Source organism: Candidatus Spyradosoma sp. SGI.093 (assembly GCF_050314555.1).
Classification (GTDB): domain Bacteria; phylum Verrucomicrobiota; class Verrucomicrobiia; order Opitutales; family UBA953; genus Spyradosoma.
Map to the genome: position 1 here is coordinate 169,913 of NZ_JBNPNH010000002.1, position 230,686 is coordinate 400,598.

The following is a 230,686-nucleotide window of genomic DNA, read 5'->3' on the forward strand; positions in this document are numbered from 1 at the left end:
CAGGGATCGCCGACGGGGCGCACGCTGCTGATGTCTCCGCTGATGGTCGCCGCCGCCGCCGTGACGGGCGCGGTCGCCGACTGCCGCGAAGTCTTCGCGCTGTGAGCGCGTGGAGAAATCCGGACACAAAAAACGCCAGGTTGACCGGAGCACACGAGGAACCTGACTGCCGCTGCTTCCTTCCGGATCTGACGGGGTTCGCCGGCATTCGTTGCCCGGGACCTGACTTGCCCGAAAGCTTCGGCGAAAACGCCGCGCGGCGCAAGCCTTTTTTCCGCTCCGCGCGCGCGGGTTTTCGAAAGGAAGCGGCAGGAATGCCGCCTCCCCCCTGTTTTTCCGCTCCGCGCGCGCTGGTTTTCGGACGGCGCTCCGCGGGAACGACGCTCACTTCCCGCGGAGGAGGCGGCGGAGGGCGCGGCGGTCCATGTCCGGACGCCCGAGTCTTCCCGCGACGAAATCCGTCAGCGCGTCGCCGCGCAGCCCGCGCGCCTTTCCCTCGGCGGAAAAGCTCCGCGCGCGCTCGGCGAGTTCCCGCGCCTCCGAGCGCTGCGCCGAAAACGCCTCGCCCTGCCGGCGCACGCCCTTGGCGCGGTGAAGCTCCGAAATCTTCGCGTGATTGAAGTCGCGCCGCGCGTCGTAGGACATGTAGGCGGGCACGAAGATCTGCGTGCCGTAGGGCGTCGCGTTCACCGAAGGCTTGAGCAGCAGCGGCGCGTCCGCGACGAGATCCATGCCCCACAGATAATATTTCCAACAGAACAGATTGAACGCCGCGCGGAAGCGCGCCTCCGCCGTGTCGAAACGCGTTCCCGCGCCGCGCGACCAGCCGCGTTCGAGCATCGCGTCGCGGTGCAGGACGAACGTTCTGCCGAGCGACCTGTAGTCGGGATGGAGCGCCTTCAGCATCGCCCAGTCGCGCGCGAATTCCGGCGAGGCGCCCAGCCGCCGCTCGAATTCGCGGAATTTCGCGAGCCCGCTCGCGGAGAGAAATTCCTCGTAGGCGCCCGAGCGCGCCGTCCACGTCGCCGCACGGAGCGTTTCCGCGTCCCGGAACGCGAACGCGTTGAAGCCGCACGCGCCGTCCTTTTCCGGCGTTCCCGCGAGCTCGGCGACGGCGCAGACGGCGCCGTCCAGCAGCGGGATCTCGCCGACGAGCGCGCGCCGCAGAAACGCCGCGTAGTCCTGCGGGAACGGCACGAACGCGTTTTTGCTCTGCCAGAACGCGAGACAGAAGCGCGCGTACGCCTCGGCGCTCTTCGCGAAGGTCTCGCCCGGCGTCCTCGGGAACAGCGCGGGCAGCTCGCGAAAGAGAAACGCGCACAGCTCGAAGTCGCGCGTGTCCGGCAGCGGGAGCGCGGCGAGCCGCGCGCGCACGGCCTTTTCGGAAAACTTCGTCAGCCCGAAAATCTGCCGCCAGCGCGCCGCGAACGCCTTTCCCGTCTCGTTCTTCATGCCCTCGCATGAAAACAGAAAAGCCCGCGCGCGGGAACGATTTTTTCTCCGAATCCGGGGAGATTCGCGGGGGAAGCACGCCCGTCCGCCGCCCGCGCCGGCGACCTCGGGATAATTCGCGCTCGCCTTATCGCGCGGGAACGCCTATAAGAAACGACAATACATCGCGCGGCGTCGGCATTTTCGGCGCCGCCGTTCTCAATGCTAATCATGGAACAAATTCTTCAGTCTGAAAGCGCCTCGGGAGACATCGTGTTCGCGGCGATCAACGTCCTGCTGTGCACGGTTTTCCTGCTGTGCTACTTCTACCAGTTCTTCTACCTCGCGCTCCCGTTTCTGCTGAAGGACAAGCCGCACAAGCCCGCCAAGCCCACGCGCTTCGCGATCCTCATTTCCGCGCGCAACGAGGAGACCGTCATCAAGAACCTTCTCGACAGCATCAACCGCCAGACGTACCCGCGGGAACGCGTCACCGTCTTCGTCGCGGCGGACAACTGCACCGACGCCACCGCCGCCGTCGCGCGCGCGAACGGCGCCGTCGTCTACGAGCGCTTCAACCGCGAAAAAGTCGGCAAAGGCTACGCGCTCGAATTTCTTTACGAACACATCGTCCGCGACTACGGCGAAGAGGCGTTCGACGCCTTCACGGTCTTCGACGCGGACAACGTGCTCGACCCGGGCTACGTCGAGGCCGTCAACCGCACGTTCTCCGACGGCTACGAGGTCGTCACCAGCTACCGCAATTCCAAGAATTACGGGGACAACTGGATCAGCGCCGGCTACGCGCTGTGGTTTCTCCGCGAAAGCGAATATCTGAACCACGCGCGCATGCTCGCGGGAACGAGCTGCGCCGTCTCGGGAACGGGCTTCACCTTCTCCTCGAAGATCATCCGCGAAGTCGGCGGGTGGAAATTCTTCCTGCTCACGGAAGACATCGAGTTCACGGTCTACAACGTCGTCAAGGGCAGGAAAATCGGCTACGCGAAGGACGCCGAGCTCTACGACGAACAGCCGGTCACCTTCGCGCAGTCGTGGACGCAGCGCCTCCGCTGGGCGAAGGGCTACATCCAGGTCTGGGGAAAATACGGGAGCGCGCTCGTGCGCAACATGTTCTCCGAAAAATTCACGTCCTGCTACGACATGACGATGACGATCATGCCCGCGCTCATCATCAGCATCCTCACGCTGCTGAACTGCGCGCTCGGCGTCGTGCTCGGGCTCGCGCTCGGTTGGGATCTTTCGCGCATCGGCGCCAGCCTCTTCGGAACGTTTTCGGGCATCTACCTCACGCTCTGGTTCATCGGCGCGCTGACGACGGCGACGGAATGGAACAAGATCCACTGCTCCGCCTTCAAAAAGATCTTCTACCTGTTCACGTTCCCGATCTTCATGCTGACCTACCTGCCGATCGCGATCACGGCGCTCTTCAAGAAGGTCGAGTGGAAGCCCATCGCGCACACGCAGGCGAAGACGCTCTCCGACATCGTGAAGAAGTGACGTTCCCGCCGCGGGCGTCCGAAGAACGCCGCCGCGGCTTCGCGCGTCGAGAATCTTGCGTTCCCGCGGGAAGGCGCGTAGTATTGCGCGAAATTTTTTCATGATTATGCAGCAACAGCTCGCCAACATCGTTTCAGAAGCGACCTCCGCGGCTCCCGGCATCAAGACGCGTCCGGAGTTCGAGGTTTTCAAAGCCAAATTCGTCGGCGCCAAAGGCTCGATGACGTCCGTGATGAAGCTCATGGCCGGCGTTCCCAAAGAGGAGAAGCCCGCGATGGGCAAGCTCATCAACGAGGCCAAGGGCAAACTCGAGGCGCTCTTCGCGGAAACGCTCGCGCGCATCGAGGACGCGGAGCTCGCCGCGCGGCTCGGCGCGCCGATCGACCCGACGCTCCCGTCGCCGGACGACTTCGCGGGCTCGCGCCACCCGCTCGCGCAGATCCGCGAGGAAGTGTGCTCGGTGTTTCACCGCCTGGGCTTCACCGTCGCGGACGGCCCCGAGCTCGAAACGGAATGGTTCTGCTTCGACGCGCTGAACACGCCGGCGAATCACCCCGCGCGCGACATGCAGGACACGCTGTTCCTGCCCGCGGGAACGCGCGCGCCCGACGCGCCGAAAAAGGCGGACGAGGCCTACCTGCTCCGCTCGCACACCTCTTCCGTGCAGATCCGCACGATGCTTTCGCGCAAGCCGCCGATCCGCATCGTCGCGCCCGGACGCTGCTTCCGCCGCGACACGGTGGACGCCACGCACTCGGCGAACTTCCACCAGATCGAAGGGCTGTGGATCGACCGCGACGTCACGCTCAAGGACCTGAAGAGCGTACTCGACTCGTTCGTGCGCGAAGTCTTCGGGAACGCGGCGGAGACGCGCCTGCGCCCGAGCTTCTTCCCGTTCACGGAACCGAGCTTCGAGATGGACATCCGCGTGCCGAACATGGGCGCGCTGAGCAACCGCTGGCTCGAAATCATGGGCTGCGGGCTCGTCGATCCGAAGGTGCTCGAAAACGTCGGTCTCGACGCGTCGGAGTGGACGGGGCTCGCCTTCGGCATGGGCATCGAGCGCATCGCGATGCTCGTCCACGGCATCGACGACATCCGGCACTTCTACGCCAACGACCTGCGCTTCCTGCGCCAGTTCGCCTGAGCGTTCCCGCGAAACAACCGAAATCAGAAAGCGAATTTCATCATGAAAATTTCCCTTCAATGGCTGAACAAATACGTCGATCTGAGCGACGTTCCCGCGGAAAAGATCGCGGACGCGCTCCCGATGATCGGGCTTGAGGTCGAGGAAATCTCGTCGGCGGGGCTCGTCCCGCTCGAACACGTCGTCGTCGGCAGGATTCTCGAGTTCGTGCCGCACGCGAACAGCGACCACCTGAGCGTGTGCCGCGTGGACGTCGGCGACGGGACGATCCGCCAGATCGTCTGCGGCGCCAAGAACTTCAAGGCGGGCGACGTCGTTCCCGTGGCGCTTCCCGGCGCGGTGTTGCCGGGCGGCTTCGCCATCAGCGAAACGACGATGCGCGGCGAAGTCTCGCAGGGCATGATGTGCTCCGGCCGCGAGCTCGGGCTCAACGACGACCACGGCGGCCTGCTCATCATGACGGCGCGCGAGGCGGAGCCGAAGCTCGGCACGCCGATCAACGACTGCTTCCCGCCCGCGGACACGGTCTTCGACATTTCGATCACGGCGAACCGCGGCGACTGCCTTTCGCACGTCGGCGTCGCGCGCGACCTCGCGGCTTTCTTCGACAAGCCGCTGAAGAATCCCGTCGCGGACGCGCCGCGCGTCGCGCCGAACGGAAACGCGAAGAACGAATTTCTCTCCGTCTCGGTCGAGACGCCGGACTGCGCGCTCTACAACGCGTGGACGATCCGCGGCGTGAAAATCGCGCCCTCGCCCGAATGGATGCAGCGCGACCTGCTCGCCGTCGGTCTGCGCCCGATCAACAACGTCGTGGACGTGACGAACTGGGTCATGTTCGAGCTCGGCTCGCCGCTGCACGCATTCGACGCGGCGACGATCGGCGGGAACGCGATCCGCGTGCGCCGCGCCGCCGAAGGCGAAAAAATCCGCCTGCTCGACGGCAAGGAATGCGCGCTCTCGGCGGACATGTGCGTCGTCGCCGACGCGGAAAAACCTATGGTCGTCGCGGGCGTGATGGGCGGCGAAAATTCCGGCGTGACGGACGCGACGCGCGACGTCGTGCTCGAAGCCGCCTGGTTCGACCCGGGCTCCGTGCGCAAGACCTCGCGCGCGCTCGCCGTCTCCACGGACAGCTCGACGCGCTTCACGCGCGACGTGGATCCGACGCTCGTCGCCGTCGCGGGAGCGCGCGCCGCGCGGCTCATCCGCGAGCTCGCGGGCGGCGAAATCGCGGGCGAAACGCTTTCCGTCGGCGCGTTCCCGCGCGCGGACCGCACGATCGAAATTTCCGGCGACTTCGTCCGCGCGCGCTGCGGCTACGACGTCGCCGACGCCGCGATTCTCGACGTCTTCCGCCGCCTCGGATTCACCGTTTCCGAAAACGGCGCGGGCGCGTGGAGCGTGCTCGTTCCCGCGTTCCGTCCCGACGTCGACCGCCCGATCGACCTCGTCGAGGAGTTCGTGCGCATTTACGGCACGGACACGATTCCCTCCGCGGCGATCGACGCGCCGACCACGTCGGACGCCGACGCGCCGACCGTGCGCTTCTCCCGCAAGGCGGCGGACATGCTCGCCGGCAAGGGCTTCGCGGAATGCTTCCACTACACGCTGCGCGATTCCGCGGAGCTGAAGAAATGCTTCGGCGAAAAGACGACGGCGGCGCTCGCGCTCGCCAATCCGCTGACGAGCGAGCAGTCGCACATCCGCCCGTCGCTGCTGCCGGGGTTGCTCGACGCGCTGCGCCTCAATCTCGCCGCGCACAACGAGCCGCGCCGCTTCTTCGAGATCGGGCACGTCTTCCGCCCCGACCGCACGGGCGCGATCCGCGAAATTCTTTCCGTCGCCTTCGTCGCGCTCGCCGAGCCGACGACGCGCTCGTGGAAGACGCGCGAAAAGCTCGACGAATTCTTCGCGAAGAAGCTCTGCCTCGAAATCGCCGCCGCCGCCGGCATCGCCGAACAACGCCTGCTCTTCGCCGCGACGGACGCCGCGCAGACGCCTATCTGGCAGGCGGGACACGCCGCGACCGCGTCCGACCGCGCGCGCGCGCTCACGGTCGAGCTCGGGCTGATCGACGCGAAGCTCGCGCTCTCGTGGGACGTGCCGCAGACCGTCGTCGCCGGCGAAGTCCTCTTCCTGCAGGACGCGTTCAAGACCGCGCCGAAGCGCGCGCGCTTCAAGGCGTTTTCGACGTTCCCGCCGGTCTCGCGCGACCTCGCGCTCGTCGTGGACGCCTCCGTTCCCGCGGGCGAAATCGCCGACCGGCTGAAGGCGACCGCGAACAAGGCCGTCGCCAAGCAGTTCGCCGTCGAAAAGGTCTCCTGCTTCGACGTCTATCAGGGCAAGGAGCTGCCGGAAGGCAAGAAGTCGCTCGCCTTCGAAATCGTGTTCCGCTCCGAGACGAAGACGCTCACGGACGCGGAAGTGAACAAAGTCTTCGAAAAGATCATGCTCGACGTCGAGCGCGCCGCCAAATGCACGGTGCGCCGCTGAGGGCGCTTTCTTCGATGAAAAGGTTTTCGAGCGGACTGCGCGCCGCGGCGCTTCTCGCCCTCGCGGGAACGCCGGCGGCGCTCGCCGAAGACAACCTGAGCGTTCTCGGCGATTCCAACCCGATGGCGTGGTGGGAGAATCTCTACTCCCCCGCGCGCACGGCGATCATGAACGGCACGAATTCCGTGATGCCGTTCTACGCGTACGTCTCGCACCGCTTCCCCGCCTCGATCAACCGCGGCGGCAGGCTTTCCGCGACCGCCTACGGCTCCGGCGTGGCGTGGGACTTCATCTCGAAGGAGGAAAAATTCATCTCCGTCACCAACTTCGATTTCCGGCGCACGGACTACGATTTTTCGGGAACGCCGAGCGCGCTCGGCGAACCGTTCTCGCACGTGGACTCGTTCAAGTTCTTCGACTGGAGCGAGTACGTCTTCGACAAGGAAAACGGGCGCTCGCTCGCCTTCCTCGCCTCCGGCGCGCTGATCTCCTCGGACACGACGGCGACGGGGCACGGCGCGCACGGGCTCTTCGGCGTCGGGCTCAAGCAGTATTTCTCGCGCACGGAATCGATCTGCGCCGGGCTGATCGTCTCCTATTCGCGCCACCGCGAACGCTGGACGCTCGTGCCGATGGTTCTCTTCGACTACTCGCCGACGCGGGAACTCAACCTGCGCGTCGGCAACGGCGTCGACCTCACCTGGGACGTCGGCGGGAAGAACGAATGGCTCCTGCGCGTCGGCGTCGCGTACTCGACCGACTGCATCACCGTCGGCGACGGCGAATGCTGGTACACGCAGAGCGCGCCGTTCGCGCTGACCGCGCGGCGCAACATCGGCAAAAACTTCTTCGTCACCGCCGGGCTGACGACGATTCTCTGGAGCGATTACCGCTACTGGGAAGGCGGGCACAAGCGGGACGCGCATTTCACCGTCGATCCCGCCGTCCAGCTTTCGATTCAGGCGGGCGTCCGTTTCTGAAGGAAAGACGATGAGCGTTCCCGTGCTGCGCGTCGAAAATCTCGTCGTCGAATTCGAGCGGCGCGGGACGGGAACGCGCCTTTTCGGCGGGCGTTCCCGCGAAAAATTCCGCGCCGTGAACGACGTCTCCTTTTCCGTCGGGCGCGGCAGGACGCTCGGCGTCGTCGGCGAAAGCGGCTGCGGAAAATCCACGCTTTCGCGCGCGATCATGCGCCTGCAGCCGCTCGCGTCCGGACGCGTCTTTTACGGCGAGACGGACGTTTCCGGCTTCGGCGCGCGCATGCCGCTCCCGCTGCGCCGACGCGTGCAGATGGTTTTCCAGAATCCCTACGCATCGCTGAATCCGCGGCGGACAATCGCCGAAATCCTCTCCGAGCCGCTCGAAATCTGCTTTCCCGAAATGCGCAAGGACGCGCGGCGGGAACGCGTCGCGGAGCTGCTGGAGCGCGTCGGGCTTTCCGCGGACGTCGGCTCGCGCTTTCCCCACGAATTTTCCGGCGGCCAGCGCCAGCGCATCGCCATCGCGCGCGCGCTCGCGACGGAGGCGGATCTCGTCGTCTGCGACGAACCCGTCTCCGCGCTGGACGTCTCCGTGCAGGCGCAGATCATCGCCCTGCTGAAGGAAATTCAGGCGACGCTCGGCGTGGCGTTTCTCTTCATCGCGCACGATCTCGCCGTCGTCGGCGACGTTTCGGACGAAATCCTCGTCATGCGCCGCGGCGAAATCGTCGAGCGCGGCACGCCGTCCGAAGTCTTCCGCTCGCCTAAAAGCGACTACGCGAAGACGCTCCTCGCCGCCGTCCCGCGCCTTTTCTGAAGACGCCGGAAAGAATTTTTCATCGGGAACGCCCGTCCCCGTCGCGGCGGAGGTCGGCGCGGAAGGCGGCGGCGAGGAACGCGACGGAGAAAAGCAACGCGAGGTTGAACGAGACGAACTCCACGCAGGCGTGCGCGCAGAAGATCAGCGTTCCCGCCAGCAGCGCGACGGAGGACGCGCGCCAGCGGCGCACGTTCAGCAGCGCCCATCCGAAAAACCACGCGACGCCCGCGAAGAAGATTCCGCCGCCGACGGCGCCCCATTCCACGAGAAAATGCCAGGGATCGCAGTGCGCGTATTCCGTGCGCGAAATCAGACGCTTCTTTCCCGTGCGGCGGTCGACGCGCGTGAACTCGTCCATCGAAAGCTGAAACACGGGAGCGACCCAGCGGTACGCGCCCGCGCCCCAGCCGAAAATTTCCGTGTGAGTGTTTTGTCGATACATTTTCGCGGAAAGCCGACGCAGCTCCGCGCGGGAACCCTTGTCCAGAGAGAAGGTCTCGAAGGGATTTTCCTCGCGCGCGACGGCGCCCTCGACGTCGGGCAGCTCGCCGACGGCCACTTTCTGATCGACTCGGGAGAAGAACACGGACGTGTCCGCCGTCGCCCACCACGTTCCCGCGACGCCGAGCAGCATCAGCAGAAAGACGCCGAAGGGAATCCACGCGTCGCGGCTCATCAGCCCGGAAAACGCGACGAGAACGAGCGCGAGCGGCAGCCAGCACACGGCGAGAAAGACGCCGCCGACCGACTTCGTCGCGAAGACCGTTCCCAGAAAAATCAGTCCGAAGACGAGCAGAATCAGATGCGGTCCGCCGCGGCGGCACTCGCGGGCGGCCTCGCGCCACTGCCGCAGACCGAGCCCGGCGCAGACCGCGATCGCGAGCGTGAAGAACGCGCCCGCGTGATTCTTGTAGGAAAACGCGGAAAAGAACTGAAAGCCCTTCACGCCGAGATACGACGCGCCCGTCCCCATGGCGAGCCGATAAAGCCCGAAGCCGGCGAGCACAAGCGCGTTGAGCGCGAACGCCCACAGCAGCGCCTTCCACAGACGGCGGGAACGCACGCCGCACCAGAGCGCGCAGAGCAGCAGCCACGCGCTCCCGAAATGGCAGAGCTCGCGCCAGGCGTTCCCGCCGATGCTCGTCTCGAAGCCGAAAGGCGCGTCGATGCCCGTCGGGAACCACTGCGGCGCGTCCGGGACGAGCTTCAGGCTCCAGGACGTCTCCTTCCAGATGACGGAAAGCCCCGGCACGCAGCCCTGCGCGACGATGTAGAGCCAAAGCAGGACGCCGATCCAGAAAAGCGGAAACCGCAGCAGGCGCGACAGGTTGAGCTTCGCGGAAGCCGCGGAATCCTCGCCGCCGACGGGAACGAAAAGCAGCGCGAAAGTCAGCGCCGAAAGCGCCGTCGCGACGAGCAGCGTGGCGGGCGTCGAAGCCGTCAGCGCCCACGTCGCCCAAAGCAGCGTCGCCGCCGCGGCGGAGGCGACGCATTTCTGGCGGCGCGGAATCGGCTCGGCGGGAGCGCGCCCGCCGAATTTCCGGAAAGACGCGAAAGGCATGACGCGGGAACGTCAGACGAGATTCGCCTGATAGACGTCGTGGATGCGCAGCACGCCGACGAGTTTTCCGCCGGGCGCGTCCAGCACGGGAAGCACGGAAATCTGCGACGGGCGGTCTTCCATCACGCGCGCGGCGTCGCCGAGGCTCATGCCCGCGAACGCGCAGATCGGATTCTTGACCATGATTTCGCCCGCCGTGATGCCGCCGAGATTCTCGTATTTGTGGAGCGCGCGGCGCAGGTCGCCGTCCGTGATGATGCCGACGAGCTCTCCCGCGCCGTCCGTCACGCACGCCGCGCCGTTCGGAAATTCGGTCATGGCGATGACGGTGTCGCGGATCGTCGTCTCCGCGGAAACGACGGCGATTTTTCCCTGCGGGCGCATCACGTCGCGGACGGTCAGCAGCAGGTTGCGGCCGAGCTGGCCCGCCGGATGAAATTTCGCGAAATCCTTTTCGCCGAAGCGGCGTTTGAGCATGAGCGCGGCGGCGAGCGCGTCGCCCATCGCGAGCGTGAGCGTCGTGCTCGTGGTCGGCACGATGCCGAGCGGATCGGCCTCGCTCTTCACGCCGATGTCGAGAACGACGTCCGCCTGCTCCGCCAGCGGCGAATTCCTGTTCGCGACGATGGCGATGATCTTCGCGCCCATGCGCTGAAGAATCGGCAGCAGACGCACGGTCTCCGCCGTCGTCCCGCTCTTGGAGATCAGCACGACGGGATCGCCCGGCAGGCAGATGCCCAAGTCGCCGTGGACGGCGTCCGCGCTGTGCAGGAAAATCGCCGGCGTGCCCGTGGAGCACAGCGTCGCGACGATCTTCTGCCCGATGAGACCGGACTTGCCGACGCCGGAGATGACGACCTTGCGGTCGCTCGCGTAGAGGATTTCTACCGCCTTGGCGAAGTTTTCGTCGAGACCGGCCTCCATGACGCGCAGCGCGTCGGCTTCGGCCTTCAGAACGTGTTTGCCTGCTTCAACAATTTCGGGGTTTTCCATGATGCGAAATTAAAGCACGTTCCCGCGCGAAAATGAATCTTTTTCGGGAAGCGGCTCCGCGCGGCATTCGGGGTTGCGGCGGGAACGCGCGCGGGGCATATTTGCGGGACAAATGAAACATCGTCGCCGCTTCCCCGCCCTTCGTCCGTTTTTCCTCGCCGTCGTCGCGTTCTGCGCCGTCGCGGTCTCCGCGTCCGCCGCGTGCGAAATCATTCCGCTGCCGCAGCGCTTCAAGGAGCGCGCGGGCGCTTACGTTCCCGCGCGGGATCTGGAAAAGCGCGTTTCCGTGAAGCGCGTGAAGACGCTCAAAGGCGTCCCCGAGCACGCGCTGAACGAGGCCTACCTGCTGCGCGTGGGCTCCGCCGGCGCGAGCATCGAAGCCGTCTCCGCGGCGGGCGAGCTCAACGCGCGCAAGACGCTGAAGCAGCTCGTGAAGCGCGCCGACCCGACGCGCGGCGTGCCCGCGTGCGAGATTCTCGACTGGCCGGCGTACCCGATGCGCGGCTTCATGATGGACTGCGGGCGCAGCTATTTCCCCGTCGCGGACCTGAAGAAGATCATCGCCTTTCTCGCGGACTACAAGATCAACGTCTTCCACTGGCACATCACCGAAAATCAGGGCTGGCGCCTCGAAAGCAAGGCGTTCCCGAAGCTCAACGCCAAGGAGACCTACACGCGCGACGCGGGAAAGTTCTACACGTTCAGAGAGGCGCAGGAGCTCGCGCGCTTCTGCGACGGGCTCGGCGTGACGCTGATTCCGGAAATCGACATGCCCGGCCACGCCAAGGCGTTCGAGCGCGCGTTCGGCTGCGACATGCAGAGCGAAAAGGGCACGAAGATCATCAAGACGCTGACGGACGAGGCGATCCGCGAAGCGTTCCCGTCGAAAAGCGTCCCGTGGCTGCACATCGGCACGGACGAAGTGCGGATCTCGAACCCGAACTTCGTGCCGGAGATGGTCGCCTTCGTCCGCGAGCGCGGCAAGAAGGTCGCGACGTGGAACCCGGGCGCGCACTACAAATCGGGCGAAATCGACCTCGTGCAGATGTGGAGCGGCCGCGGCCGCCCGCTCGCGGGAACGCCCTCGCTGGACTGCCGCCTGCACTACCTCAACCACTTCGATTCGTTCGCCGATCCCGTGGCGGTGTTCTTCTCCAATTTCGGCGAAAAGCCGGAGGCGGACGGCACGATCGCGGGCGGCGTCGCCGCGATCTGGTGCGACCGCGCGATCGTCGGCGGCACGGACGCGGTGCTCGCGCACAACGCGTTTTACCCGGCGATGCTCGCGTTCGCGGAATCCGCCTGGCGCGGCGGGCGCGACAAGTATTTTCACGACGGCCCGGGCACGGTCATTCCGCTTTCGGGCGAAAAGCTCGCCGAGTTCCGCGACTTCGAGCGGCGCATGCTTCCCGTGAAGCGCGAGCAGGGCAAGGCGATGCCGTGGGTGCCGCAGAGCGAAATGCTCTGGCGCGTCACGGACGCGTTCCCGAACGGCGGCGACCTCGCCAAGGCGTTCCCGCCCGAAACGCGGCTGAACGACGCCGCGGCGTTCCCGAAGGAATACGCGTTCGACGGCGGCAAGGTCGCGGCGCGCGACGCCCGCGGCGCCGGCGTCTATCTGCGCCACGTCTGGGGCAAGGGCGGCCTGGGCACGGTCGCCGCGTTTCTGGAAAACCCGCGTCCGAATTCCACCGTTTACGCGGGAACGTGGATCTGGTCGCCCAAGGCGCAGAAAATCGGGCTCTGGGCGCAGACGCACAAATACGCGGCGTCCGAGCCGGATCTGCCGCCTCCGCAGGGCGAATGGGACTACTGCGGCAGCCGCTTCTGGCTGAACGGCAAGGAAATCCGCCCGCCGCGCTGGGAAAACGCGCACAAGGCGAAAAGCCAGGAGACGCCGCTCGCGAACGAAAACTTCGAAGTGCGCCCGCCGCTCGCCGTCAACCTGAAACAGGGCTGGAACAAGGTGCTGATCAAGCTGCCGGTCGGAAATTTCTCGATTCCGCAGGTGCGCCTGCTGAAATGGATGTTCACCTTCGCGCCGGTCTCGCCGGACGGCTCCGCGCCTGTCGAAGGCCTCGTCTGGTCCCCAGACAAAAAGAAAAAATAACGGAAGCGGATAACGGATAGTTGATGACGGATAACGGATAATGGGCAGTGAGCGCTTATATTTTTATATTAAAGAAAAGTTTTAGGGGAGAGGCGGCTTTCTAGCCGCTTCCTCGAAATCCGCCCGCACAAACTTCCCCTTTAAGCTTTAAGCTCTTCTTTTGACACAGAGGAACGAAGAAACGGAAATACGCGGGAACGCAAAGGAGGGTAAGCGTCCCGCTTGCCCTCGAAATCCGCCCTTACTCACGCCCAGAAAGGGCGCGTCGCGCCGGGCGGGCTCAGTTTCGCCGCTCCCGTTCGATGACGAACGGCACCGCGTAGATGAAGCGTTCCCGCAGCGGGATCGCCGCCAGCCACGCCTCCACGCGCTCGAGATTCCGCTCCAGATCCGCTGGCGCCTCGCCCGCACGCAGAAACGCCCGCGGCCGTTTCGTCAGCACGAAAAACAGCGTTCCCGCCTCCTTTTTCGCCCGCGCCGACGCGATTTCGAAAATCATCTCCAGCTTCGCCGCTTCGCCCGCCGCGAGCCGCTTCTCCGAGCACACCGCGTCCGCCTGGAAATCCTGGTTCAGCCAAAGCACCGTCAGAAACGCCTCGCGCGACGCCGTCACCGCGAACGTCGCCTCCTCGCCGTGGACGTAGCGGCTCTTCCCGCCGCGGATCTCCGCCGTGAACTCCGGATCCGCCTCCTCCGCCGTCCGCTCCACCGCGATTTCCGCCTCGTAAAAAACCGTCGTCCCGACGCCGTCCGCCGACGGCTCCCAGCCGCGCCGCAGCTCCCGCACGTCGCGCACCACGCCCACCGCGCTCGTCAGCACCGTGCCGGAATAGACCTGCCCCGCGTCGTGCGTGAACAGCGTCTCCCACGACGCCACGCGCTCGCCGAGCACCTCGCGGATCGCCCGCCGCCGCGCATCGTTGCGCGCGCCGAAAAGCGCCTCTTTCGGAGACTCCTCCGAGTCCAGCGTCAGCCGGTGCTCGCCGCGCACGCGCACGGTCGCGACGTCTCCCGCCGGCTCCGCCTCCGCGAACGCGGGAACGCACGCCGCAACGCACAGCGCCGCGAAAACGCCCCGCGCCGCGCCCTTCTGAAATCGCGTCTTCATGCGAAAATCGGCGGGCCGGGGAAGCCGCGCCTCCCGAAGAAGAAGACGCCCGCTCCCCGCGGCTCGCCCCGTCGTCTCCCCTTTACTTCGCTTCCTGCGCCGCGGCTTCGTCGAATTTCTCGAAGCCCGTCAGCAGCGCCTGCTTTTCCGCGGGCGAAAGCTTCGCCGCGCGCGCGACCGATTCCGCCGCGTTCTTGCGGTCCAGCTCGATCGCCACATAGACGATGTAGCGCCCGTCGCTCGGATCGCGATAAGTCTTCTGGCCGACCACGCTCACTCCGTAAAGCGTCTGCTCGACCATCGCCTTCGCACGCTCGCGGAAATTCATCGTCGTCGTGATGCTCGTGTCCGCCTGGCCGTTTTCCACGTCGGTGATCGCCATCGAGTCGATCGTCGTCTTGATTTTTCCCGCGAGCGAAACCTTCGCGTTGATTTCCGCCGCCTTCTGCGCGGCCTGGGCGCTCATCGCCTCGGCGCTCGCGCGGGCGCGGAACACGTCCTTGGTGTCCCGCAGAAATTCCTCGAACGGCTCGAGAATCTCGACCGGCAGCGGTTTGTCCGGCTGGTATTCCGACGAGCTCGCCGCCTGCGGCGCGCTCGCGCAGCCCGCGACCGCCAACGCCGCCGCCGCGCACGCCGCGCCGACCAACAGCCGTTTCCAATGTCTTTCGTGTTTCGTCTTCATGATGTCTTGTCCTTCGTTTTTTTTGATGGGTTTCAGTGAAAAAAATTTTGCCCCGCCGCGCCCTCACTCCGTGAGCCTGCGGTCGAGATCGAAGCCGCCGCTCGTGCTCACCGTCGGCGTCTGCGTGCCCGAGAGACCGTGCTCGTGCGCGAGCTGCGGCACACGCCGCTTCAGGTGCTCGCCAAGCTCGCCCCACGTCACCTCGCCCTTCGTGTCCTGCAGCTTCTTCAGCAGACAGTACGTGAACAGCCCGTGCCGCTCGGCGTCCAGCGGGAGCGCCGTCTCGTCCCCGCTCGCCGCCGCGAACACCGCCATGTTCCCGCGCGCCTCCGTCGGGCCCGCCTTCATCCGCACGCCGCGACCGCCCTTGTCGAGCGTCCCGCTGAAGCACGCGTCCAGAAACACCGTCACCTGCTTCGCCCCGAGCCTGCTCAGCCTCGCCAGGAGCTCGTCCAGGTCCACCGCGTCGAGCTCCGCGTCCTCCGCGGGAACGTCCGTCGGCAGCAGACACTTCTTCGCGACGCGGTCGCCCTTCACCACGGGAACGCCGTGCCCGGCGTAGTAAAACACCACCTCCGCGTCGGGATACGCGCGCACGGCGTTTTCGAGCCAGCGCACGGCGCGGCGCATCTGCCCGCGCGTCGCGTCCGTCGCCACGTGCACGTTCCGCGCGGGAACGCCGAGCGTCTTCCGCGCGTATTCCGCGAAAACCTTCCCGTCGTTCACCGCGTGCGGCACCTTGTCCGCGCCCGCGTCCGAGTAATCCTCGTTCGCCACCACGCACACGAAAACGGAGCCGCGCGTTCCCGCGCGCTCGGGAACGAAAAAGTCCACGCCGTCCAGAGCCCGCTTCGCCTCGTCCAAGCCCTGCGCCGCCGCAAGCGAGAACAGCCGACGCGCCTCGTCGCGGTTCGCCTTCACGCCGAGCCCTTTCGCGTAGCATTCGCCGAGATGAAACTGCCCCCACTTGTTGCCCTGATCCGCGGATTTGCGGTACCACGAAAACGCCTCCGCCGCATCGGCGGAAACGCCCCAGCCGTTGCGATAGGCGTCCCCGAGATTGTCCTGCGCGTCGGAATCTCCCTGCTCCGCGGATTTGCGGTACCAGCGCACAGACTCGCGCAAGTCCTTCTCGACGCCTTTCCCGTTGGCGTAGCAGATGCCGAGGTTGTACTGCGCGGTCGCATGTCCCTGCTCCGCGGCCTTGCGGTACCAGCGCACCGCCTCGCGTAAGTCCTTCTCAACACCGTCCCCGTTGTCGTAGCAAACGCCGAGGTTGAACTGCGCTGCCGCATATCCCTGCTCCGCGGCCTTGCGGTACCAGCGCACCGCCTCGCGTAAATCCTTCTCCACGCCGTTCCCGTTATCGTAGCAGAAGCCGAGGCTGCACTGCGCTCGCGCATATCCCTGATCCGCGGATTTTCGGTACCAGCGCACCGCCTCGCGTAAGTCCTTCTCAACACCGTCCCCGTTGGCGTAGCAGACGCCGAGGTTGCACTGCGCTCGCGCATATCCCTGATCCGCGGATTTTCGGTACCAGCGCACCGCCTCGCGTAAGTCCTTCTCAACACCGTCCCCGTTGGCGTAGCAGACGCCGAGGTTGCACTGCGCTTGCTCATCTCCCTGCTCCGCGGCCTTGCGGTACCAACTCACCGCCTCGCGTAAGTCCTTCTCAACACCATTCCCGAATTCGTAGCAAAGGCCGAGGTTGGACTGCGCTTGCTCATCTCCCTGCTCCGCGGCCTTGCGCCACCAGCGCACCGCCTCGCGCAAGTCCTTCTCAATGCCGTTCCCGTTGTAGTAGCAGACGCCGAGGTTGCACTGCGCTTGCTCATCTCCCTGCTCCGCGGCCTTGCGGTACCAACTCACCGCCTCGCGTAAGTCCTTCTCAACACCATTCCCGAATTCGTAGCAAAGGCCGAGGTTGGACTGCGCTTGCTCATCTCCCTGCTCCGCGGCCTTGCGCCACCAGCGCACCGCCTCGCGTAAGTCCTTCTCAATGCCGTTCCCGTTGTAGTAGCAAATGCCGAGCTTCCACTGCGCCCAAGCCTCGCCGCGATTCGCCGCCGCGCGCCACTCGCGGATCTGCTCCGGAGTATATTCCGCATACGCGGGAACGGCGGCGAACGCGCACGCGAGCGCCATCAGAATCAGCGCGATTTTAGTTTTCATTTTTGCGGTCCTTCCGGTTCAAAATGTCGTCCGCTTCATCATTTGACAATTTGGGCTCGGAATCCTTTACCGCCTCCGGCTGATCGTTGTTCATCGTATCCTGATATTTTTTCACCTCTTCAGAGTTCTCAGCATTACGCTTTTCCGCTTCTTTGTTTTCTTCTTCCACCTCCTGTGAAGAACTCTTCACGGGAATCAGCTTCGTCAACGGTTCGTAAAGCTTCGAATCCACGACCTGCTCTTTTTGAAAACCGAATTCTTCGCATAACTTCTTTCGCAGACAGTCTTTCAGGCAGGTACACATCCACGGCGAAAATTGAACGCGGGAGAGAATCTTCGACCATTCCCAAGGCATCTCGATCGGGTAAATCCCCGTCTTTCGGCAATTTACCGTCTCTTCTTTCTCCGGCTTCCCCAAATGAATCAGTCGGACTTCGTCTTCATAAGAGAACTCTTTTCGCTTCAGTAGCAGAAGCGCTTCTCCCCACCCGACGGCGTTGCCCAATTTTATCGGTCTGAAAATCATATTTTCTTCGATTTCGCTCTGCTCCCTGTACTCCACCTTTCCGATTGCGAAGTCCTTGAATCCTTTCTCGTGGGCCGACGAATCCAGAAGCGCCTCAAGTAAATTCCGAACCGTCGTCGTCAGGCGCACCGTCGCGGCTTTTCGATTGTCGGAATAGACTCTCCACAGGCCGTCGCACTCGCTCTCGCGAGCCGTCCAACACTGCCCGTAGATACTTTTGACGTTCTCGCTCAATTCCATGACCATTCCGTTTACCTTCACCGGGCATTTCAGAATCGCGGAATCGTAAGGATCATCCCACTTCGTCACGCGCCGCAAGTAGAGCGAACGACACGCAAGCATTTTAAGGAAATATTCGATCTTGATGATGTGGTGGATTTCCTGATCGAGATGAGTTCTCAATTCGGTTCCGGCGGGGATGAACTTCTGCAAATCCGCGTCCGTAAAATTTTGTCTGCACATGATGAAACCTTTTTCTTGTCCAAGTCCGGAGCGCCGCGGAAACAACCGCGTTCCCGCGACAAAAGCGCCCCGTTTTCGAGCTCGTCCGATTTTGCAAAAAAAAAACGGTTTTCAACTCCAAAGCGAAAAACGGGCGTTTCGCGCCCGCCGACGCCGCCGAATCCGCGCCCCCGCGGCGACTTATTCGCAGAACGCACGCCTGGGGGCGAAGACGTCCACGTCTTCGTCGTGGGGCGTGAGCGTTTTCGCCGGCAATCGCGTCCCTACAGGACGCATTCGTGTTTTGTCCGTTTACGTAGGGTTGAAACCCTACGCTGGGCAATCTCGCCCCGTCGGGGCTTGGAAATATGCGTCCGCCGCGCGGCGAAAATGCGTCCTCTGGGAATCGCACGCCGCGGGAACGAAGGCAGGAATGCCTTCGCCACCAAAAGCGTTCCCGCGAATCTCCGCTAAAAGCTTAGAGGAAAGGTCGTGCGGGCGGATTCCGGAGGGCAAGCGAGACGCTTACCCTCCTTTGCGTTCCCGCAGACCTCCGTTCCACTGTGTTTCTCCGTGCGCTCTGTGCTAAAAGTTTGTACCTGCGGATTTCGGTGAAGCGACAGGAAAGATCGCTTCCCCAAAAGAGGACTTCTGAGACTTCCAGTAAAATCTTTGCGCCTTTGGGTCTTGGCGGGAAAGAAGTTTGTGCGGGAGATTTTCGGTGAAGCGGCAGGAATGCCGCTTCACCCCCCCCCCAAAAAAAACTTTCTTTAACTTCCTTTGACTTCGCGGTTTTTCTTCGTGCCCTTCCCGCGTCCCGTTCCTCGCGGATAAATTTCAATTTTCCCGCGCGACGTTATCCGTTATTGTTCAGGCATCGTTCAAAGATTTACCATGCTCGAAAAATTCCCGTCATTCGCCGCGGGCGTCGCGGCGCTCGCGCTTTCAGTCGCGTTCCCGCCGTCGGCGGACGCGCGCGACATCGTCTTCGTCGGCGACTCCATCACGCAGGGCGGCTCCTATCTCGCCGGTCCCGTGGCGAGTTGGCGTTACGCGCTGTTCAAGCATTTCGTGGACGCCGGCGAGGAATTTTTCCCGATGGGCACGACGCTCGGCGCGCGCGGGAACACGGACGTCTCCGCGCTTTGCCCGCCGTATCGCGGCGTCGCGTTCACGAACGTCTCCGAAGCCGCCGCGAGCGCGCGCGCCTACCAGTACGCCGGGCACGCGGCGGACGGGAAATTCCGCGCCGATCCCGGCTCCGCGTTCCCGCCGGAAAACCGCGGTCCCGTGACGATCAAGCTCGGGCAGAAAAATCCCTTCACGGGAACGGCGGACGAATTTTTCGACGGCGCGACGCGCAAAAAATACGTCGGCGAAACCTACCGTTCCCGCTACGGCGCGCGCAGGCCGGACACGCTCTGCGTCCTCATCGGCATCAACGACCTCTACGACGCGCGCGAGGGCGACGCCGCGATCGCCGAGCACGTGCACGGCATCGTGAAGGCGTACCAGAAGCACAACCCGAAAATCCGCGTCCACGTCTTCGAGCTGCTCCCGACCGGCAGGGACAACGGCACGGGAACGTTGGGAAAAAACAATTACATTCCCTACAACGAGCACCTGCGCGGCGTCGTCCGCAAGTGGAGCACGGCGTCGTCGAAGGTCACGCTCGACCGCGTTTCCGACGGCTTCTACGCGGAAAGCGGCGCGATGATCGACACGGCGCGCGGCGCGCATCCGAACCGGCAGGGCGAGCTGATCGTCGCCGGCAACGCCGCGCGCGCGCTCGGGCTGCCGCAGCGCAGCGCGGGGCTGGTGCGCCGCGGGAACGCCGAGCTTTCGGCCTCCGCGGAAAATCTCGCCTCGGGAAAATTTTCCTGCAAGGGCGCGGGAGTCACGGCGAACGGCGACCGCGCGGTCTTCGCCTCCGGCGACGGCGAAAGCACGCTTTCCCGGACGTGGAACAAAAGCGGCAAGGCGCGCGAGTTCACGCTCGCCTTCACCGCGAAGCTCGACGCGACCGCGCGCGCGGACAACGCACTCGGCGTGATCGTCGGCAACGGCGCGGAGGCGGGAGCGCTTTCCGTGCGCGAGGAAGGCGTCTTCTGGAACGACGCGCTGCTCTACGGCGCGGACGTGCTCGGCGACAAGGAGCACAATTCCTTTTCGACGACGAAGACCGCCGCCGCGCTTCGCGTCGCGTGGCTCGACGGGAACGCGCGCGCCGGCGTGCCGGGCGGCTTTTACGTGTGGCTCGGCGACGTCCTCGTCGGCGAGGCGCTGAGCGGCGACGCGCGTTTTTCCGCGCACCGCGACAAAATCGTCTTCGGCGACCTCGGCGCGGCGTGGATCGCGCGCGCGACGCTCTCCGACGTCCGTTTCCGCGCGGGAACGCCCTTCGCCCCGCCCGCGGAGAAAAAATGACGCGCGCGGAGCCGCTTCGAAGAAAAACCTTCAATTCTTCCTCTCATGAAAATCGCAATTGTCGGCGCCGGAGCCATCGGCGCGTTTTACGGAGTGAAGCTCGCGCAGGCCGGACACGACGTCCGCTTCCTGCTTCGCGGCGACTACGACGTCGTGCGCGAGCGCGGCTTCGAGATTCACGACCGCGGGAACGTCTCGCGCGTGCGCGTGAGCGGGCACCGGTCTCCGGAAGAAATCGGGCCGTGCGAGCTCGTGTTCATCGCGCTCAAGACGACGGCGAACGCGCGCTACGCGGAGCTCGTCTCGCCGCTCGTCGGCGCGGGAACGCGCGTGCTCACGGTGCAGAACGGGCTCGGGAACACGGAGCGGCTCGGCGGGCTCTTCGGCGCGGAAAACGTCCTCGGCGGCGTGTGCTACGCGACGATCAACCGCACGGCACCGGGCGTCGTGCGCACGTCCGGGCGCACGCTGCTCTGGCTCGCGGAATCCGTCGGCCCGGCGCGGGAACGCACGCGCGAGCTCGCCGCGCTCTTCTCCGCCGCCGGCCTCGCCGCGGAGGCGAAGGATTCGCTCGACGACACGCTCTGGAAAAAGCTCTGCTGGAACGTGCCCTTCAACGGGCTCTGCATCGCGGGCGGGAACATCGACTGCGCCGAGCTCGTCGCCTCGCCCGATCTCGTGGAGCTTTCCTGGGCGCTGATGCGCGAGCTGCAGAGCGCGGCGCGCGCGAACGGCGTCGAAATCCCCGACGCGCACCTGCAGAAACAGCTCGACGTCACCGTGAAATGCGGCGCCTATCTGCCGTCGAGCCTGCTCGACTTCCGCGCGAAAAAGCCCGTGGAAATCGAGTCCATCTGGGGCGAGCCGCTCCGCCGCGGGAACGCGCGCGGCGTCCCGATGCCGCACCTCGAAACGCTTTATCGCCTCCTGCGGAAGCTCTGCCGCGCGGAAGGCTGAAGGCGCGGGAACGCGCGCCGCGAAAACGAAAAACGCCCCGGAAATTCCCGAGGCGTTTTTTCGTCCGCTGGCGGCGTTCCCGTCAGATGCGGCGGGAACGGTTGAACGCGGAGACGAGCGCGAGCAGGCCCGCGAGCTCGATGTTCGTGTCGATGCCGCAGCCCCAGAAGACCTTGCCGTCGCTGTCGCGCGAAATCGAAACGTAGGCGGCGGATTCCGTCGCCGAGCCCGTGCCGATCGCGTGCGAGCGGTAGTCGCGCAGCGTGAAGTTCTTCCAGCCCTGCGAGTGAATCGCCTTCACGAACGCGTTGATCGGACCGTTGCCGCTGCCGGAAATCTCGTGCTCGGCGCCCAGATAGACGACCTTCGCGCGGCAGGAGACGAGCGGCTTCGTTTCCGAAACGCTTTCGAAGACCTTGAGCGCGAGCGGCTCGGAGACGTTGACGAAGTTCGCCATGAACGCGTCGTTGATCTCCTTCGGCGAGAGCTCGCGGCCGAGCTTGTCGGCGATGCCGCCGATGACTTCGCCGACGACGGGATGCATGAGCTTCGGCAGATCGATTCCGAAATCGCGGCCGAGAATGTAGGCGATGCCGCCCTTGCCGCTCTGGGAATTGATGCGGATGATCGCCTCGTAGTTCGCGCCGACGTCGGACGGGTCGATCGTCAGATACGGCACGCGCCAGGGCGAGTCCGGGCCCGCGGCGCGGCGCAGATCCATGCCTTTCTTGATGGCGTCCTGGTGCGAACCGCTGAACGCCGTGAAGACGAGGTCGCCCGCGTACGGATGGCGCTCGGGAACGGTCATGCGCGTGCAGCGCTCGTAGACTTCGCGGATCGCGGGCAGGTCGTCGAAGCGCAGACCGGATTCGATGCCCTGCGTGTACATGTTCAGCGCGACGGTGACGACGTCGAGATTGCCCGTGCGTTCGCCGTTGCCGAAGAGCGTGCCTTCGACGCGGTCCGCGCCCGCCATCAGCCCGAGCTCGGTCGCGGCGACGCCCGTGCCGCGGTCGTTGTGCGTGTGCAGGGAGACGATGACGGCGTCGCGGTTTTCGAGCCCGTTGATGAAGGCCTCAATCATGTCCGCGTAAACGTTCGGCGTCGTCCACTGCACGGTTTCCGGTAGGTTCAGAATGATCGGATCCTCCGGCGTCGGTCCCCAGACGTCCATGACCGCCCTGCAGCACTCGAGCGCGAAATCGACTTCCGTGTCGGAGAAGCTTTCGGGCGAGTATTCGAGGCGGATCTTCGTTCCCGCGGCTTCGGGCAGGAGCGACTTGACGAGCGTCGCGCCGTCGATCGCGATCTGACGGATCTGTTCTTTCGAAGCATTCCCGAAAGTGACGCGGCGCTGCAGCGGCGACGTCGAATTGTAGATGTGCACGATCGCCCGCTTCATGCCGCGCAGCGCCTCGAACGTGCGGCGGATCAGGTGTTCGCGGCACTGCACGAGCACCTGCACCGTGACGTCGTCGGGAATGAGATTCTTTTCGACGAGCGTGCGCGCGAACGCGAACTCGGTGTCCGACGCGGACGGAAAGCCGATTTCGATTTCCTTGAAGCCGATGTCGCAGAGCATCTTGAACATTTCGATCTTCTCCTCGACGTTCATCGGAATCGCGAGCGCCTGATTGCCGTCGCGCAGATCGACGCTGCACCAGATCGGTGCCTTGGTTATCTTGTTGTCGGGCCAGCGGCGGTTCTTCAGTTCAACCGCCGGAAACGGCGCGTACTTCGTGATTTTTTCGTGTTGCATTGATTTTTCTTTGAAAGGTTTTCGGAATTTTCTGACGCCTTGCGGGAACGCCGCGCGTCGGGATTTTTTTTGGAGATTCGCGGGAACGCTCCCGCAGGTCTTCGGCGAAAGGCGGCGCCGAGTCCGCACGAAAAAAAGCTCACTCCCCCGCGGGGAGAAGCAGAAGCTCAAGGCTAAGTCGGCTGTGGAATTTGAAATGCACGATAGGCGAGAAAATCTCGCTTTTCGCGGCGCTTGTCAAGCGCGGAAGAAGGTCGTGAGGCGCGAGCGAGCGCCGCGAGCGGCGTTATGAAGTTATGGAGTTATGAAGTGATGAGGTTATGGAGGTTCTTTGCGTTTCGCTCCGCGAAGCCGCTTAAATGCTCGCATGAACGCATTTTTCGCCCTGTGTGAAAAAAGTGTGTTTTTTGCTGTCGTATTTTGGCGATTTTTGTCGTTTTTGTCTCAATTTCCGCCCTTTCAAAAATTCCACAAAAAAGCCCGCAATCCCTTTGTTTATGCGGAATTGCGGGCTTTTTTGAAGTGGTGCCCAAGAGGGGAGTCGAACCCCTATGCCTCGCGGCACAGGTACCTGAAACCTGCGTGTCTACCAATTTCACCACCTGGGCGGATGAAAAAAGTGAAATGCATTAAAGCCTTTTCCGAAAATCAAGTCAACGCTTTTCTCGCGCGGCTCGCTTGGCGTTGGCGCTTGAAGCCGCGCGGCGGACGCGTTTTCATTGCGCCATGCGAAAAAAGCCCGAACTGCTGCTGCCCGCGGGAACGCTGCTCCGCCTGAAAATCGCGCTCGCGCACGGCGCGGACGCCGTTTACGTCGGCATGCCGTCGCTGTCGCTGCGGGCGACGGTCGGGCTTTCCCGCGAAGAGCTCGCGGAGGGAACGCGGCTCGCGCACGCCGCCGGCAAAAAAATCTACGTCGCGCTCAATCTTTTTTCGAAGAACTCCGACGTCGAGAAACTTCCGGAAATCGCCGACGCGCTGCGCGGGCTCGGCCCGGACGGCGTCATCGTCTCCGATCCCGCGATCTTCGTGTTTCTGCGGGAACGCGCGCCGGAAATCCCGCTGCACGTCTCGACGCAGGCGAACGTGTCGTCGTGGGCGACGGCGGAGTTCTGGCGCGGGCTCGGCGCGTCGCTCTGCGTGCTTTCGCGGGAGACGAGCTTCGCGGAGATTCTCGAAATCCGCCGGCGCGTTCCCGCGCTGCGGCTCGAAATGTTCGTGCACGGCGCGATGTGCATGAGCTATTCCGGGCGCTGCCTGCTCTCGGCGTTCATGACGGGGCGGAGCGCCAACCGCGGCGCGTGCGCGCAGTCGTGCCGCTGGAACTACAAGGTTTTTCTCGAAGAGGAAAAGCGCCCGGGCGAGCTGATCGCCGTCGAGGAGGACGCGCGCGGCACGTATTTCATGAACTCGCGCGACCTCTGCCTGCTGCCCGAGCTGCCGCGCATTCTCGCGGCGGGCGTGGACTCGCTCAAAATCGAGGGGCGCAACAAGAGCGACTACTACGTCTCGCAGACCGCGCGCGTGTATCGCGCCGCGATCGACGCGTGGTTCGCGGACGCCGGCGCGTGGGACGCCGCGCCGTTCATGCGCGAGCTCGCAATGATCCCGAACCGCGGCTACACGCGCGGTTTCTTCGACGGCGTTCCCGGCGCGGAAGCGCAGAATTTCGGGAGCGCGGCGAGCGTCGGCGACGCCGTCAACGTCGGCATGGTCGCGGAGACGCAGCGCGCGGACGCGGACTTCGTCGCGCTCGAAGTGCGCAACAAGATCTCCGTCGGCGACGAGCTCGAACTGCTGCGTCCGGGCGTCTTCGAGCCGCTGCGCGTGCGCGCGGACGAGCTGCGCGACGGCTTCACGGACGAGCCCGTTCCCGCGATTTCCGCCGGGCGCGCGGGGCAGACCGCGCTCCTGCCGCGGCGGATTTTCGGCGAAGCCGGCGTTCCCGCGCCGCTCACGATGGCGCGGAAAATCATCATTTGATTTCGGATACGGGAACGCGGAAGAGCGCGCCCGATTCCGCGGAGACGAGCAGCGTGTCCTCGTCGATGAAGGCGACGCCTTCGACCTGCCAGTCGCGGACGGGCGCGGCGATTTTCCGCCGACGCGAAACGCCCGTGAAGAAGCGCGTCTCGTCGCGCACGCCGGAAGCGTCCTTTTCCGGAAGCTCGAAGACCCAGATCGAATGATACGTGAGCACGGCGAGGCGCGAGCGCGAAGGCGAAAGCGCGGCGTCCGTCACGAGCCCGCCGACGTCGAAGCGCGCCACGGGAACGGCGGCCTGATAGCGCTCCGTCGTCGGATCGACGCGCCAGAGCACGGTGCCCGTGTCCGTCCAGTGCTTCGTGAACCAGTAGATGAAGCCGTTGAGCGCGAAGCACGATTCCGCGTCGTAGTTGAGCGAAGGATCCGGGAACGCGTCCTGCGTCGGGTAGTAAAAGGAAATCTTGCGCGAGGCGGCGGTCTTTTCCGCGAGCGGGCTCGGCTCGGGCACGACGTAAAAGCAGAGATTGCGGCGGCGGCTCTCGTTGTTGCCGATGTCGGCGACGACGAGATTGCCCGCGCCGTCGGCGGCGACAGCCTCCCAATCGACGTTGCGGCGTCCCGTGAGAAGCACGCCGCGATAAGCCGCGCCGGCGCCTTCGGGCGCGACGAGCGAGCCGTCCGCGCGGATCGCGAAAAGGCGCGGCTCGCCGCCGGAATCGTTCAGCGTCCAAAACGCGCCTGGCGCCGTCGAGCAGTTTTCCAGCCCGGAATTTTCGTCCACGAGCTCCCGCGAATGCCGCGCCGCGGGAACGAGCGCCAGCGGCTCCGTCTCGCGCGAAACCGGCGAAATCGCGAGCGGCGGCGGCAGCTCGGCGCGGACGACGTGATTCGCCGGCCGCCCCGCCCCGAAGAGCGGAAGCGCCGCGCACGCCGTCGCCGAAAGCGCGGCGAGCGACGCCGCCTTTTTCCGGATTTCCGAAATAAACCCTTGCATTTCATGACGATGAAACCGAGATTGTCGCCGATGTCGATACAAATTGAAGACGGCGCGGCACAGGTTCTGCGCAAGGCCATGCTGGGACGCGGGATCTCCTCTCGCGGGCTCGCCGAAAGCACGGGCGTGCCCTTCGAGAAAATCCGGCTTCTGCGCCGCGGACTCGCCGACGCGGAAACGCGGGAACGCCTCGCGCCCGCGCTCGGTCTGGTCGCCGCCCGCCTGCGCGCGCTCGACGAAAAACGCGCGGCGGAAGCACGCGGCGACGCCCCGCCCGAACCGCCGTTCCCGCCGAATCTTTTCCGCTTCGTCATGCCCTGCGGCATACGCGCCCTGCCGACGATGACCGCGTGCGCCTACGTCGCCGCCGATTTCGCGCGCGGGAACGCCCTGCTCTTCGACTGCGGAACGGACGGCGCGCCGCTCGTCCGTTTTCTGCGCGAACGCCGTCTGACGCCGCGCGGGCTCTGCCTCACGCACGCGCATTTCGACCACGCGGACGGCGCGCGCGAAGTGCTCCGCGCCTTTCCGGAAACGCCGGTTTTCGCGCACGCGGGAATTTTCGGCTCGGCGGAAGCGGAACGTTTTTCCGCGGAAATCGCGCCCGCGGGCTTCCGGCTCCGCGTCGTCGCCGTGCCGGGCCACACGCCGGATTCCGCGGTCTTCGTCTGGGAAAACCCGCCCGCGCCCTTCCAGCCGGTCGCGTTCACGGGCGACGCGCTTTTTCTCGGGAGCGTCGGCGGCTGTCTTCCGGGCGACCTGGAACCCGCGCTCGCGAACGTGCGCGCGCGTCTCCTGGACGCGTTCCCGCCGACCGCGCTCGTCGCGCCCGGTCACGGTCCCGCGACGACGCTCGCCGCCGAACGCGCCGAAAACCCGTTTTTTTAGTCCGAATTCGGACGCAAAAAAAACGTTCCCGTGCGGAAGGCGCGGGAACGTTTTTTGCGGACAAAGGCGGGAACGCCTCAGCCGAGCCACTGCGTGCGGTCCTGGAAATTCGGTTCCTTTTTGCCGTAATTGGGATCGACGAGCGAGGCGCGGATCTTTTCCGCGAGCGCGGGAACTTCCTCCGGCGTCACCTTCTCGTAAAAGAGATGATCGACCTGCACGATCGGTCCCGTGCCGCAGCACGCCATGCATTCGACGAACTCGAGCGTGACGTTCCCGTCCGCGCTCGTCTCGCCGCGGCGGCAGCCGAATTCCTTTTCGAGCGCCTCCATCGTCTTGTAGCTCCCGCGCAGCGCGCACGAAAGCGTGCGGCAGACCTTGACGTGGCGCCTGCCGATCGGCGCCAGGCGGAACATCGGGTAGAATGTGACGACCTCGTACACGTTGATCGGCTCGATGCCAAGCTTGGCGGCGATCCACTTCATCGCGGCGTCAGTGACGTAGCCGAGCTCCTCCTGCGCGAGGTGGAGCAGCGGGAGCGTCGCGCTGCGGCGTTCCGGATACTTCGCGACGATCTTGTCCGCCTTCGCGAGCGTTTCGGGCTTCAGCCCCGTGGCGGCGGCGAGTTCCGAACAGTCTTCGGCGGGAGCGGTCTCTTCCACCAGATTGAATTTTTCCGCGGGAACGCCGCAGACGGGACAGGACGCGGGCGGCTCGTCGCCGTCGTGAACGTAACCGCAAATGGAGCAAATGTATTTTTTCATGCCTTTAATCAAAAATGGTTTTCGTCAGAATAACACTTTACGCGGAAAATGAACACGCCTTTTTTGCGCGAAACTACTTCGCGCCGACGGCTTCCGTCGGCCAATATGTCCGCACGCCCCGCGCGTGCATGTCGAGGAGCACCGGACGCAGACGTTTTCTGAAGCTCTCCCAGCCGCGTCGCCGCATCGGCGTCCATCCGGCCTCGACGAGCGCGAGCGCGCGCGGGAACGCCTGATAATGCAGGCGCTCCAGGTCCGGAATATGTTCGGCCCACAGCGTGCCTTCGCAGCCGAGAATCGACGCCTCTTCTTTCGCGGGGCGCCCGTATCCGGGATCGAACTGATAAACGCGTTCGAGGGTCGTCAGCGGCATCCAGCCGTGATTCGGATCGCCCGGTTTCTGCGGATAATCGAAATACGCGTATTCTCCCGGACAGCAGATCACCTTGTAGCCTTCGCGCAGCGCGCGGTCAATCGCCTGCTTCGTGTGCCCCATGCGCCAGGAATACATGATCGCGTTCTTCGGATATTTCGGAACGTCGAGCTCGTACCAGTAGAGCGCGGTCTTTCCGGCTTTGCCGAGGGCGTCGAAATTGCGTTGGAAGAAATACGCCATCAGCTCCTGCGTCGAACCGAGTCCCTTCTTTTTCATGAACTCGCGACAATCTCCGCACTTATTCCAGCATTTCGTGGGGGCTTCGTCGCCGCCGAGGTGAAATTTCTTCGACGGGAAAAGCCTGCAGAGCTCCGCGAGCAGCTCGTCGTAAAACGCGTAGGTCTTCGGATTTCCCGCGCAGAGGAGCGCCTCGGAGACTCCGGCTTCCTCCCAAACGCGCAGTTTCATCTTCGGATTCTTCGCGAGTTCGGCGGCGTTTTCCGGTTTGTTGATTTCTCGGACGTATTCGCAGGTGAGTTCGGGATACGCGACGATCGCGCCCATGCCGTGCCCGGGCATATCCACTTCGGGAACGACTTCGACGTTCAGAGTCGCCGCGAACGCGATCAGATCGCGGATCTCGTCCTGCGTGTAATAGCCGCGCGTGCCCTTCGGCCTGTTTTTCTGCGCGCCGACGGTCATCAGCCGCCTGTATTTCGGATTTTTGATTTCGACGCGCCATCCCTGATCGTCGCTGACGTGAAAATGCAGCGTGTTGAATTTGAGGCGGGCCATCGTCTCGACGAATTTCTTGACGTCCTCCACGGGCATGAAATTGCGCGCGGGATCGAGCATCAGCCCTCTGTACGCGAAGCGCGGTGCGTCGCGCACCGTCAGCGCCGGGACGGTTTTCGCAGACTTTCCGTCTTCGCCGACGAAAAGCTGATCGAGCGTGCAGACGCCGTAGAACGTTCCCGCCGCCCCGGAGCCCTTGACGACGACGCCGTTCGTCGAAACCGAAAGCGCGTAGGCTTCGGAATCTTTTTTGCCCGCGCCGGAACTCAGCGCGATCGCGCCGGACGCCGCAACGCCGTTCGTTTTGAGAATCGGCAGCGTCCGCTTGTAGCGCTGTCTGAAAAGACGTTGGAGGAACCGCGCCGCGTCCTCCGAACGCGCGTCCGCGTGAATAGCGGATATGCTTCCGACGGAAAGCGCCTTGCCCTGCCCGGCTTCGATTTCCCGCGGCGCGGGAATCAGCGGCAGGTCCGCCGGATTCGAGGCGGCGAAAAGCGTTCCCGCGAAAAACGAAAACGCAGCGGCGACGAAAAGCCGCAGACCGGACTTAAAAAAATCGCGAGCCTTCATTCTTACCGATTCTCAGCTTTCCGTTTTCAGAGCCATTCTTCGCGGGCGGCGCAGCGCAGGTCGAAGTTCAGCGCGCGCCGGCCCGTCGGCGTGAGGCGCACGAAGCCGCCCGCCGCCAGGACGAGCGCCATTCCCGCCGCGACGTCCCAGAGATTCGTGCCGCGCTCGTCGTAAACGTCCGCGCGGCCGGAGGCGACGTAGGCGACCGCGAGCGCCGCCGTGCCGATCATGCGGATCTTCTTGAACTTGCCGACCTCGGCGATGAAGGGCGCGAGCGCCTCCGGCGACTTGTCCGCGAGCGCGGGAAAGCCCGTCATCAGGCACGCCTGCGAAAGCTCCGTCGCCCACGCGGGAACGATTTTTTCGCCGTTGAGAAAGACGCCTTCGCCGACGATTCCGGAAAAGAGCTCGTCCGCGTTGAAATTGTAGATCACGCCGAGCACGGGTTCGTTCCCGCGCATCAGGCCGATGCTCACGCAGGTGAGCGGCTGTCCGCGCTGATAATTGAACGTGCCGTCGAGCGGATCGACGACCCAGTAGAGCGTTCCCGGCGAATCATAGAGCGCGGGATCGCCGCCGAGCTCCTCGCCGAAGAGCGGCAGCCCCGTCGCGGCGAGGCGTTCCCGCACGAGCTTTTCCGAGTTCACGTCGGCGGCGAGCTTCACGTCCGTCGTCGTGCTGAGGGAGACACTGCGGTCGCCGCCGGCGCGCAGAACCGCGCCCGTGTCGCGCGCCGCGTGTTCGGCGATTTCGAGGAGTTTTTTCAGTTCCGGGATGTTTTCCATGGTGATGCCTTCAGTTTCTCGCCGCCCGCCGCAGAAGGACGAAGCCGACGATCTGGTAAAGAATGTTCGGAATCCAGACGAGCACGTCGGGACGCCACGCGGGATCCTCGATCCACGAGACGAACGTCGTCAGCACGTAGAACGTGAGCGCGAGCGCGAGCGCGATGCCGATGTTCACGAAGGTCTCCGAGCGCGAGACGCGGATGCCGAGGGGAATGCCCAGAATCGCGAGCGAAAAGCACGCCACCGCGGACGTCAGATAATTCTGAATCTGCAGCTGGATCTGAATGCGCTCCGCCTCGACGGCTTCGGGCGCGTCCTTCTGCGGATCGGTGCGCCAGCCGGTTTCGCGCAGTTCGAGCAGCTCCGGCAGCGTGAACCAGCGCAGCTTGCGGTTCTTTTTCGAGACGATTTCCCGGCTGAGGATCTTGCCCAGCGGAATGACGACGGAGGCGTGCCCCGCCTTGGAAAAACTTAGGTGAGAGCCGGCGACGTCGTCCGGCGCGCGGCGGGAACGCTCTTCGGAAACCGCCTGCGAGAGCTCGATGCTGAGCGAGTCTTCGCCGTCGTCGTCCTGCGCCTCGACGAAGAGAATGGTCGCCTCCTGCGCGTGCGTCGTGCGGATCGGGCGCGAGTGCCCGTCGAGCTCCCAGATCCAGAAATTCTTGAGCTTGTCGCCTTCGCGCGCCTCCGCGTAAATCGTGTAGCCGGGAAAATCCGAAAAGAGCGTTCCCGGCACGATGAGCTTCGTCGGCGAATCGCGGAACGTGCTTTTCAGAATCGAGCGGTAGGCGCCCGCCGCGCTCGGCGCCCAAAAGCAGTTGATGTAGCCGGAAACGCCGACGCCGACGATCGCGATGAAGAAAATCGGCGCGACGATGCGCCAGAGATTCATGCCCGCCGCCTTCATCGCGAGAATCTCGTTCGAAGCCGACATGCGCCCGAGTATCAGCAGCACGCCCGTCAGCATCCCCAGCGGCATCGCGTACGGCACGACGCTCACCGAAATCAGCCCGACGATCTCGAACAGCATCGACATGGAGATGCGCCCGTTCGCCAACTCGCCGACGACGCGCCGAAGCACGTTTCCGGTGACCAGCACGAAAATGAAAAGCCCGAGCGACATGACCACGGCGCTCGCGAGCTGAACGAACATATAACGGGAAAGCGTCTTCACGGAAAGCGGAACGAAGGAAAAAGTTTTCTTAAAGGCTAAGCGACCTTCCCGCGGAACGCGACAAAGATTTTCGCGCGGGAGATCAAAACTCCGCGCGGCGGCGTTCCCGCGCGTGAATTTTCTTGCCCCGCGGGGCGAGAAAGGCGAGACTGTGAGTGCCGTGCGGGAACGCGGACGTTGCCGCGCGGATCGATTTTTTCAAAACAAAACCAAAATTCGTTCAGACTTATGTCCTCAGCAAAAGACTCCAAATACAATATCCCCGCGATCGCGGCTCAGTTCGCCGTGTACGGCGACTTCGTGGACGCGTTCCCGTACGGCAGCGGCCACATCAACGACACGTTCTGCGCCGTGTTCGACCAGGGCGCGACGCGCGTGCGCTACATCATCCAGCGCGTCAACTCCTACATCTTCAAGAACCCGCAGGGGCTCATGGAGAACGTCGCGCGCATCTGCCGCCACTCGTTCGACAAGCTCAAGGCGAACAAGGCTCCCGACGCCTCCCGCCGCACGCTGACGCTCATCCCGACCAAGACCGGCGCGGACTGGTACGTGGACGCCGAGGGCAACTACTGGCGCTGCTACATCTTCATCGAGCGCGCCCGCGGCTACGACGTCATCGAGACCACCGAACAGGCGTTCCAGGCGGCGCGCGCGTTCGGCAATTTCCAGAAGCTCCTCGTGGACATTCCCGGCGGCCGCCTCGTCGAGACAATTCCGGACTTCCACAACACGCGCAAGCGCTTCGAGACGTTCCAGAAGTCGCTCGCGGCGGACGTCAAGAACCGCGCCGCCGGCGTCAAAAAGGAAATCGACTTCATCCTCGCGCGCGAAAAGGACTGCTCCGTCGTGCTCGACGCGATGGCGAAGGGCGAAATCCCCGAACGCATCGCGCACCAGGACACGAAGCTGAACAACGTGCTCATCGACGACTACACGCTCGAAGGCATCTGCGTCATCGACCTCGACACCTCGATGCCGGGCTCGGCGCTCTACGACTTCGGCGACATGGTGCGCACCTCGACCTCGCCCGCGAAGGAGGACGAAGTCGATCTCTCCAAGGTCGCGATGCAGTTCAAGTTCTTCGAAGCGCTCGCGAAGGGCTACATCAGCTCCGCCGGCGACTTCCTCAACGCGAAGGAACGCGAGCTGCTCCCGTTCTCGGGCAAGCTGCTCACGCTCGAATGCGGCATGCGCTTCCTGACGGACTACCTCGACGGCGACCTGTACTTCAAGACGACGCGCCCCGAGCACAACCTCGACCGCTGCCGCACGCAGTTCCGCCTCGTCGAATGCATCGAGGAGCAGATGGACGCGATGAACGCGCTCGTCGCCTCGCTCTGAACCCGTTCCCGCAGAATGAAAAAAAGCGTTCCCGCGATTCTCTTCGCGGGAACGTTTTTTTGCGCCGGAAACGCCAAAATGAAAGACGCGCTCCCGGAAGAAGACCGGGAACGCGTCTTTCGGATTCGGAGAAAGGCGCGAAGGCTTAGTCCGCGGGAGCGGCGGCGGCCTCGTCGTCGCCCTCGATGACTTTGCAGATGCCGATGACCTCTTCGCCGGACTTGACGTCGATGTCCATCAGCTTGACGCCCTGCGCGGCGCGCCCCGTGCGGCGGATGCCCTTGACCGGCATGCGGATCGCCTGCCCGCCCTTCGTGAGCAGCATGATCTGATCCGTCTCGAGAACGCTGAGCGCGCCCGCGACGCCGGACTTGTTCTTGATGCCGATCACGCCGACGCCGCCGCGGTTCTGCTTGCGGAAGACTTCGCCTTCCTCGTCGTCGTACTGCGTGCGTTTGCCGATGCCGTTCTTGCCCGCGATGAGCAGCGTGCAGGAGGGATCGACGACTTCCATCGCGACGACGGAATCGCCTTCGCGCAGGCGCATTCCCGTCACGCCGGCGGCGGAGCGGCCGAGGTTGCGCGCGTCGGTCTCGTCGAAGCGGATCGTCATGCCGTTCTCGGTGATGAGAATGACCTGATCGTTCCCGTTCGTGAGCTTGACGGAGATGAGCGCGTCGCCGTCGCGCAGATTGATCGCGATGATGCCGCGGCGGTTGCAGTTTTTGTACTCCGAGAGCGTCGTCTTCTTGACGACGCCGTTCTTCGTGCAGAAGAAGACGTTCTTCGTGTCCGTGAAGTCGGGAATGCAGAGCAGCGTCGCGAGTTTTTCGCCTTCCTGCATTTCGATGACGTTGGCGATGGAGCGGCCCTTGGAGGTGCGGGAACCTTCCGGAATTTCGTATGCCTTCTGCACATACACGCGTCCCTTGTTCGTGAAGAACATGATCGTGTCGTGCGTCTTCGCGGAGAAGAGATATTCGATGAAGTCCTCGTTGTGCGTCTCCGAGCCGATGAGCCCCTTGCCGCCGCGCTTCTGCGTGCGGTAGAGATCGATCGGCGTGCGCTTGATGAAGCCTTCGTGCGAGACGGAGATCATGCAGCCTTCGTTCGGGATCACGTCTTCGGGGCGGAACTCGCCTTCCGCCGCCTGAATCTGCGTCTTGCGCGGCGAGTCGTACTTCTTCGCGGTCTCGCGCAACTCGGATTTGACGAGCCCGAGGAGCTTCTTTTCGTTGGAAAGAATGAGGCGGCATTCCTCGATGAAGCCCATCAGCTGGACGTATTCCTCTTCTATCTTGTCGATTTCGAGACCGGTGAGCTGATACAGGCGCATGTCGAGCACGGCGTTGCACTGGCGCTCCGTGATTCCGTATTTGTCCATGAGGCGGGAACGCGCCTCGTCGCGGTCCTTCGAGGAACGGATGATGTGCACGAAATCGTCGAGGTAGCGGTAGGCGATCTTGAAGCCTTCGAGAATGTGCGCGCGGTCTTCCGCCTTGCGCAGACGGAACTTCGTGCGGCGCGTGATGACTTCGCGGCGGTGCTCGATGAAGCATTCGAGCATTTCCTTGATGTTCATCTGCTTCGGGCGGTTTTTGTCGAGCGCGAGCAGAATGACGCCGAACGAGGATTCGAGCTCCGTGTGCTTGAAGAGCTTGTTGACGACGACGCGCTCGGCGACGTCGCGCTTTAGCTCGAGCACGATGCGCGTGTTCGCGTCGGATTCGTCGCGCACGTCGGAGATTTCCGTGAAGACCTTGTCCTTCACCAGATCGGCGATGCGCGTGACGAGGTTGGCGCGGTTGACGTTGTAGGGAATCTCGGTGATGACGATCTGCTCGCGCCCGTTCTTCATCTCCTCGATGTGGGCGACGCCGCGCACGCGGACGATGCCGCGGCCGGTGCGCAGATACTGGCGGATGCCCTCGGTGCCGTTGATGACCCCGCCGGTCGGGAAGTCCGGCCCCTTCAGGATTTCCTCGATTTCTTCGAAGCTCGTGTTCGGGTCGTCGATGAGGCGGCAGGTGACTTCGACGAGCTCGCCGAGATTGTGCGGCGGAATGTTCGTCGTCATGCCGACGGCGATGCCGGTGGAGCCGTTCATCAGCAGGTGCGGGAGCGCGCACGGGAGCACGGTCGGCTCCGTCGTCGATTCCTTGTAGTTGGGCTGGAAATCGACGGTGTCTTCGTCGATGTCCTTGAGGAGCTCTTCGGCGAGCTCGGCGAGCTTACATTCCGTGTATCGGTAGGCGGCGGGAGAGTCGCCGTCGATGGAGCCGAAGTTCCCCTGCGGAATGACGAGCGGGTAGCGCATCACCCAATCCTGAGCGAGACGCACGAGCGTGTCGTAGACCGACGCGTCGCCGTGCGGGTGGTAGTTCTTCAGAACTTCGCCGACGACGCCCGCGCATTTGTCGAACGCGGCGTTGTGCCGGAGCCCTTCCCGCAGCATCGCGTAAACGACGCGGCGCTGCACGGGCTTGAGGCCGTCGCGCACGTCCGGGAGCGCGCGGGAGACGATGACCGACATCGAATAATCGATGTAGGCCGTCTGCATGATTTCGGAGATGTTCGTCGTGGAAAGACGTTCTTTGGCTGCTGTGTTTTCCATTGTTTAAAATCGTTTTCGTTTTGGTTGCCGGTTGTGAATTCGGTTTTTCCCGCAAAGACGCTAAGACGCGAAGTTCGGGAGGCGGACTTCCTCGTCGAGTCCGTTGACGCAGCGCGCGATGCCGTCCTTCATGAGGGCGGAATTGAAGTTCATCAGAAGCCCGAGTTTTTTGCCCGTCAGCTTCAGATACGTCTGCAGCTGCTTCAGATGAACGGGAAGCGTTTTTTCCACGGACTTGATTTCGATGATCACGAGATCGTTCAGGACGATGTCCGCTCGGAAGCCCTCTTCGAAGACTTCTCCGTCGAAACGGATCGAAATCGGAACCTGCCGCTTCACGTCGAGCCCGCGCTTCGCGAGCTGTTTCGCGAGAACCGTTTCGTAAACGGATTCGAGCAAGCCGGCGCCGAGACCGCGATGCACGAAAACCGCCGCGTCGACGGCGATTCGCGCAATCTCGTTTTCGGTCATCATCGTTCGAAAAATCCTTCCTTCTCCGCGTCTTTGCGTCTTTGCGGGAAACCCCGTCACACGTCGAGATAGGACGTGTTGAGCGCGTTGTCCTCGATGAACTGGCGGCGCGGCGGGACGTCGTCGCCCATCAGCATCGTGAACACGCGGTTGGCTTCCGCGGCGTCTTCGATCGTGACGCGCAGGAAGCTGCGCTTCGCGGGATCCATCGTCGTCTCGAAGAGCTGTTCCGGATTCATTTCGCCCAGCCCTTTGTATCGGGAGATCGTGAGGCCGCGGCGGCCGAGTTCGCGGATTTTCCCGACGAGCTCGAGCATCGAGTTCAGCGGGTGGCGCTTCTTGTCGTCGAGCGTTCCCGCGGCGGCGTCCTCTTCGCGGTGCTCGCCTTCGATCAGTTCGTAGCGCGGTTCTTCCGTCGCCGCGAAGCGGTTGATGTCCAGCCCGAGCGCGGACATTTCCTTCAGAATCTTCGTCAGCTGAGCGGCCTCGTAGATTTCATAGACGCTGATGCGCTGCTGCACCTTCACGCCGTCCACCTCGACTTCGGAGATGTTCTGCGGCGCGGTGACGTCGTCCACCTGGTAGCGGATGAAGAAGCTGATCTTTTCCTCTTCGGTGAAAAGGTATTCGTAGGTTTCGACGTTCCCGCGGCGGACGCGGGCGAGGAAGCGCGGGAGCTCCTGCGTCTCCGGCTTGTGCTGGTCGAGGAAGTCGGCGAGCGTGCAGCCGTAGCGCGTGACGCCGTTCCCGAGGCGTTCCAGGCGCGCCATGCATTCGACGATCTTGTCCACCTTGTCCGGCTCGAACATGTGGCTGTCGCGCTTGCGGAAGAGCGAGATGTCTTCCGAGCCGAGCTTGAGGAGCATGCGGTTCATGTCCGCGTCGGACTGCACGTACTGCTCCTTCTTCTTGCGCTTCACCTTGTAGAGCGGCGGCTGCGCGATGTACACGTAGCCCGCGTCGATGAGCCCGCGCATCTGGCGGAAGAAGAACGTGAGGAGCAGCGTGCGGATGTGCGCGCCGTCCACGTCGGCGTCCGTCATGATGACGATCTTGTGGTAGCGGCACTTCGCGAGATTGAATTTTCCGTCGTCCTTGCCCTCCTCGTGGCCGGTGCCGATTCCGGTGCCGATCGCGGTGATCATGTTGCGGATCATTTCGCTGTTGAGCATCTTGTCGATGCGCGCCTTTTCGACGTTCAGAATCTTGCCGCGCAGCGGGAGAATCGCCTGGTACTTGCGGTCGCGGCCCTGCTTGGCGGAGCCGCCCGCGGAATCGCCCTCGACGATGTAGAGCTCGCACAGAGCCGGATCCTTTTCCGAGCAGTCCGCGAGCTTGCCGGGCAGCCCGCCGCCGGAAAGCACGCTCTTGCGCACGGTCTCGCGCGCCTTGCGGGCGGCCTCGCGCGCCTTGGCGGCGTTGCACGCCGCCTCGATGACGGCCTTCGCCATCTTCGGATCCTTCTCGAACGCGTACTGCAGCCCTTCGCCGACGACCTTCTGCACGACGCCCTCGACTTCCGGATTCGTCAGGCGCGTCTTGTTCTGCGACTGGAATTTCGGGTCGGGGTGCTTCACGGAGATGATCGCCACGAGCCCTTCGCGCATGTCGTCGCCCGTGAGCTTCGGATCCTTGTCCTTGATGAGATTGTTCGCCTTGGCGTAGTTGTTGACGACGCGCGTCAGCGCCGAGCGGAAGCCGGAAAGGTGCGTGCCGCCCTCGGGATTCGTGATCAGGTTCGTGTACGCGAAGACGAGCTCCGTGTATTTCTTGTTGTACTGAATCGCGACGTCCACCGTCATCTTCACCGGATGCGTGCGCCCCGGAGGCGGCGCGTATCTGTCGTTCATGACGAGCGGCGCGCTCGGGTCCGTGATGTCCACTTCGTTGGAGATGAGAATCGGCTTCGCCATGAGCAGCTCCTCGTTCTGGTTGAGGAAGCGCGCGTATTCGGCGAGCCCTTCGCGGAAGTGAAAGCGGTCGGAATGCCCCGTGCGCTCGTCCGCCACGGAAATCGTGATGCCGGGAACGAGGAACGCGAGCTCGCGCATGCGGCGCAGCAGCGTCTCGTATTTGAACTCGAGCACGGTGAAGATTTCCGGATCCGGGTGAAAAGTGATCTTCGTGCCCGTCTTCTTCGTCTTGCCGAGGACGTGAATCGGCACGGTCACTTCGCCGCGGCAGAACTCCATGCTGTGCACCTCGCCTTCGCGGCAGACTTCCGCGACGAAATGGTCCGAGAGCGCGTTCACGCACTTGGCGCCGACGCCGTTGAGACCGCCGGAAACCTGATACGCGCCCTTCTCGAACTTGCCGCCCGCGTGAAGATTCGTCAGCACGAGCTCGAGCGTCGGGATTTTTTCCTCCGGGTGAATCGCCACGGGAATGCCTCGGCCGTTGTCCTCCACGGAAACGCTCCCGTCGCCGTGAATCGTCACGGAAATTTCGGTGCAGAAGCCCGCGAGAGCCTCGTCGATGGAATTGTCCACGATCTCATAGACGCAGTGATGGAGCCCCGTCTCGTTCGTGTCGCCGATGTACATGCCCGGGCGTTCCCGCACGGCCTTGAGGCCCTTCAGGCGCTTGATGTCCGCCGCGCCGTAGGAAGCCTTGCCGGCGTTTTTCTGGCTGATCTTGTCTGTATTTTCGCTGTCGCTCGTCATAATTTTTCAAAGGTTTTTCCGCGCGTCCGAAAACGCGCATTTTAAGGGGTCATCATGCTCTAAAACGCGCGGGAACGCAAACGATTTTTTGCCGCCGCGCCCCGCCTCCGCGTCAGTATTCATAAGGGGAAAACGCGTTTTCCGCGCCGCCGGAACGACCGCGCCCGACGCCGGGGGAATTTTGACTTTGCGCGGTCGGCGGGAATGCGCGAAAATGCGCCGCATGATCGCCGAAAAACACCTCGAAGAACTCCGCGCCTTCGCGGAAACGCTCGCCGACGCCGCCCGCGAAATCGTCGCCGGCTACCACGCGAAAGCCTCCACCGAAATCGAAATCAAGCCCGACGGCTCGCCCGTCACCGTCGCCGACAAGGAATGCGAACGCGCCCTGCGCGCGATGATCAAGGCGAAATATCCGAATCACGGCATCATCGGCGAGGAATTCGGGAACGAAAACCTCGACGCGGAATTCGTCTGGTCGCTCGATCCGATCGACGGCACCAAGTCCTTCGTCTCGCGCGTCGCGCTTTACGGCGTCCTCTTCGGTCTGCTCCACGAAGGGCGTCCGCTCATCGGCGTCATCGATCAGCCGATCGTGCGGGAACGCATCGTCGGCGACTGCCGCGAAACGCGCCTCAACGGCGTTCCCGTCCGCGTCTCCGAGACGCGGCGCGTCGCCGACGCCCTGCTGCTCACGACCGACCTCATCGACTGCGAGACCAAGCACCCGAACGAAAACTGGAACGCCCTGCTCCACCGCGCGCGCCTCTTCCGCACCTGGGGAGACTGCTGCGGCTACCTGCTCGTCGCCTCCGGGCGCGCGGACGTCATGGCGGATCCGGAGCTCTCGCCCTGGGACCTCTACCCGCTGCTGCCGATTCTGCAGGGCGCGGGCGCCGTCGTCACCGACTGGCGCGGGAACGACCCGCTCCGCGCCACGTCGATTCTCGCCGCGAATCCGCGCCTCCACGCCGAAGCCCTGGAAATCCTCGCCTCCTCCCCCTCCGCCTGACGGGCGTTCCCGCGAAGGCGCCGGAACGTTCCCGCCGGGAATTTCGAGCCGCCGCCGCGCCGCCGCTTAAAGTGTTGCCTGGCGGCGGCCGAAAAATTAGTTTCGGCGAATCATGAAATCCGCCACGCGCACCGCCGCAGACAAAGAAAAGAAAGCCGCCGAAGAAGCGACGGCTTCGAAGCCCGCCCGCCCCGCCGGGAACGGTCTGCTCCACATCGACAAAGATTTCGTCGCCGCCCTGCCGCTGCTCCAGTACCAGGGGAAAATCGAAGTGATCGTCGACGAAAAAGCCGCGCGCAAGGCCGTCGCCGCGCTCGCGAAGGAAAAGGTGCTCGGCTTCGACACGGAGACGCGCCCGTGCTTCACCCGCGGGAACGGCTATCTGACCTCGCTCGTGCAGCTCTGCGGCAGAAAATGCGCCTACCTGTTCCGCCTCGACTACTGCGGCGGCGTTCCCGTGCTGTTTCCGATTTTCGAAAATCCGCAGATTCTGAAGGTCGGCGTCGCCGTCAAGGAAGACGTGCTCCACCTAAAGAAACGCGCGCCGTTCGACGACGCCGGCTTCGTGGACGCGAGCGTGTACACGCGCAAGGCGGGCATCGACAACACGGGCCTGCGCGCGCTCTGCGCCCACTATCTCGGCGGGCGCATCTCCAAGAACGCCCAGGTCTCGAACTGGGCGGCGAAGACGCTTTCCGACCAGCAGATCGTTTATGCGGCGACGGACGCGTGGACGAGCCGAGAGCTCTTTCTGAAGCTGCAGAAACTCGGCGTCGCGCCGCAGGAAATCGACCGCGGCTCCATCTGCGCCGCGCCCCCGCCGAAGAAGGACGCGCGGAAGAAGAAGCCCGAAAAGGAAGACGCGGAAACGGCGACGGACGCCGACGCGCCGAAGAAACGCCGCCGTCGCGGACGCCGCGGCGGGCGTTCCCGCGCCGGGAAAGCCGACTGACCGCCCGCCGGCGGCGCCCCTCTCACGCGTTCCCGTCCTTGTATTTGTAGAAGAACGAGAAGACGCCGAAGACGACGGCGACCGCCGCCATCAGCGCCGCGAAGAAGTAAAAGCGCTCCGCCGCCGAAAGGTCCCGCGCCAGCGCGACGACGAGCACGACGAGGAAGTTGCCCACCGTCGTCGTCAGGTTCCACAGGCTCGTGATCGTGCTGCGCATCGCGGCGGGCGCCTGCGAGAACGCGAACTCGAGCCCCGTCGCCGAAAAGAGCACTTCGCCCAGCGTCAGCACGAAATACGGGAGCGCCATCCACCACACGGAGATCGTCGGCGTTCCCGCCGCGAGCGAGGCGTCCACGGAGCGCTGCAGCAGCGCGCAGATCACGAACGAGGCGGCGGTGAGCAGCATCCCGAGCGTCATGCGGCGCAGGGGCGTCGCCCGGAACAGGCGAGTGCGGTTCAGCGCGGGATAGACGAAGAAGGAAAGCACGGGAATGAGCGACATCACGAAGATCGGATTGATGTTCTGCATCGTTTCCGTGTTGATCGGGTAGGAGAAAAGCGTGGTCGCGCTCATCTGCCCGCCGAGAATCACCCAAGTCGTCGCCATCTGGTCGAACAGCGCCCAGAAGACGGGAATGACGGCGAAGAGCAGCAGGATTCCGCGGATCGCGCGGAAGCGCTCGCCCAGCGTCATCGACGGCGCGGGAACGGCGGCGGCGGATTTTTTCTCCGAAGAGGAAGCGGCGGCGGAGCCGGCGGGAACGTCCGGATGCGCCTCGCGCGCGAGCTTCATCAGCGCCCGCGGCAGAAACGCCGCCAGCCCGAACAGCGCCGCGACCGCGAAGAACGCCGCGACGCCCGCGCCCGCGACGAAGAGCGCCCTGCCGAACGCGTCGGCGGACGTCGCCGCCTCGCCGAGCATTTCCGGCTTCGCGAGCATCATCAGCGCGCAGAAAAACCAGCCCGGCACGGCGCCGTAGAGCGCGGCGGAACTCAGCACGCGCCGCGCGACCGTTCCCGCGGGCTCGGCGAGCCACTCGCCCAAAGTCCGCTTGTAGCCGGGCGTTCCCGCGGCGAAAACGAGCGTCGCCAGTCCCATCGCGATGCCGGGAATGCCGAACGCCCACGCGTAGCCGATTTCGTTCTTCAGCACGGGAATGAGCCCGAACGCGAAGAACGAGCCGAAATTGATCGCCCAATAGAACATGCCGAAGTCGCGCTGGTCCGGCGAAAACTGCTCGCCCATAAACGAGGACACGCAGGGCTTGATGCCGCCCGAGCCGAACGCGATCAGCGCGAGCCCGACCGCGAGCCCCGTCTCGCTGCCGACGGTGAGCGCGAGCGTCGCGTTCCCGCACACGTAGAACAGCGACATCACGAGAATCGTCCAGTAGCGCCCCCAGAACTTGTCCGCGATCCAGGCGCCGAGCAGCGGCATGAAATACACGCCCATCGTGAAGAGGTGTCCGACGGTCGTCGCGAAGTCGTTCGCCGCGCGCAGCCCGTCCGCCCCGCTCGCCGAAAGCTCCTTGAGCAGCTCGTGCACGATGTAGAGCGTGAGAATGCTGCGCATGCCGTAGAAGCTGAAACGCTCGCACGCCTCCGTGCCGACGATGAAGAACACGGATTTCGGGAAGCGGGATTTTTTCGCGGGAACGCCGCAGGCGGCGCGGGCGACGGAAGTTTCGTTCGGGTTCATGACTGGGAAAAATACGTTGAAGCGCGAGCTTATTCCCGCCGCGCCGACGCTGTCAGCAAAGAAACGCGGGAAACCGCTGCGTTCGCGCTCAGAGAACTTTCAGGACGACGAACGCGCCCGCCGCCGCGAGGAGAAGAAGCGCGAGCACGCAGAGCGCCGTCCGTTTCCGCGACGGGTTTTCCGTGAGGTATTCCACCGCGCCGAGCGCGCATTCCTGAAAAAACTCAAGAATCAGCGAAACCAAGAATTCCATATTTTCCTTTCAGAAAAAACGTTCCCGCGGCGAAACGCAAGCGGCCGAACATTAAAAAAATGCAATGTTTCTCCGCGCGGGGCGAGCGGGCGGAGAATCAGTCGCGGGAACGCAGCACGAGGCGGTAGCCGAGACCGCGGACGGCTTCGATCTCGCAGACGCCGGCGAGCTTGCGGCGCAGGCGGGACACGAAGACCGCCGGGCTCTGCGAAACCGTTTTCCCCGGATTCGTCTTCCACACGGCGGCGAGCAGCTCCGAAAGCGGCACGACGAGCCCCGCCTCCTCCGCGAGCCGCCGCAGCAAAAAAAACTCGCGCAGGCTCAGCGCGATCTCCGTCCCGTCGCCGCGGACGACGCACGCGCGGGCGCAGTCCAGCAGCCCGTCGCCGATCCGCAGGCGCGCCGCGGGTTCGCGCCGTTCCCGCCCCGCCGCGGAGGAGACGCGCAGCGCGGCGCGGATGCGCGCGGAAAGCTCGCGCAGGCTGAAAGGCTTGGCGAGATAGTCGTTCGCGCCCGCGTCCAGCCCGGAGACGCGTTCGTCGATTTCGCCGAGCGCGGAGACGATGACGACGGGAACGCTCTCGCCGACGGCGGCGCGCAGTTCGCGCAGCAGCGCGATTCCGTTCCCGTCAGGCAGCATCACGTCGAGCAGCGCGAGCGCGAAATCCGCCTCGGCGAAAGCGCGGCGGGCGTCCGTCGCGTCCGCGCATTCGATCACGCCGAAGCCCTCGGCGCGCAGATGCGCCGCGACGCGTTCGCGGATCACGGAATTGTCTTCGACGTAAAGGAGTTTTGGAGACATTTTTCGGAAAGACGGCGCCGTCAATAATGACCGGCGGGCGCCGCCGCGCGAGGAAAAAATTTCCCCGCGACGATTTTTAGCCGCCCCGAAGGGGCGGAACAAACGTAACCCCATGCGCGCCGCGAAGCGCGCGCTTGGGGGACGCTCCGCACACCGAACGCGCCTGAAAGGCGCAACCGCCCAGCCCGCGAACGTCCGACCTCGCGCGCTGCGCCGTTCCCGCGGGGGCAGTTGCGCCTTTCAGGCGCGTGTTCTTTTTTGAGTCCCCTGCCCCAAGCGGCGTTCCGCCGCATGGGGTTATTTTTGTTCCGCATTTCATGCGGATTCGCCGCGGGAACGTCTGGGGGCGGAGACGTCCGCGTCTCCGTCGCGGGGAGCGCGGGAACGCAGCGCGGCGAAAATGCGTCCTCGGAGAAGCGGACGCCGCACGGACGAAGGCAGGAATGCCTTCGCCCCCGCGCCCCGGAAGGTCCGGCGTCATTTGCTGAGCAAAGGCAGTTCGAGGCGGAAGGTCGTTCCCGCGGAGTCGCTTTTCAGCAGGGAGAGGCGGCCGCCGAAGGCGCGCGCGGCGCGCGCCGAAATCGCCAACCCGAGACCGAGCCCGCGCGACGCCGAACCGCCCGCGAACGGCGTGAAGAGCCGCGCGCGGACCTCGGGCGGAATGCCCGGCCCCTCGTCCGCGACGTCGATGAAGAGCCGACGCCCCGCGACGCGCGCGCGGAACGCGACCAGGTTGTCGCCGTCGTCGCGGCGGGCGTGCTTCGCGGCGTTGTCGGCGAGGTTGAAGAGCACGCGGCCGAGCGTCTCCTCGTTGACGAAGAGGCGGCGTTCCCGCGCGGCGGGCTCGACGTCGAAAATCACGTCCATGTCCGCCGCGAAAAGGCGCTCGGCGATGCGGTCGGAGACGCGCCGGAAAAAGGCGTCCACGGAGATCTCCGCCGCGGGAACGCGGAATTTCCCCGAACGCATGCGGGAAAACAGCAGGAGATTTTCGACGATGTCGCTCAGCTCCGAAGCGCTGCGGCGCATGCGGTCCAGCTCGCCGCGCACGGCGGGATCGCCGCAGCGTTCGTGCGCCGTTTCCGCGCAGAGGCGCAGCTCGGCGAGCGGCGTCTTCAGCTCGTGCGAGACGGACGAGGCGAAGAGCCGGCGTTTTTCGCTCAGCAGAAACACGCGCACGGCGAGCGCGAAAATCGCGGCGAGCATCGCGGCCGCGCCCGCGAGCGCCAGAAGCACGGCGCGCTCCGCCGCGACGGATTCCGCGTGCGGACGCGGCGCGAGGTCGAACTCCAGCTTCGCGCCGGGCAGCCCACGCACGACGCCGAAGCCGCGCGCCTCCGCGACGGGAACGACGCGCATCACGGCGTTTTCCGTGCGCGCCAGCCGTTCCCGCGACTCCGCCTCGAACGCGCGGAAAAGCGCGTCCGCCGAAAGAACGACGCCCTGCGCGCCGCCGTTCCCGCCGCCGCGCCGCATCAGAAAATAATCTCCGTCCGCGCGGAACGCGGAAAATTTTTCGCCGAGCTCCGCGGGCGTTCCCGCCGAGGGCGGAAGCGCGTCCGCGAGCGCCTTCACGGGCAGAGCCGCGCCCGCGCGCGAAGCGGCGGCGCGCACCGACGCCTCGGAAAAATCCTCCGGCGGAATCGCGTCGAGCGCCTCCGCGAAACGCGTCCACTCGCGGAAAATCTCGGTCTCGCGCGCCTGCGTCAGCTCGACGACGCGCGCGGCGCGGATCTCCGCCTCGCGCGTCGCGCGGATTTCGCGCACGTTCACGCCGAGCCAGGCGAGCGCGGCGAAGCCCGCGGAAACGCAGGCGGCGAGCGCCGCGCAGAGCAGCAGCGTTCCCGCCCTCACCGCGCGCCTCCTTTCTCCAGAGCCGCCGACGGCGCGGGCGCGGGAAATGCCGCGTCGCCCTGCCACACGTCGAGCCGCGCCGCGCCGCGCGCGGAATCGCTCGGGAAATAATGCACGGGCACGCTCCCGAGACGGACGCGGAGAATCTTCAGCTCGTCGGCGAGACCGAAGACCTTGCGCGAGCGCGTCGGCGCGCGTTCGAGCAGCGTGCGCCCGGAATCGTCGGCGAGCACGAGGCGGTCGCCCTCGGGCAGACTTTCGCGGAGACGCTTCAGCGCGGCGCGGCAGCGCGCGTATTCGGCGTCGTTCCTCGGCTCGCGGGCGAGCATCAGCACGGCGCGGCGCGAGCGCGGCGAAAATTCGACCGAGGAAAAAAGCGCGTTCCCGCCGGGAATTTTCCGGAAAAGCGAATCGGAGGAAACGAGCGTTCCCGCGTTCTCGCGCTCCCGCGCGCAGGCATCGAGCGCCGCGAAGACGCCCGCCGCCGTTCCCGCGGAAACGGCGAAAAGCGCGGCGGTCACGAAAAGTCTTCCGAAACGCGTATTCATCGAAACGCCCGCTATTGCGGAAGTTTTCCCGCCGCGAGTCAAGCGGAGAAACATTACATTTTTTTAATGTTTCTCCGCTTGCGTTCCGCCTCGGGCTCGCCTTGCATACGTCTCAAAAAAAATGAAGACTCCGCCCATGAAAAAAATCATCGCACTCGTCGCTCTCTGCTGCGCGACGCCGTTTTTCTCCGCCTGCGGAGACGACGCCCGAAACGTCCCCGCCGAAGACTTCGAAGGTCTGACGGCGAGGAGCTATTCGGAATTCGTCCGCGATCCCGCGATGTTCCGTCTCCGCGACGTCCGCTCTTACGAAACGCTACTCTACGCGCCATTCCGCGACCGCCTCGCGGAGAATCTCCGCCGGAACTATCCCGACTTCGATCCCGACGGGAACGCGGACCATCGGCGGTTTCTGTACCTGTTGAGCTCCCCGCCGGCACGCCGGGAACTCGCGTCCGGGCTTCCGCCTTCGATGCGCGACATCGAGGAAGCCTTCAACCGGCAGTCGCTCGCCGACGAAATCGAGGCCTCCGACGCGCTCTACGCCTGTCTGCGCGCCAAGCCCGGTCTGCTTTGGGTCAAGCTCGCCGCGCTCGAATTCTGCCTCTCCGCCGAAAAAAACAGCGGGAAAAACTTCATGCTTCAGCGCAATCACGAGGCGAAACGCCGCTTCATTCCCGTCTTTCTGCGCGCGCACCCGAACGACCCGCTTGCCGCCTACGCCGTCTTTTCATGGTTCTACGACGCGAAGGCGGAATATTTTTCGGAATCGGACACGGACGATCCGTGGATTCGGCTCATGCTCGAGGGCATCCGTTTCCGCAGGAAGGCGTGGGAAGCCCGCGGCGACGGATTCGCCTACACCGTCACGGAAGCGGGCTGGATCGCGTTTAGGGAAAATCTCGAGCTCGCGATCGACCGTTTCGAAAAGGCGGGAGCGTTGCGCCCCGAATTCCCGAACCCGTTCGTGCTTTCGGCGAACGCCGCGCTGTCGTGTTCCACGCTGGGAGACGATCCGATCCCGTTCGCGAAAAAGGCCATGCTCGCGGCGGTCGACAACGGACTCGTCGGCGCGACGACCGCGAATTATCTGCTCCCGCGCTGGGGCGGCTCTCATCGGGAAATCCGCGAATTCGTCATGAACTGCGTTCGAAACGCTCCCGCGGGCACGAACGTTCCCGCGCAGGCGATCGACGCGTTCGACACGCTGAAATGCGACCTGCGCTTTCCCGCGCGCCTCGCCTTTTTCACGCCGGAGCTTTGGGAGGCGTTCGCCGCCTTCCGCCGACGCGAAAAGGAAGACGGTCGCGAGTTCGCGCCGAATTTCTCCGCGCGGCTCGCGCTCGCCTGCGGCGCCTATGACGCCGCCGCGCGCATTTTCGAGGCGAACCGGCAGACCTGCGAAAACTACGCAGCGAGCCTGCGCGGCGACGCGGATCCCGACCGGAACGTTCTCGCCTTCATCGATCTGCCGAGCTTCGTTCCCGCCTTCACGACGGGAACGCGGGCCTCGGAAATGCGGACCCTTCTCGACGCGCTGCGTTCCCGCAAGACCGCGACGCCCGAGACGAAAAACGCGCTCGAGGCGATCATCCGCGACGAGACCGCCGACGCGAACACGCGCCAGGTGGCGTTCGATCTCTACCTGCGGCTCTTCGTCGCGCGGCGCGACGATTTCGCGGCGTTTCCGGAACGGGCTCTGGCGCGCCATCTTTGGAATTACTATTACATGATCAAAAAAGACGACTTCCCGGAAGAAGAACTGAAAGAGCTCCTTTCCCTCGCGGCGTGCGTTCCCGGACAGGCGGCGGCGTCGCACAGAGGCAGAGACCTCTTCGTCTATTCCGTTCCCGAAATGCTGGTTCGCGGATTTTTCTCCCAAAACCTTTCCGAAGGGAAGAAGGAACTCTTCGCGGAAATGCTCTGCCGCAACGATCCCGCCGAAGCCCGAAAGCTGATGAACCGCGCGCGGAACACCTACGATTTTCGGCTGATGAGAATGCTCGCGGAGCACGGCGCGTCCGCGGAAGACGTCCGACAGGAACGGAACGCCTCCTACTTCATCCAGTGCCCTAAAAAAGAACGCCCGGCCCTCCTGAAAGCTCTGTTGAAATGCGGCTTCGACCCGAACTTTCCCGAATTTGAGGGTTCGCTGCTCGCCGTGTGCTGCATGCAGGGCGATTTCGAGTCCGCGGAAACGCTGCTCGCGGGCGGCGCCGATCCTCAATGGCGACCGAACGGCTCGAAAAGTCTCGCGGACGTGCTGCGCGACAAAGGCGCCCGCGACGCGGCGTTGCGGAAATTCTGCGAAAAACACGGAATCACGGCGACGCGCTGAGGCGACCGCCGCGAGTCAAGCGGAGAAACATTACATTTTTTTAATGTTTCTCCGCTTGCGTTTCGCCGAAGCCGTTTCCGGGTTCGCAGGAGAGCACGACGGGCTCGGCGGCGCGGCGGGAACGCGCGGGAACGCGAAAAAATATCCCGCGGAACTCGCGGATTCCCGCAGATTTTTTGAATCCACGACTTGCGCGAAAAGACGGACGCGCGCTCCGCAAAAAAATCGTCTCGCCTCCGCGGGAAGGCTCGGGTGAGAATCGCGCTCATGAAACGCAATCTTTTTCTCGCCTCGATTTCCTGCGCCGCGTTGTGCGCGGGAACGCTCTTCGCCGCGGACGACGCGCTCGTCGAGCTGAAGCTCGAACTGCCGCCGGCGGCGCTCGTCGGCACGCCACAGCCGATCCGCGTTCCCGCCGAACGGCTCGCACCCGCGAAGAATCCGACGCTGAAGATTCCGCGCGGCTGCACGAATCTCGCGCTCGGGAAGCCCGTGAGCGCCTCCGACCCGAATCCCGTCGTCGGCGAGCTCGCCTACCTGACGGACGGCGACAAGGACGGCGACGAGGGCTACGAAGTGGAGCTCGCGCCGGGCGCGCAGTGGATCCAGATCGACCTCGGCGAGTCCGCCGAAATCCACGCGATCGCGCTGTGGCACTACCACCGGCAGAAGCGCGTCTATCACGACGTCGTGATTCTCGTTTCCGACGATCCCGCGTTCGCGAAGGGCGCAGTCGTCGTCTTCAACAACGACTTCGACGACACGCTGAAATTCGGCAGGGGCGAAGACCGGCTCTACGTCGAGACGCGCGCGGGCAAGCTCGTTCCCGTGAACGGCGCGCGCGGCCGCTACGTGCGTTTTTACTCGCGCGGGAACACTTCCGACGGCGGCAACCACTACATCGAAGCCGAAATCTACGGCAAGTGAGGCGCCCGCGCGGGCGTTCCCGAAAAACGGAATGGACAAAATTCCCGCGGTCGGGGCATATTAGCGCTTTCTCATCATGAAGGCATTTTCTGCGATTTTTTGGGCGGTCACGGGGCTGACCGCGCTTTCGGCGCTCGGCGCCGTCGCCGCGCCGAACGACGAAGTTTCGGTCGAGGCGGACATTCAGGTTCTCATCCGCCGCGGCATTCTTCCCGTCCGCGTCGAATCGGCGGACGCCAGGCTGAGCGGAGCCGTCCGGCGGGCGCTCGGGCTGCACGGCGCGTTCGACGTGAACGCGGCCTCGCGCTCGGCGGCGGTCATCCGCGTCTCGCGCGACGGGAACGGGCTTTCGGCGCAATGCTCGGGAACGAGCCGCGCCTTCGCGGGAACGCTTTCCGTCGCGGGAACGGGCGACGCGGCGCTCGCCGAGCTCTGCGACAGGATCGTGGTCGCCGTCGGCAAGACGTACGGCTGGAACCTGAAGCCGCTCTTCGCGAAGACGCGGCTCGCCTTCTCCTCCGACGCGACGGGCGCGCGGGAAATCTATTTTTCCGACCTGCTCTGCCGCGACGTGCGCCGCGCGACGAGCCACAGGCGCATCGCGATCATGCCCTACTGGGACACGAACGGCCGCCGCCTGCTCTACACGACGTATCACGCGAGCGGCGCCGCGGACGTCTATTCCGTCGATCTGAAGACGGGCCGCTACGCGCCCTTCGCGACGTATCCGAACACGAACAACGGCGGCGCGTTCTCGCCGGACGGGCGGCGCGTCGCGCTCGCGCTTTCGGCGCGCGGCGTGATGAACATTTACGTGAAGCCGGCGGCGGGCGGGAACGCGACCGCGCTCTGCTCCGACGGCGAAGTGCAGACCTCGCCCGTCTTTTCTCCCGACGGCAGGACGGTCGTGTTCACGAGCGGTCCGAACGGGCGCCCCGGGCTCTACCGCGTTCCCGCGCGCGGCGGCAAGAAGGAACGGATCGCGCTGAGCGGCTATTCCTACGCGACCGACCCGGCGTGGAGCAAGGCGGCGCCGGACAAGATCGCGTTCTCCTACCGCTCTTCCGGGCGCGACGGCATCGGCGTTTACGACGTGAACACGCGCGCCGTGCGCGACCTGGGCAAACCGAACGCGCGCCGCAAGCTCTCCAACCCGACGTGGTGCGCCGACGGTCGGCACCTGGTCGCCGTCGAGGAAGTCGGCAAGAACGCGTTTCTCGTCGTCGTCGATTCCGAAGGCGGAGACGCGGCGAAGGCGACGCGGCTTTCGCCGAGCTCGCTGCGGAACTGCTACGACCCGGAAACGCTCGTTTCCGAATGAGAAATTCCCGAAAGGAGCGCGAAAAATGCCGACGAATTCCGACGACAAACGTCTTCCCGCGATGATATTCGCGTTCTGCCTCGTGCTGCTCGCGATCGAAGCGGTCGTCTTCTACGGCAAGATCGCCGACGCCCGCGAAGAATGCGCGTCGATGGAGAAAATCGCCGCGCGCCGCTCCGAACGCCTGAAGGAGCTTGAGACCGAAAAGGCCTATCTCGAAACCTACATCGACCGGATGCTGAAGGACCCGGAATTTCTCAAGACGGAAATCCGCTCCCGCCTCGGCTATTCGGAGGAAGGCGAAATCGTGATCCGTCCCGAAAGCGCTCCCGCCGCGGGAGCGCCGAGACGCCGCTGAGGACGCGCCGATGAGCGAAGCGACGTTTTTTCTGCTGAAGGTGCGCGCCGTGCCCAACGCGAAGAAGACGCAGGTCGTCGGCTTCCTGGGCGAGGCGCTGAAGATCAAGGTGCAGGCCGTTCCCGAAGGCGGGCGCGCGAACCGCGAGCTGACGGAATTTCTCGCGGGCGCGCTCGGTCTGCCGCGCGGGAACGTCTCCGTGCAGACGGGCGAGACCGCGCGGGACAAGCTGATCCGCGTCGAAGGGCTGACGTGCGAAGACGCGCTGAAGCGCCTCGGCGTCGCCTGAGGCGCGCGTTCCCGCGGCGGGGGCTCAGCGCTTGCGGCGGGAACGCTTGCGGGAACTGCCGCTCTCTTCTTCGTAGCGTTCCGTGCTCTGGCGCTCCAGGACGGGCTTCGGTTTCATCAGCGTCCCCGAAAATTTTTGTCCGCCTCGGGATTTGTTCGCGACGTCCTCGCTGTTGCGGATCAGAATTTCCAACGGCTTTTCCGCGCGAGCGGCGATGTGCTTCACGACTTCCTGAACGGGCGACCCCGCCGTGTGGCGGTTCGCCTCCTCTTCGAGTTTTTTCTTGAACTCCGCGAGAGACGCCGGCGTCGAATCGTATAAATAGGCGTGAGGAAGGTCGTGCCAACGCTCGTAAGGCGAATATCCGCAGCATGGATAGCTGCCGTGCAAAAAGAAACTCCACCCGTATTCGGGGTTGGTGCCGCCGTCGCCGAGATGCACCCCTCGGCGCACGACCTTTTCCGGCTCCCAAAGCGGCGCGCCGAGGCGTTTCTGAATTTCAAATTTCACTTCATCGCCGCCGGCGAAAACGGCGAGCGCGTTTTTCTCGCTGAAGAAACAGTTCTTCGGGTTCGCCAGCCCGAGCGAAATCGCGACCTTGCCCCAATAATTCATCCGCTTGTCGAACTTCGGAAACGGCGTGTTGGCGAAGTAGTCCAGATTTTCGTTCACGACTTCGAGGAGCTTCGCCGCGTAATGGCGTTCCTCGTCGCCGAGAGCCTTCAGCGCCGCGGCGGGAACGGAGACGAATGCCTGCGGCTTCGCCTTTTTCTTGGGCGGATTGATCCAGCCCAACAGATGTTCCGCATTCGAGGGGCGCGCGAAAAAATGCGTTCTTCCGGCAAGGATTTCACCGCGGACGACCAAGGCGCGAGAATGAAAGAACGTATAAGACTCGTTTCCATCTCCACGAAAGACTCGAAAATTCTCCACGTTTTCGGCGACCAGTTTCTGCCAGATCTCGGGCAGAGAACGAAAGTCGTCCGTCTTCTTCAGTTGCTCGAAAATGCGCTTTTTCTCGTCGAGCGAACCTTCGCCTTGTCCTGAAGTATCGAGCCCCGCCTTCCAATCGACGGGCGCGTCGGCGGGAACGGGCTTCATCAGCGTGCCCGAAAATCTTTGTCCGTTTCGGAAGCCGTCTGCGACTTCCCCGCTGTTGCGAATCAGAATTTCCAACGGCTTTTCCGCGCGAGCGACGATGTGCTTCAAAACTTCCTGAACCGGCGCGTCCTTCGTGTGCCGGTCTGCCTCCGCTTCGAGAGATTTCTTGAACGCCTCAAGCGCCCCCGGCGTCGAATCGTATAAGAAATCATAGGGAAGATCGCGCCAACGTTCATAAGGCGAATATCCGCAGAACGAACCTGCCGACAACGGAAAATACCATCCGAATTGAGGAGAATAACCGCTGCTCCCGAGGCGCCGCCCTCTTCGCACGACCTTTTCCGGCTCCCAAAGCGGAACACCGAGGCGTTTCTGAATTTCAAATTTCACTTCGTCGCCGCCGGCGAAAACGTCGAGCGCGTCCTCGTTGAAGATGAGCGCAGACGGAAGAGTCAACCCGAGCGGAAGCGCGACCTTGCCCCAGCAGCTCGTCTGTTTTTCGAAATTCGGGAACGGCGTGTTGGCGAAGTAGTCCAGATTTTCGTTCACGACTTCGACGAGCTTCGCCGTGTAATGTCGTTCTTCGTCGCCGAGAGCTTTCAGCATCGCGGCGGGAACGGAGACGAACGCCTGCGGCTTCGCCTTTTTCTTAGGCGGATTGATCCAGCCGAGCAGATGTTCCGCATTCGAGGGGCGTGCGAAAAAACGCGTTATTCCCCCGCTTTTCCCCACGCCGTCGCAACCGATTTCCAAGGCGGAAGAGCGAAAAAAAACATACCTTTCTGTTCCATCCCTGCTGAAGTTCTCCACGTTTTCGGCGACCAGTTTCTGCCAGATTTCGGGCAGAGAACGAAAGTCGTCCGTCTTCTTCAGTTGCTCGAAAATGCGCTTTTTCTCGTCGAGCGAGAATTCGCCTTGTCCGGAAGCGTCGAGCCCCGCCTTCCAATCGACGGGTTCGTCGGCGCGAAGGCACGGACGCGCGCAGGCGAGCGCGAGCGCGGCGAAACTCAAAAAAGCGAAATGGTGTCGAAAGTTTTTCATGGTTAGAAGAACTGTTTTTTGCGCGGGGGAAGAACCAAACGAAACGCCCGCCCGCGACGGAAACGCTTCGACTTTTATGACTGCAGTCAACAGATGTGCACCACAACTGTCAAGAGAAATGTCGCGCCTCGGCGTCGCCTGAGGTCCGCGTTCCCGCGGCGCGGGAAAGGCGGGACGCCGAAAAATCGCGCTTGACGCGGAAAAGCGGTTTTGAGATTTTTTCACGACTTATGGCAAATACCACCGTCAACAACATCAAGCGCAAGAACATCATCCGCTACAACAACGATCTCTGCCTCGTGCTGGAGTGCCAGGTCCGCACGCCTCCGAACAACGCCTCCTACTGCCAGATGGAACTGCGTTCGCTCGCCTCGGGCCGCGTCATCCCGGTCCGCACGAACATCGGCGCCTCCTTCGACGTGCTCGACAATTCGATTAAGCAGCTCGAGCTCCTTTACCAAGCGGACGGCAACTACGTGTTTTCGGACGCGGAAACGTTCGAGGAATTCCCGATTCCGGCGGCGTCGCTGAAGGATTCCGCGGGCTTCCTGATCGAAGGCCAGACGTACGACGTGCTCTTCGTCGAAGAAAAACCGGTTTCGGTGAATCTTCCGGCGTCGGTGAACGTGAAGGTCGTCGAAGCGCCGCCCGCCGTCAAGGGCAACACTTCGGGCAACGCGCAGAAAGCGGTCAAGATCGAATCCGGCCTCACGGTCATGGTTCCGCTCTTCATCGCGGAAGGCGAAGTCATCCGCATCAGCACGGAAAACAAGGCCTATCTCGGCCGCGCGTGATCCGCGTTTCCTTCTTTCCGAAAAAGCGTTCCCTTCGCGGGAACGCTTTTTTTTGGCGTTGCGTCCGGCGCGAGAAATCGCGAGACTGCGCGCCGGTTTTTTCATGAAAACCCGTTGTTTCAGATGGTGAGCGCGCCCGGAGATTTCCGGAGCTCTCGAAACCCGACGGTCGGGAACGCTGAAGCGACGTAAAAAGTCAGACAGCAAGTTATAAATGGACAATAAGTTATTCGTCGGCAATCTCGCCTGGGAGACCAGCGAGGACGACCTCAAACAGCACTTCAGCCGATTCGGCACGGTGGAATCCGCGGAAGTGATGCGCGACAAATTTACGGGACGCGCGCGGGGCTTCGGCTTCGTCGTGATGTCCACGCCGGAAGAGGCGCAGGTCGCCATCAAGAATACGGAAGGCGTCGAATTCATGGGACGCCCGCTCAAGGTGAACGTGGCGCGCCCGCGCGAAGAAAACGCTCCCGCCCCGCGGGAACGCCGCGGCTTCGGCGGCGCCGGCAAATTCGGCGCGAAGCGTCCGGGCGGATTCGGCGCCAAGCGCCCCGCGTTCGGCAGTCCGCGTCGCGAAGGCGGTTTCGGCGGAGCTCCGCGCCGTGAAGGCGGATTCGGAGGCGCTCCCCGCCGCGAAAGCGATTTCGGCGGCGAACGTCCGGCTTTCGGCGGCCCGCGCCGCGAAGGCGGATTCAAGAAGCGCCCCTTCGGCGCGAAGCGTCCGGGCGGCTTCAGCCGCGGCCCGCGCACCTTCGACGGCACCGTCGACTGAGCGCGTTTCGGATTTTTCCGACGAAAAAAAAACGTTCCCGTGGGGAAACTCCCGCGGGAACGTTTTTTTGCGCCGGGCGCGCGCGGCGTCAGAGCAGATTCGGCGGAAGGCCCGCGAAATGCCCTTCCGGCTCCGCGGGAACGTGCGGCGCCGCCTTCGCCGCGGGCGCGCGGCGTTTTTCCGCGCGGGGCGCGTTCCCGACGAAGGATTTTTCCGGCGCGTCGGTGCGCGGCGCCTCGGCGGGAACGTGGCGGCTCAGCTTCGCCGCGTCCTCGGCGATTTCCGGAGGCCTCAGCGCCGCCGCGTCGGCGAGCAGCGCCCGCAGCGCGTCGGTCGCCGCCGTCTTTGGAATCGAATACGTGATCGAGACGCCGCGCCGCACGGCGGAGACGAGCCCGCGCGCGCGCAGCCGCATCAGATCCTTGGAGACCATCGCCGTCGGCAGCCCCGTGATCGCCTGCAGGTCGCCGACGCGCAGATCGCGTTCCCGAAGAAGGTAAAGCAGGCGCAGCCGGATTTTGTTGCCGAGAATTTTGAAAATCTGTTCAGCCGTCATAAAATCTTTCCTTTTCGTTTTTGAAAACTCTATTTCCCGCTCGCCGGTTCCTGCTGCGAAAGGCAGTGGAACGAGCCGCCTTCGATGAGAATGATGCTCGAATCGAGCCCGACGACTTTCCGTCCCGGGAAAGCCTCGGCGATGATGCCCTGCGCGCGCGCGTCGCCGCTCTGCCCGTAGGCGGGAACGATGACCGCGTCGTTCAGGATCAGAAAATTCGCGTAGCTCGGCGGCAGGTCGCGCCCGGCGCGCGAGAACGGCTCCGGCATCGGGAGTTCGATGACGTCGAAGCGTCCGCCTTCGGGCGTCTTCATGGCGCGGAGCTGTTCGAGATTGCGGCGGAGCGGCGCCGCGTTCGCGTGCCCGTCGTTCTTGTCCGAAACGGCAAGTATTGCGCGCGGCGCGACGAAGCGCGCGAGATTGTCGATGTGCCCGTCGGTGTCGTCGTCCGCGAGCCCTTCGGAAATCCACAGAATCTCGTTCACGCCGAGCCCGTTTTTGAGCGCGGCCTCGAAAGCGGCGTCGTCGCGTCCGGCGGCGCGGTTCGGGTTTTTCTGGACGCATTCGGTCGTGAGCAGCAGGCCGTCGCCGCTCAGCTCGATCGCGCCGCCTTCGAGCTCGAACGGGAACGCGAAACGCCGCATGCCGAGCGATTCCGCGACGCGGGCGGGAATTTCGTTGTCGAGATTCGCGGTGAATTTCCCGCCCCAGCCGTTGAAGATCCAGTCCGTCACGGCGACTTCGCCGGTCGCGTCGTTTTTGACGAAAAGCGGCCCGTGGTCGCGGCACCAGACGTCGTTCGCCGGGTGGTCAAAAAATTCCAAAACGGAAAAGTCCGCTTTCGCGGCTTCGAGGCATCTGCGCGCCTGGGCTTCGAGCGCTCCCGAGGCGCAGTTGAGGCGCACGGGCTCGAAACGCGTGATCGTCGCGACGAACGCGGCGTATTGTTCGAGCAGCGCTTCGAAATGTCCCGGCCAGAGCGCGGGATTCGTCGGCCAGGTCAGCCAGATCGCGGCGTGTTTCTCCCATTCCGCGGGCATGCGGAAACCGAGAGCCTTCGGCGTTTCATTATTTTCCATGAACGGAAATCATACGCGCGCGCCCGCGTCTGAAAAGCTTTTTTTCGAAGATTCCGAAAATCGCGCTTGCCCGGGGCGGCGCGGCGCCGAAAAATGGCGGGTCGATGAATTCCCTTCCCGCGAAAAAATTCTCCTTTCCGCCGGCGGTCGCCGCGGGAGCGCGCGTGCTGATTCTCGGCTCGCTGCCCGGCGAAGTCTCGCTCGCCCGCGGGCAATACTACGCGTTCCCGCGCAACGCCTTTTGGAAAATCGCGGGGGCGCTCTGCGGGTTTTCTCCGGAAGCGGACTACGCCGCGCGCGTCGCCGCGCTCAAGCGCGCGGGCGTCGGGCTCTGGGACGTCGTCGGCGCGGGAACACGTCCGGGCAGCCTCGACTCCGCCATCCGCGACGTGGAGCCGAACGACGTTCCCGCCCTGCTCGCCGCCTTTCCCGAAATCCGGAAAATCGTCTGCAACGGCGACGCCGCGTTCCGGCTGCTGAAGCGGCATCACCCGCGGCTCTTCGACGTTCCCGCGCTCGAAATCCTCCGCGCGCCCTCGACGAGCCCCGCCGCCGCGCGCCTTTCCTTCGACGAAAAGCTCGCGCGCTGGCGCGACGCGCTCACGCCGCAGCTTCGCGTTCCCGCAGATGCTCGAGCAGCACGGCGACGATCCGCCCGCGGTCGCGGTCCACGTCCGCGCCGTCCAGATTGAAGCCCGCCGCGCGGACGTGCCCGCCGCCGTTGAGCTTCGCGGCGAGCAGGTCCGCGCGCAGCGCGTCGTCGCTCACGCGAATGCTTCCCTTCACGCCCGTGTGCGACTGTTCGAGCTGGCAGGCGATTTTCACGCCCGCGACGTTGCGCAGGTAGTTGACGAAATTTTCCGCGTCCTCGCGCGTCGTTCCCGTCGCTGCGAACGCGTCCTTGGGAATCCACGCGACGGCGACCTTGCCGTCGGCGAGCAGCGTCGCCGTCGCCAGATAGCGCTGCAGCAGCGCGAGCTTGGAGAATTTTTCCTGCTCGTAGAGCTCGTGCGAAATCGCCGCCGGAGACGCGCCCGCGCGCACGAGCCGCGCCGCCAGCTCCATCACCTCGCCCGTCGTGCGCGGGTACTGGAAATTGCCCGTGTCCGTGCAGATGCCGACGTAGAGCGCCTCGGCGAGCGGCGCGTCGATCTCGACGCCGAGATCCGCGCAGAAGCCGGCGAGAATGTGGCAGGTCGCCGCCGCGTCCGTGACGACGATGTTCTCCTCCGTCGCGTAGCGCTCGTTCGATTCGTGGTGGTCGATCGAGGCGAAGACGCCCTGCGGGAACGCCTTTTCGAGCAGCGACTTCCCGAGGCGGGAAAGGCTGCCGCAATCGACGGCAACGGCGACGCGCCCGTCGTTTTCGAATTCCTCTTCGCGGAAGAACGGCGTGTCGCGCACGAAGCCCTTGAGATTGTAGGGCACGGCGTGATGGTTCACGCAGACGGCGTCCGCGCCGCGCGCGCGCAGAATGCGGCAGAGCGCGAGCTGGGCGCCGATGCAGTCGCCGTCGGGGCGCACGTGCCCGAGCACGGCGACGCGCTTTCCGTCGAGTTTTTTGAGCAGTTCCGCGAAACGTCCGGATTCGTTTTTGAAATACATGGCGCGCATTTTACGCCGCGCGTTCCCGCGCCGCAAGCCCGCGCGCCGCGGATCAGCGGAGGAACGTCCACGCGAGCACGCATGCGGCGAGCGCGAAGCGGTACCACGCGAACGCCGAAAGCCCGTGCCGGGAAATCCATTCGACCATCCATTTCACCGACGCGAACGCCGCGACGAACGCCACCGCGAGCCCGATCGCGGAAACGCCCGCGCCGAACGAATCGAGCATCTGTTCCGCGCATTTCAGCGTCTTGTAGATCGACGCCGCCGAGAGCGTGATCAGCCCGAGCAGGAACGAAAATTCCGTCGCGCGGCGCGGCGAAAGCCCGGCGACGTAGCCGCCGACGATCGTCGCCATCGAGCGGCTCATGCCCGGCCAGAGCGCCAGGCACTGCATCGCGCCGATCGTCAGCGACTGCCTCACGGAGAGCTCCTGCAGGTCGGGGCCCGCCTCGACGGCGCCGGGCGGCGTTCCCGCGGCGCGCTTCTTCTGCCGGCGATCGACGACGAGCATCAGCACGCCGCCGACCACGAGCGCGACCGCCACCGTCGCGGGATTGAACAGGAACTCCTCGATCCTGTCGGAAAAAAGAAAGCCCAGCCCCGCCGCGGGAACGAACGCGACGAGCAGATTGCGCGAGAGGCGCCAGCTCGCCGCGTCGCCGCGCAGCACGCCGACGAGCGTTCCCGTGCACCGCCCCCAATACGCGAAGAGCACGGCGACGATCGCGCCGAACTGGATGATGATGGAATACGCGTCCGCCGCCTCCTTGACGGAAAACTCCGAGCCGTCGCGGTCGCGCACGAGCCCGCCGCCGTCGCGGCTCACGAGCGGCGCGTCCGAGTCCAGCCCGAGCGCGCTGTTGGCGAGAATGAGGTGCCCCGTCGAGGACACGGGCAGGTATTCCGTGAGCCCTTCGACGACGCCGAGAACCGCGGCGTTCTTCGCGTCGAAGACTTCCCGCGCGGGAACGGCGTCGTCGGGAATTTCCTCCGCGGCGGAAAGCGTCGCGGGAACGCACGCGGCGAGCGCGCAGAACAGCAGGCTGAGGAATGCATCTTTCATGAGGGCGGGAACGATAACCGACGGCGATTCGTAAGGAAACAACGAAAAACGGCGGGCGCCCGAAAACCCTCGGTCGCCCGCCGTCGATCGCCGTCCGGCGCCTTGCTCAGAAGATCGACCAGGCGGCGGTGAGGCCGGCGACGACGATCGAGACCATGCTCATCAGCTTGATGAGGATGTTCAGGCTCGGGCCCGAAGTGTCCTTGAACGGGTCGCCCACGGTGTCGCCGACGACGGTCGCCTTGTGGCACTCGGAGCGCTTGCCGCCGAAGTTGCCCTCTTCGATGAATTTCTTGGCGTTGTCCCACGCGCCGCCGGAGTTCGCCATGAACACCGCGAGCACGAAGCCCGCCGCAAGCCCGCCGACGAGCAGCCCCATCACGCCGGAGATGCCGAGCACGACGCCCGTGACGATCGGCACCACGATCGCGATGAGCGAGGGCACGAGCATTTCGCGCTGCGCACCCTTCGTCGAGATCGCGACGCAGCGCGCGTAGTCGGGCGTTCCCGCGCCTTCGAGAATGCCGGGGATTTCGCGGAACTGGCGGCGCACCTCGACCACCATGCTCTGCGCGGCGCGGCCGACGGCGTTCATCGTCAGCCCGCAGAAGAGAAACGCCATCATCGAGCCGACGAACATGCCCGCGAGCACGCGCGGATTCATCAGCGTGACGTCGTACCACGTCATGAAATCGACGAACGTTCCCGTCTGAATCTTTTCGGCGAGATTCTGCGCGGTGACGCCGTTGTCCGCCTCGACGAGACGGCTCAGCCCCGCCGGGAGCGCGGCGATGTCGCCGCCGTTGACGATGCGCAGCAGCGCGATGCGGATTTCCTCGATGTAGGAGGCGAGCAGCGCGAGCGCGGTGAGCGCGGCGGAACCGATCGCGAAGCCCTTGCCGGTCGCGGCGGTCGTGTTGCCGAGCGCGTCGAGCGCGTCCGTGCGCTTGCGCACCTGCGGCTCGAGGCCGGACATTTCGGCGTTCCCGCCGGCGTTGTCGGCGATGGGGCCGTAGGCGTCCGTCGCGAGCGTGATGCCGAGCGTCGAGAGCATGCCGACCGCGGCGATGCCGATGCCGTAGAGCCCGAAGCCGAGGTTTTCCGCGGAAAACACGTTCGCGAGCGTCACGCCTTCCTTCAGCCCGAAGCCGCCCGCGGCGAAGATGAACGAAAGCACGATGGCGACGACGATCGTCACCACGGGAATGCACGTCGAGAGCATTCCCGTGCCGATGCCGGAGATGATCACCGTCGCGGGGCCGGTCTTGGCGGACTCGGCGATGCGCTGCGTCGGCTTGTAGCTGTGCGACGTGTAGTATTCCGTCGCCTGCCCGATGATGATGCCCGCGAGCAGCCCGACGACGACCGAGAGCGAAACGCCGACCCAGTTCGGAATGCCCAGCAGGTAAAGAATCGCGAACGTCGCCGCGACGATCAGCGCGGAAGAGACGTTCACGCCGCGGCCGAGCGCCGAAAGCAGATTCTTCATCGTCGCGCCTTCCTGCGCGCGCACGAGATAGATGCCGAAGATCGAAAGCACGATGCCGACCGCCGCGATGAGCATCGGCGCGAGAATCGCCTTGATCTGCATCGCCACGGGAGCGTCGCCGAAGCCCACGAACGCCGCCGCGCCGAGCGCCGCCGTCGCGAGAATCGACCCGCAGTAGGATTCATAAAGGTCCGCGCCCATGCCGGCAACGTCGCCCACGTTGTCGCCCACGTTGTCCGCGATCGTGGCGGGATTGCGCGGATCGTCCTCGGGAATGCCCGCCTCGACCTTGCCGACGAGGTCCGCGCCGACGTCCGCCGCCTTGGTGTAGATGCCGCCGCCGACGCGCGCGAAGAGCGCCTGCGTCGAAGCGCCCATGCCGAAGGTGAGCATCGTCGTCGTGATGAAGATCATCTTGTGCGTTCCCGTCGCCGTCGCGTCGATCCAATGCGCGCAGCAGTCGAGAATGACCGCCCACAGGGAAATGTCGAGCAGCCCGAGCCCGACGACGACGAGCCCCATCACGGCGCCCGAGCGGAAGGCGACCTTAAGCCCCGAGTCGAGCGATTCCCGCGCGGCGTTCGCGGTGCGCGCGCTCGCGTAGGTCGCCGTCTTCATGCCGAAGAATCCGGCGAGCCCGGAGAAGAACCCGCCCGTCAGAAACGCCACGGGAACGACGGGATTCTGCAGCCCGTTCACGGCGAGCACGGCGAACAGCACGGCGAGCGCCGCGAACACGAGCGCGACGATCTTGTACTGCTGCTTCAGATACGCCATCGCGCCGGAACGCACGTGCCGCGCGATTTCTCTCATTTTCGGCGTCCCTTCGTCGCTCTTCATCATGCTGCGGTAGAAATGCGCCGCGAACGCGAGAGCCACGACCGAAGCCGCGGGAATTGCCCAGAAAATGGGCTGATCGATGATGTCTGTATGCATAGGAATAATTAAGCGGAAAACGGATAAAATTTGTTCCGCAATCTACGCCCGCGTTCCCGCGAAAGTCAAGTTCCCCCTGCCTTCTCACGCGATTCTGACGCGTTTCTCACGCGAATCTCACGAAGCGCCCCGCTCCGCCCGCCCGGCGTTCCCGCCGCGCCGCGTGATTTTTTCTCACGCCCCGCGAATGTAGGTACATGAACCTTTCGAAAAAACAGTCCGATTCCCTCTCCCGGGTAGAAATACCGAGGCAAGCGCAAAGTTTTGCCCACGGAAAAGCGCGGAAGGTTGCGCCTGGCGAAGACTCGCGGGAACGCCCCGCGCGCGAAAACGCGAAATCTCGTCGAGACGGAAATCCTTTTGTTCATGCGGCTCGGACGGCGTTTCCCCCTCGGTATTTCTAACCGTACATATTTGACTGAAGTTTTCGATTTAAGGAAACCTATAACTGCAATGCAAATGAAGCACATCTTGATCTCTACGCTCATCGCCGCCGCGGCGATGGGTCTCTCTCTCCGCGCCGAAACGAAGCCGCTCCTGAACGAGCAAGAACTTCCCGCCGACGCGAAAAACACGCTCGCCCTCGCGGACGCGCCCGCCGAGGAAACGCAGGACGCGGACGCGCTCGAACTCCTTCTCGCCGACGACGCCCTCGTCGAGCTCGACGAAGCCTCCGCTCCGGACGAACTTTCAACCGAAACCATGATGCGCGAGTGGATCGCGCGCTACGCCGCCGCGGCGCGCTTCGCGGGAATCCGCTCCGTCAAGGGCACGGGCGGCGGTCTCTCCTCCGGCGGCGCGGTCGCGACCGCGGGCGCCGATCTCACGGTCTCCGCCGCGGCGCCGACGCCTTCCGTCTCCGTTCCCGCCGCGGGAACGGTCTCGCTCGCGGACACGCTCACGCGCGCTTCCGCCGCGGGCGTCTCGCTCGGCTCGGCGAGCGCCTCCGACGCGGGAACGGCCTCCGTCGCGACGGCTTCCTCCGCCTCCGGCACGAGCACGATTCTTCCCGCCGCGTTCTTCAGCACGCGCGGCGTTTTCTCCGTCGTTCCCGCCGCGGCCGCCTCCTACTCCCTCGCGGGCTCTTCCGGCGTTTCCGCCTACACCGCCGAAACGACGAGCGAGGCGACTCTGCCGACAGTCGTATGGTTGCCGCTTGGCTCGAACGGTCTGCCGACGACGAACGATACGTTCGAAACCGTCGCGATTTCTTCGACGACGCTCACCAAAAACACTATTTTTACAGTCGGGGCAGACTCCGCCGCCGTCGTCGTCGCGACCGGCTGCAACGTGAAATACGAAGGCAGCGGCGAGAAAAATCTTACCGGATCCGTTTCGGGAACGGGCAACGTCTGGTTCGATTCCGGACATTTCCGTGTGACGGGAAATTTCTTCTCCGGGCTTACCGGACAACTTTATATTTTAGGCTCTTCCCAAATCCAGTTCATCGCCGACCAGACGCTCAGCAACGACGTTTTCCTGGGAAAGTCGGACATAACCGGCGTCCAAGGAAGCGGAATCTTAAACGGTTCGACGATGCGCGTCGGCGTTTGGAACGGAAGTGCTAACGTCGCATTTCAGGGCGTGACCACGATCTTGTCCGACACGCAAATCGCTTTTCAGGCGGGAAAAGAAGGGGACAAGAGCACCGTCTCTTCTCTGACGCTCAACAGGCTTACCGGCAGCGGCAATCTCTCGCTCGCGGCTTTCTCCGGTCTAGGAACGCTATCCGTCATGAGCGCGACGGACTACACCGGAAAAATCGACGTCGCGTCCGGAGTCACATTGTATTGGGGAAGCTCCACGGCGACCTTCGCCGGTCTGAGCGGCTCCGGGACGATTTCCGCCTTTTCGTATCTGAACATCAAGGACGCGAAGGAGGGCTCGACGTTCACGGGAACGGTCGTCGGTTCTTCGACCCAGGGCGTCAATCTCACGCTCTCCGGCTCGGGAACGCAGGCGTTCACGGGAACGAGCTGGTTCTCGTCCGTTTCCGTCGGAAGCGGCGCGACGCTCGACCTCTCCGGCGGGAACGTCACGCTCGCGAAGGCGATTCAGAATTCGGGAATGGTCACGCTTTCCGGAGACACGATATTCAATTTGAAGCAGACCGGCAAAATCACGCTGATTTCCAACAGCGAAAGCGGCGCGATTTCCGGATGGGATCTGCTTTCCGGCGCAAATTTCACTTACGACGGCGCCCGAATTTCCGGGCGCGGAATCACCAGCTCCGAGGACGGCGTCGTGAATTACAACGCGAGCGCGACAGCGAAGACGCTGACGTGGAGCGGCGGAGAATCGGGCGGCACCTGGTCGGAAGTGAAGTTCGGGACGACGGACAAGGACACCACTTCGTGGAAGGACGAAAACAGCACGGCGGACGCGTTTTATTCCGGTGACTCCGCGACGTTTGATTCTTCCGCCGCGGTGGCCGTCTCGGAAAGCGGCGTGACGGCGGAAACGGTCACCGTCGCCGCGGGAACGGTCACGCTGTCCGGCGGGAAGGTGTCCGCAACGAACGGCTTCTTCGTGAAGGACGGCGCGACGCTGAAGCTCGGACGCGACAACGCGGACGCCGCCAAGGCGACTCTCGAATCGCGCGCCGTTTACGCGATCGATTCTTCCGCGAACACGAACGAACTTTCTCTGGCGAACGTTTCCGGAGCGGAAGGCTCCAAAATCGCGATCGCGGCGTCGAAAGATTCCGCATGGGGAACGGCCTACAATTTCACGAAAATCAACGCCCTCGGCTCCGATTTTTCCGGCTCGCTCGGCGTGACGGCGGGATACCTGAACGTCTCGAACCCGGACGTCGTCAACGACTCGAACGTCAAAAACGTGATTCTCGAAGGCGGAAACGCCTCCGGTCTCTGCTTCCTGACGAGCTCGACGACCTTCACGAAAGACATCGTCGCCGAAGGAGACGACGGCGGCGCCTTGCGCTCGTATGCAAGCAACGACTACAAGGTGACGTTTTCCGGCACGGTGACGGGAACGGCGATTCGCCACTGTGACGGCGGCACGCACACCTTCACGAACACGGTGAATCTCGATTCGTTTTCGGCGGACGCCGGAGTCACGGTGTTCGCCGGAGAAACGAGCATCGGTCAGATGAATTTCAACGGCGGCACGGTGAAAGTGACCAACGGCACCGTGCTGGATCTGACGAACAACACGCAAAAGGGTACGCCGGGATCAAACTCCGTCGTCGAAATTTCCGGAAGAGGGAGCACGCTGAGAATCTCCAACGGCGATTGGGGATCCGGTACAGGAATAAATCTCGGAACAAATTTCGGGAACGGCTATCTCAAGCTCTCGGACGGCGGCGTTCTGGAAGTGACCGAAGCTCAAAAGGAGGCTAGTTCCAAGCGCGGCTTTTCCATCACCGGCGGCGAGGGAACGTACAGATACTCGGGAATGGAAGCGAGCTACGTGACGCACAACACGGACTCCGGGCAGCATATCGGGCTCGCGGGCGGGAAGAACTCGACGCTGATTTTCGAGGTCGTCGAAGCAGGCGTGACGCTGAACGTGACCAAAGTCATCGCGGACACGAGCTCGTCTTCGACGGCGACGGACGGCGCGCTGAAGAAAACCGGCGCGGGAACGCTCGAGCTCAAGCCGAACGGCGGCACCAACAATTTCACCGGAAGCGTGACGATCGCGGAAGGCAAGCTCGTCGCGGGCAGCGCGAACGCGCTCGGTACGGGCGCGGACACGAACGTCGTGAAGATCGCCGGCGGGCAGCTGGCGATCGCGATCGCGGACGGCGTGACGCTCGCGCAGAAGAACGTCGAAATCGCCTTGGGCGAGGCGTACAAAACGACGAACGGCGCCGCCGTCGCGGCGATTTCCGGCGCGAACAAGCTGGCGACGGGAACGACGATCACGCTTTCCCTCGAGAACGAGGCGATGAACGTCGCGGCGGAAGCGGCGCAGGATTCCTACAGAATTTACGACGGCACGTTGGCGGAGGGCGTGACGATCAAGCTGAGCGATTCGCTTGCGCGGCTTTGGAAGCTGGAGGCGGTCGCGGGCCAAAACGGCGTCTACGCGCTCGTCGCGATTCCGGAGCCGTCGCTGTTCGGGCTGCTCGCGGGCGCGACGGCGCTCGGGTTCTCGATGTCGAGCCGCCGCCGGCGCAAGAAGGCGTAAGCATTTTGGGCTCAAGGCCGGGCGTCCGCGGCGGACTCGGACAAACCCAAGCTTTCGTTTCGGCGCGCGCGTCCGGCTTTGAGCTCTTTTCATAGTGTGTGTTATAGGGTGCCCTCGCGGAGAAATCCGCGAGGGTTTTTCGAAAAAGGTTGGGGAAAAAAGGTTAAAGGTTAAAGAGTAGAAGGTTAAGGGAAGTTTGTGCAGAAGGATTTCGATGAAGCGACAGGTGAGCGAAGCGTGGAGCCATGTCGCTTCCCCAAAAACGTCTCCCTTCCGGGGAAGCGACTTTCCAGTCGCTTTTCGGAAACCTTCTTCAAGGAAATTTCCTTCGGAAGGATTTCACCAAGCGACTAGAAAGTCGCTTCCCCAAAAAGAAAACTTCTTTCGACTTCTGAGACTTCCAGTAAAAATCTTTGCGCTTTTGGGGCTCGGCGGGAAAAAATTTTGTGCCTGCGGAGTTCGATGAAGCGACAGGAATGTCGCCCCTCCTACAAAAATTTTCCGTAAAAAAACTTGGAGGGCGACCGAAACGATCGCCCTCCAAAAAATTCGCGGGAATCCGCGGTTTCTCGTTCCCGCCGCGCCTCCCGCAGACGCGCTCAGTATTCGCGTTCGGCGTACTCGCCGAAGCGTTCCATGACGTAGTCGAGATCCTTGTCGCCGCGGCCGGAGAGATTCACGAGAATGGAGTCCGTCGGGCGTTCCCGCGCGAGCTTCGTCGCGAACGCCACGGCGTGCGCGCTTTCGAGCGCGGGAATGATGCCTTCGAGGCGAGAGAGGCGGAAGAACGCCGTGATCGCCTCGTCGTCGTCGACCTGCACCGCCTTTTCGCGTCCCGTCTCGTGCCAGAACGCGTGCTCGGGGCCGACGGACGGATAGTCCAGCCCGCTCGCCGCCGAATAGACGGGCGCGGGTTCGCCGTTCGCGTCCTTGAGCATGATCGAGTTGAAGCCGTGCATGACGCCCTCGGAGCCGTAGGCGAGCGAGCACGCGTGGTCGCCGAGCTTCGCGCCGCGGCCGAGCGGCTCCACGCCGTAGATTTCCACGGGATCGTCCACGAAGCCGTGGAAGAAGCCCGCCGCGTTCGAGCCGCCGCCGACGCACGCGCAGACGTTGTCGGGCAGTTCGCCCGTCATTTCCAGAAACTGTTCGCGCGCCTCGATGCCGACGACGCGCTGGAATTCGCGCACCATCAGTGGGAACGGATGCGGTCCGACGACCGAGCCGATGCAGTAGATCGAGTTCACGGGATCGGCGAGATACGCCTCGAACGCGGAATCGACGGCCTCCTTCAGCGTCTTGTCGCCGCGCGTCACGGAGACGACCTTCGCGCCGAGCACCTTCATGCGCACCACGTTCGGGTATTCTTTTTTGATGTCCACTTCGCCCATGTGGATTTCCACGGGAATGCCGAAGTAGGCGCCCGCCGTGGCGAGCGCGACGCCGTGCTGGCCCGCTCCCGTCTCGGCGATGAGCTTTTTCTTGCCGAGATACTTCGCGAGCAGCGCCTCGCCCATGCAGTGGTTGAGCTTGTGCGCGCCGGTGTGGTTCAGGTCTTCGCGCTTGAGATAAATGCGCGCGCCGCCGATTTTTTCCGTCAGGTTCTTGCAGTAATAGACGGGCGTCGGGCGCCCCTGGAAGTGCTTGCGGATGCCGCGCAGCTCCTGGATGAAGTCGTGCGAACGGCAGATGGTGTGATACGCGTGGGCGATTTTGTCCATTTCGCGCTGAAGTTCCGGCGGGATGAAGGAGCCGCCGAATTTTCCGAAAAATCCTTTGGCGTCGGGAAGACGTTTGTGAGCGGGGAGCTGTTCGTTGTTCATAGGAGAACCGATATTACGCGCGAAGCGCCCGCCCACGCGAGCGCAAAAAGTCGAAATCGCGCGCCCGGACGGGACGCTCGTAAAATCTTTCCAAGCGGCGGGCGCGGGCGCATAATGGCGCGCCATGAACGAGCTTTTCGAGAACAGGGAATTCTTCGCGCTCGCGGCGGCGCTGTTTTTCGGCTCCGCGCTGTGCGCCCTCGTCGCGCCGACGCGTCTCCGCGGGCGGGCGTGGGCGGAAAGGATTCTCGCCGGCGTCGCGTGGGCGGCGCTGAGCTGGGCGCTTTTCGCGCGCGGGACGGCGCGCGGCGCGTTTCCGGTTTCGGACGTCTTCGAGATTTTCCAGTGCCTGGGCTGGTTCGCGGTCTTCTTCGTCGTGTTCCTGCGCGTCGTGTGGACGCTGCGCGTGCCGACGGTCTTCGGGACGGCGGCGGCGGGAACGCTCTGCGCGGCGGGCTTCGCCGGCGGGAGCGGCTGGGACGCGGCGCCCGTTCCCGCGGAAACGCTCGCGGCGGCGTCGCCCTGGGCGGGCGTGCACGCGGGATTCGTCACGGTCGGCTACGCGTGCTTTTCGGCGGCGGCGATGGTCTGGCTCATCTACCTGATTCAGAACCGCGCGCTGCGGACGCGGCGGACGGGCGCGTTTTTTTCGCGTCTGCCGGACTTGGCTTCGCTGGACCGCATCGGCGGACGCCTGTGCGCCGCGGGAACGGTGATTTTCGGCGTCGGCGCGGCGCTCGGCGTCGCGGTGCTCGCGGGCGGCGGGAGGCTTGCCTCCGCGTTCGCGCTCTACAAGGCGTCGCTCGCGGTCGCGATGTTCTTCGGATTTTCCGCGGCGACGGCGCTGCGGCGGCTCGGGCGGCTTTCCGCGCTGAAGTTCGCGCGCGTCGGGCTGGGGATTTTCGTCGCGGCGCTCGTCTTTCTCGGCGGTTCCGCGTGCGTGAAGAACGCGACGGACGCCGCCGCCGCGGACGCGCCGAAGGCGGAGGAGGCCGCCGCGCGATGAACGGCGTTCCCGTCGATGCCGCGCGCGCGCGTCTGCTCGCGCTTTCCTGCAATTTCCGCACGGCGGAGCTTTCCGTGCTGGAGCGGCTCGCGCTCCCGCGGGAACGCCTCGCCGCGCTCTACGCCGCGCGCGCGTTCGCCGCGTTTCCGGAATGCGTCGTGCTCTCGACCTGCAACCGCGTGGAGCTCTACGCCGCGGGAACGCCCGCCGGCGCGGAAAAAATCGCGGAGACGCTCGCCGGGATTTCCGGCGTTCCCGCGGAGGAAATTCTGAAGAACGCGGAAATCTTCGCGGACGCGGACGCCGTGCGCCACCTCTTCGAAGTCGCTTCCGGGCTGGATTCGCGCATGGTCGGCGAGGCGGAGATTCTCGGGCAGACGAAGCAGGCGTACGACGCCGCGCTCGCGGCGGGAACGGCGGGCGCGGCGCTCAACCGCGTCTTTCAGAAAAGCTTTCACGCGGCGAAATGGGCGCGCGCGAACACGGGGATTTCGCAGGGGCAGGTGAGCGTCGGGAACGTCGCCGTGGAGCTCGCGGCGCGCGTGTTCGGCGAGCTGTCGCGCTGCTCCGTGCTCGTCGTCGGGACGGGCGAAGCGGGGCGCAAGACGGCGCAGTCGTTCGTGTCGCGCGGCGCGGGCAATGTGCTCGTCGCGAGCCGGAACTTCGAGCGCGCGCGCGCGTTCGCGTCCGCGGTGGGCGCGGGCGCGGTCGAGCTGGATTCCGTCGCCTCGCGCGCGGTGCGGGCGGACGTCGTCGTCGGCTGCGCGAGCGTCGCCGAGCCGCTGATTTCGGCGGAGGCGCTGCGCGGGATTCTGCGCGCGCGCGGCGGGCGCCCGCTCTTTCTCGTCGATCTGGGCATGCCGCGGAATTTCCCCTCGGGCGTGGAGGCCGACGAGCTTTGGATCTACGGGCTCGAAGATCTCGCGGAAATCGCGAACGAAAATCTTTCCGCGCGGGAACGCGAGGCCGTCTCCTGCCGCGCCGAGCTCGCCCGCCGCGCCGAAGAGCTTTTCCGGAAGCTTCGCGGGTGAAGCGTTCCCGCGCGCGGGAGCGGCGGAATTTCGCCTCGGCACGCCGAGCGTTCCCGCGTAAGCTTTTCCCCGATGAAATACTCCGAAATACGAAAACTCGCCGAGCTCGGGCTCATCACGTCCGAACAGGCGGACGCCGTCGCCGCGCATTTCCGGCTTTCGCCGCGCGAGCCGCGCAATTATCTGCTCATCGCGTTTTCCGCGCTCGGCGGGCTGCTCGTGCTCGCGGGCGTCGTGCTGCTCGTCTCCGCGAACTGGGAGGCGATCCCGCCGCTCGCGAAGCAGATTTCCTGCGCTGTGCTGATGCTCGCGTTCTGGGCGGCGGGGCTGCGCTTTCTGCTCGGGAAAAATCCGCGACCGTTCGTCGGCGAGGCGCTCTGCTTCGTCGGCGCGGGAACGTGGCTCGCGAACATCGCGCTCTACGGGCAGATTTATCAGATTTCCTCGGAGCCTTCCCGCGCGTTCGGCGCGTGGTTTCTGGGGATTTTTCTGCTGCCGTGGTGCGTGCGCCTGCGCGGCGTCTTCGCGACGTCGCTCGTCGCGGCGGCGGTCTGGATCGCCTGCCTTTTGGACGAAGCGGACGTCGGCGGCACGGCGTTCCACTACTTCGTCGCGTTCTTCGCGGGCGTCTCCGCGCTCGGCGTTTTTCTCGGCGGGCTCGGCGAAAAGGCGCGGGAACGCGTGCGCGGCTACGGCCCGATCGCGCTGTGGACGGCGTTCCCGGCGCTGATTCTGCTCGCGCAGACTTTCTGCTACGACGAAATGAAGGCGTCCGCGGGCGCCGCATGGGCGCTCGTTCCCGCGGGCGTTTTGTTCGTCGCCTCGCTGCTGTTCACGTTCCGCAAAAAACTCGGCGCGGCGGGCGTCGTGCTCGCGACGCTCGTCGGCGCGTTCCCGTTCGTGCCGCTCGCGCTGGGATTCCGGACCTGCAATTCGGAATTCGACGCGGCGATTCACGCGACGATGATGCTCTCGCTCTTCGTCTGCGGCGCGGCGGCGATGGGGCTCGGCGCGATCGTCTCGCGCAGGTTTTTCGTGAACGCGGGAACGCTGATGATTCTGCTCGCCGCGCTCGCGCTGACCGTGGAGGTCGTCGGCTCGCTGACGAGCAGCGGGCTCGCGCTGGTTCTCGCGGGAACGCTTCTGCTCGCCTTCGGATTTTTCCTCGAACGCCAGCGCCGCCGCCTCACGCGGAGCATCCGGAAAGCCGCGACAGAGCTTGAAAGTCCAAGAGCTTAAAAGCCGAAGAGAAATTTTCAGAAACTCCGCATCCGTTTTTCCATGAAAACCCGTTTCGCCCTTTTTCTCGTAGTCCTGATTCTCGCCGCGCAGCTCGTCGGCCTCTTCTGCGTTTCCGCCGCGCGGGAACGCGAGCGCGCGAACAACCCGACGTTCCGCCTCGAATGCGCCTCCTACGATCCGCGCGACCTTCTGCGCGGACACTACCTGCCGCTGGATTTCAAAATCCTGCGCGACGTTCCCGCGTCGAAGCTCGACGCCGCCGCGCGGGAACGCCTCCGCGAAAAACACGCCGACGAAATAAACCGGCTCGGCGAAGAACGCGAAGCTTCGCTCATGATGAACCTCGACGGATTCTGGCTCGTGCTCGCGCCGAACGCGGAAACGGGATTCTGGGAAGTCGAGCGCGCGACCTTCGACGACCCTAAAATCGACTTCAACGCGAACCCCGAAAACGGGCGCGCCGCCCTGCGCCTCAAATGGTCCGGCGCGCTGTGGCTGCGTTTCCGGAGGCCGGAAGACGCGCCCGCGCCGAAGACCTTCGACGACGTCTTCGATCCCGCGTTCGGCGTGACGATGCGCTCCTACGACTTCGAACTTCCGAACAGCCGCTTCTACCTTTCCGAGGAAAAGGCGAAGCGCTTCGACGCCGAAGCCCGCGGGAACGCCGCGCGCGTCGTCTCCGCCGAGCTTTTCCTGCGCGACGACGGCGCGCCCGTCCTAAAGCGCCTCTTCGTGGACGGCGAGGAATTCTGAGAAAGGAGCCGCCGATGAATCCGACGAAATTTTTTCCGCGCGCGCTGCGCGTTCCCGCGCTGGTCGCGCTGACCGTCGCGCTCTGGACGCTTTCGATGCCGGGGCCGAATCTTTCCGGCGCGGCGTGGTTCTTCGCCGTGCCGTTCGCGCTGTGGGCGGCGAGCCGTCCGGCGTGGAAGGCGTGGCTGCCCGCGAGCTGGGCGGCGTGCTTTCTCGCCGGCGTCGTGAATCTGGTCTGGCTGCGTCACCTGTATCCGCCGCTGGGCTGGGTCGCGCTGCTGCTGCTGCCGCTCGCCTACACGGCGTTCCCGTGGCTGTGGTTCGTCGCGCTGCGTTTCGTGATGCCGCGCTGCACGGGCGAGCGCGCGTTCCCGTCGCGCGTCGTCGATCTGCTCGGGCTGACGGGGCTGTGGCTCGTGCTCGAATGGATGCTGACGTGGTTTCTGACGGGTTTTCCGTGGATGCCGATCGGCGCGACGCAGTGGGATTTCCCGGCGGCGCTGGCGCTGTGCCGTTTCGCGGGAACGCCCGCCGCGAGCGCGACGGTGATCTTCTTCAATCTCGGACTGGCGCGCTACCTGCGGCGGCAGTTCGTCGAGGCGCGCGTCGCGCCCGCGTCGCCGTCGCCCGTCGGATTTCTGCGGACGTTCTGCCCGGAATTTTATCTCGCGCTCGCGCCCGTGTTCGCCTCCGTCGTCGTGTTCGCGTATTCATGCGTCGAATACGACCGCGGCGCGGAGAAGAAATTCTCCTTCGCCGCCGTGCAGACGGATTTCGACCCGAACGCGAAGTGGGACGCGCGCCGCGTCTCCGAAAATCTGCGCGTGCTCGAGACGCTGACTCTCGCCGCGCCGACGCTTTCGCGGGAACGCCCCGTCGCGACGTTTCCGCAGGCGGAAAGCGCGCTCGCGGCGGAACGGAAGCGCCGCGCCGAGGGCGGAAAACGCCTCGCGACGGATTTGGATTTCGTGCTTTGGCCGGAGGCGGCGATGCCCGTCTTTCCCCTGGAAAAAAGCGACGCGAACGGCTTCGCGGCGTTTCTGAAAGGGCTCGCGCACGAGGCGGGAACGGCGCTCGTCGTCGGCGCCGTCGCTCCCGCAGAAACGGCGGGCGGCGCCGCGGCGGACGCGTATCACAATTCCGTGCACGTCGTCGATCCGCGCTTCGGGCTCGCGGACGCGTTCGCGGCGAAGCGCCATCTCGTGCCGTTCGGCGAATACGTGCCGCTCGCGGACGTGCTGCCGCTGCGCAAGGTCGTTCCCGTGGCGAGCGACTGCGTGCCGGGCGCGTCGGCGGAGCCGCTTCTCGTGCGTTCCCGCGAAAACCGCGTGCTGCGGCTCGGCGCGCTCGTGTGCTACGAGGACGTCTTCCCGGAGCTCGGGCGCGAGTGCGTCGCGGCGGGCGCGGAGGCGCTCGTCGTCGTCACGAACGACGCGTGGTACGGCCGCGAGGCGGGCGCGCACCAGCACATGGCGCATTCCGTGATGCAGGCGGTTTCGCTCGGCGTGCCCGTCGTGCGCTGCGGGAACGCGGGCTGGAGCGGCGTGATTTCGCCGATCGGGCAGATTCAGCCGATGACCGACGCGGCGGGGAGCATTTATTTCCGCGGCGTCGGGCGCTTCGACGTCTACGGACGCCGCGCGGCGTCGCCGACGTTTTACGCGCTGCACGGCGACTGGCTCGTCTTCGTCGGCGCGGGGTTCTTCGCCCTCGCCGCCGTCGCGCGCCTTCTGCGCCGTTCGTTCGCCGCGAAGCCGCGCTGAACCGCGGCGCGCAAATATGGCTTTGCCAAGCGCGCGGGAACGGAGTTTGATGAAGCGCATCATGTCGCACTCCATCGAACTTTGGAAAGAAAACATGCTCGGCAACTACGGGCTTCCGCCCGTCGCGCTCGCGCGCGGGCAAGGTTCCCGCGTCTGGGACGAAGACGGCAAGGAATACCTCGACTTTTCGTCGGGCATCGCCGTGCTCGCGCTCGGGCACGCGCATCCGCACTGGGTGAAGCGCGTGCAGGAGCAGGCCGCGAAGCTCGCGCACTGCAGCAATCTTTTCGTGAACGAGAACGCGCCGCGCGTCGCCGAGCGCATCGTGCGCCACATGGGCGGCGGCAAGGTGTTTTTCTGCAACAGCGGCGCCGAGGCGAACGAGTGCCAGCTCAAGGTCTCGCGCCTTTTCGGGCGTTCCCGCGCGGGCGGCGAGGAAGGAAAAATTTACAAGGTCGTCGTCTGCGAAAACGCGTTTCACGGGCGGCTTTTCGGCACGATGGCGGCGACGCCGCAGGAAAAGATCCAGAACGGATTCCGCCCGCTGACGCCGGGCGTCGTCGTCGCCAGACTCAACGACATCGAGAGCTTCCGCGCGGCGATCGACGGCGAGACCGCCGCCGTGCTGCTCGAGCCCGTGCAGGGCGAAAGCGGCCTCACGCCCGCGACGCCCGAGTTCATGCGCGCGCTGCGGGAGCTCTGCGACGAGCGCGGCGTGCTCCTCATGTGCGACGAGATTCAGTGCGGCGTCGGGCGCACGGGCAAGCTCTTCGGCTTCGAGCTTTCGGGCGTCGTTCCCGACTGCTTTTCGATGGCGAAGGGGCTCGGCGGCGGCTTCCCGATCGGCGCCGTGTGGATGCGCGACGAGCTCGCCGCGCTCTTTCACGCGGGCTCGCACGGCACGACGTTCGGCGGCAACCCGATGGCGTGCGCGGCGGCGCTCGCGGTGTTCGAGACGCTCGACGCGGAAAAGCTCGTCGAACGCGTCGCCGAGCGCGCTCCCGCGTGGCGGGAACGGCTCGCCGGGCTCGTGCGCGAATTCCCTGAAATTCTCGTCGAAGTGCGCGGCGTCGGCTACATGAGCGGGCTGAAGTTCCGCGAAGCTCCCGCGCCGTGGATCGCGAAGCTGCGCGAAGCCGGGCTGCTCTGCGTCGGCGCGGGCAACAACGTGATCCGCCTCCTGCCGCCGCTGAACGCGAGCGTCGCCGAGCTGGACGAAAGCGTCGAAATCCTCCGCCGCGTCTTCTCCGCCGCGAAGTGACGTTCCCGTCGCCGCGCCATGCTGCTTTCCGAATCTTCGCCGCGCGCCTTCTTCGCGCGTTTCGCCGAAATCTACGGCGGGACGCGCGACGTTTTTCTGATGAACCCGCAGTGGAGCGCCGACCAGCGGCGCGAGGCGGAACGGCTCGCGGCGGCGTTCGCGGCGCGTTCCCGCGACGGCGGATCGGGGCGCGTCTTCGTCGCGAGCGGCGGCAGCGGCGGGAAAATCCGCTTCGTCTCGCACGCGCCGCGGACGTTCGAGGCGAGCGCGCGCGCGCTGATCCGTGCGCTGAAGCTTCCCGCGGGAACGCCGCTCCACTGTTTCGCGTGTCTGCCGCCGTGGCACGTCGGCGGGCTGATGCCCTTCGTGCGCTCCCGCGTCTCGGGCGGAAAGCTCTTCGCCGCGGAAAGCTTCGGTTTTCACGAGGGCGACGCGCTCCCGAAATTCCGCGGCGGCGCGTCGGAATTCTGGATGAACTCGCTCGTGCCGACGCAGCTGCGTCGGCTGCTCGCGCGGCGCGACGGCGCGGCGTGGCTGCGCGGATTCGATTTCATTCTGCTCGGCGGCGCCGCCGTTCCCGCCGATCTGCTCGACGCGGCGGAGCGCGAAAAGCTGCCGCTCGGCGTCGGCTACGGCATGACGGAGACGGCTTCGCTCGTCGCGCTTTGGCGGCTCGGCGACGCGCCGCCGCGCCTGGCGGGAACGCCGCTGCCGCACGCGAAGATTGCGCTGAACGGCGCGGACGCGCGCATCGCGCTCGCCGCGGAATCGCTCGGCGAAATGCTGCTCGACGACGGCGCGCTCGCGCCGAATCCGGGCGGCGTCTTTCTCACGAACGACGAAGGCGAGCTGCTCCCCGACGGGCGTCTGCTCGTGCGCGGGCGCGCGGACCGGCACGTCAATTCCGGCGGCGAAAAAATCGACCCGCTCATCGTGGAGGACGCGCTGCGGGCCTGCGGCGCGGCGGCGGCGATGGTCGTCGGCGAACCCGACGCAGAATGGGGCGCGCGCGTCGTCGCGCTCGTCGTGCCGCCGTTCCCGGACGATCTCGCGGCGCGCCTGCGGGAACGCCTTCCCGCGTTCATGCTGCCGAAGCGCTTCGTCGCCGTTCCCGCGCTCCCGCTCGACGCCAAAGGCAAGCTCGACCGCGACGCTCTCGCCCGCGCGCTGAAGATCTCTTGAGCGCGGATTGCTTTCGGACGCGAAGAAAACCGCCGAGCCGACGGAAGGTTTTGATAAAATCAAAAATCTCCCGCGCGTTCCCGCGAAACGCGCGCGCTTCATCGAAATCCGATTTTTTCAAATTTCTTGACGAACACTTCGGCGTAGATGAAAATTCCTTCATGCAATCTGACTTCAAAATCTCAAAAAAATGGGGAAGACCCGGAAAGCCGATGTCGAAGTTCGCCTCGTCGGCGCTGAAGGGGATGGTTTCGGTTTTTCTGTGTTTCGCGTCCGTCGCCTGCGCGTTCGTTTGCGACGCGGCGTTTTCTTCGGGGGACGGAATCGTGATTTCCATGCTTGCCGCAATCGTTTTCGCTTTCGCTTCGATATGTTTCGGCGTGAAGGCGATTTATTGTTCTCTTAGAGAACGCTTTTCTGAAAGAGAACGCGGCGTGCGATGCGGAATCGCATCAGACGGACGCGTTGAACGTCATGAAGAGGCGGGATTCGCTTTGCCGGCCATGAAAGGATTGGCTTCGTTTTCCCTCTGTCTGGCGGCTTTAGGCTGCACTTTCGTTTGCGACGCGATGCTTTCTTCGAGGGACGGAATCGCGATTTCCATGCTTGCCGCGTTCGTTTTCGCTTTCGCTTCGATCTGCTTCGGCGTGAAGGCGGCTTATCGCTTTCTCAGAAATCGGATTTCCCCGAAAAAGAGCGTCGCGGGAACGTCCCTTGAGAAAAGCGTTGAGGGATTCGAAGAGAAACCGCTCGGTCCGATTTCAGCCTTCGTTGAAGAGCACGAACGCGCAATCGTCAAGACGACGATCTTGGGCGCGTCGATTTTCGCCGTCTTCTACTTTTTCTTTTTTGTCGTGGGAGTGGAATTCAGCTTTTTCGTGGCGCTTTGTTTTTTTCTTCCTCTTTGCGCCGGCTTCGGATACGGACTGTACGTCGGAGATGATATAAATATCTTTTCAGATGTGCGGTGGCTGAAAAATCGTCCGATATTGCGTGTGTGTTTGTCGCTCGCTTTCTTTTTTACGGTCATTACGCTCGCAATTATCTTCGGGATTGTATTTTCTCTGATGTGGTTGATGTGGTTGGTCTTATTGTTTTTCTTCGTGTACTTTATCGTTTCGATTTTATGAGCGGCGTCGGGATTTCCCCGTCGTTCCGACGACAAATTCACGTTCCGAGGAAAATGAACTTATGAAAAGAAAAATGGTTTCGCGACTTCTTGTCTCCGTCGCATCGATGACGCTTTTGTTCGCGGTTCCCGCGTCCGCCGCGAAAAAAGGCGTGGACGTCGAGCGCATTTACGGGAGAATCCAGTTTGTGACCGCTTTCGCCGATTACGACGTGAAGCTCGTGGACAGACATGAAGACCTGCGCGTGCAGATCGTCGAACGTTTTCCGGACTGTTGCGGGAAGTGGCAGATCGTCGAGCGTTTTCCCGATTATAAAATCAGAATCGTCGAGAATCATCCGGATTTCACGGTGCGCTACGTGGAAAGGTTTCCCGGAGCGAATTTTTCCCGACCTTGAAAGGAAAAAGCGTCCGCGCGCGCGTTCCCGCGGCAATTCCGCGCTTCCCGCGCGGGCGCGGTTTTGCTACGATGCCACGCTTTCGACATGCAGACTTCCGAAAGCCATTTCACCGTTCTGAAGACGGATCCCGCGAGCGCGGCGCGGCGATGCGAACTGCGCACGCTTCACGGCGTCGTGCAGACGCCCGTGTTCATGCCCGTCGGCACGCAGGGGACGGTCAAGTCGCTCACGCCCGCACAGGTGAAGGAAACGGGCGCGCAGATCATTCTCGGCAACACGTATCACCTCAATCTGCGTCCGGGCCCGCAGACGGTGCGCGCGCTCGGCGGGCTGCATAAATTCATGGACTGGGACGGCCCTATTCTCACCGATTCCGGCGGGTTCCAGGTCTTTTCGCTCTCCAAGCTGCGCAAGATCACCGACGCGGGCATCACGTTCGCGTCGCACCTGGACGGCTCGCGCATCACGCTCACGCCGCGCAGCTGCCTCGACATCCAGAGCGCGCTCGGGAGCGACGTCGCGATGGTGCTCGACATCTGCCCGCCGTTCCCGGCGACGAAGCGCGACGTCGCCGACGCGAACCGCACGACGCTGCGCTGGGCGCGGGAATTTCTCGGCCACGCGATCGACGACGGCTTCATCGCCGCCGGGCACCACGTCTTCGGCATCGTGCAGGGCGGCGTGTACGACGACCTGCGGCGGGAATGCGCCGAGGCGCTCGCGCAGGCGGATTTTCCCGGCTACGCGATCGGCGGCGTCTCCGTCGGCGAGCCCGAGCCGGAGATGCTGCAGCAGGTCGCGGCGAGCACGCCGTTTCTCCCGCATTTCAGACCGCGCTACGTCATGGGCGTGGGCACGCCGCCGCAGCTGCTGAAGATGATCGCGCTCGGCGCGGACATGTTCGACTGCGTGATGCCGACGCGACTCGCGCGCCACGGCACGGCGTTCACGCCGGACGGCACGATCAACATCAAGAACGAAAAATACAGGCTCGACGAATCCCCGCTCGTCGAAGGGCTGGACAACTACACGTGCCGCCGCTTCTCGCGCGCGTATCTGCGCCATCTTTACGTCGCGGGCGAAATGCTTTCCTCGACGCTGCTGAGCATCCACAACATCCACTTCTTCCAGGACCTGATGCGGCAGGCTCGGGAACACATCGAGGCGGGCGACTTCACGCCGTGGTCGCGCGAATGGTGCGCGCGCTACGAGGCGGGCGAAGCCGCGCGGAAACGCGGGAACGCGAAAGACTGAGCCGCCGCGGGAACGGGCGCGCTTCGGATTCTCGCTTGATTGCGCGCGCGCGAACGGATAGCGTTCCCGAAAAACCTTCGTTTTCGCCATGCTTTATCTGGTCGCCATTCTGCTTCCTCCCGTCGCCGTGCTGCTTTGCGGCAAACCTTTTCAGGCGCTTCTGAACCTGATTCTCTGCCTGTTCTTCTACGTGCCGGGCATGATTCACGCGATTCTCGTCGTGATGGACACGAAGGCGCGGGAACGCAACGCCGAGCTCATCGACGCGATGCGCCGCCGCTGACGCGCGCTTCGCCGCGACGTTCCGAAAAATCCCCGCGACGATGACGCCCGAAACGCGAAATTCCGGATCCGCGCCGCGCGCCGAAGCCGATTACGCGAAGTCCGTCGGCGGCGGGAACGCGCCCGACCGCGTCGCGGAGATGCAGGGTCTTTTCGGCCCGATCAGCGTTCCCGAGCGCGTCGTGCAGAGCATCTGGCGCCGCGGCGATTTCCGGCGCGACGGGCTGACGACGCTCGGCGGAAAGCCGCTCGAAATCGTTTCCGCGGGAACGTGGAACCGGCTCGACGGTCCCGATTTTCTCGGCGCGGAGCTGCTGATCGACGGCGTGCGCGTGCGCGGCGACGTGGAGATCCATTTTTACGCGGAAGACTGGAAGGCGCACGGCCACGCGGCGAATCCGCTCTACGGAAACGTCGTGCTGCACGTGCTCGCGTTCCCGCCGGCTGCGGGCGCGTTCCCGCGCGAAAACTCCTCGGGCGGGACGATGGAGACGTTTCTGCTGCTGCCGCATCTGAAGCGCGACATCGAGGAATACGCGTCGGAAGAGGCGCTCGCGGAAATCGAGGGACGCGGCGACGGCGCCGAGGATCTGCGCGCGAAGCTCTTCGCCGTGCCCGAAGACGAGCGCTTCCCGCGGCTGCGCGCGGCGGCGTTTTCGCGCTGGACGCAGAAGGTGCGCTTCATGGCGCGGCGGCTCGAGGACGCGCCGGACTGGGGCACGCTCGCGCACCGGATCGCGCTCGAGACGCTCGGGCTGCGGCGCAACCGCGAGGCGATGTCGCGGCTCGCGACGCGCTTTTCGCCGAGCACGATGCTGCTGATGGGCGCGGAAAAGCTTTACGCGGCGGAGGCGGGGCATTGGCGCCTCGCGGGAACGCGTCCGGCGAATCTGCCCGCGCGGCGGCTCGAACAGTATCTGACGCTGCTCGAAAAAAATCCCGCCTGGGCGCGGCAGCTGCGGGAGGCGCTCGCGGCGCTCCCGGGAACGGAAAAATTCAACGCCGGGCTCGGCTCCAAAAACTTCCGCGCGCGCGGAAAAATGCGCGCCCTGCGTCGGGAAATCGCCGACGGAATCTTCGCGGGAACGCTCGGTGGAACGCGCCTCGACACGCTGCTCGTGGACGCGTTTCTGCCGCTGGCGAGCGCGTCCGGCGCCGCGGATCTTTCGGCGTGGTGGTTCCACTGGTTTCTCGGTGACGCGCCCGGCAACGTTCCCGCGCTGCTGCGCGACATGGGCGTTTCGACGCGGGAACGCCCCTACTGCAACGGGCTTTTCCAGGGGCTCATTCAGGTTTCGTTGGAAAGGTGACGAAGTGATGAGGTCGTGAAGTCATGAAGGTTCATTGCGCTCGGCTTCGCCGAAAGAATTTTCAAAAAGTTCCGGCAATCAGCCTCATAACCTCGTAACTTCATAACTCCGTCACTTCCATTTGGCTTTCCATTTTCCGTTTTCCGTTTTTAAGATTTCCGACATGCAAGAAAATCACGGGAACTTCAAAGACGTTTTTCTCTACGGCAAGGCGGCCGTGCGCGCGGCTTTCCGCTTTCGCCGCGCTTCGATCGAGAGGCTTTTTCTGAGCGCGGAAAATCACAAGGAATTCGCGGAACTCTGCTCGTGGCTCGCGGGCGAGCGGCGTCCCTACGAGACGCTGGACGCGGGCGCGCTCGCGCGCATGGTCGGCACGTCGCGGCACGAAGGCGTCGTCGCGCTCACGCGCCGCCCCGTTCCCGCGTCGATTCGTCCGATCATGCGCGACGAATGGCACGCGGCGGGCGAAAAAGCGCTCTTCGCGCACGGCGTCGGCGACGCGTTCGAGCTCGCGCGGCTCGCGCACGTCGCGGCGGTCTGCGGCGTGTCGCGCTTCGTCGTGTCCGAGGAAGACGTTCCCGCGCTGATGAGCGCGGACGCGTGGAGCCTCGCCGGGGGCGCGATGGACGCGCTGAAGCTTTATTCGACGGAATCCATGGCGGGGCTGCTGCGCATGATGCGCGAAAAATTCTTCATCGTCGGCGCAGTGCGCGAGGGCGGCCGCCGCGTCGATTACGCGAAGCCGATCGCGTTCCCGGGGCGCACGGTCGCGCTCTGCGTGAGCGGCGACGCGAACGGCGTTCCCGCGGATCTGATTTCGCGCTGCGACTACCTGCTGCACGTCGCCGAGCCCGCGGACGCCGCGTTCCGCTTCACGCCCGCGGAAATCGCGACGCACCTGCTGCCCTGGCTCGGCGCGAAGACGAAAAAGCCCGGCGAAGGCTTTCTGGCGCGCAAGAAGGCGCGCGCGCAGGGCGGAGCGAACGGCTGAAACGCGCGGGAACGGACCATGAAAAACGAAACGCTTTTGACCGGAAAATTCGTCGCGGAGACGCTCGGCGCGGAATGGCGCGGCGGGAACGCGCCCGAAAAAATCGCGGGCGCGGCGATCGACACGCGCAGAATCGCGGCGGGGGAAATCTTCGTCGCGATACGGACGGAGAGCCGCGACGGGCACGATTTTCTCGCGGCGGCGCGGGAACGCGGCGCGGCGGGCGCGCTCGTCTCGCGTTTCGTGCCGGAGGTCGCGCTCCCGCAGCTCGTCGTGCCCGACACGGTCGCGGCGCTGCAGCGGCTCGCGGCGGAGCATCGCCGCCGCAACTGCGGGAACGTGCGCGTCTTCGGCGTGACGGGAAGCGTCGGCAAGACTTCGACGAAGGACCTGCTCGCGCGGCTTCTCTCGCGCGCGGGCGCGGCGCTCGCGACGGAAAAGAATCTGAACAACACGCTCGGCGTGCCGCTGACGCTGCTGAAGATCGACCCGGCGGCGCACGATTTCGCCGTGATCGAAGCGGGCATGAGCGTTCCCGGCGAGCTCGGGCGTTCGGCGGAAATGATCGCGCCCGACGTCGCGCTCGTCACCAACGTGAAGCCCGCGCACCTCGAAGGGCTCGGCTCAATGGAAAACATCGCGCGCGAAAAGGCGGAGCTTCCGGCGCGTCGCGCGCGCGGCGGCCGCGCGTTCTTCTGGGCGGATCTGCTCCGCTACGAACGTTTCCGTGCGCTTTCCGCTTCCGGGGACGCGACGATTCTTTCGCTTTCCGAAGATTCCGGCGAAAGAAATTTCTCCGGTGAGGGCCTTCCCGTGAGCCTCCGCGAGCGCGCGGACGGCTTTGAAATCGGCGTTCGCGGTGAGACGTTCTTCGCGCGCGGCGTCTCGCGCGGGCTCGCGGAAAACGCCGCGCTCGCGGTCTGTGCCGTCGCGGACCGCGTTCCCGCGGAAAAAATCCGCGAGGCGCTCGACGCCTGGAAGCCTTCCGCGAACCGCGGCGAAGTGCGGGAACGCGCGGACGGCGCCGGCGAAATCTTCGTCGACTGCTACAACGCCTCGCCCGCGTCGATGCTCGATTCCGCGCGCGCGTTCGCGAAGCGCTTCCCGGCGTGCGCGGGAACGCCGCGGCTCTTCGTGCTCGGCGGCATGGGCGAGCTCGGCGCGGACTCCGAACGCCTGCACCGAGAAATCGGCGAATCCCTTCCGCTCGACGCCGCGACGGACGTGCTCGCGCTCTTCGGCGGGAACGCACCGCGCATCGGCGAGGGCGCCGTCGCGCGCGGATTTCCGCGGGAACGCGTGCGCGTGTTTTCGGATATCGACGCGCTGCGCGAATGCGTCGCCGCCTTCCGCGGGAACGCGATGATCAAGGGCTCGCGCGCCTTCGCGCTCGAACGCGCCATTCCGCCGACGCGCTGAAGACGCCCCGCGGATTTGGAGGGCAAGCGGGACGCTTCCCTCCTGTAAGAATCCGCGTTCATTCGCGGGAATTCGCGGTTCCAAAAATCTGCGGAAATCCGCGGGATCTGCGGAGAAAGATTTGTGAGGAGGAAGCCTTCCTTTCGCCGCGCGCGTGTTTTCCGTTTGCAAAGCGGGCGGGAAAAGCGTTTCTTTACGGGAACGCTATTTTTCGAGTCATCATGAGTGAAGTTCGCACACGTTTCGCACCGAGCCCGACCGGCTTCTTTCACATCGGAAGCGCCCGCACCGCGCTTTTCAACTGGCTTTACGCGCGCCACACGGGCGGCACCTTCGTGCTCCGCATCGAGGACACCGACAAGGAACGCAACACGCAGGAATTTCTCGACGTCATTCTCGAATCCATGCGCTGGCTCGGCATGGACTGGGACGAAGGACCGCAGGTCGGCGGCGACTACGGCCCGTATTTCCAGTCGCAGCGCGGCGATTTTTATAAGCAGAAGGTCCGCGAGCTCATGGACAAGGGACGCGCCTACGAAAAGGACGGCGCGATCTGGTTCCGCCTCGAAGGCGAGCGAGAGACCGTCTACGACGATTTTCTGAAAAAGGAGATTGAGCGCGTGCACGCCGCTCCCGTCGTCATCGACGACATCATCCGCGGGCGCGTCGAACGCGCCGAAGACCGCGACTTCGTCATCGTGCGCGGGAACGGCGAGCCCGTCTTCCACCTCGTGAACGTCGTGGACGACATCGCGATGAAGATCACGCACGTGATCCGCGGCGAGGACCACCTTTCGAACACGAGCAAGCACGTCGAGCTCTACAAGGCGTTCGGCGTCGAGCCGCCGAAGTTCGCGCACATTCCGCTGATCCTGAAGACGGAAGGCTCCGGCAAAATGTCGAAGCGCGACCGCGGCGCCCTCATCGAGGAATACCAGTCGCGCCACTTCCTGCCCGCCGCCGTGCGCAACTTCCTGTGCATGCTCGGCTGGACGCCGAAGGACGGTCGCGAGATCCTGCCCATCGAGGACATCGTCGCGCAGTTCGATCTCTGCGACGTGCACCAGGCGAACGCGCGCTTCGACGAGCGCAAGATGGCGTTCTTCAACCAGGAATACCTGCGCGCGCTCCCGGACGAGTCCTTCGCGTGGCTCGCCGCGCCCGTGCTCGGCGAGGCGAAGGTCATCGACGAAAAGACCGACGAGGACTACCTGCAGAAGGTGCTCGCGCTGTGCAAGCCGAAGATGAACGCGCTCGAAACGCTCCCGAACTTCGTCGGCTACTTCTTCACGGAAGACTTCCCGCTCGACGAAAAAGGCTTCGCGAAGCTGCGCAAGAAAAGCGATCCCGCGGCACGCTGCCGCGAGCTCGTTCCCGCGCTCGAAGCCGCGCCGGACGTCGCCCCCGCGACCGTGGACGCGATCTTCGCGAAGCTCGGCGCCGAACACGGCGTGAAGCCCACGGACTACTTCGCGCCGATGCGCTTCGCCGTCTCCGGACAGCCCGGCGGCCCCGGCCTGCACGAGATGCTCGAGCTCCTCGGCAAGGAACGCACGCTTTCCCGCGTGAAGAAGTTCATCGCGAAAATCGAGGCGATGTGAAAATTTTCAGACAAAACGGGCGCCCGCGCTCGCTTTGTTTGCAGTTTTGAGTGTTAGTTTAGAGTGTTAGAGATAGAGTTAAGTCATACAGTTAGTGTTAGTAGATGATTGGACGGGCGCCTCCGAAAGGGGGCGCCCGTTTTCGTCTCTCCCGTGGAGGAGTTTAGGAGTAATTACCTTTTCAACTCCTAAACTCTTCAACTCCTAAACTCCTAAAAATCCAGCCACATGGCGGATTCGGCGTCGGAGGGCATGCGCCAGTCGCCGCGCGGCGAAAGCCCGATGGAGATGACCTTCGGGCCGTCCGGGCACGCCGAGCGCTTGAACTGCTGCGAGAAGAACCGGCGCAGGAAAACTCCGAGCCACTTGCGGATCGTCTCCGAATCGTAAACGCCCGCGAACGCCTTTTCCGCGAGGAAGAAAATCTTGCGCGGCGTGAACGCGTTCCCGCAGAAATGGAACAGGAAGAAGTCGTGCAGCTCGTAGGGGCCGACGAGGTCCTCCGTCTTCTGCGCGATTTCGCCTTCCGCCGTGGGCGGCTTCAGTTCGGGCGAAATCGGCGTGTCCACGATGTCCGCGAGCGTGCGCGCGATTTCCTCGCTGCGGCGCTCGGCGGCGAACCACGCGATGATGTGGCGGATGAGCGTCTTGGGCACGCCGATGTTCACGTGATACATGGACATGTGGTCGCCGTTGAAGGTGCACCAGCCCAGCGCCGCCTCGGAGAGGTCTCCCGTGCCGACGACGAATCCGCCGCGGCGGTTCGCCATGTCCATCAGAATCTGCGTGCGTTCCCGCGCCTGCGCGTTTTCGTAGGCGGCGTCGAAGCAGTCCGCCGGATGCCCGATGTCGCGCAGGTGCTGCTCGACGGCGGGAACGATGGAGATTTCCTTCGCCTCGATGCCGAGACGCGTCATCAGGTCGAGCGCGTTGCGGCGCGTGCGCTCGGACGTTCCCGGCCCCGGCAGCGAGAAACCGTGAATCCCCGCGGGATCGAGCCCGAGCCGCGCGAACGCCTCCTTCACGACGAGAATCGCGAGCGTCGAATCCAGCCCGCCGGAAACGCCGATCACGACGTTCTTCGTCCGCGTGTGCGAAAGGCGGCGCATCAGCCCCGCGACCTGAATGTCGAACGCCTCGCGGCAGTGGCGTTCCCGCACGACCTCGTCGCCGGGCACGAACGGCGTGCAGGAGACCCTGCCGAAGACTTCCGCCGGAAGCTCCGTGTGCGAGGCGGGCAGCGGGAAATGCACGCGGCGGAACTCGCGGCGCGTTCCCGCCGTGTCCGACGCGAGAAATTCCGCGTTCGTGCGCCGCTGATGCGCGAGCAGATCGACGTCCGCCTGCGCGAAGACGAGCGTTCCCGCGGCGGGAAACTTTTCCGACGCCGCGAGCATTTCGCCGTTCTGCGCGATGAAGCACTCGCCCGCGTAGACGATGTCCGTCGTCGATTCGCCCATGCCCGCGCCCGCGTAGGCGTAGGCGGCGAGACAGCGCGCGGACTGCATGCGCACGAGGTCGCGGCGGAACTGCGTCTTGCCGACGACTTCGTCGCTCGCGGAAAGGTTGAAGATCATCGACGCGCCCGCGAGCGCGAGCCTGCCGCTCGGCGGCTCCGTGACCCACAGGTCCTCGCAGAGCTCGACGCCGAAGGAGCAGGAGCGGAAAAACTCGTTTTCGAAAATGATGTCCGTTCCCGCGGGAACGGAATAGCCGCACGCGCCGAGCTCGATTTCGGAGACGGGGAGCCTGTCCGCGGGCGCGAACCAGCGCTTTTCGTAAAATTCGTGCGTGTTCGGCAGATGCGATTTCGGCACGACGCCGAGCGCCTTGCCGCCGCCGAGCACGATCGCGCAGTTGTAGATGTGCTGGCGGATGAGCAGCGGCGCGCCGACGATCGCCGTGACGTCGAGCTCCGCCGTGAGCTTCGCGAGCGCGAGCAGTCCCTTTTCGACCTCGCGCAGCAGCTCCGTCTGGTAAAAGAGGTCGCCGCAGGAATGCCCCGTGAGCGAGAGTTCCGGGAACGCGACGACCGCCGCGCCCTGCTTCGCCGCGCGGCTCATCAGCGTGCCGATTTCGCGCACGTTCGCGGGAACGTTCGCCAAGTGCAGCACGGGCGACGCCGCCGCGATTTTCACCAGCCCGAAGTCGATTGAGATCTCGTTGCTCATGTGCGCAAATAAAAACGCGTTCCCGCCGAGAACGCGAATCATTTTCCGCGAAAGCGCGCGGCGCGGACGCCCCGAGGCGCGGAGACGCCGCCTCGAAAAAAAGTTTGACAGGGAGGGAGCTTGCGCGGAAACTGCGCGCATCAGAAATTTCCTTCGTCGAAAAGGAACGCGGCTTCCGCAGGTGCGGATTCTCTGACAAGCCGGTTCCGGGGCGCAGAAGACGTTTCGTGCCCGCCCGTTTTCGCAAGTCCGCGCGGTAACGTGTCCGCAAGGCAGAAAACACTTTCTGATTCCACGAAAATGCCGCGGGAGCGCCGTCGCTTCGTCGCGCCCTTTTTTCGCGCCCGAAGCGCGCGTCGTCGCGCGTCCGCGTTTTCGTCCTTTCGTTCCCGCGACGGCGACGCGGCGGCGAATTCCGAAAAAACTGAAAACGGAGAACCGTAAAATGAACACGACACAGAAGACACTCGAAGACGCGGGAACGGGCTTCCCGAAAAAAGACGCCGAGCCGCGCTTCCGCCTCCCGCGGCTGGGACGGGAGCTCGACGGAGACGCGATGCGCCTTTTCAAGGCCGCGGCGGCGCTCGTTCCCGCCGGCAGGGACGCGAAGCGGGAAGGCGGCGGCGCGGGAAAAATTTCGCAGGAGACGCTTTTCGCCGCGCTGGCACTCTTCATGCCGGACGTCGCGGAAAGCCTCTACGGGTTCCGCGTCGCGCGGCTGCCGAAGCGCCTCGTCGAGCGCGCCCGTGCGGTCCGCCTCCCCGCGAAGCTCCCGAACGGCGCCGCGAAGCTCCCGCCGCTCGAAGACGCGCTGATCGACCTCTTCGACGAAAACGAGCCGAACTCGCCCGGCGTGGAGATCTTCGGCGCGCTTTCCGCGCACGCCGTCGCCTACGCCGTCGCCGCCGATCCGGAAGAAAGCGTGATGCGGATTCTGCGCATGAACGGCGTGCGGGATTTCGAGCTGTTTCGCGAAGATCTGCGGGACCGCTTCCTGTCCGAAGCGTACCGCGACGCGGCGACGCGGCTCGAGAACGCCGTCCGCACGGCGAAATTCGTGGAGGAGGCCCTGCTGCGCGAGCTGCCGAATCAGGCGCGCGCGATTCGGGAGATCTCGCTGCAGCTGCGCGATTTCTGGACGCGCCCGAAGGGCGACAACCGGCCGTTGAGCCTGATTCTCGTCGGCGAGCACGGCTGCGGCAAGAGCCGGCTGGCGGGCGCGCTGCAGCGGGCCTTCGTCGCGGCGCGCCTGCAGAAGCGCGTGCGCGCGGTGATCGACGGCGCGTCCTTCAACGACCGCGAAATGGGCGTCGTCTCGCTGCTGGGCTCCAACCCGAGCTACAAGAACGCGGAAGAAGGGCTGCTGCACCGCGTCTTCGCGGAATCGCCGCGCGGCTGCGTCGTCTTCGACAACCCGACGCTGGGGCACGCGTCGTTTCAGACCGTCATCAATTCCTTCGTCTGCGGGGACGCCTTCGACAAGTTTCTGGACCGCTCCGTGCGCGGCGGGAACGGCGTCTGCGTCTCGACGATTTCGCTTGAAGAATCCGCCTGCGCCTACCTGCGCGAGAACGCGCGGTGCGGCGCGATCTCGCCGCTGCTGCTTTCGCGCGCGCTGAGTCCGGGCCTCGAAAAGAACGAAAATTCCGTCGAGTTCATTTTCCGGAACGCGCGGAAGATCGTGCTTCTGGACTCGATCTCGGAATCGGTGCTGCGGGAAATCGGCGCCCGGGAGATCGCCGCGCGCAAAAAGGAATTCGCCGCCTACGGCATCGCGCTGAGCTTTTCTTCGGAAGCCGATTTCGTCGAGCTGCACCTGCGTTCCGCGCCCGCGCTGCCGCGCGTCAAAGCCTTTCTGGAAGGCATGGCGGCGGATTTTTCGGGCATCTACGACGCGCTGGCTTCGGAGACGCGCGCGCGTTTCTCCGAATTCCGCGTCGAATGCGCTCCCGTTCCCGCGTATCCCTACGACGAGAAACGGCGCGCCTCGCGCGGCGACCGCCTCGTCTGCGTCTCGCGCCCGGAGACCGCGGGAACGCGCTTCACGCTGCGCAAGACGGAAATCCGCTACGAACGCATCCGCGAGGGCGTCGAAAACGAATTCGCCTGCGTCGCCATGAAGCACACGGACTTCCGCGATCTCGTCGGGCTGGACGCCGCCGTCTCGGAGCTGCGCGACGCCATCGATTTCGTGAAGAACCCGAAGGCCTACGACGAGCTCGGCGTCCCGCGCCCGGAGACGACCTTCCTCTTCTACGGCCCGCCGGGAACGGGCAAGACGAGCCTCGCCATCGCCGCCGCGCGCGAGGCGGACCTGCCGCTCTACGTGGCGACGAGCCGGATTCTGCTCAGCCCGACGAAGATCCGCGAGCTCTTCGGACGCGCCAACAAGGCGGCGCCCGCCGTCGTCATTCTCGAGGAATTCAACACCGTCGGCAACGCGGCCTACGGCGGCGACGCCTGCGTGATCAATCAGCTCAACGCGGAACTCGACGGCGTCGAAAAGAAGAACTCGCTCATCGTCATCGCCTCGACGAACTACCCCGAACAGATCGATCCCGCCCTGCTCCGCGGCAAGCGCTTCAGCAAGAAGATCGAGGTGCCGCTGCCCGATTCCGCCTCGCGGGAAGAGATTTTCGAGCGGACGCTGCGCCGCTACGGAGTCGCGGCGACGCCGCACGCTCGCGAAGTCTTTCTCGAAAGCGCCGACGGGAAGAGCGCCGCGGACATCGTCTGCGACGTCGAGAACGCCGTATTCAAATTCAAACGACACGAAACGCCGCTGGAAGAGACTTTCCGGAAGCTCGCCGACGCGCGGACCGGCGTCCGCCGCCTCGGATTCGTTTCCGGGCGCTGACGAAAAACCCTCTCATTCCCCGCCATGAACGACACCACGGAAAACGGAGCCCGGCGCGCGGCGCCGGCGGAAATCGAACCTTACGAAGACGAGGCGCCTTCGCCCGCGGCGACGCGGCGCAACGCGAGCAAGCTCTCGCTCGTCGACCGGCAGCTGACGATCTGCCTGGCGGACGAAGGCGTTTCGCGGAACGCTTTCCGCAACGCGGTGCTGCTGGTCTCGGCGCGCGCGGCGGTGCTGCGCGTGAACCGCTCGCTCGCGTTTCTCTTCGAGCCGGACGATCCCGCGGTGCGCCGCGCGGCGACGCGCCCGGGCACGGCGACCGTCTATTGCGAAAACTGGGAGACGCTCGGCGTTCCCGTGCGGCGGATCTGCGGCCTGCCGCGCGCGTGCGCTTCCGGCGACGCGGAAGAAGATTTCGCGGAGGCGTGACGCGGCGCGCGCGTTCCCGCGGGAACGCTCACGCCAGCGCGTGCAGATTCGCCATGGAGATGCCGGAGAGAATCGCGCCCGTGATGCCGAGAAAGCCCTGGTCCGTGCCGCAGAGAAAAAGGTTTTCGTAGGGCGTTTCGCCCGAGCGCCGCTTGCGCGTCGCGCCGTAGATCGCGCCGCCGAGCTTGCCCGTGAAGCGTTCGACCGTGAGCGGCGTGAACATGTCCGTCGCGAGCACGGCGCCGCGAAAACGTTCCGCGGGAACGGCGGGCAGATGCGCGAGCGCCGTTTCGCGGAGGCGCGCGAAGACGTCGCGCTTGGCGGCAGCGTAGGCTTCCGTGCCGTGCCCGAGCGCCTTCCACGCGGCGTGATTCGCGAGACACGTCACGCGCAGGCAGCCTTCGCGCGGCGCGTTTTCGGGAACGCTCCACGCGTAGTTGTTCGGGATGCAGACGACGCCGGAGCGCGCGTCCGCAAGCGCGTCGGGCGCGCGGTAAAGGAAGCGCTCCGAATCGCAGAAGAAGATGATGGTCTCGCCCCAGCCGAAATCGCGCGCGGGATCGGCGTCGAGCTGCGTGATAGTTTCGCAGAAGGCGAGCCCGCCGACGTCGGCGGCGCCGAAATCCGCGGGAACGCCCTCGCAGAGGCGCATCGTCTCCGTCGCGCCGGCGGAGGAAAGAATCTTGTCCGCGGAAACGACGGAGCCGTCGTCGAGTTCCGCGGCGACGGCTCGCGTGCCGCGCGTGAGGATTTTCTTCACGCCGCACTTCAGGCGCAGCACGGCTCCGGACTCGCGCAGCTTGCGCGTCAGCGCGCGCGTGATTTGGCGCACGCCGACGTGCGGGCGCGCGAAGCCTTCGCGGAAGATGCTCCGCCACATGATCGCGAACTGCGGGAGCGCCATGTCGTCGGGCACGGAACTGCCGTAGAACGAAAGCGGAATGAAGAGCGTGTCGACGAGCGTCGGGTCGGAAATGAATTCGGCGACGCGCGCACGGGCGGAGGCGGCGTCGTCGGCGTCGAGCGCGGTTTCGTCGAAGGCAGCGAGAAAGGCGTCGAGGCGGCGGAAGCCGTCGATCTGCCGCGGGAACGCGCGCGCGATTTCGCTCTCGAAGAGCGCGAAGTCGTTGGAGAAGCGGATCGTGTTTCCGAAGGCCTGAATCGACGAGCCGATCTGCGGGCAGAGATCGAGCTCCTCGCGGCGGATGCGCAGCTGGCGGAGGAGCTTCGTGAGCGGCGCGTTCTTCGTGCCCGCGGGAACGAAATTCGTCATGGCGTGCAGCCCGACGTCGTATTTCCGCCCGCCGAGAAAGTAAAAGCCGTTCAGCCCGCCGACGGCGTTGTGGCGCTCGACGAGAAGCGTTTTTTTGCCGAAGTGGGCGAGACGGATCGCGGCGGCGAGGCCGCTCATGCCCGCGCCGACGACGAGCGCGTCGAAGTGCTGTCCGTCGAGACTTTCCATCGTCTCACTTCGCGAAGAACCCGCGGAGCGCGGCCGCCCAGGCGTCGAAATTGCCCGCGACGACGTTCTTGTGAATCACCGCGACCCAGACGAGAACGCCGACGAGCATCGCGCAGAAGACCGCGGCGGAGCCGAAATCCTTGGCGCGCTTGGCGAGCTCGCGGTAGTCGAGCGAAATATCGTCCACGACCGCCTCCACGGCGGAGTTGAGCATCTCGAAGCCGAGAATCAGCGGCATCGGCAGCAGCAGCAGCGCCTTGGAAAACACGTCCACGGGCAGCAGGCAGACGACGACGGCGAGCGGAACGAAGAGAAAAATCTCCTGGCGGCAGGCGTGTTCGTGGCGGAAGGCCGCGCGGAAACCGGCGCAGGTGTATCTGAAGGCGTTCCAGAGGCGCATGAGTCCGCCCTTGGATTTGCGGCTCAGCGCGAAATCTTTTTTTTCTTCGTTCATGAGTTTCGTTTCGGAAAAATGTCTGACGCGTAAGCGGCGGAAAAACGCGAAATCGCCGGCAAAAAAACGCCCCGTTGCGGGAACGGGGCGAAATCGCGCGCGGGAACGCGGTCAGTTCCCCGTCTCGCCGACGTAGGGCTGAGACTTGGTCAGCGCTCCTTTGTAGTTGAAGGTATAGACGCCGCCGACGGGGCTCGTGAGCTTGAAGCCCTTGTCGGTGTCGCGCTCGATCGTAAGCTTGCCACCCTCGATTTCGTAGCCGGGCTCGATGCGGTTGCCGTTGAGCATCTTGAACGCGTCGGGAGCGTCGATCCTGCCGGTCTTCGCGTCGTAGCCGATCGTGACTTCGTGCGAGAACGTCTCGGCGAAATACGCCTGGGCGGCGATGCCGAGGCGGGCGCCGTCGTCCTGCATGACGGCCTGCGCGCGCGTCGCGCGATGCTGATTCACGAGCGGAACGGCGACCGCGCAGATGATTCCCGCCAGAACGACGACGATCAGAATTTCGATGAGGGTAAAACCTTTTTTCATGTGGACGATGGGTTCGAAAATTTTTTCTTAATAATCTTTTCTGCGGCGCGCCTTGTCAATTTAAACTTCGCGGTGCGCGAAGTTCTTACGGGGACGGGCAGCGTTCCCGCCGCGTTGCGGAAAGCCTTCCGAAGTCTCCCGCAAAGACGCCAAGACGCGAAGATTTTTTATCGGCGGGCACGCCGCGTCTCCGGAGGCGAAGCCCCGCGCGCGCGTCAGTTCACCTTGCGGCAGAGCCAGACCGCGTAGACGAACAGCAGGACGTTCGGCGCCCACGCCGCGACCACGGGCGGGAGCCAAAGCCCCGAGCCGAGCGCGTTGAAGATGTTGGTGAGCAGAAAATACGCCGCGAAGAGCCCGATCGATTTCGAGACGCCCACCATCGGATTGGTGCGCACGCCCGCGACCGCGAACGGAATCGCGATGCCGACGACGATCAGGCAGCAGAACGGGCTCGCCAGAATCGAATTGTAATACACGGAATACTCCGCGAGCTGCGCCTCGCTCGCGTTCCCGCCGCTCCGGTCGAGGAGCTCGCCGATTTCCGGCAGCGAAAGGTCGCCCGGCTTTTTCGACGCCAGCAGCATCAGGCGCGGATTTTCCGGATACGCTTCGGGCGTGAGCGTTCTGAGGGGCTTCGCGTTCCCGTCGGCGTCCGCGGGGGCGCCCGCCAGCTTGTCGAAGGTCTTTTGGCTCGACGGCGGGCCGCCGGCGGCGGGCTCGCGCCATTCCATCTCGCGCCCGTCGGCGAGCGTCCACGTTCCCGCGCTTTCGTCGTAAACGCCCGTCGCGGCGGCGATTTCGCGCTTCAGGCGGCTTTTCGCGTCGAACTCGTAGATGTTCACGTTGCGCGCCTCGCCCGTGGAGGACTTGAAATTGGAGATCAGCCAGATGCGGCGCGCGCCGACGTTGTTGTAGAAAATGAACTCGCCGGATTTTCCGCTCTTGTCGTATTTCTGGACGATCCGCGTCGTGCGCTCCGTCGCGTAGGGGACGAAGGTCGCGTTCAGAAAAAGCATCAGCAGCGAGAGCGCCGCGCCCGCGACCCACAGCGAACGCGTGATGCGGAAGATGCCCAGCCCCGCCGCGCGCCACGCCGTCAGTTCCTGATTCTTGTGAAAGTGCCCGAGGATGAAGAGCAGCGAGACCAGCAGCGAAACGGGAATGACGACGGGCAGGAATCCGACGGTCGTCATGAAGAAGAACTCGACGACTTCGAGCGTCGGCACCTCCCACTGAAGCATGTCCTGCAGATCGTTGTAGATCGAGGAAATCAGCAGCATTCCCGCCATCGCGCAGAGCGCCATGAGGAAGATTTTCAGCCATTCCTTGAGAATGTGTCGGTCGATGATGGGAATCATTTTTCGGGAGAAAGCGGTTTTCGCGGGAACGCCGGAGCGGCGCGCGTCAGATGTTCTTCAGAATTTCCTTGGCGCGTTTCCGCCGTTCTTCCTTTTCGCGTTCTTCGCGCTCCTTCTTCTGCTTTTCGATCGCGGCGGCGCGGTCGGCGGCCTCCTTCGCGGCGCGCGCGGCCTTTTCCTCCGCGTAGTCGGGGAAGTTTCTGGGCCAGCCCCTGCAGGGCGCCCATTCCGCGTAGCGCTTCGCCTTCACCTTGTTCTTCGCCTTGTCGGAAAGGTCGATCTTCCACTTGGTGAAGTAGAACGTGAGGTCCTTTTTCGTGGCGTCGCAGAGCGCCGTGTAGAACCAGTCCCAGCGGTCGCGGTTCGTCGCGCCGTCCTTGAAGGGATCTTCGTCGTGGTGGCGCAGCGCGACGTCGCGGAACGAGTTGTAGCCGAGCCCGCGCATCAGCTCGACGAAGAAATACAGCTTCAGCCGCGCGTCCTCCTCTTCGTCAAAGCTCGTCTTGTTGCTGTTGCGCAGAAACGCCTGCGCGCTCGCCTTCATGTCCTCGGGCGCGATGGACGTGCCGTCCCACGCGCGCTCGTAGGCGACGCCGATGCCCTGCGTCTGGCTGATCGTCGAGAAGAGATTGACCGTCACCTCGGTGCAGCCGTCGAAGCGGAACGGCGACCACTGGTGATTGTGCCCGATTTCGTGCCAGAGCCCCCAGCTGCCTTCCTTGACGAGCGAGCCGTTCTTGATGCAGTCGCCCCACGCCATGTAGCCCATGGCGGGATAGCCGGAATGCCCCCAGCCGACGGAAATCTGCACGTCGATCACGAAGCGCATCGGCGTTGCGACCTGGTTCGGATGCTTATCCCAGCCGATCAGCCAGTCCTGCACCGCCATGCCGCGCTGCAGATTCTTGCAGAGACGGCGCGGAATCTTGAGAATCCGCAGGTGCTCGATCGGCACCGTGAAGATCAGCCGCGGCACCGCGATTTCGCCCCAAGGCGCCTTCGTCTCCGCGAGCTGCTTCTGCCATTCCTCGGTCTTGACGACGGCGATGTCCACGCCCGTCTTTTCGTCCTTCGCGCCGAGAATGTAGAGCGGCGAAGCGATCCCGCCGGAGATTTCGACCGTGACCGGCTTCTCCTTCGGGAACACGCCCTTGACGTCGAGATAAATCAGCCCGCCGAACGGGTTGGCGAGTTCGACCTTCTTCTTTTCGTCCGCCTTGATGCGGATCGTGTTCGTCATGCGCGGCGGGCGCTTCAGCGTGTTTTCGTGATGCTTTTCGAGGTGGTCCTTCGTGAGCGAGTCCGAGTGGCAGCCGATGCGCAGATCCATGTCGAATTTGCGCTTTCCTTTGACGACGACGGAAATCTTCTGCCCCGGCGGCGCGTAGAGCCCGAGGCTGTGCCAGCCGCCGATCGCGGGATCGATCTCGACCGTGCGCGTCAGCAGCTCGCACTCGCCGACGGGAACGCCCGGGAACGTCTCCGCGATCGGCGCCGCCTTCGTCTTCTTCGGATCGCCGCAGAGAATCTCGTCCATCCTGGCGATGAGCGCGTCGTTCTTCGCGACGTCCTTCCACGGCCTGTTCGGCAGCGGAAGATCCGCGAGCGCGGGATCCTTTTCCGCGGTCTCCCAGCTCCATTTGCCGATGACCTTGTCCTTCGCGCTCGGAATCTTGTCGCGCGACTTCGGCGAATAGACGTTGGTTTCGAGGGCTTCTTCCAGGGTGATTTCGCCTTTGTCTTTCCTCGGCGCGGCGAAAGCGCGGACCGCGTCCCCGCAGAACGCGGCGAAGACGAGCCCGGCGAAAATGGCGTGGAGTAATTTCATGCCTTCGGAAGATAACGGAACGCGCCCGATTTGACCACGGAAAAACACGGGAATTTTCGATTTCCGCGCCGCGCTTTCAGGGCGCGGGCGTTCCCGCGCACTTGCGGCTTGCGGGCGGGGGCGGGAAAGCGTTTACTCTCGCTCATCATGTCCGGAGCCTTTCAAGTCATCGCGCGCCGCTGGCGGCCGCAGCAGTTCGACGAAATCGTCGGCCAGGAACACATCGTCCGCACGCTGAAGAACGCCATCGAGACCGGGCGCATCGGGCACGCGTATCTCTTCGTCGGGCCGCGGGGCACGGGCAAGACGACGACCGCGCGCATCTTCGCCAAGGCGCTCAACTGCACCGGCGGCCCGAGCGTCGCTCCCGCCCCGGACGATCCGATCTGCAAAGCGATCACGGACGGCTCCTGCATGGACGTCATCGAAATCGACGCCGCGACGAACCGCTCCATCGAGGACGCCAAGCAGATCCGCGAGGAATGCTATTTCGCGCCCGCGCAGTGCCGCTTCAAGATCTACATCATCGACGAAGTCCACCAGCTTTCCAAGGACGCGTTCAACGCGCTGCTGAAGGTCATCGAAGAGCCGCCGCCGCACGTCAAGTTCATCTTCGCGACGACCGAGGCGGACAAGGTGCTCGAAACGATCACGTCGCGCTGCCAGCGCTTCGAGTTCCAGCCGATCCCGGAGGCGAAGATCGCCGCGCGCCTGCGCCGGATCACGGAGACCGACGGCGTGGAGGCGAGCGACGACGCGCTCTTCGCCATCGCACGGCTCGCCAACGGCGGCATGCGCGACTCGCAGTCGATTCTCGACCAGGTGATTTCCTTCTGCGGCAAAAAAATTTCCGAAAAGGACGTGCTCGACATCTACGGGCTCGCGTCGAAGGAGCAGATCGAAGGGCTCGCCGCCGCGCTCGCCGCCGCCGACTACGCCGCCGTCGTCCGCTACGCCGACGCGTTCGTCGAGGAAGGGCGCGACCTGCTGCGCGTGCTCAAGCACACGCAGGCGCGCGTCCGCGAGGCGCTGTTGGATTCGATCCGGGAACGCGGCGTCTCCTCCCTGCTCGGCACCGCGATGCGCACGGAGCAGCTGCTGCGCATGCTCGACACGCTGCAGGCGGGCGAGAGCGGCGTGAAGCTCGGGCTGTCCGAGCGCGCGAATTTCGAGGTCTGCCTGCTGAAGGCCGTCGAGCAAAGTCGAACGCGGGCGATCGACGCGCTCATCAAGGACATCGCAGGACTCGCCGCGGGAACGCCCGACGACGCAAAAAAAAAATGAGCGCGGCGCGCTGAGCGAAAAATTCCGCGCCGCGAACGCCGCGCTGAAGGACGCCCGCCGCCGCGACGCGCAGCGTTTTTCCGCCTCGCTCGAAACCCTCGAACGCCTTTCGCGGGAACGCCGCGCCGCCGCCGAAGCGCGCGCGGCCGCCGCTCCCGAGCCGCCTCCCGCGGAAAACGCCGCGCCCGACGACGCGCCGTTCCCGCAATACGATCCCGCCGCCGAGGCGAGCTTCGACGTCGCGTCCGATTTCCCCGAGCTCGACGACGCGCCCGCGCCCGCGAAAATCGGCATCACCCTCGAACAGGCGCTCGCGCGGGTTCCCGCCGAAGTGGTCGCGTTCGTCCGCGAACGCTTCCGCGCCGAGTTCTCCGTGCTGCGCCGTCCCGGCAAAGTCTATTCCTTCCGCGAAGACGCCGCCGAGACGGAATCCCTCTCCGACGCGGACGACGAGCTTCCCGAGGACGTCTCCGACGACGTCTGACGTTCCCGCCGCGCGCGCGCCCGTTTCCCTTTTCCCGCAAACCCAAAAACGCTTTTCCCCATGATGAAAAATTTCGGTTCCCCGCTGAAGATCGGCGTCATCTCCGACACGCACGGATTTCTGCGTCCGGAAGTCTTCGACGTGTTCTCGTCGGTCGATCACATTCTGCACGCCGGCGACGTCTGTTCCGACGACGTGCTCGCCGAACTCTCGCGCCTCGCGCCCGTCTCCGCCGTGCGCGGCAATTCCGACTTCACGCCGAAATGCCGCAAGCTGCCGCTCTTCGACGTCGTGAAGATCGGGCGCGCGGAAATATTTCTGCACCACGGGCACGTGGACGCGTTCGACGGCATGCCCGCAGGCGTGAACATCATCGTCTCCGGACACACGCACCTGCCGCGCGTGGAGCTTTTCGGCGGCATTCTCCGCGTGAATCCGGGCAGCGCCGGCCCGCGCCGACCGAGCGTTCCCGTCTCGGTCGCGGTCATCACGATCTACAACCGCGCGCGTTCCGCCGAAATCATCGAGCTCCCCGAACCCTGCGAACAGCCCTGAGCGCCGCGGCGGAGACGCGGACGTCTCCGAACACGAACGGGAACGGAAAGGAGGGCGAGCGTCCCGCTTGCCCTCGAAATCCTTCCCCGCAAAAACTCCTCTTTAAGCTTTTCTGAAAACCGCAAAGTCAAAGGAAGTTAAGGAAAGTTTTATAGGGGGGGGGCGTGGCTTCACGCTTCTCTTACTTGCCGCTTCCTCGAAATCCGTCCGCACAAACTCCCCTTTAAGCTTTTTCCGCGCCCCGACGGGGCGCAACAAGCGTAACCCCATGCGCGCGACGAAGCGCGCGCTTGGGGAAAAACCCGCACCTGCGACGCGCCTGAAAGGCGCAACCGTCCGATGCGTTCGACGTTTTCCCGACACGACGTTCCCGCAGGGCAGTTGCGCTTTTCAAGCGCGTGTTTTTTGCGCGGACACGCCCCAAGCGGCGTCGCCGCATGGGGTTATTTTTGTTCCGCATTTCATGCGGACACTTGAGGGCGAAGGTATTCCTGCCGCTTCTTTGGCTTCTTTGAAATCCTTCCGCACAAATCAAGCGTTTATTTCAGCTAAAACAGCGTCCCGGCGCGCCCGCGGAGTTTTTCCTGCGGGCGCGGGAACGCGAGCGGATCGAGCCGGGGACGCCGAGGCGCGGGTCGCCGCGCAGGATGAGGCGCACGAGCTTTTCGGCGGTCGCCTCGTAGTCGTCCGCGGAGGCGCCGAGGCAGAGCCATTTTTTCAGAAGGTAATGCGGCGCGAGCGAGGGAAATTCCGCGACGAGCAAAGCGTGAAATTCCGGCGAGGTCGGAATCAGCAGGCCTTCGCCGTCTTCGTCCTTCGCGGGAACGTAGAGCAGAACGTTTTTGTCGCCGAGGTAGAACGACCAGCAGCCGAACGTGCGCCGCACGGAAAAGTCCGCGCGGGAACGCAGCGGCTCGATCAGCCATTCGCAGGGTGTTTCGTCGCGGGAACGCCGGCAGGGGGTGAATTTCATCGGGGAAACAAAAAAAAGAAACGAGCGCGTCCGGTTCAAATTTTCGGGGCCCGGAATCCGAAAGCGCGCCTTCGGATTTCGGGCCCCGTCTTTAAGCTTTAAGCCTTAAATTTAAGCTTTCTCTCAAATCTTGCTCCAGTCGAGAATGACCTTGCCCGCGGTGCCGTCGAGCATCGCCTTGAAGCCGGCGTCGAACTCCGTGTAGGGCAGATGGTGCGTGATGATCGGCGAAACGTCCATGCCCGCCTGAATCAGCGCCATCATCTTGTACCACGTTTCGAACATTTCGCGGCCGTAGATGCCCTTCATCGTGAGGCCCTTGAAGATGAGCTTGCTCATGTCGATCGCCGCGTTTCCGGGAGGAATCCCGAGCTGCGCGATGCGGCCGCCGCACGACATCACGTCGAGCATGCCGTTGAGCGCGTGCACGTTGCCGGACATTTCCAGACCCACGTCGAAGCCTTCCGTCATGCCGAGCTGCTTCATCACGTCGTGGAGCGAGGTGGTCATCGTGTTCACGGCGAGCGTCGGGCCCATCTTCTTGGCGAGCGCGAGACGCGTGTCGTTCACGTCCGTGATGACGACGTAGCGCGCTCCCGCGGCCTTGGCGAGCGCGATCGCCATGATGCCGATCGGTCCCGCGCCGGTGATGAGCACGTCTTCGCCGACGAGGTTGAACGAAAGCGCCGTGTGCGCCGCGTTGCCGAGCGGGTCGAGAATCGAGACGATGTCGTCCGGAATGTCGTCGGGCACGGGAACGACGTTCTTCGCCGGCAACGAAAGCAGTTCCGCGAACGCGCCCGGGCGGTTCACGCCGACGCCCTTCGTGTTCGGGCAGAGGTGGCGGCGTCCCGCGCGGCAGTTGCGGCAGTAGCCGCACACGATGTGACCTTCGCCGGAAACGCGCTGCCCGACCTTGAGATGCCTGATGTTTTCGCCGATCTTTTCGATGTGACCGACGTACTCGTGGCCGACGACCATCGGCACGGGAATCGTCTTCTGCGACCACTCGTCCCACTTGTAGATGTGCACGTCGGTGCCGCAGATGGCGGTTTTCTTGATGCGGATCAGCACGTCGTCCGGGCCGCATTCGGGCTCGGGAACGTCCATCAGCCAGAGTCCGGGTTTCGCTTCTTTCTTAACGAGAGCTTTCATGATTTTTTCGGATGTTTTTCAAAAAAGGTGTTGCCGAATGAAGCCCGCATTTTAGGACGATTCCCCGAATACGAAAACAAAAAAATCACTCCGCCGCGCCGCGCGGGAAAAACGGCTTGACGCGGGGAGGGATAGGGGGTAGCCCTATATGCAGACGATGAACAAGAACGGACATTCGCACTGCCGCACCCCGGAGATGAAGAAAAAGCTCGTCTCGCGCCTGCGCCGCATCGAGGGGCAGACGCGCGCGCTGCAGCAGATGATCGAGGACGACCGCGAATGCGTCGAGATCCTGCGCCTCATCGCCTCCGTCTCGGGCGCCCTGCGCGGCGCGTGGACGGAAGTGCTCAACGACCACCTTTCCAGCTGCATCCGCGAATCCGTCGCGAACAAGGACATGAGCCAGCTCGACGAGCTCATCGCCCTGCTGAAGAAAACGCACTGAGGGTCCCGCAGTATGAGACTTTCCAGAGATACCCGAAATCGCCGGAAGAAAGCTCCTGCGGAGCTGTTTATGGTTTATCGTTCAGCGTTTATTTCTCTCAACCATAAACCTTCAACAATAAACGGCGCGAAGCGCTTCGCCTGACGTTCCATGCGCATTTTCCGCGACATATTTCTGTGCTTCGCCCTGCTGCTGACGCTCGTCGGCAACACGGCGACGACGACCGCGTGCTTCGCCGACGGAGAAATCTCCTTCGTCGGGAACGCCGCGTGCGCGGAAACGCGGGAAACGGCGCACGCCGACCGCCGCGCGGGAACGCCCTGCGCGCACGACGCGGACGCCGGCGGCGATTTCCGCGCGCCGCACGAACCGCTGACCGTCGCGCTCGACGACGACCTCGCCGCCGCCGCGTGCCCGAACGGCGTTCCCGCGCCGGACGCGTTTTTCTTCGCCGAATTCTTCTTTGCGCTTTTCGACGCCGCCGCGCTCCACGCGCGCGCGGTTCCGTCGGCGTTCCCGCCCGGGGACGACGCGCTTCTCGCCCTGCTCCGCGCGCCGAACCGCGCGGGCGTGCTCCCGCTACTGGCGTAGCCCGCGGCGCGCGCATTTTTCCGACGGAAAGGGCGTTCCCGCGCCGCTTTCCGTGCATCCCCTTCTTTTTTCACGAAAAGGAAATCCGCGGAAGTTCCGCCTCGGCTCGCCTTCCCGCTTTCCCGAAAAAAGAAAATTTCCCCCTTCAAAAAAAACGAAACGAATCATGAGAAAAAAATTTTACGTCCTCTGCCTGCCCGCGCTGATGCTGTCGGCGTGCGCGAGCTACGAGGAGCGCCCGATCGACCTCGGGCGCGAAGCCGTCGCGTGGCGGGAACTCTCCGACGCCGTCGCGCGGGAGCGCACGGAACTCACGTTCGCCGACGCGAAGCTGATCGGGCTCGCGCTCAATCCCGAACTGAACCGCGCTCGCGCGAGCCTCGCCAAGAGCCGCGCCGTGCGCGACGCCTCCGGCTGGTGGGAAGATCCCGCGGTCTCGTTCTCCGTCAAGCGCGTGCTGAACACGAGCGCGCAGCCGTGGGCGTACACGCCGGGCGCGTCGCTGACGATTCCGGTGACGGGCCTTCCCGCGCTCGCCGAGGAGGCCGCCGAGCGCTACGCCGAAGCGGACTACTGGACGCTCGTCCAGGCGGAACTCGATTTCGCCGCCGGGCTCGCCGAGATGTGGACGGACTGCGCCGTCGTCGAGGCGAAACTGCGCGTCGCCGGGCTTTACCTGCTCAACGCCCGCGAGGAACGCGCGCGTCTGGAACGCCTTTTCGACGCCGGCGAAGTCACCGCCGCCGAACTGCAGAAGGAAAACGACCGCGTCAACGCCGCCGAGCTGGAAAAGCGCGACCTCGACGCGCGCTTCGTGGACGTGCGTTCCCGCATCGCCGCGCAGCTCGGCCTGGCGCCGACCGTCGCTCGCGCGCTGAAGCTCGACGCCGCGCTGCCCGCGGGCGTTCCCGCCGCCGCGCCTTCGCCGACGCCGGAAGAGCTCGCCGAGCTCCCGCGCGTCCGCGCCGCCCTCGCCCGCTACTCCGCGAGCGAAACCGCGCTGAAGACGGAAATCCGCCGGCAGTATCCGGAGCTCTCGCTCTCGCCGAGCTACGAGCTCGACGGGAACGACGAGTTCGCGGATTCGTTCACGCTCGGCGTCGGCTTCACGCTCCCGCTGTGGAACCGCAACCGCCTCGGCGTCGCGGAGGCGGAGGGCAAGCGCGAGGTCGTGCGCATCGAGACGCTCGCGCTGTGGCAGGATCAGTTTCACCTGCTGCGCCGCCTCGAGGCCGAGCAGGAAATCGCGGAAAACCACTGCCGCGCGCAGGAGACGCGTTCCCGCGATTTTCTGCGCCGCACGGAAAAGATCTACGCGGAAATCGACGCCGGGGAAACGCTCCCGACCGCGCTTTCCGAAGCCGCCGCACAGAATTTCACCGCCTCGCTCGCCTACTGCGACGCGCTCGGCGATTTTCTGAAGGCGCGGATCAGAATCGAAGCGCTGAAAGCGCGGAGAAAGTAAATGGAGACTAGGAGCTAGTAACTGGTAACTGGTAGCTCCTTCGGAGCTGTTTATGGTTGTTTAGAAAAATAAACCTTAAACAATAAACAGCGCGAAGCGCTTCACTGCTCCAGTCACAAGTTACCAGTTACCAGCCACCTCGTAAACACAACCCCCTTACACAAAAAAACGAACATAGAAAAATCATGAACAAAAAATTCTTCCTCATTCTTTCAATCGCGGTCGCGACGCTCGCGTCCGCCTGTTCAAGCGTTCCCGCGGATGCGCCCGCGGCGGTCTTTTCCGTCGCCGCGACGGAATCCGGCGCTCCCGCGTTCCCGCTGCACGAAACGACGCGCGTGTTCTACGAACGCGGGAACGCCGACGCCCGCGCCGCCGCGCTCGAGTTCTGCGCCGAAGCGAAGACGCGCTTCGGTCTCGCGCTCAAGGCGGAAGGCCTGCGTCCGCACGGCTCGCGCAACGACAATTCCGTGATCTTCGCCGCGGACGACGCCTCGGCGACGGAAGCCTTTTCGCTCCGCGTCACGGAAGCGCATCTGGAGATTTCCGCCCGCACCGCCGAAGGCTTTTCCGCCGGAATCGGGAAGGCGCTCGAAAAGTGACAAGTGACTGGATGAACAGCTTAAAAGCTTAAAAGTCTAAAAGCTTAAAAAGAAATTCCTCTTTTCAACTTTTAAGCTCTTCAGCTCTTAAACTTTCTCCTGTCACTTTTCACCTGTCACTTGCCACCTGAATTGTCACCAAACCCACTTTTTCCATGAGCAAAAAATTTTTCATCACGCTCGCGCTCGCGGGAACGCTCGCCGTTTTCGCGAACGCGGCGGAACACGCGCACGACGCGAACTGCGCCCACGGCGCGCACGAAACGCACGCCCACGGCGACCACGACGAAGGCGAGCACGAAGCCGACCACGAGCATGAGCACGACCACGACGCGCACGACGAAGCCGAAGACGCGGGAACGCGCGTCGAGATTTCGCCGCGCGCGCGGCAGTCCGTCGCGATGCGCTTCGAGACGGTTTCCGACGCGTCCGCGAGCGCGGCGCGCTCCTACTACGGGCAGATGCGCGTTCCCGCCGACGCGGTGAAGACCGCCGCCCTGCCCGCCGCCGGCCGCGTGCGCTTTTTCGTGACGCCCGGCCAGAACGTCGAGCCGGGAACGCCGCTCTACTCGCTTTCCTCGCCGGAGCTGATCGCGATGCGCAGCGACCTCGCGCAGGCGGAAGCGGACCTTTCCCGCGCGCGCTCGAACCTCGCCGCGCTCGAGGCGCGCCTCGAACGCCTCGCGAAAATCGGCACGAAAAACGGCGCGCTCGAAAGCGAAGCCGCGTTTCTGCGCGCGGAAATCCCCGTGCTCGCCGCCGCCGCCGAGCGTTCCCGCGGACTCTGGCTCGCGGCGACGGACGGCGCGGAGCTGCGCGACGGCAGGCTGATCGTCTCCTCGCCGTTCGCGGGGCGGATTCAGTCGCTCGACCTCAGCGAAGGCGCCTGGGGCGAACGCGGCGCGGGCGCGCTCACGCTCGTCTCGTCGCGCGCGCTCGAGTTCAAGGGCTCGGCGTTCGGCGCGGACGCGTTCGCGGGAACGCAGGCGCGGCTCGCGGTGTCCGTCGGCGGCGAGACGCTGCGCCTCGCGGGCACGCTGCGCGTCTCCGCGCAGATCGACGAGGCGACGCAGGCGCGCACGATTTATTTCGTTCCGGAAAATCTGCCCGAGGGCGTGTTCCCGGGGCAAGTCGCGCGGCTCGAAGTCTTCCGCCGCGACGAGGCGGACGAGGGCTTCGTTCCCGTGCCGAGCAGCGCCGTCGTCAAGGTCGGCGTGGACGACGTCGTCTTCGTGCGCGACCCGCACGACGAAAACGCGTTCTTCGCGCGCAAGGTGAAGACGCGTCCGGCGCGCCGCGGCGTGACTCCCGTGAAGGGCGTGCGCGCGGGCGAGACCGTCGTCGTCAAGGGCGGCTACGAGCTGAAATACGTGCTTCCCGCGGACGGGAACGCGGCGAAGAAGGCCGCCGGGCACTTCCACGCCGACGGAAAATTCCACGAAGGCGAGCACTGACGAGGGAAGATGAGAGATGAGAGGTGAGGGATGAGAGGGAAGTCGAGCCTTCGTCTCTCGTCGGTTCCCGAAAAAACGTATCCGATAAAAATTTACGCACAAAAATGAACGCAATCATTTCATTCTGCCTGCGGAAACGCCTCACGGTGCTGATGCTCACGGCGCTGCTCGCGGCGGTTTCCTTTTTCGTCGTCAAAGACATTCCCGTGGACGTGTTCCCGGAGCTGAAGGTGCCGCGCGTCACGATCCAAACCGAGGCGAGCGGGCTCACCGCCGAAGAGGTCGAGCGCTACGTGACGATTCCCGTCGAATCCGCGATGAACGGCACGGCGGGCGTGAAGCGCGTGCGCTCCTCCTCCGGCGGCGGGCTTTCGTTCGTCTGGGTCGATTTCGACTGGGACACGGACATCTACCTCGCGCGGCAGATCGTGACGGAGCGCCTTTCGAGCGTGCGCGCCTCGCTCCCGCAGAACGTCTCGCCGGAGCTCGCGCCCATCGTTTCCGTGACGGGCGAAATCATGCTCATTGCGCTCACGCCCGACGAGGAATTTTCAAAAAACCTCACCGACGCCGAGCGCGCGCGGCTGCTGCTCGACATGCGCCAGCTCGCGGAATACCGTCTGCGCAACCGCCTGCTCGCGATTCCCGGCGTCGGCCAGGTCACGGTGCTCGGCGGCCGCCTGCCGGAGTATCAGGTCGTTTACGATCCCGCGCGTCTGCGCCAGGCGAAGATTTCGCTCGACGACCTGCGCGCGGCGGTCGAGTCCGCGGGCTCCACGGCGCCCGCCGGCTACCTCGAGGAAGTCGCGGGAACGGAGCTGCCGATTCAGCAGGATTCGCGCGTGGAGACGCTCGAGCAGCTGCGACGTTCGCTCGTTCCCGCGCATCCGTCGGGAACGGCGAAGATCGAGGACCTCGCCGACGTGCGCATCGACGGCGCGCCGCGCCGCGGGAACGCCGGATTCATGGGCACGGACGCGGTCGTGCTTTCCGTGCAGAAGACGCCCGGCGCGAACACGCAGGAGCTCACGCGCGCCGTGGACAAGGCGGTCGCGGAATTTTCCGCGAGCCGGCTGCCCGCGGGCATGCGCCTGCACGCGAACGCCTACCGCCAGTCGGACTTCATCGAAATGTCGCTCGCGAACGGCGCGGAGACGCTGATCACGGCGGGCGTCGTCGTCATGCTCGTGATTTTCCTCACGCTGCTGAACGTGCGCACGGCGCTCGTCACGCTCGCGGCGATGCCGCTTTCGATTCTGTTCGCGATGCTGCTGTTCCCGGCGTTCGGGCTCGCGGTGAACATCATGACGCTGGGCGGGCTCGCGGTCGCGGTCGGCGACGTCGTGGACAACGCGATCATCTTCGTCGAAATCGCGTGGCGGCGGCTTTCGGAGAACGCCGCGCTCCCGCCCGAAAAGCGGCGCACGAAATACGAGGTGCTCATGGCGGCGAAGGGCGAAATCCTCGGCTCGATCGGCTATTCCTCGGCGATCATTCTGCTCGTGTTCACGCCGGTGCTTTTCCTGTCGGGGCTCGAGGGGCAGTTCTTCCGCCCGCTGGGCGTTTCGTTCATGCTCGCGTTCGCGATGTCGCTCGCCGTCGCGGTGACGGTCGTTCCCGTGCTGTGCTCGCTCGCGTTCCGCGCGAAGAAGAACGGCGCCCACGCCGCGGACGCGGGAACGCCGCCGCGCGAGAGCTTTTCCGTGCGGCAGATTCACCGCCTTTACGAGCCCGTGCTGAACTTCTGCATGCGCCGCGCGAAGCTCGTCGTCGCGGGAACGCTCGCGCTGACGGCGGGCGCGCTCTGGCTCGCGGGAACGTTCGGCGCGAGCTTTCTCCCGCCCTTCAACGAAGACTGCTACACCGTCTTCGTGAACGCCGTGCCGGGAACGTCGCTCGAAGAAACGGAGCGCATCGCACGCGGCTGCGCCGAGCGCGTCGGAAAAATCGACGGCGTGCTTTCCGTCGCGCAGCGCACGGGGCGCGCCGAAAACGACGAGCACGCCGAGCCCGTCTCCGCGTCGGAACTGCTCGTGCGCGTCGATCTGAAGAAGGATCAGAAAAAAATCCGCGAGGCGATCCGCGACGCGATCGAGGGCATTCCCGGCACGAGCACGATGATCGGCTACCCGCTCGCGCACCGCATTTCCGCCGCGCTTTCCGGCTCCAATTCCGAAATGGCGATCAACATCTACGGGAGCGAGCTCCCGCAGCTGCGCGCCGCCGCGCTCAAGGCGAAGGAGATTCTCGAAAAAATGCCCGAGGCCGCCGACGCGCGCGCCAACCGCGAAGTCATGGTGGACACGGTGCGCATCCGCTACGACCAGGAGATTCTCGGCGCGTTCGGGCTCACGATCGCCGAGTCCGCCGAACAGGTCTCCGCCGCGCTCAACGGGCTGCGGCTCGGCGAAGTCATCAAAAACCAGGACCGCTGGAACGTCGTGCTGCGGCTCGATCCCGCGCTGCGCATGTCCGTGGACGACGTGCGCGACCTCGAACTGCTCGGCGCGGACGGCAGAAGCGTGCGCCTCGGCGACGCCGCCGACGTCTCGCGCGAGGAAGTGACCAACCTCATTCTGCGCGACGACACGATGCGCAAGGCGATGATTTCCTGCAATCCCGCGCCCGGCTCCAACCTCGGCGACCTCGTCGAGGCGTGCCGCGAAAAGCTCGACCCGGCGATGCACGAGCTCGGCTGCACCGTCGAATACGCGGGAACGATCCAGGCGCGCGAATCCGCGGCGCGGCGGCTCTACCTGCTCGGCGCGGCGATTCTCGTCGCCGTCGTGTTTCTGCTGACGACGGCGCTCGGCAGTCTGCGCAGCGCGGCGGTGACGCTCGTGAACATTCCGCTGTGCCTCATCGGCGGAATCGTCGCGGTGTTCGTCGCCTCGCCGGGAACGCTCGCGTCCGTGTTCGGCGGCGGCGCGTACGAGGCGCCGATTCTCTCCGTCGCCTCGATCGTGGGCTTCGTGACGGTGATCGGCTTCGGCGTGCGCTCCGGGCTGATTCTGCTGAACCGCTACCGCGAACTCTTCAAAAGCGGCATGAGCGCGGACGAGGCGATCCGCGTCGGCTCGCGGGAACGCGTCGTGCCGATCGTGATGACGTCGCTGACGACGGAGCTGGGCCTGCTGCCGCTGATCGTCGCGATCGACCGCCCCGGCGGCGAGCTGCTCGGCCCGCTCGCGATCGTGCAGTTCGGCGGGCTCATCTCGGCGACCGTCCTCTCGCTCGCCGTCATTCCCGCCGCCTCCCGGCTCCTCGCCAAAAAGAGTTGAAAACAGCTTAGAGATGAGCGTTGAGAGCTGAGAGGAAAGCAACTGGTGACTTGTAACTGGTGACTGGACCATTGTGAGTTTTGCCGAGGCAAAACTTGTTGATCACCAGTTACGAGTCACCAGCTACAAGTCACTTCTCTCACTTCTAAGCCCTCAACTCTCGTCTTTCTTCCTTCAGATTCCGAAGACGGCGCGGACGGTTTCGCCGACGCGGTCCTTGGCGCAGACGAGCGCATGAAGCGCCGGCGCGTTCTCCAGCTCGGCGAAACGCGGCGCGCGGCCGACGAGCTCGCCGAGCGCGCGGAGGTTCGCGAAGTCGTCCGCGCCGCACGTTCCCGTGAGCGCGCGCAGCATCGTCGCGGGGAATTTCCACGGCGCGGCGGTTTCGGCGACGACGGCGGGAACGTTCCCGCGCCCGCCGAGATCGCGCAGCACCTTCCAGCCGATCGCGGTGTGCGGGTCGGCGAGGTAGCCGGTCTCGCGGCGGATCGCGGCGATCGCGGCCTCCGTCTCCTCGGGCGAAGCGTGCCCGGAAACGAAGCCGGCGGCGGCGGGAGCGCCGCAGTCCGCGCCGAGCGAAAATTCGCCCGTGCCCTTCAGCGCCGCCATGCGCGCGCGCGTCGAAGCGGCGTCGCGCCCGGAAATCTCGAAGATGAAGCGCTCGATGTTCGACGAGACGAGAATGTCCATCGACGGCGAATTGGTGACGCGGAACGTGCGCCGCACGTCGTACACGCCCGTGCGGATGAAGTCCGCGACGACGCAGTTTTCGTTCGAGGCGACGACGAAGCGGCGGATCGGCGCGCCGAGCTTCTTCGCGTAAAACGCGGCGAGCACGTTGCCGAAATTGCCCGTGGGCACGACGACGTCGAAGCCGTCCGCGCCGAGCGTTCCCGCGGCGTGCAGCTCGCGCCACGCCATGATGTAGTAGCAGATCTGCGGGAACAGGCGGCCGATGTTGATCGAGTTCGCGCTGGAAAGGAAAACGCTCTTCGCGGCGGCGTCGGCGCGGATTTTCTCGTCGGCGAAGACGGCCTTGACAGCGGTCTGCGCGTCGTCGAAATTGCCCTCGATCGCGCACGCGTGCACGTTCGCGCCCGGGCAGCAGACCATCTGCCGGCGCTGGATTTCGGACGTTCCCGTCTTCGGGAAGAACACGAGCACTTCCGTTCCCGCGACGTCCGCGAAGCCGCGCATCGCCGCCGAGCCGGTGTCGCCGCTCGTCGCCGTGAGAATCGCGACCTTCTTCAGCCCCGCGACGGACGCGGCGTGCTGCAGCAGCGTCGGCAGAATCGTCAGCGCGACGTCCTTGAACGCCGCCGTCGGGCCTTCCGCCAGGTCCATGAAGACGACGTTTCCGCCGACGGCGCGGAACGGCACGGGATTTTCGGGCTCGGCGAAACGCGCGACGGAGCGCGCGACCGCGGCCTCGCGCACGCTCTCGGGCACGTCGTCGAAGAAGAGCGAGAGAATCCCGCGCATCGTTCCCGCGTAGCCGGCGGAGGGTTCGAGCCAGTCCGGGAGCGCGTCGCCGCCCGGCATTTCGGCGGGAACGTAGAGTCCGCCGTCGGGCGCAATGCCGTTGAGGAGCGCTTCAGTCGAGGAAACCATGGGCGCGAGCCCGCGAGTGGAAATGTATTTCATGACAGGATACGTTTTTTCAGGTTGAGGATTTTTCGTTGAAGGATTCGGAAATTTTCGGGAACACGACGCGCGAGAACGGCGCGGCGCCGGCGGCGCGCAGGATTTCGAGCGCCTCCGCCTCGGCGGCGCGCATGCGCACGCGGTCGTCCTCGGCGATGTCATCCAGCCCGGCGAGATGGAGCCAGCCGTGGACGAGATAGAGCAGCAGCTCGTCGGCGGGCGTCGTGCCGAACTGCGCGGCGGCGCGCGCCGCCTGGGGCACGCAGACGACGATTTCCCCGGCGAAGGCGTCGTCGTCCCCGCCGCGGGAACGCGCCGCTCGGCGGCGGGAAGCGGGTTCCGCGGGAACGTCGCGTCGGCGCGGCTTCGTGAAGACTTCGTCGCCCGGGAACGTGATGACGTCGGTCTTCGAAGGGTCGTTCAGAAAACGCGCGTGCAGGGCGCAGGTGCGCGCGTCGTCCGCGAAGGCGACGGAGAGCGATCCCGAGGGGAATTCCCACGGCGCGCGTTCCCGCAGGCGCTTCAGCACGGTCTTCACTTCGCGGCGGGAGATGCGGAAACCGCGGCAGGCGATGGCGATCTCGTCGTTCACGGCTCTTCTGCGGGAGCGGTTTTCTCTTCCTCGGCGGGGGCGGCCTTTTCTTCCGCGGGAGCGTCCGCCGGCGGCAGCACGGAGGCGAGCGCCGCGGAATCGAGCACGCGCGCGCGCGGCTCGTCGGCGGGCTTCTTCTCGGCGGCGTTCCCGTCGCCGTCCGTGTTGTAGGAAATGCGTTCGTGGCGGCTCGTGAACACGGAGTCCACGAGGCTGCGGCGGACGGCGTCGAGCTGCTTCAGCGTGATCGGGCAGTCGTTGAACTCGCCTTCGGCGACGCGTTCCGCGATGCGCTTGTCCACGACGTCCTCGACCGCCTGGCGCGAGAATTTCTTGATGGAGCGCGCGGACGCCTCGACGACGTCGCAGAGCATGAGCACGGCGGCCTCGACCGTCTGCGGGCGCGGCCCGTCGTAGCGGTAGTCGGCGTCGTCCACGAAGGCGGGATCTTCGCCGGTATCCTCCGCCGCCGCGACGGCGAGCTTTTTCGCCTTTTCGAAGAAGAATCCCGCGAGCCCGCGGCCGTGGTGCTGCATGATGAGGTCGCGCACGGCTTCGGGCAGGTGGTATTCCTCGGCGAGCTCGACGCCTTCGCGCACGTGGCTGCGGATGATGAGGGCGGACATGCGCGGCGTCTGCCGGTCGTGCGGGCTGGGCATGCCTTCCTTCTTGTTTTCCGTGAAGTATTCCGGCTTGAGCGTCTTGCCGACGTCATGAAAGAGCGCCGCGCAACGGCAGAGCACGGGATTCGCGCCCGCCGCCTGCGCCGCCTTCGCCGCGAAGTCCGCGACCATGACGCTGTGCAGGAACGTTCCCGGCGCGACGACCTGGAGGCGCCGCAGCAGCGGGTGATCGTAGTCCGCGAGCTCGAGCAGCGTGATGTTCGTCGTGATCTTGAAGATGCCTTCGAAGATCGAAAGCACGCCCGCGGCGGCGACGCCCGAAAGCGCGCCCGCGGCGACCGCCGCGACGAAATTCGCCGCGAAGGATTCCCAGACGAAATTCTCGTGGAAGCCGACCAGCAGCGACGCCAACGCCGTCGCCACGCCGGAATAAAAGCCCGCGCGCAGCAGCACCGAGCGCTTCCGCGCGTCGCGCACGATGTAGACCGCGGTCATCACCGCGACGGACGCCGCGAGCAGCGATTCCGCGCTCCCGCCGAGCATCAGCGACGAAATCGAGGCGGCGGCGAGCGACGTCACGACGGCGAGCGGCGCGCCCAGCATCAGCGCCGCGAGAATCGCCGTGCAGGTCGGCGCCGAAAGCCACACCTGGATATTCTGCGTCTGAGCGAAGATTTCTTCGAAACGCGGCGACTCCACGACGCCGAGCATCAGGCGGACGAGCGCCGTGTTCACGAGAATCAGCGTTCCCGCGAGCGCGAGGCGGCGGCGTTCGCGGAAGACGTTCGGCGTCAGCAGCATCCCGAAGATCGCCGCGCTCGCCAGAATGCAGTACGCGTAAAACGTGTTGGAAAGGAAGGGAAGCCGCTCCTCGAAAAGCCCGTCCGAGCGCGTTTCCTCCGCCGCGCGGTAGGCGCGCCAGCGCTCGAGCATCTCCGCCGAGACGGGAACGCGCTCGGAAAGCAGCGGGTCGCCCGTGTGCACCTTCACGACGCTCTCGCCGACGTTCTGCGCGGCGAGGTTCTTCTGCTTCAGCGTCGCCTCGCGGTCGAAGAACATGTTGGCGCGGAAGAGCCCCGCCGTCTGGAAGACGTAGCCGACCTCCTCGGCGACCTTGCCGAGATTGCCGCGCATCTCCTTCGTGAAGACGCGCTGCCAGAGCACCGTGCGGAAACGCTCGGAAAAGACGCCCTCCGCCTCGCGCTCGGTGCAGCCCGCCTCGTCGCCGAAGCGCGCGCGCCCGAGCGGACGCGAAAATTTCTTCCCGCCCTCGCGGGATTCCTCGAAAATGCCTTCCTTCGCCAGAATCCAGAAGACGCTTTTCGCCGCGTCCGCGAGCTCGCGGAAACGCGTCGCGTCGTCGCAGTATTCGACGAGCCGGGAAATCCCCAGCGCCAGATCCTGCCGCGTCGTTTCGCGCGCGAAGGCGGGAACGCCCTTCTCGGACTCTTCCACGGCGAGGATTTCCGCGAGCGCCGCATCGCGCGTCGTGCGCACGCGCAGACGCTTCAGCCGCGGGAAATCCGCCGCGACGCGCTCGAAGACGCGCTCGAGCGCGCCCAGCGCGGCCTCCTGCGGGCCGAGCTTCAGCGCATAGACCGGGTTGACCTGCAGGCGCGCGTTCTCCTCGCGCTCGGTGCGCAGCAGCGTGCTCGCGTAGGAAAAGCTGAACGGCGCCGAAAAGGAATAATTCGGCACGTAGCCTTCGTAGACGACGGGCGCGCGCGGCGGACGGCCGAAAAAGGCGACGACCGAAAGCGCCGCGCCGAAGACCAGCAGCAGCCACGTTCCCGCGAGCAGCCGCCGGAAGCGTTCCCGCAGAGGCACGCGCGGCTCCTGAAAGACGCGGTAAATCAGCGCGCCCTCCTCACGGCGTTTTCTCTTGGAAATGTGAGCCATAAAATATTCGCTCAAGCTTAGACGAAACGCCCCGCCTTGTAAAGCGGCGCAGCGCGAGGGGGAAGTAAAGTGATGAGGTGACGGAGTTATGAAGGTTATGAAGGTTCATTGAGTTCGGCTGCGCCGAAAAGGCTTCGGAAAACTTTTCTTCGCGAAGCGAAACGCAAAGAACTTCCATAACCTTAGAAAAGTGATGAGGTGACGGAGTTATGGAGTTATGAAGGTTCATTGCCTTTCGCGCCGCGAAAAATCTTTTTCGAAATCCTTTCGGCGAAGCCGAGCGCAAAGAACTTCCATAACCTCATAACCTCATCACCTCATAACCTCTTCCTTCCCCCGCCCTCTTTTGCTCTTTCCGTTTTCCCTTTTTCGGCGGATAATCGCGCACATGAAACACGCCTTGGACGTCGATCTCGAACTCGTGAAAAAATACAACGTTCCCGCGCCGCGCTACACTTCGTACCCGACCGCGCTGCAGTTCCGCGAAGATTTTTCGGAAGAGGAAATCACGCGGACGATGCGCGAGGACGTCGCCGCCGGCGGGAACGCGGTTTCGCTCTACGTCCACATTCCGTTCTGCAGAACGCTGTGCCGCTACTGCGGCTGCACGAACGTTCCCGCCACGAACGCCGCCGACGCCGACCGCTATCTCGACGCGCTCGAAAAGGAAATCGCCCTTCGCGCGCGCGCGCTCGCGCCGGCGGGAACGCCGCTCCGCGTCGAACAGCTCCACTTCGGCGGCGGCACGCCGAGCGCCCTCACGCCCGCGCAGATCGACCGCCTTTCCGCCATGCTGCGCGCGGCGTTCGCGTTCGCGCCCGACGCGGAAATCTCCGTCGAGCTCGACCCGCGGACGGCGACGCCGGAAATCGTCGCCGCGTTCCGCCGCCTCGGCTGCACGCGCGCCTCGCTCGGCGTGCAGGATCTCGACCCGCGCGTCCAGGTGGCGATCCGCCGCGTCCAGCCCGAGCCCGTCGTGCGCGCCGCGATGGAGACGCTCCGCGCCGAAGGCTTCACCTCGGTGAACTGCGACCTGATCTACGGGCTCCCGTTTCAGACACCGGAAAGCTGTGAAAAGACGCTGGACGCCCTGCTCGCGCTCGCGCCCGACCGCTTCGCCGTGTTCAGCTACGCGCACGTGCCGTGGCTGAAGCCGCAGCAGAAGCTCCTCGAAGCCGAAGGTGGGCTGCCCTCGCCGAACGAAAAGCTCGCGCTCTTCAAGACCGTCGCCGAACGCCTCACGCGCGAGGGCTTCGTCTACATCGGGCTCGACCATTTCGCGCGCGAGGACGACGAGCTCGTCCGCGCCCTGCGGGAACGCCGCCTGCAGCGCAACTTTCAGGGCTATTCGACGCACGCCGGGCTGCCGATCGTCGCGCTCGGCATGTCGGCGATCTCGCAGTCCGCGCGCACGTTCCTGCAGAACGACAAGACGCTCGACGGCTACGAGGCGCGCATCGCCGCGGGAACGTCCGCGCACGTCAAGGGGCTGCTCGTCTCCGAAGAGGATCTGCGCCGCCGCGCGATCATCACGAGCGTCATGTGCGACTTGGAGCTCGACTACGCGAAGCTTTCGCGGCGCCTCGGCCTCGATTTCGAAAAGACCTACGCCGCGGAGCTCGCCGCGCTCGCGCCGCTCGCCGCGGACGGGCTCGTCGCCTTCCGCGCGGACGGGGGCGGGCTCGACGTGACGCGCGTCGGGCGCATGTTCGTCCGCAACATCGCCCTGCCCTTCGACGCCTATTTCCGCGCCGGCGCGCCGAACCGCCACTCCAAGACCGTGTGAGCGTTCCGGAGCGGCCTTCCGGTCTCCGCTTCTTTTCTCTTCGCATGAAATGCGGAACAAACATAACCCCATGCGGCGACGCCGCTTGGGGACGCGCCCGCAAAAGAACACGCGCTTGAAAAGCGCAACCGCCCCGCGGGAACGACGCGCCGCGAAAACGTCGGACGCGTCGGGCGGTTGCGCCTTTCAGGCGCGGCACATATGCGGTTTTTGCCCCAAGCGCGCGCTTCGCGTCGCGCATGGGGTTACGTTTGTTTCGCCCCGTCGGGGCGGAATTGTCCAGCGTAGGGTTTTAACCCTACGTGAACGGACAAAAACAAAGCGCGCTGTAAGTGCGCGATTGCGGGAACGCAAAAACGAACAGAGATTTCGGGGATTTTGAGGGATTGGATTCACTCCCGCGCCGCGCTCCGCCGGAGCGAAAAAATATGCGCGCGCCTTACGACTGAAGGCAGGAATGCCTTCGCCCCCATGTTCCCGCATGAAATGCGGAACAAAAATAACCCCATGCGGCGACGCCGCTTGGGGACGCGCACGCAAAAGAACACGCGCTTGAAAAGCGCAACCGCCCCGCGGGAGCGCCGCGCCGCGAGACGTCGGACGCGTCGGGCGGTTGCGCCTTTCAGGCGCGGCACATGCGCGGTTTTTGCCCCAAGCGCGCGCTTCGCGTCGCGCATGGGGTTACGTTTGTTTCGCCCCGTCGGGGCGGAATTGTCCAGCGTAGGGTTTTAACCCTACGTGAACGGACAAAAACAAAGCGCGCTGTAAGTGCGCGATTGCGGGAACGCGAAAACGAACAGGGATTGCGGGGATTTTGAGGGATTGGATCCACTCCCGCGCCGCGCTCCGCCGAAAAACGGAATTGAAGTTTTCCTCCGCGAATTTTCGTCCGCGAATGCGGGCGAACTGACGCTAACCGCGGAGAGAGCGCTCCGCGCGAATCCCGCGGAATCGCCTGAAACGCGCGCGTCCCCGAAGGGGGCGAACTTCCCGGGGCGTCGCGGATTTCGGGGATTTTGAGGGATTGGATTCACTCCCGCGCCGCGCTCCGCCGGAGCGGAAAAATATGCGCGCGCCTTACGACCGAAGGCAGGAATGCCTTCGCCCCCATGTTCCCGCATGAAATGCGGAACAAAAATAACCCCATGCGGCGACGCCGCTTGGGGGCGCTCCCGCAAAAGAACTCGCGCCTGAAAAGCGTAACCGCCCCGCGGGAACGCGACGGAGGGTAGGCGTCCCCGCTTGCCCTCGAAATCCCTCCCTCGGATTCTTCTCCGGGCTCTCAGCCCTGCGTCTTCCTGCGGCGGCGGGCGGGAGCTCCCGACTTCTTCGCGCGAAAGCGCTCGGCGAGCGATTTGAGCTCTTCCGGAGATTTTCCGCGCAGATCCACGCGCTCGCCGAATTTGCGGTTCACGTCCCTTTTGTCGATCTCCACTCCGAAATCCCGCGTCAGTTTCTCCGCGAAGGCTTCCCGCAGATAGTCCCGCAGATGTTTCGGCTGCAGGTGCTCGGAAAAAATCTCCATGAGGCGAATCGGGATGCTGACGGTTACGAGTTTCGACGACTTTGACATGCCTCCAAATTTCGCCTTGCGGAAACGCTCCACTCAAAAGATAGAATACAACTGAAACAGCAGTTGCAAAATTAAAGGCGGGACGCTTAAATTTCCTCATTCACCACCTTACAGATTCATTCCGAAACCTGCGCCTTGTCTTTTTGAACCTCCGCCCCTTTCGATCATGAAACCGCCGCTTCCCTTTTTCCTCCTGCTCGCCGCCGCCGTTCCCGCGTTCGCCGGAAACGACGCGCCCTCCGCCTCCGAACCGGACGCCGAAAGCGCTTCCGCGCTCCCGTCCGACGCGCTCGCCGAGCTCAAAAAACGCGCCGACTCGGGCGATTCCGGCGCGCAGACCGAGCTCGGCATGCGCCTCCTCTACGGCGTCGGCGTCCCGGAAAACGCCGCCGAGGCGGAACGCCTGCTGCGCCTCGCCGCCGCGCGGAACAACCCGCTCGCGCACTTCCTGCTCGGCAACATTCTCTCTGAAAAAGGCGACGAAGCGTCCGCGCGCGAAGCGCTCGCGCACTGGGAAAAAGCCGCGCCGTACATTCTCGGCGCGCGCTACAATCTCGGCGTCGCCAACATGCGCGGCGACGGCTGTCTTCCCGACCTTTCCGCGGCGGCGCTTTGGCTCGTCCGCACCGCCGGCGCGGAACCCGATCCCGAAAACCTCGGGGACGCCGACGTCGTGCAAAGGGCGCAGCGGATTCTCGAACGCGACTTTCCCGAGCTGCTCCCCGCGACCCCGCTTTCCGAAATCTGCCGACGCGCCGAAGCGGGCGACGCGGACGCCGAACTCGCGCTCGCCGCGCGGCTGCGCGACGGACTCGCCGACGGCGATCTCACGCCCGAAGCCCGCCGCGAAGAGGCGTTCAAGTGGATGGTCCGCGCGCACGCCCACGGCCGCGCGGACGCGCGCGACGTTTTCTGGCGCCCGCTCTACGTGCGGGAACGCGCCCGCGAGGCGCGTCTGCGCAAAAAGGCGGACGCGGGCGACGCCGCCGCGCAGCTCGAGCTCGGCATGCTCCACCTCGGCGACATGAACGCGTTCCCGCGCCGCGAGGCGAATCCGCCTCTCGCTGCGAAATACCTGCGCCTCGCCGCCGCGCAGGGCTCCGCCGAAGCCGCCCACCTCCTCGCCGACCTCGAAAAATCCGATTCCGAAAAATAATCGGAAAACCGCCCCCGCGCTCGGCTGACACGAGTATGAACGACCTGAAGCAAACCTGAATTTCAATCGACAACAAACATCTCAAATTTAGAAAATGGAAAACGCAGACAATAGATATGTTATCGGCATCGACTTCGGCAGCACGCAGAGCGCGGTCGCGGTCATGCGCATCGGTTCCCGCGAAGCGCCGGAGCTGATTCGAATCAACTCCGGAGAAATCATTCCGACCAGAATGGCGATCCGGGAAGACGACGACGGCGACCCGGAAGTCATCGCCTGGGGAGACATCCCCAAGGAGGTGGTGCAGGAGACGGAAGGCGTAAAAATCGTTTCCGACTTCAAGCGCTACCTCGGCAACACGGACAAAACCGCTCGGGACGATCCGGACGCCGACGCGAAACGGAACGCCGAAAAATACACGAAGCTTTTTCTGAAAAAACTCGCGGAGCTTGTCCGCGATAAAAAAGAAGGCGGCGGTGAACTTTCTCCGGAAAAATACGTGACCTGCATCGCTCATCCGGTCGCATGGTCACAAACGCAGATTAATCTGCTGAAACGGCTCGCCGCGGAGGTCGGATTCCCGGAAGACGAAGAAGGCATCCGCACAATCGAGGAACCGATCGCCGCGATGCACAGCCTTCGCGTTTCCGAAGACAGGGAACTGCTCTTCGGAAATCGTTCCGAGCATTATCTGGTCGTCGATTTCGGAGGCGGAACTTTGGACACGTGCATCATCAAGACGGATATCCAAAATCCTCCGAAAATCGTGTTTTCCGCCGGCGATTCTCTTCTCGGAGGAAAAGATTTCGACGCCGTCATCGAAAAACTCTTCTGGACGCATTTCGACGGGAACGAAGGCGACATCAGGCAGAAAGAGTATTGGAAAAACGAGCTGCGATCGCTGTGCCGCAACAACAAAAACCGTATTTCAATGGAAATTTCCGGAGACAACAAGGATTCGGTGCGCTTAGAATTTCCCGGATTGCCGGGCCCCGAGACCTCCTTCACCGTGACCAAAGATCAGCTGGCGGAATGGAGCCCGGATCGCTGGAAGGGGCATTTCGAGCACATCGTCGGTCGCGTCAAAAAATGCATCAATGACACCGTGGACAATTGCTCGAACATGTGGGACGGGAAAATCAAGAAAGTCATTCTGACGGGCGGTTCGTCTCAATGGTTTTTCATGGACAAACTCGTTCAAGAGAAATTCGCGCTTTCGGAGGAAAAAATTTTCAAATCCGGTTCCGCCTACACGGACGTCGCCATCGGAAGCGCCGTCAACATCGGTCGTAAGGGCGAGCCGGAAGCGACGAAAGGGCTTTATCTGCGCTTTTGCCTCAATCCGAATCGGAAGAAGGCGCCGGAAGACTGGGATTGGAGCGAAGCGAAAGAAATTCTGAAGCCTCGAAGGAAAAAATCCGAAGACGAGAAGCTTCTCAAAATCTGCAAGTTCGAAAAAACGAAGTATCTGTTCTCGCAGGAAATCGCGTTTGCGTTTTCGGAGGCGATGAAGCCCGAAGACGCCGCGCGGGAGAAGCCGAAAGACGTCTCCATCGTTTCCTTCTTCGCGAGGAGAAACGCTCCTGTTCTGCAGAAACCTAAAAACATCTGGAACGCCTTCAGGGGAAAAGCAACATCGGGAATCGAGGACGGCTATCCGATTTACGTCAAGGTCAAAGAAGGCGCGACTCTCGGGAGAAAAGATCTCTACTGCATCGTCAAAGACGCAAGCGGCAAAGAGATTCTGAACGCCGAGCTGATTTCCAATCGTCTGTCGTGTTCCGGCTGGTTGGGTTTCGGGCAACGCAAGGAAATCACGCTTTCGAAAAACTGAGACTTGAAAGGAATCCCTGATGGCAAATTCAATCACGAAAAAATTAGACGAGCTCGACGCGAACGAACGGGAAATCCTCGCCCGCGACGAATCCGACCGCATCATCGGATGGGCGCTCGCCCGCAACCATCTTTCGCTGCCGGAATTTTCCGACGTCGTGATGGAGGCGTCCAAAACGTCCGACGAGGCGTTCGACGTCATGAAATACACGCGATTCTTCAAGGTGGAGGAAATCGTTTTCGAGAGCGAAACGGAAGTGCATCTTCCCGGCGTCGAAAGCGTGCTCTCGTCCATGCGCGAAAGCGGACATTCGCTCGTTTTCCTCGTCCGCGGCACCGCCTCGAAAACGTCCGTTTACATGGGCGTGGCGGATACGTTCGGAATCGGAGATGAAAACGCGATTGCGGCGGCGGCGGAAAGCTACCGAGCGGCTTGGAACGCGTATTTCCCCGGCATGAAGACGACGAAGGTTTTCCGCGCGGAAATCGAAAAACTCGGATTCGATCTTCGGCACAGCCTTAAAGACATCGCGGTGCTGACGGGGATTCCGTCGCTGAAGCGGGAAGAGAGCGAACACTCGTTCGTGCAGGGGCTGGAGCGCCTGATTCGCGCGATGCGCGGGAAATCTTATTGTTGGCTCAGCATCGCGGATCCGATTCCGCAGAGCGAGCTCGACGAGGTGATCCGCGCATGCCGAGCGCTGCAGACGGACGTTCATCGCTTCGTGAAAACGGACGTCTCCGAATCGAAATCGAAAGGCAAAACCGCGATGCTCGGGGTGTTCGGGATGAAAGGCTCGGCGGACACGTCGGGAGAAGCGCATTCGGAATCGAAGTCGCACACAGACTCCAAGACGCAGAATTTCGCCGAGGCTCATCAGCGCATAACTGCGGGAATTTCTGCCGGCTGCACAATCGTAGGTGGCCTTTTGGGCACGTTAATTCCCATTCCTGGGGTAGGAACTGCCCTTGGAGCTGCAATAGGTGCCGCTGTTGGGACCGCTGTTGGGACGGCATTGGGCGGAACTGCGGAAAAAATCGGGACTGCAATCTCTGGAAAAACCGGACACTCGGAAACCGTCAGCGACACCATCACGAAGACCGACACGATTTCCAAATCGCTTTCGTCACAGCTGATGGGCGGCGGTTTCGGTTCGGTCGGCGTGACGTTCACGGACACCTCGACCATCGGGCAGGAAATCGTGAACCGCAAGGCGCAATACGCCGAAGAAACGCTGAAGGCCTACGAAGACCGCCTCACGGAAGGCGTCGCGCTCGGCATGTGGAATCTCGGGCACTATTTCTGCGCCGCGGACGAAGAGACGTTTCGCCGCGGTACGGGCGTGGTGCGCTCGCTGTTTTCCGGAATGGAAAGCAAGTACGAGCCGCCGCGCGCGATCCGCATGCCGTCGGATTTCGGGAAAGTGCTTAGCCGCTTCCGCAACGTCTATCTGCGCTTCAAAAAGACGGAAGGCGGCAAGGACACGTTCACCGATCATCCGCTCGGGATTTTCTTCAACGGTCCGGGAACGCCCGTGAACACGCGCGAACTCGCGATCGCGACGCCCGTGGCGATGCAGGACGTCGAGGGCGTCACGGTCACGAAGCGTCCGGGATTCGGCGTCAATTTTTCCGCGCGAGCGGGCGAATCGGTCGTGCTCGGAAAAATTCTCGAAAAGGGCAACGACGTCGGACAGGAATACGCGATCGCGACGACGAATTTTCCGAAACACCTGGCGGTGTTCGGGCTGACGGGGTCGGGCAAGACGAACACGGTTCATTGTCTGCTCCGAAGATTTTGGAAGAAGACGGGCGTGCCGTTTCTCGTCATCGAACCCGCGAAAGCGGAATATCGCGCTTTGGCGAATCGAGAGGAACTCGGGGAAAAGCTGCTTGTGTTTTCGGCCGGGAGCGACACGACGGACGCATGCCCGCTGCGGCTCAATCCCTTCGCGTTCGACCCGGGCGAAGACACGGACGCGCGGCGCGTCCACGTGCTGACGCACATCGACCGGCTGAAGGCGACGTTCAACGCGAGCTTCCCGATGTATGCGTCCATGCCTTACATTTTGGAAGAGGCGATTCTCGACGTCTATCGCGATCGCGGTTGGGATCTGGGGCGTTCCCGCAATCGTTACGTGGATATCTACCGCGAAGACTTCAGCGACTACGTACCCACGCTCGAAGACCTGTATTGGAAAATCGACGCGGTCGTGAAGCGCAAAGGATATTTCAACGAACAGGAACAGAACATTCGCGCGGCGCTGAAGGCGCGCATTTCGAGCCTGATGGTAGGCGCGAAAGGCTCGATGTTCAACTGCGCCCGCTCGCTTTCGGCGAAGGAGCTTTTTGAAAATCCCGTCGTCATCGAGCTCGAAAACATGGGCGACGACGACGAAAAGGCGTTCCTCATGGGACTGCTCGTTTCGCGCCTCTACGAATACCGCAAGGCGACGTTCACGGCGGAGCCGGGAGAGGCGAAGGCGCGACACGTGCTCGTGATCGAGGAAGCGCACCGCCTGCTGAGCAACATTCCCGCCGCCGCGGAATCGCAGGAAACGGCGAACGTGAAGGGCAAGGCGGTTTCGGCTTTCGTGGACATGCTCGCGGAAATCCGCGCCATGGGGCAGTCCGTGATCGTGGCGGACCAGCTGCCCTCGCGCGTGAGCCCGAACATCGTCAAAGGCACGGGCACGAAAATCGTGCATCGCCTTTTGGCGAAGGACGATCGCGAGAGCGTCGGAGAAACCATGGGACTGAACGAAGAACAGATCGACGACCTGTGCCTGCTGCGCACGGGCGAATGTGTCGTGAACCAGGACGGCGACGCCAAGGCGTACATGTGCCGCGTCAAGAAAGACGAGTGCCACGACGAACGCAAGGGCGGCGAAGTCTCCGAGGCTACGCGGAAGTTCCGTGCCGAACGCGCGGCGATATTCGCGCTTCGAGACGCCGAAGTCGACGTCGAAGACACGCGTTTCCGCGACGACCTGCACAAGGCGATGCTCGCCGTCGGTCTCGGAGAGGACGGATCGGCGCTCTTGGAAAACGTGCGCTCGCGCGGACGTTTCGCTGAGCCGTGGAGAGAAAAAAGACATGCTTGGTTCGATGTTCATTGGGAACGAATCTGCTCGGAACTTTGGAGCCGATACGGCGGCGATTACAAAGCATTGCTTGAATTGGAGAAACGAGGCAGAGAAGCCTTCGTGTCAATCGGCGATGAAATGTCCGCAGGAGCGCTTGACGAATATCGCCGCGCCTTCAAAGCGTATTTCTCGGAGACGAAGGCGTTTCTGTATCGGCTTTCCGGGAGTGATGATCTCGCGGGAATCGTCTATGGGCATTTGGGCATATTGCAGAACGTTAACGGACAATACGACCGTTTCGCGCATCTTGCAGACAAAAACGAGCGACTCGCGAGAGCGATTGAACGTGCGTTACCGTCGCTTGCGCCGAGCGGCGCGGATTTGCCGCAAATATTGCAGGAACGCATCGTTCGAGGGCTGTTGGATGAAATTCCGGCAGAAATTTCGAAAGATATGATTCTTGCGCGCCTCTTCGGCGGAAAGGGGGGAATCTGAGCGATGTTGGAAGCACTTACAGCCAAAGTCGCGAGCGAAATCGAGTTGCCCGCCGTCGAAGTGGCGAAACAGCAACTTGCGGAAAAACTCGCGGGAACGCAAACCGCCGAAATGGCGAGAATTTCTCAACAGGAAGGAATTCGCTCAAGCCTTCGGGAAGCGGATTCCAGCGGAGCACTCGAAAGCGAAAAGCGTGCTGCAACCGAGCTTGGCGAAAAGCTCGAAAATCACGCGGACGGGAAAGAAGAGACTTGGAGTGATAGACTCGAATCTTTGACCAACGATGTAAAAACGACTCTGTCCGAAAAGCTCGAATCCGTGCAGAGCTCCTTGGAGGGGCTCTACAAGGATTTCGGCGACTTCGTATTCCGTGAAAAATTGGGTTTTGAAACCGGATGGTCGGATGAAATCATCGGGAACATAAAAAATTCCGCACAAGCCGAGATTTTCCAAAACGCAAATCTCACGGAAAAGACCGTAAATGGACGTACATGTCTCGTGAAGGAAATCGATATGGATTATGTAAATCCCAAAACGGGAAAAACGAATTTTGAATTGTGTAAATCAGGACGATCTCCGATTGACGCACACACTGGAGAAAAGTATGAACTCCACCATATCGGGCAGAAATACGAATCTCCGTTCGCAGAACTGCGCGCGGATTCCGAGCATGGCGACGGAAAACATTCGATTCTTCACGAAGATATTCCAAGCTGGCGCCATCAAGCTGACCCGAGCGGAAGATATTCTTCTCTTTCTGCGCGATACAATCACGACCGCGTCGAGCATTGGAAAGCTCGTGCTCAAGAATATTTAGATTTACAGAATAAAGGAATCTGAGGATATGAATATAAATGATCTGAAAAAAACAATGCCTTCGCTGGAAACGTCTCCAAGAGACAGACTTCCTAGCGCGGAAACGTTGAACTCATTGGAAATGCTTCTCGGGATGAAATTTCCAGGAGAACTCCGCGAATATCTTGAAAATCTCGGCTACGTAGCCTTTTCGTTCGTCGAATTGAATGGCGTCAACGAGATTCAAAAAGAGAAGTCAGACATGATTCGGGCGACACTGAATTTTCGGGAAGCCTATCCCAAGGTCGAAAGAAAATTTTGGGTCTTGGAAGACAGAAGCGAAGAAGATTATGCGCTCTGTTGCGAGTCCGGAGATATTTTTGAATTTCTTCCATCTGTGGATCGTGAGCCGCGGAATCTGAATATGACTCTAACGGAGTATCTGAAATCCAGATACGCCGAAATCCAAGAATTTGAAAGGAAAGAGAACAGTAAATGAAGTTTTCTCCAATGAAGAAAACCGCCCTCACTTTTACCGTGTGCGTCACGGCGCTTTGCATCACGTGCCCGCAAAGCTTCGCAACAAAGCTCGGATTTGTGAGAGAAAGCACATACAACGCTGCAATTGAACGTGAGAAAGAGGCGAGAGAACGAGCGGAGAAGGCGGAAGCCGAATTGAAGCTTGCGCGGGAGCAGATTGAAAATCGGGAAACCGCGATTTGGGTCCTGTCCGTCGCGTTGGCGGCAACGCTTCTTCCCCTCGTGACGTTCTTCGCTTTCAATCTTCTGAACGCGATCCGCCGAAACAAATTGCGGCGAGCGGTGCGTTCCCGCAACTGAACGAATTCCGTTCCCGCGTGACGAACGGACGCGCGGGAACACGCTTTGCGCCGCGCGGCGTCCGCGCGTTCCCGCGGCGGAGACGTGGACGTCTCCGCTCCCATGCGCGCGGACATCACAAAGCCCCCGCAAGGGGCGTCCCTTTTAGAAACCCCAGGTGGGAACCTGGGGACACTCCGGAAAAAAAAACGACAAGCCCCTGTCGAGGCGTCCCTGTGCCGGAAGCATTCGTCCGCCGCGGGAACAGGGTCGCCTTTACAAGGCTTTTCCGTTTTGCGCGTATTCCCCGGGCTTCCGCCCGGGGTTTCTTTTGGGGTCGCCCCGGCGGGGCTTTTGTCTGCACTCATCCGTGAAATCCGCGGGAAGTTTTCTCGACCGCGCGCGTTCCCGCAATCGCGTCCCTACAGGACGCATTCGTTTTTTATCCGTTTACGTAGGGTTGAAACCCTACGCTGAACAATCCCGCCCCTTCGAGGCTTGGCGTTTCCGAGCATTTGGGGACGAAGGCATTCCTGCCTTCGTTCCCGCGGCGTACGATTTTCTGCGCGCGAACTTCCGCCGCGCGACGTCCGCGCGTTCCCGCGGCGGAGACGTGGACGTCTCCGCTCCCATGCGCGCGAGAACATCACAAAGCCCCCGCAAGGGGCGTTCCTTTTAGAAACCCCAGGTGGGAACCTGGGGACACTCCGGGAAAAAAACGACAAGCCCCGTCGGGGCGTCCCTGCGGCGGGAGCATTCGTTTGCCGCGGGAACAGGGTCGCCTTTACAAGGCTTTTCCGTTTTGCGCGTATTCCCCGGGCTTCCGCCCGGGGTTTCTTTTGGGGTCGCCCCGACGGGGCTTTCGTCTGCGCCCATCCGCGACATCTGCGGGAGGTTTTCTCGCCCGCGCGAGTTTCCGCAATCGCGCACTTACAGCGCGCATGGCGTTTTTTGTCCGTTTACGTAGGGTTGAAACCCTACGCTGAACAATCTCGCCCCTTCGGGGCTTTCGTCTGCGCTCATCCGCGACAAAAACTTTTCGTTCCCCGACCGCGCGTTCCCGCGAATTTCCGAGGCAGACGAGCCCCCTACTCTCCTTTTCGTTCCCGCGAAGCTCCGTTTCTTCGTTTCTCCGTTCCTCTGTGTTTAAAAGAAAGCTTAAAGGTTAAGGCTTAAAGGTTAAAGGGGAGTTTGTGCGAGAAGGATTTCGGGGAAGCGACAGGAATGTCGACTTTCCCCCTAAAACTTTTCTTTTAACTTCCTTTAACTTTGCGGTTTTTCTTCGCGTTCTCTGCGTTAAAGAAGTTTGTGTTCGCGGATTTCAGGGCAAGCGGGACGCTTACCCTCCTTTAAAAATTTGCATAGGAAAGGATTTCGAGGAAGCGCCCGGAAAGATCGCTCCCCGGGAATTCAGTTTTCCGACGAGGCGGCGGAGACGCGGATTTTTTCCCAGGAGAGGGAGAAACGCGCGAGGTATTTCGCGAGGCGGTCGGCGTCGTTGGCTGTCTTCTTGCGCAGGCGGGAACGGTTGAAGAGCGCCCGCCCCGCCTCGGAAAGATTCCTGGATTCGCGGCAGACCTTCACCACGTGCTCGAGCTGCGGCAGGTCGAACGCGTCGATTTCCGCGAGCTCGGCGGGCGCGAGCAGCTTCTTCAGCGCGGCGGACTCGGTTTCCGGCGCGCCGTCGCCGCGCGCAGCGTTCCCGTCCGCGAGCTTCAGGCGGCGGATCTCCTCGCCGACGGTCCGCAGGTCGATTCTGCCGTCGGGCGCGAGCGTGGACATGCGCGTCATCGCCGCGTTGAGCTCGCGGAAATTCGCGCGCCAGAGCGTCTTCGGCGAAAGCGCGTAATTGAGGAACGCCTTGCGCGCCTCCTTGTTGAATGTGACGCGGCGGCCGGACTTCCGGCAGAACTGCTCGAGCTCGAAATCGAGATTCGGCTCGATGTCCTCGCGGCGTTCCCGCAGCGCCGGCAAGCGGAACGTCCACAGATCGATGCGCGCGAGCAGATCTTCGCGGAAACGCCCTTCGGCGACGGCGCGCGCGAGGTCGCGGTTCGTCCCGCAGATCAGCTGAAACGCGCTGCGCTCCTCGCGGTCCGCGCCGAGCGGAAAGAACGCCTTTTCCTCGATCGCGCGCAGCAGCATCGCCTGTTCGTCGAGCCCGAGCTCGCCGACCTCGTCGAGAAAAAGCACGCCGCCGTCCGCCTCCTTGAGCAGCCCCGCGCGGTCCCGCGCCGCGCCCGTGTAGGCGCCCTTCACGTGACCGAAGAGGGCGGACATCGCGCCGTCGCCGCGCAGCGTCGCGCAGTTCACGTCCACGAACGCGCCGGCGACTCTGCCGTCCGCCTTCTTCAGCTCGTAGATCCGCCGCGCGAGCTGCGACTTGCCCGCGCCCGTCGGTCCCGTGAGCAGAATGGGCTCTTCCGAACGCACGGCGACGCGTTCGATCGTCTCGATGAGCGCGTTGAAGTCCCTGTTGCGCGTCGGAATGCCCGCCTTGAGAAAATCCAGGTCGTCGCGCCGTTCCGTCTCGAAGCGGCGCGCGATCATGTCGTAGCGAGCGAGGTCGAGGTCGATGACGTCGATCTTTCCCGCGGGATTCTTTTTGCCGTCGGGCGAAGTCTGCACGAGCTTTCCCGGAATGTGGCGCGATTCCGTGAGCAGGAACAGACAGATCTGCGCGACGTGCGTTCCCGTGGAGATGTGCGCGAAGTAGCTTTCCTTGTCGGGGTCGAAATTCATGCGCCCGCAGAAGTCGTAGAGCATCGTGTACACGTCCTGAAAATTCCACGGGCTGCGGCAGCGGACTTCCTCGAGCACGACCTTCGTCTTCGGCGAAACCTTCGAGACGTCCTCCGAGACGGCTGCGGCGAGCTCGGCGAAGCGTTTTTCGTAAAGCAGGTGCAGGCGGTCCACCTTGAAAACCGGCTGCGAGACGAGCCCGATCGTGGGCCGCCACCGGGCGAAGGGATCCTCGCCGCCGCGGCGGTCGAGATTCGTTCCGAGAAGACTGACGACGACGTTCTTCATTGTCTGTAAAATTTTCTAAAAATTCTAATTATTTCTAATAAAAAATCAAGCCGCGGGAACGCTCGTTCTCCGCTCCGAAAATTTTCATCCCTTTGTTCATGCGGGTTCGGAGACGAAATCGTCCCCGCGGGAACGCCCGGCACGCGCGTTGCTTTTATTCCGGCCTCTCAATTCAACGAAAGCAGAAAAATCATGAAATGGATCAAAGAAATGCCGGGAGGGAGAATCCCGGTGAAATCGTGGTGCGCGGAGCTCGACGAGTTCGCGCGGAAACAGGTCGAGGCGCTGGCGTCGCATCCGACGCTGTTCCGCCACGTCGCGCTGATGCCGGACTGCCACGGCGGACTCGGCATGCCGATCGGCGGCGTCATCGCGGTCAAAGACGCGGTGATTCCGTCGGCGGTCGGCGTGGACATTGGCTGCGGCATGATCGCCGTCGAAACGGACGTTCCCGCGGAGCATTTCGCGGACATGCGTTTCCGCCGCGGCTTCCAGGAGGCGCTGAAGGCGCGGATTCCGGTCGGCGAAGGCGTCGCGCACAAGACGCAGCAGAGCTGGGAAGGCTTCGAGCGCTACCTCGACGCGCACGGGAGCGTGTGCGATTTTCCCAACGGGCTCGACCGCAAGAACCTCGGCACGCTCGGCGGGGGCAACCACTTCATCGAGCTGCAGGCGTCGGACGCGGGCTTCGTGTGGATGATGATCCACTCGGGAAGCCGCAATCTCGGGCAGCGCATCGAGCGCTTTTACCAGCAGAAGGCGATGAAGCTCTGCGAAATGTTTCACGTGAAGCTGAGCGACCCGCACCTGGCGTTTCTGCCCATGAAGACGGACGAAGGGCGCGCGTACTTCCGCGACATGAACTTCGCGCTCGAATACGCGCGGGAGAACCGTTCCCGCATGATGGCGGCGTGCCGGGAGACGCTGGCGGAATTCGCGCCGGACGCGCATTTTCTCCGCGAAGTGAACATCCACCACAACTACGCCGCGCTCGAAAATCATTTCGGCGAGGACGTGTTCGTGCACCGCAAGGGCGCGACGCGCGCGCGGGAAGGCGAGATCGGCATCATTCCGGGCTCGATGGGCACGGCGAGCTACATCGTGCGCGGGCTCGGGAACGCGGAATCGTTCACGTCGTGCTCGCACGGCGCCGGACGCCGGCTGAGCCGCACGCGCGCGTGCATGGAGCTGAAGGCTGAGGACTGCGACGCCGCGCTGCAGGGCATCGTCTTCGAGCGCTGGAAGAAATACAAGGGCTTCGGCAAATCCGCGCGCTCCGGCCTGCTCGACCTCTCCGAGGCGCCGCAGGCGTACAAGGAGATCGAATCCGTCATCGCCGCGGAAACGGATCTGATCGAGCCGCTCGTCCGACTGCGCCCGCTCGCTTCGCTGAAAGGATGAGACGCGGCGAGAACGCGGGAGCGGCTTCAGCCGTGGGCGAAGGTGGCGGCGTCGATTTCGAGCGCGCCGCCGCGGCGCAGGGCGCGCGCGCATTCCGAGAGCGTCGAGCCCGTCGTGAACACGTCGTCGATCACGACGTAGCGCGCGAAGGGATTCGTCCGCGCGCCGGGCTTCATCGCGAAGGCGCCGCGCACGTTCTCGCGGCGGGCTTCGGCGTCGAGCCGCGTCTGCGTGCCCGTGTCGCGCGTGCGCGCGAGCAGGTCCGCGACCGTCGCGCCCGGCGCGATTTCCGCGAACGCGCGCGCCAGGTGCAGGCTCTGGTTGTAGCCGCGCCGCCGCAGACGCTTTTCGTGAAGCGGCACGGGAACGAGCGTCGCCCCCGCGAGATGCTCCGCGAAGCCGCGGGAACGCCGCGCCAGCGCCGCCATGTCGCGAGCGACCGCCGACAGCCCGTGATACTTCAGCGCGACGACGATCGGGCGCGAAAAATCGTCCAGCGCGACGGCGCTGCGGGAACGCCCGAACTGGAATTCGTCGCCCTCCGCTTCGCGTCTTCCGCAGGAACGGCAGACGCCGCCCGACGCGCCGGCGAACGCGCCGCAGCGCGGGCACGCGCACGCCTCGTCCAGAAAGAAAAGCTTTTCCGCGCCCGCCTCCGAGACGTTGCGCGCCGCGCCCGAGCCGTCCGTCGGCTCGCCGGTGACGAGGCACGAACGCGGGAAAAGCGCGTCGAGCGCCCCGCCGAAGAAATCGGCGAGCGCGGCGCGAAGCCGCGGGAACGGCGCGCGGCGGCTCGGGGGTGTCAGCGGCATCGCGTCGGCCTCGGCTTTTCCCAGGGCAGGCGCACGGCGACGGGCTCATGCTCCCAGACGTTGAAGGGCTCGAAGATTTTTCCGCGTCCGAGAACGTCGTTCGGGTCGAGCGCCGCCTTCACGGCGCGCATCGCCGCGATTTCCGCCGGCGTGTGCTGAATCGCGAGAAACGGCGATTTCGCGAGCCCGATTCCGTGCTCGCCCGTGATCACGCCGCCGAGCGCGACGACGGTCTCCATCACGCGGCGGATCGCCGCCTGCGCGGTTTCGCGTTCCCGCGCGTCGGCGCGGCGATACATCACGTGCACGTGCAGATTGCCGTCGGCGGCGTGCCCGAAAATCGGCGTCTCCAGCCCCGTCTCCGCCGTGATCTTCCGCATCGCCTCGAGCAGCGGAATGAAATTCTTCGCGGGAACGACGACGTCCTCGTTCAGCTTCGAGTCGGCGAGCAGGAACATCGCCTGGGAGCAGACGCGGCGCACTTCCCAGAGCGTCTCCGCCTCGGCGGCGTCCGCCGTCTCGCGGAACTCCGTCGCGCGGGAACGCGCCCAGGCGCGCACGCGCTCCGCCTGCGCGGGAACGCTCCGCGCGTCGCCGTCCGTCTCGACGAGCAGCACGGCGGATTTCTTTTCGAAAAACTTCTTCTCCGCGTACGTCTCCGCGCAGCCGACGGAAAGCGTATCCAAAAATTCGCATACGGAGGGCACGACGCGTTCCCGCGTGAGCTCCGCCGCCGCGCGCAGCGCCGAAGCGTCGTCCGCGAACGCGCAGAGGAACGTGTGCCGCGCCTCCGGGAGCGGCACGAGCCGCAGCACCGCGCGCGTGACGACGCCGAGCGTGCCCTCCGAGCCGATCCAGAGATCGCGCATGTTGTAGCCGCTGACGAATTTTCTGACCGCCCCGCCCCAGCGCGCTTTTTCGCCCGTGGGCAGAAAGCCTTCGAGCGCGAGCACGTAGTCGCGCGTCACGCCGTATTTCGCGGCGCGCAGACCGCCGGCGTTCGTCGCGATGTTCCCGCCGATCGTGCAGTGCTTCACGCTCGCGGGATCGGGCGGGTAAAAAAGCCCGAACGGCGCCGCCGCCTCGCTGATCCGCGCCGTGACGACGCCGGGCTCGACCGTCGCCGTCGCGGCGTCCGCGTCGATTTCGCAGCGCGTGCGTTCCGCGAAGGAAATCACCCAGCCGCCGCGCACGGGCGTCGCCGCGCCGACCGTTCCCGTGCCCGCGCCGCGCACGGTGACGGGAACGCCGTGTTCGTTCGCGAGCCGCAGCGTCGCGCCGACGTCGTCGTCGCTCCGCGGGAACACGACGGCCTCCGGGAGAAAGGAAATCTTCGTGTTGTCGAACGACGCGGCGAAGCGCGTCCCGTCGTCCGTCCGGACCGCCTCGTCGCCGAGCGCGTCCCTCAGCGCCCGCGTCGCCGCGTAAAAATTCTCCATGCCCGAAAAGATGCTTTCGCCCGCCCGAAAGGTCAAAAAGAAAAACGTTCCCGCTCCCGCGCGGGCGCGCGCCGCGTTCCGCGCTTTCCCTGCGCCCGCGTTTTCGGCTATAATCGCGGCATGGAATTCAACGGCATTCTCCTCATCGACAAACCGCAGGAATGGACATCGCACGACGTCGTCGCGAAGCTCCGCGGCGTGCTGCACACGAAGCGCGTCGGCCACGCGGGAACGCTCGATCCGCTCGCGACGGGGCTGCTCGTCGTCCTCGTCGGCACGGCGTGCAAGGCGTCGCAGTACCTGATGAGCCAGGAAAAGGCGTACACGGGAACGTTGCGTCTCGGCGTCGTCACGAACTCGCAGGACGCGGACGGCGAAGTGCTGGAGGAAAATCCCGTTCCCGCGGAGCTGACGCGCGAGAAGATCGCCGAGGCGATGCGCGCCTCGGAAGGCGACCAGTACCAGACGCCGCCGATGTTTTCCGCGATCAAGATCAACGGTCGCCCGCTCTACAAGGCGGCGCGCAAGGGGCTGGAGGTCGAACGCGAAAAGCGCTTCATCCGCATCGCGAAGTTCGAGCTGCTCGACAAGCGCGGGAACGACGTCGATTTCTACGTCGAATGCACGAAGGGCACGTACGTGCGGACGATCGCGCACGATCTCGGTCGCAGACTCGGCCCGGGCGCGCACCTGACGGCGCTGCGCCGCACGGCTTCGGGAAAATTCTCGCTGAACGACGCCGTCACGATCGAGGCGCTGCAGGCGATGTCGCCGGAGGAAATCCGCGCGCGGCTGCTTTCCGTGCACGACCACGTTCCCGCGGTCGCCCTGCTCTGACGTCGCGGCATCATGTTCCGCGAACTGAAATACACGCTGAGACTTTCCGCGCCGATCGCCGTCGGGCTGATCGGACAGGGGCTGTTCGGCGTCATCGACACGGTGATGATCGGCAACATTCTCGGCGAGCACGCGCTCGCGGCGGCGACGCTCGGGAACAACGTGAACTGGATTCCGCTCGTCGTCGCGATGGGGCTCTGCGTGGCGCTTCCCGTGCTCACGGCGCAGGCGCGCGGCGCGGGAACGCCGGAGAAGATTCCCGGCGTGCTGCGGCACGGCCTGCTCGTCGCGCTCGGCTTCGCGCTGCTCGGCGCGGGAGCGCTCTGCGCGTTCGCGCTCGCGGACGGGCTGACGACGCTCGGCCAGCCCGAAAGCGTTTCCGCCGACGCGAAGAATTTCTGCTGCATCGTCGCGCTTTCGCTTCCCGCGGCGGCGGGTTTTCAGGCCGTGAAGTCGTTCCGCGACGCGAGCGGCGGGCAGTGGGTCTCGCTGACGTGGACGCTGATCGGGCTCGCCGCCAACGTTTTTCTGAACTGGGTGCTGATGACGGGCGCGCTCGGCTTCCCGAACTGGGGGCTCGAAGGCGCGGCGGCGGGAACGCTGATCGCGCGCGTCTTCGCGTTCGCGGGCATCGCGCTGCACGGGCGTCTGCGCCTCGAGCTCGCGCGCGGCTTTTCGCTGCGGGAACTCCGCGAAAATCTGCGCATCGCGGTGCCGAGCGCGCTGCACATTCTCTTCGAGGCGGGGCTGTTCATCGTCTCGCCGTTCTTCATGGGCTGGATCAGCGAGGCGTCCATCGCGGCGAATCAGGTCGTGATCACGATTTCCTCGCTCGTGTACATGGTGCCGCTGGGCATTTCGCAGGCGCTTTCGATACGCGTCGGCGAAGCCTTCGGGAACGGCGACCGGGAGCGCATCCGCCGCATCTTCGCGGGAGCGACGCTGTTCACGCTCGCGCTGATGTGCGTCGCGGGCGCGGGCGTGCTCGCGTTTCTCGACGCGATTCCCGCCGCGTTCAACCTCGGCGCGGAAGCCGCGGAAATCGCGCGCGCAATTCTGATCGTCGCCGTCGCCTACATGCTTTTCGACGCGTTCCAGACGGTCGCTTCGGGCGCGCTGCGCGGGCTGGGCGACGTGCGCGTCATCGCCGTCGGCGCGTTCGTGAGCTACTGGATCATCGGCTGTCCGACGGCGCTGATTCTCGCGTTCCCGCTGGAGCTGCGCGGCGTCGGCGTCTGGATCGGACTCGCGAGCGGGCTGGCGAGCATCGCGGTCATTCTCGGCGCGCGCATGCACAAAAACCTCTCGCGGGAACGCTCGTGAAAAGACGAAGGGACGAAAAGGTTCAGAAGATGAAAAGACAATCACTCCTGAACTTTCCTTTAAGCTTTTTTCCGAAATGTCCGAACGATTCCAGAAAAAGTATTTTCCGTGGCGCAACGTCGTCGCCGCGCTCGTCACGCTCGCGCTGATTTCCGCGACGCTCGCGGGGCTTTTCGCGCTCGGACGCGCCCGCGGGAAAGCCTCGGCGGAAACGGCGCGGCGGGCGTTTCTCGAAGACGCGATCCTGCGCCGCTACGGCATGGGCGACGACGTTCCCGCCGCGCCGGACGACGGCGGCGCGCTCGCCCGCGAAAAATTTCTGCGCCGCTTCGACGACGCCTACGGCGCGCTTTACGGGAACGCCGGCGCGACGTCCGCGCTCGCGGATTCGCCGCTCTTCTTCGGCGACGGCGACGTCGTCGGGCTGCATTCGGGCGGGCGGCCGCGCGATCCCGAAGGCGCGGCGGAAAAAGGCGCGGACGACCGCCGCTGGTTCGACGCGAAGCTCGCGCTCAACGGGAGCGCGTCGCCGTTCCGGCTCTACGGCGCGGGGCTCGTCGGCGTCGATCCGCGGCGTTTTTCGACGGAAGAATCCGACGCTTCGCTGCGCGAGGACCTTTCGCTCGGCGGCGGCTTCGGCTTTTCCTGGCGCCTGGGCGACAACGCGGAGCTGTATTTCGACTACCGGCACGCGCGCCCGCTCGATCCCGCCTCGACCTACGACCAGAGCGACGCCGCCGGCATCTCCCTGCGCCTCCAGTTCTGAGACGCCGCGGCGCGCCGCCCGCGCGGGAACAGCTTTGCGTTTGCACGTTCCCGCGGGAGCGCGTAAGCTCGGCGTTCATGTCCTCCATCGAAAATTTGCTCGAAACCATCGCCCGCCTGCGCGCGCCGGACGGCTGCCCGTGGGACCGCGAACAGACGCACCGCTCGCTCTGCGAATGCCTCGTCGAAGAAGCCGCCGAATTCATCGAAACCGTCGATTTCGACGAAAAGGCGCACATGTGCGAAGAGCTCGGCGACCTGCTCCTTCAGGTCGTCATGCACGCGCAGATCGCGCAGGAAAACGGCGACTTCAGCTTCGACGACGTCGCCCGCGGCGTGAACGAAAAAATGATTCGCCGCCACCCGCACGTCTTCGGCGAAACGCGCCTCGGCGATTCCGACGCCGTGCTGAAGAAATGGGACGAAATCAAGGCGGGCGAAAAAAGCAACGCGACGCGCCGCCCGGGCTCCGCGCTCTTCAAGGACCTGCCCGCGACGCTGAACAATCTGCTCCGCGCGCGCGACACCTGGAAGGTCGTCGAAAAAAAGAATCTCGATCCCGGCGCCGCCGCGGACCGCGCGAAAATCGACGCGCTCGCGGGAACGCTCACCGAAGAACGCGCGGGCGAGCTGCTTTTCGAAATCGTCGCCGCGTGCCGCCAGGCGAAGATCGATCCGGATTCCGCCCTGCGCCGCCGCACGCAGCGCGTCGTCGCCGAATGCGAAAAGAACGCGGAAGGAAAATAAGGCGACGAAGTCATGACGATATGAAGGTTATGAAGGTTATGAAGTTATGGAGGTTATGAGGTTATGAGGGTTATTGCGTTCGGCTCCGCCGAAAGGATTTCAAAAACCTCTTCGCGAAGCGAAAAGCAAAACGACTTCCACGACCTTCATAACCACTTCTTTAAGCTTTCATCTTCGCGCGCGCGCCGTTAAAGTCTGCCGCAGTAAAAATCCAACGAAAATCCGATTTATGAACCTCCGAAAAATCCCCTCCCTCCTCACGAAAATCTCCGTCGCCGCGTTCATCTTCGCGGGAACGTTCGACGCGCTCGCCGCCGTCAACGCCAAGCCGGAAACGAACGTCTGGCCCGTCATGGCGCGCATGGACTACAACCCGGTGCTGAAGCTCGCGCTCACCTCCGACGGCGAGACGCTGAGCGGCGTGCAGATCGACCTCACGGGAACGACGAAAATCCGCGACGTGGCGAGCGTGGACGTGTATTTCGGCGGCAACTCGGTCGGCAAGGCGGGCGAGAAATTCGGCTCCGCGAAGGTCACGGGCGCGCCGAAGCTCACCGTCTCGGGCAAGCGGAAACTTTCCGGCGGCGAGGAGCTTTGGGTCAGCGTTCAGCTGAAGAAGGACGCGGACATCACGGGCAAGCTCGCGCTCGCCGTCACGGGGCTGACGGTCAACTCGCGCGTGCAGAGCGTCAGGGACGCGAAGACCGAACAGCGCATCGGCTACTGCGTGGCGAAGCCCGGCGACCTCGGCTCGAAGAATTACCGCATTCCCGCGCTCGCGCGCAACCCGAAGACGGGAACGCTGATCGCGACCTACGACATCCGCTACAATCACGCCGGCGACCTTCCCGCGAACATCGACGTGGGCGTGAGCCGCTCGACCGACGGCGGGAAGACGTGGACGCCGACGACGGTCGCCATCGCGCACAAGGCTCTCGGCAACGGCAACGGCGTCGGCGACCCGGGCATTCTCGTGAACGACGCGAACGGCGAAATCTGGATCGCCGGGCTCAACGCCGGCAAGTGCGGCCACCCGATCTGGACGAGCCGCGCGGGAACGACCGATCCCGCGAACTGCTCGCAGATGATTCTCGTGAAATCCTCCGACGACGGCAAGACCTGGAGCAAGCCGATCAACATCACCGAAAGCGTGAAGCGCCTCGGCGCCCCCGATACGAAGAACTGGGGCTCGCTCTTCCAGGGGCCCGGCGCGGGCATCTGCATGAAGGACGGCACGCTCGTCTTCCCCGCGCAGGTGTGGATCCGCAACGCGGACAATTCCAAGACGGAAGGCGAAGGCGCGAGCCGCGGCCTGCTCGTCTATTCCAAGGACGGCGGCAAGACCTGGCAGTCCACGAAGGGCTCGCCGTTCGGCGGCTCGGAATCGACCTGCGTCGAGATGAAGAACGGCGCGATCGCGCTCAACACGCGCACGAACCACGGCTGGGGCCGCACGGGCAGCATTCTCAAAAAGCTCGATTCGACGACGGAATGGGTCATCGACGAAAACCTCGCCCGCGGCGCGAAGGGCAATCTGCGTCAGCCGGGCGGCTGCCAGGCGGCGCTCCTCTCCAACGGCAAGGAATGGTTCTTCTCGAACCCGAACGCCGGCAACCGCAGCCGCATGACGCTGAAATATTCCAAGGATTTCGGCAAGACGTGGAGCAGCGGCCTGCTCTACGACGAACGCCAGTGCGCCGGATATTCCTCGACCGCGTTCACGGACGAAAAGGGAACGCGCATCGGCGTGCTCTACGAAGGCACGCCGAACTCGCAGACGCTGTTCTTCCTGAGCATTCCCGTCGAGGACGTCAAAAAGGCGAAATAAATGCCGGAAAAGGCGAAACAGTTTTCCGGCTTCATTCTCGATCGCGCCGTTCACGGCGAAAAATTCTGGCGCGTCGTCGTTCTCACGCGGGAACACGGCGCGCAGACGTGTCTCGTGCGCATCGCGGGCAAGAACAAGACGACCTGCGTGCCCGACCTGTTCGACGAGGCGGAAATCCTGCTGGACAAGCCTAAGGCGGGCGCCGAGGACGCGCCGCGCTTCGCGAAGGAATACCGCGTCGTGCGCCGCAATTCGGGAATTTCCGGCAACTACGCCGCCCTCGTCTGCGCCAGCAAACTCGCGTCCGTGCTCGCGAAAAACGCGTTCCCGTCGGACGCCGCCGACGCCGTCTTCGCGCTCTGCGCCAACGCCTTCCGCGCCTTCGGCGAAAAACCCAACGCGGAAGCGGCGTATCTGAAGGCGCTGTGGACGCTCGCGCGCGAAACCGGCTATCCCGTCAAGGAGGACTGGTTCGAGAATTCCGCCTTCGACGACCGCGAGAGCGTCGCCGCGATTCTGAAGACGCCGCTCGACGCGCTCGAATGCGATCCGCGCGACGTCGCGCACCACACGCGCCGACTCGAAGCCTGGCTCGAACGCGAGCACCACTTCGTGCTCGCCTGAGCCCGCCGCCCGCGCTTTTCCGCGGTACGCGGAGAAATCGCGAAAGCAAATCTTCAACAGGGATTGCGGGGATTTTAAGGGATTTTTTTTGCGGGAACGCAAAGGAGGGCGACCGTCTCGGTCGCCCCCGAAATCCGCGGACACAAACTTCCCTTTAATCTTTAACCTTTAAGCTCTTCGTTTAAACACAGAGGAACGAAGAAACAGAAAAACGGAGATTCGCGGGAACGCCGTTTCGGGGGCGAAAGCATTCCTGCCTTCGTTCCCGCGGCGGACGATTTTCCGAAGACACATTTTCGCCGCGCGACGACCGCACGTCCCGCGACGGAGACGCGGACGTTAAGCTTTCTCGTTAGGCCTTCTTCCGTCTGCGGCGCGTTCCCGCGAGCGCCAGCGCGCCCAAGCCCGCGAGCAAGGCGAACGCCGACGGCTCCGGCACGGGAACGGGAAGAGCGAGCGCGCTCCAGCTCGAGAGCGTCGCCGTCCCGCCCAAATAGATCGTGTAGGAATTTTTCGTCCATGCGGGCGTCTTGCCGTCCGAACTCGCGTCGACGGGCGTTTCGACAGGTGTCACGGCGCATGAGATGAGCTCATTTGCCTTGTAGTCGTCGGAATCCGTGACGTAAATCTTTGTGAGAAGCTCGCCGTCATATTCTATGCCCCAAAGCGTGATCGCGTGCCCGGAAGCATAATTGGAGTCGTTCCCGTAGGCGATCGAAAGCGCGACGGGGCCCGTCGCGAGCATGTCGGCGAGCACGCCCGCGGCGTCCTTAGCGTAGCGCTGATCGTCGGACACATCCGCGAGATTGCCGAATTTAATCCAGCTCGGCAGACCTTCGTTCGTCCAACCGCAGGTTTCATTCACATAGTCTTCCCAGTAACGACCGCTGCTCGTTTTGGGGTCCTCGACCTTAAAATCGTTCTCGTAGTTGCTCGCCACAAGATTGCAGCCGCCGAAGTACCACTCCCAAGCGACGTCCGTGCCGCGTCCGACGTTCTTGAAGGAATCCGTGAACGCCTTGTAAATCTCCGCCTGCGTGCGCGGCGTTCCCGCGGGAATCGCCGACGCGGCCGCCTTGGACTGCCACCACGCGATGACGTTCGACGCCGTCGCCGCCCAGCACATCATGGAATCCGGACCGGTGTAGATGTTTCCGGACTTGTTGACGTCGATATAGCCGCCGGCCATGCTCGCGCCCGGAACCCAAACCTCCTCCGCGCGGGCGGACGGCGCGAGCGCTGCGGCGAAGGGAAGCGCGACCGCGGCGAACGCGGAGGCGCGGAAGAAGAATCTGCGGGAACGGAATATCGTGTTTTTCATGGGGATTGTGTTTTAAGGGGTGAAACAAGGAGCCGCGGAAAATCCGGAATCGGCACAAGGAGATTTTACCGCGCCCGTCAAATCCCCGCGGACGTCCTCGCTTTTTTCTCGCGAAACGCGGCGAAGAGGCGCAGAATCGCCGTCGCATTTCATGCATTTGAACCCGTCAAAATTTAACTCCTAAAAAACATGGCAGAAGAAACTACGTGTCCTTATTCCAAGACGAATCCCTATCTCGCGACGCTCGCCGTGCGTTCCCGCGCGAACGCTCCCGAATCGCAGAAGGAGACCGTCCACCTCGAAATCGATCTCGGCGACAGCGGCCTGGTCTATAAGTCCGGCGACTCGCTCGGCGTGTATCCGCGCAACGCGGACAAGCTCGTCGACGCCGTGCTGAAGGCCTACAAGTTCACGGGCGACGAGAGCGTCACGCTCCCGAAGGCGACCGCCGCGACCACGCTGCGCGCCGCGCTGACGACGGAGCTCGCGCTCGGCGCGATCACCAAGAAATTCGTGCAGTTCGTGCACGACAACGCCGCGTGCGACTGCGACAAGGCGAAGCTCGCCGAAGTGCTCGGCAACGCCGATCCCGTCGCGCAGAAGGCGTGGATCGACGCGCGCCACGTGCTCGACCTCGGCGAGGAATTCCCGTCCGTGAAGTGCGACGCGCAGGCGTTCGCGGAACAGCTCCGCAAGCTCGCGCCGCGTCTGTATTCGATCTCCTCGTCCCCGCGCTTCGTCGGCAAGGACAAGGTGCACCTGACGGTCGCCGTCGTCCGCTACGAGACGAACGGCCGCGCGCGCGACGGCGTCTGCTCGACGTTCCTCGGCGAATACGCGCCCGTGGGCGCGCCCGCCCTGCCCGTCTTCGTCGCGAACTCGCACTTCGGTCCGCCGGCGGATCTGAACGCGCCGATGATCATGGTCGGCCCGGGAACGGGCATCGCGCCGTTCCGCAGCTTCGTGCAGGACCGCGCCGCGCAGGGCGCTAAGGGCAAGAACTGGCTCTTCTTCGGCGACCAGCGCGTCAAGACCGACTTCCTCTACCAGGCGGAATGGGAAAAGGCGCTCGCCGACGGGCTGCTCACGCGCCTCGACTGCGCGTGGTCCCGCGACCAGGACTACAAGATTTACGTTCAGGACAAAATCCGCGAGGCCGGCGCCGAAGTCTGGAAATGGCTCAACGACGAAGGCGGCTATTTCTTCATCTGCGGCGACGCCAAGCGCATGGCGAAGGACGTCGAAGCCGCCCTGCTCGAAATCTTCAAGACGCACGGCGGGCTCGACGACGCGGGCGCGGCGGACAAGCTGAAGGCGCTCAAGGCGGAAGGCCGCTACCAGAAGGACGTGTACTGACGTCGGTCAGGTACACCCGACCCAAAAAAAGCGTTCCCGCGATTCGTTTCGCGGGAACGTTTTTTGTCACGAGCGCCGTTCCCGCGGATGCGGCGCACGGGAACGCGACAGAGCGGGAAGGCGAGGCGCGTCAGACGCGCATTTTCGCCGCGGCGTAGATCGCGCGGATGCGGGCGAAGTCGGCCTCGCGGTCGCCGGAGACGAGGCAGTAGTCGTATTCGCGCCAGCGCGGCATCTCGTCGAGCGCGACGCGCATGCGGCGTTCGATTTCGTCGGGGGCGTCGGTGCCGCGTCCGGTCAGGCGCGCGCGGAGCTCCTCGACGCTCGGCGGCATGATGAACACGGAGACGAGCGCGTCGCGGACGAGCGCGTTTTCCGTCGCGATGCGGCGCACGGTCGCGGCGCCCTGCACGTCGAGATTGAGCAGGACGTTCTTCCCTTCGGCGAGAATGGATTCGACCTGCGCGCGGCGCACGCCGTAGCGGTTGGAATGCACGTGCGCGTGTTCGAGAAAGTCGCCGCGCGCGACGCCCGATTCGAATTCTTCGTGAGAAAGAAAAAAGTAATCGACGCCGTGGCGTTCGGTTCCGCGCGGCGCGCGCGTCGTGCACGTGACGGCGCGGGAAAGTTCCCGCGGGAACGCTTCGAGCATGCGGTCGCAGAGCGTGGTCTTCCCGCTTCCGGCGGGACCGGAGACCAGCAGCAGAATCGGTTTGGAGCGGAATGTTTCCATGGTCATTTCAGAAAAAAAGGAGCGAGGAGAGATTCGCGGCGCCGAGCAGCAGCAGCGCGCCGCCGACTGCGCGGGAACGCCCGGGCGTGCGCGTCGAAAACGCGAGCGCGTCGCGCAGCACGTAAGGCGCGGCGCCGACCCAGAGCGCGCCGACGATCAGCAGATACGCCGTTCCCGCGAGCACGCACGAGCGCGGCGTCTGCCCGAAACCGATTTTGAGCAGCTCGTTGCAGACGAAGAGCGTCAGCACCGCAAGCGCGCGCAGCGGCAGAAGGTCCGCGAGAAATCTGAACGCGAGCACGCCCGCCCCGCCGAAGAGCACGAAGAAGCTCCAGCGCGGGAAGCCCGCCAGATCGACTTCGCCGATCGTCGCGAGGTGATACGCGAACCACGCGAGCGCCGCCGCCCAGAGCAGATTGCCCGCGGCGCGGGAACGCGGAAACGCGGTCAGCGCGGGCGCGAGACGCGTTTCCGCGAAGAAGAGCGCCGCTCCCGCCGCGCAGAAGACGCCGCCCGTGAGCGCGTATGCCGAAAAAAGATTCATTGCGCCAAGCCTACGCTTCGCCGTCGTCGGAGTGAAGCCAAGAAACGCGTGGCGGAGAAGGATTTTCGCGAACGCGTCGGATTCCCCCGCGAGAACGCCTGTAAAACCAATGCTCTGGGGGAGAAATCCTCGAGGATTTTTTAGCCGCGGAAACTCACGGAAATCCTCACGGAGGCTCACGGAAACGCGCGGCGGTTTCGAGGAAGCGGCGTTTCGGCGCTTTTCCGTGGAGATTTCCGTGAGCTTCCGTGGTCAAGAAAAAGGAGTTTGCGTCTGCGGACAATACTGCGCCTCACGATCGAAGGCAGGAATGCCTTCGCCCCCAAGACGCGTTCCCGCAAAAGAAAGAAAATCCCTTAAAATCCCCGTAATCCCTGTTGAAAAAGTTTTCGTCTGCGGATTTCGAGGAAGCGGCAGGTAAGCAAAGCGTGGAGCCATGCCGCCTTTCCCCTTTAAAACTTTTTTTGACTTCTCGGTTTTTCTTTGCGCCTTGGCGTCTTGGCGGGAGAATTTGCGTCTGCGGATTTCGCGAAATTCGCGGTTCCGCGTTCCCGCGGATCTCCGTGAGCACTGAAAACGAAAAAGCCGTTCCCGCGGGGAGCGGGAACGGCTTTCTTGTCGCGGAAGCGGAGGATTATTCCGCCTTCGGGGCCGGTTCGTAGGCCTTCTTCGATTCCTGGTAGTAGTGGAATCGATTGGAGATTTCCTCCTGCGCCTTCGCGTAGAGCTCGGCGGCGTGCGCCGGGTTCGCGCGCTGCAGACCTTTGAATCGCGTTTCGAGGTTCATGAAGTCCTGAAGCGCGGTCTTCGGCACGGGCGTGTCGAGCGTGAACGGATTCTTGCCGAGCGCGATGTTCGCCGGATTGTAGCGGAAGATCGGCCAGTAGCCGGATTCGACCGCGACCTTCTGGTGCGCCGTGCCGTCCGCGAGGTTACGGTAGCCGTGGGCGATGCAGTGCGCGTAGGCGATGATGATCGCCGGGCCGTCGTAGGCTTCGGCTTCCTTCATGGCCTGGAGCACCTGCGTGTCCTTGTAGCCGAGCGAGACGCGCGCGACGTAAACGTGGCCGTACTGCACGGCGATCTGCGCGAGGTCCTTCTTCGGGAGCTTCTTGCCCGCCGCGGCGAATTTCGCGACCGCCGCGATCGAGGTGGACTTGGACATCTGTCCGCCCGTGTTGGAATAGACTTCCGTGTCGAGGACGAGAATCTTGATGTTCTTGCCCGAGGCGATCGCGTGGTCGAGTCCTCCGTAGCCGATGTCGTACGCCCAGCCGTCGCCGCCGACGATCCAGACGTTCTTCTTGACGAGGAATTCGGAGAGCGCGGCGAGGCGCTTGGCTTCCGGCGTTCCCGCGGCTTCGAGCTTCTTGTTCAGCTCGGCGACGCGTTCGCGCTGCGCGGCGATGTCGGCTTCGGTGGTCTGCGGCGCTTCGAGAATCGCCTTGGCGAGTTCTTCGCCGACCGTTCCCGCGGCTTCGGCGAGAGCCTGGCGCGCGATTTCGGTCTTCTTGTCGATCGCGTAGCGCATGCCGAGGCCGAATTCGGCGTTGTCTTCGAACAGCGAGTTCGCCCAGGCCGGGCCGCGGCCGTCCTTATTGACGGAGTAAGGCGTCGTGGGCAGGTTGCCGCCGTAAATCGAGGAGCAGCCGGTGGCGTTGGCGATGTAGGTGCGGTCGCCGAAGAGCTGCGTCATCAGCTTGATGTAGGGCGTTTCGCCGCACGCGGAGCAGGCGCCGGAGAATTCGATGAGCGGCGTCATGAACTGCGAGTCGCGGATCGTGTTGCCGAGCTTCGTGCGGTCCGGATCGGGAAGATCCATGAAGAAGTCCCAGTTCTTCGCCTCGGCTTCGCGCAGCGGCGGCTGGGGCGCCATCATGAGCGCGTGGCGCGTCGGATCGTTCTTGTCCTTGCCGGGGCAGACGTGCGTGCAGATCGTGCAGCCCGTGCAGTCTTCCGGAGCGACCTGGATGGTGAACAGCGTTCCCGGGAAGTCCTTCGCCTTGAAGGGCACGCCCTTGAAGGTTTCGGGGGCGCCCGCCTTGAGCGCTTCCGGGTAGAACTTCGCGCGGATCGCGGCGTGCGGACAGATCGTCACGCACTTGTTGCACTGAATGCAGAGTTCCGGATTCCAGACGGGAATCTGGTCGGCGAGGTCGCGCTTTTCGAAACGCGTCGTCGCGGAGGGGAACTTGCCGTCCGCGGGCATCGCGGAGGTCGGGATGAGGTCGCCCTTGTTCGCGATCATCATCGCCTGCACGCGCTTGAAGAATTCCGGCGCGCCCTTGTATTCCGGGAGCGTCTGCGGCTTCGCGTCGGCGTCCGGCGTCGCGGGAACGTCGATTTCATGCAGGTTGGCGAGCGAGTTGTCCACCGCCTTGAAGTTCATCTGCACGACTTCCTCGCCCTTCTTGGCGTAGGTCTTTTCGATGGACTTCTTGATCTGCGCGATGGCTTCGTCCTTCGGGAGAATGTTCGCGAGCGCGAAGAAGCACGCCTGCATGACGGTGTTCGTGCGGCCCTTCATGCCGGATTCGGCGGCGACCTTCGAAGCGTCGATGACGAAGACGCGGAGCTTCTTGGCGATGATCTCCTCCTGCCATTCCTTGGAGAAGCGCTTCCACGTTTCCGCGGGCGCGAACGGCGAGTTCAGCAGAATCGTCGCTCCCGGCATCGCGTATTCCAGAATCGGCTGGCGGCCGATGAAGACGTACTGCGAGCACGCCACGAAGCCCGCCTTCTGGATGAGGTAGGCGGAACGGATCGGACGCGGGCCGAAACGCAGGTGGGAGACCGTCGAGGCGCCGGACTTCTTGGAGTCGTACACGAAGTAGCCCTGCGCGAAGTTCGGCGTCTGTTCGCCGATGATCTTGATGGAGTTCTTGTTCGCGCCGACCGTGCCGTCCGCGCCGAGGCCGACGAAGACCGCGCGCTTGACGTCGTCCGCCTCGATGTCGAACGCGTTGTCCCATTCGAGCGAGGTGTGCGTCAGGTCGTCGTAGATGCCGATCGTGAAGCGTTTCTTCGGAGCGGGCTTGGCGAGCTCGTCGTAGATCGCCTTGACCATGCCCGGGTTGAATTCCTTGGAGCCGATGCCGTAGCGGCCGCCGATGATGGTCGGCATCGCCTTGCCGGATTCGGCGTAGGCGGCGAAGACGTCGAGCAGCAGCGGTTCGCCGAGCGAGCCGGGTTCCTTCGTGCGGTCGAGCACGGCGAGGCTCTTCGCCGTCGCGGGAACGGCCTTCAGGAACGCTTCCGCGTCGAACGGCAGGAACAGGCGGACCTTGACGAGGCCGAGCTTCGCGCCCTGCGCGTTGAGCGCGTCGATCGTCTCTTCGATCGTTTCGCAGGACGAGCCCATGGAGACGATGACGCGATCCGCGTCCGGAGCTCCGTAGTAGTCATAAAGATGATACTGGCGGCCGGTGACTTCCGCGAACTTGTCCATGAGGTTCTGGACGATTCCGGGAACGGCGTCGTAGTATTTGTTGACGGCTTCGCGGCCCTGGAAATAGACGTCCGGATTCTGCGCGGTGCCGTGGACGTTCGGGCGCTCCGGCGACATGGCGCGGGCGCGGAAGGCGGCGATGTCCTCTTCGTCGATGACGGCGCGGATTTCGTCGTCGGAAAGCGTCTGAATCTTGGAGACTTCGTGCGAGGTGCGGAAGCCGTCGAAGAAGTGCATGAACGGCACGCGCGACTTGAGCGAAGCCGCGTGGGCGATGAGCGCCATGTCCTGCGCCTCCTGCCCGGAAGTGGAGTTGAGCATGACGAAGCCCGTCGAGCGGCAGCTCATCACGTCGGAGTGGTCGCCGAAGATCGAGAGCGCGTTCGTCGCAAGCGCGCGCGCCGTCACGTGCATCGTGAACGGAATGAGCTCGCCGGCGATCTTGTACATGTTGGGGATCATCAGCAGCAGGCCCTGCGAGGCGGTGAACGTCGTCGTCAGCGCGCCCGCGAGCAGAGAGCCGTGCACGGCGCCCGCGACGCCGGCCTCGGACTGAAGCTGCTCGATGCTCGGGGTATTGTTCCAGAGATTGGGCATCTTCTTCGCCGACCATTCGTCGCACGATTCCGCCATCGGGGAGGAAGGCGTAATCGGGTAAATCGCGATTACCTCGCTGAGTCTGTAGGCGACGGAAGCGACGGCTTCGTTCGCGTCCATCGTTTTGAATTTGGATGTAGATTTTGCCATAACTGCCGCAATTTTGCGCTTCCCCCGCCTCCGATTCAACGCAAAAACGCGCCGGAAAAGAAGAACGCTCCCGCGCGCAGAGCGCTCTCTTTAAGCTTTGACCCTTAACCTTTTTTCTGTGTCGCCAGGCGCGGGGAGAAAAGGCAGACTCGCGGACGATGAAAGCGTTCCCCCGAAAAATTTTCTTCCGGCGGCGCGTCGCGTTCGCCGCGTGCGCGCTCGCGGCGGCGTGCGGCGTTCCCGCCGTCGAAAGCCTCGCCGTGCCGGAAGCGCCCGAAGCCGCCGAGGACGCGTCCCGCGAAGCGGCGGAGTTCGCGCGCGCCGCGGAAAAATTCTGGGGCGAACCCGCGGAGGCGCTTTTCGACGCCGGCGGACTTTGGGCGGGGCGCCGCGCCCAAAAGACGGAGACGGGCGACAAGGTCGTCGAGACGCTGTTTTCCGTCTATCTGCGCGGCGAAAAAATTCTCGGGCTTCCCGCGGAGGAGGCGAAGGCGCGCGCGCGCGAGGGTCGGCTCGCCGAAATCGAGATCATGTTCTTCAACAAAGGCGATTCCGCGGCGCGCGAGGGTTTCGGCAGCAAAAGCGGAAAGTCCTCGGACGAAAAGGAGAAGTTCGTCCGCAAAAGCTGGAAGGCGAGCTTCGAAGCCGTGCGGGAACGCCTGGCGCCGCTGGGCGAGGAGACGCGCGGGCGCGCGGGAACCTCCAAACTGCGCCGCCGCGTTTCCGTCTGGAAAAGCGGCGAAACGGCGTTCGTGCTCGAGGCGGAGGAAAACGAATTCGTCCGCGTTTCCGTCGTTCCCGCCGCCGGGCTGAAGGAAACGCTTTCGGGCAAGGCGGACCGCGCGGACGCGGACGTGCGCAAGAGCGTCGTGCGCCGCCCGAACGGCGACGTCTTCATCGGCGGGCTGCCGATGATCGACCAGGGCGGCAAGGGCTACTGCGTTCCCGCGACGGTCGAGCGCGTGCTGCGCCACTACGGCGTCGGCGATGTGGACATGCACGAAATCGCCGAGCTCGCGGGAACGGGCGTCGGCGGCGGAACGTCCGTCCGCGAAGTCGTCGGCGGCCTCGCTCCCGTCGTCAAAAAAAGCCGCCTGAAATTCGCCTCCGTGCCGATGAATTTTTCGAAGATCAAAGTCTGCGCGGACAAAGGCGTACCGATGATGTGGTGCATGTTTTCGGCGCCCGAGTATCTGGCGCGCCTGCGCGAAAACACGCTCGCGCGAGAGGACGCGGCGGACTTTTCCGCCTTCGCGCGCGGGCTGCGCCGGCAGGCCGTGCCCAAGATTTCGGGCGAGCTGCGCAAATACGCGCACATGTGCCTCATCATCGGCTACAACGCGAAGACGAAGGAAATCTGCGTCTCCGATTCCTGGGGCGATTCCGCCGCCGAACGCTGGATCCGCTTCGAGGACGCCCTCGCCTTCTCGCAGAAGGAGCCGCTCTGGATTCTGGAGCGCTGAGGGCGCCGGAAAATCCCGCCGGGCGTTCCCGCGCCGCCTCAAAATTTTTCTCGCGGAGGCGCGGCACTTCGCGGATACTCTCCGCAGAACATGGCGAATTCATTTTTCACGATTTCAAAAATTGCGTTTTTGGCGTTCTGCGCCGCGGCGTTCCCGCAGGGGCTCTTCGCCCAACAGCAGCCGTCGGCGCGCCAGGTCGCCGCGCTCATCGAGGAAGTGACCGCGCTGCGCGACGAAGTCAACCGTCTGCGCATGGACGTCGAAGACCTCCGCGAACAAAACGCCGCGCTGCAGGAGAAGAGCGCATCCGCCAAAAACCGGGGCGCCGATTTCGCAGCGGAAATCGCCGCGCTGCGCGTCGAGTTCGGCGGCAGGCTCGAAGCGCTCCGCCGCGAACTGTCCGCCGAAATCGAAAAGCGCCTCGCGCGCGCGAACGCCGAGACGAACGCCGCGCTGAAGGAATTCCGCCGCCAGGTCAACGAGGCGCTCGATTCCGCCGCCAAATCCGCTCCGAAAACGCCCGCGCCGACGGCGGAGCCGAAGGATCTTCCCGCGAGCGGCATTCAATACAAGATCCGCGTCGGCGACACGCTGACCAAGATCGCGCGGGAACAGCGTTCCAAGATCGCGTGGATTCTTTACGTCAATCCCGGTCTGAATCCCGACCGGCTGCCCGCGGGCAAGGAAATCGTGATCCCGCAGGCGGACTGAGCTTTTCATCTTTTCGGACAAGGAAAAAACATGGCGCAGCCCAAGAAAAAATTCGGCCTCGGCAGAGGCGTCAACAACATCATTTCGCAGTCCGCCGTGAAGAAGGCGGCGGAGGCTTCGTTCCGCAGAAACGCCGCTCCGGCGCCCGTTCCCGCGGCGCCCGCCGCTCCCGCGGGAACGCCCGCCGCGGCGAAGACCGCGGTGCCGATTCCGCCCGCCGCCGGATCCGCGCCCGCGTCTCCGTTCCGGGAAATCCCGATCGCCGCCGTCTCCGCCTCGCCGAACCAGTCCCGCAAGAATTTCGACGGCGGAGCGCTCGACGAGCTCGCCGACTCCATCCGCGCCGAGGGGCTCATGCAGCCGATCGTCGTGCGCGAAAAGGCGAAGGGCGAATTTCAGCTGATCGCCGGCGAGCGCCGTCTGCGCGCCTGCCGCATCGTCGGCATGAAGACGATTCCCGCGCGCGTGATGAAGGCGAGCGACGCCTCCAGCGCGGCGATGACGCTCATCGAAAATCTGCAGCGCGAAGACCTCGACCCGATCGAGGAAGCCTTCGGCATCGGCAGCCTGATGCGCGACTTCAATCTGACGCAGGAGGCGGTTTCCGAGCGCATCGGCAAGGCGCGTTCGTCCGTCGCCAACGCGCTGCGCCTGCTCTCGCTCGACCGCGAGATTCAGGGCTACGTCGGCAAGGGTCAGCTCAGCGTCGGCCACGCGAAGGTGCTGCTCGGCGTCGAGAACGAGATGGAGCGCCTGCTGCTCGCGCGGCGCTTCGTCGAGTCCGGATGCAGCGTGCGCGACGCCGAAAAGCTCGCGAAGAAAATCCGCGAAGGCAAGACGGCCTCCGCCAAGGCGGACGTTCCCGTCGTGCGCGAGATTTCGCAGGAGATCTTCAACATCGAAAAGAATCTCTGCTCGCGTCTGCACGCGAAGGTGCAAGTCAAGCACGGAAAGACTTCCGGAAAAATCATCATCGAGTACCACGGGAACGACGATCTCGCGCGGCTGCTCGAATGCTTCGGCATGTAATCGGATTTCAACGACAATGTCCCAACGAACCGTCCGCGTCAACGAACTGCTCCGCCTCGAAATCAGCGAAACGCTGCACCGCCGCTGGCAGAGCGAAAGCGCCCGCATCACCGTCACCTGCGTCGAGATTTCGTCCGACCTGCGCGAGGCGCGCGTGTTTTATTCCGTCATCGGCGGAGCCGAGGAACGCGCCGCCGCGCGCCGGCTCTTCGAGCGCGTCGGCAAGACGCTGCGCATGGAAGTAGCCCGCCGCGTCATTCTGAAGTACACGCCCGCCTACCGCTTCGTCGAGGACAAGGGCGCCGCCGCGGGCGCGTCGGTCATCGACCTGCTCGACCGCGTCGCCGAAGAGGACGCCGCCCGAGACAGGAAATACGGCTCCGACGCAGCCCCCGAGTCCTGATTTCCGCGCGGGAACGCTTCGGGCTAAAAAAACCGTTCCTGCGAAGCGCGCGATTGTCTTTGAGCGGGAAATCGCGTAAGCTCGCGGCATGTTCAAAATCCCCTCACTCGACTCTTTGCCGCTCCGGATCGCGGCGGGCGCGCTCGCGCTCGCGTTTTCGGGAACGCTTTTCGCTCAGACGGCCGCGCTGACCGAAGAACAGACCGCGCAGCTCGCCAAACTCGCCGAGCGCTACGGCGGTCCTTCCGCCCCGAAGCCCGCCAAGGGCAAGACCAGGACCGCTGCCGCGAAGCCGGCGGTCTCCTTCAGGCTCGACAAAAAGCAGAAGGGCTTCCGCGTGCGCGCGAACGGCCCGACGGTCTCCGTCACCGCGGGAACGCTCAACGAGCTCGCCGCCGGCTACGGCTACTATCTCAAGCACGGGAAGAATCTCATGTGGAGCTGGAGCGCGAACCGGCTCGCGCCCGCCGTTCCCGCGAAGCAGAAGGAATTTTCCGCGGAGACGCCGTGGGAATGGCGCTACGCCTACAATTACTGCACGCTGTCGTACACCTCGGCGTTCTGGGGCAAGACGGAATGGCGCAACGAGCTCGACCGCATGGCGCTCAACGGCGTGAACCGCGTGCTCGTGCAGGCGGGACTGGAAAAAGTCTGGCAGCTCACGCTCGCGGAGCTCGGTTATCCGAAGGAAAAGATCTTCGCCTACATTCCCAGCCCGGCGTTCGCGGCGTGGTGGAACATGGGCAATCTCGAAGGGCACGGCGGTCCGCTCACGCAAAGCCAGATCGACGGCGAGGCGGCGCTCGGCAAATTCATCGTCTCCTACATGCGCAACTACGGCATGGAGCCGATTCTGCAGGGCTTCGTCGGTCTCGTGCCGCACGATTTCGGCGAGCACTGCAGACTCGAAGGCCTCCGCATCATTCCGCAGGGAAATTGGGTGGACGGCTTCCTGCGCCCCGCCGTGCTCGACCCGACGACGCCCGCGTTCAGCAAAGTCGCCGAAGTCTGGTACAAGAATCTCGAAAAAGTTTACGGCGTGAAGGCGAAGGCGTTCGGCGGCGACCTCTTCCACGAGGGCGGAAAATCCGGCGGGATCGCGGTCGCGGACGCGGCGAAATGCGTGCAGACGGCGATGCAGAAGGCGTCTCCGGGCAGCGTCTGGGTGCTGCAGGCGTGGCACGGCAATCCGTCGGCGACGCTGCTGAGCGGGCTCGACAAGGACAAGTGCGTCGTGCTCGCGCTGTGCAAGGACATGGTCGCGGGAACGTCTCACGGCTACAGCTACCACGGCGCGCCGTGGGTGTGGTGCGAGCTCTCCAACTTCGGCGGCAACCACGGACTCTACGGCTCGCTGAAGGTGCTCGGAAAAATCGGCGTCATGGCGACCGCGGACGGGAGCGACAAGCTCGTCGGCATCGGTCTCATCCCCGAAGGCACGGAAGTCAACCCGATCACCTACGACCTGCTCTACGACCGCATCTGGACGCCGCGCGAAACCGTCATGGACGACGCCGAAATCGCGACGTGGATCGACGGCTACGCGCTGCGCCGCTACGGGAAGAACGTTCCCGCCGTGAACCGCGCGTGGAAGCTCCTCGAACGCTCCGTGTACAGCCCGACGCAGGACCAGGAAGGCTGCACGGAATCCATCATCAGCGCGCGCCCGAACCGCAACGCGCAGAAGGCGTCCACCTGGGCGTCCGGAAAAGTGTATTGGAATCCCAACGACGTCCGCGCGGCGTTCGCCCTGCTCGTCGGCGCCGGAGAAAAGGACGCCGCGCTCGCCGCGCTTTCCACGTACCGCTGGGACCTCTGCGACGTCGGGCGGCAGTTCGCGTCCGACCTCGCGCGCCCGCTGCTCGCGAAGGCGATGGAAGCCTACGACGCCGGCGACAAAAAGGCGTTCGAGCTGCGCTCGAAACAGTTTCTCGACCTCATCGCGTCCACGGACAGACTGCTCGCGACGCACACGCTGTGGCGTTTCGGCCGCATGTACCAGATGGCGCTCGCCAAGGGGAAAAGCAAGGCGGAGAAGGAAAATTCCGCGCGCGCGCTCAAGACGCTGCTCACCAGCTGGGGCGGCAAGCCCGGCTCGCTCAACGACTACGCGCACCGGCAGCTTTCCGGGCTGCTCAAGGACTACTACCTCGTCCGCTGGGGCTACTTTTTCGACGCCCACAAGAAGGCGCTCAACGGCGACCGGTCCGCGCTCGACGCGCTCGAGGGCAAGATCAACGCGCTGATGAACGACTGGTGCAAGGCGACCAAGCCCGTCTACACCGCCAAGGCGGAGGGCAAGACGCTCGTCGAGGCGCAGAACATGCTCAAGAAATTCGCGCCGCTCGCCGACGAGCTCTTCTCCGTTCCCGTGAACAACGACCGCCCGTGGACGATCCGCGACGGCGCGAAGGAACTCGTCTTCGACGTCTCCGACGACATCATGAAGGCGGGAACGTTCACGGCGACGTTCCGCTGGAAGAGCGGCGACAGCGCGCTCGTCGTGAAGCGCGTGCGCCTCTACGAAGGCGACAAGATCGTCGCCGAAGACGCGCACCGCGGCACGACCGGACACGACGACCAGAACAACGTCTACACGCTGGAAGTGAAGCAGCTCCGCACGAGCCTCGACGCCTACGTGCTGAAGGCGGACGTGGAAGGCGTCTCCTCGAACAACTCCTCGGGAGTACTGATCTTCAGTCGCGCGAAGTGAAAGCGGCGGAGTGATGAAGTTATGAGGTTATGAAGGTTATGAAGTGATTTGACTTTCGCTTCGCGAAAAAGATTTTTTGAAATCCTTTCGGCGAAGCCGAACGCAATGAACTTCACCACTTCATAACCTCATAACTCCATAACTTCATCACCTGCCCCTGCCGCGCCATTCACGCCGCCGCGCGCGTGAGGCAGAGCAGCGAGCCCGACGCGAACGCCAGCGGGAACGGCGAGCAGTCGAGCCTGCCGAAATGCCGCGCGTAAATCCGCGAATACAGCGAAAAGTTGTAAATCGCCCACGCGCGTTCCGTGCGGATCGCGTTCAGGAAATCGCCGCGTTCCCGCATGGCGCCGACGGCCTCGCGCACGGCGCGACGCTCCGCGGCGAAAAGCGCTTCCGCCTCCGCGGGAACGCGCGCGACGAGGGCGCCCGCCCGCGCGTCGATCTCCGTAAAAAGCGCCGCCTCGCGCTCGACGGAAAGCTCCGGACCGAACAGCTCGAACACGCGCAGGCAATATTCGTAAACGCGCCGCGCGAACGCCGTGCCGCAGCGTCTTCCCGCCGCGCGCAGCAGCTCCGCGAGCACGCGCCGCGCGCGGGGTCCTCCGTGAGCGCGGCAGAAATCGGCGACGATTTTCCGCGCCTCTTCAGAATTTCCGGCGCAGGTCAGCGCCGCCTCCAATGCTTTGATCTCTCGTTCCATAACGAAGAGAAAGCGTCGGCGGGCGGCGTTTTTGTTCCCGCGGGAACGCGTTCATTTCGCGAGGTGGCGGTGGTATTCCTGCAGGCTGCAGACTTCGAAGCGTCCGAATTCGAGCTTGTCCGTCAGCCCTTCGAGCGCGGCGCAGGCGCCGGCGATCGTCGTCGTGATCGGCACGCCCGAAGCGACCGCCTGCGAGCGCATCCGGATTTCGTCCACCATCGCGGCGGCGCCGGATTCGGTCGTGTTGACGATCCACTGGATTTCGCCGTCGCGGACGAGGTCGAGCAGGTTCGGTCTGCCGTCGGAGATGCGGAAGACGGCGCGCGCGCGGATCCCGGAATCGTAGAGCAGCGTCGCCGTGCCGAGCGTGGCGTAGAGCTTGAATCCGAGCTCCACGAGACGCCGCGCGACGTCGACGATCTTCGGCTTGTCGGCGTCCTTGACGGAGAGAAACACGTTCCCGCTCTGCGGCAGACGACTTCCCGCCGCGATCTGACTCTTGAGATACGCGATCCCGCGGTCGCGGTCGATGCTCATGACTTCGCCGGTCGATTTCATTTCCGGGCTGAGCACGACGTCCACGCCGGGGAACTTCACGAACGGGAACACGGCTTCCTTCACGGCGACGTAGGGCAGGCTCACTTCGCGCGTGAAGCCGAGCTCGCCGAGCTTCTTTCCCGTCATGCACAACGCGGCGAGCCCGGGCAGCGAAACGCCGATCGCCTTGCTGACGAAGGGCACCGTGCGCGAGGCGCGCGGGTTCACCTCGATCATGTAGAGCTCTCCGTCCTTGACGGCGAGCTGCATGTTCATGAGCCCGCAGACGTGAAGCTCGCGCGCGAAGGCGTGCGCGTATTCGCGGACTTTTTCGAGCACGGCGGGCGGGAGCGTCATCGGCGGCGTGACGCTCGCGGAGTCGCCGGAGTGAATGCCCGCGGGCTCGACGTGCTCGAGCACGGCGCCGATGACGGTCGTCTCGCCGTCGGAGATGCAGTCCACGTCCAGCTCGACGGCGTCCTCGAGAAAGCGGTCGATGAGAATCGGCTTTCCTTCGGCGACGGCGGCGGCCTCTTCGACGAATTTGCGGAGATATTTTTCCTTGTAAACGATGACCATGCCGCGCCCGCCGAGCACGAAGGACGGACGGACGAGCAGCGGGTAGCCGATCTTTTCGGCGACGGCGAGCGCCTCTTCGACGTTGTGCGCGATGCCGTTTTCAGGCTGGCGGATGCCGATGCGCGCGGCGAGCGTCTTGAAGAAGTCGCGGTCTTCGGCGAGGTCGATGTCGTCGGGGCTCGTGCCGATGACGTTCGCTCCCGCGCGGCGCAGCGCCTGCGCGAGATTGAGCGGCGTCTGCCCGCCGAACTGCACGATGACGCCGCAGCAGCGTTCCCGCTCGTAGACGTGCATGACGTCCTCGAGCGTGAGCGGTTCGAAGTAAAGCTTGTCCGACGTGTCGTAGTCCGTCGAGACCGTCTCCGGATTGGAATTGACCATGACGACCTCGTATCCCGCCTTGCGGAGCGCGAACGCGGCGTGGCAGCAGCAGTAGTCGAACTCGATGCCCTGTCCGATCCGGTTCGGTCCGCCGCCGAGCACCATGACGGATTTCTTCCCGCCGGAATCGCGCGGCGCTTCGCCGGAATCGGCGTAGGCGCTGTAGTAATACGGCGTGAGCGCCTCGAACTCGCCCGCGCAGGTGTCCACGGAACCGAACGCGGGAACGAGCCCGATGCGCGCGCGCGCGGCGCGGACGGCGTCCTCGTCCGTCTTCAGCAGAAACGCGATCTGGCGGTCGGAATAGCCGAATTCCTTGATCTGGCGGAAAAGCGCGGGATCGCGTTCGAGCGCGTCGAGCGTTCCCGCGGCGGCGATTTCGTCCTCGAACGCGGCGAGCTCGGCGAAGTGGCGCAGGAAGTAGCGGTCGATCTTCGTGATTTCGAAGACTTCGTCCGCGCTCCAGCCCCGGCGGAACGCGGCGCGGACGTAAAAGACGCGCTCGGCGCTCGGGCGCGCGAGCTCGGCGCGCAGCGTCGCGTCGTCGGCGCTCTCGAATTTTTCGTCCTTGCCGTCGGCGCCGAATCCGGCGCGTCCGATTTCGAGCGAGCGGAGCGCCTTCTGGAAGCTCTGCTTGAGATTGCGGCCGATCGCCATCGCCTCGCCGACGGACTTCATCTGCGTGCCGAGCGTGGAATCCGCGTTCGGGAACTTCTCGAACGTAAAGCGCGGCACCTTGGTGACGACGTAGTCGAGCGCGGGCTCGAAGCAGCTCGGCGTGGAGCCCGTGATGTCGTTGCGCAGCTCGTCGAGCGTGTAGCCGACGGCGAGCTTGGCGGCGATCTTCGCGATCGGGAAGCCGGTCGCCTTCGACGCGAGCGCGGAAGAGCGCGACACGCGCGGATTCATCTCGATGATGATGCGCCGCCCCGTCTCCGGATTCACCGCCCACTGCACGTTGGAGCCGCCGGTCTCGACGCCGATCGCCGCGAGCACGCGCAGCGAATCGTCGCGCATTTCCTGGTATTCGCGGTCGCTGAGCGTCTGAATCGGCGCGATCGTGATCGAGTCGCCCGTGTGCACGCCCATGGGATCGACGTTTTCGATGGAGCAGACGATGACGCTGTTCCCGCGCTTGTCGCGCATGACCTCCATCTCGAATTCCTTCCAGCCGAGCAGCGATTCCTCGATGAGCACCTCGCTGTTGAGGCTCGCCTCGAGCCCGCGGCGGACGATGGTCTCGAACTCCGCCTCGTCGTGCGCGATACCGCCTCCCGTGCCGCCGAGCGTGAATCCCGGGCGGATGATCAGCGGCCACGTGCCGATCGTCCGCGCGATCGCGCGCGCCTCGTTTTCCGTGTGCGCGGAGCCCGAGCGCGGCAGGTCGAGCCCGATGGAAAGCATCGTCTCCTTGAAGAGCAGACGGTCTTCCGCGCGCCGGATCGCGTCCGCGTTCGCGCCGATGAGCTCGACGCCGTAGCGCTTCAGCACGCCCTTGTCCGCGAGCTCCATCGCGAGATTGAGCGCCGTCTGCCCGCCGAGCGTCGGCAGAATCGCGTCCGGGCGTTCCCGCCGGATGATTTCGTGAAGAATGTCGGCGTTGAGCGGCTCGATGTAGGTGCGGTCCGCGAGCTCGGGATCGGTCATGACCGTCGCGGGATTGGAATTGACGAGCACGACCTCGAAGCCGTCGCTCTTCAGCGCCTTGCAGGCCTGAACCCCGGAATAATCGAATTCGCAGCCCTGCCCGATGACGATCGGGCCCGAACCGATGAGCAGAATTTTATGAATGTCTGTGCGTTTCGGCATGATTTGAAAAAGAGAATTTCCGGAAAATTTTTCAGCGCGCCATCAGCTCGCGGAAACGCTCGAAGAGCGGATACGCGTCGTGCGGGCCGGGCGCCGCCTCGGGGTGATACTGCACGCTGAAGGCGGGCTCCGTCCTGTGGCGGACGCCCTCGACCGTGCCGTCGTTGAGATTGACGTGCGTGAGCTCGAGCGCGGACGGCAGCGCGGCGTCCAGCGCGAAATTGTGATTCTGGCTCGTGATCTCGACCTTGCCCGTGAGCAGATCCTTCACGGGATGATTGCAGCCGTGATGCCCGAACTTCAGGCGGGAACACGACGCGCCGCACGCGAGCCCGAGCAGCTGATGCCCGAGGCAGATGCCCATCAGCGGCACCTTGCCGAGCAGGCGGCGGATGTTTTCCGAAGCGTATTTCACGGCGGAAGGATCGGCGGGACCGTTCGAGAGAAACACGCCGTCCGGGCGCATCGCGAGCACGTCCTCCGCCGGCGTCGCGGCGGGAACGACGGTCACGCGCATGTCGTGCGCGGCGAGCCCGCGGAGAATGTTGCGCTTCACGCCGAAATCGTAGGCGACGACGCGATACGTTCCCGCGTCGCTCCACGCGTAGGGCGCGTCCGTCGTCACGCGCGAGGCGTAGTCCTGGCCGTCGAGCCCTTCCCAGGCGCGGGCGCGGGCGACCGCCTCCGCCTCGGAGACGGGCTCGTCGGAAACGTGCAGATACGCCTTCTGATTCCCGCGGGAACGCAGAATGAGCGTGAGCGCGCGCGTGTCCGCGCCGGCGATCGCGGGAACGCCCGCACGGCACAGATAATCTTCGAGCGATTCCTCGGAACGGAAGTTCGAGGGCGCGTTGAGCTCGTGCACGACGAGCCCGTTCAAAAACAACCCCCGCGACTCGGCGTCGGCGGGGGAACATCCGTAATTCCCGATTTCGGGAGACGTCAGCGTGACGAACTGCCCGGCGTAGGACGGATCCGTGAGGATTTCCTGATACCCGGTCATGCCGGTGTTGAAGACGACTTCGCCGACGGCGTCCTTTTTCGCGCCGACGGAGAAGCCGCGCAGCACGGTGCCGTCCGCCAACGCCAGGAACGCCGCGCGCTCCCGTTTTTCTTTCCAGTTGAATTTCATTGGGGCGCGATACAGGCACAAAGCGTGCCACGGCGCGGGAACGCGCGTCGAAGGCTTCAACGCTCGGGATTCAAGCTCTGAAGCGCCGCGGGAACGCGCCCGCGGGGAATTACGTTTTTCGTAAAACCCGAAAGAACGCCTTTTCAAAAAACGTAAATTCCGCCGAACCTCGGATTTCCCTTTTCTTTAGGCTTCAGGCTCTAAGCTCGCGGTTTTCCCTTCATGGCACGCTTTGTGCGAACATGGGCGCCAAATTTTACCGAACCCATGAAAACAGAAAACCTTTCGAAGCCTCAGATTTTCCGACAGCGCGCGAGCGCGCTCTACGATCCTTCGCAGGAACACGACGCGTGCGGCGTCGGCATGGTCGCCGACCTGAACGGGAACGCCAGCCACCGCGTCGTCGAATGCGGCATCACCGTGCTGCGCCGCCTGATGCACCGCGGCGCGGCGGGCAGCGACCCCGAGACCGGCGACGGCGCGGGCCTGCTCCTTTCGATTCCGGACGCGTTCTTCCGCGCCGTGCTTCCCGTGGCGCTCCCGCCGGCGGGCCGCTACGGCGTCGCGATGCTCTTCGGCGGAAACGGCGCGGACGACGCGATGCGCGCCGTCGTCGAGGAAGAAGGCGGGCGCGTGATCTTCCGCCGCGAAGTGCCCGTCCACCCGGAATTCATCGGCAAGACCGCGCGCGAGAGCGCCCCGCGCATCTCGCAGCTCTTCATCGACGGGAGCGCGTTCGCCGACCGCGGCACGTTCGAGCGCAAGCTCTTCGTCATGCGCCGCCGCATCGAAAAGCTCGGGCTCGATCTCTACGTCTGCAGCATGTCGTCGCGCAGCGTCGTCTACAAGGGCCTGCTGCTCGCGACGCAGCTCTCGGAATTTTATCCGGACCTGAACGATCCGCGCTTCGTGTCGCGCCTCGCGCTCGTGCACCAGCGCTACAGCACGAACACGTTCCCGACGTGGAACCTCGCGCACCCGTTCCGCTACCTCGCGCACAACGGCGAAATCAACACGCTGCGCGGCAATCTCAACGCGCTCAAGGCGCGGGAACGCCTGATGGAATCGCCGCTCTTCGGCGATGACCTGAAGAAGCTGCTCCCGCTTATCGACGCCGGGCAGAGCGACTCCGCGAGCCTCGACAACATGTTCGAGCTGCTCGTCGCCGCGGGCCGCCCGATGGAGCACGCGATGCTGATGCTGCTCCCGCAGGCGTGGGGCGCGAAATACTACATGGGCAACGACGTGCGCGGATTCTTCGAATACCATTCCGCGCTGATGGAGCCGTGGGACGGTCCCGCCGCCGTGGCGTTCAGCGACGGCGTGAACGCGGGCGCGATTCTCGACCGCAACGGACTGCGCCCCGCGCGCTTCACGCTCTGCCGCGACGGGCTTTTCGTGCTCGCGAGCGAAACAGGCGTGCTCGACATTCCGCCCACGCAGATCGTCTCCAAGGGCAGACTGAAGCCCGGCGAAATGATCTTCCTCGACCTCGAAAGCCACCGCATCCTGCGCGACGCCGAGCTGAAGAACCGCATCGCGCGCTCCAAGCCCTACCGCCGCTGGGTCGAGGAAAACCGCCTCTCCGTGCACGGGCTCTTCACGGACATCACCGCGTCCGAGCCCGAAAGCGACCTCGCCGACCGCCAGCGCTTCTTCGGCTACACGCGCGAGGATCTCGACCTCATCATCAAGCCGATGAGCGAAAGCGGCAAGGAGCCGATCGGCTCCATGGGCAACGACGCGGCGCTCGCCGTGCTTTCCTCCAAGCCGCAGCTGCTCTTCCAGTATTTCAAGCAGCTCTTCGCGCAGGTGACGAACCCGCCGATCGACCCGATCCGCGAAGAGCTCGTCATGAGCCTGATGACCTACATCGGCAACAAGGGCAACATTCTCGCGGAAACGCCCGAGCACGCGCGCCTCATCAAGCTGCGCCGGCCGATCCTCACGGACGACGAGCAGCGCCGCCTCGAACAGGTGGACGACGCCGGCTACGAGGCAGCCTCGATCACGTGCGCGTTCCCGCGCGGCGGCGACGGGAACGCCCTGCGCGCCGCGCTCGCGGAAATCCGCGAAAAGGCGGTGGCGGCCGTGCGCGGCGGCAAGCGCATCGTCGTGCTTTCCGACCGCGACCTGCCCGCGGGAACGGCGGCGATTCCCTCGCTGCTGGCGACGTCGGCGGTGAACCGCGCGCTCATCGACGCGGGCCTGCGCCCGGAAATCGGGCTCATCGTGCAGTCCGGCGAAGTGCGCGAGATCATGCACTTCGCGCTGCTGCTCGGCTTCGGCGCGACGGCGGTCAATCCCTACCTCGCGCTGCAGACGGTGACGTCGCTCGCGCGCGCCGGCAAAATCGCCTGCGATCCCGTCACGGCGGCGAGCAACTACATCAACGCCGTGGACAAGGGGCTGCTCAAGATCATGTCCAAGCTCGGCATCTCGACGCTGCGCAGCTACCGCTCCGCGCAGGCGTTCGAGGTGGTCGGGCTTTCCCGCGCCTTCATCGACGAATTTCTGCCCGGCGTCGCGAGCCGCATCGGCGGCGTCGGCATCGACGAAATCGCGCGCGAAGCGGACGCCCGCGCCGCCGCGCTCGACGCCGTTCCCGCCGCGGCCGCGAAGCCCGGCGTTCCCGCGCCCCTGCCCGAAGGCGGCCAGTACCGCGTCGTCCGCGGCGGCGAGACGCACCTGTGGACGCCGCTCTCGATGAAGACCTTCCGCGAAGCCGTTCAGGGCGGCGACTACGCCAAGTTCAAGGAATTTTCCGCCTTCGTGGACGACCAGTCCGAGCGGCTCTGCACGCTGCGCGGGCTCTTCGAGTTCGCGCCGACGCGCCCGCTCCCGCTCGACGCCGTCGAAAGCGCGGAATCAATCATGACGCGCTTCGTCTCCGGCGCGATGTCGCTCGGCTCGCTCAGCCCGGAGACGCACCGCACGATCGCGGCCGCGATGAACCGCATCGGCGCGATGAGCAACTGCGGCGAAGGCGGCGAAAACAGCGACCGCTTCGACACCGAGCTCAACAGCGCCGTGAAGCAGATCGCGAGCGGCCGCTTCGGCGTGACGATCAACTACCTGCGCCACGCGCGCGAGCTCCAAATCAAGATGGCTCAGGGCGCGAAGCCCGGCGAAGGCGGCCAGCTGCCCGGGCACAAGGTGGACGAATTCATCGCGCAGGTGCGCCACTCGATGCCGCACGTGACGCTGATCTCGCCGCCGCCGCACCACGACATTTATTCGATCGAGGACCTTGCGCAGCTCATCTTCGACCTGCGCAACGCGAATCCCGCGGCGCGGATTTCCGTGAAGCTCGTCTCCGAACTCGGCGTGGGCACCGTCGCCGCCGGCGTCGCCAAGGCGCACGCGGACGTCGTGCTCATCTCCGGTCACGACGGCGGCACGGGCGCCTCTCCGCTCACGAGCATCAAGCACGCCGGGCTCCCGTGGGAACTCGGGCTCGCGGAGGCGCAGCAGACGCTCGTGCTCAACAAGCTCCGCGGGCGCGTCCGCCTGCAGGTGGACGGTCAAATCAAGACCGGGCGCGACGTCGTCGTCGGCGCGCTGCTCGGCGCAGAGGAATTCGGCTTCGCGACGATGCTGCTCGCGTGTCTCGGCTGCATCATGGACCGCCGCTGCCACACGAACAAGTGCCCCGTCGGCCTCACGACGCAGGACCCGGAATTGCGGAAAAAATTCGCGGGCAAGCCGGAATACATCATCAATTACCTGCGCTTCGTCGCGGAAGAGACGCGGGAACACCTCGCCGCGCTCGGGCTGCGCAGCCTCGACGAAGCCTGCGGCCGCAGCGACCTGCTGCGCACGAACCGCGCGATCGATTTCTTCAAGGCGGCGAATCTGGACTTTTCCGCGATCTTCGCTCCCGCGAAGGGCGAGCGCGTGCGCTTCGACGCCGACGCGCCGAAGGAGCCGCTCCGCGCGTTCGACGACCGCGAGCTGCTCGGCGCGCTCAGGCTCGACGGTTCCCGCGAAACGCTCTTCCGCGAAATCTCCAACGTGGACCGCACGGCGGGAACGCGCCTCTCGGGCGAAATCGTCGCGCGCTTCGGCGAGAAAGGTCTGCCCGAAGACACGATCACGGTGAACTTCCGCGGCGTCGCCGGGCAGAGCTTCGGCGCCTTCCTCGCGCCGGGCGTCACGCTGCACCTGTGCGGCGAGGCGAACGACTTCGTCGGCAAAGGCATTTCCGGCGGCAAGATCGTCGTGCGCGTTCCGCCGGAAGCGGCGTTCGCGGCGGAATCCAACGTCATCGCCGGGAACGTCGTCGGCTACGGCGGCACGGCGGGCAAGATTTTCGTCAACGGGCTCGCGGGCGAGCGCTTCGGCATCCGCAACAGCGGCGCGACGCTCGTCGCCGAAGGCGTCGGCGACCACGGCTGCGAATACATGACCGGCGGGCGCGTCGTCGTGCTCGGCAAGGTCGGCGTCAACTTCGCCGCGGGCATGACGGGCGGGCTCGCCTACGTCTTCGACGAGACGGGAGACTTCGACCTCAGCTGCAACATCGAGAGCGTGGACCTCGAAAGCATCGAGCCGGGAACGGCGGCGGAAGCCGAGCTGCGCGCGCTCATCGAGGCGCACTACGACGAGACCGGAAGCGCGAAGGCGCGGCGCGTTCTCGAAGACTGGGAAAACTGCCGCCCGAAATTCGTCCGCGTCTTCCCCGTGGAATACCGCAACGCCCTCGCGAAAATGCAGAACAAGTGACGCAAAGGACAAACTTCTGATTTTTACAGCCATGCGATTCTTCAAATACACCGGACTCGGGAACGACTTCGTCGTCGTCCGCGCCGAAGACGTTCCCGCGACGCTCGACGCCGTCGCGCTCTGCGACCGCCGCTTCGGCGTCGGCGCCGACGGCGTCGTGATCGTGCGCCCGCTCGGCGGGAACGCCTACGAAATGCGCATCCTCAACTCCGACGGCTCCGTCGCGATGATGTGCGGGAACGCCTCGCGCTGCGTCGCGAAATTCATCCGCGACCGCCTCGGCGGCGACGGGAACGCGTTCGACCTGCACACGCTCAGCGGCGTCGTCCGCACCGAAATCCGCGCCGACGGGCTCGTCCGCGTGGACATGGGCAAGGCGCGCGACTTCCTCGGCGCCATCTCGCTGCGGACGGACGGGCGCGAGTTTTCCGCCGAAACCGTCTCCATGGGCAACCCGCACGCCGTGATCTTCACGGACGACGCGGGCGCCGTGCCGCTCGAAAAATGGGGCGCCGCGCTCGAGCACGACTCGCAGTTTCCCGACCGCTGCAACATCGAATTCGCGCAGGCGCTCTCGCGCGAAAAAATCCGCATGCGCGTGTGGGAACGCGGCTGCGGCGTCACTGCCGCCTGCGGCACGGGCAGCTGCGCGACCTTCGTCGCCGCGCAGAAACGCGGGCTCGTCGGCGCGGGAGCGGAAATCGTCCTCGACGGAGGCTCGCTCTTCATCGAGCGAGAACGCGACGACGCGTCCGTCTTCATGACGGGCGCCGCGCGCGAAGTCTTCCTCGGCGAAATCTGAAAGTCGTTTCTTTAAGCCTTAACCTTTTTTCCATGAACGAAAAAATCCTCAATCCGTATTATTCCCGGCTCCCGGAGAGCTATCTTTTCTCGACGATCGCGGCGCGCATCGCGCAGTACCGCGACACGCATCCGAGCGCGCGCATCATCCGCCTCGGCATCGGCGACGTCACGCGGCCGCTCGTTCCCGCCGTCGTCGAGGCGATGCACGCCGCCACCGACGAAATGGCGAAGAAGGCGAGCTTCCGCGGCTACGGGCCCGAACAGGGCTACGCCTTCCTGCGCGAAGCCGTCGTGCGCGGCGAATACGCGTCGCGCAACGTGGACGTCAGCCCCGACGAGGTCTTCATCAGCGACGGCTCCAAGTGCGACGTCGCGAACTTCCAGGAGCTCTTTTCCTCCGACTGCCGCGTCGCGATTCCCGATCCCGTCTATCCCGTCTATCTCGACAGCAACGTCATGGCGGGACGCAGCGGGAACGTCGCTCCCGACGGGCATTTCGACGGCGTCGTCTATCTCGCCGCCGACGCGGACAACGACTTCCAGCCGAGCGTGCCCGACGTTCCCGCGGAAATCATCTACCTGTGCAGCCCGAACAACCCGACGGGAACGGTGCTCACGCGCGCGACGCTGGAAAAATTCGTCGAATACGCGCTGGCGCACGGCTCCGTGATTCTCTTCGACGCGGCGTATTCCGCCTACATCCGCGACGAAGGGCTGCCGCATTCGATCTACGAAATTCCCGGCGCGAAGAAATGCGCGGTCGAGTTCCGCAGCTTCTCCAAGACCGCCGGCTTCACGGGCGTGCGCTGCGCGTGCACGGTCGTGCCGCACGAAATGCCGGAGCTCCACGCGATGTGGCTGCGCCGCCAGACGACGAAGTTCAACGGCGTGAACTACATCGTGCAGCGCGGCGCCGAAGCCGTCTATTCCGAAGCCGGCAACCGCCAGATCCGCGAAGTCGTCGCCGGCTACATGGCGAACGCCGCGAAGATCCGCGCCAAGCTCGCCGAATGCGGCCACACGGTTTACGGGGGCGAGCACGCGCCCTACATCTGGTGGAAGCTCGCGGGCGGCGAAAAATCGTTCGATTTCTTCGACCGTCTCCTGGAGACCTGCGAAGTCGTCGGCACGCCGGGCAGCGGCTTCGGTCCGCGCGGCGAAGGCTATTTCCGCCTCACCGCCTTCGGCGACCCGGAAGAAACGGAGCTCGCGCTGCTCCGCATCGCCGCCAAGCTCTCCCGCTGACGCGTTTCCGACCGCAGAGAAACGGAACTCCGCGGGAACGAAAAGGAGGGCGACCGCCCGCGGTCGCTCTCCGAAATCTTACACGCACGCGCTCGTCGACATACTTCCCGCCGATTCTATACGCTACAAGCTTCCCGTTGCCGTCGAAGCAAGCATCTCCATCACTTGATCGTGCTCCGGAAAAACCCCCAACTTCTCGTGGTAATTCAGAATCGAACGCCCCATCTGAAGAAGCTGCTTTTCCGTTTTCAGACAAAGTAGCGTCTGAAATATCGTCTCGGAAGAGAGCCCGCAATAAATCAACAGATGGCAGACGCCCGCGCGACGTGGCGTCATCCAAGAGCTGATATGCTCGTTTTCTCCTGCGGTCAAATTCATCCTTCGGCGAATTTATTTCGAAAACCGCAAGGATGTCAAACGACGCGGAAAAAGAGTCCGATTTCCGAATCAAGTAAGCCCTTTCGGAATCGACGCTGAAGTAGAAATCAATCTTCCGCTTGCTGTCGCGCAGTGCGCCGTAATTGATGTTCAACTCGGCGAGCTCCTGCATATCGACGACCCGCCAATTATCCCACTTCCCGCGCTTCCGAAGAACCGAATACCTTATGTCCGGATCTTCCGGCGCATACGTCCCCGCGTTCCCCGTCGCGCTCTTGAACGCAGGACTCTCTCTGTTCCTCCGTTCCTCTGTGTTCTCTGTGTTAACCTCGCCGCCGTCGCGGACTACCGAGTTTCTTCTTCCTCGTCGAACTCGCCGTGCGAATAAACGCCCGTCTGGCGTATAGACACCATCGCCATCATCACTTGATTGTGATTCGGCATTTTCCCCGTCTTCTCCCAATAAGCTATCATTCCCTCGCCCATTGTCCGCATTTGCTCGTCCGTTTTCAAACCGAGAAGCACCGCCAACACCGCGTCCGAACTCATTTCTGAAAACGCCAACAGACCGCACAACGCCGCTCGCTTGCGTGTCCACCAGCTGTCGTATTGCTCGTTTTCTTCTCGCTTCAAATTCTTCATAGGGAATATCGACGCTGAAAACGTCGGCGATCGTGAAGTCTCCGAAATTCTTGCCCTTCACGCAAATGAAAACGAACCCGTCGAAGTAATAGGCATCGACCTTGCCGCGGTCATGCCAATACGTCCCGACTTGGCTCGCCAGCCGCCCGTAATCCGCTTTATCCTCGATGCGCCATTCCGACAAATCGGCACGCGAATACCTTTCGTCCTTTCCGTCATTTTCGTCCCCTTCTTCTCCTTTTTCCCCGACGCCTACCGCTTCCTCGCCGTCGCTCGCAAGCACCGCGTCCATCATCTCCCGCATCGCCGCGTGCGCGTCGCTCAGCGCGTTCGCAACCCTGCGCCCGTCCTCCGCCGAAAGCTCGCGCGCCTTGTCCGCTCCCGCGTTCCCGCGCGAAAAATAAACGAAGCCGCGCTCTTCCTTGTTCCGCCTCTGCGCCTCTTCCGCCTCGCTCGCCTTGATTTTCTCGACGACCTCCGCGTGCGCCTTCTCAAGCGTCCGGATGCGCTCCTCCTTCTCCTTCGGAAACGGAGCGAACTTCCGCGCCTTCAGCTCCTTCAACGAAGCCTCCTCTTCCGGAATCGCCGCCTTCAGCGCGTCACGATTCCTCCGAAGCTGGTCGAGAACGCCGAAAACGCGCTGAAGAGCACCGATAGGGGCTCCGTAGTCGTAATTCCCTGCCGCGATGCGCTCCCGCCCCGAATAGACGGAATCCGAAATTCCGACGGCTCTCGGAAAACCCGCTCATGCGGCGCGACCGCCGCGCGGCAGGAAGCCGTCTCAAACGTCCGGGTTTTCGGCGATGCGCGCGCTTTCGCGTTCCCGCAGAATCGCCTCCGCGCGCTCGATCGCGGACTGCATGTCGCGGCAGATGTTTTCCGCGCCGATTTCGAGGTCGGAGTGCTCGATCGCCTTTTTCGGCTGCGGGTGCAGCCCGGCGATGACGAGCGCGGTGCCGTCAGCCTTCATGTCCAGGCGCGTTTCCGCGATGGCGTGAATGCCCGTCGCGTCGATGGAGATGAGGTTGCTCAGGTCAAGAATGAACACCTTGGGCTTGCGGCCGACGCGCTTGAAGTTTTCGCGGAACTGATCGACCGCGCCGAAGAAGAGCGAGCCGAAGACCTCGAAGACCTCGACGTCGTCGGGCAGCTTTTCGCGCCACGCCGCGAGCGTGCCGTGCGGGTCGAACTCGTTTTCGCCCAGCTGTCTGCGTGAGAACACGTGGAATTCCGCCGTCTCCGATTCGCGCTTCAGGAACAGGAACGCCGAGAGCACGACGCCGACCTCGATCGCGACGGAAAGATCGACGAAGACCGTGAGAAAAAACGTCAGCAGCAGCACGATGATGTCGCTCTTCGGCGAAGTGCGCAGCAGCCCGTAGAACGAGCGCCAGCCGCTCATCGTGTAGGAGACGAGCACGAGCACCGCGCCCAGCGCGCACATCGGCACGTAGACGATGAACTGCCCGAGGCAGAGCAGAATCGCGAGCAGCACGCCCGCGTGAACGAGCGCGGAAATCGGCGTGCGGCCGCCGTTCTTGATATTCGCCGCCGTGCGCGCGATCGCGCCCGTCGCGGGAATGCCGCCGAAAAGCGGCGAAAGAATGTTGCCGATGCCCTGCGCGACGAGCTCCGCGTTCGGGCGGTGGCGGCGCCCCGTCATGCCGTCGGCGACGACCGCCGAAAGCAGCGATTCGATCGAGCCCAGGAGCGCGATCAGAAACGCGGGAGCGATCAGCTCGCGCATCTTTTCAAAATTCAGATCGGCGAAGATGCTGAAGTCCGGCGTCGGAACGCCCGACGGGAACGGCTTGTCCGAGAAGAATTTGCTGCCGATGGTGACGACGCCGTCCGGGTTTTCCGCTCCCGCGCCCCAGCCGAGCCCGAGCACCGCGAGCGTCGCCGCCACGATGACGAAAAGCGCTCCCGGAATCTTCGACGTGAAGCGCGGCCAGATGAACACCGCCGCCGTCGCGACCGCGGAGACGATCACCGTGCGCCAGTTCGCCGTGTCGAAATACAGCAGATAGAGCGACCACTTGCCGACGAAGTCGCCCGGCACCTTCAGCCCCTTCGGGAACGTCAGCCCGAACAGGTCCGGAATCTGCGTCGAAAAAATCGTCACCGCGATGCCCGCCGTGAAGCCGACGATGACCGGATAGGAAATGAACTTGAGCAGCGCGCCCATCTTCGCCAGCCCCATGGCGACGAGGATCATGCCCGCCATCACCGTCGCGAACGCGAGCCCGCTCAGCCCGTACTGCGCCACGATCGCGTAGATGATCGGGATGAACGCGCCCGTCGGCCCGCAGACCTGCGTGCGGCTGCCGCCGAAAATCGCGATCGCGAAGCCCGCGACGATCGCCGTGTAAAGCCCCTTTTCGGGAGCGACGCCCGAGGCGACGGCGAACGCGATCGCCAGCGGCAGCGCAATGACGCCGACGATGACGCCGGCGATGAGGTCGGACTTGAAATCCTTTTTCCCGTAGCCTTCCTGCAATACGGTCAGCAGTTTCGGTTTCAGATCGGAACGCATGGTGAAGATGAAAAAATGAGGCGCGGATTTTACGCCTTCGCCCCGCCCGTTTCAACAATCTTCCCGCGCGTCAGAACGGGTCGGCGGAATCGTCGTAGTCGGTTTCCTGAGAGTATTCGTCGCGGAAGGGATGCGGCGGGAGCGCGGCGCGGCCGCCCCGGCGCGGGAATGACGAGCCGGATCGCGCGCCGCTGCTCAGGTAGAGGCGCTCGTAGGTGTCCGGATCAGCCTCGCGGACGAAGCGCGACGCCTCGAGCAGCCCGCCGTCGCCGAAGCTCATGCGGATTTTCGGATAAAGCAGGTAAAGGCGGTCCTTCGCGCGCGTGCACGCCACGTAAAAGAGCCGGCGCTCCTCGTCCACGTCGCCTTCTTCCACGGCGCGCTTGAGCGGGAACATCTCCTCCGCGCAGCCGATCACGAAGACGATCGGGTATTCCAGCCCCTTCGCCTGGTGAATCGTCGAGAGGCGGATCATCGGGCGTTCCCGCGAATCGGCGTCCACGTCTTTGCGGTTCGTCTCGGAATTGAGCAGCGCGAGCTGTGCGAGCAGATCGTCGAGCGAGTCGAATTTTTCCGCGAAGCCGACGAGGCTCTGCAGGTCGTCGAGGCGTTCCCGCCAGTCGGCGTAGACTTTTTTGATGAAGTCGCCGTACCACGAGTCCAGCCCGATGCGGACGATCTCGGCGGGCGTTCCCGTGACGCTCGCGGCGGCGGGAACGTCGCGCGCGTCCGCGTCCGCCTCGGCGGCGGCTTTTTCCGCGAGCGAGAAAAGGTCTTCCGTCTCCGCGGAATCGTCTTCGGAGGCGGCTCCGGCGGCGTCGAAGGCGTTCCCGCGCAGGGATTCGTCCATGTCCTGCAGAGAGATCACGAAGTCGGAATAATCGTCGCGCGCGGGCTCGGGAATCTTCTTCAGCACGGCGTCGTCGAGCAGCGCATCGAAAATCCGGATACGTTTTTTCTCCGCGATCCTGTTCGCCGCCTCGAGCGTCTTCGCCGCGGTGCGCGGGCCGACCTTCTCCATCAGCGCGAGCAGGCGCGCGAAGGCGACGCCGTCGGCGGGATTCGTCAGAAAGCGCAGAATCGCGACGAAATCGCGCACGTGCGCCTGCTGGAAAAACTGAATGCCGCTCGTGATGAGGAACGGGATGCCCGCGCGCGTGAGCTCGAGCTCGAGCTCCTTCGCGTGCATGTGCGCGCGGTAGAGCACGGCGACGTCGTTCGGCGAATAGCCTTCGTCCTCGACGAGCGAGGCGATGCGGCGGATGACGGTGCGCGCCTGGTCGTAGGCGTCGAGCGTCGCGACGAGCGCGGGCTTTCTGCCGTCCTCGCGCGTGGCGCGGAGCGTCTTGGAGAAGCCGAGCGACTCCTCCCGCGCGCTCAGAATCGAGTTCGCGAAATCGAGAATCTGCGGCGTGGAGCGGTAGTTGATCTCGATCTTGCGCAGCACCATTCCCGCGTAGGTCTCGGGGAAGCGCGTGATGTTCTCGTAATTCGCGCCGCGCCAGGTGTAGATGCACTGCGCGTCGTCGCCGACGGCGGTCAGGTGATTTTCGTCGGAAACGAGCCGGCGGATGATCTCCGCCTGCAGCGTGTTCGTGTCCTGAAATTCGTCGACGAGGATGTGGCGGAAGCGCTTCTGCAGGCGTTCCCGCACGTCGGGATGATCGTCGAGGAGCTCGAGAAAAAGCTCCAGCAGGTCGTCGAAGTCGCAGAGATTCTGCTCACGCTTCGCCTGCGCGTAGGCTTCGAGATACTGCGGCACGACGCGGTCCGCGCCCGCGACCCAACCCATGCGGTCTTCGACGACGTCGGCGAGCGGCAGGCGCGTGTTGCGCGCGTAGCTGATCAGGTCGAAGATCACGCGCGGCTTGGGAGCGTTTTTTCCTTTGAGAAATTCGGCGTTCACGTGCCGGCAGACTTTGCCGAAGAGCGTGTCCGCGTCGCCCGCGTCGAGAATCGTGTAGTCGCGTTTCCGCCCGACGAGCTCGGCGTTCGCGCGGAGAATGCGCTGGCCGATGCTGTGGAACGTGCCGCCCCAGAATTCGGAACGCGGCACGCCCGTCAGCGCCTCGACGCGCTCGAGCATTTCCGTCGCCGCCTTGTTCGTGAACGTCAGCAGCAGAATGCGCCACGGCGCGACGCCCTGCTCCAGCAGCCACGCGACGCGGTAGGTGAGCGTGCGCGTCTTGCCCGATCCCGCGCCCGCGAGCACGAGCGAAAAGCGTTCCCGCGACGTGACGGCGGCGAGCTGGTCGTCGTTGAGTTCGGCTCTGAAATCGATCGGCATGGCGGCGGTCTTCTCCGGCGGAAGATTATTCGTCGGCGCCTTCCTCTTCGCGCGCGTCGCGGATGATGCGCAGGCAGAGCTCCCGCAGGTCGAAGAGCGCGCGGCGGACGTCCGCGAAGAGCGCCTCGGAACCGCGCTTCGGAGCCCCGCGGCGCAGGGGGCGCTTTTCCCGCGCCTTCGCGCGGCGCTGCACCTGGTCGAGATCGCCGAGAAGCACGTTCCAACGCGCGAGCGCGCGCTTCATGTGCAGCTTCGCCGCGCCGTATTCCCGCGCCGAAAGCGCGTCCACGGCGAGCAGCATCGCCTCCTGCAACGCGCCGATTCCGGAAAAGAGCCTGAAAATGCGGACCAGGCGGGCGAATTCGCTCGGCGGGGTCGTTTCGGAAAAAATCGCCGTCAGGCGGCGACGCGCGAACATCGCGACCGCGCGCACGGCGACGACCTCCGTCGTGTTCAGCAGCGAATAGACGGGAGGCGGGGGCGGCGCGAAATCCTCGCGCTTCGCGTCGGGCTTCTCTTCGTCGCCGTCGAGCTGCCAGCCCATGGCGAGCGCGCACTGGTCGAGCCTGTCCTCGCCGTCGGCGACGCGCAGCCTCGCGTAAAGCTCGGCGAAACGCAGCGTCTCCGCGTCCGCGCGGTCGATGAATTCCGCCCACTGCGCTTCCGTGCAGTGGATTTCGGAAGAACCGCCGTCGTCGGAAGCGCCCTCGGAACTGCTTTCAAAATCTTTCTTCATTCGGGAAAATTCCTTTCTCGCCCTTCAGCAGGGAAGCCGGTGATTCATGTCGAGGCAGGGTTCCGCCTCGGTCGCCTCGCCGACGATCTTCGCGGGAACGCCCGCCACGGTCGCGTGCGCGGGAACGTCCTCGAGCACGACCGAGCCCGCGCCGACCTTGGCGCAGAGCCCGATCTCGATGTTCCCGAGAATCTTCGCGCCCGCGCCGATGAGCACGCCGGAGCGCACCTTCGGGTGGCGGTCGCCGCGCGTCTTGCCCGTGCCGCCGAGCGTCACCGCGTGCAGAATCGAAACGTTGTTCTCCACGACGGCGGTCTCGCCGGCGACGAAGCCCGTCGCGTGGTCGAGCAGAATGCCGCAGCCGAACTTCGCCGCCGGATGAATGTCCACGGCGAGCTTTTCGGAAGTCATGCTCTGAATGAAATGCGCGACGTCGCGGCGCGAATGCTCCCAGAAATAGTGCGCGACGCGGTGCGCGGAAAGCGCGAGAAATCCCTTGAACCACAAAAACGGCATGAGCACGGATTCGCACGCGGGATCGCGGTCGCGCACGGCGCGGATGTCGTTCTGGCAGAAGACGGCGATTTTCGGATCGCCCGCGAACGCCTCCAGCGAAAGCGATTCGAGCGCGGAGTATTCCTCTTCCGTCGAAGCGAGCTTGCGGGCGATGCGCGCGCTCATCGCCGAGGCGAAATTCGGTCGGCACAGCACGGACGCGGCGAGCGCCGCGGCGAGCAGGGGCTCGCTCTGCGCCATTTCCCGCGCGCGTTCCCGCATCTCCGCCCACAGCGAGATGTTTTCGTCGATCCGCTCGACGGCGGCGATGTCGATGACGTCGTTCATGTGAAAAATTCCGAAGATTAAAATGTCCGCGCCGTTCCCGCGCCATGATAAAAAACCCGCAATGAGGGAAAGGAGGAACCTCATTGCGGGTGACCCGAACGAGGTCGGGTTCTTCTTTATGTTGGATTGGGAGAAAAACGCTTTGGAGGTGTGGGGCGGATTCGAACCGCCGCATAGTGGTTTTGCAAACCACGGCCTTAACCACTTGGCTACCACACCAAAAAGTTATGTGGTCGAGAATGGACTTTTCCCGCCCTTCCCGCAAGCAAAAAATCTCCGCGAGCGCAAAAAAAACGCCCGCCGTCCGCGGAGAGCGCGGGAACGGCGGGCGTTTCGGGGAGGCGTCACTTTTCGGCGATGCCGTAGATCACGTTGATGGCGTTCCAGTCCGGATCGCGGCCGACGAAATCGCGGAAGAGCACGTCCGCGTCCTCGGAGTCGCCCTTCGCGAGAATCTTTTCGCGGTAAGGCTTGCCCTTGGAGAAGTCGATCGTGCCGTCGGGCTTCTTGAACGTCAGGAACGCGTCCGCTTCGAGCGCTTCCGCCCACTTGTAGGAATAGTAGCCGGAGGCGTAGGCGACGGGCGCGCGGAAGATGTGCGTGAGGCGGTTCAGAATCGAGTTCGCCGGCGTCTTCGTCCGCCACGCGGCGGCGAGGCCGAGCTCGACCGCGACGTCGTTGATGTTCTTGCCCGCGAGCAGCTTCGCGTTGCGGTGGATGTAGAGGTCCGAAATCGCGAAGCCGAGCTGGCGCGCCTGCGAATACGCGGCGTGGAAGTTGCGCGCGCGCAGCATCGCGTCGATCATCGGCTGCGGGAGCGTCTCGCCCGTCTTGTAGTGCTTGGCGAAGCGCTTCAGCACTTCGGGCTCCCAGGTCCAGTTTTCGTTGAGCTGCGAGGGGAATTCGACGAAGTCCCACGCGACGCTCGTGCCGTTGAGCGCGGCGACTTCCGTGTTCCCGAGCAGGTGGTGGAGCAGATGGCCGAATTCATGGTAGATCGTCTCCACGTCGTAATGCGTGAGCAGCGCGGGTTCGTCGCCCACGGGCGCAGTCATGTTCCCGCAGACGAGCCCGAAATTCGGCGTGCCCTTCGCGCGGTCGCCGACGGAGAACGGGTGCATCCACGCGCCCGCGCGCTTCGACGCGCGCGGATACCAGTCGGTGTAGAAGACGCCGATGCGCGCCTTCGTCTCCGCGTCGCGGATTTCGTAGAACTTCACTTCCGGGTGCCAGACTTCGACCGTTCCCGCGGGAACGGAGGCGCCGGAGCCGAGCTCGACGAACGCCGTCGGCGTTTCCGAAATCTCGATGCCGTAGAGCTCTTCGAAGAAGCGGAACATGCCGTCCATCACGCGCGGCATCGAAAGGTAGGGCTTGAGCGCGTTCGAATCGAAATCGTAGCGCGCCTTGCGCATCTTTTCCGACCAGTAGGCGATCTCCCACGGCTCGAAGTCGCCGCCGTCGTAGCCGGCGTCCGCGGAGGCGCGGAAGTCCTTGAGCTCGCGGTATTCGCGCTCCAGAGCCGGGCGCGTCGTCTCATAAAGATTCACGGCGAAGTTGTAGGCGGTCTCGCCGTTCTTCGCCATGCGGCGCTTCAGAATGAGATCGGAGAAATCCTTTTCGCCGAGAATCTCCGCCTCGCGCTGGCGCAGCTCCAGGACGCGCTTCATGATTTCGGCGTTGTCGTATTGCCCGCCGACGCAGAGCGAATTCGAGGCTTCCCAGAGCTCCTTGCGCAGCGCGGCGTCGTCGAGATACGTCATCGCGGGCGAAAGCGAAGGCGCCTGCAGCGTGAACAGCCACGCGGGCTTGTCGTCGCTCGCCTTGCCCGCCTTCCTGGCGGCTTCGAGCGCGGCGGCGCGGTTCGTTTCCGGCAGGCCGGCGAGGCGCGCCTCGTCCGTCACGAGCAGCGAAAACGCGTTCGTCGCGTCGAGCACGTTCTGCGAAAACCGCTGCGTGATCGTGGTCAGCTCCTTGTTGAGCTCCATCAGCTCCGCCTTCTTTTCCGGAGGCAGATCGGCGCCGCCGTCGCGAAAACCGTCCATGAGCTTCTTGAGATAGCGCGCCTTCTGCGGCGAAAGGTTTTTCGCGTCCGCCGTCTCCGAGTAGGCCTTCAGCGTCGCCCAGAGCTTTTCGTTGAGCCCGATCGAGGTCTCGAACTCCGAAAGCAGCGGGAGCGCTTCGCCGTACGCGGCGCGGAAGTCGTCGTCCATGCGCACGGATTCGATGTGCGAAAGCAGATTGCCGACGAAGTCGAAGCGCGCGTACGCCTTCATGTAAGCGTCCACGACGTTGTCGTAGGTCAGTTTTTCCGGCGGGAGCGCGCAGATCGCGTCGATTTCGGCGCGCGCGCGCTCGATCGCCGCGACGGAATCCGGCACGACGCGGTCGGCGGTGAGTTCCGACCAGCGGATTTCGTGGCCTTCCTGCAGGAAGCCCCTGCCCGCCTCGGCGGCGGGAACGGCGGCCGCCGCGGAAACGTCGGCGTCCGTCTGCTCGGCGGCGGGAGCGCATTTGTCGCAGGAACACGCCGTCGTCAGAAACGACAACAGCGCGAGCGAGGAAATGAGAACAGCTGATTTCTTCATAATGATTGAGCCCGTCAGTCTAACGCGCGAAAAAAATCCGGGCAAGGGAGAATCCGCGCCGCGGGAACACAAAAAATCCCGTCCTGGCGAGGACGGGAAAAATGGCGGAGAGAGAGGGATTCGAACCCTCGGTGGACTTGCGCCCACACAGCATTTCCAGTGCTGCACAATCGGCCACTCTGTCATCTCTCCGTAAGCCGAAAATTTAGTGGAGCAGGAAATCCTTTTTCCGCCCGCAAGTCAACTTAAATTTGAAACGCTTTCGAAAATCGCGAAAACCGCCCGCTCGCGGAAAGGCGAACGCGAAGAAGGGATTTGCCGCGGCGGCGGGAACGCCTTTTGATTGTCGGCATGGGCGCTTTTTCCGTTCTGTTTTTTCTCGTCGCCGTCGCGCTTTTCCTGATCGGGCTCGCCTACCGCGGAAAACCGGAAAGGGGGCGACGATGATTTCTTCGGTCTCCTGCGCTTCGCCGCTCGGCGGGATGCTGCTCGCGGCGGACGGCGGCGCGCTCGTCGGCGCGTGGTTTTTCGGACAGCGTTTCTTCGCGGAACCGTTCGCGGGAACGCTCGTTCCCGGCGACGCGGACGCGCCCGTCTTCGCGTCGGCGCGCGCGTGGCTCGACGCGTATTTCCGCGGCGGGAATCCGCCCGCGTCCGCGCTCCCGCCGCTCGCTCCGCGCGGCACGCCCTTCAGGCTCGCCGTGTGGCGCGCGCTGCGCGACGTTCCTTTCGGCGAGACGCGCGCCTACGGGGAAATCGCCCGCGCGCTCGGGCTCGGCGCGTCGGCGGCTCGCGCCGTGGGCGGCGCAGTCGCGCGCAACCCGCTTTCCGTCTTCGTTCCCTGCCACCGCGTCGTCGGCGCGGACGGCTCGGCGACGGGCTACGCGGGCGGTCTCCCGCGCAAGCGCGCCCTGCTCGCGCTCGAATCCCGCGCCGCGAAAGCGTTCCCGCCGAAAATAGGCTTGTCGCCGGGAGCGCCCGCGGCGTAAAATTCGCGCTCGTTCCCGCATCGGGGACTCGTTTTTCCAACAACCTCAAAAAAGAAAGCATCATGAAAATTCTCGTCACCGGCGGCGCCGGATACATCGGCACCCACACCGTCATCGAACTGCTCCAGGCGGGCTACGACATCACGATCGTCGACAACCTCTACAATTCCCAGGAAGAGGCCGTGAAGCGCGGCGCCGAGCTCGCGGGACGCACGCCCGAGTTCTACAAGGTCGATCTGCTCGACTACGCGGCGCTCGAAGAAGTCTTCAAGAAGTCGAAGTTCGACGCGGTCATTCATTTCGCGGGTCTCAAGGCCGTCGGCGAATCCGTCTCCAAGCCGCTTTTCTACTATCACAACAACATGACGGGCACGTTCAACCTGCTCGACCTGATGAAGAAATACGGCTGCCGCAACATCGTGTTCTCCTCGTCGGCGACGGTTTACGGCATGCCCGAAAAAGTGCCGCTGGACGAAAGCTGCTCCACGGGCGCGCTCAATCCCTACGGCGCGACGAAGCTCTTCCTCGAGCGCGTCATTTCCGACGTCAAGGCGGCGGAGCCGGATCTCGGCGTCGTGCTGCTGCGCTACTTCAACCCGGTCGGCGCGCACCCGTCGGGACGCATCGGCGAAAACCCGAACGGCATTCCGAACAATCTCATGCCCTACATCGCGCAGGTCGCCGTCGGCCGCCTGCCGTTCGTGCGCGTCTTCGGGAACGACTACCCGACGAAGGACGGCACGGGCGTGCGCGACTACATCCACGTCGTGGACCTCGCGCGCGGGCACCTCGCCGCGCTCAAGAAGCTCGAACAGACGCCGGGCGAAATCTACACCGTCAACCTCGGCACGGGAACGGGCTATTCCGTGCTCGACATGATCCGCGCCTTCTCGAAGGCGTGCGGCAAGGAAATCCCCTACCAGATCGCGCCGCGCCGCCCGGGCGACGCTCCCGAGTGCTACGCCGACCCGACCTACGCCAAGGAACTCCTCGGCTGGACGGCGACGCACACGCTCGACGACATGTGCGCTTCCTCCTGGAAGTGGCAGTCGATGAACCCGAACGGCTACGAAGCCTGAGTCTTCGCCTCGTCGCGAAACGAAGCGTTCCCGCGGATTCCGCGCGGGAACGCTTTTTTTTGTTCCCGTCCGCGTGAAGCGACGGGATTTTCCGCGAAAAAACTCTTGCGGGAAAACGAAAAAATCGGCGAAAATCCGGCAAGCTTCACCCTTTTCCCGCAAGATGAAATTCCCCAAGTTTCCCCTGTTTTCACGCCGCGCGCTGACGGTCGCGGCGAGCGTTTCCGTCGCCGCGTTCGCCGCCGCGACCGCCGTCGAAGCCGGCACGATCCGGCACGACTACGCGCTGGCGCTCTACAAGGATTTCGCGACGAACTCCGGCATGTTCGCCGCCGGCGCGACCAATGTGCAGTATTACCACACGGACGGCTCGGCGGGCGGCACCATCGCCGTCATGCCCAACCTGAGCGGCTTTCTTTACTATCACGGCAGAGCCGGCGGCTATTCCAGTGCGGCGGGCATCACCGCGAGCGGCGGCAACGGCGGCGCCGGGCTCATCGCTCCGCAGTACTTCGCTTCCGCCTTTCACGTGGGCATTCCCACCTCGGGCGCGACCATCACGTTCTTTCCCGGCACCGGCAAGGCGATAAACTCCTACGTCGGCGCGGGCTACGACGAACACGGCTACGACCAGATTCTCGTCCGCCTCGACAAGATCGTCACCGAAACGACCTACAACCCGCTCGCGACGGATTCCGCCTTCATCCGCTCGCTTTCGAGCGGGAGCGTGGACGTCTATCGCCTCGGCACGGGAAAGCCCTTCGTCGCCGGCGAGAACGGCGGACTCACGCTACTGAGCCAGGACGGCATTCCGATCGGCGGCGTCGCCCGCATCACCAACGTCAACGAAAACTTCAAGTGGACGGGCAACAACCGCATCGTCATGCGGCTCTACAAGAGCGACACGAACATGCTCGGCACCGCGGCGGAAGGCGGCGACAGCGGCAGCCCGCTCTACGCCTACAACGCGGACACGCGCCGCTTCGAATACGTCGGCACGGCGAGCACGGCGGCGGCTCAGGTCGGCTATTTCGGCAACTACACCAACTTCGAATACAATCCCTCCGCCTACCTGCAGAGCATGGCGGCATTCGACTCCGACCACGTCTCCGTCGCGGACGCGGGCGGCGTGATTTCCTGGGACGGCGCGAACCTTTCCCGCGGCGACGAGACCTGGAATTATCACGGGCGCACGAACGGCTGCGCGACGAACGTGGAGACGCGCGGCATCGTCTTCGACAACGCGGGCGCGGGAACACAGGAAATCCGCCTCGCGCAGGCGATCGATCTCGGCGCGGGCTCCGTCACCGTGAACTCGGGCAGCTTCCTGCTCAGCTCCGACGTCGAGGGAACGACGAGCTTCAAAAGCGCCGGCTTCATCGTGAACGCGGGCGCGACGCTGACGACGACCTTCTCCGGCGCGGCGGGAACGGAATGGCGCAAGGTCGGCGAAGGCGATCTCGTCATCCAGGGCTCGGGAAATCACGAAATCGCGCTGAACGTCGGCGGCGGCGTGCAGCAGTTCGACGAAAATCTGAATCAGCTCTACCTCGGCGAAGTGCGTCTCGACCGCGAAGGCGGCTACGCGGCGAAGACGATCCGGCTCAGCGCGGGCGTCGCGAAGATCGTCCTCATGCGCGATGGGCAGATCAACGGCGCGAGCTCGTTCACCTTCGGCATCGGCGGCGGTCTGCTCAATCTGAACGGACAGGATCTTTCCTGGAACGTCATCAACCACACGGACTCCGGCGCGAAATTCGGCAACTTCAAGCTCGACGACGCGACGGAGGCGCCCGCCGACTCGACCTTCACCTACACGGGCTCGGGGACGTTCAAGGGCGGCTTCATCGACGGGAACGGCGAACTTTCCTCCTACGATTCCGAGACGCAGTCTTGGAATAGGGGGGGGGGTAATGGAAATCTGAAAGTCGTCTACGCCGCGGCAAATTCCGCCTCGACCTGGACGCTCACGGGAACGTCCAAAAACGCGGGCGGCTTCGAGGTGAACTCGGGCACGCTCGTGCTTCAGGGCGCGAACACCGCGCACGCCACCTACAGCGATTCCGGCGACTGGACTTACGCGATTCTGGAGACGCCGGGCGGCGTGACCGTCAACGACGGCGCGACGTTCCGCCTCTCGCATCACGCGCTGATGACGGCGGACGTGACCGTGAACGCCGGCGTCTTCGAGATGACCGACACGGTGAAGGCCGCCTCGGAATCGATTTCCGGCGGGCGGCGCGAAGACGTGACGGGCATCCGCAGTCTGCGCGGGAACGTCTCGCTCGCGTCCGCGGACGCGACGATGAAGGTCAACACTACGACGAAGAGCGTCGCGCTCCATTACGACGGCGCGATTTCCGGCGCGGGCAATTTCGAAAAACTCGGCGCGGGCAAGCTCGTGCTCGGCGGCGCGAACACGTTTTCGGGCACAAAGACCATCACGGCGGGCATGATCGAATTTTCCACCTTCGACGCGATGGGCGACACGACGACGGAAAAATGGAACATCGGCGCGGGCGGCGCGCTGATGGTCACCGGCGAGGGCGCGGCGGCGCTGGACAAAATCAGCGGCGATTCCGCGGGCGTGCTCGCGCTCGACGCGGACGTCGCGGGAACGCTCGATCTTTCCGGACACCAAAACCTCTTCATCGGCGCGGCGGCGGGAAAGACGATCAATTACGGCGCGGCGGACCTCACGCTCGCGACGAACGACGCCGGCGAATGGCGTCTCGGCGGCGGAGGCGGCACGCTGAACGTGCTCTACAAGCTCACGGGAACGGGAACGCTCATCGTCGGCAACGAAGTTTCGAACGGCACCGTCTATCTCGCGAACGCGAACAACGATTTTTCCGGCAGCATCGTCATCGGCGGCTTCAACAATTTTCTCGACTACGTGAGCCTCGACGCGCTCGGGAACGCGACCTTCGCCGTCGAGTACGGGAACGCGATGGGCATCGGCGACGGCAGCTCCGCCAAGATGATGAACGCGCTGAGCACGACGTCCGCGGGCGTCGCCGCGCTTTCGGAAAATTCCTCCGCAGCGATCGATTTTTCGGGCAGAAAGCTCGCGCTCGGCGCGGCCACGGGCGAAACCGTGCGCTATGCGGGAACGCTCACGCCGCACGCGGACGGCTACCGCTTCGGCGGCAACGGCATGCTGATTCTCGACACGCGGCTTTCCGATTCGGCGAACATTTTCATCGACGCGCAGGGCATGAGCGGCGGGCGTATCATCTTCGCGCAGGAAGATTCCGGCTTCACGGGCGCGGTCACGGCGGGCGCGAAGCTCGACGCGAGTTCGTCCGTGTCCGATTCCGGCGCGATCGTCGTCGGCTTCGAAAACGGCAAGGCGCTCGCGAACGCGTCCTCGTTCACGCTGAACAAGGGCGCGGTGCTCGACGTCGGCGGCGCGGACGTCGAACTGCGCAACGTGACGGTCAACAGCGGCTCCGCCATCAAGAACCTCGGCACGGAGCGCCGCACCTTCACCATCACCTACGACGGAAATACGAGCTGGCTCAACGGCACCTTCGGCAGCGGCAGCACGGCGGCGATCGACTTCGTCAAAAAAGGCGCGGGAACGCTCACGCTCGGTCACAACAACGCGTTCATCGGCACGATGACCGTCGCCGAAGGCACGATTTCCGGCTATTCGAAGCTCGCGGGCGATTCGTCGTTCGGCGGCGCGAACAACCGTCTCGTCGTCGATAAGAACGGCACGCTGAAGGCGACGCTTTACGGAACGTTCTTAGAGCGCTACAACGAAAATGCATACATCGGCGCCTCGTCGAAAAACAACCAATGGGACCAGTTCACGTTCGCGAACACGCGGCTGTTCCAGACCGTCACGGGAACGGGAACGCTCGTGCTGAACGCGGCGCAGCAGTCTTACAAAGGCGCAAGCTCCTCGCGCATGATTATGGGACTTTCCCAGACCGAACAGTTCGAAGGCACGGTGAAAGTCGCCGGGCAGACGCGCCTCATCGTCGGCGACAAGATCAGGGGCATGAGCAACGCGCACGCGCTCGACAAGGCGACGATCGTCGTCGAAGCCGGCTCGCAGGCGCGCGTCACCAACCGCCTTCAGAACGACGTCGCGAACAACGCCTTCCAGGAATCGTACGCGGACTACGTCATCAGCGGCACGGGATTCACCGCCTACGACCGAACTCCCGGTTACGGGACTTCGACAAAGAAGGGATTCATCGGTTACGCGGCGGACTTCGGCAAACAGACTGGCGCGCTTTCCGTCGATTGCGGCTCGATCGTTTACGGGAACGTCACGCTCGCGGCGAACGCGACCATCGCGTCGCATTCTTCGGCGGAACAGTCGCCGGACCCTCTTTACAAAATTCGCGCCTACGGCACGGGCGTCTACTACGGCGGCACGATCCGCGGCGCGATTCTCGGCGGCGCGGACAAGACGCTGACGCTCGGCGGCAACGAATCGCTGACGTTCCAGGCGGACGCCGCGAGCGACTACGGCGACCTCGTCATCGCGAACGGGAACGGTTCGCTCAGCGACAAATTCGCGCTGCGCGTGAACGGCGGAGCGTACCGGAGCACGACTTCGACGGCGCTCGGCGGCGGCACGGTCACGCTGAACGCGGGGCTGATTCTGCGCTTCGGGAACACGGAAAAGGCGGGCAACGACGTCGTTTACACCTACGGGAACGCGTTTTCGCTCGGCGGCGGCTCGAAGCTCGAATCGAACTGGAACACGACGCGGCTCACGGGCGCGGTGACGCTCGCGGGAACGTCCGCGACGCTGGCGACGCGCAACGGCAGCGCGCTGCGGCTCGAAGGCGGGCTCGTCGGCGACTCGACGAAGACGGCGAACGTCGCGGCGGGCTCGCACGTCGCGCTGGGCGGGAACGCGGCGAACGCGTTCGCGGGCACGCTCGCGACGGGCGCGGGAACGTCGCTCACGCTGCTCGACGGCGCGGCGGAAGGCGGAATCGCCTCGACCGCGCGGATCGCGTTCACGGATTCGCTCACGCTTTCGCTCGAAGGCGCACGGCAGTTCACGCTCGCCTCGATCGTCGGCACGGCGGACGCCGCGGAATCGACCGCGCTCGATCTGCACTACGACTTCACTTCCGGCACGGGCGGCAGCTCGCTTTCGGCGGGAACGCTGACGAGCGACGCGCTGAACGTCTTCATCGACCTGAACTCGACGGAAACGCTGACGAGCGGCAGCTACACCCTGCTCTCCGGCGGCGCGGCGGACGGGCTGGCGAACTACACGCTCGCGACGCGGAACGACCGCCTTTCGCTCAAGCTCGAAAACGGCGCGCTCGTGCTCACCGTCGACGCGGACGGCCGCCTCGTCTGGAAACGGCAGGACGGCAACGCCGCGTGGGACACGACGACGGTGCACTGGAATTCGGAAAAGGCGGGCGACGTCGCGTTCGCGGCGGGCGACTCCGTGATCTTCGACGCGACGGGCGTCGCCGCGGGCAATTCCGCCGCGAACCGCGAAAGCGTGACGCTCGCGTCGGAGACGACGGTCGGTGCGGTTCTCGTGCGCGACGCGTTCTACACGTTCTCGGGCGCGGGGAAACTTTCCGGCGAAAACGCCTCGCTGAACGTCGCGGCGAACGGTTCGCTGCGGCTTGAGACCTCCGGCAACGCGTTCGCGCAGGGCGCGACGGTGCAGGACGGCGGCACGCTCGCGCTCGCCGCGAACGGCGCGCTGACGGACACCGCGCTTTCGCTGAAGAGCACGGGAACGCTCGCGCTCGAAGCCTCGGGCGCGCTCGCGGGAACGACGACGGTCGTCTTCGACGGCGGCACGCTCCGCTACGGCGCGGACGCGGCGGCGGGCGACGTCTCCGCCTTCCTCCGCGCGGGAACGGACTCGGTGAAGCTCGACCTGAACGGGAACGCGGACGTCGCGCTCGCGAATCTTTCCGCGCTTTCCTCGACGAAGACGGCGACGATCGCGCTGAGCAATTCCGCCTACGACGCGGAAACGGGCGCGGGCGCCGCGAGCGCGACGCTCGGCGCGGCGGGAAGCGCCTACGAGACGGCGGCGGGCAGCGCGCTCGAAATCGGCGCGGGCGTCGCCGCGACGCACGTCGGCAAAGGCACGCTCGGCACGCTCTCGGGCGCGGGCGACTACACTTTCGACGGGAGTGCGGGCGCGCTGACCATCGCCGACATGACGGGCTTCACGGGAACGGCGGCAATCGTGAACAACACGAATAACCTCACCGTCACGAACAAATCCGCGGGAACGAAGTGGCGCCTCGCCGGCACGCTGGTCGGCGGCATCAATTTCAACGACTTCGCGGCGGCGGACGCGACGCTCTCCTTTGAGGGCCTGAACCTCTCCTGGGTGCCGCACAGCAAGACTTTCGCTCAAAATCTCGTGCTCACGAACGGCGCGGACGGCTACGGCGTCATGTTCAGCGACGGCTCCGGAGACAAAACGACGACCTACACGGGCACGGTCACGGGCGACGGGCTCTTCCTCGTCACGCGTTCGAGCGATAAGGCGACGACGAACGACAAGATCAAGTTCACGGGCGACCTTTCCGGCTTCGCGGGCGGCTTCGAATCCCGCGCGGAGGCGGGCGGCGCGATCGCCTTCGGCTACGTTTTCTCCGACGACGGCGGCGCGACGATCTACGCGGACAACGCCCGCGCGCTCGGCACGGGAGGAATCACGCTCGCGGGAACGGCGGAACTGAATTTCGCCGCGGACCACGGCGTCGCGAACGCGTTTTCCGGCACGGGCGCGGTGACGAAGACCGGCGCGGGCGCGCTTTCGCTTTCCGGCGACTGGAGCCGCTACGCGGGAACGCTGACCGTCGGCAAAGACGCGGGCGGGCTCACGCTTTCCGGCGCGGATCAGCATCTCGCGGGAACGTACGCCGTCGCCGACGCGCTGCGCGTGACGGGCACGGCGACCTTCGACGCGGGCGCGACCGTGAGCTTCGGCTCGCTCTCCGTCGCGCAGGGCGGCTCGCTGAGCATGAGCGGCGGCGTGACGCTCGCCGCGCGCGCGGGCGAGGAAGCCGCGACGCTCGGCGCAGGCGCGACGCTCTCGCACAGCGCGATCGTCGGCGCGACGACGGACGACGCTTCTTCCGAGCTCGCGAACGCCTCGGCGACCTTCTCGGGAACGCGGGAAGGCGGATTCGCGCTCACGAACGTCGCGCTGGAAAACACCGAAGTCGTCGCGCAAAACTCCGCCGCGCTCACGCTGACGGACGTCGCACTCCGCGACAATTCCAGGCTGACGGTGAAGGACACGGCGTCGGCGACGCTCGCGGGCGCGTTCGCCTCGCTCGGCGAAATTTCCGTCGAAAGCGGCGGCACGCTCACGATCGCGGGAACGGCGAATCTGTTCACGATCGGCACGAGCGAAGCGCTGCCCGTGCTCGCGACGACCGCCGGCAGCGTCGTCTTCGGCGACGGCATGTTCCTCCGCCTGCAGAGCGAGGACGGCTCGCCCGATTTCGGCGAAAGCGGCGTGACCGTGCAGCTCTTCAAGGTGCTCGAAGGCGCGACGTTCTCGGGCGACATCAGCGCCGAAAAAATTTCGTGGAACGGCGCCGCGCTCGGCGAACGCACGACCTTCAGTTTCGACCAAAACGCGGGAACGCTCAGCTTCTCCGGCTCTTCCGCCTACAATCTGACCTGGAACGGCGGCGCGGAGGGAACGTGGAACAAGACGGACGAAACCGCCTTCACCATCGACGGCACCGAGGGCACGCCGACGCGCTTCTACGACCGCGACGCCGTCACCTTCGCGACCGCGGACGCGCGCGTGACGCTCGGCGCCGTGATCGACGCGAGCGCCGTCGCCGTGCAGGAAAACCTCACGCTGAGCGCGGACGCGACGAACACGTTCCATGCGGACTCCATCGTGATCGACGCCGGAAAGACGCTGACGCTCGAAGGCGCCGCGACCGCGGAAAAGGCGGGCGCCTACTCCTGGGAGGCGCTCACGCTCGCGGACGCGTCCTCCGTGCTCGACCTGGGCGCCGTCGGCGGCGAGAATGCGAAACACGTCGCGCCGGGCAACGTCTTCGGCACGGGAACGGTCAAAGTCTCCTTCAATTCGGGAAAGGAGGCCTACAAAAGCACGCTGCGCCTCGGCTCGGGCTTCGCGGGAACGGCCTACGTCACGGCGGGGAATGTCGACGTCTCCGCTTCGGACATCGGCGGCGGTTCCTATCGCCTCGCCGACGGCGTGAACGTGCAGGCGGCGGGAAATTCGACGACGGTCTTCGCCGGCGCCTTCACCTTCGAAGGCACGACGGATTTCCACACCAACGGCGGCTCGACCTTCACCGTGAACGGCGGGCTCTTCGGCTCCCGCCTCGACAAGAACGGCAGCGGCACGCTCGTCGTCGCGGGCGAAACGCGGCTCGACGCGTTCACCGCCGAAGCCGGAGGCGGCACGACAAACTTTGACGGCAAGACGAGCATCACGACGGTCGGAATCGCGAACGGCACGACGAACTTCAACGCGGCGACGAGCATCTCGGCGGCTGACATCAAGAACGGCACGACGAATTTCAACGCGGCGACGACGCTGGGCACGGTTTCGCTCTCGGCGGGAACGCTGAATTTCGGTGCGAACTCCGTCGCGGAAATCGAAACGCTCGCTCAGACGGGCGGCACGCTCACGATCGCGGGAACGGCTAACGTCGGCGCGCTCGCGCTTTCGAACAGTGTGACGCTCTCGCTGACGAACTCCGCGCAGGACAAGGCGGTTTCGCTCGGCGTGGTCTCGCTCGCCGACGGCGCGACGGGAACGCTGAAGGTCATGAACAACAGCAAGAACCTGAGCCTCGCCTCGCTGAGCGGCGCGGCGGGAACGAAGCTCGTGCTCGACGGCAACGCGAGCACCATGCGCATCACGAACGTGATCTTGGGCGACGGCACGGCGGCGGCGCAGACGGGCGCCTTCGCGGGAACGCTCGAAGCGAAAGTGACGGCGGGCAACGCCAGCACACGCAAACTCGCCGTCATTCTCAACGGCGCGGACCTGTCCGCGACGACGGTGACGTTCGGCGCGAACAGCGGCGCGGCGGGCAGCGGCGCCAACGTGAAGCAGCTCGGCCTGGGGCTGAAGGTCGATTCCGTGATCGCGGGGCTGAACAGCGACGCCGGAATGGGCATGGGCACCAAGGTCTTCGCGCTGAACGCGGCCTCGACGCCCTCGAACGGCACCGAAAATTTCGCTTCGGGGACGGAAGCGCGCGCGCTGGAAATCCGCACGGCGGCGAACGCGACGCACACGTTCTGCGGCGAAGTGCTCTCGAACGTGAACGTCAAGGTGACGGGCGCGGGAACGCAGATCTTCAAGGGAGGATTCGCCGCGGGCTCGTCGCTGACGCTGGACTCCGGCACGGCGACCTTCGCCGCGACCGCCGCGGGCGCGTTCGCCGGAAATCTCACGATCAACGGCGGCACGTTCAACGTGAGCAACGCCGGCGGGGTCAACGCGGAAACGCTCCTCAGCACCGGTACGAGCGAAATCACGATCAACGGCGGCGCGCTGAACTTCGTTTCCTCGCGCTGGACGATTCAGTCCGGAATCAAACTCACGCTCGCGGGCGGCTCCGTGACGGGAACCGGAATCGGCGACGGAAGCGGCACGCTGGACTTTTATCAGAGCACGACCGTGGACGTCCGCGCGAAGGCGGGCGCGACGGCGGAAAATCCGACCGTCTCGACGATTTCTTCGCCCGTGCGCTATCGCAACTACAGCACGACGACCTACGACGTCGAAGCGGGCGCGAAGCTCGTCCACTCCGGTGAGATAATGAAAGGCAACTACGCCGGAATAATCACGAAGACGGGCGCGGGCGAAATGCTCATCTCCGGCTCGATCGTGAACGAAACGACGATCGATCTCGACGAAGGGGTGACGACGATTTCCGGCGCGGTGAACGGCGGTACGATCAACGTGAACGGCGGCACGGCGACGCTTTCGTCCGGAACGTTCAACGCGAGCCTGAAGGTCGCGAGCGGCGCGGAGCTGCGCGCGGGCGCGGCGGTTTCGCTGACGACGGCGGCGCAGACGCTGAAGCTCTACGTCTCCGACGCGCAGAAGGGCGAATCGGGCGCGGCGCTCGTCACCTCCGCGGACGGCGGGCGCGTGACGGTCTCCGGCGACGCGAAGGTTTACGTGGACATTTCCGCGCTGACGCTTGCGGCGTCCGCCGAAAATTCCGAAAGCGTCACGCTGCGCATCGCTTCGGAAACGGCGCTCATGGCGAGCGAAGGCACGTTCGAAGTCGGCTGGTGGGAAGGAGAGGCGTGGAGGCGCTTCGAGGGCATTTACGACTACAGCGCCGACATGGGGCTGCTGACGGTCGCGATTCCGGAGCCTTCGGCGTTCGGTCTGCTCGCCGGTCTCGCGGCGCTCGCACTCGCGGGAACGCGACGCAGAAAGAGGCGTTGAGGATTGCCGATTTATGGCGACAAGCAACAAGAGCAGCAAACAATGGATAATGGATAGTTGATAACTGATAATTATCCACTATCCATTATCAGTTATCCGTTATTCTTGTCACCTGTCACAGCTTTTGTCACCGGAAACCTGTCACTCTCAGAAGTTTAGGAGTGGAGGAGTTTAAGAGTTTAGGAGTAATTACCTTTTCAACTCCTCAACTTTTTAAACTCCTCAACGGCTGCTCAGCCGCCTTCACAGCCGCTTCATCAGGGCGCGGAGTTCGCGGAGGCGCTTCAGCGGGTCGAGCGATTCCAGGCGCGGGAAATTCACGCCCACGCGCAGGTATTCGCCGTTGCGGCGGCGCGCCTTGACGACGCCCGCCTCCGTCGTCAGATCGACGACGCCGCGCTCCTCGGCGAGACAGCGCAGCTCGGCGATTTCGCAGAACGCGCGCGCCTCCGGCGGCAGTTTCCCGAAACGGTCCTCCATCGACTCGGCGACTTCGCGGACCTCCTCCGGCGTTCCCGCGAGCGCGAGCCGGCGGAAGACGTCGATGCGCACGCGCACGTCCGCCACGTAGTCGGCGGGAACGGTCGCGACGATTTCCGCGCCCTTGTATTTTTCGTTCTGGGAGTCCTTGAGAATCTGGTAATCGGTGCGCGCGTCCTTGGCGCCGGATTCCGGCGTCTGCGCGTAGTGCACGAAGTCCAGATTGATTTCCGCGCGGAAGATGCGAATCGGCTTTTCGCCCTTGAGCGCGGCGACGCTCTGGCGCAGCAGACGGCAGTAGAGCTCGAAGCCCACGCCGGCGATGTGCCCGCTCTGCCGCAGGCCGAGAATGTTGCCCGCGCCGCGCAGCTCGAGATCGCGCATCGCGATGCGGAAGCCCGCGCCGAGCTGGTTGAACTGGCGCATCGCCGCGAGGCGTTTCCGCGCGGCGTCCACGACGGAACGGTGCCGGTGCAGCAGCAGATACGCGTACGCCTGGCGGTTGAAGCGCCCGACGCGCCCGCGCAGCTGGTAGAGCTGGCCGAGCCCGAAGCGGTCCGCCGCCTCGATGATGATCGTGTTGCAGTTCGGAATGTCCAGCCCGGTCTCGATGATCGTCGTGCACACGAGCACGTCGAACGTTCCCGCGACGAAGTCCGTCATCACGCGCTCGAGCTCGCGCTCGTCCATCTGCCCGTGTCCGACGGCGATCTTCGCCTCGGGAACGAGCCGCCCCAGCAGCTCCGCCACCTGGTGAATCGTGTCCACGCGGTTGTGCAGATAAAACACCTGCCCGCCGCGCCCGAGCTCGTGCAGAATCGCGTCCTTGACGAGCTTCGCGTCGTAGGTGCGCACGACGGTGCGGATCGGCAGGCGTTCCCGCGGCGCGGTTTCGATGACGCTCAGGTCGCGCGCGCCCATCAGCGCGAGGTAGAGCGTGCGCGGAATCGGCGTCGCGCTCATCGCGAGCACGTCCACGTCCGTGCGCAGCCGCTTGATCTTTTCCTTCTGCTTCACGCCGAAGCGGTGTTCCTCGTCGATGACGAGCAGACCGAGCCTTTTGAACTTCACGGACGCCGCGAGCAGCGCGTGCGTGCCGACGACGACGTCGAGCTCGCCGCGTTCGAGCTGGCCGCGGATCTCGCGCTGCTGCTTCGGCGAACGGAAGCGCGAAAGCATTTCGACGGAAACGGGATAATGCGCGAAGCGGTCGCGGAACGTGTTGAAATGCTGCTGCGCGAGCACGGTCGTCGGCGCGAGCACGGCGACCTGGCGCCCGCTCAGTACCGCCTTGAACGCGGCGCGGATCGCGACTTCCGTCTTGCCGAAGCCGACGTCGCCGCAGATGAGGCGGTCCATCGGCGACGGGCGTTCCATGTCCTTCTTCGTCTCGGCGATCGCGCGCGCCTGGTCGGGCGTCTCCGCGAACGGGAACGCCTTTTCGAACTCGCGCATCCACGGCAGCTCGTCGTCGGGCAGCGCGGCGAATCCGGGGCGCGTCGTGCGCGTCGCCTGCACGTCGAGCAGCTCCGCGGCGAAATCGAGCGTCGCCTTTTCCGCGGCGCGGCGCGTCTTTTCCCAGGCGTTCCCGCCGATTTTTCCGAGCTTCGGCAGCGCCTTGCGCAGCCCGACGTAGCGCGAAATCAGATGCGCCTCGCGGAAAGGCACGCAGAGCGTCACCTTGTTCTCGAACTCGAGCGCGAGCATCTCCTCCTTCGCGCCGCCCGCGCGCTCGAACGCGCGGATGCCGCGGAAGACGCAGACGCCGTGCTGCAGGTGGACGAGATAATCGCCGTCCGCGAGCTCGTTGAAGTCGAGCAGCTGTTCGACCTGCGCCTTGTTCGGGAGCAGACGGCGGCGCACCTGCGCGACGCGGCGGCGATGCCTGCCGAAGATTTCGCGCTCCGTCGCGACGACGAGAGGCGCCCGCGACGACGCGGCGGGAACGGCGCCCCGTCCGTCGGAGGAAGCGGCAGGAAGGGAACAGACAGGAATGTCTGTTCTCCCTTGGAAGGAAGCGACAGGAATGTCTGTTCTCCCCTGCCCGAACGCGAGGCGGAAGCCCGCGCTCACGTTCCCGCGGAAGATTTCCGGCGCGAAACGCTTCGCGACCGTTCCCGCGCGACGCTCCTCGTCGAGGATTTCGCGCAGGCGTTCCTCCGCGCCCTCGCTTTCGCAGACGACGCAGACGCGCTCGCCCGCCTTCGCCCAGCCGTCGAGAAAAAGCAGCACGCGCCGCCGCAGCTCCTCCGCCTCGGCGAGCCGCTCGACGCCGAGCGCGGACGCGGAAAATTCCCCGTACGCGAGCTCCTCGAGGTCCTGCGTTTCGAGCGTCTCCGCCGCCGCGCCGGGAAAGGCGTCCGCGAGCCACGCCGGAATTTCGTCGAACGCGGAAAATCCGGCGACGCCGAAACCGCGTTCCCGCGCCGCGCTCAGCAGCTCTTCCGGCGGCGCGCCCGCGAAGGCTTCCGCCTCGGCGAAAATCAGCCGCGTTCCCGCGGGAAAATAATCCGCCGGCGTTCCCGCGCGCGGCGCCTCGTCCGCGGACGCGAGCGCGCCGGAGGCGACGGCGACGGATTCGAGCCGGCGCAGCGTGCGCTGCGTCGTCGGGTCGAACTCGCGGATCGCCTCGACCTCGTCGCCGAAGAAATCCACGCGCACGGGCGCGGACGCGTTCAGCGGATAGACGTCGATGAGCCCGCCGCGCACGGAGAACTGCCCCGGCGCCTCGCACAGCGCCTCGTTGTCGTAATTGAATTCCGACGACAATTTTTCGCGCAGCGCGTCCATGGAGAATTTTTCGCCGACGCGCAGAACGAGCTCCCGCGCGGCGAACGCGTCGGGCGCGGGAACGGGGCGGCGCAGCGCCTCCGGCGTGCACGCGAGCAGCACGCGCTCGCCCGGGCGCGCGTTCTTCAGCGTCGCGAGCGCCGCGAGCAGATCGCATTCGTTCTCGAAGCTCGCCGCGCCGACGGATTCGTCCGTCATGCGCGGAAGCCCGCAGACCGTGAAGCCGCCTCCGGCGCCGTCGGAAAAATTCGCGGCGAAGAACGCGGCGTCCTCGGCGAGCACTTCCGCGCGCCCGAGATGCGCGGCGACGACGACGGCAAGCGGCGCGTCCCCGCGCGCGAGCTCGGAAACGACGAATCCCGCCGACGCCGCGTTGACGCCGGAGAGAAAACGGAAATCCTTCGCCGCGCCGCTCATCGCGAAGCCTCGGCGTCCGGACGGAATTTTCGCCGCCGGATTTTCCGCGGGAACGGGGACGGCGCGCTCACGCGGCGGGCGTTTCCGCGGGAGCCGCCTCCGCCGCCGCGGGTTCCGGGACGGGCGCGGGAGCCGCCGCGGGGGGCGGGAGAGTTTCCGGCGCCGCTTCCGCCGCGGGCTTCTCCGGAGCGGCGGGAACGGGAACGGCGGCCGTCGCGAAGACGAGCTTGAAGGATTCCGCCAGCTTCAGCGGAACGCCCTTCTCGAAATCGAACGAAAAATTGCGCGCCTCGTCCGTCGCCCCGACGAGCCCGCGGCGGGAACGCCCGATCTCCGCGCCCGTGCGGTCGAACGCCTGCAGCATGACGGCGCCCGAGAACGGCCGCGCGAAACGCACGTAGAGCGTCGCGCCCGAATCGTTTCTCGCGACGAGCACGCGGTCCACGAACGCGCCCGCGTCGCGGATTTCGTCCGCGACGTAGATCGGCCGCACGACGGAGTCTTCGATGGAGGCCGTCGTCCGCAGCATCGGCGCGGAAAAATACCAGGCGCCGGCGGCGAAGCCGGCTCCGACGAGAATCACGACGGCGAGGACGGAGAGAAGGGTCTTTTTCATGGTGCGCGCATTTTCCCCCGCCCGTCCGCGAAAGTAAACGGAAAAACGCTCCCGCGCGGCGGCGGCGGAACGCGCGCGGGCGAAAATTCTGTTGCGGGGGCGGGCGCGAAGGAGTTTCCTTTCACGCACTGTTTTTTAATTTTATGATTCAGAAGACTCTCATCATCCTGAAGCCCGACTGCATGGAAAAGAATCTCGCGGGAACGGTGCTCGCGCGCTTCGAGGCGGCGGGCCTCTCGCTCGCGGCGAGCAAAATGATCCGGCTCGACGACGCGCTCGTGCGCAGCCACTACGCGCACCTCACGGAAAAGCCGTTTTTCGGATTTCTCTCGAACTGGATGAAGTCGCGCCCGGTCGTCGTCGCGGTGGTCCGCGGCGAGAACGCGATCGACAAAGTGCGCGAACTGCTCGGGCCGACGAAGTCCGCAGACGCTCCCGCGGGAACGATACGCGGCGATTTCGGCGACAAGGAAATCATCACCTACAACGTCTGCCACGCCTCCGACGGCGAAGCGTCCGCCGCCGCGGAAATCGCGCGCTTCTTCAAGCCCGAGGAGGTCTTCTGAAGACAGGCGACGAAAGAACGCCGGCAGATCGCCGCAGCCCCTTTAAGCTTTAAGCCTTAACCTTTAACCTTTTTTAATCTTCAATCGTTTTCAAAATGCTGGACATCAAATTTTTCCGTGAAAACATCGACATGATCCGCGCGCGTCTCGCGACGAAGAAGTTCGACGTGGATTTCGACGCGATTCTCGCGTGCGACGCCAGGCGCCGCGCGCTCGTCGGCGAGTTCGAGGCCGCGCGCTCCGCGCAGAACGCCGCGAACAAGGAAATGGCGGCGATGAAGAAAGGCTCGCCCGAATTTCTCGCCAAGGTCGGCGAAATGAAGGCGCTTTCCGCGAAGACGAAGGAGCTCGAAAAGCAGGTCGCCGAAGTCGAGGAAGAATGGCGCAGGCTCTATCTCACCGTGCCGAACATTCCCGACGAAAGCGTTCCCGTGGGCAAGAACGAGAACGACAACGTCGTCGCGGGAACGTGGGGCGATCCCGCGCAGCTCGTTTCGCCGAACGCCGTCGCGCACTGGGAACTGCCCTGGTTCGAAAAGGCGATCGACTTCAAGCGCGGCGTCAAGGTCACGGGAGCGGGCTTCCCGTTCTACGTCGGCGACATGGCGCGGCTGCTGCGCGCGCTGATTCAGTTCTGCCTCGACGAGGCGCACGCCGCCGGCTACGAGGAAGTCATGGCGCCGATCATGGTCAATCCCGCGTCGGCGACCGCGACCGGCCAGCTGCCCGACAAGGAAGGCCAGATGTACTACGCGCCGCAGGACGACTTTTACATGATTCCCACGGCGGAAGTGCCCGTCACGAATTTCTTCCGCGACGAAATCATCGACGAGCGCGACCTGCCGATCCGCCGCTGCGCCTACACGCCGTGCTTCCGCCGCGAGGCGGGCAGCTGGGGCGCGAACGTACGCGGGCTCAATCGACTGCACCAGTTCGACAAGGTCGAGCTCGTCAAGTGGGTACACCCGCAGCATTCGTTCGAGGAGCTCGAAACGCTCAAGGACGACGCCGCGCGCCTGCTGCAGAAGCTCGGCCTGCCCTACCGCGTGCTGCTCATCTGCTCCGGCGACATCGGGTTCCCGCACGCGAAGCAGTACGACCTCGAAGTCTTCGCGGGCGGTCAGAAGCGCTGGCTCGAAGTGTCGAGCTGCTCGTGCTTCACGGACTTCCAGGCGCGCCGCGCCGGCATCCGCTACCGCCCGAAAGACGGCGGCAAGGCGGAGACCGTGCACACGCTCAACGGCTCCGGGCTCGGGCTCCCGCGCGTGCTCGCGGCGATTCTCGAAAACAACGTTCAGCCCGACGGCACCGTCCGCGTTCCCGAAGCGCTCCGCAAATACTACGGCAAGGACGTCATCGGCGACGCGTACTGAAAACGCCGCCGCGCGGGAACGCTCCCGCCGCGAACGAAAAAAGGACAGGTCCCGCGCCTGTCCTTTTTTCGCGCCCTCAGCGGCCGCCGGTGAGAAAACGCAGCGACCACGGGAACGCCCGCCGCAGAATCCGATACACGCCGAGGCAGACGGCGATGCTCACGATTCCGCACGAAAAATAATAAACGAGCCATTGCGCGTTCCCCTCGCCGAAGCCGCCGAAAATCAAAAACTTCAGCGCGCGATTCACGACGACGAAGCAAAACGTGTGTGCCGCGAAAACGAAAAACGCGCCGTTTTCGAGAAATTCCCGCCGCTTGAAAATCCCGCGCTCCACGGCGACCGCCGTCAGACCGACAGCCGCCGCGCAGCCGAAGAGAATCCCGAAATTGTGCGCGATCGGATTCCACGCCTGAAAGTCCTTGATGCAGAACCAGTCCCAAAAGGCCACGGGAACGTAAACCGCCGTCAGCGGGAACGCGTAACGCCGGCAGACCGCGACAAAATCGATTTTCTCCAACGCGAGCGTCGATCCGATGAGGAAGAAGAAAATCGAAGTCGTCCCGATCCCTCCCTTAATCAGAAAATTTTGATCGATTGCGCCGCGCGCGAAAACCACGACGCCGAGCGCAAGCACGGGAACGAAGGAAAAACGCTTCACGAGCCGATAAATCAGCGGAGCGGCGACGCAACAGACCATCAGCTCGCGAATGAACCAAAACGGAAAATTGACGCCTCCCGCGAAAAACGGACGAAGCAGATCTTTCGCGGTCGGAATTTCGCCGCGCAGAACGACGTGAATCGCCAGCCAATACGCGAGCGCGAAACACGCCCAAGTCAGATACGGGACGAGCAGCGTTCCCGCGCGGGAACGCAGTTTTTTGAAACAAATTTCCCGCGACCATGCGCTCCCGCGAAAGAACAGAAATCCGGAAATGACGAAAAACAGCGGGACGGCGACGCGCGCGAAAACGTTCGTAATCAGTTTTTCCATCTCGAACGCCCAAGAAAAATCCGCCGTCGCCTTCGGCACGTGAATGAACACCACGAGAACGATGAGCGGGAAGCGCAGCCACGCGATGGTTTCTGAGAGAAGCGTTTCCGCCGTCGCGACGGAAACGTTTTTTTCGAGTGCATTCATGGTGCGCGACACTATCAATCGTAAGGTGCTACGGCAAGCGTTTTGCACGACCGTTCACGAGGTGAACAAAATATCGAAAACACCGCACAATTGGTGGAGTGGAACACCTCTATTCAATTTCGGAGCGTCTGAAGCTCCTCCGCGCGCATTCCGGACTGACGCAGGAGGAGTTCGCCGAGCACGCCGGGATGAGCTACAAGTTTTATCAGCAGATCGAATCCGGAAGAAAAAAGCTGATCCGCATCGACACGATCCAGCGCCTCGCGGAAGCCTACGGCATCGAGCTTTGGGAATTTTTTCATCCGAAGCTCCCGAAAATTTCGCTGACGGTGAAGAAGCGCATCAATTCCTCTCCGCACAACCGCCGCCGAGAGAAAAAATCCCCGCTGCTCGCGAAGTGACGTCTCGAGCCAGCGCGTTTTCGGGCGTTCCTTCGCTTGACCTTCCCGCCGCGGGAACGCATACTCTTTCGCCACAAACATTCAACCTCAGCAACCCTTAAAATCATAATTCAATGCCGAAAGTCCTCCTCTCTCAAATCGACAAACGCGAACGCGCGCAGATCGAAAACGCCGAAAACGCGCTGAAGAAAGGCAACGCCCAGATCGCGGTCGACACCTGCTTCGCCGTTCTCTCGCGCAATCCCGAATGCACGGAAGTCCGCCGCCTGCTGCGCCGCGCGCAGAAGGTCGCCACGGGCAAGCGCCCCGTCGCCGTGAGCGGTCTCGGCAAGCTCTTCGCCTCGTTCGGCGCGCCGAGCAAGGCCGCCTGCGCCAAGGATCCGAAGAAATTCATGCTCGAGGCGGAGAAAAAGCTTTCCGCGAATCCCTACGACGTGAACGCGAACAAGATGCTCGCCTACGCCGCCGAAGCCGCCGAGCTCTGGGACGTCGTCGCGCTCGCCTATGAGGACATCGTCGCCTCCGCGCCGCAGATGGAGAACTACCGCGCGCTCGTTTCCGCGTATCTGAAGGACGGCGACGTCGAGGGCGCCGTGAAGTCCGTGGACGGCGCGCTCAAGAAATTCCCGAACAACGGCGACATGCAGGAACTCGCGCGCCAGGTCTCCGTCGCGCAGACGATGGACAAAGGCAAGTGGGGCGGCGAAGGCGACTACCGCGACAAGATCGCGAACAAGGACAAGGCGATCGAGCTCGAAAAGAAGAGCCGCGTCGTCTCCGACGCCGACACCGCGAACGAGGAAATCCCGAAGCTGCTCGCCGAAATCGAAAAGAATCCGGAAGACCTCCAGCTCTACCGCAACCTCGCGCGCAACTACAAGATTCTGGGCAAGCTCGACGAGGCTGTCGAAGCCATCCGCAAGGCGCGCGAAACGACGAACGGCAAGGTGGACGCCACGCTCGAAAAGCAGGAGCACGAGCTCACCTGCGAAGCCTACGAGCGCCGCATCAAGGAGGCCGAAGCCGTCATCGCCGAAGATCCTTCCAACGAGGAATACAAAAAGTATCTCGAAGAGCTCCGCAAATCCTACGACGAATACACGCTGCAGGCAATTCAGACGCTCGTCGAAAAATATCCGAACGACTACAACTACCGCTACGAGCTCGGCGTCAAGCTGCTCGCCGCGGGCAACGTGGACGGCGCGATCCGCGAGCTCCAGCTCGCCCAGCGCGCGCCGAAGAACCGCCACGCCGCGATGCTCAACCTCGGCAGAGCCTTCATCGCCGGCGGCAAATACGACCTCGCCGCCGACCAGCTCGCCGTCGCCAAGGAAGAAATCAAGATCATGTCCGACGTCAAGAAGGACATCATCTACGAATTGGCGACCGCCTACGAAAAGGCGGGCAAGCACACCGAAGCCGTCGCCGAATACAAGGCGATCTACATGGCGGACGCCTCCTACAAGGACGTTTCCGAAAAAATCAACGCCTCCTACGGCAAATAAGCGATGCACGCCCGAATCGAAGAACTGCTCGCGTGCCGTCCCGTGCTCGCCCCCTGCGGCGAGGACATTCAGCACGCCGTGGACGCGCTGGAAAAGACGTACCGCGCCGGCGGCAAGCTCCTGCTCTGCGGGAACGGCGGCAGCGCGGCGGACGTGGACCACATCTCCGGCGAGCTGCTGAAGGGCTTCTGCTCCAAGCGCCCGCTCGACGCGGCGGCGCGGGAACGCCTCGGCGACGAACTCGCCGCGAAGCTCCAGGACGCGCTTCCGGCGATTCCGCTGCATTCGCTCGGCGCGATCAACACCGCGTGGCTCAACGACTGCGATCCGTACTACGGCTACGCGCAGCTCGTCTGGGGGCTCGGGAACGCCGGCGACGCCCTGCTCGGCCTCTCCACTTCCGGCAATTCGAAGAACGTCCGCTTCGCCATGGAGACCGCCAAGGCGAAAGGGCTGACGACGATCGCGCTCTCCGGCGCGACGGGCGGCGCGCTCAAGGCACTCGCCGACGTCTGCATCCGCGTTCCCGAAACCGAAACCTTCAAGATTCAGGAACTCCACCTGCCCGTCTATCACGCGATCTGCCTCGCGCTTGAGGAAATCTTCTTCGGCGACCGCTGATCCGCGACGACGCGAACCGCTCCGTTTCATGTTCCCGCGCCCTCCACGGCGCGGGAATTTTTTCGTCGGCTTCAGACGCGGAAAAAACCGCGAAGTCAAAGGAAGTTAAAGAAAGTTTTAGAGGGGGGAAGCGCATTCTTGTCGCGTGTCAAAATCCGTCCCGCGGAAATTTTTCCCGCGGATGACGCAGACTTCCGCAGATTTTTTGGGAACCGCGAATTCCCGCGAATGAGCGCGAATTTTACAGGAGGGTAAGCGTCTCGCTTGCCCTCGAAAACCGCCCGCACAAACTTCCCTTTAAGCTTTTTCCGCGCCCCGACGGGGCGAAACAAGCGTAACCCCATGCGCGACGCGAAGCGCGCGCTTGGGGGAACGTCGGCGCATCGACCGCGCCTGAAAGGCGCAACCGCCCGAAGCGTTCGGCGTTTTCTCGACGCGGCGTTCCCGCGGAGCAGTTGCGCTTTTCATGCGGGAACGCACGTTTGGGGGCGAAGACATTCCCGTCTTCGTCCGTAAGGCGGACTCATATTTTTCGTTCTCCGGCTTAATCTGCAGAGCAGCGCCGACGAAGGCGTCGGCGCGTTCCCGCGAGACAAAGGCTCTCAAGACATTCCCGCGCGAGCCCGCGCCCGCACTTTTCGAGCGTTTCCGTTTTCTTCATGGCGTACAGGATTCTTCGACGACGACGTCCGCGACGTCGAGAAAGCCGCTGTTCAGCGCCTTGTCGTGCGCGAAGGCGACGAAGCGCCACGCCGACGGCCCTTCGGGAACGGTGAACGAAATCCGCGCGACGCCGTCCGCGTCGGTGCGGACGCCCGGCAGGAAGAACACGGTTTCGCGAGTCGCCCGCGGGAACGCCGGTCGCGCTGGAAGCTCGATTTCGGAATCGAAATTCCACAACGGTTCCGCTCCCAACGCGATGCTGACTCCAAAACCGAACGCTCTTCCTTCTCCGAAACGAGGTCTCCAGGGATTGACGCCGCGCGCCCAGTCGATCGGCCTAAAGGAGAGCTTCGGGTTCCACGGAAAAGGCGCCGGCGGATTTTCCTTGAAGTCGGTCGGGGCGACGTCGCGCGGGCGCAGCGTTCCCATCGGAGTCCGATCCTGCGCCGTCCGCGGCGGGAACGCCGCGAGCGGCTGACGGTCGGCGGCGATCGCGTCGAGCGAGCGGTCGTAAAGCAGCGCGAGCACTTCCGCGTCGGCGGCAGGCGTGCCGTCCGCGCGCGTCACGCGCAGCGTCCAGGTCTCCTCGCTCCCGGGCGCGAGGCGCGTGCGGAAGCGTTCCCGCGAAACGCGCAGCGCGGTCGGCGGCTCGGGAACGGCGACCTCGAAAATCTTTTCGTGGATCTCGCCGAAGCTCACCTGCGCGACGCGCACCTTGAAGCCGCCGAGGAGCTCGGGCGTCACGGGGACGCGTATCGTCTCCAGCGTGTTCCCGCGCGTCGTCCAGAACGAGCGCAGCGTCTTTTCGTCCTTGCGGATTTCGACGCGGGCGCGCGCCGTTTCCAGGCCGCTGCCCCAGACGAACGAAACCGCGTCGCCGACTTGAGCGCGCTCGGCGTCCGCGACGGCGACGAAAGGCAGCTGCAGCGGGCAGCGCGTTCCGTCCGAGCCGTCGAGCGTCTCAAACGTCGTCTCGCCGCCTTCGAAACGCGCTTCGCCGACGTCGGAGACGCGCGCGACGAAGGCGCCGTTCTTCGGCAGCGTTCCCGCGGGAATCTCCGCCGTCGCCCGCCCGCCGACGGGAACGATCCGCGTTTCGAAAAGCTTTTCGCCGAGCGCGATTTGCCGCGGCGACGGCGCGGAGCGTCCGAGCTTCTCCGGGAGCGCGCGCGCGTGAACCGAAAAGACCGCGGGAACGTCGAGCGGCCTGCCGTCGGCGTCCGAAAGCTCGATCTCGAAGCGCACGGCGCTTCCCGCCGCCGAGGCGACGCGGCGCGCCTTCGCGAACACCGCCGCCTCGGAGACGCGCATCACGCGCCTCGTCGCGCGCGTTCCGCCGGAAGCGTCGGAGACGACGACGTCGATTTCGTAGCGCCGCGAATCCGGCTTGCGCGCCTCCTCGCCCGCGGGAACGCGATGCGGCGGGACGGGGCGAAACGTTTCCGTCGGGAACTCGAAACGAAAGCGCCCGTCGGCGTCGAGCTCGCCTTCCCCGTCGGCGATCAGGCGCATCGTTTCTTCGATCCGCCGCGGCAGATTCTCGCCCGTTCTGACGCTCCAGGCGACTTTCGCGCCGGCGAGCGGCGTTCCCGTGAAGCGCACGGAGCTCACGAGCGCGGAAACGCGTTCGCCGAGCGCGCGCGGCGTTTCGGGAACGTCGAGCGCGAGCGTGAAGCTCGGAGCGTCGGCGGCTTCGACTCGGATCTTGTGCCTTTCCGTCCAGCAAAAGAGCGAATACTCGCCCTCGCGCGCATCCTCCGGAATCGTGAACGTTCCCGAAGCAGAGCCGAACTCGCCGGCGCTCACCTTCCGGCGCGCGACGAGTTCTCCGTTAGGACCTAAAAGCCGGATTTCCTTTTTCTCGCCGACGTCCAGGCGTTCGGAGCCGCGCCGCTCGGGCAGAAAGTCGGCGAAAATCGCCTTGAAGCTCACCGCGTCGCCGGCGCGATAGACCGCGCGGTCGGTGAAGACGCGGTCGATCGGCGCGCGGCGTCCCCTGAATCCCGAGATTCCGGGCAAGGCGCTTCCGGCCGAGATTTCCGCCTCGTCGCCTTCCGGAGCACGGGCATGCGCGTAGGCGAGCCACCCGGAAGCGAGCTCGAAAAAGCCCTGCGCGTCGCTCCGCCCGCCGCGCAGTTCCCGCCACGCCTCGCCGGGCGTCTTGGAGTAACGGCGGATTTCGACGTCCGCGCGCGGTTCTCCCGTCTCGGCGTCCGCGAAGAAGCCCCGACAGGCGCTCCCGATCTTTTCCGCGGCGGCGACGAGGCGGCTCACCAGAACCGTCCGGCAGGCGACGCGATCGGGATTCGCGAATTCCGGATCCGGCGAAACGAACAGGAAATAAAAGCCGGGACGCAGCCGCGCGAACGGCGCGGGAACGCGAAAGGAATGTTCAAGAAAATCGTCGTGCTTTTCGAGCTCGGCGCTCCAGGCGACGACGCCTTCCCGCCTCTCGAGAAGTTCGCGGCGCAGAGCTTCGTCGGGCAGGTCGGGCGACGGCCCGGTTCCGGAGAAAAATTTCTCGCGCTCCTGCGGCACCGCGCGGAAATGCAGCCGCCCGACGTTCTTCGCGCGCACGACGACGACGGCGGATTCCGCGTCGAACCAGGTTCTTTCCGCGGAAAAATCGCGCAGCCTCGGATTTTCGATTTCCGCGAGCACCTTCCGGCAGAGCAGCGCGCTTTTGTGCCGCGCGTATTTCTCGAAGGCGTCGGCGGCGACGCGGCGGGCTTCGGCGACGCGCCCTTCCGCGAGAAGCCGCCGGGCGAGCGTCCCGCAGGCTTCCGCCGCGATCGGCAGCGCGGAAAATTCCTTCGCGAAGGCGCGCAGCGCGTCCGCGTCGAAAGGCTCGGCGGTCTTCAGCCGCATGAGGACCGCGCGCGCGCAGGCGGAACGGTCTTCGTCCGCAGCGTGAAAGGCTTCCCACGCGCGCAGGCGTTTCCGCAGCGCGGCGCGGGCTTCGGCGCGGGTCTCGTCCGCCGCGCCGGGCTCTTCGGAGAAGGCGGCGAGGAAATCGCAGACTTCGTTTTCGAGAAAATCGTAGAGCGTCGGAAATTCCGCCGGCTCGGAATCGTGCATTTCGAGGAGCCCGGAACCGCCGTTTCCGCCCGAAGAATCGTCCTCCCGGCAAAGCGCCGCGGCGAGCGGCGTCGCGCGCAACCGATCCGCGTCCGCGAAGACGCTTTCGGCGACGGCGATCGCTTCGGAGAAAATCCGTTCCCGCGTGCTCTCTTCGGGAACGGGATTCGCGGCGGCGCGGCGGGGCGAGCTCTCGGCGCCGAGGCGCCTCAGCGCGTGCGCCAGCTGCACGGCGAGAATCGCGCGCGCCTCCGGGAACGGCGCTTCGGCAAGCTCGCGGCGCAGTTCGCGCACCTTCGCTTCGGCGACGGACGATTTTTCGAGCTCGGCGCGGGAACGCGCGCGCGTCAGCGCCGCGAACGCGTATTCTTCCCACGTGCTTTCGTCGGCGGCGCGCGCCGGCGAAGTTCCCGCGAACGCGAGAACGGTACAGAACAGGAGAGGCAAAAGGAATCTGAGCATGACGATGAACAGGGGTGAATTTTTCAAGATAAGCGCGTCCGCCGGGAACCGTTCCCGACTTTCGCGCGGCGATTTTAACACGCGCGCGGCGGAGAAATCATCACGAAAATCCTCACGAAACGCATTTTTCCGAAAAAATTTCGACGCGCGCGGCGCCTTCAGATCTTCAGCGCATAGCCTTCGCCGTAGCGGGATTCGAGGTCGGCGGCGGCGCCGAGCTTCCCGCGCAGACGCGAAATCAGCGACGCGAGCCGCGAGGCGCTGGCGTCGCTCGGCGCCTCGCCCCAGACCTTCCAGACGATCGACTCCGCCGGAATGAATTCTCCGGACCGATCCGCGAGCGCGCGGAGCAGCTTCGCCTCGTTGCGCGTGAGCGGCACGGAACTCCCGTCCGCGGCGAAAAGCCGAAACGCCGCCCAGTCGAACGCCGCGCCGCCGCGCAGCTCCGTCCGCGAAACCGGCGGCGGCGTTCCCGCGGCGCGGCGCATCACGGCTTCGACGCGCGCCAGCAGCGGGCCCGCGCGCACGGGCTTCACGACGAAATCGTCCGCGCCGGACTTGAGACAGCGCACGCAGTATTCGTCGTCGGCGAGCGCCGTCTGCATGACGACGGGCACGTTCCCGCGCGCGCCGCGAATGCTCCGCAGCACGTCGAGCCCGCTCCCGTCGGGCAGCAGCACGTCGAGCACCGCGCAGTCGAACGCCTCGTTTTCGATCGCGAAGAGCGCCCGCGCGCAGGTGTCCGCGCGGATCACGGAAAATCCGTTCAGCACGAAAATCTCCGCGAGAAAATCGAGCAGCGCGGCGTCGTCTTCGAGAATCAGAACGCTTTTCGTCTCGTTCATCGTTCGATCCTCAGAGTGAGCAGGAAAACCGTTCCCGCGGCGTCGCTCTTTTCGAGCCGGAGATCGCCGCCCTGCGCGCGCGCGATTTTCCGCGAAAGCGCGAGCCCGATGCCGAGCCCGAGCCGTCGCCCGTCCGCGCCGCCCGAAAACGCCTCGAAAAGCCGTTCCCGCGCTTCGGGAGCGATGCCCCCGCCGTCGTCGGCGACGCGGATTTCGAGCGTCTTCCCGTCGGCGCTCACGCCCGCGGAAACGCTCAGCAGCGTCTCGGCGCCGTCCGCCCGCGCGCAGCGGGAAGCGTTGCCGGCGAGATTCGAAAAAATGCGTTCCAGCTCGAGCGGCGAGACGCGCACCGGCGCGCGCGCGGCTTCCGGCGGGACGTCCGCCGAAAAATCCATGCCCGCCCGCGCCGCCATCTCGGAAAGATTTTCGAAGATGGGCGCCGCGATTTCGCCGAACGGCGCCGCGGGAACGCCCCGCCCGCCGCAGGCCGCCCGCGCGCGGGAGGCGGAAAAAATCAAGTCGTCGAGCAACGTGCCGAAGCGGTCGATCCGCGCGCGCAGAAAACGGATCTTCGCGAGCGTTTCCGGCTTTTCCGCCGAGAGCGCCAGCGAATCCGCGCCCGACGCGAGCGAGGCGAGAGGCGTCCGCAGTTCGTGCGCGACCGCGTCGAGCAGCAGACGGCGTTCCCGCGCGGCGCGCTTCTGCAGCAGAATCGTTCCCGCGCCCGCCGCGACCGCGAGCGCGAGCCCCAGGAAGACGCCGCCGAAAAACACGCGGTTCGCGCGGCGTTCCCGTTCCCGCGCCTCGTCGCCCGGCAGCGTTTCCGCCGTGACCGTCACGGGCAGCCCCGCGAGCTCGCGCGCGGCGGCGTCTCCCGGCGCGAACGCGATGCGCGTCCCCGGCGCCGACTCGCGGAGCTCCGCCTCGAAACGACCGAAAAGCCGCGCCGCGTCCAGCAGCGCGCCCTGCCTGCAGGACGCGAGCCCCGGAGCTCGGATTTCGCGCACGAGAAAAATCTCCCCGCGGAAAAGCGCGAACGCGAAGCCGCCGGAGAATTTCTCCTCGACGGGCAAGGCGTTCCCGCCCGCAGCCCAGACGCCGAGCCGGGGCTGCCGCGCGAGGCGTTCCGCGGGGAGATCCGGCTCGCCCCGCAGACGCCGCGCGGCGACGACCATCGGCGGCGGCTCGCCCGACGGGAGCGTTCCCGCCGCATGGGATTCGACGCGCCGCAGCTCGTCGAGCGAAGCCTTGAAACGCGTCCGCCAAAGCCTTTCGGGCGCGGCGTTCCGGCGCGAATCGAGAAACCTCAGGCACGCGGACAGGAGCCGCGCCTTTTCCGAAACGTCCATGCGCGGCTCGTCGCCGAGCCCGGCGCCGCCGAAAAACTCGCCCCAAAAGCCCTCGCCGCGCGCGGCCTCGCCGACCGAAAACGCGACCGACGCGTACTCGCCGAGCGGAGTGCCGACGCCGCCGTTCTTCCCGAAAAGCGCGGAAAAGCGCTCGACGGGCATGCGGTCCGCCTCGCGCAGAAACGCCTGCACGGCGTCGAGCGCGCGCCGCGTTCCCGCGCTTTCGAGCCGGTCGCGCTCGGCGTCCCGTGCCGCGTCGATTTCGGCGTCGCCCGCCGCGACGCCCCAGAAGCACGCGGCTCCGCACAGCGCCGCGGCGACGACCGCCGCCGCCGGCACCGCGGAAGCCCGCAGAATTTTTCCGATTTTTCTCATGATTTCCAACTGTTCGAATTTCGCGCGTCGGCGGAAACCGTTCCCGCGTCCGCAGGAAATAATTTACCACACGCGCGACGAGCAATTATCACAGAATCCTTACAAAACGCATTTTTTTCAAAAAAATTTTTCGTGCGGCGCGGCGGCGCTTCGCGGGAAAGGTGATGAAGTGATGGAGTTATGAAGTTATGGAGGTTCTTTCTTCGATCCTCAGAGTGAGCAGGAACGCCGTTCCCGCGGCTTCCGTCTTTTCGAAGCGCAGCTCGCCGCCGAAACTGCGCGCGATTCGCCGCGACAGCGCGAGCCCGATGCCGAGCCCGCTTTTCGACGTTCCCGAAAAAGCCTCGAAAAGCCGGGCGCGCGCTTCCGCGGAAACGCCGCCGCCGTTGTCGGCGACGCGGATCTGCAGCGCCCTGCCCTCGGCGCTCACGTGCGCGGAAATCGTCAGCACGACGTCGCTGTCTTCGCGCGCGGTCCGGGCGACGTTGTCGGCGAGATTCACGAAGATGCGCTCCAGCGCGACCGGCGAGACGCGCACGCGCGCGCGGGCGGCGGCGGGAGAAATTTCCGTCGCGAAATCCACGCCGAAGATCTCGAGAAAATCTTCCAGGCGTTCGAAAATCGGTTCGACGAGCGTTCCGAAATCTTCGTCCGGGAACGACGGCGACGAGGCGTCCGCGCGCTCGAGCTTCGCGGCGAGGAGAAGGTTGTCGAGAAACACGCCGAAGTGGCGCACGCTCTCGCGCAGCTTTCCCGCGAGGCCGAGCGTCTTCGGCGAAGCGAACGCGCCGGCGCGGACGAGCGCGGCGACCTGCGCGTCGATGCGCGCGAACGGGACGCGCAGATCGTGCGCGACGGCGGCGGAAAACAGGCGGCGTTCCCGCGCGGCTCTCCGGGCGTGCTCGAAGGCGGCGAAAAACGCGGCGACGAAAAGCGTTCCCGCGAGCCAGACGACGGCGAGCGCCGCGCGGAAGGCGGAAAGTTCCCTCTCCGCGGCGAGCGCGTTTTCCGACGGCGGAAGCGAAAACGTCAGCGGCAGACCTTCGACGGTCCGCGCGCGCGTTTCCGAAGCGATTTCGACGCGCGCGCCCGGGAACGTTTCGGAGATTTTTTCGGAAAGCCGCGCCGCGAGCGTCTCCGCGTTCATCAGCAATCCCTGGATACAGCGTTCGATTTTCGGCGCGCGGATTTCGCGGATCAGCGCGACGGAAGCGCCGCGCGTCTCGAAACGGAAGCCGCCGGAAAAATACGAGTCGCTCTCCGGCGTCGAGCCGCGAAAGACGCCGAACCAGAGCCCGAAACGCGGACGTTCCGCGGACGCCCGCGACGAATCTTTCGTGAACGCGGTTTCCGCAAGCGCGGCGACGCCCGGCACGCGCGCCTCGGCGAATCGTGCGGCCTCGCGCGCGAATTCCGCGCGTTCCGACTCGGCGATTCCCGCGCCCGAGAAACGCCGCTTCGGCGCGCCGGAAAAACTCGCCGCCTTTTCTTCGCCGAGCCCGGCGAGCCCGTAGGCGGCGAACTCGCGCGTCGGCGAAATTTCCGACGCGAGCGCGCACGCGGCGAAGGCGACGGCGGCGTCCGGCGGGAACGCCGCTGACGCGGGGCTCTCGGCGGCGAGCGCCTCGAATTTTTCCACGGGAACGGCGTCCGCGCGTTCCCGCGTTTCCCGCAGCGTTTCCGCGGCGACGCGCTCGGCGGCGCCGAGCCGTTCCGTCGCGTCGCGTCCGATTTCGGCGCGGACGCGCGCTTCGCGGGAACGCGCCGCGAACACGCAGAGCGCCGTGAGCGTCGCCGCGAGCGCGACGCTCAGGAAAACGTGAATTCTTCCGAACGGAAGCACTCCGAAGATTTTGCCTTTCATGACGATTTTCGAAATTTGCGCGACGGACGACGTGCGGAGATTAAAAAAATCAGAGCCGTTTACGCAGCTCCACGGAAAAATTCAGAGAGTAGGGACCTCCGATGTTTTCGTAGATTACGGTCACGGGGAAAGAATTCGTGCCTTCCGGAACTTCGATCGTCATGCTCCCCGGCGAAAAAAGGGAAGATTCGCATTTTTGACCGAGCACCTCGACGCTCGCGTCGTCGTCCGAAGAGACCGAGACCGCGATCTGATCCACGCCTTCGCAGTTCAGCGTGAACGTCGCCGTGCAGGAAAACGGGTAGGTGTGATAGGGCGCGCTTCCGGAGAATCCCGAGGAATAAGACGCATAACGGTAAAAATAATTTTCGTCTTCGCCCTGCGTGTTCAGAATCGCCCAAGTCTCTTCCCAGCCGGAAAGAGTCTCCGGAACCGTTCCCGTGTAGCTTACGGAGATCGAGGAGTAAAAATCCGCGAGCGCCGGAAAATCCGAATACACGTAGGGAGCGACGTCTTCGTCCGCGCCGAAGGGCGTGCCGTATTTGTTGAGAACTTCAATCACGGCGTTCCCGTCTTCGTCGAAGGCGAGGCGTTCGACGCGTTCGCATATCGTGTAAAAATCTTCAACGACGATGCTTACGCTGCCCGTATCCGGGTCGGTGACTGCCCGAGCGCGTTCCACGGTTCCGCAGCCCATGGTGGGCGGGAACGCGTTTGTTTCGACGCCTTCGCCCGCGAATACGCAAAGCCCTGCGGAAAGCGCTCCCGCAAGAGCGAACAATGAATGACTGATCTGGTGTTTCATGATTCTTTGATGGTTGAATTTTCGTGCGTCGGCGGGAACCGTTCCCGCGTCCGCAGGAAATAATTTACCACACGCGCGTCGAGCAATTATCACAGAATCCTTACAAAACGCATTTTTTTAAAAAATTTTCGCGCGGGCGAGGCATGGCGGCGCTTCACGGGAAAGGTGATGAAGTGATGGAGTTATGAGGTTATGGAGGTTCTTTGCGCTCGGCTTCGCCGAAAGGATTTCAGAAAAACTCTTTCGCGAAGCGAAACGCAATCAACTTCATAACCTCCATAACCTCGTCACCTCATAACCTAAGCATCTCGCTTGCCTTCGAAAACCTCGGACGGAAACTTCAAGATCCGCCCCGACGGGGCGAAACAAGCGTAACCCCATGCGCGACGCGAAGCGCGCGCTTGGGGCAAAAACCGCACATGCGACGCGCCTGAAAGGCGCAACCGCCCGAAGCGTTCGGCGTTTTCTCGGCGCGGCGTTCCCGCGGGGCAGTTGCGCTTTTCAAGCGCGTGTTCTTTTGCGGACGCTGCCCCAAGCGGCGTTTCGCCGCATGGGGTTATTTTTGTGCCGCATTTCATGCGGGAACGAAACGGAGGATACGCGTTCCCGCTTGCCCTCGAAGAACCGCGGACGGAAACCGCACTTTTTCAACAGGGATTGCGGGGATTTCAAGGGATTTTCTTTTCGGCGGGAACGCGCCTTGAGGGCGAAGACATTCCCGGCTTCGCCCGTACGGCGGGCGCATATTTTCCCGTTCGTCGGCGGGACGCTCCGCGGGAATGAATCCAATCCCTTAAAATCCCGGAAATCCCTGTTCGCTTTCCTGCGTTCCCGAGGCGGAGACGCGGACGCTCAGAAAAATCTCCCGATGAGCCGTCTTTTTTACCAATAAAGGACGCACGTCCCGTCCCTGAAACTCCAAGTCCGAACCGAGAGATTTTTTCTGTCCACAAGGGTGCCATGGCAAAAATCTCCTTCCCGCCACGCGTAAAAATACTCCTCGTCTTCGACGCAGACGTTCGGACACTTGGCGTAATTGCACTGTCGCGACAGCAGCAGAAGAACATCCGTCGTCGTCGGCGTCTCTCCGTCGAAAACCAGAATTCGCGCCCCGACCGGCGCAGATCCGGCTTTATCGACGCCGGCAAACGCTCTTTTGACTTCGTCGATTTCCGTCCGCGAAACTTTTTCCGTCCGATCGACGACCTCCAGCCATTTCCGGAAATTTCGGACGTCATCTTCGTCTTCACGATTCGGGGATTTGGAGTGCACGGCGGAAAGCTCCGTCTTCTTCGATTCGTCGCGATTTTGCGGCGTCCACGTCTTTTTATCCGAATCGTAGCGATAAAAATCCACGTCTTTCAATTGCCTTATTCTCTGCCCGGCCGGACGAGCGATCAGCGCTCCGTTTTCAGATGAAAACTCCCAAGTCTGATGAATAAAACCGCCTCTCGGCGGTAACCCTGCGCCTTTAACCGGGAGCTCCAACTTCGAATTAAGATCAAGATTGAAATCAAAACGATTCTCCTCGTATCGACAAAACCGATCCAGATTCCAGGCTTCAGCCTTTCCTTCACGTTCTTTGAGTTCGTCCAAATCCAGCTCGGCAAACTGATACCATTTCCCGACGTCATAAGCTGCAGGCACGTAGTTCACTCTTATCAGAGCCCAAAAATCATCGCACGCGACGACGTCCATGCTCGGCTCATACAGGGGTTCGTCATAGGGCGCGACGTGGCGCAGGATGATTTCAGGACCGTTTTCCGATTTTTTGAGAACGCTGAAAACTATTCCATAAATAAATCTCGTTTTGACGGGAGACTTCACTAAAGAATATTCTTTCCCTTGAAATCTCCAAGACTTCACCAATTCCACATCCTTACCGTAGTCCTCTGTCGGCTGAGCGATTCCATCGAAACTGCCCAGAAGCACCGCAGAAAGAAAAGCTAAAACATAAATAATTTTTTTGACCATAATCTATTACTCCGTCGTCGCATATATCGTTATTTTCACGTCAAGCGAAGCGCCCTCGTATTTTACGGCACTTCCCGCAGGCATATTTTCATGATAAGAAGCGATGCAGATTCAAAAACGCCACGAATATTGCGCGAATGTTTTTTTCTCGATTATCCGCCCGATATCCGGACGGCCTTTGAACCACATGTAATAGTGTTCATCGTCTTCGATGCAGACGTTCGGAAATCCGAATTCCCGCCCGTCTTCGCCTTTCCAAATAATCGGACAGGAAATCGTCCTGTAAAGCACTGAAAGCGCCCAGGCCGGAGTTTGTTTCATGCTCCGGAATTCCTTGGGCAGAAAACCTTGAGGCGTGATTTTCGCTTTTCCGGAACGAATGTGCGTCAAAACCGTTTCTTTTTCCTCAGAATCCAAACTCCACGTCCGATCCCGATGAAGATAACCGGAATACTTCGCAAGAAGCTCATGATCGGAAAGATTTTTCAATTTCTCCAGCGTTTCCTCGCTTAACCGCATTTTCAGGAACTCGATCTTTATCTCGTCTTGATTCGATTTTTCATCGAATGCTTGTTTCGACAAATGCCTCGAATCCCTTTTGTCGCAACCAAACAGGCTAAAACATAAATAACATCCCGCCGCGACAAAAATTGCGAGAAGACTCAAAATCATAATTTTTTTCATATGATATCCTTTCATTCTGACACAGTTTCAAAAACATCTAAATCTGACGAGTTCTTTATGGAAAGAAGCGTTCCGTCGTCTCTGAAAAATCCGGCCAATGAATTATTTTCGTAAGCGGACAATTCGGAAAACTTGGACGTGCCGTAAGAAGGATCATAATATTTCCCTAAAATCTTACAAATCCAATGTCCATTGAAATGAAAAGGAGAATGAGGATTTCCCTGCGCCAAAATATACTCTCTTGGGGAAACCTTCTGTGCCAATGGAGTTTCGCGAACAACCGCGTCTAAAATGTGAGTATAATTTTTTTTGAAAATTGAAGAAACCCACCTTAGCTCGGTATAAGAGCAATCTTTTTCTATGCAACATTCATCCAGACTAAAGCCCCAATTTCCGACCATAATAGACTCTGGAGTAGGATACCCATGTTGATCACAAAAATCAGGCATCGCTCGCTTTGAAAAAATACTTACTCGTTTTGCTTCAATTCCTTGCAACCTCACCATGTCTCTAAAAAGACCACTCCATGCCTGACAATTTCCATCCCCATCTTCACAAATCAACAAAAGACTTGTACTTGCTTTTTCGTGTGCGTCATCAAATTTCCAATAGCTCAATTGTTTTCCATCCGATTTTCGACGAACATCTAAGTCTGCAAATTCTTCATAAATTGCATCGACAATTTCAACCTCGCCAGACATCCCTTTCGCATTTTTGCAACCAAGATAAAACAGCGTTTCCTGGCGCAGGGAGGTCAGCGGCTCGCCGCGCGTGAAATAGATTTCGTGGACGGAGGTTCCCGCGGGAAGCCAATTCGTCAGGCCGGCGTAGCGGACGCTCCACGAGATTGTCAGATTCTTTTCGAAATAATCCGCGGTACCGGCGGGAACGGGCGCGGGAATCTCGACGCCTTGGGCGAGATTTTCATACGTGACTTCCCGGACCACAGGTTCGCTCAAGCCCGGATACGTAACCGACGCGCGCACCGCCTCCGGAGCGCTTCCGCCGAACGTGTTCAGCGCGGGAACGAATTTCAGCGAAAAGCCGCTTCGAACAGCGACGGGGTGCGTCGCGTCGTCGCCGCCGGAAGAATCCGTGCGGTCTTTTTCCCACGAAGCGCCCTCGAACGGCGTTCCGTCGTCGCGGCGCACGTCGAGCGCCCCCGAAGAGGCGAAGGCGACCGAAGCGACTTCCGCCTTTACGCGTAGGGTCGTCACCGTGAACTGCAGCTTGTGCGGTCCGCCGTAGTTTTCGAAGGCGATCGAGACGGTCTGCTTTTCGCTCGGCGGCGGATTCGGGAGCGCGACGTAAGGCGACGTGATATTCGCTGGGATGATCTTTTTATCGTCTTTGCTCCAATACGAATGCGCGGAAACGCCCGCGACGGAAAGCACGGCGTCGTCGTCCGACTCCAGCGTGACGCGCACGAAATTTCCCTGCTCGATGTCGAAGACGTAGTTTTTGGAAAACGGAGGCGCGGTCTTGTTGGAGTCGTCCGCGTCGGTATAGGTATAGGAGATGGTCCCGTATCCGCTTTCGTTGAAGCTTCCGGAAACCGTGACCTCAAGCGTTTCCGGCGCGCTTCCCTCGCCTTCGCCGTCGCCGCCTTCGTCGTCGGAGAGCGTCGTCGCGACGCGGGGCTGCGCGGAAGCGGCGGAAAGGCACGCGGCGTTCCCGCGGGAGCGCTTTTTCGCGGGCGCCTTCGTCGCGGCTCCGTTTTCGGCGGCGGTCGCGAGAGCGTCGCGGGGCGGGTCGTTCGGATCGAGCGGGTCGGTGCCGTTTTCGAATTCAAGGAAGTCGGGAATGCCGTCGCCGTCGGAATCCCAAGGATCGGCGGAATCGAGCGGGTCTGTTCCCGCGATGATTTCTTCGGCGTCCGTCCAACCGTCGCCGTCGGTGTCCGCCTCGAAGATTTCATCGAGCGCGAAGAGCGTTCCCGCCAATCCGAGGCTCGCGAGAGCCGCCCATTGCCACGCGAGCCAACGCCCGCGCTTTCCGTTTTTTTCAATTTCTTTCATGATAAGAGATGTCTGAATTTTCGTGCGTCGGCGGAAACACATTCCCGCGATGCGTAAAACATTCTGCCGTACACTTCATACACTCGGCAAGCATAAAATCTCCACAATCGCGGGCGCGGCCGCCGCAATTTCATGTTCAGGAGCCTTTCAAAAAAATCGGGCGGGACGCGGCGCGGGAAAGGTGATGAAGTGATGGAGTTATGAGGTTATGGAGGTTCTTTGCGTTTCGCTCCGCGAAAGAGTTTTTCGAAAATCCTTTCGGCGAAGCCGAACGCAATCAACTTCATAACCTCATAACCTTCATAACCTCCATCACCTTCTCTTCGCCCGCGAAAATTTTGTTCGCGCGGGAACACGGATTGCGATTTACTGAGGCTTTCAATTCACAGATCAAGCATGACGGAAAAATCCCTCAGAGTCCTCATCATCGGTTCCGGCGGACGCGAACACGCGCTGCTCAAAGCCTGCAAGGCGAGCCCGCTCGTCGCGGCGGTCTCCGTCGCGCCCGGCAACGGCGGCATGGAGCAGGAAGCCATCTGCTATCCGCAGAGCGTGACGGACGTTCCCGGCATCGTTTCGCTCGCGAAGCGGCTGGACTCCAATTTCGTGATCGTCGGTCCGGAGGCGCCGCTTTCCGTCGGCGTCGCCGACGCGCTCCGCGCCGCGGGCATTCCCGTTTACGGGCCGGGCAAGGCGGGCGCGATTCTCGAAGCGAGCAAGACTTTTTCCAAGGATTTTCTGATGCGCCACGGCATCCCGACCGCGTGGGGCAAAAAGTTCACGTCGTCGGAGGAGGCGGTCGAATTCCTCGCCTCGCAGCATTTCCCGATAGTCGTCAAGGCGAGCGGGCTCGCCGCGGGCAAGGGCGTCATCATCGCCGAAGACTACGACGCGGCGTGCGCGGCGGTTTACGACATGCTCGACGAAAAATGCTTCGGCGAAGCGGGCGCGGAGATTCTCATCGAAGAATTCATGCGCGGCGAAGAAGCGTCGATCATGCTCATGGTCTGCGAGGACAAGTACGTGATGCTTCCCGCCAGCCAGGACCACAAGCGCGTCCGCGACGGCGACGAAGGGCCGAACACCGGCGGCATGGGCGCCTACGCTCCCGCGCCGGTCGTCACGCCCGAAATCGAGAAGCAGGTCGTCGAGCGCATCGTCGAGCCCACGCTGAAGGGGCTGCTCGCGGACGGCATCCGCTACCGCGGCACGCTCTACGTCGGCATCATGATCACGGACGAAGGACCGAAGGTCGTCGAGTTCAACGTGCGCTTCGGCGATCCGGAATGCCAGGTGCTGCTGCCGCTGCTGAAGACCGATCCCGTGAAGCTGATGCACGACTGCGCGACGGGAACGCTCGACCCGAAGTCGGCGGAATTCCGCGACGGCTGCAACATCATCGTCGTGCTCGCGGCGGAAGGCTATCCGGGAACGCCGCGCAAGGGCGACGTCATCACGTTCCCGCGCAAGTTCCCCGAAGGCGCGACGGTGCTCCATTCGGGCACGGAGCGCGAGGATTCCGGCGACATCGTGACGGCGGGCGGGCGCGTGCTCGGCGTCGTCGCGCACGGCGACACGCTCGCGCAGGCCGCGAAGAACGCCTACGCGCTCGTCGATCAGATTCATTTCGAAGGCATGCACTTCCGCCGAGACATCGGCGCGCGCCAGCTTCGCCGCGACGGCTTCTGAGCCGCTCCGCGCGCGTTCCCGCAGACACGCTCCCGCACTCCGCCGCATGGCTTCGACCGAATCCGAAAAAATCGCCGGCGTGCTCGAGCGCATCGTCTTCTACAACGACGAAAACCATTTCACGATCGGCGAGCTGAAGCGCTCCGACGGCGCGCGCGAAACCGTCACCGTCACGGGAACGCTCCCGGGCGTGCAGTGCGGCGAAACGCTGGAGCTGACGGGCGCGTGGGTGCAGAACCGCAACTACGGGCGGCAGTTCAAGATCGCGGCGTTCACGTCGAAGCTGCCTTCGTCCGTCCACGGCATCCGCAAATACCTCGGCAGCGGGCTGATTCCGGGCATCGGCAAGGCGTACGCCGAGCGCATCGTCGCGCATTTCGGCGCGGACACGCTGCGCGTCATCTCCGAAGAATCGGCGCGCCTGCGCGAAATCCCCGGCATCGGCGCCGCGCGCGTCAAGGCGATCAAAGCCTCTTGGGAGGAACAGCGCGCCCTGCGCGAAATCATCGTCTTTCTGCAGACCTACGGCGTCACCTCGGCGCAGTGCACGCGCATCGTCAAAACCTACGGGAACGACGCGAAGAAGATTCTGCGCGAAAATCCGTACCGGCTCGCGCGCGACGTGGACGGCATCGCGTTCCCGACGGCGGACAAGATCGCCCGCAATCTCGGCATTCCCAACGAGAGCGAACGCCGTCTCGAAGCCGGCGTCTTCTACGCGCTCGACCTCGCCGAGCAGGAAGGCCACGCCGCGTTCCCGCGCGAGGAGACGCTGCGCCGCGCCGTCGAGCTGCTCGGCGTTCCCGAGGACGCCGTCGCGCGCGCGCTCGATTCGCTGACCGCCGCCGGGCGCCTGATCGCGCTGCCGCGTTCCGCGCTGCTGCAGAAGCCCGCGCTCGCGAAGGCGGAACGCGAGATCGCCGCCGCCGTCTCCGCGCTCCGCGCCGCGCCGAGCCGCCTCCCGCCGATAAAGATCGACCGCGCCGTCGTCTGGGCGCAGGAGCACGCGGGCTTCGAGTTCGCGCCGGAACAGGCGCAGGCGCTCGCGACCGCGCTCGCCGAAAAATTTTCCGTCGTCACCGGCGGTCCCGGCACCGGCAAGACCACGATCCTGCGCGCGCTCTGCGCCGTGCTCCGCGCGAAGAAAGTCCGCGTCACGCTCGCCGCGCCGACCGGGCGCGCCGCCCAGCGCATGGCGGAAGCCGCCGGCATGCCCGCGGGAACGATTCACCGCCTGCTCAAGCCCGAGCCGCTGCTGGGCGGATTTTCGCACGACGAGAACAACCCGCTCGAGACGGACTTCGTCGTCGTGGACGAAACCTCGATGCTCGACGCCGCGCTCGCCTCCGCCCTGCTCCGCGCCGTGCCGCCGCAGGCGCATCTCGTCTTCGTCGGCGACGTGAACCAGCTGCCGAGCGTCGGCGCCGGGAACGTGCTCGGCGACCTCATCGACTCGCGGCGCGTTCCCGTCACGCGCCTCGCCGCCGTCTTCCGCCAGGGGAAGCGCTCCGGCATCGTCTCGACCGCGCACGGCATTCTGCACGGCGACGCGCGGCCGCCCGAGCCGATCCAGGAGTCGGTTTACGAATTCGATCCCGCGAGAGACATCCATTTCATCGCCGCCGATTCGCAGGAAGACTGCGCGAAAAAGACCGTCGAGCTCGCGACGCGCGCGATCCCGCGCCTGCTCGGCGTGCGTTCGGCGGAGGCGATTCAGGTGCTCGTGCCGATGCACCGCGGCGTCGTCGGCGTCCAGAATCTGAATCAGCAGCTGCAGCGCGCGTTCAAGAGCGGCGCGGCGGAAAGCGTTCCCGCGAGCGGCGGCGCGCGCCTCGAAGTCGGCGACAAGGTGATGCAGAACCGGAACAACTACGACAAGGCAGTCTTCAACGGCGACCTCGGGCGCGTCGAGGCGGTGTTCCCGGAAACCGGCGGCGTGCGCGTGAATTTCGGCGGCGACGTTCCCGTCGATTACGCCCGCGGCGAACTCGGCGAACTCCAGCTCGCCTACGCCGTCACGATCCACAAATCGCAAGGCTCGGAATTTCCCGTCGTCGTCGTCCCGCTCGTGAAGGCGCACTTCATGATGCTGCGCCGCAACCTGATCTACACGGCGATCACGCGCGGGCGCGGCAAGGTCTTCATCGTCGGCGAACCCGCCGCCTACGCGATGGCGGTGAAGAACGCCGAATCCGCCCGCCGCTGGACCGGGCTCCCGCTCCTCCTCGCCGAAAGCGACGCCTGAGGGCGTTCCCGCGCTTCGCCCGGTTCTCAGACGGCGAAGTCTTCCGGCGAGTAGCGGAGCATTTTTTCCGCGGCGACGGCTTCGTTGACGCGGTAGATCGGCGCCTCGGCGCGGAACGCCTCTTCGGCGTCGCAGGTGAGTTCCGCCTTGCCGCGGATCGCGCGGACGAAGTTCTCGACGTGCGGCTGGTGAATCGTCTTCGCGCCGAGCGCGACGCCGCGCGGGAAGACGAACTCGTCGGCGGGCGCGCTGGCGGAGGCGCGCGCGTCCTCGACGCCGTCCTCGAGCGCCGCGGCGGCGGCTTCCGCGGGAACGGCGCGGTTTTCCAGCAGCCCGCGCGCGACGAATTCGCGCCAGTCGGCGACGGAACGCGGTTCCTGGTACACGCGCACGAGCGAGGGCTTTTCGGAAAGCCGCAGCGAGCCTTCGTCGCCCGCGAACGCCTCGAAATAGCCGCCGCCGTAGCTCGTAGTCGTCAGCGTCTGATAGGTGACGCGGACCTTGCCCGCGGGCGTCGCGTAGGCGAAGGTCGCCGTCACGTTGTCGTACCATTCGTGATTCGCGTAATAGTCGTTCCCGCCGGCGGCGATCACGCTTTCGGGATCGCCGAAAAACCAGTTGAAGATGTCGATCTGGTGCGCGCCGAGATCGGAGACGGGCCCGCCCGAATACTTTTTGAACCAGCGCCAGTTCAGGAACTGCCGCTCGTCCTCGTAGCCGAACTCGCGGAGCAGCGCGGCGTCCGGGCGGAATTTCTTCGGCGCGACGACGTCGCGGGAGACGGCGCGGTTCCATTGCCCGATGCCGTGCGTGATTCTGCCGAGCATGCCCGAAGGCAGGATTTTCTCGAACGCGTAGCGGTAATACGGATTGGAGCGGCGCTGGTGCCCGATCTGCGTCAGCAGCCCGCGTTCCCGCGCGTCGCGGGCGGCGCGGACGATCGCGCGCGCGCCCTCGACGTTTTCCGCCATCATCTTTTCGCAGTAAACGTGCTTGCCCGCGGCGAGACAGGCAAGCGTCTGCGGCGCGTGGCAGAAATCCGGCGTCGCGACGAACACCGCGTCGAGCGAGCGTTCCCGCGCAAGCATCTCGCGGAAATCGGCGTAGCCGTTCACCTCGCGCCCGTTCGCGCGCAGGCGGCGCACCGTCGCGTCGAGCTTGAATTTCCAGATGTCGCAGACGGCGACGACGCGCACGCCGAAGGAGCGGTTCAGGCGCATCAGCGCGTCGAGCAGCACGTTGCCCTGCGCGCCGCAGCCGATGAGCGCGACGGCGATTTCGCCGGACGGGCCGGCGGGCGCGCGCTCCGGTTCCGTTCCCGCGAAGACGTGCGGGAACATGACGAGTCCGGCGCCGACGAGCGCCCCGGTCTTCAGAAAATCTCTGCGGGAAGGAGCCATGGGGAAAAGCGATGAATTTATACGGAATACACTTTCACGCGGGAACACCCGTTTCAAGCGGATTTTTCGCGAGCGCCCGCGCGGCGCGAGACGCCGAGAAAAGCGTTCCCGCGGCAGGCGGCGCGCGAATTCTGGTTTTCGACGGAGAGACGCCGACGACGACGGATGTTCTTCTGCTGCTGTCGCGACAGTGCAATTACGCCAAGTGTCCGAACGTCTGCGTCGAAGACGAGGAGTATTTTTACGCGTGGCGGGAAGGAGATTTTCGCCATGGCACCCTTGTGGACAGAAAAAATCTCTCGGTTCGGACTTGGAGTTTTAGGGACGGGACGTGCGTCCTTTATTGGTAAAAAAGACGGCTCATCGGGAGATTTTTCTGAGCGTCCGCGGGCAATTCTTCCGCCTTACGGGCGAAGATGGGAATGGCTTCGCCCCCAAGGCGCGTTCCCGCCGAAAAGAAAATCCCTTGAAATCCCCGCAATCCCTGTTGAAAAAGGGCGGTTTCCGTCCGCGGATTTCGAGGGCAAGCGGGACGCGTAGGTGACGAGGTTATGGAGGTTATGAGGTTATGAGGTTGATTGCGTTTCGCTTCGCGAAAGAGTTTTTCGGAAATCCTTTCGGCGAAGCCGAGCGCAAAGAACCTCCATAACTTCATAACTCCATCACTTCATCACCTTTCGCGCCCGCGCGGAGCGCCGCGCCTCGCCCGCCCGAAAAATTTTTTGAAAAAATTTTCAAAAAAAGCTTGCGTCGTTTCCGATTTTAATAGATAGTGGAGGCTCTTTCCTTTTCGGGGGTATAGCTCAGTTGGTTAGAGCGTTTGCATGACACGCAAAAGGTCGCAGATTCGACTTCTGCTACTCCCACCATTTTCAAGCCTGCGGCTATCGTTCAGTGGTAGGACCCCACTCTTCCAAAGTGGTGACACCAGTTCGAATCTGGTTAGCCGCACCAGCCGCGACAAAAAACGGAATCCGATTCGGGTTCCGTTTTTTTCGTCGACCGCGGACGCGCGCCGCGCCATTTTCCCAGCCATGCCCAAACGTTCTCCGAGAAAACGCCGGATCAATCCCGCGAAACTCCGTCTGAAGCCTTTTCTGATTTCCCTGCTCCTCGTCGCGCTCGCCGCCGCGGGAACGAAGGTCGCGCACTGGTTCGGCGACGCCGAGACGAAGGAGCGCATTGAAAGCGGCGTCGTCGCCGTCATCGACTGCGTGCGCGAAAATCCCGCGACGCCGGACGAAATGGTGTTCATTCTCGACGAGCTCGCGCAGCGCCTTCCGTTCGTGCGCGGGAAGAGCGTCGATCCGGGGACGACGCTCGACCTGCGGTCCGCCGTGCTCGCGGGAACGCCCGTTTCCGAGCGCCGCCTGACGCTGCTGAAGAACGCCGCCTACGTCGTGGGCTACGACGAAGCCCGCGGCAATCCCGCGTGGTGCGCCTACCGCGTCTTCCGCCCGAAGACGACGCAGGCTCCCGAGCGTCCGGAACGCTTCGAGACGGATACGCGAACGCGCGCGCGGGTGGAGTCCGAAGCGTATTCGCACACCGGATACGACCGCGGGCACATGGCGCCGAACCACGCCGTCGCGCTCTGCTACGGCGAGGCGGCGCAGCGGGAGACTTTTCTGATGTCCAACGTCGTCCCGCAGCTCCACGAGCTCAACGCGGGGCCGTGGAAGGCGCTCGAACAGCGCGTGCTCTCGCGCTACGCGCGCAGTTTCGAGGAAGTGTGGATTCTCTGCGGTCCGCTCTACGCGTCGGAAAATCCGCCGACGCTCGCCTCGGCGAAAACGCGCGGCGCGGCGCGTTCCCGCGGCGTCTCTCCCGCCGTTCCCGACGCGTTCTTCCTCATCGTCACGGACCGCGACGAATCGACGGGCGCCCTGCGCGCGCTCGCCTTCATCGTGCCGCACCGCGCCGACCTCGGCACGAATCCCAAGCGCTGGCTGGCGAGCATCGACGAAATCGAGCGCCGCGCGCGTCTGGACTTTTTCCCGCTGCTCCCGCAAAGCGCGCAGGCGGAGCTCGAAAGCGCTCCCGCGAAGACGATCTGGTGAAGGCGAGAAAGTTGAAGAGTTGAAAAGTTGAGGAGTTGAGGAGGAATTACTTTTCAGATTTCCGCGGACGCCGTTCCCGCAGCGCAAAACGCTTCATGTCCTCTTCACCTTTCCCGCGCGATTTCGGGGCGTCCTTTTCAATTTGATTCGGCGGGAACGCGCGGATAAAATCCGGAGCTTTATTTATAGCCATGGACTATCTGTACGAATACGTCACGCGCCCTCTCTTTTTCCGTTTCTGCAAAGACGCGGAGAAGGCTCACGACCGTTCCCTGCTCGCGCTCCGCGCCTTCGGCGCCGTGCGTCCGCTCGTCGCGCTCATGGAGCGCTTCAACATGAAGAACCCGCACCTGCCGCCGCAGAAGCCCATCGAGCTTTTCGGGCTGAAATTCCCGAACGTCGTCGGCGTCGCCGCGGGCTACGACAAGCAGGCCCGCGTCTGGGCGGCGCTCGGCGCGCTCGGCTTCGGGCACGTCGAGATCGGCACCGTCACGCACCTGGCGCAGAGCGGCAACGAAAAGCCGCGCCTGTTCCGCTACCCGAAATTCGAGGCGGCGGTGAACAGCTTCGGCTTCCCGAACGACGGCGCGGAAGAAATCGCGGCGCGCATCGCCAAGGGTCCGAAAAAAGGCAAGCGCGCGTTCCCGCTCGGCATCAACATCGGCAAGTCCAAGGTCTGCCCTATCGAAAACGCCGTCGAGGACTACCTCGGCTCGTTCCGCGCGCTCGCCGACCACGCCGACTACGTTTCGGTGAACATCAGCTCGCCGAACACGCCGAACCTGCGCGAGCTGCACGACCGCAAGCGCCTCGTCACGCTCCTTTCCGAACTGCAGAAGGAAAACCGCGCCCGCGCGCTGCGGCTCAAGGAAAAGCCGCTGCCGATGCTCCTCAAGATCGCGCCGGATCTTTCCTACGCGCAGGTGGACGACGTGATTTCCGTCGTCGAGGAAACCGAATTCAACGGTCTCATCGCGACGAACACGACCGTCTCGCGCCCCGAGTTCATGGGGAGCGACGTCGTCACGAAGGGCGGGCTTTCGGGCGCGCCGCTGATGCGCAAGTCCGTGGACATGGTGCGCTACATCGTGCGCGCGACGGACGGCAAGCTGCCCGTCATCGGCTCGGGCGGCATCTGCAGGGCGGAGGACGCGGACCGCTTCCTCGCCGTCGGCGCGTCGCTGATTCAGATCTACACGGGCATGGTCTATCGCGGGCCGTTCTTCGCGCGGGAACTCGCGCAGGGCTTCGCGTGGAACCAGACCGGCTGGCCCGCGGCGTAAGCGCCGAAGCGCCATGAACCGCGAGTCCCCGCAGCAGTCTTCGTCTTCGCCCGGCGGCGCGTTCCGCTGGGCGATTTACGATTTGGGGCACACCGGCTACACGATGATCGTGATGGCGGTGCTGTTCCCGATCCTCTTCCAGAATTTCTGGGCGGGAACGTTGCCCGAGCACCTGAAGACGTCGCGCTACGGGCTGACGCTGGGCGTCGCGAGCGTCGGCGTCGCGCTGCTTTCGCCGCTGCTGGCGACGGTCGCGCAGTCGGGCGGGCTGCGCATGAAGCTCTTCCGCGCGCTCTGCGGGCTCGGCATAGTCGGCACGGCGGCGCTCAGCTTCGTCGGGCAGGACTGCTGGCGGCTCGCCTCCGCGGTCTACGTCGTCTCCGCGATCGGCTTTTTCGGCGCGAATCTCTTTTACGACTCGCTGCTGCTCGACGTCACGACGGAAAAGACGCGGCACGCCGTCAGCGGCGTCGCGTTTTCCGTGGGCTACGTCGGCGGCGTGCTGCTGCTCGCGCTGATCGCGCTCTGGACGCAGAACTGGGAGCTGCTCGGCTTCGCGGAAGCGCCGGACCCGCGCGGGCTCTTCGTCATCGGCGCGCTGTGGTGGCTGGCGTTCGGGCTTCCGCTGCTGCTGCGGCGGGAACGCGCGAAGGCGGAAACGGGCTTCGACGTCCGCGCCGCCTTCCGCGCGCTGGGCGAAACCTGCGCCGCGTTCTGGCGGGAACGCCGCGTGCGCTGGTTCATGCTCGCGTATTTCTGCTACATCGACGGCGTGCACACGATCATCACGAGCGCCGTGCGCTACGGGAACGCGCTGGGATTCTCGCGCGACGACCTTTTTCTCGCGCTCTTCATCGTGCAGATCTTCGGCATTCCCTGCGCCCTGCTCTTCGGCGTGCTCGGCAAATGCTTCGGCGCGCGCCCGGTGCTCTTCGCCGCGCTCGCGATCTACGTCGGCGTCGCGTTCTACGGAGCGCTGATGCCGACGGAACCGCTCGCGCTCTGCGGCTTCGCGGTCTCGCCGATGTTCCTGCTCGCCGCGCTCATCGGCATGGTGCAGGGCGGCGTCCAGGCGCTTTCGCGCTCCTATTTCGCGACGATCGTTCCCGCCGGGCGCGAAGTCTCCTTCTTCGGCTTCTACAGCATGATCGGCCGCTGCTCGACGATTCTCGGACCGTTCCTGCTGAGCGCGATCGCGATCGCGCTGCACCGCGAGGACGCGCCGCTTTTCTCCACGCGCGCGGGCATCGCGGGCATTTCCCTGCTCTTTCTCGTCGGCGCGGCGTTCCTCGCCCTCGCGGGAAAGCGCTCGAAGTGACGACGTGAAGAGGTTATGAAGTCATGAGGTTATGAGGTTCATTGCTTTTCGCTTCGCGAAACAGGTTTCAAAAACCCTTTCGGCGAAGCCGAACGCAAACAACTTCCGGACCTCATAACTTCGTCACCTCGTCTCCTCACAAAAAAACGCGTTCCCGGCGACGAGCGGCGGGAACGCGTTTTTCGCGCGGGCGGGAAACTTACGCCGGGATTTCCGCGAACTCGGAAATCGCCGTTCCCGCGACTTCGGGAGCGATCTTCTTGACCATGCCCGTGAGGATGCCGCCCGGACCGCATTCCAGCGTTTCCGTGACGCCGAGCGCGACGGCGCCGCGCACGCAGTCTTCCCAAAGCACGGAGGAGACGACCTGCTTCGCGAGCGCCTCGCGCATCGCCGCGGGATCGTCGATGAGCTCGCCCGTCGTGTTCGTGAACACCGGAATTTCCGGCTTCCTGAACTCGACGCCGGCGAGGAACTTCGCGAAATCCGCGCGCGCCGGCTCCATCAGGCGGGAGTGATACGCGCCCGCGACGACGAGCGGAATCGCGCGCTTGAACTGCTTCGTCTCGGCGTTCTTCGCGACGGCCGCGGCGATCTTGTCCGCGTCGCCGGAAATGACGATCTGACCGGGCGTGTTGAAGTTCGCCGCGTCCACGTCGAATTCTCTGCAGAAGGCGAGCACGTCTTCGCGGGAGCCGCCGATGATCGCCGCCATGCCGCCCTTGGTCTTGTCGCAGGCTTCCTGCATGAGGCGGCCGCGTTCGGCGACGACCTTCAGCCCCGTCTCGAAATCCCACACTCCGGCGACCGCGTAGGCGGTGAGCTCGCCGATGCTGAGCCCGAGCACGCACTTGAGGTCGGCGAGCTTGCCCTGCTCCTTCAGAATCTGCGCAATGACGTAGCCCTGCGTGAAAAGCGCCGGCTGGCAGACGCGCGTTTCCGTCAGCGTCTCCTGCGGTCCCTCGAAGCAGACCTGCTTCAGGTCGAACGGAAGCACGGCGTTCGCGCGGTCGTAGAGGTCGCGCGCGATCGCGGAATTTTCGTAAAGCGATTTGCCCATACCGACTTTCTGGGCGCCTTGTCCGGAGAACAGTAATGCTTTCATGAATTCTTTTTTAGGTTGAAGGTTGAGCCCGCGATTATCCCGTTTTCCCGTCCCCGCGTAAAGCGCAAAGCGGCCCGCAGCGGTCGAGCTTCCGCGTCATCAGCGAGGCGGAGTTGAGCACGACGAGCAGCGAAGAGGCGTTGTGGACGACCGCGCCGCTCACGGGATCGAGCACGCCGAAGGCGCTGAGCGCGACCGCGGAGACGTTCACGCAGATCGAAAACGCAAAATTCGCGTGAATCGTGCGCAGCACCGTGCGGGAAAAGCGGATCAGCGCGGGAACGAGCTCGACGCGGTCGTTGAGCAGCGCGATCTCCGCCGTCTCCACGGCGAGCTCCGAACCGAGCGCGCCCATAGCGATCGAGCTGTCCGCCGACGCGAGCGCGGGAGCGTCGTTCACGCCGTCTCCGACCATCAGCACGGAACGCGCGCCGCGTTCCCGCAGCCCGCGGATCGCCGCCGCCTTGTCTTCGGGCAGGCATTCGGAGATCGCCTCGTCCGCGCCGACGCTTTCGGCGACGCGCGCCGCCGCCTCGCGGTTGTCGCCCGTGAGCACGATCGTGCGGACGCCGGCGGTCTTCAGCTCGCGCACGAGCTCGGGAGCGCCTTCGCGCAGCGTGTCCGAAAGCGCGACGAAGCCCGCGAAGGCGTCGTCCGCCGTCAGCGCGACGAGCGTTTCGCCGCGCGCGGCACGGGCGTCGGCGAACGCCTCGGCTTCGGGCGGAATCCGCGTGTCCGCGGCGGCGGCGCGGCGGGAACGCACGCTCACGCGCGCGCCTTCGACGACGCATTCGATGCCGACGCCGTTGCGCGTGCGCGCCTCCGTCGCCTCGGGCAGCGGCGCGTTCCCGCAGGCGGCGACGAGCGCCCGCGCGATCGGGTGCGCGGAATGCCTTTCCGCCGCGCCGCAGAGCGCGAGCACGCGCGCCTCGGAAAATCCCGCCGCCGCGAAGACGTCCTCGACGCGCAGGCTCGAGCGCGTGAGCGTTCCCGTCTTGTCGAAGACCGCCGTGTCCGTCGCGGCGAGCCGTTCGAGCGCGGCGCCGCTCTTCACGAGCACGCCCCGGCGCGACGCGTTGCCGATGCCCGCGGCGATCGCCGTCGGCGTCGCGAGCGCGAACGCGCACGGGCAGAACACGACGAGAATCGTCACGCCGCGGACGAGCGAGGCCTCGAAGCCCGCGTCCAAAAGGAAAAACGCCGCCGCGAAGACGAGCACGGAAAAGACGAGCGCCGCGGGAACGATCTTCGACGCCCAACGGTCGGCGACGTTCTGAATCGGCGCCTTCTTCGATTCCGCCTCTTCGACGAGCCGGACGAGGCGCGCGATCGCCGTGTCGCCCGTGCGCCTGGAGACGCGGACCCGCAGCGAGCCCGAAAGATTGCGCGTGCCCGCGAGTACGGAATCGCCGGGCAGCTTGTCCGCGGGAACGCTCTCGCCCGTGAGGCTCGACTGATCGACGGCGCTCGAGCCGGAAATCACCTCGCCGTCCGCGGGAATCGTCTCGTCGGAACGCACCGCGACCACGTCTCCGACCGCGAGCTCCTCGACGGGAACGCTCTCCTCCGAACCGTCCGCGCGGACGCGCACGGCGCGCTTCGGCGAGACCTTGAGCAGCGCCTCGACGCCGTCGCGCGTGCGGCGCAGCGTGCGCGCTTCGAGCCATTCGCCGAGCCCCATCAGAAACGCGATTTCTCCCGCGGCGAAAATGTAGCTTTCGTGCTCGTGCGTTCCCGCCGCGCCGGAGTACGTCGAAAAGATCTGGAGCGCGATCGAGGCGGCGATGCCCGAAGAAATCAGCAGCGACGAAGTGATCCGGCGCCCGCGGAAAAGCGCGTCCGCCGCCGCGCGCAGAATCGGCGCGCCGCAGAGCGCGACGGCGATCCACGCCGGATCCGCGAGCGGGAATCCCGGGAATCCGGGGAAAAAGCGCGCGACGCAGAAGCTCGCGACGAGGCTCGCGAAGGAAATCCAGAGCGCGAGCCGCTCCCGCGCTTCGCGGCGTTCCCGCGCGGCGTCGGCGCAGCCGCAGGCGGACGCGGCGGCGGCCTTGCGCGCCTCCGCGAGTTCACGTTCTCTTTTCTGGCAATGCGGACAGCTCATGAGTCTTCGGAATTTATAGGTTATAGGGCTATACCCTATAATTTCGGGAGGCAAGAAAATTTCCGTTCCCGCGGGAACGGAAATCGAAGACGCGCGCGGGCGCGGCGCTCAGCCGATTTTGCGGAGGTGCTCGACGATGTCGTCGAGCATGCGTTCGTCGCGGTTCCGCAGCGCCTCCGCGGCGCATTCCTTCAGGTGCCGGGAAAGCACGGCGGCCCAGACGCCGCGCAGCCCGCCGCCGACGGCGGAGATGAGGCGCAGCGTCTTCATGCAGGGCTCGCCGTCTTCGACCATGCGTTCGACGCCGCGCATCTGGCCGATCAGGCGGCGCAGACGGTTGAGCAGTCTGCGGCGCTCCTCTTCGTCGCAGCCGCCCCCGCAGCGGCGTTCGGCCTCGTCGCCGTCCACGGGAACGCTCGGGAACGTGCCGAACGGCGTTCCCGCCGCGTCGATCTCGACGGAGACCGGTTCGTCCGCGGGAGCCGCGGGCGCGGAGGGGACCGCTTCGGAAGCGGGAACGGAAAAGGCTTCCGCGACGGGAACGCCGGCGGGCGGCTCATGAGTTTCGCTGCCGAGAAAAGGCGCGGCAGGAACGACGTTTTCGGCGTCCGGATTTTCCGGAAGCGGCGCATTTTCGGAAACGTCTTTTTGCGGGGCGGATTCGTTTTCCATGGTGAGACGAAATTATTTCATCGCCGAGGAATTGCAACACGGAAAGAGAGGGGCGAGGGGAAGGTGATGGAGGTGATGGAGGTTATGAGGTTATGAAGGTTATGAAGGTTATGAAGTTGATTGCGCTCGGCTTCGCCGAAAGTATTTTTGAAAAACTCTTTCGCGGAGCGAAACGCAAAGAACCTCCATAACTTCATAACTCCATCACTTCATCACCTTCCGCCTTCCCGCGAAACGCCGCCCGCGCGCTTGCCAAGCGGCGCGGCGAAGCGTATGATGCGCAAAATTTTTTCTATGAAGACATTCGCGGAACTCGGGCTGCCCGAGAACATTTTGGAAACGGTGACGAAAATCGGCTACAAGGAGCCGACGCCGATTCAGGAACAGGCGATTCCCGCCGCGCTCGCGGGGCGCGACGTCATCGGCGCCGCGCAGACGGGCACGGGAAAAACCGCCGCCTACGCGCTGCCGACGCTCGCGCGGCTCGGCGAAGCGAAGCCGTTCCCGCGCTGCCTCGTGCTCGTGCCGACGCGCGAGCTCGCGATGCAGGTGGACGAAGCCTTCCGCCGCTTCGCGGAAAATTCCGACGCGCGCATCGCGCTGCTCTACGGCGGCGTGCGCTACGAACAGCAGCTGCGCGCGCTGCGCGACGGCGCGGAAATCGTCGTCGCCACGCCGGGGCGTCTGCTCGACCTGCAGCAGCAGCGCCACGTGGACCTTTCCCGCATCGAGACGCTCGTGCTCGACGAAGTGGACCGCATGCTCGACATGGGCTTCATCGAGGACGTCTCGCGCATCATCCGCCTCTGCCCGAAGGAGCGCCAGACGCTGCTCTTCTCCGCGACGGTGAACAAGACCATCCGCGACATCGCCGACTGGGCGCTGCGCGACCCGCTCGAAATCGACGTGCGCACGGGAACGCTGACCGCCGACACGATTTCGCACGCGATCTACCCGATCGCCGGCTATCAGAAATACGATCTGCTGCTCGCCCTGCTCGAGCGCACGCGCTACAAAAGCGTCATCGTCTTCACGCGCACGAAGCGCGACGCCGACCGCATCACCGAATGGCTCGAAGCGAACAAGATCGCCGTCGCCACGATGCACGCCGACCGCACGCAGAAGGAACGCACGGCGGCGCTGCAGGGCTTCCGCGACGGCAGGTTCAACGTGCTCGTCGCGACGGACATCGCCTCGCGCGGGCTCGACATTTCCGGCGTCTCGCACGTCATCAACTACAACGTTCCCGAGCACCCGGAGGACTACGTGCACCGCATCGGACGCACCGGCCGCGCGGGCGACGAGGGCGAGGCGTTCACGCTGTTTTCGCCGGACGAGCTGCTGCAGCTCCAGGCGATTGAGCGCCTGCTCAACAAGACCATCGAGCGCAAGAAGCTCGAAGGCTTCGCGTACCGCCAAGAACCGCTGATGCTCCTGCCCGCGGGCGCCGGCGCGAAACCGAAGAAACGCCGCAACCGCTGACGCGTTCCCGCCGCGCGCGGGCGCACTTTTCCGTTCAATCCAAGCCTTTTTCCGCGATGTCCGTTTTTTCCTCCGTCAACGTCGAACTCGGCGAGCGCGCCTACCCGATCCGCATCGGCGCCGATCTGGGCGGCGAGCTCGCGGCGTTTCTGCAGCGCTACGCCGACGCGAGCCGCCCGGTCGCCGTCGTGACCTGCCCGGCGCTCCCGCGCGCGCATCCGGAGCTTTTCCGCCGGCTCGCTCCGCTCGCGCGCGTCGTCGTCGAGACCTCGACGGACGGCGAGACGGCGAAGACGGCGGACGAGCTTTTCCGCGTCTGGGAAACCCTCGCGCGGGAACGCGTGGACCGCTCGGGCGTCGTCGTCGCGGTCGGCGGCGGCGTCGTCGGCGATCTGGCGGGCTTCGCGGCGGCGTCCTTTCTGCGCGGAATCGATTTCGTGCAGGTGCCGACGACGCTTCTCTCGATGGTGGACAGCTCCGTCGGCGGGAAGACGGGCATCAATCTTTCGGCGGGGAAAAATCTCGTCGGCGCGTTCTACCAGCCGCGCGCGGTCTTCGCGGACATGGCGCTGCTCGCGACGCTCCCGCCGCGCGAATTCGCCGCGGGCATGGCGGAAGTCGTCAAATACGGGTTGCTCGGCGACGCGGCGCTTTTCGCGGAGCTGGAACGCGCGGGCGCGCTCGCGTGGGATTCGCCGGAGCTGCCGGGCGTCGTGCGCCGCTGCTGCGAAATCAAGGCGGCCGTCGTCGCCTCCGACGAACGCGAAACCGCGGCGGAAAACGGCCGCGCGCTGCTGAATCTGGGGCACACTTTCGGGCACGCGGTCGAAAAAGTCGCCGGCTACGGCGAATATCTCCACGGCGAGGCGGTCGCGATCGGGCTCGTCGCCGCCGCGCTGCTTTCCGAAGAGCTCGGCGTCGCCGCCGCGGGAACGCTCGTCCCGCGCACGCGCGCGCTGCTCGAAGCGAACGCGCTGCCGACGAAACTGCGCGCGCCGCTGCCGCTCGACGCGCTGACGGGCGCGATGACGTCGGACAAGAAAGTGCGCGCGGGGCGGCTCCGCTTCGTGCTCATGCACGCCGTCGGCGAGGCCTTCACGGCGGGCGACGTTCCCGCGGAGCTCGTCGAAGCCGTCTGGCGCAAGCTGCTCTGACGCGCCGCCGCGCAAGAAAATTTTGCATAGAATCTCATAATCATAAAACGTTTCCCATGAAATACGCTTTTTGCATTTGCGCCGTTCTGTTTGCCTGTTTGTTTAGCGGTTGCCTTCTTCGCGACAGCTTCGACAACGAAAAATCTTCTTACCTCATTGACGAAAAATCTTCTTACCTCATTGACAGTAACCCTCGTGGGCTTCGTGTAACAATTGATGACATCGAGCTTGGAATCACTCCCTGTAAGTATGAGTTTTCAAATCAGACTCCTGTTTCCTCGATTTCCTGGGTGAAAGTTTACCCTCCAACGAAACAGCAACTAAAAACTTATAGCGAAGAAAATCTCTTTGTACCGCACAACTCCCCAAACGAAAACTATCCATTCCTATCCGCCCAGAAACGGAACGTTGTTTTTCCAATTCATCGAAAGTGAATACAACATTCCCAAAACGGATGAAGAACGAGAATGGGTCAAGCGTGCCCTAGAAGAAGATTCTTTGGAACTTAGAAGAACACAAGAATTGAGAGAAGCGCTCCTAGAAAAAATTCTCTCTTCTGGCAAATAAAAGGATTCAAAAATATTTAGTGCCAAGAAACTTTTACTACAAAGAGCATCTTGGCATTTTTTATGCACGGGAAAATTTCATCATGACACATCATAAGCACGAGAACACCGCTCAGCCCTCCGCCGCGAAAAAACCGCATTTCCCGACGCCGCCGTGGGAGAAGAACACGCATCCCAAGGCGCCCGAGTCGGACGCGACCGTTCCCGTCTCGCCGGAAGAAACCGACGAACAGGCGAATCCCGCCGAGTGCGAGGAGCCCGTCGTCGCGGACACGCCCGAGGAAGCCGCCGCCGCGGAAAACGCCGCGGAGCCGGAGGCCGCTCCCGAGCCGGAAGCCGCGGCGCCCGCCGAGGAAGAGCCCTCTCCCGCTCCCGAGGAAGAGAAAAAGTCCGCCGAAAAGAGCGCCGGGAACGGCATCAGCTACACCGACGTCGGCGCCGCGTTTCTCAAGGTTCAGGCGGAAAACACGAAGCTGAAGGCGGAGCTCGAACGCGCCAAGGACGCCTACGCGCGCGCCGTCGCCGATTTCGACAACTACCGCCGCCGCACCAACGAGGAAAAGCCCAAGACCGCCAACTACGCCAAGGGCGAGCTCGCGAAGGACATTTTCCCCGTGCTCGACAATTTCAGACTCGGCATCGAGGCTGCGGAAAAACAGCATCCCGAAGCGAAAAGCATCACCGAAGGCTTCGCGATGATCGCCGCGCAGCTCAAGAACGCGCTCGCGAGCCACAACGTCGTCGAGATCAATCCCGTCGGTCGGCCTTTCGATCCGAACGAGCACGAATCGCTCACGAGCCAGCCGTCGGCGGACGTTCCCGAGGATCACGTGATTTTCGTGCACCGCGTCGGCTACAAGATCGGCGACCGTCTGCTGCGCCCCGCGAGCGTCGTCATCTCCGCGGGCCCGGCGGCGTGAACGCGCGGACGCGGAGCGGTCGGCAACCGAAGACCCGGAAGCGGTTCGGAGCGTTTTTTCCCCGAGGAAAAAACTTTCTGAAAACAAGTTTTCCGGTAATCTCCGGTCACCCGTCACCGGCTTCCGTCCACCATTCTTTCAGCCTTTAACCTTTCAAAAATGTCCGAAGATTTTTACAAGCTGCTCGGCGTCGAGAAAACCGCGACCGCCGACGAAATCAAGAAAGCCTACCGCAAGCAGGCGATGAAGTACCACCCGGACCGCAATCCGGGCAACAAGGAGGCGGAGGAGATGTTCAAGAAAGTCTCCAACGCCTACGAGGTGCTTTCCGACCCGCAAAAGCGCGCGACCTACGACCAGTACGGCCCCGCCGCGTTCGAAAACGGCGGCATGGGAGGCATGGGCGGAATGGGCGGCGCGGGATTCCGCGACGCGAGCGACGTGTTCCGCGAATTTTTCGGCGGCATGGGCGGCGGAGGCGGCATCTTCGAGAGCTTCTTCGGCGGCGGCGCGGGAGCGGACGAAGAGGACAACCGCGGGAACGACCTGCGCTTCGACCTCGAAATCACGCTCGAAGAGGCCGCGCGCGGCGTCGAAAAGACGATCAAATACAAGCGCCACACCCATTGTTCCGCCTGCAAGGGAACGGGCGCCGAGCCCGGCACGAGCCGCAAGACCTGCCCGACCTGCAAGGGGCGCGGCCAGGTCATCCGCCGCTCCGGATTCTTCCAGATGCAGCAGCCCTGCCCGACCTGCCGCGGCACGGGCAAAGTCATCGAAAAGCCCTGCGCGAAATGCAACGGTTCGGGGCTCGAAGTCGAGGCGCGCACGCTCGTCAAGCGCATCCCGCCGGGCGTCGCCACGGGAACGCGTCTGCGCTCTTCCGGCGACGGCGAAGCCGGTCCGAACGGCGGCGAATACGGCGACCTCTACCTCGTCATTCACGTCAAGGAGCACGAGCTCTTCGAGCGCGAGGGCGACAACCTTTTCTGCACGATTCCGATCAAGTTCACGCTCGCGGCGCTCGGCGGCACGCTCGCCGTCCCGACGCTCACGGGGCGCGCGGATCTGAAGATTCCCGCGGGAACGCAGAACGGCACGACTTTCCGGCTGCGCGGCATGGGCATGCCCAATCTGCGCGGCGGCTCCAAGGGCGACGAATTCGTGCGCATCGAAATCGACGTGCCGAAGAATCTTTCCTCCGAGCAGAAGGAAAAGCTCCAGGCCTTCTCCGAATCCTGCGGCGACAAGGAAAAGCCGATCTCCGAATCTTGGATGGAGAAATTCAAAAATCTCTTCAAATAAGCCCGCGGTTCCGACCGCGCCGAAGCGTTCCCGCGAAGCCGTCGTTTCGCGGGAACGCTTTTTTTCGCGGACCGCGGGAACGCTCCCGTCAGGAGAAGAAGTCGAACTCGCCCTGGAGGTGGTCGCGGAATTTCTTCGCGCTCGTGCTCGCGGCGACGAGGTCGAGAATTTCCGCGCGCGCGAACGCCGGGTGCTCGCACATGTTCACGAGCAGCTCCGCGGCGGCGATCGCGTCGTAGAGCGCGCAATGGTAGCGGGCGCGGTTTTTCGGGCAGAAGCGGCGCGCGGTCGCCTCGACGCGCTCGCCGATTTCGAAGCGCTCGACGAGCGTGCCGAGCTTGTGCGAACGCTCGTGCGGGAACCACGTCTTGGCGATGCGGCAGGTGTCGATCCACGGTCCCCACGAGTTCACGGGCGGATTGCCGACGATGGAAAAATCCGGCACTTTCCCGGGAACGCTCCACACCGTCGCGAGCATGCCGATTTCCGCCGGCGCGTGGTGCGAACCGAAAAGCCCGCTGCGGCGCAGCCCGGAAAAGACGTTCCAGTCGTTTTCCACGGGCGCGAGCCCCGCGACGTCTTCGTCGAAGATGCCGTGGACGTCCGACTCGTCCGCCGGGATCGGCGCGGAGACGCCGCAGAGCCGCGTGCGCGCGTCGATGACCTTGCCCCCGAGCAGCGTCGCGAAGCCGTATTCGACGATGCCGGAAACGGCGGAGCCCTCGAAGTCCAGAATGTGAATGGGAACGTTTTGCCAGAACATGACGGGAAAGAAAAATCGTGAGAGCGGGAGCGGGCACGCCGCGCGGTTCAGGAGAGCAGCTCTTCGTAGTCGCGGATGACGGGAACGCCGGCGGCGAGCAGCCGTTCCCGCGACTGGTGCGCGTGCCCGCCGTGGTCGATGAGCACGCACCGCACGCCCATCGCGCGCGCGGTTTCGACGTCGTGCAGCGTGTCGCCGACGTAGAGCACGTATTCCGCGGGAAGGCCGATTTTCTGCAGGTGTCCGGGCGCGCGGTAGGATTTGTCGTGCGCGAAAATGTCGTCGTTCCCGCTCAGCCGAACGAAATATTTTTCGAGATCGTGCTCGGCGATGATCGTCGTGAGGTAGTCGTGGCGATAGGCGGAAAGCACGGACTGCGTGATCCCGCGCGCGTGCACGGCGTGAATGAAACGGCGCGCGCCTTTCTGCAGCGTGCATTCGAGGCGCTTCGACTCGTAGTGCGCCATGAACTCGACGCTCATCGCCTCGAACGCCGTGCGCGACGTGTCGAAGCCGAGCGCGCGATAGACGTCGATCACCGGGAAACTGAAAATGCGCTGGTAGGTCGCGACGTCGATCGGCGGCCTGCCGATCTTCGCGAGCAGCAGGTCGAGCGACTCCATGCACAGCCACAGGTCGTCGAGCAGCGTGCCGTTCCAGTCCCAGACGACGTGGCGGAAATCCTTGAGCGAAATCTTCATGATGCGTTTGAGGAAATGATTTTTTCGACGACGAGCTGCGCGAGCGCGAGCCCGAAGGCGCCGGTGACGAACGCCGCCGTGCCCGGGCGCGGACGCCCGCCGGCGGGAGAAATCATCTGCGGGAACGCGGCGGCGTCGAGCGGAGCGGGCCCGCGCGAAAGCTCCCGCGAAAACACGACGGGAACGCCGAGCTTCGTCCCGCCTTTCGGAAAACCGTGGCGGGAACGCAGCTCGCGGCGGACGAATTTCAGCAGCGCGTCGCCTTCCGCGTCCGCGAGGTCGCCGACTTCGACGCGCGTCCCGTCGAGCTTGCCCGCGCAGCCGCCGGAAGAGACGACCAGCGTTCCCGCCGCGACGCACGCCGCGATCAGCGCCGCCTTGTTCGCCGCGCCGTCGATCGCGTCCGCGACAAGGTCGAAACGCCCGCGGCGCTCCGCAAAAAACGCGGGAGCGGAATCCCGCGTGAGAAAAATCTTCTCCACGAAAACCGCGCATTCCGGGCTGATCGCGCGGACGCGCTCGGCGAGCGCCTCCGCCTTGGCGCGCCCGTACGC

General features: G+C 64.2%; 164 protein-coding genes, 5 tRNA genes, 1 other RNA gene and 1 pseudogene (2 of these 171 cut by a window edge). 92 read left to right on the forward strand and 79 right to left on the reverse strand.

Annotated features, from left to right (window positions below; all coding sequences use genetic code 11):
- A protein-coding gene (gene leuC, locus ACQREB_RS02835) for a 3-isopropylmalate dehydratase large subunit (RefSeq protein ID WP_427765044.1) crosses the window boundary here: on the forward strand, positions 1 to 105 show its final stretch. 1,302 nt of this gene lie to the left of the window's left edge; only the last 105 of its 1,407 coding nucleotides appear in the window; its start codon lies beyond the left edge, outside the window; its stop codon occupies positions 103 to 105.
- Positions 106 to 130: 25 nt separating this feature from the next.
- Here leuC and ffs read toward each other — a convergent pair.
- Together ffs and ACQREB_RS02845 are read right to left on the reverse strand one after the other, a co-directional pair.
- Positions 131 to 228: signal recognition particle sRNA small type (ffs, locus tag ACQREB_RS02840), an RNA gene on the reverse strand.
- A gap of 156 nt (positions 229 to 384) precedes the next feature.
- The gene (locus ACQREB_RS02845) at positions 385 to 1,452 is read right to left on the reverse strand and encodes a hypothetical protein (protein WP_427765047.1); all 1,068 of its coding nucleotides are present in this window, start codon (positions 1,450 to 1,452) and stop codon (positions 385 to 387) included.
- Positions 1,453 to 1,662: 210 nt separating this feature from the next.
- On the opposite strand from ACQREB_RS02845, the gene ACQREB_RS02850 reads away from it, so the two are divergent.
- From ACQREB_RS02850 to ACQREB_RS02870, 5 genes are all read left to right on the forward strand, one after another.
- Positions 1,663 to 2,949: a glycosyltransferase family 2 protein gene (locus tag ACQREB_RS02850; protein ID WP_427765050.1), complete on the forward strand. Its 1,287-nt coding sequence runs from the start codon at positions 1,663 to 1,665 to the stop codon at positions 2,947 to 2,949.
- Between the two features lie 106 nt (positions 2,950 to 3,055).
- Positions 3,056 to 4,096 (forward strand): phenylalanine--tRNA ligase subunit alpha, encoded by a 1,041-nt coding sequence (gene pheS / locus ACQREB_RS02855; RefSeq protein ID WP_427765548.1) that lies wholly within the window; start codon positions 3,056 to 3,058, stop codon positions 4,094 to 4,096.
- Positions 4,097 to 4,138: 42 nt separating this feature from the next.
- Positions 4,139 to 6,592, forward strand: coding sequence for a phenylalanine--tRNA ligase subunit beta (gene pheT / locus ACQREB_RS02860; protein WP_427765052.1), 2,454 nt, complete (start codon positions 4,139 to 4,141; stop codon positions 6,590 to 6,592).
- Positions 6,593 to 6,606: 14 nt separating this feature from the next.
- Positions 6,607 to 7,572, forward strand: a complete 966-nt coding sequence (locus tag ACQREB_RS02865; protein WP_427765055.1) for a hypothetical protein — start codon at positions 6,607 to 6,609, stop codon at positions 7,570 to 7,572.
- Positions 7,573 to 7,582: 10 nt separating this feature from the next.
- A complete protein-coding gene (locus ACQREB_RS02870; RefSeq protein WP_427765057.1) occupies positions 7,583 to 8,389 on the forward strand; it encodes an ATP-binding cassette domain-containing protein in 807 nt (268 codons plus the stop codon).
- A 19-nt stretch (positions 8,390 to 8,408) separates the two neighbouring features.
- On the opposite strand, the gene ACQREB_RS02875 is transcribed toward ACQREB_RS02870, so the two are convergent.
- Positions 8,409 to 9,953, reverse strand: coding sequence for an O-antigen ligase family protein (locus ACQREB_RS02875; RefSeq protein ID WP_427765060.1), 1,545 nt, complete (start codon positions 9,951 to 9,953; stop codon positions 8,409 to 8,411).
- A 12-nt stretch (positions 9,954 to 9,965) separates the two neighbouring features.
- Positions 9,966 to 10,946, reverse strand: a complete 981-nt coding sequence (locus ACQREB_RS02880) for a KpsF/GutQ family sugar-phosphate isomerase (RefSeq protein WP_427765063.1) — start codon at positions 10,944 to 10,946, stop codon at positions 9,966 to 9,968.
- A 112-nt stretch (positions 10,947 to 11,058) separates the two neighbouring features.
- On the opposite strand from ACQREB_RS02880, the gene ACQREB_RS02885 reads away from it, so the two are divergent.
- Positions 11,059 to 13,056, forward strand: coding sequence for a family 20 glycosylhydrolase (locus tag ACQREB_RS02885; protein ID WP_427765065.1), 1,998 nt, complete (start codon positions 11,059 to 11,061; stop codon positions 13,054 to 13,056).
- Positions 13,057 to 13,336: 280 nt separating this feature from the next.
- Here the strand turns inward: ACQREB_RS02885 and ACQREB_RS02890 are convergent, their stop codons facing one another.
- The 4 genes from ACQREB_RS02890 to ACQREB_RS02905 all read right to left on the reverse strand — a co-directional run bounded on the left by ACQREB_RS02890 (position 13,337) and on the right by ACQREB_RS02905 (position 18,009).
- Positions 13,337 to 14,164, reverse strand: coding sequence for a hypothetical protein (locus tag ACQREB_RS02890; RefSeq protein WP_427765067.1), 828 nt, complete (start codon positions 14,162 to 14,164; stop codon positions 13,337 to 13,339).
- Between the two features lie 82 nt (positions 14,165 to 14,246).
- Positions 14,247 to 14,849: a hypothetical protein gene (locus ACQREB_RS02895; RefSeq protein WP_427765070.1), complete on the reverse strand. Its 603-nt coding sequence runs from the start codon at positions 14,847 to 14,849 to the stop codon at positions 14,247 to 14,249.
- 63 nt (positions 14,850 to 14,912) lie between these two features.
- The gene (locus tag ACQREB_RS02900) at positions 14,913 to 17,021 is read right to left on the reverse strand and encodes a caspase family protein (RefSeq protein WP_427765072.1); all 2,109 of its coding nucleotides are present in this window, start codon (positions 17,019 to 17,021) and stop codon (positions 14,913 to 14,915) included.
- Positions 17,011 to 18,009 carry a hypothetical protein gene (locus ACQREB_RS02905; RefSeq protein WP_427765074.1) on the reverse strand — a complete coding sequence of 333 codons (999 nt, stop codon included), beginning with the start codon at positions 18,007 to 18,009 and terminating at the stop codon, positions 17,011 to 17,013. Before ACQREB_RS02905 ends, ACQREB_RS02900 begins: the two co-directional genes overlap by 11 nt.
- Positions 18,010 to 18,882: 873 nt before the next feature.
- Here ACQREB_RS02905 and ACQREB_RS02910 point away from each other — a divergent pair.
- A complete protein-coding gene (locus tag ACQREB_RS02910) occupies positions 18,883 to 20,415 on the forward strand; it encodes an SGNH/GDSL hydrolase family protein (protein ID WP_427765077.1) in 1,533 nt (510 codons plus the stop codon).
- Between the two features lie 45 nt (positions 20,416 to 20,460).
- On the forward strand, positions 20,461 to 21,372 hold the full coding sequence (locus tag ACQREB_RS02915; protein WP_427765079.1) for a 2-dehydropantoate 2-reductase: 912 nt from the start codon (positions 20,461 to 20,463) through the stop codon (positions 21,370 to 21,372).
- An 82-nt stretch (positions 21,373 to 21,454) separates the two neighbouring features.
- Here ACQREB_RS02915 and leuA read toward each other — a convergent pair whose 3' ends face one another.
- Together leuA and ACQREB_RS02925 are read right to left on the reverse strand one after the other, a co-directional pair.
- A complete protein-coding gene (gene leuA / locus ACQREB_RS02920) occupies positions 21,455 to 23,131 on the reverse strand; it encodes a 2-isopropylmalate synthase (protein WP_427765082.1) in 1,677 nt (558 codons plus the stop codon).
- A gap of 523 nt (positions 23,132 to 23,654) precedes the next feature.
- Positions 23,655 to 23,739: transfer RNA gene (locus ACQREB_RS02925), tRNA-Leu, on the reverse strand.
- 118 nt (positions 23,740 to 23,857) lie between these two features.
- Between ACQREB_RS02925 and ACQREB_RS02930 the strand changes: the two genes are divergently transcribed.
- Entirely contained in the window at positions 23,858 to 25,114 is a 1,257-nt protein-coding gene (locus tag ACQREB_RS02930; protein WP_427765085.1) for a peptidase U32 family protein, read from the forward strand.
- Here ACQREB_RS02930 and ACQREB_RS02935 read toward each other — a convergent pair.
- Positions 25,107 to 26,111 (reverse strand): hypothetical protein, encoded by a 1,005-nt coding sequence (locus ACQREB_RS02935; protein WP_427765087.1) that lies wholly within the window; start codon positions 26,109 to 26,111, stop codon positions 25,107 to 25,109. The two genes, ACQREB_RS02930 and ACQREB_RS02935, sit on opposite strands and share 8 nt — an antisense overlap.
- A gap of 30 nt (positions 26,112 to 26,141) precedes the next feature.
- Here ACQREB_RS02935 and ACQREB_RS02940 point away from each other — a divergent pair, with 30 nt between their 5' ends.
- Positions 26,142 to 26,999 carry an MBL fold metallo-hydrolase gene (locus ACQREB_RS02940; protein WP_427765090.1) on the forward strand — a complete coding sequence of 286 codons (858 nt, stop codon included), beginning with the start codon at positions 26,142 to 26,144 and terminating at the stop codon, positions 26,997 to 26,999.
- Between the two features lie 77 nt (positions 27,000 to 27,076).
- On the opposite strand, the gene nuoE is transcribed toward ACQREB_RS02940, so the two are convergent.
- From nuoE to ACQREB_RS02960, 4 genes are all read right to left on the reverse strand, one after another.
- The gene (gene nuoE, locus ACQREB_RS02945) at positions 27,077 to 27,763 is read right to left on the reverse strand and encodes an NADH-quinone oxidoreductase subunit NuoE (RefSeq protein WP_427765092.1); all 687 of its coding nucleotides are present in this window, start codon (positions 27,761 to 27,763) and stop codon (positions 27,077 to 27,079) included.
- Positions 27,764 to 27,836: 73 nt separating this feature from the next.
- Positions 27,837 to 29,504 (reverse strand): beta-N-acetylhexosaminidase, encoded by a 1,668-nt coding sequence (locus tag ACQREB_RS02950; RefSeq protein WP_427765095.1) that lies wholly within the window; start codon positions 29,502 to 29,504, stop codon positions 27,837 to 27,839.
- Between the two features lie 26 nt (positions 29,505 to 29,530).
- Positions 29,531 to 30,289, reverse strand: coding sequence for an inositol monophosphatase family protein (locus tag ACQREB_RS02955; protein WP_427765097.1), 759 nt, complete (start codon positions 30,287 to 30,289; stop codon positions 29,531 to 29,533).
- A gap of 10 nt (positions 30,290 to 30,299) precedes the next feature.
- Positions 30,300 to 31,445, reverse strand: a complete 1,146-nt coding sequence (locus ACQREB_RS02960; protein WP_427765100.1) for an LptF/LptG family permease — start codon at positions 31,443 to 31,445, stop codon at positions 30,300 to 30,302.
- A gap of 249 nt (positions 31,446 to 31,694) precedes the next feature.
- Between ACQREB_RS02960 and ACQREB_RS02965 the strand changes: the two genes are divergently transcribed.
- Entirely contained in the window at positions 31,695 to 32,810 is a 1,116-nt protein-coding gene (locus ACQREB_RS02965; protein WP_427765102.1) for a phosphotransferase enzyme family protein, read from the forward strand.
- Between the two features lie 145 nt (positions 32,811 to 32,955).
- Here ACQREB_RS02965 and gyrA read toward each other — a convergent pair whose 3' ends face one another.
- The 3 genes from gyrA to gyrB are packed head-to-tail and all read right to left on the reverse strand — an operon-like array spanning position 32,956 to position 38,558.
- On the reverse strand, positions 32,956 to 35,424 hold the full coding sequence (gene gyrA / locus ACQREB_RS02970) for a DNA gyrase subunit A (RefSeq protein ID WP_427765105.1): 2,469 nt from the start codon (positions 35,422 to 35,424) through the stop codon (positions 32,956 to 32,958).
- Positions 35,425 to 35,484: 60 nt separating this feature from the next.
- The gene (locus ACQREB_RS02975; protein ID WP_427765107.1) at positions 35,485 to 35,898 is read right to left on the reverse strand and encodes a GxxExxY protein; all 414 of its coding nucleotides are present in this window, start codon (positions 35,896 to 35,898) and stop codon (positions 35,485 to 35,487) included.
- 53 nt (positions 35,899 to 35,951) lie between these two features.
- On the reverse strand, positions 35,952 to 38,558 hold the full coding sequence (gyrB, locus tag ACQREB_RS02980) for a DNA topoisomerase (ATP-hydrolyzing) subunit B (RefSeq protein WP_427765109.1): 2,607 nt from the start codon (positions 38,556 to 38,558) through the stop codon (positions 35,952 to 35,954).
- A 223-nt stretch (positions 38,559 to 38,781) separates the two neighbouring features.
- Here gyrB and ACQREB_RS02985 point away from each other — a divergent pair, with 223 nt between their 5' ends.
- Complete coding sequence (locus ACQREB_RS02985) at positions 38,782 to 39,570, forward strand: inositol monophosphatase family protein (RefSeq protein WP_427765111.1); 789 nt, start codon at positions 38,782 to 38,784, stop codon at positions 39,568 to 39,570.
- Positions 39,571 to 39,682: 112 nt separating this feature from the next.
- Positions 39,683 to 40,522: a 3'-5' exonuclease gene (locus ACQREB_RS02990; protein ID WP_427765113.1), complete on the forward strand. Its 840-nt coding sequence runs from the start codon at positions 39,683 to 39,685 to the stop codon at positions 40,520 to 40,522.
- Between the two features lie 22 nt (positions 40,523 to 40,544).
- On the opposite strand, the gene ACQREB_RS02995 is transcribed toward ACQREB_RS02990, so the two are convergent.
- The 5 genes from ACQREB_RS02995 to ACQREB_RS03015 all read right to left on the reverse strand — a co-directional run bounded on the left by ACQREB_RS02995 (position 40,545) and on the right by ACQREB_RS03015 (position 45,678).
- On the reverse strand, positions 40,545 to 42,221 hold the full coding sequence (locus ACQREB_RS02995; protein WP_427765115.1) for an MFS transporter: 1,677 nt from the start codon (positions 42,219 to 42,221) through the stop codon (positions 40,545 to 40,547).
- 88 nt (positions 42,222 to 42,309) lie between these two features.
- The gene (locus tag ACQREB_RS03000; RefSeq protein WP_427765117.1) at positions 42,310 to 42,474 is read right to left on the reverse strand and encodes a hypothetical protein; all 165 of its coding nucleotides are present in this window, start codon (positions 42,472 to 42,474) and stop codon (positions 42,310 to 42,312) included.
- Between the two features lie 97 nt (positions 42,475 to 42,571).
- The gene (locus tag ACQREB_RS03005; RefSeq protein WP_427765119.1) at positions 42,572 to 43,276 is read right to left on the reverse strand and encodes a response regulator transcription factor; all 705 of its coding nucleotides are present in this window, start codon (positions 43,274 to 43,276) and stop codon (positions 42,572 to 42,574) included.
- Positions 43,277 to 43,753: 477 nt separating this feature from the next.
- The gene (locus ACQREB_RS03010; RefSeq protein ID WP_427765121.1) at positions 43,754 to 45,196 is read right to left on the reverse strand and encodes a sensor histidine kinase; all 1,443 of its coding nucleotides are present in this window, start codon (positions 45,194 to 45,196) and stop codon (positions 43,754 to 43,756) included.
- Positions 45,127 to 45,678, reverse strand: coding sequence for a hypothetical protein (locus ACQREB_RS03015; protein ID WP_427765123.1), 552 nt, complete (start codon positions 45,676 to 45,678; stop codon positions 45,127 to 45,129). The genes ACQREB_RS03010 and ACQREB_RS03015 overlap by 70 nt, the downstream gene beginning before the upstream one ends.
- Before the next feature lie 136 nt (positions 45,679 to 45,814).
- Here ACQREB_RS03015 and ACQREB_RS03020 point away from each other — a divergent pair, with 136 nt between their 5' ends.
- The 5 genes from ACQREB_RS03020 (at position 45,815) to ACQREB_RS03040 (ending at position 50,911) form a co-directional block, all read left to right on the forward strand.
- Positions 45,815 to 48,016, forward strand: a complete 2,202-nt coding sequence (locus ACQREB_RS03020) for a hypothetical protein (RefSeq protein ID WP_427765125.1) — start codon at positions 45,815 to 45,817, stop codon at positions 48,014 to 48,016.
- A 267-nt stretch (positions 48,017 to 48,283) separates the two neighbouring features.
- A complete protein-coding gene (locus tag ACQREB_RS03025; RefSeq protein WP_427765127.1) occupies positions 48,284 to 48,943 on the forward strand; it encodes a discoidin domain-containing protein in 660 nt (219 codons plus the stop codon).
- Between the two features lie 76 nt (positions 48,944 to 49,019).
- Positions 49,020 to 50,264: a hypothetical protein gene (locus ACQREB_RS03030; protein ID WP_427765129.1), complete on the forward strand. Its 1,245-nt coding sequence runs from the start codon at positions 49,020 to 49,022 to the stop codon at positions 50,262 to 50,264.
- 25 nt (positions 50,265 to 50,289) lie between these two features.
- Positions 50,290 to 50,622, forward strand: coding sequence for an FtsB family cell division protein (locus ACQREB_RS03035; protein WP_427765131.1), 333 nt, complete (start codon positions 50,290 to 50,292; stop codon positions 50,620 to 50,622).
- A gap of 10 nt (positions 50,623 to 50,632) precedes the next feature.
- Positions 50,633 to 50,911: a DUF167 domain-containing protein gene (locus ACQREB_RS03040; protein ID WP_427765133.1), complete on the forward strand. Its 279-nt coding sequence runs from the start codon at positions 50,633 to 50,635 to the stop codon at positions 50,909 to 50,911.
- 24 nt (positions 50,912 to 50,935) lie between these two features.
- Here the strand turns inward: ACQREB_RS03040 and ACQREB_RS03045 are convergent, their stop codons facing one another.
- Complete coding sequence (locus ACQREB_RS03045) at positions 50,936 to 53,053, reverse strand: hypothetical protein (protein WP_427765136.1); 2,118 nt, start codon at positions 53,051 to 53,053, stop codon at positions 50,936 to 50,938.
- 230 nt (positions 53,054 to 53,283) lie between these two features.
- On the opposite strand from ACQREB_RS03045, the gene ACQREB_RS03050 reads away from it, so the two are divergent.
- Entirely contained in the window at positions 53,284 to 53,847 is a 564-nt protein-coding gene (locus ACQREB_RS03050; RefSeq protein WP_427765139.1) for an elongation factor P, read from the forward strand.
- Between the two features lie 214 nt (positions 53,848 to 54,061).
- Positions 54,062 to 54,622 carry an RNA recognition motif domain-containing protein gene (locus tag ACQREB_RS03055; protein ID WP_427765141.1) on the forward strand — a complete coding sequence of 187 codons (561 nt, stop codon included), beginning with the start codon at positions 54,062 to 54,064 and terminating at the stop codon, positions 54,620 to 54,622.
- An 88-nt stretch (positions 54,623 to 54,710) separates the two neighbouring features.
- Here the strand turns inward: ACQREB_RS03055 and ACQREB_RS03060 are convergent, their stop codons facing one another.
- Complete coding sequence (locus tag ACQREB_RS03060) at positions 54,711 to 55,178, reverse strand: metalloregulator ArsR/SmtB family transcription factor (RefSeq protein ID WP_427765144.1); 468 nt, start codon at positions 55,176 to 55,178, stop codon at positions 54,711 to 54,713.
- A gap of 29 nt (positions 55,179 to 55,207) precedes the next feature.
- The gene (locus ACQREB_RS03065; RefSeq protein ID WP_427765147.1) at positions 55,208 to 56,257 is read right to left on the reverse strand and encodes an agmatine deiminase family protein; all 1,050 of its coding nucleotides are present in this window, start codon (positions 56,255 to 56,257) and stop codon (positions 55,208 to 55,210) included.
- 104 nt (positions 56,258 to 56,361) lie between these two features.
- On the opposite strand from ACQREB_RS03065, the gene ACQREB_RS03070 reads away from it, so the two are divergent.
- A complete protein-coding gene (locus tag ACQREB_RS03070) occupies positions 56,362 to 56,949 on the forward strand; it encodes a DNA-deoxyinosine glycosylase (RefSeq protein ID WP_427765149.1) in 588 nt (195 codons plus the stop codon).
- Here the strand turns inward: ACQREB_RS03070 and ACQREB_RS03075 are convergent.
- The 3 genes from ACQREB_RS03075 to ACQREB_RS03085 all read right to left on the reverse strand — a co-directional run bounded on the left by ACQREB_RS03075 (position 56,858) and on the right by ACQREB_RS03085 (position 61,353).
- Complete coding sequence (locus ACQREB_RS03075; protein WP_427765151.1) at positions 56,858 to 57,862, reverse strand: DHH family phosphoesterase; 1,005 nt, start codon at positions 57,860 to 57,862, stop codon at positions 56,858 to 56,860. The two genes, ACQREB_RS03070 and ACQREB_RS03075, sit on opposite strands and share 92 nt — an antisense overlap.
- A 52-nt stretch (positions 57,863 to 57,914) precedes the next feature.
- On the reverse strand, positions 57,915 to 58,928 hold the full coding sequence (locus tag ACQREB_RS03080; RefSeq protein WP_427765153.1) for an undecaprenyl-diphosphate phosphatase: 1,014 nt from the start codon (positions 58,926 to 58,928) through the stop codon (positions 57,915 to 57,917).
- 106 nt (positions 58,929 to 59,034) lie between these two features.
- Positions 59,035 to 61,353 (reverse strand): sodium-translocating pyrophosphatase, encoded by a 2,319-nt coding sequence (locus ACQREB_RS03085; RefSeq protein WP_427765155.1) that lies wholly within the window; start codon positions 61,351 to 61,353, stop codon positions 59,035 to 59,037.
- 459 nt (positions 61,354 to 61,812) lie between these two features.
- Between ACQREB_RS03085 and ACQREB_RS03090 the strand changes: the two genes are divergently transcribed.
- Entirely contained in the window at positions 61,813 to 65,508 is a 3,696-nt protein-coding gene (locus ACQREB_RS03090; RefSeq protein WP_427765157.1) for a beta strand repeat-containing protein, read from the forward strand.
- A 599-nt stretch (positions 65,509 to 66,107) separates the two neighbouring features.
- Here ACQREB_RS03090 and trpB read toward each other — a convergent pair.
- Positions 66,108 to 67,331 (reverse strand): tryptophan synthase subunit beta, encoded by a 1,224-nt coding sequence (trpB, locus tag ACQREB_RS03095; protein ID WP_427765159.1) that lies wholly within the window; start codon positions 67,329 to 67,331, stop codon positions 66,108 to 66,110.
- A gap of 124 nt (positions 67,332 to 67,455) precedes the next feature.
- Between trpB and ACQREB_RS03100 the strand changes: the two genes are divergently transcribed.
- From ACQREB_RS03100 to ACQREB_RS03170, 15 genes are all read left to right on the forward strand, one after another.
- Positions 67,456 to 68,337 (forward strand): hypothetical protein, encoded by an 882-nt coding sequence (locus ACQREB_RS03100; RefSeq protein WP_427765161.1) that lies wholly within the window; start codon positions 67,456 to 67,458, stop codon positions 68,335 to 68,337.
- A complete protein-coding gene (gene hemA / locus ACQREB_RS03105) occupies positions 68,268 to 69,368 on the forward strand; it encodes a glutamyl-tRNA reductase (protein ID WP_427765164.1) in 1,101 nt (366 codons plus the stop codon). The genes ACQREB_RS03100 and hemA overlap by 70 nt, the downstream gene beginning before the upstream one ends.
- Positions 69,369 to 69,440: 72 nt before the next feature.
- A complete protein-coding gene (locus tag ACQREB_RS03110) occupies positions 69,441 to 70,607 on the forward strand; it encodes a DUF2157 domain-containing protein (protein WP_427765166.1) in 1,167 nt (388 codons plus the stop codon).
- A gap of 42 nt (positions 70,608 to 70,649) precedes the next feature.
- Positions 70,650 to 71,363 carry a GDYXXLXY domain-containing protein gene (locus tag ACQREB_RS03115; RefSeq protein WP_427765169.1) on the forward strand — a complete coding sequence of 238 codons (714 nt, stop codon included), beginning with the start codon at positions 70,650 to 70,652 and terminating at the stop codon, positions 71,361 to 71,363.
- A 14-nt stretch (positions 71,364 to 71,377) separates the two neighbouring features.
- On the forward strand, positions 71,378 to 73,126 hold the full coding sequence (gene lnt / locus ACQREB_RS03120) for an apolipoprotein N-acyltransferase (protein ID WP_427765171.1): 1,749 nt from the start codon (positions 71,378 to 71,380) through the stop codon (positions 73,124 to 73,126).
- A 61-nt stretch (positions 73,127 to 73,187) separates the two neighbouring features.
- Positions 73,188 to 74,387 (forward strand): aspartate aminotransferase family protein, encoded by a 1,200-nt coding sequence (locus tag ACQREB_RS03125; protein ID WP_427765174.1) that lies wholly within the window; start codon positions 73,188 to 73,190, stop codon positions 74,385 to 74,387.
- Between the two features lie 18 nt (positions 74,388 to 74,405).
- Positions 74,406 to 75,569 carry an AMP-binding enzyme gene (locus tag ACQREB_RS03130; RefSeq protein WP_427765176.1) on the forward strand — a complete coding sequence of 388 codons (1,164 nt, stop codon included), beginning with the start codon at positions 74,406 to 74,408 and terminating at the stop codon, positions 75,567 to 75,569.
- A 161-nt stretch (positions 75,570 to 75,730) separates the two neighbouring features.
- Complete coding sequence (locus tag ACQREB_RS03135) at positions 75,731 to 76,699, forward strand: hypothetical protein (protein ID WP_427765178.1); 969 nt, start codon at positions 75,731 to 75,733, stop codon at positions 76,697 to 76,699.
- A 106-nt stretch (positions 76,700 to 76,805) separates the two neighbouring features.
- A complete protein-coding gene (locus tag ACQREB_RS03140; RefSeq protein ID WP_427765181.1) occupies positions 76,806 to 77,096 on the forward strand; it encodes a hypothetical protein in 291 nt (96 codons plus the stop codon).
- Between the two features lie 87 nt (positions 77,097 to 77,183).
- Entirely contained in the window at positions 77,184 to 78,353 is a 1,170-nt protein-coding gene (gene tgt, locus ACQREB_RS03145) for a tRNA guanosine(34) transglycosylase Tgt (RefSeq protein ID WP_427765183.1), read from the forward strand.
- A gap of 88 nt (positions 78,354 to 78,441) precedes the next feature.
- Positions 78,442 to 78,636 carry a YqaE/Pmp3 family membrane protein gene (locus ACQREB_RS03150; protein WP_427765186.1) on the forward strand — a complete coding sequence of 65 codons (195 nt, stop codon included), beginning with the start codon at positions 78,442 to 78,444 and terminating at the stop codon, positions 78,634 to 78,636.
- 40 nt (positions 78,637 to 78,676) lie between these two features.
- Positions 78,677 to 79,945 carry a DUF2851 family protein gene (locus ACQREB_RS03155; RefSeq protein ID WP_427765188.1) on the forward strand — a complete coding sequence of 423 codons (1,269 nt, stop codon included), beginning with the start codon at positions 78,677 to 78,679 and terminating at the stop codon, positions 79,943 to 79,945.
- A gap of 163 nt (positions 79,946 to 80,108) precedes the next feature.
- Complete coding sequence (locus tag ACQREB_RS03160; protein ID WP_427765191.1) at positions 80,109 to 80,936, forward strand: RNA methyltransferase substrate-binding domain-containing protein; 828 nt, start codon at positions 80,109 to 80,111, stop codon at positions 80,934 to 80,936.
- 18 nt (positions 80,937 to 80,954) lie between these two features.
- The gene (locus tag ACQREB_RS03165; RefSeq protein ID WP_427765193.1) at positions 80,955 to 82,355 is read left to right on the forward strand and encodes a UDP-N-acetylmuramoyl-tripeptide--D-alanyl-D-alanine ligase; all 1,401 of its coding nucleotides are present in this window, start codon (positions 80,955 to 80,957) and stop codon (positions 82,353 to 82,355) included.
- Positions 82,356 to 82,576: 221 nt separating this feature from the next.
- Entirely contained in the window at positions 82,577 to 83,956 is a 1,380-nt protein-coding gene (locus ACQREB_RS03170) for a glutamate--tRNA ligase (RefSeq protein WP_427765196.1), read from the forward strand.
- A gap of 212 nt (positions 83,957 to 84,168) precedes the next feature.
- Here ACQREB_RS03170 and ACQREB_RS03175 read toward each other — a convergent pair whose 3' ends face one another.
- On the reverse strand, positions 84,169 to 86,127 hold the full coding sequence (locus tag ACQREB_RS03175) for an NAD(+) synthase (RefSeq protein WP_427765199.1): 1,959 nt from the start codon (positions 86,125 to 86,127) through the stop codon (positions 84,169 to 84,171).
- Between the two features lie 445 nt (positions 86,128 to 86,572).
- Between ACQREB_RS03175 and ACQREB_RS03180 the strand changes: the two genes are divergently transcribed.
- The gene (locus ACQREB_RS03180) at positions 86,573 to 88,984 is read left to right on the forward strand and encodes an AAA family ATPase (protein ID WP_427765201.1); all 2,412 of its coding nucleotides are present in this window, start codon (positions 86,573 to 86,575) and stop codon (positions 88,982 to 88,984) included.
- A 24-nt stretch (positions 88,985 to 89,008) separates the two neighbouring features.
- The gene (locus ACQREB_RS03185; protein WP_427765204.1) at positions 89,009 to 89,416 is read left to right on the forward strand and encodes a hypothetical protein; all 408 of its coding nucleotides are present in this window, start codon (positions 89,009 to 89,011) and stop codon (positions 89,414 to 89,416) included.
- 28 nt (positions 89,417 to 89,444) lie between these two features.
- On the opposite strand, the gene ACQREB_RS03190 is transcribed toward ACQREB_RS03185, so the two are convergent.
- The 5 genes from ACQREB_RS03190 to ACQREB_RS03210 all read right to left on the reverse strand — a co-directional run bounded on the left by ACQREB_RS03190 (position 89,445) and on the right by ACQREB_RS03210 (position 95,052).
- A complete protein-coding gene (locus tag ACQREB_RS03190; protein ID WP_427765206.1) occupies positions 89,445 to 90,878 on the reverse strand; it encodes a phytoene desaturase family protein in 1,434 nt (477 codons plus the stop codon).
- Between the two features lie 4 nt (positions 90,879 to 90,882).
- Positions 90,883 to 91,332, reverse strand: a complete 450-nt coding sequence (locus ACQREB_RS03195; protein WP_427765208.1) for a diacylglycerol kinase — start codon at positions 91,330 to 91,332, stop codon at positions 90,883 to 90,885.
- A 111-nt stretch (positions 91,333 to 91,443) separates the two neighbouring features.
- A complete protein-coding gene (locus tag ACQREB_RS03200) occupies positions 91,444 to 91,863 on the reverse strand; it encodes a type II secretion system protein (RefSeq protein ID WP_427765211.1) in 420 nt (139 codons plus the stop codon).
- 215 nt (positions 91,864 to 92,078) lie between these two features.
- Entirely contained in the window at positions 92,079 to 93,224 is a 1,146-nt protein-coding gene (locus tag ACQREB_RS03205) for an LptF/LptG family permease (protein WP_427765214.1), read from the reverse strand.
- Positions 93,225 to 93,270: 46 nt separating this feature from the next.
- Positions 93,271 to 95,052: a M60 family metallopeptidase gene (locus ACQREB_RS03210; protein ID WP_427765216.1), complete on the reverse strand. Its 1,782-nt coding sequence runs from the start codon at positions 95,050 to 95,052 to the stop codon at positions 93,271 to 93,273.
- Positions 95,053 to 95,199: 147 nt separating this feature from the next.
- On the opposite strand from ACQREB_RS03210, the gene dnaX reads away from it, so the two are divergent.
- The 3 genes from dnaX (at position 95,200) to ACQREB_RS03225 (ending at position 97,375) form a co-directional block, all read left to right on the forward strand.
- Positions 95,200 to 96,336, forward strand: coding sequence for a DNA polymerase III subunit gamma/tau (gene dnaX, locus ACQREB_RS03215; RefSeq protein WP_427765218.1), 1,137 nt, complete (start codon positions 95,200 to 95,202; stop codon positions 96,334 to 96,336).
- Positions 96,337 to 96,667: 331 nt separating this feature from the next.
- The gene (locus tag ACQREB_RS03220; protein ID WP_427765220.1) at positions 96,668 to 96,820 is read left to right on the forward strand and encodes a hypothetical protein; all 153 of its coding nucleotides are present in this window, start codon (positions 96,668 to 96,670) and stop codon (positions 96,818 to 96,820) included.
- Positions 96,821 to 96,880: 60 nt separating this feature from the next.
- Complete coding sequence (locus ACQREB_RS03225; protein ID WP_427765222.1) at positions 96,881 to 97,375, forward strand: metallophosphoesterase family protein; 495 nt, start codon at positions 96,881 to 96,883, stop codon at positions 97,373 to 97,375.
- A 544-nt stretch (positions 97,376 to 97,919) separates the two neighbouring features.
- On the opposite strand, the gene ACQREB_RS03230 is transcribed toward ACQREB_RS03225, so the two are convergent.
- Together ACQREB_RS03230 and tdh are read right to left on the reverse strand one after the other, a co-directional pair.
- On the reverse strand, positions 97,920 to 98,348 hold the full coding sequence (locus ACQREB_RS03230) for a hypothetical protein (RefSeq protein ID WP_427765224.1): 429 nt from the start codon (positions 98,346 to 98,348) through the stop codon (positions 97,920 to 97,922).
- Between the two features lie 123 nt (positions 98,349 to 98,471).
- A complete protein-coding gene (gene tdh / locus ACQREB_RS03235; protein WP_427765226.1) occupies positions 98,472 to 99,503 on the reverse strand; it encodes an L-threonine 3-dehydrogenase in 1,032 nt (343 codons plus the stop codon).
- A gap of 157 nt (positions 99,504 to 99,660) precedes the next feature.
- Here tdh and ACQREB_RS03240 point away from each other — a divergent pair, with 157 nt between their 5' ends.
- The 6 genes from ACQREB_RS03240 to ACQREB_RS03265 all read left to right on the forward strand — a co-directional run bounded on the left by ACQREB_RS03240 (position 99,661) and on the right by ACQREB_RS03265 (position 107,341).
- Complete coding sequence (locus tag ACQREB_RS03240; RefSeq protein WP_427765228.1) at positions 99,661 to 99,948, forward strand: metal-sensitive transcriptional regulator; 288 nt, start codon at positions 99,661 to 99,663, stop codon at positions 99,946 to 99,948.
- A gap of 150 nt (positions 99,949 to 100,098) precedes the next feature.
- On the forward strand, positions 100,099 to 100,539 hold the full coding sequence (locus ACQREB_RS03245) for a hypothetical protein (RefSeq protein WP_427765231.1): 441 nt from the start codon (positions 100,099 to 100,101) through the stop codon (positions 100,537 to 100,539).
- A 166-nt stretch (positions 100,540 to 100,705) separates the two neighbouring features.
- Positions 100,706 to 102,004, forward strand: a complete 1,299-nt coding sequence (locus tag ACQREB_RS03250; protein ID WP_427765233.1) for a TolC family protein — start codon at positions 100,706 to 100,708, stop codon at positions 102,002 to 102,004.
- Positions 102,005 to 102,189: 185 nt separating this feature from the next.
- Positions 102,190 to 102,606, forward strand: a complete 417-nt coding sequence (locus tag ACQREB_RS03255; RefSeq protein ID WP_427765235.1) for a hypothetical protein — start codon at positions 102,190 to 102,192, stop codon at positions 102,604 to 102,606.
- Between the two features lie 155 nt (positions 102,607 to 102,761).
- The gene (locus ACQREB_RS03260) at positions 102,762 to 104,060 is read left to right on the forward strand and encodes an efflux RND transporter periplasmic adaptor subunit (protein WP_427765238.1); all 1,299 of its coding nucleotides are present in this window, start codon (positions 102,762 to 102,764) and stop codon (positions 104,058 to 104,060) included.
- 104 nt (positions 104,061 to 104,164) lie between these two features.
- Positions 104,165 to 107,341, forward strand: a complete 3,177-nt coding sequence (locus tag ACQREB_RS03265) for an efflux RND transporter permease subunit (protein ID WP_427765240.1) — start codon at positions 104,165 to 104,167, stop codon at positions 107,339 to 107,341.
- A 174-nt stretch (positions 107,342 to 107,515) separates the two neighbouring features.
- Here ACQREB_RS03265 and thrC read toward each other — a convergent pair whose 3' ends face one another.
- Genes thrC through ACQREB_RS03280 form a run of 3 tightly spaced genes read right to left on the reverse strand, consistent with a single transcriptional unit; the run spans position 107,516 to position 112,099 of the window.
- Complete coding sequence (gene thrC, locus ACQREB_RS03270; RefSeq protein WP_427765242.1) at positions 107,516 to 108,985, reverse strand: threonine synthase; 1,470 nt, start codon at positions 108,983 to 108,985, stop codon at positions 107,516 to 107,518.
- Positions 108,986 to 109,001: 16 nt separating this feature from the next.
- A complete protein-coding gene (gene ybeY / locus ACQREB_RS03275; protein WP_427765244.1) occupies positions 109,002 to 109,577 on the reverse strand; it encodes an rRNA maturation RNase YbeY in 576 nt (191 codons plus the stop codon).
- Positions 109,574 to 112,099, reverse strand: a complete 2,526-nt coding sequence (locus ACQREB_RS03280) for an HDIG domain-containing metalloprotein (protein ID WP_427765246.1) — start codon at positions 112,097 to 112,099, stop codon at positions 109,574 to 109,576. The genes ybeY and ACQREB_RS03280 overlap by 4 nt, the downstream gene beginning before the upstream one ends.
- 388 nt (positions 112,100 to 112,487) lie before the next feature.
- Between ACQREB_RS03280 and hemN the strand changes: the two genes are divergently transcribed.
- Positions 112,488 to 113,885: an oxygen-independent coproporphyrinogen III oxidase gene (gene hemN / locus ACQREB_RS03285; protein WP_427765248.1), complete on the forward strand. Its 1,398-nt coding sequence runs from the start codon at positions 112,488 to 112,490 to the stop codon at positions 113,883 to 113,885.
- Between the two features lie 1,282 nt (positions 113,886 to 115,167).
- Here hemN and ACQREB_RS03290 read toward each other — a convergent pair.
- Positions 115,168 to 115,410, reverse strand: a complete 243-nt coding sequence (locus tag ACQREB_RS03290; RefSeq protein WP_427765250.1) for a hypothetical protein — start codon at positions 115,408 to 115,410, stop codon at positions 115,168 to 115,170.
- Positions 115,411 to 115,624: 214 nt separating this feature from the next.
- Here ACQREB_RS03290 and ACQREB_RS03295 point away from each other — a divergent pair, with 214 nt between their 5' ends.
- The 6 genes from ACQREB_RS03295 to ACQREB_RS03320 all read left to right on the forward strand — a co-directional run bounded on the left by ACQREB_RS03295 (position 115,625) and on the right by ACQREB_RS03320 (position 123,663).
- Positions 115,625 to 116,614, forward strand: coding sequence for a tetratricopeptide repeat protein (locus ACQREB_RS03295; RefSeq protein WP_427765252.1), 990 nt, complete (start codon positions 115,625 to 115,627; stop codon positions 116,612 to 116,614).
- A gap of 94 nt (positions 116,615 to 116,708) precedes the next feature.
- A complete protein-coding gene (locus ACQREB_RS03300; RefSeq protein ID WP_427765254.1) occupies positions 116,709 to 118,448 on the forward strand; it encodes an Hsp70 family protein in 1,740 nt (579 codons plus the stop codon).
- A 19-nt stretch (positions 118,449 to 118,467) separates the two neighbouring features.
- On the forward strand, positions 118,468 to 122,028 hold the full coding sequence (locus ACQREB_RS03305; protein WP_427765257.1) for a helicase HerA domain-containing protein: 3,561 nt from the start codon (positions 118,468 to 118,470) through the stop codon (positions 122,026 to 122,028).
- Between the two features lie 3 nt (positions 122,029 to 122,031).
- Positions 122,032 to 122,868: an HNH/ENDO VII family nuclease gene (locus ACQREB_RS03310; RefSeq protein ID WP_427765259.1), complete on the forward strand. Its 837-nt coding sequence runs from the start codon at positions 122,032 to 122,034 to the stop codon at positions 122,866 to 122,868.
- A 4-nt stretch (positions 122,869 to 122,872) separates the two neighbouring features.
- Entirely contained in the window at positions 122,873 to 123,322 is a 450-nt protein-coding gene (locus ACQREB_RS03315) for an SMI1/KNR4 family protein (RefSeq protein ID WP_427765261.1), read from the forward strand.
- 11 nt (positions 123,323 to 123,333) lie between these two features.
- A complete protein-coding gene (locus ACQREB_RS03320) occupies positions 123,334 to 123,663 on the forward strand; it encodes a hypothetical protein (RefSeq protein WP_427765264.1) in 330 nt (109 codons plus the stop codon).
- A 1,389-nt stretch (positions 123,664 to 125,052) separates the two neighbouring features.
- Here the strand turns inward: ACQREB_RS03320 and rtcR are convergent.
- Positions 125,053 to 126,672: an RNA repair transcriptional activator RtcR gene (gene rtcR / locus ACQREB_RS03325; protein WP_427765266.1), complete on the reverse strand. Its 1,620-nt coding sequence runs from the start codon at positions 126,670 to 126,672 to the stop codon at positions 125,053 to 125,055.
- Between the two features lie 192 nt (positions 126,673 to 126,864).
- On the opposite strand from rtcR, the gene ACQREB_RS03330 reads away from it, so the two are divergent.
- Positions 126,865 to 128,073: an RtcB family protein gene (locus ACQREB_RS03330; RefSeq protein WP_427765268.1), complete on the forward strand. Its 1,209-nt coding sequence runs from the start codon at positions 126,865 to 126,867 to the stop codon at positions 128,071 to 128,073.
- Between the two features lie 26 nt (positions 128,074 to 128,099).
- Here the strand turns inward: ACQREB_RS03330 and ACQREB_RS03335 are convergent, their stop codons facing one another.
- Both ACQREB_RS03335 and ACQREB_RS03340 read right to left on the reverse strand, forming a co-directional pair.
- On the reverse strand, positions 128,100 to 128,885 hold the full coding sequence (locus ACQREB_RS03335; protein ID WP_427765271.1) for a ComF family protein: 786 nt from the start codon (positions 128,883 to 128,885) through the stop codon (positions 128,100 to 128,102).
- Positions 128,876 to 130,324: an FAD-binding oxidoreductase gene (locus tag ACQREB_RS03340; RefSeq protein WP_427765273.1), complete on the reverse strand. Its 1,449-nt coding sequence runs from the start codon at positions 130,322 to 130,324 to the stop codon at positions 128,876 to 128,878. Before ACQREB_RS03340 ends, ACQREB_RS03335 begins: the two co-directional genes overlap by 10 nt.
- A gap of 120 nt (positions 130,325 to 130,444) precedes the next feature.
- On the opposite strand from ACQREB_RS03340, the gene truB reads away from it, so the two are divergent.
- From truB to ACQREB_RS03370, 6 genes are all read left to right on the forward strand, one after another.
- Positions 130,445 to 131,161, forward strand: coding sequence for a tRNA pseudouridine(55) synthase TruB (truB, locus tag ACQREB_RS03345; RefSeq protein WP_427765275.1), 717 nt, complete (start codon positions 130,445 to 130,447; stop codon positions 131,159 to 131,161).
- 12 nt (positions 131,162 to 131,173) lie between these two features.
- Positions 131,174 to 132,484, forward strand: a complete 1,311-nt coding sequence (locus tag ACQREB_RS03350) for an MATE family efflux transporter (protein ID WP_427765277.1) — start codon at positions 131,174 to 131,176, stop codon at positions 132,482 to 132,484.
- Positions 132,485 to 132,560: 76 nt separating this feature from the next.
- Positions 132,561 to 133,250: a hypothetical protein gene (locus ACQREB_RS03355; protein ID WP_427765280.1), complete on the forward strand. Its 690-nt coding sequence runs from the start codon at positions 132,561 to 132,563 to the stop codon at positions 133,248 to 133,250.
- Between the two features lie 77 nt (positions 133,251 to 133,327).
- Complete coding sequence (locus ACQREB_RS03360) at positions 133,328 to 133,996, forward strand: MazG family protein (protein ID WP_427765282.1); 669 nt, start codon at positions 133,328 to 133,330, stop codon at positions 133,994 to 133,996.
- A 229-nt stretch (positions 133,997 to 134,225) separates the two neighbouring features.
- On the forward strand, positions 134,226 to 135,824 hold the full coding sequence (locus tag ACQREB_RS03365) for an exo-alpha-sialidase (protein WP_427765284.1): 1,599 nt from the start codon (positions 134,226 to 134,228) through the stop codon (positions 135,822 to 135,824).
- Positions 135,825 to 136,448 (forward strand): hypothetical protein, encoded by a 624-nt coding sequence (locus ACQREB_RS03370; protein WP_427765286.1) that lies wholly within the window; start codon positions 135,825 to 135,827, stop codon positions 136,446 to 136,448.
- A 352-nt stretch (positions 136,449 to 136,800) separates the two neighbouring features.
- Here the strand turns inward: ACQREB_RS03370 and ACQREB_RS03375 are convergent, their stop codons facing one another.
- Complete coding sequence (locus ACQREB_RS03375) at positions 136,801 to 137,769, reverse strand: PEP-CTERM sorting domain-containing protein (RefSeq protein ID WP_427765289.1); 969 nt, start codon at positions 137,767 to 137,769, stop codon at positions 136,801 to 136,803.
- 189 nt (positions 137,770 to 137,958) lie between these two features.
- Between ACQREB_RS03375 and ACQREB_RS03380 the strand changes: the two genes are divergently transcribed.
- A complete protein-coding gene (locus ACQREB_RS03380; protein WP_427765291.1) occupies positions 137,959 to 139,125 on the forward strand; it encodes a diflavin oxidoreductase in 1,167 nt (388 codons plus the stop codon).
- Between the two features lie 130 nt (positions 139,126 to 139,255).
- On the opposite strand, the gene gmk is transcribed toward ACQREB_RS03380, so the two are convergent.
- The 3 genes from gmk to nifJ form a co-directional block, all read right to left on the reverse strand.
- The gene (gene gmk / locus ACQREB_RS03385) at positions 139,256 to 139,864 is read right to left on the reverse strand and encodes a guanylate kinase (protein WP_427765293.1); all 609 of its coding nucleotides are present in this window, start codon (positions 139,862 to 139,864) and stop codon (positions 139,256 to 139,258) included.
- Between the two features lies 1 nt (position 139,865).
- The gene (locus tag ACQREB_RS03390) at positions 139,866 to 140,402 is read right to left on the reverse strand and encodes a hypothetical protein (RefSeq protein WP_427765296.1); all 537 of its coding nucleotides are present in this window, start codon (positions 140,400 to 140,402) and stop codon (positions 139,866 to 139,868) included.
- 634 nt (positions 140,403 to 141,036) lie between these two features.
- Entirely contained in the window at positions 141,037 to 144,597 is a 3,561-nt protein-coding gene (gene nifJ, locus ACQREB_RS03395; RefSeq protein WP_427765297.1) for a pyruvate:ferredoxin (flavodoxin) oxidoreductase, read from the reverse strand.
- A gap of 158 nt (positions 144,598 to 144,755) precedes the next feature.
- Here nifJ and ACQREB_RS03400 point away from each other — a divergent pair, with 158 nt between their 5' ends.
- The 5 genes from ACQREB_RS03400 (at position 144,756) to ACQREB_RS03420 (ending at position 150,916) form a co-directional block, all read left to right on the forward strand.
- Complete coding sequence (locus ACQREB_RS03400; RefSeq protein ID WP_427765299.1) at positions 144,756 to 146,060, forward strand: hypothetical protein; 1,305 nt, start codon at positions 144,756 to 144,758, stop codon at positions 146,058 to 146,060.
- Between the two features lie 90 nt (positions 146,061 to 146,150).
- A complete protein-coding gene (locus ACQREB_RS03405) occupies positions 146,151 to 146,771 on the forward strand; it encodes a LysM peptidoglycan-binding domain-containing protein (protein WP_427765301.1) in 621 nt (206 codons plus the stop codon).
- 30 nt (positions 146,772 to 146,801) lie between these two features.
- Entirely contained in the window at positions 146,802 to 147,800 is a 999-nt protein-coding gene (locus ACQREB_RS03410; protein WP_427765304.1) for a ParB/RepB/Spo0J family partition protein, read from the forward strand.
- Positions 147,801 to 147,816: 16 nt separating this feature from the next.
- On the forward strand, positions 147,817 to 148,203 hold the full coding sequence (locus ACQREB_RS03415; protein ID WP_427765306.1) for a ribosome-binding factor A: 387 nt from the start codon (positions 147,817 to 147,819) through the stop codon (positions 148,201 to 148,203).
- A gap of 88 nt (positions 148,204 to 148,291) precedes the next feature.
- Positions 148,292 to 150,916: an alpha-N-acetylglucosaminidase TIM-barrel domain-containing protein gene (locus tag ACQREB_RS03420; RefSeq protein ID WP_427765309.1), complete on the forward strand. Its 2,625-nt coding sequence runs from the start codon at positions 148,292 to 148,294 to the stop codon at positions 150,914 to 150,916.
- Positions 150,917 to 151,085: 169 nt separating this feature from the next.
- Here ACQREB_RS03420 and ACQREB_RS03425 read toward each other — a convergent pair whose 3' ends face one another.
- Genes ACQREB_RS03425 through carA form a run of 3 tightly spaced genes read right to left on the reverse strand, consistent with a single transcriptional unit; the run spans position 151,086 to position 156,057 of the window.
- Complete coding sequence (locus ACQREB_RS03425; protein WP_427765311.1) at positions 151,086 to 151,619, reverse strand: hypothetical protein; 534 nt, start codon at positions 151,617 to 151,619, stop codon at positions 151,086 to 151,088.
- A 51-nt stretch (positions 151,620 to 151,670) separates the two neighbouring features.
- Positions 151,671 to 154,925 (reverse strand): carbamoyl-phosphate synthase large subunit, encoded by a 3,255-nt coding sequence (gene carB, locus ACQREB_RS03430; protein ID WP_427765313.1) that lies wholly within the window; start codon positions 154,923 to 154,925, stop codon positions 151,671 to 151,673.
- Positions 154,926 to 154,956: 31 nt separating this feature from the next.
- Positions 154,957 to 156,057 (reverse strand): glutamine-hydrolyzing carbamoyl-phosphate synthase small subunit, encoded by a 1,101-nt coding sequence (gene carA, locus ACQREB_RS03435; protein WP_427765316.1) that lies wholly within the window; start codon positions 156,055 to 156,057, stop codon positions 154,957 to 154,959.
- Between the two features lie 267 nt (positions 156,058 to 156,324).
- Between carA and gltB the strand changes: the two genes are divergently transcribed.
- From gltB to ACQREB_RS03450, 3 genes are read left to right on the forward strand one after another with little or no spacing between them, the layout of a single operon-like run.
- Positions 156,325 to 160,782, forward strand: a complete 4,458-nt coding sequence (gltB, locus tag ACQREB_RS03440) for a glutamate synthase large subunit (protein ID WP_427765319.1) — start codon at positions 156,325 to 156,327, stop codon at positions 160,780 to 160,782.
- Between the two features lie 31 nt (positions 160,783 to 160,813).
- Positions 160,814 to 161,584, forward strand: coding sequence for a diaminopimelate epimerase (gene dapF, locus ACQREB_RS03445; protein WP_427765321.1), 771 nt, complete (start codon positions 160,814 to 160,816; stop codon positions 161,582 to 161,584).
- Between the two features lie 32 nt (positions 161,585 to 161,616).
- A complete protein-coding gene (locus ACQREB_RS03450) occupies positions 161,617 to 162,831 on the forward strand; it encodes an LL-diaminopimelate aminotransferase (RefSeq protein WP_427765324.1) in 1,215 nt (404 codons plus the stop codon).
- Here ACQREB_RS03450 and ACQREB_RS03455 read toward each other — a convergent pair.
- The 8 genes from ACQREB_RS03455 to ACQREB_RS03490 form a co-directional block, all read right to left on the reverse strand.
- Positions 162,761 to 164,413, reverse strand: coding sequence for a hypothetical protein (locus tag ACQREB_RS03455; RefSeq protein WP_427765325.1), 1,653 nt, complete (start codon positions 164,411 to 164,413; stop codon positions 162,761 to 162,763). The genes ACQREB_RS03450 and ACQREB_RS03455 overlap by 71 nt on opposite strands.
- 219 nt (positions 164,414 to 164,632) lie before the next feature.
- Positions 164,633 to 166,387 carry a SulP family inorganic anion transporter gene (locus ACQREB_RS03460; RefSeq protein ID WP_427765328.1) on the reverse strand — a complete coding sequence of 585 codons (1,755 nt, stop codon included), beginning with the start codon at positions 166,385 to 166,387 and terminating at the stop codon, positions 164,633 to 164,635.
- A gap of 70 nt (positions 166,388 to 166,457) precedes the next feature.
- Positions 166,458 to 168,674: an ATP-dependent helicase gene (locus ACQREB_RS03465; protein WP_427765330.1), complete on the reverse strand. Its 2,217-nt coding sequence runs from the start codon at positions 168,672 to 168,674 to the stop codon at positions 166,458 to 166,460.
- Positions 168,675 to 168,699: 25 nt separating this feature from the next.
- On the reverse strand, positions 168,700 to 169,410 hold the full coding sequence (locus ACQREB_RS03470; protein WP_427765333.1) for a hypothetical protein: 711 nt from the start codon (positions 169,408 to 169,410) through the stop codon (positions 168,700 to 168,702).
- 24 nt (positions 169,411 to 169,434) lie between these two features.
- Positions 169,435 to 170,253, reverse strand: coding sequence for a serine O-acetyltransferase (gene cysE / locus ACQREB_RS03475; RefSeq protein WP_427765336.1), 819 nt, complete (start codon positions 170,251 to 170,253; stop codon positions 169,435 to 169,437).
- Positions 170,254 to 170,396: 143 nt separating this feature from the next.
- A tRNA-Cys gene (locus ACQREB_RS03480) sits at positions 170,397 to 170,472 on the reverse strand.
- Between the two features lie 125 nt (positions 170,473 to 170,597).
- A complete protein-coding gene (locus tag ACQREB_RS03485) occupies positions 170,598 to 172,841 on the reverse strand; it encodes a M3 family metallopeptidase (RefSeq protein WP_427765338.1) in 2,244 nt (747 codons plus the stop codon).
- Between the two features lie 102 nt (positions 172,842 to 172,943).
- Positions 172,944 to 173,033: transfer RNA gene (locus tag ACQREB_RS03490), tRNA-Ser, on the reverse strand.
- Positions 173,034 to 173,284: 251 nt separating this feature from the next.
- Here ACQREB_RS03490 and ACQREB_RS03495 point away from each other — a divergent pair.
- The 3 genes from ACQREB_RS03495 (at position 173,285) to ACQREB_RS03505 (ending at position 185,338) form a co-directional block, all read left to right on the forward strand.
- A complete protein-coding gene (locus ACQREB_RS03495) occupies positions 173,285 to 173,830 on the forward strand; it encodes a methylated-DNA--[protein]-cysteine S-methyltransferase (RefSeq protein WP_427765341.1) in 546 nt (181 codons plus the stop codon).
- 62 nt (positions 173,831 to 173,892) lie between these two features.
- Positions 173,893 to 174,909: a UDP-glucose 4-epimerase GalE gene (galE, locus tag ACQREB_RS03500; RefSeq protein WP_427765343.1), complete on the forward strand. Its 1,017-nt coding sequence runs from the start codon at positions 173,893 to 173,895 to the stop codon at positions 174,907 to 174,909.
- A gap of 163 nt (positions 174,910 to 175,072) precedes the next feature.
- Positions 175,073 to 185,338, forward strand: a complete 10,266-nt coding sequence (locus tag ACQREB_RS03505; protein WP_427765345.1) for a S6 family peptidase — start codon at positions 175,073 to 175,075, stop codon at positions 185,336 to 185,338.
- Positions 185,339 to 185,581: 243 nt separating this feature from the next.
- Here the strand turns inward: ACQREB_RS03505 and mfd are convergent, their stop codons facing one another.
- Both mfd and ACQREB_RS03515 read right to left on the reverse strand, forming a co-directional pair.
- On the reverse strand, positions 185,582 to 189,025 hold the full coding sequence (gene mfd / locus ACQREB_RS03510; protein ID WP_427765347.1) for a transcription-repair coupling factor: 3,444 nt from the start codon (positions 189,023 to 189,025) through the stop codon (positions 185,582 to 185,584).
- 67 nt (positions 189,026 to 189,092) lie between these two features.
- On the reverse strand, positions 189,093 to 189,641 hold the full coding sequence (locus tag ACQREB_RS03515; RefSeq protein ID WP_427765349.1) for a hypothetical protein: 549 nt from the start codon (positions 189,639 to 189,641) through the stop codon (positions 189,093 to 189,095).
- A gap of 143 nt (positions 189,642 to 189,784) precedes the next feature.
- On the opposite strand from ACQREB_RS03515, the gene ndk reads away from it, so the two are divergent.
- Positions 189,785 to 190,207: a nucleoside-diphosphate kinase gene (gene ndk / locus ACQREB_RS03520; RefSeq protein WP_427765352.1), complete on the forward strand. Its 423-nt coding sequence runs from the start codon at positions 189,785 to 189,787 to the stop codon at positions 190,205 to 190,207.
- Between the two features lie 95 nt (positions 190,208 to 190,302).
- Entirely contained in the window at positions 190,303 to 191,580 is a 1,278-nt protein-coding gene (gene serS / locus ACQREB_RS03525; protein ID WP_427765355.1) for a serine--tRNA ligase, read from the forward strand.
- A 76-nt stretch (positions 191,581 to 191,656) separates the two neighbouring features.
- Here the strand turns inward: serS and ACQREB_RS03530 are convergent, their stop codons facing one another.
- On the reverse strand, positions 191,657 to 192,721 hold the full coding sequence (locus ACQREB_RS03530) for an acyltransferase family protein (RefSeq protein ID WP_427765357.1): 1,065 nt from the start codon (positions 192,719 to 192,721) through the stop codon (positions 191,657 to 191,659).
- Between the two features lie 98 nt (positions 192,722 to 192,819).
- Here ACQREB_RS03530 and ACQREB_RS03535 point away from each other — a divergent pair, with 98 nt between their 5' ends.
- The 3 genes from ACQREB_RS03535 to ACQREB_RS03545 all read left to right on the forward strand — a co-directional run bounded on the left by ACQREB_RS03535 (position 192,820) and on the right by ACQREB_RS03545 (position 195,248).
- Complete coding sequence (locus tag ACQREB_RS03535) at positions 192,820 to 193,122, forward strand: helix-turn-helix domain-containing protein (protein ID WP_427765361.1); 303 nt, start codon at positions 192,820 to 192,822, stop codon at positions 193,120 to 193,122.
- 113 nt (positions 193,123 to 193,235) lie between these two features.
- Positions 193,236 to 194,627 carry a tetratricopeptide repeat protein gene (locus ACQREB_RS03540; protein ID WP_427765363.1) on the forward strand — a complete coding sequence of 464 codons (1,392 nt, stop codon included), beginning with the start codon at positions 193,236 to 193,238 and terminating at the stop codon, positions 194,625 to 194,627.
- 3 nt (positions 194,628 to 194,630) lie between these two features.
- Positions 194,631 to 195,248, forward strand: coding sequence for a D-sedoheptulose-7-phosphate isomerase (locus ACQREB_RS03545; protein ID WP_427765366.1), 618 nt, complete (start codon positions 194,631 to 194,633; stop codon positions 195,246 to 195,248).
- 657 nt (positions 195,249 to 195,905) lie between these two features.
- Here ACQREB_RS03545 and ACQREB_RS03550 read toward each other — a convergent pair.
- From ACQREB_RS03550 to ACQREB_RS03590, 9 genes and pseudogenes are all read right to left on the reverse strand, one after another.
- Complete coding sequence (locus ACQREB_RS03550; RefSeq protein WP_427765369.1) at positions 195,906 to 199,451, reverse strand: MG2 domain-containing protein; 3,546 nt, start codon at positions 199,449 to 199,451, stop codon at positions 195,906 to 195,908.
- Between the two features lie 158 nt (positions 199,452 to 199,609).
- The gene (locus tag ACQREB_RS03555; RefSeq protein WP_427765371.1) at positions 199,610 to 200,296 is read right to left on the reverse strand and encodes a response regulator transcription factor; all 687 of its coding nucleotides are present in this window, start codon (positions 200,294 to 200,296) and stop codon (positions 199,610 to 199,612) included.
- Positions 200,293 to 202,020: a sensor histidine kinase gene (locus ACQREB_RS03560; protein WP_427765373.1), complete on the reverse strand. Its 1,728-nt coding sequence runs from the start codon at positions 202,018 to 202,020 to the stop codon at positions 200,293 to 200,295. The genes ACQREB_RS03555 and ACQREB_RS03560 overlap by 4 nt, the downstream gene beginning before the upstream one ends.
- A 178-nt stretch (positions 202,021 to 202,198) precedes the next feature.
- Positions 202,199 to 203,884: a sensor histidine kinase gene (locus tag ACQREB_RS03565; RefSeq protein ID WP_427765375.1), complete on the reverse strand. Its 1,686-nt coding sequence runs from the start codon at positions 203,882 to 203,884 to the stop codon at positions 202,199 to 202,201.
- A gap of 49 nt (positions 203,885 to 203,933) precedes the next feature.
- Positions 203,934 to 204,689, reverse strand: a complete 756-nt coding sequence (locus ACQREB_RS03570) for a hypothetical protein (RefSeq protein ID WP_427765377.1) — start codon at positions 204,687 to 204,689, stop codon at positions 203,934 to 203,936.
- 882 nt (positions 204,690 to 205,571) lie between these two features.
- Complete coding sequence (locus ACQREB_RS03575; RefSeq protein WP_427765379.1) at positions 205,572 to 206,663, reverse strand: hypothetical protein; 1,092 nt, start codon at positions 206,661 to 206,663, stop codon at positions 205,572 to 205,574.
- 111 nt (positions 206,664 to 206,774) lie between these two features.
- The gene (locus ACQREB_RS03580) at positions 206,775 to 207,347 is read right to left on the reverse strand and encodes a hypothetical protein (RefSeq protein WP_427765381.1); all 573 of its coding nucleotides are present in this window, start codon (positions 207,345 to 207,347) and stop codon (positions 206,775 to 206,777) included.
- An 11-nt stretch (positions 207,348 to 207,358) separates the two neighbouring features.
- On the reverse strand, positions 207,359 to 208,741 hold the full coding sequence (locus ACQREB_RS03585; protein WP_427765550.1) for a hypothetical protein: 1,383 nt from the start codon (positions 208,739 to 208,741) through the stop codon (positions 207,359 to 207,361).
- A 393-nt stretch (positions 208,742 to 209,134) separates the two neighbouring features.
- A pseudogene (locus tag ACQREB_RS03590) lies at positions 209,135 to 209,407 on the reverse strand (thrombospondin type 3 repeat-containing protein); the annotation flags it as partial.
- 354 nt (positions 209,408 to 209,761) lie between these two features.
- On the opposite strand from ACQREB_RS03590, the gene purD reads away from it, so the two are divergent.
- Both purD and recD2 read left to right on the forward strand, forming a co-directional pair.
- The gene (gene purD / locus ACQREB_RS03595) at positions 209,762 to 211,054 is read left to right on the forward strand and encodes a phosphoribosylamine--glycine ligase (protein WP_427765383.1); all 1,293 of its coding nucleotides are present in this window, start codon (positions 209,762 to 209,764) and stop codon (positions 211,052 to 211,054) included.
- Between the two features lie 46 nt (positions 211,055 to 211,100).
- Positions 211,101 to 213,299, forward strand: coding sequence for an SF1B family DNA helicase RecD2 (recD2, locus tag ACQREB_RS03600; RefSeq protein WP_427765385.1), 2,199 nt, complete (start codon positions 211,101 to 211,103; stop codon positions 213,297 to 213,299).
- A gap of 26 nt (positions 213,300 to 213,325) precedes the next feature.
- Here recD2 and ACQREB_RS03605 read toward each other — a convergent pair whose 3' ends face one another.
- Complete coding sequence (locus ACQREB_RS03605; protein ID WP_427765388.1) at positions 213,326 to 214,699, reverse strand: Gfo/Idh/MocA family oxidoreductase; 1,374 nt, start codon at positions 214,697 to 214,699, stop codon at positions 213,326 to 213,328.
- A 792-nt stretch (positions 214,700 to 215,491) separates the two neighbouring features.
- Here ACQREB_RS03605 and ACQREB_RS03610 point away from each other — a divergent pair.
- The 5 genes from ACQREB_RS03610 (at position 215,492) to ACQREB_RS03630 (ending at position 219,360) form a co-directional block, all read left to right on the forward strand.
- Positions 215,492 to 215,568: transfer RNA gene (locus ACQREB_RS03610), tRNA-Val, on the forward strand.
- 11 nt (positions 215,569 to 215,579) lie between these two features.
- Positions 215,580 to 215,653, forward strand: a tRNA-Gly gene (locus ACQREB_RS03615).
- 80 nt (positions 215,654 to 215,733) lie between these two features.
- Positions 215,734 to 216,759, forward strand: coding sequence for a DNA/RNA non-specific endonuclease (locus ACQREB_RS03620; RefSeq protein WP_427765391.1), 1,026 nt, complete (start codon positions 215,734 to 215,736; stop codon positions 216,757 to 216,759).
- A gap of 191 nt (positions 216,760 to 216,950) precedes the next feature.
- Positions 216,951 to 218,042 (forward strand): quinone-dependent dihydroorotate dehydrogenase, encoded by a 1,092-nt coding sequence (locus ACQREB_RS03625; RefSeq protein ID WP_427765393.1) that lies wholly within the window; start codon positions 216,951 to 216,953, stop codon positions 218,040 to 218,042.
- A 13-nt stretch (positions 218,043 to 218,055) separates the two neighbouring features.
- Positions 218,056 to 219,360, forward strand: coding sequence for an MFS transporter (locus tag ACQREB_RS03630; RefSeq protein WP_427765396.1), 1,305 nt, complete (start codon positions 218,056 to 218,058; stop codon positions 219,358 to 219,360).
- 199 nt (positions 219,361 to 219,559) lie between these two features.
- Here ACQREB_RS03630 and fabD read toward each other — a convergent pair whose 3' ends face one another.
- The 3 genes from fabD to ACQREB_RS03645 all read right to left on the reverse strand — a co-directional run bounded on the left by fabD (position 219,560) and on the right by ACQREB_RS03645 (position 223,241).
- Complete coding sequence (gene fabD / locus ACQREB_RS03635; protein ID WP_427765398.1) at positions 219,560 to 220,465, reverse strand: ACP S-malonyltransferase; 906 nt, start codon at positions 220,463 to 220,465, stop codon at positions 219,560 to 219,562.
- Positions 220,466 to 220,499: 34 nt separating this feature from the next.
- Positions 220,500 to 222,569 (reverse strand): heavy metal translocating P-type ATPase, encoded by a 2,070-nt coding sequence (locus tag ACQREB_RS03640; RefSeq protein ID WP_427765401.1) that lies wholly within the window; start codon positions 222,567 to 222,569, stop codon positions 220,500 to 220,502.
- Positions 222,570 to 222,677: 108 nt separating this feature from the next.
- A complete protein-coding gene (locus ACQREB_RS03645; RefSeq protein ID WP_427765403.1) occupies positions 222,678 to 223,241 on the reverse strand; it encodes a metal-sensitive transcriptional regulator in 564 nt (187 codons plus the stop codon).
- A gap of 294 nt (positions 223,242 to 223,535) precedes the next feature.
- On the opposite strand from ACQREB_RS03645, the gene ACQREB_RS03650 reads away from it, so the two are divergent.
- The 5 genes from ACQREB_RS03650 to dnaJ all read left to right on the forward strand — a co-directional run bounded on the left by ACQREB_RS03650 (position 223,536) and on the right by dnaJ (position 228,668).
- Complete coding sequence (locus tag ACQREB_RS03650; RefSeq protein WP_427765405.1) at positions 223,536 to 224,723, forward strand: DEAD/DEAH box helicase; 1,188 nt, start codon at positions 223,536 to 223,538, stop codon at positions 224,721 to 224,723.
- A gap of 56 nt (positions 224,724 to 224,779) precedes the next feature.
- Positions 224,780 to 225,877, forward strand: coding sequence for a 3-dehydroquinate synthase (gene aroB / locus ACQREB_RS03655; protein WP_427765407.1), 1,098 nt, complete (start codon positions 224,780 to 224,782; stop codon positions 225,875 to 225,877).
- Positions 225,878 to 225,933: 56 nt separating this feature from the next.
- Positions 225,934 to 226,311: a PEGA domain-containing protein gene (locus ACQREB_RS03660; protein WP_427765410.1), complete on the forward strand. Its 378-nt coding sequence runs from the start codon at positions 225,934 to 225,936 to the stop codon at positions 226,309 to 226,311.
- Between the two features lie 215 nt (positions 226,312 to 226,526).
- Positions 226,527 to 227,363, forward strand: coding sequence for a nucleotide exchange factor GrpE (locus tag ACQREB_RS03665; RefSeq protein ID WP_427765412.1), 837 nt, complete (start codon positions 226,527 to 226,529; stop codon positions 227,361 to 227,363).
- A 159-nt stretch (positions 227,364 to 227,522) separates the two neighbouring features.
- Positions 227,523 to 228,668: a molecular chaperone DnaJ gene (gene dnaJ, locus ACQREB_RS03670; RefSeq protein WP_427765415.1), complete on the forward strand. Its 1,146-nt coding sequence runs from the start codon at positions 227,523 to 227,525 to the stop codon at positions 228,666 to 228,668.
- 88 nt (positions 228,669 to 228,756) lie between these two features.
- Here the strand turns inward: dnaJ and ACQREB_RS03675 are convergent, their stop codons facing one another.
- The 3 genes in view from ACQREB_RS03675 to ACQREB_RS03685 are tightly spaced (at most 47 nt apart) and all read right to left on the reverse strand, a layout consistent with a single transcriptional unit that may run on beyond the window.
- Positions 228,757 to 229,431: a 3'-5' exonuclease gene (locus ACQREB_RS03675; protein ID WP_427765418.1), complete on the reverse strand. Its 675-nt coding sequence runs from the start codon at positions 229,429 to 229,431 to the stop codon at positions 228,757 to 228,759.
- 47 nt (positions 229,432 to 229,478) lie between these two features.
- Positions 229,479 to 230,132: an HAD family hydrolase gene (locus ACQREB_RS03680; RefSeq protein ID WP_427765420.1), complete on the reverse strand. Its 654-nt coding sequence runs from the start codon at positions 230,130 to 230,132 to the stop codon at positions 229,479 to 229,481.
- On the reverse strand, positions 230,129 to 230,686 hold the 3' portion of the coding sequence (locus tag ACQREB_RS03685; RefSeq protein ID WP_427765423.1) for a tRNA threonylcarbamoyladenosine dehydratase. 234 nt of this gene lie beyond the right edge of the window; 558 of the gene's 792 nt are visible here — the last part of the coding sequence; its start codon lies off the right edge, out of view; its stop codon occupies positions 230,129 to 230,131. Before ACQREB_RS03685 ends, ACQREB_RS03680 begins: the two co-directional genes overlap by 4 nt.

Bases quoted from the DNA above. Each gene is read 5' to 3' on its own strand.
- mfd (WP_427765347.1), bottom strand. From the start codon at position 189,025: ATGAGCGGCGCGGCGAAGGATTTCCGTTTTCTCTCCGGCGTCAACGCG.
- ACQREB_RS03315 (WP_427765261.1), top strand. From the start codon at position 122,873: ATGAATATAAATGATCTGAAAAAAACAATGCCTTCGCTGGAAACGTCT.
- ACQREB_RS03160 (WP_427765191.1), top strand. From the start codon at position 80,109: ATGCAAGAAAATCACGGGAACTTCAAAGACGTTTTTCTCTACGGCAAG.
- trpB (WP_427765159.1), bottom strand. From the start codon at position 67,331: ATGAACAACGAACAGCTCCCCGCTCACAAACGTCTTCCCGACGCCAAA.
- ACQREB_RS02885 (WP_427765065.1), top strand. From the start codon at position 11,059: ATGAAACATCGTCGCCGCTTCCCCGCCCTTCGTCCGTTTTTCCTCGCC.
- ACQREB_RS03390 (WP_427765296.1), bottom strand. From the start codon at position 140,402: ATGAATCTTTTTTCGGCATACGCGCTCACGGGCGGCGTCTTCTGCGCG.
- pheS (WP_427765548.1), top strand. From the start codon at position 3,056: ATGCAGCAACAGCTCGCCAACATCGTTTCAGAAGCGACCTCCGCGGCT.
- ACQREB_RS02930 (WP_427765085.1), top strand. From the start codon at position 23,858: ATGCGAAAAAAGCCCGAACTGCTGCTGCCCGCGGGAACGCTGCTCCGC.
- ACQREB_RS03050 (WP_427765139.1), top strand. From the start codon at position 53,284: ATGGCAAATACCACCGTCAACAACATCAAGCGCAAGAACATCATCCGC.
- dnaX (WP_427765218.1), top strand. From the start codon at position 95,200: ATGTCCGGAGCCTTTCAAGTCATCGCGCGCCGCTGGCGGCCGCAGCAG.
- ACQREB_RS03355 (WP_427765280.1), top strand. From the start codon at position 132,561: ATGTCCGAACGATTCCAGAAAAAGTATTTTCCGTGGCGCAACGTCGTC.
- ACQREB_RS03645 (WP_427765403.1), bottom strand. From the start codon at position 223,241: ATGGAAAACGAATCCGCCCCGCAAAAAGACGTTTCCGAAAATGCGCCG.
- ACQREB_RS02890 (WP_427765067.1), bottom strand. From the start codon at position 14,164: ATGAAGACGCGATTTCAGAAGGGCGCGGCGCGGGGCGTTTTCGCGGCG.
- ACQREB_RS03020 (WP_427765125.1), top strand. From the start codon at position 45,815: ATGAAAAAAATCATCGCACTCGTCGCTCTCTGCTGCGCGACGCCGTTT.
- ACQREB_RS03225 (WP_427765222.1), top strand. From the start codon at position 96,881: ATGATGAAAAATTTCGGTTCCCCGCTGAAGATCGGCGTCATCTCCGAC.
- ACQREB_RS03420 (WP_427765309.1), top strand. From the start codon at position 148,292: ATGTTCAAAATCCCCTCACTCGACTCTTTGCCGCTCCGGATCGCGGCG.
- ACQREB_RS03065 (WP_427765147.1), bottom strand. From the start codon at position 56,257: ATGGAAAATAATGAAACGCCGAAGGCTCTCGGTTTCCGCATGCCCGCG.
- ACQREB_RS03335 (WP_427765271.1), bottom strand. From the start codon at position 128,885: ATGCCGCTGACACCCCCGAGCCGCCGCGCGCCGTTCCCGCGGCTTCGC.
- gmk (WP_427765293.1), bottom strand. From the start codon at position 139,864: ATGACCATGGAAACATTCCGCTCCAAACCGATTCTGCTGCTGGTCTCC.
- ACQREB_RS02940 (WP_427765090.1), top strand. From the start codon at position 26,142: ATGTCGATACAAATTGAAGACGGCGCGGCACAGGTTCTGCGCAAGGCC.
- ACQREB_RS03380 (WP_427765291.1), top strand. From the start codon at position 137,959: ATGGCAGAAGAAACTACGTGTCCTTATTCCAAGACGAATCCCTATCTC.
- ACQREB_RS03565 (WP_427765375.1), bottom strand. From the start codon at position 203,884: ATGAAAGGCAAAATCTTCGGAGTGCTTCCGTTCGGAAGAATTCACGTT.
- ACQREB_RS03340 (WP_427765273.1), bottom strand. From the start codon at position 130,324: ATGGAGAATTTTTACGCGGCGACGCGGGCGCTGAGGGACGCGCTCGGC.
- ACQREB_RS02910 (WP_427765077.1), top strand. From the start codon at position 18,883: ATGCTCGAAAAATTCCCGTCATTCGCCGCGGGCGTCGCGGCGCTCGCG.
- ACQREB_RS03195 (WP_427765208.1), bottom strand. From the start codon at position 91,332: ATGAACGAAGAAAAAAAAGATTTCGCGCTGAGCCGCAAATCCAAGGGC.
- ACQREB_RS03460 (WP_427765328.1), bottom strand. From the start codon at position 166,387: ATGCGTTCCGATCTGAAACCGAAACTGCTGACCGTATTGCAGGAAGGC.
- ACQREB_RS03410 (WP_427765304.1), top strand. From the start codon at position 146,802: ATGGCGCAGCCCAAGAAAAAATTCGGCCTCGGCAGAGGCGTCAACAAC.
- ACQREB_RS03140 (WP_427765181.1), top strand. From the start codon at position 76,806: ATGACGCTTTTGTTCGCGGTTCCCGCGTCCGCCGCGAAAAAAGGCGTG.
- dapF (WP_427765321.1), top strand. From the start codon at position 160,814: ATGCGATTCTTCAAATACACCGGACTCGGGAACGACTTCGTCGTCGTC.
- ACQREB_RS03375 (WP_427765289.1), bottom strand. From the start codon at position 137,769: ATGAAAAACACGATATTCCGTTCCCGCAGATTCTTCTTCCGCGCCTCC.
- ACQREB_RS03000 (WP_427765117.1), bottom strand. From the start codon at position 42,474: ATGGAATTCTTGGTTTCGCTGATTCTTGAGTTTTTTCAGGAATGCGCG.
- ACQREB_RS02965 (WP_427765102.1), top strand. From the start codon at position 31,695: ATGTCCTCAGCAAAAGACTCCAAATACAATATCCCCGCGATCGCGGCT.
- ACQREB_RS03245 (WP_427765231.1), top strand. From the start codon at position 100,099: ATGCGCATTTTCCGCGACATATTTCTGTGCTTCGCCCTGCTGCTGACG.
- ACQREB_RS03150 (WP_427765186.1), top strand. From the start codon at position 78,442: ATGCTTTATCTGGTCGCCATTCTGCTTCCTCCCGTCGCCGTGCTGCTT.
- ACQREB_RS03620 (WP_427765391.1), top strand. From the start codon at position 215,734: ATGCCCAAACGTTCTCCGAGAAAACGCCGGATCAATCCCGCGAAACTC.
- ACQREB_RS03030 (WP_427765129.1), top strand. From the start codon at position 49,020: ATGAAGGCATTTTCTGCGATTTTTTGGGCGGTCACGGGGCTGACCGCG.
- ACQREB_RS03330 (WP_427765268.1), top strand. From the start codon at position 126,865: ATGAAATGGATCAAAGAAATGCCGGGAGGGAGAATCCCGGTGAAATCG.
- ACQREB_RS02895 (WP_427765070.1), bottom strand. From the start codon at position 14,849: ATGAAGACGAAACACGAAAGACATTGGAAACGGCTGTTGGTCGGCGCG.
- gyrB (WP_427765109.1), bottom strand. From the start codon at position 38,558: ATGACGAGCGACAGCGAAAATACAGACAAGATCAGCCAGAAAAACGCC.
- hemN (WP_427765248.1), top strand. From the start codon at position 112,488: ATGAAACACGCCTTGGACGTCGATCTCGAACTCGTGAAAAAATACAAC.
- ACQREB_RS03580 (WP_427765381.1), bottom strand. From the start codon at position 207,347: ATGAAAAAAATTATGATTTTGAGTCTTCTCGCAATTTTTGTCGCGGCG.
- ACQREB_RS03210 (WP_427765216.1), bottom strand. From the start codon at position 95,052: ATGAAATTACTCCACGCCATTTTCGCCGGGCTCGTCTTCGCCGCGTTC.
- ACQREB_RS03450 (WP_427765324.1), top strand. From the start codon at position 161,617: ATGAACGAAAAAATCCTCAATCCGTATTATTCCCGGCTCCCGGAGAGC.
- ACQREB_RS03675 (WP_427765418.1), bottom strand. From the start codon at position 229,431: ATGTTCTGGCAAAACGTTCCCATTCACATTCTGGACTTCGAGGGCTCC.
- leuA (WP_427765082.1), bottom strand. From the start codon at position 23,131: ATGCAACACGAAAAAATCACGAAGTACGCGCCGTTTCCGGCGGTTGAA.
- ACQREB_RS02905 (WP_427765074.1), bottom strand. From the start codon at position 18,009: ATGTGCAGACAAAATTTTACGGACGCGGATTTGCAGAAGTTCATCCCC.
- ACQREB_RS03305 (WP_427765257.1), top strand. From the start codon at position 118,468: ATGGCAAATTCAATCACGAAAAAATTAGACGAGCTCGACGCGAACGAA.
- tgt (WP_427765183.1), top strand. From the start codon at position 77,184: ATGCAGACTTCCGAAAGCCATTTCACCGTTCTGAAGACGGATCCCGCG.
- ACQREB_RS03080 (WP_427765153.1), bottom strand. From the start codon at position 58,928: ATGAAAGATGCATTCCTCAGCCTGCTGTTCTGCGCGCTCGCCGCGTGC.
- ACQREB_RS03165 (WP_427765193.1), top strand. From the start codon at position 80,955: ATGAAAAACGAAACGCTTTTGACCGGAAAATTCGTCGCGGAGACGCTC.
- ACQREB_RS02880 (WP_427765063.1), bottom strand. From the start codon at position 10,946: ATGGAAAACCCCGAAATTGTTGAAGCAGGCAAACACGTTCTGAAGGCC.
- ACQREB_RS02990 (WP_427765113.1), top strand. From the start codon at position 39,683: ATGAAATCCGCCACGCGCACCGCCGCAGACAAAGAAAAGAAAGCCGCC.
- truB (WP_427765275.1), top strand. From the start codon at position 130,445: ATGGAATTCAACGGCATTCTCCTCATCGACAAACCGCAGGAATGGACA.
- ACQREB_RS02845 (WP_427765047.1), bottom strand. From the start codon at position 1,452: ATGAAGAACGAGACGGGAAAGGCGTTCGCGGCGCGCTGGCGGCAGATT.
- ACQREB_RS03040 (WP_427765133.1), top strand. From the start codon at position 50,633: ATGAGCGAAGCGACGTTTTTTCTGCTGAAGGTGCGCGCCGTGCCCAAC.
- ACQREB_RS03415 (WP_427765306.1), top strand. From the start codon at position 147,817: ATGTCCCAACGAACCGTCCGCGTCAACGAACTGCTCCGCCTCGAAATC.
- ACQREB_RS03650 (WP_427765405.1), top strand. From the start codon at position 223,536: ATGAAGACATTCGCGGAACTCGGGCTGCCCGAGAACATTTTGGAAACG.
- ACQREB_RS02950 (WP_427765095.1), bottom strand. From the start codon at position 29,504: ATGAAGGCTCGCGATTTTTTTAAGTCCGGTCTGCGGCTTTTCGTCGCC.
- ACQREB_RS03025 (WP_427765127.1), top strand. From the start codon at position 48,284: ATGAAACGCAATCTTTTTCTCGCCTCGATTTCCTGCGCCGCGTTGTGC.
- tdh (WP_427765226.1), bottom strand. From the start codon at position 99,503: ATGAAAGCTCTCGTTAAGAAAGAAGCGAAACCCGGACTCTGGCTGATG.
- ACQREB_RS03075 (WP_427765151.1), bottom strand. From the start codon at position 57,862: ATGTATTTCAAAAACGAATCCGGACGTTTCGCGGAACTGCTCAAAAAA.
- ACQREB_RS03190 (WP_427765206.1), bottom strand. From the start codon at position 90,878: ATGGAAAGTCTCGACGGACAGCACTTCGACGCGCTCGTCGTCGGCGCG.
- ACQREB_RS03230 (WP_427765224.1), bottom strand. From the start codon at position 98,348: ATGAAATTCACCCCCTGCCGGCGTTCCCGCGACGAAACACCCTGCGAA.
- ACQREB_RS02995 (WP_427765115.1), bottom strand. From the start codon at position 42,221: ATGAACCCGAACGAAACTTCCGTCGCCCGCGCCGCCTGCGGCGTTCCC.
- lnt (WP_427765171.1), top strand. From the start codon at position 71,378: ATGAATCCGACGAAATTTTTTCCGCGCGCGCTGCGCGTTCCCGCGCTG.
- ACQREB_RS03055 (WP_427765141.1), top strand. From the start codon at position 54,062: ATGGACAATAAGTTATTCGTCGGCAATCTCGCCTGGGAGACCAGCGAG.
- ACQREB_RS03360 (WP_427765282.1), top strand. From the start codon at position 133,328: ATGTCCTCCATCGAAAATTTGCTCGAAACCATCGCCCGCCTGCGCGCG.
- ACQREB_RS02850 (WP_427765050.1), top strand. From the start codon at position 1,663: ATGGAACAAATTCTTCAGTCTGAAAGCGCCTCGGGAGACATCGTGTTC.
- ACQREB_RS03035 (WP_427765131.1), top strand. From the start codon at position 50,290: ATGCCGACGAATTCCGACGACAAACGTCTTCCCGCGATGATATTCGCG.
- ACQREB_RS03045 (WP_427765136.1), bottom strand. From the start codon at position 53,053: ATGAAAAACTTTCGACACCATTTCGCTTTTTTGAGTTTCGCCGCGCTC.
- pheT (WP_427765052.1), top strand. From the start codon at position 4,139: ATGAAAATTTCCCTTCAATGGCTGAACAAATACGTCGATCTGAGCGAC.
- ACQREB_RS03090 (WP_427765157.1), top strand. From the start codon at position 61,813: ATGAAGCACATCTTGATCTCTACGCTCATCGCCGCCGCGGCGATGGGT.
- rtcR (WP_427765266.1), bottom strand. From the start codon at position 126,672: ATGAAGAACGTCGTCGTCAGTCTTCTCGGAACGAATCTCGACCGCCGC.
- ACQREB_RS02975 (WP_427765107.1), bottom strand. From the start codon at position 35,898: ATGATGACCGAAAACGAGATTGCGCGAATCGCCGTCGACGCGGCGGTT.
- carB (WP_427765313.1), bottom strand. From the start codon at position 154,925: ATGCCGAAACGCACAGACATTCATAAAATTCTGCTCATCGGTTCGGGC.
- ACQREB_RS03255 (WP_427765235.1), top strand. From the start codon at position 102,190: ATGAACAAAAAATTCTTCCTCATTCTTTCAATCGCGGTCGCGACGCTC.
- ACQREB_RS03400 (WP_427765299.1), top strand. From the start codon at position 144,756: ATGAAAGCGTTCCCCCGAAAAATTTTCTTCCGGCGGCGCGTCGCGTTC.
- ACQREB_RS03680 (WP_427765420.1), bottom strand. From the start codon at position 230,132: ATGAAGATTTCGCTCAAGGATTTCCGCCACGTCGTCTGGGACTGGAAC.
- ACQREB_RS03200 (WP_427765211.1), bottom strand. From the start codon at position 91,863: ATGAAAAAAGGTTTTACCCTCATCGAAATTCTGATCGTCGTCGTTCTG.
- ACQREB_RS03640 (WP_427765401.1), bottom strand. From the start codon at position 222,569: ATGAGCTGTCCGCATTGCCAGAAAAGAGAACGTGAACTCGCGGAGGCG.
- ACQREB_RS02935 (WP_427765087.1), bottom strand. From the start codon at position 26,111: ATGCAAGGGTTTATTTCGGAAATCCGGAAAAAGGCGGCGTCGCTCGCC.
- ACQREB_RS03125 (WP_427765174.1), top strand. From the start codon at position 73,188: ATGTCGCACTCCATCGAACTTTGGAAAGAAAACATGCTCGGCAACTAC.
- nifJ (WP_427765297.1), bottom strand. From the start codon at position 144,597: ATGGCAAAATCTACATCCAAATTCAAAACGATGGACGCGAACGAAGCC.
- ACQREB_RS03070 (WP_427765149.1), top strand. From the start codon at position 56,362: ATGAATTCCCTTCCCGCGAAAAAATTCTCCTTTCCGCCGGCGGTCGCC.
- ACQREB_RS03260 (WP_427765238.1), top strand. From the start codon at position 102,762: ATGAGCAAAAAATTTTTCATCACGCTCGCGCTCGCGGGAACGCTCGCC.
- thrC (WP_427765242.1), bottom strand. From the start codon at position 108,985: ATGAAATACATTTCCACTCGCGGGCTCGCGCCCATGGTTTCCTCGACT.
- ACQREB_RS03110 (WP_427765166.1), top strand. From the start codon at position 69,441: ATGAAATACTCCGAAATACGAAAACTCGCCGAGCTCGGGCTCATCACG.
- ACQREB_RS02960 (WP_427765100.1), bottom strand. From the start codon at position 31,445: ATGTTCGTTCAGCTCGCGAGCGCCGTGGTCATGTCGCTCGGGCTTTTC.
- ACQREB_RS03550 (WP_427765369.1), bottom strand. From the start codon at position 199,451: ATGCTCAGATTCCTTTTGCCTCTCCTGTTCTGTACCGTTCTCGCGTTC.
- ACQREB_RS03280 (WP_427765246.1), bottom strand. From the start codon at position 112,099: ATGGCTCACATTTCCAAGAGAAAACGCCGTGAGGAGGGCGCGCTGATT.
- ACQREB_RS03515 (WP_427765349.1), bottom strand. From the start codon at position 189,641: ATGAAAAAGACCCTTCTCTCCGTCCTCGCCGTCGTGATTCTCGTCGGA.
- ACQREB_RS03115 (WP_427765169.1), top strand. From the start codon at position 70,650: ATGAAAACCCGTTTCGCCCTTTTTCTCGTAGTCCTGATTCTCGCCGCG.
- ACQREB_RS03005 (WP_427765119.1), bottom strand. From the start codon at position 43,276: ATGTCTCCAAAACTCCTTTACGTCGAAGACAATTCCGTGATCCGCGAA.
- ACQREB_RS03240 (WP_427765228.1), top strand. From the start codon at position 99,661: ATGAACAAGAACGGACATTCGCACTGCCGCACCCCGGAGATGAAGAAA.
- ACQREB_RS03155 (WP_427765188.1), top strand. From the start codon at position 78,677: ATGACGCCCGAAACGCGAAATTCCGGATCCGCGCCGCGCGCCGAAGCC.
- ACQREB_RS03170 (WP_427765196.1), top strand. From the start codon at position 82,577: ATGAGTGAAGTTCGCACACGTTTCGCACCGAGCCCGACCGGCTTCTTT.
- aroB (WP_427765407.1), top strand. From the start codon at position 224,780: ATGTCCGTTTTTTCCTCCGTCAACGTCGAACTCGGCGAGCGCGCCTAC.
- ACQREB_RS03350 (WP_427765277.1), top strand. From the start codon at position 131,174: ATGTTCCGCGAACTGAAATACACGCTGAGACTTTCCGCGCCGATCGCC.
- ACQREB_RS03265 (WP_427765240.1), top strand. From the start codon at position 104,165: ATGAACGCAATCATTTCATTCTGCCTGCGGAAACGCCTCACGGTGCTG.
- ACQREB_RS03470 (WP_427765333.1), bottom strand. From the start codon at position 169,410: ATGAAGAAAGATTTTGAAAGCAGTTCCGAGGGCGCTTCCGACGACGGC.
- ACQREB_RS03365 (WP_427765284.1), top strand. From the start codon at position 134,226: ATGAACCTCCGAAAAATCCCCTCCCTCCTCACGAAAATCTCCGTCGCC.
- ACQREB_RS03485 (WP_427765338.1), bottom strand. From the start codon at position 172,841: ATGAAGAAATCAGCTGTTCTCATTTCCTCGCTCGCGCTGTTGTCGTTT.
- ACQREB_RS03015 (WP_427765123.1), bottom strand. From the start codon at position 45,678: ATGAATACGCGTTTCGGAAGACTTTTCGTGACCGCCGCGCTTTTCGCC.
- ACQREB_RS03465 (WP_427765330.1), bottom strand. From the start codon at position 168,674: ATGCCGATCGATTTCAGAGCCGAACTCAACGACGACCAGCTCGCCGCC.
- purD (WP_427765383.1), top strand. From the start codon at position 209,762: ATGACGGAAAAATCCCTCAGAGTCCTCATCATCGGTTCCGGCGGACGC.
- ACQREB_RS03540 (WP_427765363.1), top strand. From the start codon at position 193,236: ATGCCGAAAGTCCTCCTCTCTCAAATCGACAAACGCGAACGCGCGCAG.
- ACQREB_RS03320 (WP_427765264.1), top strand. From the start codon at position 123,334: ATGAAGAAAACCGCCCTCACTTTTACCGTGTGCGTCACGGCGCTTTGC.
- ACQREB_RS02900 (WP_427765072.1), bottom strand. From the start codon at position 17,021: ATGAAAACTAAAATCGCGCTGATTCTGATGGCGCTCGCGTGCGCGTTC.
- carA (WP_427765316.1), bottom strand. From the start codon at position 156,057: ATGAAATTCAACTGGAAAGAAAAACGGGAGCGCGCGGCGTTCCTGGCG.
- ACQREB_RS03665 (WP_427765412.1), top strand. From the start codon at position 226,527: ATGACACATCATAAGCACGAGAACACCGCTCAGCCCTCCGCCGCGAAA.
- ACQREB_RS03570 (WP_427765377.1), bottom strand. From the start codon at position 204,689: ATGAAACACCAGATCAGTCATTCATTGTTCGCTCTTGCGGGAGCGCTT.
- ACQREB_RS03405 (WP_427765301.1), top strand. From the start codon at position 146,151: ATGGCGAATTCATTTTTCACGATTTCAAAAATTGCGTTTTTGGCGTTC.
- recD2 (WP_427765385.1), top strand. From the start codon at position 211,101: ATGGCTTCGACCGAATCCGAAAAAATCGCCGGCGTGCTCGAGCGCATC.
- ACQREB_RS03135 (WP_427765178.1), top strand. From the start codon at position 75,731: ATGCAATCTGACTTCAAAATCTCAAAAAAATGGGGAAGACCCGGAAAG.
- ACQREB_RS03630 (WP_427765396.1), top strand. From the start codon at position 218,056: ATGAACCGCGAGTCCCCGCAGCAGTCTTCGTCTTCGCCCGGCGGCGCG.
- ACQREB_RS03505 (WP_427765345.1), top strand. From the start codon at position 175,073: ATGAAATTCCCCAAGTTTCCCCTGTTTTCACGCCGCGCGCTGACGGTC.
- ACQREB_RS02865 (WP_427765055.1), top strand. From the start codon at position 6,607: ATGAAAAGGTTTTCGAGCGGACTGCGCGCCGCGGCGCTTCTCGCCCTC.
- fabD (WP_427765398.1), bottom strand. From the start codon at position 220,465: ATGAAAGCATTACTGTTCTCCGGACAAGGCGCCCAGAAAGTCGGTATG.
- ACQREB_RS03425 (WP_427765311.1), bottom strand. From the start codon at position 151,619: ATGGAACGAGAGATCAAAGCATTGGAGGCGGCGCTGACCTGCGCCGGA.
- ACQREB_RS03310 (WP_427765259.1), top strand. From the start codon at position 122,032: ATGTTGGAAGCACTTACAGCCAAAGTCGCGAGCGAAATCGAGTTGCCC.
- ACQREB_RS03295 (WP_427765252.1), top strand. From the start codon at position 115,625: ATGAAACCGCCGCTTCCCTTTTTCCTCCTGCTCGCCGCCGCCGTTCCC.
- ACQREB_RS03660 (WP_427765410.1), top strand. From the start codon at position 225,934: ATGAAATACGCTTTTTGCATTTGCGCCGTTCTGTTTGCCTGTTTGTTT.
- ndk (WP_427765352.1), top strand. From the start codon at position 189,785: ATGATTCAGAAGACTCTCATCATCCTGAAGCCCGACTGCATGGAAAAG.
- cysE (WP_427765336.1), bottom strand. From the start codon at position 170,253: ATGAACGACGTCATCGACATCGCCGCCGTCGAGCGGATCGACGAAAAC.
- serS (WP_427765355.1), top strand. From the start codon at position 190,303: ATGCTGGACATCAAATTTTTCCGTGAAAACATCGACATGATCCGCGCG.
- ACQREB_RS03180 (WP_427765201.1), top strand. From the start codon at position 86,573: ATGAACACGACACAGAAGACACTCGAAGACGCGGGAACGGGCTTCCCG.
- ACQREB_RS03575 (WP_427765379.1), bottom strand. From the start codon at position 206,663: ATGGTCAAAAAAATTATTTATGTTTTAGCTTTTCTTTCTGCGGTGCTT.
- ACQREB_RS03175 (WP_427765199.1), bottom strand. From the start codon at position 86,127: ATGAGCAACGAGATCTCAATCGACTTCGGGCTGGTGAAAATCGCGGCG.
- ACQREB_RS02870 (WP_427765057.1), top strand. From the start codon at position 7,583: ATGAGCGTTCCCGTGCTGCGCGTCGAAAATCTCGTCGTCGAATTCGAG.
- dnaJ (WP_427765415.1), top strand. From the start codon at position 227,523: ATGTCCGAAGATTTTTACAAGCTGCTCGGCGTCGAGAAAACCGCGACC.
- ACQREB_RS03625 (WP_427765393.1), top strand. From the start codon at position 216,951: ATGGACTATCTGTACGAATACGTCACGCGCCCTCTCTTTTTCCGTTTC.
- ACQREB_RS02875 (WP_427765060.1), bottom strand. From the start codon at position 9,953: ATGCCTTTCGCGTCTTTCCGGAAATTCGGCGGGCGCGCTCCCGCCGAG.
- ACQREB_RS03300 (WP_427765254.1), top strand. From the start codon at position 116,709: ATGGAAAACGCAGACAATAGATATGTTATCGGCATCGACTTCGGCAGC.
- ACQREB_RS03100 (WP_427765161.1), top strand. From the start codon at position 67,456: ATGAACGAGCTTTTCGAGAACAGGGAATTCTTCGCGCTCGCGGCGGCG.
- ACQREB_RS03130 (WP_427765176.1), top strand. From the start codon at position 74,406: ATGCTGCTTTCCGAATCTTCGCCGCGCGCCTTCTTCGCGCGTTTCGCC.
- ACQREB_RS02985 (WP_427765111.1), top strand. From the start codon at position 38,782: ATGATCGCCGAAAAACACCTCGAAGAACTCCGCGCCTTCGCGGAAACG.
- ACQREB_RS03185 (WP_427765204.1), top strand. From the start codon at position 89,009: ATGAACGACACCACGGAAAACGGAGCCCGGCGCGCGGCGCCGGCGGAA.
- ACQREB_RS03370 (WP_427765286.1), top strand. From the start codon at position 135,825: ATGCCGGAAAAGGCGAAACAGTTTTCCGGCTTCATTCTCGATCGCGCC.
- ACQREB_RS03495 (WP_427765341.1), top strand. From the start codon at position 173,285: ATGATTTCTTCGGTCTCCTGCGCTTCGCCGCTCGGCGGGATGCTGCTC.
- ACQREB_RS03085 (WP_427765155.1), bottom strand. From the start codon at position 61,353: ATGCATACAGACATCATCGATCAGCCCATTTTCTGGGCAATTCCCGCG.
- ACQREB_RS03250 (WP_427765233.1), top strand. From the start codon at position 100,706: ATGAGAAAAAAATTTTACGTCCTCTGCCTGCCCGCGCTGATGCTGTCG.
- ACQREB_RS03555 (WP_427765371.1), bottom strand. From the start codon at position 200,296: ATGAACGAGACGAAAAGCGTTCTGATTCTCGAAGACGACGCCGCGCTG.
- gyrA (WP_427765105.1), bottom strand. From the start codon at position 35,424: ATGGAAAACACAGCAGCCAAAGAACGTCTTTCCACGACGAACATCTCC.
- ACQREB_RS03205 (WP_427765214.1), bottom strand. From the start codon at position 93,224: ATGATTCCCATCATCGACCGACACATTCTCAAGGAATGGCTGAAAATC.
- ACQREB_RS03545 (WP_427765366.1), top strand. From the start codon at position 194,631: ATGCACGCCCGAATCGAAGAACTGCTCGCGTGCCGTCCCGTGCTCGCC.
- ACQREB_RS02915 (WP_427765079.1), top strand. From the start codon at position 20,461: ATGAAAATCGCAATTGTCGGCGCCGGAGCCATCGGCGCGTTTTACGGA.
- gltB (WP_427765319.1), top strand. From the start codon at position 156,325: ATGAAAACAGAAAACCTTTCGAAGCCTCAGATTTTCCGACAGCGCGCG.
- ACQREB_RS02955 (WP_427765097.1), bottom strand. From the start codon at position 30,289: ATGGAAAACATCCCGGAACTGAAAAAACTCCTCGAAATCGCCGAACAC.
- galE (WP_427765343.1), top strand. From the start codon at position 173,893: ATGAAAATTCTCGTCACCGGCGGCGCCGGATACATCGGCACCCACACC.
- nuoE (WP_427765092.1), bottom strand. From the start codon at position 27,763: ATGAAAAAATACATTTGCTCCATTTGCGGTTACGTTCACGACGGCGAC.
- ACQREB_RS03290 (WP_427765250.1), bottom strand. From the start codon at position 115,410: ATGGAGATTTTTTCCGAGCACCTGCAGCCGAAACATCTGCGGGACTAT.
- ACQREB_RS03060 (WP_427765144.1), bottom strand. From the start codon at position 55,178: ATGACGGCTGAACAGATTTTCAAAATTCTCGGCAACAAAATCCGGCTG.
- ACQREB_RS03560 (WP_427765373.1), bottom strand. From the start codon at position 202,020: ATGAGAAAAATCGGAAAAATTCTGCGGGCTTCCGCGGTGCCGGCGGCG.
- ACQREB_RS03605 (WP_427765388.1), bottom strand. From the start codon at position 214,699: ATGGCTCCTTCCCGCAGAGATTTTCTGAAGACCGGGGCGCTCGTCGGC.
- ACQREB_RS03530 (WP_427765357.1), bottom strand. From the start codon at position 192,721: ATGAATGCACTCGAAAAAAACGTTTCCGTCGCGACGGCGGAAACGCTT.